Below are 230,686 nucleotides of genomic sequence, written 5' to 3' on the forward strand. Positions count from 1 at the left end.
CGGAGCTGGACTTGGCAAGGGTTGTTCGGATCCCTTACGTTTAATAATTGGACGATCATATTGCAACACCACATAGCTGGACGGACGCTGCGCCAAACGGAAGGTGCTTTTGGTACCAATCACCTCGAACTGATCTGCATCAGGTCCTTCAAGTTCTGGCGTTGACAGTGAAATCACTTTAATCGGTACCTGATCATTAAAGCGCAGACCACTATCATTGATGCAATCGTCTGGACGTTGTTTCGGGGCTTTACCTCGTTGATAGGTAATAGTGACCTGTTCCCCCTCGGGTTCTGTCATGGGTTGCACTTCGCCCAGCAGGCTAGGTTGATGCGGATTATCAACCGGACGCTTCTCCGATTTCTCACCGAATAGCTGCTTCTCGAACCAGGCCACTCGTCGTTTCAGTGCCTCGTTTTCATCACGTAGAACGCTATTCTCAGCGTTCAGGCGCGCCAGTTCTGCGACGGTTAAGTCGCTCTTGGAGCAGGCTGTTTCTGTTTGTTCTGGTGGTAGTTTCATGGGGGTGGATTATACCAGACCCCACCTTAAATCGAATGTTGATAGCGCTTATATTGACGGATTTTTTGCACTTCAATGCCATCTAAAATCAATTGCAGATCAGTCCAGCTCAGAGGGCGCTGTCCACTGGCTGAAGCGCTCACGCGGAACTGTCCCTGTTCAAGCCGTTTACTCCATAAGCAGTAGCCCGACGGTTCAAAATAAAGCACCTTCATCTGGGTTTTGCGTCGATTGACGAAGACGAAGTACTGGCCGCTCAGCGGGTTGTGGTTAAGCTGATTCTTCACCAATGCACTCAATCCTTGAAATGACTTGCGCATGTCAGTCGGTTGAGTGCAAAGCCAGATCCGAGCAAGGTTGCCGGGCGCAAACATCAGGGACGACTCAGGCGAAGCTCGACACCCTCGCCTAGACTGAGCACTATTGACCAGCCGCTACCTGCATGACTGTCTGACAAGGTGCCAAGGTCAATAAATGCAGCCCCTTCTGAGCGCTGGGATTGGGGGCTAACTGAACGTTCATTGATAAGTCGCTTGCGCCAGTCACAAAAGCTGGCATAGCCTAAGCCTTGCTCTTCGCAAAAACGTGCAGCGGAGAGACCGCTGTTACGCCACTGATCGATAAAGATCTGCCATTGCTCTGGGGTATGACGGGTATAGCGTTTCATATGATGCTCTCCTAAATAAATAGGAGGCTAGATTATCGCGCGATGAGTGCGAGGGGCAGAACGTATTAAAATGAACGGTTACCTATGGCGGGCGTTCAGGCTGTAGAAAAACCTCTCCATCTATGCTTTGATAAGACTTTCAGGAAACGGAGGCTCTGGGATGGCAAAGTTCAAACATTATGATTACAACCAGATGTCGATGGTGGTGATTAACTACCTAGAACAGATCCAACCTGGCACGTTTGAATTCGCACTGCATTACCTGATCTCTGAAAAACTCGACTTATCGGCTTTTCACAAGCCTTACAAAAATGATGCTGAAGGTCGCCCAGCATACGACCCAGCGATACTGCTCAAAATTATATTATTTGCTTACTCAAAGGGTATTACCTCCAGCCGTGAGATCCAGTGGTGCTGTGAAACCAATATCATTTTCAAAGCATTATCTTGCGATACAGTGCCGCACTTTACTACAATTGCTCACTTTGTCAGTAGCCGAGCTCAGGCAATAGAAGCCTTATTTGAACAAGTGCTACTCATCTGTGATCAACAAGGATTGTTGGGCCATGAACTCTTTGCCATAGATGGTTGTAAGATGCGCTCCAATGCATCCAAGGAATGGTCTGGCACCTTTAAAGAACTGGAACAGAAGCGTCAAAAGCTCAAGCGCTTGATCCAGTTTCATCTCAGTGAGCATCAAGAAAAAGATTCCTGTGAAAGTGAAGAATCATTGGAACGTAATAATCGTAAGACTAAAACCATTCAAACACTGGATGCGGCTGCCAATAAGATCGATGCTTTTTTAAAGCAGAACCAGCCGAGGATGGGTAAAGGCAACCGCAGCAAGGAAGTGAAGAGCAATATCACTGATCCAGAGTCAGCCAAGATGACGACCAGTAAAGGCACCATTCAAGGCTTCAACGGTGTTGCAGCCGTCGACAAAAAGCATCAAGTTATCATTGATGCACAAGTCTTCGGTGAAGGGCAGGAACATCATACACTCTAAAGCGAAACCACTGATTCCCGCTAGCGAGTTCCAGTTTGATCTAGTTAGGATGATATGTATTTGTCCGGCGGGTGAGCAGATTAGTCATCGGGGAGTTAAAACGAATGAACGTGGTCAATGCACAGCCTATTTTGAAGGTCGATTACTGCAATGTCGTCATTGCGCTATAAAAGATAAGTGCATGAAGAATCCAGCGTCAGCGAATCATCGCAAAGGTGCCAGAAGACAAGTCAGTTTTGCACTTAACGACCAGCGTGCGCCGACCTATACTGACTGGATGAAGCACCGAGTGGATAGTCCTAAAGGGAAGCAAATTTATAGCCATCGAATGTCTGTTGTGGAGNGCTTGGTCAGCGGTTGCAACCCCACTAATGTTGGGTGCCATGTCAGAAATAACGACATCAACGGGCTCTTGACCTATCGCATCCAGTATCTGTTCGAAAACACTATTGAATCAGGTGAGATAATAATTAATTCGGATGATTTTAGGAAAAACTCCTATATACACTCCAAGGCAATTCGCTGAAAATAGCTTCAAGACAGAGCGCAAAGGATTGCGGTAAGCCCACAGGAAGTGGGCCTCTGTCTCCTTCAAGGAAGGTGTATGGCTGCAGGGATGCAGCTGCATGGATGCAAAGTTGACGATCGATGAAACTCTCCTCGTATAACCCCTCCACGCAATCCCATCTCTAAATATTACTCAAGTATTAAGAATCTTTACAACACGAAATGTATTCAACCCGGTAACACTAGGGTTTATATCGATAAATTACATGCCGTACAATCTTGGTATGGAGCTTTTATAGTTAGCTCGTTGCTTCAGTTATAGTATCTATGATGAGTTCAGGGTTATCATCAGGTAGTCCCCATCCTCCAATTCATACCAAGAGAATCTGTTTTGACCCGAATAGCCATTTTTGTCGATGTTCAAAATATATATTACACCACGCGTCAAGTATTTGGACGGCAGTTTAATTATCGTGCTTTTTGGCAAAAAGTGAGTGAGTTGGGCGACATAGTGGTCGCTACTGCCTACGCTATAGATCGTGGAGATTCACAGCAGCAAAAGTTTCAGGATGCCCTGAGACATATTGGATTTGATGTAAAGCTCAAGCCTTATATTCAACGATGTGATGGCTCTGCCAAAGGTGATTGGGATGTTGGTATTACTATAGACGCATTGCTTTGCGCAGAGGCCGTTGACCGGGTGATTTTGTTGTCTGGAGACGGTGATTTTGATTTGTTATTGCACACTCTTAGGGAGCGCTATCAGGTTTACAGTTATTTGTTTAGCGTTCCCGGATTAACTGCTCACTCTTTGATCGCGAGTGCAGATGAGTGGGTTGCTATAGATGGATCTTTGCTGCAATAGGCTATATGGGTCTAACTACTATTGCGATCGGGTTTTCGATATTAATGGCACTTTAGGAAAAACTCCTATATACAACTAAAGTCTATACATTGATAATGGCACCAAGACAGAGCACAAGGGATTGTGGTTGCTTGAAGGATTCAGGCCTCTGTCCTATTTCACAGGATTGTGATATTGCCGCAAGGAAGCGGCACACTGATTTTCTCTCTAATGACCTCTCTTTACACTCCGCTAGCCACTCTATATCATCTATTCATCCGTTGGGGTGCCGTGAAAGGCTGAGAAGTTTTATAAACTAACCCATCGAACCTGATACGGGTAATACCGGCGAAGGGAACGGTGATCTTCTTGTGCTTTGCCATTCCCTCATGCTTATTCCCATACGTTTAATCGGCTAATTTTAATATTTGCATATCGCTCATATTGACCTATCTAGGGGGAATGATGAGAGTACAAGTAGTAGGTGCAGGGGTTGCAGGTCTATGCGTTGCAAATGAGCTATCTTCTCGTGGAGTTGAAGTCAGCTTACACGACAAGCATAGCCCGCCAGGTCCGCATGCATGTTCATGGTGGGCAGGTGGAATGTTAGCTCCCTTCTGCGAAGGTGAAAGTGCGGAAGAGCCCGTCATACGCTTGGGCCGAAGAGCGGCGTCTTGGTGGCAGAAGTTTACGGGCTCTGTTGATTATAAAGGCTCGTTAGTTTTATCGGCCAAGCGTGATAAAAATGAGTTATTGCGTTTTGCCAGTATGACTAGCCATCATCGCTGGGTGGATCACCTTTCTATTGCTGAGTTAGAACCCGATTTAGCGGGTCATATACGTCAGGGGCTTTATTTCGACTCTGAAGCTCACCTAGACCCCAGAGTTGCGTTAGCGCGTCTTGTCGATACTTTAGCGTCTCAGGGTGTTGTATGTACTCAAGAGGAGCCTTTAAGTGACATACTCACAATCGATTGTCGTGGGTTAGCAGCGAAGGATGCTTTAGCCGATCTACGCGGTGTTAAAGGTGAAATGTTAATCTTAAAGAATCCTGAACTTAATATTAGTCGTCCAGTTCGCTTTATTCATCCGCGTATGCCTCTATATATCGTACCACGAGGGAGTGGGGTGTATATGCTGGGTGCGACTATGATTGAATCTTCAGATCGATCTCGTATTACCGCTCGTTCGATGTTAGAACTTTTATCGGCTGCTTACGCTCTTCATCCTGCCTTTGCCGAATCTGAGGTTCTTGAAATTGGTGTGGATGTACGTCCTGCCTTCCCAGATAACCTTCCTAGAATACGACGCAGAGGCAATAGGCTATTTATTAATGGCCTTTATCGGCATGGGTATCTATTGGCTCCTGCTTTAGCCGAGATGACCGCAGACTACATATTGACTCATAAACAACCGGAGTTGATGGATGAATGTACTATTTAATGGTGAGAACGTTGAAGTAAGCGCCTCAAATTTGGCAGAGTGCTTGGTTTTGTTAGGTGTTTCAGATCAGCATATTGCAACCGCCGTGAATGGAGAGTTTGTACCTCGTTCTCAGCGTCATCAATTACAATTGACAGAGGGAGATCGGCTGGAAGTCGTTTCCCCTATGCAAGGTGGCTAACATGGCTAGATTTTACGATGTCGACATCACAAATCCTTTGATGCTTGGCACGGCACTTTACCCTTCTCCTGCAATATTGAAAGACGCTTTTAAAGTATCTGGTGCCGAAATTGCGACAGTGTCTTTACGTCGTGAGCAGGGCGCAGGACAGGATTTTTGGTCTTTAATTAAGTCTATGAACTTGCGTTTACTTCCTAATACAGCAGGGTGCTATTCAGTGAAAGAGGCCGTGACAACTGCGTACATGGCGCGAGAAGTCTTTGATACATCTTGGATTAAATTAGAAGTTATCGGTCATACGGATACATTACAGCCAGAACCCTTTGCATTGGTTGAAGCCGCTCGGATTCTGAGTGAGGATGGGTTTCAAGTTTTTCCTTACATGACGGATGATCTGGTTTTAGCGGATCGATTGGTTGAAGTGGGTTGCCGAGTATTAATGCCCTGGGGAGCACCTATTGGCTCGGGCTTAGGTCTGAACAACGAGTATGCACTAAAAACCTTACGAAACTACTTTCCTGACATTCCTTTAGTTGTAGATGCCGGAATCGGTCTTCCTTCTCATGCCGCTAGAGCAATGGAGCTAGGTTTCGATGCCATTCTACTGAATACCGCTGTTGCCAAAGCGCAAGACCCTGTCAAAATGGCACAGGCATTTTCGCTAGCTATACAGGCTGGTGCCCTAGGTTATCAGGCTGGACCGATGGAAGTGCGCGATATGGCGTCTCCATCCACACCCGTGATAGGTAAGGCCTGGTTATGATGTCTCTTCCCATTTTCTATCCGTTGCTCGATTCTGTTGAAGGAGTTGAGCTAGCTGCGCGATTAGGTGTTCGTTTTGCACAACTTCGGATTAAGTCAGGAGGGCATGAGACGATACGAGATAACATTCGTCAAAGCCTAGCCATTGCCCGTGAGGCCAATATGATGTTAGTGATTAATGATCATTGGCAGTTGGCCATAGAAGAGGGGGCTGATTGGGTGCACCTAGGGCAAGAAGACCTTATCCAAGCAGATCTAAATGCGTTACGTAGAGCAGGGATTTCGTTAGGTATCAGCACTCACTCACAAGAAGAACTTGAGCGTGCACTCTTGTTAAATCCAGACTACATAGCACTAGGCCCTATTTACCCTACGCAAACGAAGTCGTTGACTTGGTCTGCGCAAGGGCTAGAGCGTATTTCAGAATGGAAAGCTCAACTGGGCCAGATTCCGCTTTGTGTCATAGGTGGCATTACATTGGAGCGTTCTAACGCTGTATTGGCGTCAGGGGCGGATATCATTGCCGTCGTGAGTGATGTTTCGTTGCACCCTGACCCGTCTGAGCGCATTCGTGAGTGGTTAACCTGCTACGGTTAGGCAACCCCGTAGCTGTCTCTGTAGCGTTTGATGGCGTCTAATTGCTTGGTTAAGTCGCCGCGTTCTTGCAAGTAATCAATTAAAAGGTTGAGATTAATGATACTGGCAACAGGAATGTTGAAATCCAATTCTACTTCCTGGATAGCGGAGAGTTCGCCAGTTCCTTTTTCTTGACGATTCAGTGCGATCAAGACTCCGGCAGGCTTCGCATTGGCTTGCTCTATAATCTGCATGACTTCACGGATGGCTGTACCCGCCGTGATAACATCATCGATTATTAAGGCTCTGCCGATCAAAGGTGCGCCAACCAAGCTACCGCCTTCGCCATGATCCTTCGCTTCTTTGCGATTGAACACGTAAGGTGTGTCAATACTATGGTCAGTATATAAGGCGACAGCTGTGCTCGCGGCTAATGGAATACCTTTATAGGCGGGACCTAATAGAACGTCATATTCTATTCCGGAATTGATCAAGGCTGCCGCGTAAAATTTGCCCAAACGCGCCAGTGCTTCCCCTGTACAGAATAAACCTGCATTAAAAAAATAGGGACTGACACGTCCTGACTTGAGCGTGAACTCGCCAAATCTGAGGACATTTTTTTCAATAGCAAACTCAATAAACTCACGTTGATAGTCAAGCATTTTAGTATTTCACTGGTTTCGTCTGATGGTGTATGAACAATAATACCTGTCTGATCCCATATCCGTCATTAATTGATTGGATATAAATTTCATTTTTGGTCGCTTCCCGATACAATCTATAGTCAATAAGTATAACTGGCTACTTGCTCAATGGGGCTAACTTACTATGCGCGTGATTTCATTCAATACACAGGGTATTGAACAAGCAGCTGAAAAAGGCTTTTTTGACTGGATGGTTAAGCAAGATGCAGACGTTGTCTGTTTGCAAAGTTTGCGAGCCAAAGAGTATCAGCTGGATGACGAACGCTATCATCCTGAGGGTTATCATGCCTATTTCTTTGATGCGTTCGAGGATGGATTCAGTGGAGTCGCGATCTACACTCGACATGTACCCAAAGCAATCATGACCGGCCTTGGGTTTGAGCAGTGTGATTTTAATGGGCGCTTTATTCAGGCGGATTTTGATAAATTCAGCATATCATCGTTGACGATCCCATCAGGTCTGAAAAGTGATGAAGCGCAAGCGGCTAAAATGGAATATTTAGATTTGTTTATGGGCCACTTGAAAAAGACACTCCGTAAGCGTCGTGATTTCATTTTTACAGGTACGTTCAATATTGCACATAAGCCAATAGATTTGAGTAATTGGTATGTCAATCAACGAGTGTCTGGCTTTTTGGCTGAAGAGCGTGTCTGGATTGAAGAAGTTTTTGGTGAAATGGCTTTTGTAGATGCTTTTCGTCAGGTGAATAAAGCGGAGCGACAGTACACTTGGTGGCCGGAGTATAACCGTGCCTGGAAGCTCAATGAAGGTGCGCGGTTAGATTATCAAATCACCACGCCGAACTTGCGTAAATCAGTCAAGTCTGTGTCTATTTACAAAGAGCAGCGCTTCTCTGAACATGCGCCTCTAATTATTGATTATGACCTGACATTTTAAAATCTAGGGACGTGAGAGAGGACCGCATAGTGTCCTCTCAGTATCGCGTTCTTAAGTGTTCGATAATGCCGCTTTTTGTATCTCTAACAACTCTTTGATGCCTTTTTGGGCAAGCCCCAGCATTTCATTAAGCTGCTCCTGAGAGTAGGCTGCACCTTCTGCTGTGCCTTGAACCTCAATGAAGCCTCCTTGATCTGTCATAACGACATTCATATCGGTTTCGGCATCAGAATCCTCATTATAGTCCAAGTCTAGAATGGCTTGACCTTTGTGTATCCCTACCGATATAGCGGCAATGGCTTGTTTTAGCGGGTTGCCTTTTACGGCGCCATTTTTATCGCGGCGTAAAGCATTAATAGCATCGACCAGCGCCACATAGGCTCCCGTGATAGAAGCTGTACGAGTTCCGCCATCGGCTTGAATAACATCACAATCAATTAAAATCGTGTTTTCACCAAGTTTTTTAAGATCTACCGCAGCACGCAACGAGCGCCCAATCAGTCGTTGAATTTCAAGCGTCCGTCCACTTTGCTTACCTTTGGTGGCTTCACGATCATTACGCGTATTGGTTGCACGTGGCAACATACCGTACTCTGCTGTTACCCAACCGGAGCCTGAGCCACGAAGAAAACGAGGAACACCACGGTCGACAGAGGCGGTACAGATTACCTTGGTATTTCCAAACTCAACCAACACAGAGCCTTCGGCATGCTGGGTAAAATTACGAGTGATTTTTATCGGGCGCAACTGGTCTGGTGCACGCCCACCGGCACGCAATTTATCCAGACCCAGATTTTTTAGCTGCTCAGACAGCGGAGAACTCATGGTGTTTCCTTTCAGTTGTATGCATAGAGCTGGACGCTCAGGACTGTTAGAATTGATTGCTTATTCTAAACGAGAAGCGACGATTATGACACGCAGCATGACAGCTTTTGCACGCCAAAGCCAAATCCATCAATCCTGTGAGCTGACCTGGGAGCTGCGCTCTGTTAATAGTCGCTATTTAGAGCTTCATTTTAAATTACCTGAAGCATTTCGCTCGCTGGAGCCATTACTGCGTGATTTGCTAAAAAACCGTTTTGCGAGAGGGAAAATTGAGTGTGCGCTTCGTTATCAGGCAGAAGCGGGAGCCGATCAACTCGAACTCAACCAAGCATTACTCAGCCAGTTAATTATGCTGTCAAAGCAACTTAATGAGCAACTTGAAACGCCTCATCCTATATCGCCTCTTGAGCTTATGAAGTGGCCAGGTGCTTTGCAAACACAGACGTTAAATATCGAAGCTTTGTCCCAAGCCGCATTGGCTGCATTTCACCTTGCTGTAGAGGAGCTAGAAAGTGCAAGGGCGAGAGAGGGGGCACAGTTAGCGCTGCTGATTCAGAGTCGTATAGATGATATTCGCTTGATACTGGATAATGTTAAACAGATATTACCTGAGTTACTCGCCGCCCAAGTCATGCAGTTAGGTACGAGGCTGGAGAGTTTTAAGGAACAGTTAGATCCAAGCCGTTTGGAGCAAGAGATGGTGATCTTGGCACAAAAAGCGGATGTTGCCGAAGAGTTGGATCGATTAGAGACACACTTACAGGAAGTTGAGCGAGTCTTGGGGGTGGAGGAGGCCAGTGGGAGACGCTTAGATTTTTTAATGCAGGAGCTTAACCGTGAGGCGAATACTTTAGCCTCTAAATCGATTGCCACACTCACGACCCACTACGCGGTGGACTTGAAGGTGTTGATTGAGCAGATGCGAGAGCAGATCCAGAATATTGAATAGGTTCCTGGGTGGAAAGTTATCCGCCCAAGACTGTCTTAAAAGCCCTGTATTGACTGACGCCTCTGCATTTCTGTTCGCGTCTGTTCTCATTTTAGCGTAGCGGTATGCTTCGTAAGTGTGTCTCGATTGCTTCAACCATCGATTTGGTAAGCGGTAAGTGAGCTTTTTCTTTCGCCCATACCTCATGAAAGCCTGCCACTGTTTGCTTGGCGGTATCCAACACCAACTTTTCAGGTAACATGGCTTTAGCGGCCAAGTGTGATAATTCATCCATCGTGAAATCGGTGAATTTTTTGCTACGGCTAACCTTTAGCGACGCACTATCATCGGGGATATAGGGAATGGTCGAGACAAAGTCATAAGCGGGTGCAATAGATGCTGTGCGCTTGTCTTTGTAGATCACAGACCAATTCTTCAAATGCATATCAGCATTACCTATTAACGTGTTGAACACCAATCTGCGTGTAAATTCTGCGATGTCCTCGTCTTGACCTTCGATACCAATAACCTGAGCAATATTACGCATACTGGCTTTTTTGTATTTATCTTGAGGATATACACCAAACACTTGCGCAAAGTCCTCAATGTGTACGGCTTGACCATCTGCACGGTCAAAACGCTTGATCACAAATGCCTGAGCATTTTTAAAAGAGTCACCAAACTTTCCAATCCCTTGCGGGATGTTAGCAATCTGGTTAATGGGGAGTAGTTTAGTCTCTGGTACATCCATTCCCAGCATTCGAGCCAACTCCATCATCGAATATTCATTTTCTGGCACGTCTTCAAATCGAGACGACGGCAATTTCACTATCCATGAGCCACCTTTACCCGTAGCTGGGATGGTCAAACCGCCGTTAGCCTGCTGCACCGCTGAAAACTTCAATTGCACACCCGCCAATGAAAAGCGCATAGGGGCTTCAATTTTCGTTTCATCGTCTATATCTTGATGCACATTAGGCGGCAGCGCTTCACCATCGGCCGGTTCAACCGTGATCGCGCCTGCTAAATCCTGCCCTAATACCCACAGTAAAAAAAATTCCCGCGCAGGGTTCACACCGGCACGTTCTGCCAGGTAATTACGCATGGTTTCTTCTGGCAAAAGGTTGGAGAAAAATGGAGTTAACTTGGTTTGGGTAGGTTTGAAGTTGGTCAGCAAGCCACCCAGTGCATCTTTAAAGCCAAGCCCCAACATAGGCCGTGATTCGTCATTAATGTACGAATCCATAAAAGCAAATAGCGTTCTGTCATTGCCCACGTTAGTGATCGTTGCGATGGGTTCGCCGTAGAGCAAAACGTTTAACGTAGAGACATTATTAGTCATCGTCGTTTTCCTCTAACTGATATACGGGCGACATTGGCTCATTTTCATCGCTGATGCCGTTAATACCTTGGCTACTTCGAATGATCGACTTGATGGCAGGCACAGACTTTTTAGGAGCGACAAATAACTCTAGGTCGAGTACACGGGCAAGTGCAATCAAACTGGACATTCTTAAATCAACGCCGCCAGACTCAATTTTCGATATATGGCTTTGAGGCACGCCCGAACGAGCACTTAACTCTCTCTGGCTAAACCCCTTGCGTACCCGAGCTTCTCGAAGGCTTTCTAGTATCTGTTCTGTTACATAGCTCATTTCGATATGCCTTAATGTATCATTTGATGAATAATATATATAAAAACATATCATTCCAACCCAAGTAATACAAGGGTGATTAGTTATTATATATCATAAAATATATTTTGATATGTAATTATAGATAAACCATAACACGCACAGCTCACTTGCTGTGGGCGGTTGGGACAATGGGGCAACACTTGATATAGCAAGCTTTAGAAGGTGAATAAGAGGAAACCGAACGGGGCAATAGGGACTTAGCAAAGTTTATAATTGGGTTAAATGCTCCCTTAACGCTGCAAAATTAGCCAACCACATCAGTGGAAAATGCCCGCGCTGCTGGCTGGTCGCTGCGTCTTGTTCAGTTTTTTCTACCAAACTAAAGCGCCAAAGTGGGTAAACCTTGTCAATGGCTAAATCCGTCATGAAACTATCCCACTGCCAACTTAGCAGCCTGCTGCCACATAAAGTGTGGCATTGGCTCTTTTAACTGCCACGTAATACTCATTGGTTGCGAGCCTTTATGTGACACATATTCCACTTCACCGTAATTCACAAAACCCATGGTGCGACCATATTCATCTTTAGTTTGTTCGCGCACAAATAAAAACAGTCGCTTACCCATTCTTTTATGTTGGATGTATTCCAAACCGCGCCCCTTGTCTGGCCTTGCGCTATTTTGCGACTGCCAGTGAAAGAGATGCTCATTAATCGCGTAATCGTGATACATAGTAGTGGGCGAAAACTGCTTTTCATTTTTGTCCAAGGTGACAAACATCAGTTCAATATTTTGATCTTTCAGCACAAACACACCTTCGCGTGCTGGCGGCTGGCGCTCAAACGTGGTCGCACCAAATGCCACCAATATTTGCTCACGCGCATAACGTGCATGCAACCTGAGTGAAACCTCAGGCAAAGCCTGCATTATGGGTTGCTCATGCTTGGTTTGAGAGATTTGCCAGTTAACAACGTCCAAAAGTTCTGCTTTTAACTTGCAAGCATTCAGTTTCGCTAAGCTCTGATCAATGGAATCGAATCCACATTCAGGTCCCGTTTCCTGCCAGAAATCGTAATGACACATCAAGGCATGACGTTGACTACGATTTTCAACAACAAAGTTATTTTGGCAAAGCAGTTTTAAGAAACTCAAATAGGCATGGTCATCGCAGGTTAAAATTCGGTTATGAATGGCCTTCCTAAGCATTTTCAGCAGATCTTCATCCGCTGAATTTTCGTTGATTTCATCTTTAGCTTGCTGAACCAGCTGTGACCAACTCCTTCGCTTATAAAGCTCATTCAAGTCGATGTGCGGATTCAGGGTTAAGAAATTGGACAAGGTTAACGGCAGTGTGGAATGCTGAGGATACTGACGGATCATCGCGACTAGGCGTTTCAACGTTAATAAAGCTTGACGAATATTGCTGAGCACCATTTCTTGCGTGCGCTTACTCAACTCAATGCGACAACCAAGTGGCGCGTGGGGGAACCCTTGCTTTATTTCTTCGCTGATCGCTCGATGACTTTTACCCATTAAGGCTCTAAATTTATTGGCAAAATCATATTCAGGACGTGAGTTGCCAACAAAATCCAACACGGTACAGCACTCTTTTCCCTCAGCTAAACGCAAACCTCGGCCAAGCTGTTGCAAGAAAATCGTGAGGCTTTCTGTCGGGCGCAAAAACAATAAGGTATCGACTTCGGGAATATCGACACCTTCATTGAAGATATCGACCACACAAAGCAAGTTAATGCTGCCAGAACGAATAGCTTGCTGCTTTTGTTGCCGCTCATGGCTGTTATCACTGGTCAGCACATCCGCTTTAATGCCTTTTAATAAGAGTTGCTGTGTCATGTACTGGGCGTGCTCTTTACTCACACAAAAAGCGAGCGCTTTCATTTTGCTAATATCTGTCAGGATTTCCCGCATACTCAGTAAAATTTTATTAAAACGAACTTGGTTGTGAGTATAAAGGTTGGTTAATTGCGCAATATCATAGCGCCCCCGACTCCACGCTATGGTGCGAAGATCGGTATCGTCATCAATACCAAAATACTGAAATGGGCAAAGATGTCGGCGATTAATGGCTTCCGGCAAACGGATCTCAGCGGCAATTACACCACCGAAATCTGCTAGAATATCCCCACCATCATGGCGCTCTGGTGTGGCAGTAAGACCGAGCAATATAGCTGGAGAAAAATGCTCCAGCAATGCGCGATAGCTAGTCGCAGCAATATGGTGCACCTCATCAATTACAATGTAGTCATAATAGTCAGCGGTTAGGTTAAGCTGATCCAACTGATTGTTCAGGGTTTGGATAGAAACAAACAATTGCCGATAGTGTTCTGGCGTATGTCCGCCAACCCAAAGTTCACCAAAAGTGCCATTACGCAATACACCACGATAAGCTGCTCTTGCTTGTTTTAAAATTTCTTCTCGGTGCGCAACAAATAAGAAATTTGCTTGCGGCTTTTCTTTGACAAAACGCACAAAATCAAAGGCTGAAATTAGGGTTTTTCCGGTGCCAGTTGCCGCAACCACTAAATTACGAAAGCGCTGATGCACATTACGCTCAACAGTCAGCTGTTCCAAAATGTCACTTTGATGAGGGAAAGGCGAAATATCAAAGAAATGGGTTGGGCTAGCTTCATAACCACCACGCTGCTGACTCAAGGCTTTTTTGAGTTTTTCACTGCTTATCTCATCGTCACTAAAGCGTTCAAAATCATTAGAAGCCCAATAGGTTTCAAAGGTACTCAATGATTTATTGATAATGTGGGGGATTTCTTGTGAAGTAATTTTTAAATTCCACTCTAAGCCATTGGTTAACGCCGAATGGGAAAGGTTAGAGGATCCGATATAACCCGTGTGGTAGCCCGTGTTGCGCAAAAATAGGTAGCTCTTGGCATGCAGCCTTTCACGCTCTGTGTTGTAACTCAGCTTGACTTCGGTATTGGGTAAACTCGCCAAGTACTCAACCGCTTTCGCGTCAGTCGCCCCCATATAGGATGTGGTAATGATTTTTAGCTCGCGGCCGCTAGAGGTAAATTCTTCTAACTCTTTGCGAAAAATCCGTATTCCTGCCCATTTAATAAATGACACAAGCCAGTAAATCCTATCCGCAGATAAGATCTCCCGTTTTAATTCAGATTCAAGGGACAACCCAGCATTACTGCCACAAAACAGCTCGCTTTGACTTAGTCCGGTTAACGGAAAAATGTCGTTAATATAATTTTTTAAATCGGCTGAGACAGGATTTTCGAGCTCATAGAGCGCAGTCAGAATTTTACCTTGACTGGCAAGCAAATTGTCTTCGATAAAATCGTTATCTTGAATTTGTGTTTTTAGCCAGAGTAACAATTGATTGGATAAAGCAATTTGCTGTTGCAGACGATCATCACTTGAGGGGACTGACTCAATCGCATACTCAAGAATGTGTGATAAGAAACGTGATAGCCAGACGGATGCTTCACTGCTATTGAGCTCACGTTCGCCGACATAGAATCGCTCTCGGTCAATGCGACTGGCAATCAGCTTTGTTATTAACTGCTCATAAATTCCAACTTGCTGCATGATATTCCCTTTACTTTATACTGACCGCTCGCCCCTTTAGGATGGCCAGCTCAGTCACCTACTGCGGCTGTTGTTCGGCAATCACTTTTAACAATTGCAGGTTTTCTTTCGACAGCACATTAGCCAACGATTTCAGCGAGTCGAACCAGATATCAACGGGGTAATCGGGGGCGGGCATTTGCCCTTTAATCCCAATAACGCAGCGCGATTGTTTTGCGTTTTTCATTGCTTTACTCGCATAATGTGCTCGCACTCTCTACTTCCTCTACAGTCAGCGGGTGCGTAAAACAGCGTTTGAACAATAAAAAGACTGTACGCTTATACATAAGCCGAACACCTTATCAACAACTGATAATAGTGCAAGAATATTTTCCGTTTAGGGCCATAACAACCCCATACACTCTAAGGTGACGGGCTGATACTGGGTGCATCGTTTCTTACTCATTAAACGTTAAACGCCGATTCTTTCATGGCTTGTTCGGCTCGGCTGATCCCTAGGCGCTTAGCAACGGCTTGCCATTGCTTCACCGCAATTTATACTTCATCGTAAACTTGCGTGGCTTGGGTTTGAGAAAGCCGAAAAAAGTCTTTTACGTCAAAGGCTAATTGATAGTCTAAAGCGTTGTCTGCATCTGTAATGTTCAGATGCAGGCCGTGCTTACCAACTATTGGGTTTAAGTCGTAAAGTAGCTGGCACCTTGAGATTGTTCACTATCATAGTATTGGAGCTGTGTCATGGCCGATGAAAAATGCAGCCGTTGATCGCCGTCACGGTCAAACCGTTTTGTTAAAAAGGTATGATGCTGAGAGGAAAACTGCCTAATCTCACATGGAAACATGTCAACACCTGCCGCCAAAGCCAATTCATAACAGACCATCTCCCACGCCCCCACGTCAAAGGTATCATTTAGATTGGGAAACTTGGCAATCCACAAGTGGCCTTGTTCATCTGTCGCACAAGCCTTGGGTCTTGCGCCACCTAATGATGAGCCTGGAGAAATCAGCATCTTCAACCAGCGATAATACTCGTCACTGTCGATGTTATCGTCTTTTTCAATCTGCATTGCAGCGTGCTCTAACTCTCGCAGAGACGACATTGGCGGCGCAGCAAATTCAGCATTGTCATCTAAGAAAGCATCCGAGCCTGCTCGCTTAAATCGAATACCACCCATTCGGTAAGAGTCATGTACGCCCAGCAGGTAATCCAACTCGCTTAATCGACTTGTTGCTCGAATGTCCTTGCGAGCTTCAATGGCCGCACGTCGTTGCATTAAAATACGTCCCCATCTATCAGGCGACGAATCAAGAAATGCACGGAAGTTTTTATCGGCTTCATCGTTTTAGAGTTCACCGGAGTGAAGCGTCAGGATTGGGTCGATTTGCAAGCGATAGGCTGAGGTTAAAAACGCTTTATTGTAGGCAAAACTAAACACACCACCTCGGCTTGAGTCGCTGTAAGTAAGCTGCCCTATTAGCAAAGGCGCTTCAATTGGCTGCCAGTCGGCATAGACTTCAACGATTTCACGGCTCATCTTGAACCTTCTAGCAATTTTATGTTTTGCAGCTTGATACCAACTTCATCATGAGCGGCCATTTCCGCAAAGTTGCTTTCCATGCCAAGTACGGCCATTACCTTTAAGTAAGTACCTATGGCAACGCCCGGATCACCTGCGAAGACTTTGTTCACGGTTTTATGATCAAAGCCAGTTCGTTCGCACAGTAGCTTTTTGGTAAAACCACGTCGTTTCATCGCCAACAGCAAATCCTCACCAAAATGAGTCAGGATTTTACGTTGCTTTGGAAACAGTACATTGTGTAAATCACGCTTAGCCATATCACCAACCAGAGGGACTATATTCCCATTTTAATGACCATAATTGGATTAATATCCTACTTTTAGGTTTCCCTTGCGCGTTGGCCAAGGCGATGATTTGAGTCCCTAAACACCTACAGAGGCTATGTAGCTGAAAACTTTGTGCAGCAAGAACTCACCGCAGTTGGCATTGACCCAAGTTATTCATGGAATGACGCTCGCGCCGAAATCGAATTTATGAAGGGTATAACACCTGTCGATTAAGACTCTATCCCTTCAATTTCTGGCCAATCTATTTCAACGATATGCCCAGGGCCTGCATCCATTAAGATGTAAAAATCGCCATCGGGGCGAGGGAAGCGGATGCTGGACTGCCCATCCAACGCGCTCGATAGAATAATGTCTTCATCATACGTGATGACATCTAGCTGTATACCCTCAGCACCGGAGCCATCTGAAAAACCACCTTGGCAGACAATAAAACCCCCTTCAAGTTTACACTGACAGTGCGGAGAGTGCGCCCAGACAGGTAAGGCCACTAGGCTGCTGAACATCAGTAGTACTATGCAAAAAAAGCGTTTATTAGTTCTCATAATCCGTCCTCAATTTAGGGTGCCTTGGTTAGTGATTGCGACGTTGAATAAAGGTCGCGGCGCTAGGTGATGCATCAGCCAAGGGCATGGATATTTGGTGTACGGAACCGTCCCAGCCTTCCAGTGTTAGCCAAATATCGGCGTCGGCTGTTGCTGACTCCGTAATCGGCATGGAGATGAATTGGCGATAGGGCGTTCCAAATGAGATGGCACCTGCGGTGCGCAGATTCCGAGGCTTGCCGATACGCATATAGGCCGCTTTTACCTCCGGGATACAGGATTCACAGAGGGAGAGTGAAAAGGTTTTCATATAGCTGGCCACACCATCTCGCCACGGTGGATTAGTGTCCCACTCTGCCAACTGAATCTGCCAAGGACCGACTTGGTGTTGACCAAGATCCCGTTCGCCCAGACCTTTTTCACCCCGAGACATGGCCAGATCATCAAAATAAAACGGCATCGCGACCATTGGTAAAATCAGCAACAATCCGCTGAGATGAAAGCGCCAGCGAAACCAGAGGCTTTTGCGATGACGGGGTTGAGAGGCACGTGGCTGACTCATGCGCTTTCTCCTTCGTTTAATGCATAAGTTGGTATTTGGGAGTCCATCTGTTTGTTGGGTTGTTGTTTAATTTTTCGCTCGCGAAGGACCGCAGCCGTGTCTCTGAAGGTGCGTTTGCTCCAGATCATCATGCCGCTGAATACCATCAGGGTCAGCAGTATGCCGAAGAAGAAATACACCAGCTTCAAGCTCAGACCGACGAAATCACCAGTATGCAGCGGACGCATGGAGCCGGTAATAATTTCCAGCCAGGAAAGATCGGAAATCCGGCGTGTCTGCTCAATTTTGGCGTTGTAGGGGTTCACACTCACGTTCTCGAACAGCAATGGATAACTCACACTGCGTCCGCCGATACGATAGTGTGCGTAGGCATTGCCCGGCATAGAGACAAAAGACGCTTGGAAATCAGGAAAAGCGGTTTCGACAGCGGCTGTGGCTTCATCTAGGCTGATAAAAGGCGGTGTCTGGCTGTTGCTGCTCAGTTGCGGGACATCAGCTCTGTCGACATAGATAGGAGCCCCCGCTGTTGAAAATGAAACTTGATTATCCTGCAGTATTCCCTGTAGAAGAAACCAGATACTGGTGATAGAGATGATCGCAATAAAGGGAATAGACCAGATACCCGCTAAGCGATGAAAGTCTCCCCATAAAACCCGTGCATTGACGTTAAAGCGCAGTCTTGGGCTTAAAAAACCTCGCCAGAAGCGTTTATAGACAACAAGACCTGTGATCAATGAAATGAGCATTGGAACCGCGGTGATGCTAACAAGATACCATCCCCAACTGTAGCCATTGGTCCAGGGCATGAGTAGCCAGCCATGTAGGCCCCGTACAAATTGTCGAAAATCAAAACGAGAACTTTCGCCTTGAATCACGCCGGTATAAGGGTTGATGTAGAGTGTCCGCGTGGTGGTATCTGGATAACTGATACGCGCCGTTAGTGCAAATTGCGATTTTACCGGTCGGGAAATCGACTGAATAATCGCTTCGGGATGACCCTCATTCACCACGGCGACAATTTCATCAAAACTGAGCAGGTTTCCCGCCTGTGCCGGAGGATTGGCACGTGAGGCGGGATCAGCCAGCCACACGATCTCCTGACTCACGGTAGCAATCGTACCCGTTAGGCAAATGAAAAATACAAATGCCCAAATTGGCATGGCCATCCAGCTATGCACGAGAAACCAGATTTTGGCACGATTGGCTCGCGGTTTTCCGGTGATTGCCTTAGTTGAAGTGGATGTCGGCATTAGGTTGTTTTTCCGTTTCGTTTCAGAAGAAATATTTCATGGTCAGCATGGTTCTGCGAGGCTCGCCCCAAGTATAGGTACTGTAGGCGCTGAAAATCGTGTAGTACTTCTCGTCGAATAGGTTGCTGATATTCAATGACCCTGTTAACTGATCACTAAAACGGTAGCTGGCCATTGCATCAACAACCCAATAGTCATCCACCGTATGCTTAACCATGCCACCCACGGCTGGGTTGTAAACATCTCCCCAGGTTTTATCTTGCCAACGTGCGCCGCCACCGAGTGTCAATTTACTGTTCTGTCCCCAGGGTTTGTAAGTGGCAAAGAGATTGACTTGATTGGCTGGCGCTAGGGTAGAAACCTTATTGCCTTGTCGACGGGAAACGCTGTTGCTGTAGCCTGCATGAAGGTTCCAATAGTCATTCAATTGACCGGACACCTCCAGTTCATACCCTTTAGTTTTTACACCGTTAATGGCTCGATAAGCGACACCTCCGTCAGGTGTTAGCGCTCCTGTGGCTTCAGCAAAGTTGTCCTGTTCAAGTTGGAAAACGGCAGCGCTAGCGTTCAGGCGATTACCGAAGAAGGCACCCTTCAAGCCGAGCTCTATGTTGGTGCCTTCTAAGGGGTCGAGTGTATTGCCAGACTCATCACGTCGAGATTGAGGTTTAAAAATACTGGTGTAGCTGGTGTAAACAGAGTAGGTATCGTTCAGGTCATAGACGAGGCCGAGGTAGGGGGTCAACACTCCTGACTCTTGCATGATTTCACGCTTGTAGTTAGAGAGGCGAGCACCCGTAATGAGTTTTAGATCGTCGCGTAGATTCCAACGTGCCGTGGTGTACAGGCCTTTTTCACGTGTGGTTTCATCATTTTGACCATGCCATGCATTAGGGTCATTCCAATTGGGTTCTGGTACTTGTCCGTTCCATTCATAATAGTTGCTTGGGATGGTTGCGTAGCCGACATGTGGTCCATCTCCGTTGTTGGTCCAGCGTCGTTCGCTCAAGCCACCACCGACGACCAGTTCATGTTCACGCTTCAGAAACTCAAATGGGCCGCTCGCATAGAAATCCGCTGCATTGGCGCGGGTTTTACCAACGTATCGGCCGACCCACATGCGTGTGCCGGAGCCATCAGTAGGGTTTGGATTACCCCCGCCCACCGCGCCGAGAGGAGCATCATAGCCATTGATTTGGTGGTTGAGTTGTAGTTTTACGACCCAGTCGTTATCAAAGTAGTGCTCCAGCGTCGCGAAAGCTGTTCGAGTGTATTGTTCCCAACTGCTCCAGCTGGCGCCATTGTTGAAAGAGCGTGGGCGTTCGTTGAAGTTACCTTCAGTGTCATAAATTGGGATCCCGCCCCAGGTTGAGCGAGTCGGTTTATTGTCTTGATAGTCAGCACCGACTGTAAGCAGGGTGCTAGGCGTGATATCGGCTTCGATGCTACCAAAAAAAACAGGTGTTTTGCGGCGGTAGCCATCCATGTGGGATTCTTGATCTTGGTAAGAGGCTACAGCTCGGCCTCGCACGGTGCCTTCTGAGTTAAGCGGGCCCGAAAGATCAATTTCGGTACGATAGCTGTTCCGTGAACCTGCGCTTTGGCTGATATGGCCTTGAAAGTCTCTAGTAGGTTTTTTGCGGATTAAGTTGATGGTCGCCCCTGGGTCACCGCTACCCGTTAATAGTCCAGTAGCGCCTTTCAAGACTTCTACTCGGTCATAAGTCGCCATGTCACTTAGTGTATTGCCTGCCGAATATCCCGCATTTCGTTCCATCGGGATGCCGTCGTATTGAAAGTTGTTGATAGCGAATCCGCGTGCATAATATACCGTTCGTTCACTATCGTAAGTCAGAATGCTAATGCCCGGAGTATTCTCCATGACCTTATCAATGTTTGTGAGTTGGAAGTCATCCATTTCGTCACGTGTAATGACACTAATGGACTGAGGAGTTTCACGTGGCGTAAGTACTAGGCGGGTAGCGGTTGCAATGGCGCCTGGGGTGTAAGTGCCACTGCCTTCAGTTATTTCGCCAAGCTGGTTGGCTGTTACCGTTACGGAAGGTAAAGAGACAGCGCCATTTATAGTCTGCAGGGTAATAATGTAGCTACCACCACTTTGTGGTGCAGCGACCAGTCCACTGCCCTGCAGCAAAAGCCCTAGGGCCTGATCAACTGGATAGCTGCCTTGCAGACCCCGTGTTTGTTTGCCTTGGCTGAGATCACCGTTCACCGACACTAAGACACCGCTTTGTTGACCAAATAGTACGAGGGCAGAGTCGAGACGACCGCTTGGAATTGAAAAGGCTTGTTTAACCGTCGATACGGGAGCTGCCTGTATCAGTTGTGACTGTATGAGTCCACTGAGTCCTATACCCATCGCTAAAACGAGATGACTCAGAGAGGGGCGGTATCTGTATAATGTACGCACAGAGGGTGAGACAAACGGCATGCTCTAGATTCCTTGTTGGGTGGCTTATACACCTGAGCGTGTTGCCACAGGTGCTTCTTATTTGATAAGCCCCACGAACAGACAAAATCTGCCTTATTTTTTTATATTTTTTTAGGCAGGCATGAGTCGTACCCAATATTGACTCACTCTATGTTGACGAATGGGTAGAATTTGGCAGAGGTTATTGATAATTGCGTCGGTATTCGCGATTGGGAAACTGCCTGAGAAGGTCAGGTGGGCAACCTCATCGGCATAGCCTAAATACCCCGCCCGATAACGCGTTAATTGCCTAAGAAAGTCACCTAATGCCGTACGCTCAGCCGTTAATAAGCCTTGGCGCCAACTGAGATGAAAAGGGGTTAGCGCTGTTTGCAGCATCTGAATGCCTTGTAGCTGTATCTTCTGGCCAGCATTGACTTGATGTTCTTTCTTATTGCTGAAGATGCATTGGACTTGCCCCGTAATCACCTGCAAGACACAGTGGCTATCTTCCCGGTATAGGGTGAACTCGCTTCCCGAGGTAGGAGTGAAGAGATGGGCACCCGCCCGAACCTGAGCGCCACCACTGTTAGCAATAGATAGTTCGCCATAGTGCAGGATAAGTGCCGGCTGGGAGTTGAAATTAACATCTAGGGCAGATTGTGTATTCAGAATGAGCTGGCTGTTGTCATCAAGGACAAGTCTTTTTTGTTCGCCCGCAGTGGTTCGTATGTCTACCATCGTTTTGCCGTACAGATAGCGTCCAGTTTGAGCGACCCCCGAGATATCACGTGTTAGCCAAAGGGTCGTTCCAAAACCGCTGAGAGCGGCGAGTGTTTTAAGTGTGCGGCGTTTTTGGTGTAACCGCTGTTCAGCACGACTCAGGCTGTGCAAGGCCTTCTGACTATTTAGATGCGAGATGCTAGAGAAGTGTCGATTGGCTTGCTTCAGCTGTTCCCATACCAACGCATGTTCAGGGCTTTGTGATAACCAGTGTGTAAACGCAAGCTGTCCGACGGCATCAACGTCTCCAGCCTCGAACTTAACCTGCCAATGAATCGCTTCCGTCACGAGTTTGCGAGTGGGTATGTTTGGATTAGTCATATAAGACTCGATAACACTGTTGCATGCACCTGACCATCGCTTTTTGTACCCGGTTTACATTTATATTTAGCCTGTCCGCTATTTCTTGATATTTAAGTCCATCTAAGCGAGCCATTAGAAATATTTGTTTGTCGCGATCGGGTAGGCTCTCTAGTATTTGCGCCAGTTGTAAGAGTGTTTCGACCACTAAATGCTGCTCTTCCAACGACGGTGATTCGGGTTCTGGTTGCAAGGCTAGTATCTCTAAATAGGTTTGCTCTAAGGCTTGACGCCGCCAGTGGTTAAACATCAGACCTTTGGCAATGGTACTGAGATACGCCCGAGGACTTTCAGGTTGCGGAGCTGTTTCCTTTGAGAGAATTCGAATGAAGGTGTCTTGAGCTAGGTCTGCTGCCGTTTCAGAGCAGCCCAGACGTTGACGTAACCACTGTTGCAGCCAGCCGCGATGGTCGCGATACAGCGAGCCCACCTGATTGTGCTGCATTGGGTTAGCGTCAGACATTAATAATCCTTAATCAACATAAAAGTGATAATGGTTATCATTCTATATGCCGCTATGCAGGCTTACAAGCCCTCAAACCTTCAAACCCTCAAACCCTCAAACCCTCAAACCCTTGAGGGTCTTGACTGCCTTACAATCGGAAGCGGAATACCGGCTCGGACCGCCTCAATGGCTGTGTTTGCAATGTGACTGATATTCTATGCGACATTCTTTGCAGTGGCTGTTATTTGATGCATGGCAGTGGCCACCTGAGAGATTTCCCCCTGCTGTAAGTCGACTCTGCTACGGTTCTGAAGCACGGCTAAGCTGATACCCCAGTGGCAGCAATTTCAGCCTCCGTTACCAGTTGGTTCAGAAGATTGATAATGTTACGACCGACAACCTAGGCCATAAATACTAGAGCGGTACTCATGAGCAAGTTGGAACGAATGGCAGTGCTTTTAGCACGGTCTTCTACTGCAGCGGCCTCACTCTCAATAAGCTCTGTCAGACTCTCCATTTCCTAATCAGGCTGAATTAATGAATGATGATTGTCATTTTTCGTCTAATTCAAGTTCGGCAGATCAGCAAGCCACCGTGTAAAAATACATCCGGTTTGAGCCCGCGTCTTTAGCCTTATACATGGCCTTGTCTGCTGTTTCCAACAGTAAGACAGGCGAGGTTGCGTCCTCAGGGTAGAAGGAGATCCCAACACTGACGGAAATCTGGACAGACTGTTGTGCGATTTGAAAGGGCTGCGCAAGTGCATCAATAATCGACTGAGCCACAAGCTCAACATCCTTGCGCTGTTTTGCACCTGCAAGAATCACAGTGAATTCATCACCGCCCATACGGGCAACCGTATCCACTTCTCGCACACAATCATTAAGGCGCACAGCCACGTCAGCCAGCAAACGATCGCCCGCCTCATGACCAAGCGAATCGTTGACCGCTTTGAAACCATCAAGGTCCATAAACAGTACAGCAAGAGGCAGACTACTGCGCTTGGCATGCTTGACCCCCTGTTCTAGGCGATCCAGAAAAAGACGTCGATTTGGTAGCCCCGTTAGAAGGTCATGATGGGCGTTGTACCAGATTTTCTCTTCCGCGAGTGCCTGCGCGGTAATATCCCGAGAAATGCAGACGGTTGCTTCCGTCTGCTGCTGCTCGTCCAGCACGGGAGCTAGCAGATACTCGAATCGTTCGCCTTTACCCGAAGCAAAGGTGTGAACAAACTTGCCTCGGTGAGTCGATTGGCCTGAAATTACTTTTTCTAGGTTGTGTTTAAAGTCCGCCGCGAATGGAAACCCGAGATCAAAGGTGGTTTTTCCGATGATCGCTTTGGGTGCCAGAGCGAACAGATCGGCCGTAGCCTTGTTTGCATAAATAAATCGACCTTCAAGATCCAGCACATAGATTGGATCCGGAGATGCTACCAGAATAGCGCCGAATAGCCGGGTTTCCATCTCTTTTGCGGTGGCGTACTGTTCCAGCGATTCGGCGACTGCTTGGTCTATGGCTTCATGGAACCGAGTAAGATCTTCAAGCTGTTCGACAGAGACCGTTGGGTTTGCTTTTATCCAGTGAGACACCACACTCGCTCGCAGGGCTCTAAATTCGGACACTGTCTCCATGACGCTGAATCCGCTGGTATGCCGTTCGCCGCCGTGCACTTCCGCCCAGGACTCATCATCCTCCTTCTCTGGTCCATGACCTTTTGATTTAGCGACCTGTTGTGCTTTACTTTGGAGAGAGTCGAGATCGTCTGCAATCTCCAGAAGCATTTCCCTGGCATGATCGCGCAGCCCGGTCTTGCCCATGTATATGGCAGAAAAGATGGTTTTGGCAAAGGCTTCCCAATCCTGAAGAATCGGTTCTATTTCTGCTCTGATAAAATCAGCTAATCGCATGTTCATCTGCATTGTCAACCTGTTTATTATCGGCTGCGATATTGCGTAGCCAGCGATAGCCCAGCCAAGCAGCGGCCAGCATATAGGGCAATCCCCCCGGCACCCACATGAGCAAGCCCGCCAGTTGCTGGTCAACGAGTTGATGGCTGGGATAATACAAAAGGGTGTTGGCGAAGGTCAGAATAGCACCTAAAAAACCGGTGTGCATCAGTGTAAACAGCAAGGCGAGCAGCGCCCAGCTGCGTGTTCGTTTGGTACAGTGCAGTACGGCCCACCACAAGATGGCAGCGGTGAATGCAAAACAGATATGTTCTACCAAATGCCACCAGGGGTGTTCTAGCGCCAGCACGTAAAAGCGTGGGGTATGCCAAAACCAGACAACAGCCGCATGCAGGTATGCCAAGCTAAGAGGGTAGGCTGCCAGCTTAAGCAACGGTTGCCAGGCAACTCGGCCCCAGCGACCCGTAATAGCAGCGAATTGCGGCAAGGGTAGGCTTAGCGCCCATAAAGGGGCAGTCACAACCATTAATAACATATGCTGTACCATGTGCGCACTGGCGTTGGTTTCGGCCCAGTCATCCAAAGGCCCAATGATCGCAAACGCACAAATCAAACAGCCGCCATGAAACAGCAGCGCACGTCCTAATCGCGGCGGTCGCTTGATGCTGCCGAGCAGATACACCATCCAGAACAGCCCCAGCATCAGTGCCGCTAGCAGTGCCGCCCAAAAAGTATCACCGTTACTTTGCAAGGGGTTATGCGCCTGTACTGGCAGACTTATGCTGACCAGTAGACCTGGCAGCAGATACCGCCACTGCTTTAGTTGCACGGTGGTAATACCAGTACTGGCAAGGTCCCGGCTAGGGTAGCGACTGCGGCAATTAGATACAGTACGGTACTAACGTAGCCGACAAAGCGCTCAAACCCGACAGCCTCTTCACTGGCCTTGTGTCGTGATGCACAGTAACGACCGCTACGCCAAGCCAGAAACAATAATAGCGCAATCACCAGCAGAGCGAATGTCAATAAGCCGCCATTAAGCCAGGTAAGTGGGCCTTGTTCAACGTCAGGGGGAGCCAACTGACAGACCACGGATAGGCCGCCATACATGGCAATAAACCAGATACTCCAGATAACAAAACCCATTACAATCTGAGCCGGGTGGGCTGGCGCAAACCAAGTAGGCTGGATCATTTCCTTGTTGTTCCTTACGTTGTTCATTACGTTGCTCCCCAACCCAGTGGCAACATAAAGAACAGAGCGACACTGATCCAGTAGACCGCTAGGTAATAAAACCACAGCGGCTTTACCACTTGTGGCTCATAGGGCAAGCTGGCACTAACGTAGCCGCGCGCAACTCTGAGCGCCTGCAGAGCTGTTAACACGGTTGCCAGCCCAGCGTGACCCAGTAGATACAGTAAAATAACCATCAGCACGGCATCATGGGCGCTTTCGGTATAGTCCAGAGGGGCCATCATAAACAGCACCAGCAACATCAAAAAATGCAGCAGCCCTAAACTGGCGCTCAACCACAACTGACGTTGCAACTGCTGAGCATCACCTAATATCAAACGTTGGCACAGACGCTGAAACAGCCACAAGGCGATACTGGCGGGCACTCCACAGAGCAACAACAGCCAAAGCGGTAAGGGCCCATTGTCGGGCGCTGACCATTGCGGTGCGGCTGTCCACAAATAAAACCAACCAAACAGCAGCGACATATACAAAGCGCCATTGGCCAGTAAGGTGATGATCATGCCCCAACGGCCGGGGCCATCGACGGTTCTTGACTCCAACGGCAATTTATTTTCGGTGCTTTTGTTCAATGAATCTACGGAATTCAATGGATCCAACGGAGCTGCGGAAGGGTGGCCACCATTCTCCCAGCTCCAGCGCAGCAACAAGCCAATCGTCAGTACAACGGTCAGCAGGGCCAGTTCGTACCAGCGGCTTAGCAGACTGATGCACACCACTGCCAACGCCATCGCGCTGTAAAGTGGCAGCCATGAGTTTCCGGGCAGCTGTAAAATTCTCTCTCGTTGAGCCGTGATGGCAGAGGTGCCATAGGTTTCACGTAAGCCACTGTTCGCCTCAGCTAGACCTTCCTGCCCAGCGGCAATCCGTTCAGCGAGTTGCGGGTCTTCCCAGAGTGGGTGGCGGCTGTTGACGGTGGGTAAACTGGCAAAATTATACTGAGCCGGTGGCATATCCAGCGCCCACTCCAGCGTATCGGCCTGCCAAGGATTGGCGCTGGCGCGCTGACCAAACCAAAAATGCAGCAATAGATCCAGCAACACCAGTGCAACGCCAATGGCCATAATAAATCCGCCAATCGACGACAACAGATTTAACATATCCCAGCCTAAACCCGTTTCATAGGTGTACACCCGCCGCGGCATACCCAGCAAACCGGTCAGGTGCATCAATAAGAATGTCAGGTTGAATCCGCCAAAGGTCAGCCAGAAACCCCAGCGGCCGATAACCGGTGAGGGCATTCGGCCAGAGGCTAAAGGCAACCAGTAATACAGCCCGGCAATCAGTGGGAAAAACATGCCGCCCACCAGCACATAATGCATATGCGCGACTACAAAGTGAGTATCGTGTACTTGCCAGTTAAAGGGCACCAGTGCCAACATCACTCCGGTCAGGCCACCGCAGACAAACACAACCAGAAAGCCACTGACCCATAGCATTGGCAGCCGGAACACCACCTTGCCGCGCCACAAGGTCGCCAGCCAGGCAAATACCTGAATGGCGGTTGGTATCGCCACCAGCATGCTGGCCACGGAAAAGAAAGCCTGTGCCAGTTGAGGAATGCCCACGGTAAACATATGGTGGACCCACAGCCCGAAGCTAATAAACCCCGTTAGAATGACCGCGATCACGATCCAACGGTAACCGACAATAGGCCGACCGCTGAACACCGGAATCAGGGTTGAGACAATGCCGGCCGCTGGTAAAAAAATAATATAGACCTCTGGGTGGCCAAATAACCAGAACAGATGCTGCCACAACAGAGGATCGCCCCCCGCGGCCACGATGAAAAACGGCATACCGGCGGCGCGTTCCAGCTCCAGCAGAATACTGGCCAGGATTAACGGCGGAAAACCAAACACGATCATCAGCGCCATGACCAGGATGTACCAGCAAAACAGCGGCATCCGGCTGAGCGTCATGCCCTTGGCTCGGCTGCACAGAATCGACACCGTGAGTTCAATACCCGCTGCCATTGCTGAAATTTCAACAAAGGTAATGCCCAGCAGCCAGAAATCAGAGCCAGGCCCAGGCGAAAACTCACTGCTGCTCAGTGGGGTATACATAAACCAACCAGAATCTGGTGCGATACCGAGCAGCAGGCTGGACATAATGATCATGCCGCCAAATAAGTAGCAGTAATACCCGAGCGCACTGATTCTCGGAAAGACTAGGTCACGGGCGCCAATCATTTTTGGGATCAGGTAAATCGCTAGCCCTTCCAGCACCGGTATAGCAAACAGAAACATCATCACGCTGCCGTGCATGGTAAATAGCTGGCCATAGGTTTCGGCACTGACAATATCCTGCTCCGGCAGTGCCAACTGAGTGCGTATCAGCATCGCCAGCACGCCACCAATCAGGAAAAATACCATACCAGTCACCATGAACCGCAGACCAATGGTGCCATGGTTGACGGCAGCTAAGCTGCCCCAGCCCGGTAAATTGGCCCAAATTCTGGCCAGTTGTCGAGCTGAGGCAGTTGGCGATGATGCTGCCTTGGTGTCACTCATCTATCGCTTCTCCTTGTTGGACTGATTCAGGTTGGTCTGATTCATGTGAGCTTGTTTCATGTAAACCTAATCCATGTAAATCTGGCTCTTGTGGTTTCTGCTCCAGGGACGTGTGCTCGTTTAGCCAGTCGGCAAAGTCTAGTTGTTCATGTGCGGTGACCGTGAATTGCATGTGCGCATGGCCAAAGCCGCAATACTCAGCACATTGGCCAAGGTAAACGCCTGCTGCCGAAGCCTCAAGCCGCAGCAGATTGGTACGCCCGGGTAACATGTCCAGTTTGACGCCTAGTCTAGGCACCCAAAATGAATGGATAACATCGGCACTGGTTAAGTGCAGGTGTACGGGGGTATTGACTGGTATGTGCAGCTCGTCGGTCATCTGCAGGTCATGCTCAGGATAGGCAACTTGCCAGTACCACTGATTGCCCGTCACTTGAATATGCAGCGCATGTTCATCGGGTAGCGGCATCATCCGGTGCCCGATTGGCACGCCAACAATCAGTAAGACGGTAATGCTCACTGTCGGTAACGCGAGTCCACCCCAGATAATCCAGCCACTGGTCCGCGTGACAGGCGTCTGTTCCGCTCGGCGCTTGATCGCGTAATGCCAGAGCACCACAACCACCAGTAGAACCACTGTTGCAAACCCGAACATACCCCACCATAGTAGAGCGACCTCGGCCGCCGCTGGCCCTTGAGGGTCCAGAGCAGAATAAGGCCCAGTGCAACCTGTTTGGCTAAGTAGCAGGCTACAAAGCCAGATCACTGCTACACTTTGGCGAAGTAGTTTGGTTAAAGCTACCCTTAACCATTTTAGAGGTGTGTTATGTCGATGGAAGCGATTCACAGCCAAATCAAAGTCTTTGGTCACCCCATTCACCCAGGACTTATCCACTTCCCGGTGGCTGCATTGCTCGGTCTGATTGCAACTGATCTGGCATTTTTGTTCACGGCCGATCCCTTTTGGGCCAGAGCCAGTTTGTGGTTGGCAGGGGTAGGTGCCATCGGTGGTTGGATTGCCAGCGTCGCGGGGCTGTTGGATATGCTGCTGGTCAGCCAGATAAGACGCCTGATCACGGCTTGGTGTCACGCGATGCTGGCGGTGATGTTGCTGTCGCTTGCCACGTTTAACTGGATGCTGCGCCTGCCCGATGCTGCCGCTCAGATCATACCGCAAGGGCTGTATCTGTCGTTGCTCAGTGGTTTGTTGATTATCGTTACTGGTTATCTGGGGGGGCGGCTGGTCTATGAGCATGCGGTCGGTGTTAATGTTGAAGACAGGCTGCAGCCCGACCCTCAGCCTTGAGTGGGCGCTAAAGCGGTTTATAAAAACCATAATAAAGCCTTCTGCTCAGGCTTAAGCAATACCAATACGATTATACTTAACAGCAATAGGCATATGACGCTGAGTAACCCTGCGCATTTGCCTGCGATGCCTCTTGCCTTCGGCCTTTGGCCGTACAAAATCAGTAATCCTGCCGTAGCATGGCAAATCACTAGGCTTGTTACTAAGGTTAATTTAAGCAACAACCAGCCGTTAAAATTACCATCAATCGCAAAAATGGCCGTGCCAGAAGCAATCGTCATTAGCCCGGCTGGGCTGGCCAGCCGAGTAAACCACAGACGTTCTAAGCTATCACCTTTATTGGCAGTTTGTTGGCTGGCTGAGGTGGCATGCGGGATAAGCAATAATAAAATACATAAGGCTGCTGCCCAGGTCACTAGGCTAGCAATATGCAAAAACAACAACCAGACCATTGATCTATTCCATTAGTTGCAGGCAACGTAAGCAGCGCCATAGTCTTAACTCTAGCAGACAAAATCAGAAGCGTAAGTTCGCTGGCGCAAAACACAGCAATTAATACGCTTGACAAGCAAGTCTTCTGAGACAGCTGAGTCATATCGTCTAGGAGCCAATAAAGCCATTACTTTTAATCGATACTCATCAGCGGAAAGGTCACCGCAACCGATAAACCGCCTTGTGCTGACCGGTCCAGATGCAAGTGAGCATTATGTGATTGGGCCACTTGGCTCACGATGGATAAGCCTAATCCACTGCCTTTTTCATCTCGATTCACGCGATAAAAGCGTTCAGTGACGTGTGCAATCGCATCATCCGGTATACCCACTCCTTCATCTTCGACACTTAAGCATATGCTGTTGTCGATCTGCTCTAACCTAACACGGATCATTCCATGATAGAGCGCATACGGGCCTCCAGCGTGCATGCTTGCATTATCGATTAAGTTGGTTAGCAGCCACTGCACCATAATAGGATCGCAGCGGATAAAAAAAGGCTTGTCCTTAGCAATAAACTCTAACTCCTGTCCGCGTTTAATCAGGCGATTGAGCAGGCGAGCACAGGCCTCTTTGCAAATCGGTTGTAGATCTTGGGGTGTCAATGCGGAAGGGTCGACCAAATCACTTTTGGTCTTTGCATACTTAAGGAGCTGTTGGGTCGTACGGGCCGCATACTCCGTTGTTTTACAGATGGATTGCAAATACTGTGTTAACAAAGGGTCGTTGCATTGTTTTTTGGACATCTCGGCTAGCACACTGATTTCAGCAATCGGGGTGCGCAATTGATGTGAAACATCAGCGTTAAATTGCTGAATATGCTGCATATTTTGTTTTATCTTGATCATTAAATGATTAATGCTATCGACCAAGGCTTGTACTTCATTCGGAACCTTTTCTTGTAAAGGTGAGAGATCTTGCGCCGAGCGTTGATGCAATGCGCGTTCAATCCGTTTTAAGGGGATCAGGCCTTTGTGAATGGCAAATAAGGCAATACCAAGTAGGCTAATCCCGAGAGCGAGGTTGATGCCGAGCAGGTTCGATAAAAAGGCTTCTAATAAATTTTCTCGTCCTTCCCGCGATTCGGCGACAATCACTTCCACTGGACTGCCAGTTGTTGAGCCGCGAACGGGGATAAATAAACGCAGTGCGCGTAACTCAGTGCCGGCAAACACAGTATCGTAAAATACAGCCTCCTCCGTTAATGTCTGCGGCCCTTGCAGGCCCTCAAATCCCGTGAGCAGGCGGCCGTGAGCATCTTTCACTCGGTAAAAAAGTTTGCCTTGCCCCCCGGTACCGAGAGAGTTCACTGAAAAGTAATGCATATTGATTCGAACATCGCCTTCTGAGACAAACAGACGTTCTTCAAATCGTTCAGCGCCCATTTGCAGCAGACTATCGAAGCTGTTATCGATCCGTTGCGCGAAGACAACTCGGCTGACGTATAAAGATAGCGAAAGCAGGATAATCAACGGAAGAATGAACCAGAGAATGAGTCGAGCACGTATGGATTGCCGCATCGAATTAATCCAGACTTTCCATCATGTATCCCAAGCCTCTTACTGTGCGTATCGCAACCGACGTGCCAAGTTTTTTACGGATTCGGGAAACATAGGTTTCGATAGCGCCAGCACTGATGTCTTGTTCAAGTGAGGCAATACTGTCCACCACTTGGTCTTTACTGAGCAAGCGTCCGCGATTGAGCATAAAGTATTCGAGTACCGCCAGTTCACGTCGGTGCAGCGTTACGATTTCGCCATTTAACGTCAGTGTTCGTGATGCTAAGCAGAGCTCGACCTCTCCATTTTTGAGGCGATTGTCTGAAAATGATCGGCTGCGACGGATGACCGCTCGAACACGAGCAACCACTTCTTCCAGAGAAAAAGGCTTGCAGAGATAATCATCGGCCCCTTCTTCTAGCCCGGTGATCCGTTGATCGAGTCGGTCTCTTGCTGTAATGATGATAACGGGTATCGTGTTCTTCTGGCGTCGTAAATAACGGAGAATTTCAATGCCATCCATGCCGGGTAAACCAAGATCTAACATCAACAGATCGTATTGGCCGCTTTTAAGCCAAGCGATGCCCTGCATACCATCCAATAACAGATCCACACAGTAGCCCGCTTCTTCAATAGCTGTTTTCAGGCCCTGCGCAAGAATGGCATTGTCTTCTAGAATCAGAATTTTCATGTCTAAACCACGTATTAAGACGGTGGGGTAAAAGTGACAATCGCTGCCACTTTATGAGAAGTTGTCTTCCAAACACACTATCCATGCCATTATTTAACGCTATCTACAAGGATGTTGCTACTGATTAATATAGCGCCATGGCAGATGCAAGAGGGTAATGCCTTAGGCTTATACTTTAGTCTATACAATTGAATTTAAGTGAATCGTGCCAGTTTTATGACAGTTTAGCCTTTTATAGTGCTGTCATGCCTTTACAACCCATGTGATGTAGTTGGCATCCATCAAACAATAATTAAAAGGTTTAATCATCATGGCGATATCCTTACGCAAATCCATCAAACTGGCCGCGTGTGCTTTCGCAATTCCTCTGCTTGTTTCTTCAACCCTAGTGGCTGCCGATAATTACCCAAACAGGCCTCTTGAGGCCGTTGTCGGTTTTGGAACAGGGGGGAGTGCGGATCGGATGACCCGGATTATGTCCAATCATCTTTCTCAAGAGTTAGGTGTACCTGTTCGCGTCACTAACCGCCCGGGTGCCGGTACTCAGATCGCTGCAAACTATATTTTGAATGCACCGGATGAAGGTTATCATCTTTTTTCGTCGACCTTCGCACCCTATTTGACCAATACCATTTTGGCGGGTGACGCGACCTACAGTGTGGACGACTTTTCCTATGTGAACTTCCAATGGTTTGATCAAGACTTGATTGCCGTGAACAAAGACAGTGGCTATTCGAGCCTTGCGGAAGTGATCGAAACCATTAAAAACCAACCGGGCAAAGTGCGTGCGTCTGTAGTACAGGGGTCTGCAGGGCACTTGATGGCGCGGATTCTGTTGGATGCCTATGACATTCCCCAAAACCATTTAAATCTCGTGACCTATAACAGCGGCGGTGAAGCGCGAACAGCGGTGGCCGGTGGTCAAGTGGATTTAGTCTTGATCAGTGCTGAAGGCAGCGAGAGTATTCGCGAGTTTCTAATTCCATTGGCGATTGTGAGTGAAGAACGTATCGAGCAGTGGGATGTGCCAACAATCAATGAAGCCTTGGCGCCACTTAACATTGAAGTGCCTGTCTTACAGGGGTCTATGCGCGGCTTTGCGGTGAGTGCAGAGTTTGAGCGTCGTCACCCAGAGCGCTATAAAAAGTTGGCCGATGCTATGCAAAATGTGCTGGCTAAAAAAGACCTGCAAGAGGAACTGCGTCGTCATGATATCGGCGGTATTTGGGTCGGTCCTGAAAAATCAAAACAGATGATGAAAGAGAATTTCGAAACCTTCAGTCGTTACGCCCAACTCTTAAACTAACTTCTCTGCAACTTAATGCTGCCCATCTATTGGGCAGCATAGGACTCGAGCGATGAACAAGCCCCGATACGATGTCGGCCATCTCTGTATGTTGATAGGGTTGGTTGGATTTACGCTTTGGTATTTAAGTGATGCGATTCGTGTGTCATTTACAGTGCCCAATTTACTTCTCATTTTACCTGTTGCAGTTGCGATCCTGATTTTAGCCTTAGCGGAGCTGGTGATGAGCTGGCGTGGCGGGAAATTATTTGAAGTGGTTGATGATGAACCTGTGCGCGAGATACTGCCAATTATTCTTTTATTTGCGGCCTATGTCTTGTCCTTGCCTTGGCTCGGTTTTGATTTAGGCACGATTTTATTTGTTGCGATTTTTCTTCGCATGAAAAAAGAAACGAACTGGTATCTGGTGATTGGCTACAGTGTTGGATTTGGTTTAGCCATTGCGCTGTTTTTTGCATTGATGCTGCCGTACCCCATGCCAATGACCTTTCTTCCGATAGATTAACAAGGTGAATTCTCATGATTGATGTTGCTGCGAGTGCTTCAGCACTCTCTATGCTGGTGAGCAGTCTGACGCCTTGGCTGATTGTGATTCCGGGCATTATTATTGGTCTAATCTTTGGTGCCACACCGGGGCTACAAATCTCGATGGCGATGGCCATTTTTCTGCCGATGACCCTCTACATGGACTTTTTGCAAGCCATGTTATTTTTAACTGCTATCTTCACGGGTGGTTCGTTCGGCAGTGGTATTCCCGCCATTCTGATGAATATACCCGGGACCTCTTCTGCAATTGCCACAGCCTTTGATGGCTATCCTATGGCAAAGCAGGGAAAACACAATGAGGCGCTAGGCATTGCACTGGCCTCGTCTGTGTTTGGTGTATTGGTCGGGTATTTGATCCTCTTTATGATGATTCAGCCGATTTCTTTGATGGTGCTTAAACTTGGCCCATCTGAAATGTTTATGGTGATCTTGTGGGGGATGACCTTAATTGCCAGTTTGCGTGGAGAGTATGTTTTAAAGGGCCTGATAGCGGGTCTTGTCGGCTTGCTGATTGGAACCATTGGTTTCAATGAGATAGGGATGGCGCGCGGAACGCTGGGGAGCTTCTATTTGTTCGATGGTATTCCGGTGATTCCTGCAATGATGGGGATGTTTGCGGCGTCTGAGCTTTTCCGTATTGCCAACAAACAATTCATTGTTGAAAACAAGGCGTCACGGAAAGTAGAACTGCGTAAAATTGCACAAGGCTGCAAAATGGCCTTTCAATCACCTTTAGTGATGTTGCGGGGATGTCTGGTGGGGGTGTTTGTTGGTGCTGTCCCTGGCGTTGGCTCCTCCGTTTCAAACCTGCTTTCATATGTGGAAACAAAGCGTCGTGATCCCGATCCAGACTCCTTTGGCAAGGGCAATCCGAAAGGCATCGTTGCGTCCGAGTCGGCAAACAGTACATCCGAGGCGGGTTCCATGGCAACGCTACTCGCGCTGGGTATTCCGGGTGGAGGCGCAACGGCGGTGATGCTGGCGGCCTTTGCCATGCACAATATCACGGGCGGTCCTCAGTTTATTCGTGAGCAGACTGACATCGTGTATGCCATTATCTTTGCCAATTTCGCACAGGTGTTCTTCTTGATGATTCTGGGGCTGTTATTTATTCCGCTCTTGGCGAATATTATCAAGGTGCCGATGCGCTATTTGATTCCAACGGTGCTGGTGTTAGCTGTGATGGGGTCGTTTGGGTTGACGGGTAACTTTGTTGGGCCCTTCACCGTTTTGGCATTTGCAGTGATTGGTTGGTTAATGCGCCGTTATGGTTACTCCGTTCCGGCGGCGGTCATAGGTATTCTGCTCGGAGCCATGGCTGAAAAAACCTTATTGCACACCTATCAAATCAGCGGCGGTGATATCAGTTATTTGCTGGAGCGTCCTGCAACACTCGCCATTATAGGTTTATTGTTGTTATCCTTATTTGGACGTCATTTGTTAGCGCTCATGCGTTTTTCGATGCATAAGATGTCATCGGCTAAAAATTGACACTAGGGTTGTCGCTTTGAAAACACTCTATACCTGCGTACTTGGGGCACTGGGCGGATACCTCGCCTGGTGGCTTAATCTTCCACTGCCTTGGATGCTAGGCCCCCTTTTCTTGGTGACGTTACTTGCCATCAAGGGCATCTCTGTGCGGGTTGATCGTCGAGTCAATCGCTTCTTTCTCGGTGTCTTAGGCTTTTGGCTTGGCACAGGGTTTGAAGCGAGCTTACTCAGTGAAGCCCTTCATTGGTACTCAAGTATCTTGCTTATGGTGGTGTCAGTGGCATTCACTCTTGTGGTGAATACCTGGTTGTTTAATCGAATTGCGAAGTTAGATTTGATTACCTCGGTGTTTTCATCTTTGCCAGGCACGATGAATGCGGTTGTGATTCAAGGCGAGCAATTAGGTGGAGACGCACGTTGGATTGCAATTGCGCAAACCCTGCGTATCTCCCTAGTGGTGATCAGTACAACGCTTATCTTCTACTTTATGCCGGGACAAAACCTACAGGGCTCAAGCCCAGAAGCAGGGCAAGTGTTCGATTTGATCTGGTTGCTACTCGTGCCGTTGGGTTGGTGGGGTGCTAGATGGCTGCGCATCCCAATGGCTGAGTTTCTGGGGCCTTTGATGATCAGTGCGGTTCTTGCTGTGTCTGGGATCGACATCGATTTACCCGGTTGGGTCATGATGATGACCTTTGTGGTACTGGGCTCGTCGATAGGCAGTCGTTTTTTTGGGACTCAGGTTCGTGAGCTTCTTAAAGTCAGTGTGTATGCGGTCTTGGCAACGGCCATTGGCATGGTGATTGCCGCAATCATGGCGGCGGTCACTTGGACCTTAACCGATATCCCCTTGTCTCATGCATTTCTAGCCTTAGTGCCGGGTGGAGTGGGTGAGATGGCCTTGATTGCGACGGTCGCAGGGATCGATCCTATCTATGTTGTGTTTATTCACGTGTTTAGAATGTTCGTATTAATCTTATGCACCCCATTAATTAGTCATTTATTGGGGCGCTATACTAGAGAAACCGAACCATAAGCTGTGTCGAATGAAATATGAGCATAGATACGCTTTACAAAGAGGCTGCAGAACGCGCCGCTTGATCATAAAGACCGGACATAGCGCGTAAAGACGCCGCAATTTGATGCATATCTTCAGGCGCAATCCCTAAACTCGCCAGAGATTCAACCAAACAGGCCTCGCGTATTTCAGCATACTGCATGCAGGTGGTTTGACCCAGTTCTGTTGTTTTAAAGAAGGTTTCCTTACCTTGCTTCTGGTTAGACAGTAGCTCCAGTTTCGTCAGCTTTTTAAGGGCATAACTGACCGTATGGCTGTCTTCGATATTCAGAACCAAACAGATATCCGCTAAACGCTTAGCGCGTTCACGGTGATTCACACTGTGGAGCACTAAAATATCCAACGAGTTTAGCTCCGAAAAGCCAACGGCCGTCATGCAACGCACCATCCAGCGATTAAATGCATGGCCTGCAATGATTAAACCAAATTCGAATTCAGAGAGCTCTTTCGCTTTACGCGAAAGATGCTCTGAAGACACGATGGGCCCTAGTCCGTCTTTTTTTAAGTGTGTAAGGGGCATTAGCGATTACTCATAGCCTCAGGTAAAAAAGTTACTATCTGAGGAAAGAGTGTAATCAAAATAACGCCCAATAACATTAAGAAAAAGAAAGGCAAGGCTGCGTAGGCAATTTGTAGTATATTTTTCCCAGTTAAGCCTTGTAGCACAAACAAGTTAAAACCAACGGGGGGAGTAATTTGTGACATCTCGACAACGATGACAAGATAGATACCAAACCAAATCAAGTCGATGCCTGCAGCTTCAACCATTGGTAGCATGATGGACGTGGTTAACACTACGACAGAAATGCCATCTAAAAAGCACCCCATAATAATGAAAAACAACGTCAATACTGCCAAAAGCATGAAGGGCGATAGGTCGTACGTGGCAATCCATGCAGCTAATTGACTTGGGATTTGCGTAAAGCCCATCGCTGCGGTTAGAAAGGATGCACCCGCTAAGATAAACGCAATCATGCAGGAGGTTTTAACCGCGCCAAGGGTAGCATCAGAAAAACTCTGCCAAGTTAAAGCGCCATTGGTATACGCCAATATCAATGACAGTACGACACCTACTGCTGCGGCTTCGGTTGGTGAAGCCAAGCCACCGTAAATCGAGCCAATCACCCCGATGATCAATGCCATCATAGGAATAAGACGTCGAGATCGATACAACTTCTCTTTAAAAGGAATCTCTGCATCAGCAGCAGGCACACGATCAGGGTAGCGCCATGACCAATACACCAAATAGGCTGCGAACAAGCTGATCAGCATTAATCCTGGAAAGACCCCCGCCATAAATAGGCGCGCAATCGATTGGTCGGTCGCCACGGCGAAGACAATCAAAATAATCGACGGTGGAATCAGTAAACCGAGCGTTGCCGAGCCAGCCAGCGTTCCAATAATCAAGCGCTCGTCGTAGCCACGGCGTGTCAGCTCAGGCAGTGTCATTTTACCCATGGTGGCACAGGTGGCGGCAGACGAACCTGATACTGCAGCGAAGAGACCGCAGCCAACGACATTGGTGTGCAGTAAGCGTCCGGGTATGCGTTGCATCCAAGGCGCGAGCCCTGTGAACATGTCCTCGGCTAGGCGTGAACGAAATAGAATCTCCCCCATCCAGATGAACATGGGTAGGGCGGTTAATTCCCAACTGTAACTGGCGCTCCAAATATCAGAGGCCATCATGTCCCCAACGGGAATTGATGTGAACTGGCTAATGCCTATCCAGCCCAGTGCTAAAAGGGAGAAGGCAACCCAAACGCCTGATCCTAAAAAGATAAATAGGGCTAGGGTCAAAACAATCATCATTAACAGCATAGTATAGCCCCTATCATTCGTGTCCGGAGTCGTCTATTTGAAATGCACTTGGATGTGTTAAGGCTTGAATTAGCCGATTTAACCAAGTTTCAAATAAGGCCAACGAAAAGAGTGCAACGCCCGTGAGCATGACGGTTTGAGGTATCCAAAGTGGGATGCGCAGTAATCCGTAGGACATCTCATTAAAGCTCCAACTGTCCTCCACCAAACGAAAGGTATAAACACTGAGGTACGCGCACAAGGCTAATGCTAAGGACAGACACCAAAGCTCTACAAATACACGCACTTTGGGCGATAAATGGCTGATGAGCAGGGTAACGCGAATATGTCCATTGTGGATAAACGTATAGGCCAAGCCTAAAAAGCTCGCGCCGACTAAAAGAAATCCTGATATTTCGGACAAACCGGGAATGACTAAGCCGACATTATCGAAGCCGAGCCAAGCACTGATTTTATCGAGAAGACGTCCGAGAACTTGTAAGGTAATTAAGCTACAAATGAGTACCAGACAAGCCGCGGCACCGAACGCCCCAAAGGTATATAAAGGTCGAAGTCGGTAATGCATGATGAGTTACCTGAAAAAAGACCGGTCGCCTATGCGATCCGGTCATGATGCTTATTGAGCGGCGTAGCGCTGGAGGATGGCTTGGCCTTGAGCACCGGCTCTTTCAAGCCACTCTTGTGTCATGATGTCGCCGCTTTCTTTAAGTGCGCTTGACAAGGCTTCAGACGGTTCACTTACCTGTATGCCATTGTCTTTAAGAACTTGTATGGCGGATTGAGTTTCTGCTTGGCTCATTTCCCAACCACGCTTCTCAGCGGCTTCAGCGGCATCCAATACGGCTTGTTGCACCTCTGGGCTTAAGCGCGAGAAGGCTTGTTCATTGACGATGACCATATTCTTTGGGATCCACAACTGAGTGTGGTTGAAGTGGCTAAGATAATCCCAAGCTTTGGTATCGGCACCTGTTGCAGGAGAGGTCATCATGGCGTCGACTCGGCCGGTACTAAAGGCCGTTGGGATATCGGGCACTTCTATTTGAGTAGGAACGGCGTGTACGAGTTGTGATAAGCGCTCACTGGCTAGGTTATAGGCACGGATTTTAAGATTTCTGAGATCGCTAACATCATTGAGTTCTTTTTGTGAGTATAAACCTTGTGGTGGCCATGGGACGGCAAATAGCAGGCGGATGCGCTGTTTTGCTAATTCTTCAGTAATGACCTCTTTTGAAGCTTGCCATAAAGCCCAAGCTTCATCGTAGTTTGATGCCAAGAAGGGAACAGAGTCGACATCAAAGATCGCGTTTTCATTGGCCAAGCGTGACATAATGAGCTCACCAGATGGCACGATTCCACGACGAACGGAATTTTTGATTTCAGCATGACCGATTAAAGAACCGTTAGAATGGACATTAATGGTCAAATCACCCCCTGTCCGCTCGGACACATCGTCAGCAAAGGCACGAATATTCACGGTGTGGAAGGTTCGATCACCATAGGGTGTAGGCATATCCCAGCTGGTCGCGGCTAAAGCAGACGTGACCGCGCTTGCACTCATTACAACGGCGAGTGCCGTTTTCAACAGAAGGTTTGTAGGCATATTTTTCGTCCTCAAAAGGTTTATTTATCTTTTTTTTCGCATAAGGGGCACTGAAAAATCATCAAAGAGCATTCAAGATGCTTCTTATCCTAAGGAGAGTAGTCAAGAACCCTTCGATTCGTCAACATTATTTTTACACTTTATCGATAATTTATTTGCAAATTGTGTTTGTTTTGTTAAATTCCATTTAAAAATAACCAAGAAAGAGCCGTGTCATGACTCAGTTACTCTTAAATGCAGATGTCGGAGAAAGCTTTGGTGCTTGGCGGATGGGACAGGATGAAGCCGTTATCCCACACGTTCACCTTGCGAATATTGCCTGCGGGTTCCATGCATCAGATCCTGATGTCATGCGCTCAACCATACGTTTGGCAAAACAACATCAGGTTAAAATTGGGGCGCATCCGGCGTATCCTGATTTACAAGGTTTTGGTCGACGCTCATTGCAGTGTTCGCCTGAGCAGATTGAAAACTTGGTGCTCTATCAATTGGGCGCGCTGCAGGGGCTCTGTCGAGCTGAGGGCACCGAAGTCACCTACGTGAAACCTCATGGCGCTTTGTACAACGATATGATGAAAAATGAAGAATTGCTGCGTGCGATATTGAGAGGTGTGAAGGCCTATTCAGAACATTTGCCTTTAATGATCATGTCAACGGCGGATAATTCGCGAGCTAAAGCCATGGCAGAAGAGGAGGGCATGAAGCTAATGTTTGAAGCCTTTGCAGATCGTGCCTACGATGATGCAGGCTTTTTAGTTTCTCGGCGCTTACCCAATGCGGTTCATCACAATCCAGAGACGATTATTGAGCAAGCGACACGAATTGCGCTCAAACAACCGCTGTTATCCAATACAGGAAAATCGCTGCATTTAGAAGCGGATACCCTCTGTGTCCATGGTGATAACGAAGAGTCTATCGCGGCCGTTAAGCGCATTCGCGCCGCATTGGATGAGTTAGGCTAATTTATGATAAAAAAAGCACGGCTCGTACCTCGTATTGAACATGCGGGTGTTGATGCATGGACGGTTCGTTTGTTCGATGATATTGCCGAAGAGAATATGCCTTGGATCTTAAGCTTAGTGAAGCGCTGTGAGGTTCTGTTCTCTGAGCGACTGGTTGATATCGTTCCATCTTACACAACGGTTTGGATTCAGTACGATTTAACCAAAATATCGTCTCAAGCGTCCCGGCAAGTGCTCGTTTCGTTGCTACAGGAATTAAATCCATTGGACATGAGTCGTGAAGGCTGTTTGAAAGAAATTCCGGTGTGGTACCACCCAAGTGTTGGGCCTGAGCTTGCGCGTTTGCAGGATGAAAAAGGCTTGTCTTTGGACGAGGTGATTGCTCTCCATACTGAAAAAGCCTTTCGTGTATTTGCATTGGGATTTGCACCAGGGTTTGCGTTTATGGGCAGCCTGCCTGATGCCTTGGTCTTGCCGCGTTTATCCACACCGCGCCAGCAAGTGGCGGTTGGGAGTGTTGCGATTGCTGAGCGACAAACGGCTGCATATCCACAAGCGACGCCCGGTGGTTGGAATGTGATTGGGCGGACACCTTTGCGGTTATTCGACCCGCAACGCGACGCCATGAGTTATCTACAGGTGGGGGATCTGGTTCAGTTTGTGAGTATTACTCAACAGGAATTTAAGCGACTTGGCGGAGATGACCGATGAGCCATCCAATCTTGCGAGTTATTCAAGCAGGTCCTTTAGCGCAGTTGCAGGATGCGGGTCGATTTGGTGTACGCCATTTGGGGCTGACTCAAGGTGGGCCGATGGATCTGGAGTCTTGGGCGCTTGCCAATCAGTTGGTGGATAATGCTTGGGGTTGTGCCGTTTTAGAAATTACCGTTGGTGGCTTAATTCTGGAGTGCCTAGAGGATGTTGATTGTGCAATTACTGGAGCCGATTTAGGTGCAACGGTGGATAAATCTCCGATTCCGCTTTGGCAAAGTTTCTCGCTCAAAAAAGCACAACGCCTCGCCTTTGGATCGCCTAAACAAGGACTGAGGGTGTATCTTGCCGTAAAGGGTGGTTTTGATGCACCGCGTTTTCTCAAGAGTTGTGCCTCAGTGCAGCGTGAGCAGTTGGGTGGACATAAAGGGGATGGCAGTCGTTTAAGTCGAGAGGATGTGTTGTTTGCTTCGACACTATTCAAGTCGGCCTCCGAGCATAAAAAGACTCAGCCGCGCGCCTTCGGTCAGATAACCGATTTAGATTTGATTCCCGGTGCTCAAGTGCACCTTTTTTCAGGTAGCAGTCTATTTCAAGCGTTTAATCAGGTTTGGACAGTGGATTTGCGTGCAGATCGGATGGGGATTCGTCTTACAGGGAACCCACTCCAAGTAAAATTACCCTCGTTAATCTCTGAAGGAATCGGGCTAGGGGCTGTACAAATTCCACCGGATGGCTGCCCGATTGTGTTGTTAAATGATCGTCAAACGATTGGTGGCTATCCGAAGCTAGGGAGTTTAACGCCCTTGGCCTGTGCGCGTTTGGCTCAGGTGCAGCCAGGTCAGTCCGTTCGGTTTAGAGCTTGTGGGCAAATTGCGGCATCTGAAGCCTATGCTCAATTTTTATCTAGATTTAAATGAGTCTTGTGTGCAGCATTGATACCCCCACTCTATCCATTTTATTCTGCGGGAGTGTAAGACTGATCAAAAAATAATCAGTTTTTCACAATCTAGCATTGATGCTGACTTGAATCGCTTTCCCCCCGAGTGTCCCAGTGTTATGCACAGTCTTATTCAGGTTTCATGTGCATAATACACTTATCAACACCTGAGTGAGTCAGCAAAAACCGTTAATTGTGAAAAATCTCTGAAAGGCCCAGATAATGGGCCCTAACAGGGGGTAAAGGGTGTGCAAAACTGTGTTGATATTGTGTATAAGTTGTGGGTGGATTTAAGTCAAGTGGGTTTAAAGACGGATTTAATGCTTTAAAACCCCTGCGTAAACAAGGAAATATGTGGGCGTAAATCCCTTGCTGAGATCATAAATACGCCATTTCCACCTTTTTCAAATTCTGCCCACATGAACGGAACTTCAGGATAGAGCTCTATCAAATGCGCTTCGCTATTACCAACTTCAACGACAAGTAAACCTTCTTCATCAAGATATTCACAGGCCTCTCTTAAAATGCGCCGTGTAATATCCAAGCCTTGATCCCCAGACCCGAGTGCTAACGCAGGCTCGTGATGAAATTCAGCTGGCATGTTGGATAAATCCTGAAGATCAACATAAGGAGGGTTACTGACAATCAGATCGTAGCGCTTGCCTTTAAGTGCATTAAAAAGATCGCTCTGAATAACATGCACACGACCGTTGAGTTCGTGGCGTTCGACATTGGTTTGAGCAACGTCTAATGCATCGCTCGATATATCGGCCAGATCAACCTCAGCCTCCGGAAAAGCATAAGCGCAGGCAATACCTATGCATCCACTGCCTGTGCATAGATCGAGAATTCTGTCGACTTGTCCGGGCCGTAGCCAAGGATCAAACTCCTGCTCAATTAGCTCTGCAATCGGTGAACGAGGAATCAGAACACGCTCATCAACATAAAAAGGCATGCCCAAAAACCACGCCTCTCCAACTAAGTAGGGTAAGGGGATGCGCTGCTCAGCCCGACGCTGGATAAAATCCAACACCTTGATGCGTTCGGTTTGTGTGAGTCGAGCATCTAAAATAGCTGGGTTGGCATCCCATGGCAGATGGACAGCATTCAGCACTAACTGTACAGCTTCGTCCCACGCATTGTCTGTGCCATGCCCATAAAAGACGCTGTTTTTCTGAAAATACGTCATTGCCAGGCGAATGTAGTCACGAAGTGTCTGCAGGTCTTGGAGGATTTGTTCAGTTTCAGTTGACATGGGGCGGGTCCAGAATGAGTTTAGCGGCACAAAGAGAGGTAATGGTAAAGAAATCTTGCTGAGAGTGCTATGATGTTTAAATCATTATTGAATCGCGTGCGATAATATCAGGAAGCATCCTGTCTAAGCCGAGCGTTACAGGTATTGGGAGAAAAGTAATCGATGGCCGGTATTAAATTAAATTCAAATGATCAGAATTTGCCTGTATTAATGGCGCGTCAGCCAATTTATACCAAGAGTCAGGATGTGGCCGCCTATGAGCTACTCTATCGAGATGAGCAGGGCAATTTTATTCAGGGATTGAAAGATGATGAAGCGACACTGGCCGTACTCATCAACTCCTATTCGTCAGTCAATGCCAACAACCAGAATGAAAACGTTCCGTTCTTTTTAAAAGTGACGGATGAAATCTTACTGAGCAATCAGTTGCCAGACCTCCCTCGTCATATGTTTGTTTTACAATTGCTTGCGCATACGGATGTGACGCCAGCATTGATTAGCCGATTACAGGAGCTGGCGAAGCAGGGGTATCGTTTAGCTTTGTCTGGGTTTGATCCAGCCGATACCAAGTTTTATCCGCTTCTTAAGGTTATCCATGTTCTAAAACTGGATATTCAACTGATTGGTTTACACCGCATCCCTAACTTGGTTAAAAAATTAAAGCCTTTTAACTTGGAGCTTTTAGCCGACAAGGTTGAAACTCAAGATGAGTTTAGACAATGCCTTGAAATGGGCTTTGAGCTTTACATGGGTTATTTTTTGAGTAAACCCTGTTTGGTGCGAGGAAAAACAATCTCTGGCAATAAAGTAATATTGCTTCAGGTCTTAAATGAGCTCAACAATCCTAAGTCCACGCCCCAGTCGGTTGAAGAAATAGCGTTAAAAGATCCGGAACTGACGTACAAAATACTTCGCGTCGTCAATTCTGCGGCCTTTAATGTACAAAAAGAAGTGAGATCCTTGTCCCATGCGATCACGTTGCTCGGGATGGAACAAATAAAGCGCTGGGTCATGTTGTTTTTGACGAAAAGCGAAGGCGGAAAGCCCCTAGAACTAACGCGTACTATGTTGGTTCGTGCCAGAATGTGTGAGCTGATGGCTGAGATATTAGAATACGATAACCCTATGGATTATTTTATTGTGGGCTTGCTGTCTCAGTTAGATGTGATGATGGACATGAACATGACGTCACTGCTGGAGCAGGTGCCTTTGCAGAGCAATGTGAAGAATGCCTTGTTGGAGCGTGAAGGATCGTTAGGTAAAGTGCTGAAAGAAGCTGAAGTGTATGAAACTGGTGAGTTTGATCGTTTAAGTGATCTGCTGGAAAGACCTTTTTACGAAGTTTCCTATCGTCATAGTATTAAGTGGGCGGATCAAGTCCTCAGTGCAATGCATACCTAAACTGTCAGTGGTTGTTAAAAGCGCGTCAGCCCCTGATTGAGGCTGACGCATTATTTTTTAATCCAGCAAAGAAATATCACGAACAGCGCCTTTATCCGCTGAGGTGACCAGTTTTGCATAGGCCTTAAGTGCGGCCGATACTTTGCGTGGTCGCTCATCCGCAGGCTTCCAACCTAAACGGTCGCGTTCGGCACGGCGTATCGCCAGCTCTTCATCACTTAAGAGCACATCAATGCGTCGATTTGGAATGTCGATGCGGATACGATCCCCATTTTGTACAAGACCGATGGCACCACCTGCTGCGGCTTCCGGTGACACGTGACCAATCGACAGCCCTGATGTACCGCCCGAAAAGCGTCCATCGGTTAATAAAGCACAGTCTTTACCCAAGCCTTTCGACTTAAGATAAGACGTGGGGTAGAGCATCTCCTGCATGCCCGGCCCACCTTTTGGACCTTCGTAACGAACAATCACAACATCGCCTGCTTTAACTTTATCTTCGAGAATATGGGCAACGGCCTGATCTTGTGATTCGGTAATGTGGGCTGGACCTTCAAACACCATAATGGAGTCATCAACACCTGCAGTTTTTACAACACAACCGTCCTCGGCAATGTTACCAAATAAAACAGCCAAGCCTCCTTCCTGCGAGAAGGCGTGCTCGCCAGAGCGGATACAGCCATTTTCACGGTCGCCATCTAGGGTAGGCCAACGAGTTGATTGACTGAAGGCAACCTGAGTTGGAATGCCCGCAGGACCCGCCTTGTAAAACTCAAGGACTTCGGGTGATGGGCTGCGCATGATATCCCAAGTTTCTAAGGCTTCTTTCATCGAAGTGCTATGCACCGTAGGGAGATCAGAGTGGAGTTTGCCTGCTCTGTCCAGCTCACCAAGAATCGCAAAGATACCGCCGGCGCGGTGTACATCTTCGATATGATATTTTGGCGTGTTAGGCGCGACTTTACATAGCTGTGGAACACTGCGTGAAAGTCGATCAATGTCTTTTAAATCAAACGCAATTTCACCCTCGATGGCAATAGCCAACAAGTGCAGAATCGTATTGGTTGATCCGCCCATGGCAATGTCTAGAGACATGGCGTTTTCAAAGGCTTTGAAGTTGGCAATGTTACGAGGCAATACCGAGGTGTCGTCCTGCTCGTAATAACGCTTTGCCAGTTCGACGATGCGGTGTCCTGCCTCTTCAAACAAACGGCGGCGATCGCTGTGAGTGGCTAGGGTCGTGCCATTTCCCGGCAGCGACAGACCTAAGGCTTCCGTTAAGCAGTTCATTGAGTTGGCAGTAAACATACCAGAACAAGAACCGCAAGTTGGACAGGCTGAGCGCTCGTATTCAGCGACCATTTCATCGCTTGCGCTGTCGTCAGCGGCAATGACCATCGCATCAACTAAATCAAGTTTGTGCTCTGAAAGCTTGGTTTTACCCGCTTCCATGGGGCCGCCCGAGACAAAGATCACTGGGATGTTCAAACGCATGGCCGCCATAAGCATTCCCGGTGTAATCTTATCGCAGTTTGAAATACAGATAAGGGCATCGGCACAGTGTGCGTTGACCATGTATTCAACCGAGTCGGCAATAATGTCCCGTGATGGCAATGAGTAGAGCATGCCGTCGTGACCCATGGCGATACCATCGTCAACGGCAATCGTGTTGAATTCTTTCGCCACGCCACCCGCTTTTTCTACCTCGCGTGCAACCAGTTGTCCCATGTCTTTTAAGTGAACATGGCCTGGAACGAATTGAGTAAATGAGTTGGCAATCGCGATAATTGGCTTTTGAAAATCATCATCTTTCATTCCGGTGGCACGCCAAAGTGCGCGAGCACCCGCCATATTACGGCCAGCTGTGGAGGTCTTGGAGCGATACGCAGGCATGTTGTTATCCTTTGCTTAGGGTTCACGAGCTATTTTTATCAGTATAACAGATTCAAACACAGTCCTGAGTATACCAAAGACAGCCTTGTTTCAAGAGAGGTTGACGACTATTCTGTCACTTTTTGAGCAGGTAAATTCACCTATGACCATTCGAGTTGATAAAAAAGAAATTCGTAAAGATCCTTTCCTGCGTTTCTGTATGAAAACAGGCATTCCCTTATCCATATTGGCTGTGTTGTTACTTTGGGGGGGCGGGTATTTGCCATTTCCCTATGTGAATGTCTTGTTTGTGTTGACCACCTCTCTGGCCATTCTTATAGGCTTAGCCTACAACGTCCGTTTTGTGATGCTATCGGTTCGATCTATTCGTGAACAAGAAGAGCAAGCAAAACTGAAAAAGTAGGGCAAGGCTTGAGCTGTTCAGAAGCGATTCATCTGGACTCATTTAGGATTAGTTTTAACGCTAAATCTTAAATGTTCGGGTATTGTTCTGAACGGAGGATCCATGAATGCCATCAACGTTGTTGAATGAAGGGCGACGTAAGCTCATATCGATATCACTCTTATGTTTAGCTGTCGTTCCCTTGATGTTTGTTTCTGTTGCCACGGTCGCCAATTCACCCGTTAGTCTGAAACAAGCAACCGAAATTGCTCAGAAGACCTTTGGTGGGCAAGTACTCAAAGCGGAAGAGGATGAGGCCAGTGGGGATAAGGTATATCACATACGCATCGTCAATGAAGGACGTGTTAGAGATGTGCAAATCAAGGCGAGTACGGGTGAAATCATTGCACCGTAGGGTAAGGGCATAGGCATGAAATTGTTGATTGTTGAAGATGATCCGGATTTACGTCGGCAGTTGGTCTCTATTTTAGCCGACAAAGGCTATACCGTTGAGGAGTGTGCTGAAGGTAAAGATGCCGTTTTTCAAGGACAAGAGTATGACTACGATGTGGCCATTGTCGATCTAGGGTTACCAGGCCTATCGGGAATGGAGGTCATTCGAGCTTGGCGTCAACAGCAGCGAGATTTTCCTGTGCTTATTTTAACAGCACGAGGTCACTGGCAGGATAAGGTTGAAGGATTGGAAGCGGGAGCCGATGACTATTTGGTTAAGCCCTTTCAGCCAGAGGAGCTAATTGCTCGATTAAATGCATTGGTGAGACGCGCGGCAGGTCATGCTAAGCCTCAGCTTACGTTTGGGCCAATCACCTTGGATACGGTGAGCCGTGTTGTATGCTTGAACGATGAAGAGGTTCGTTTGACTAGCTATGAGTATAGAACAGTCGAATACTTGATGCTGAATGCGGGTAAAACGATTTCTAAAACTGAATTAACAGAGCATCTTTACCATCAGGACTTTGATCGTGACAGCAATGTGCTTGAGGTCTTTGTACGTCGTTTACGGCAAAAGCTCGACCCAGATCAGTCATTACAGCCAATTATGACGGTGAGAGGCTTAGGTTACCGATTTAACCCGGATATTAAGACGCAGCCTTGAAATTAAAATTGATTCCGCGCTCGTTACAAGCCCGTTTGTTATGGGCTTCTTTCATTTTACTGCCCTTAGTCATTGCCGCCGCAGCGATTGCACTGCAGCGATCCTTCTATGATAGCTTAGTGACTTCCGAGCAATCTCAAGCACAATTGCAGGTGTATGTTATTCTTAGCTCGGTAGAGTTACTTGAGAATCAGCCAGTGTTGCCTGAATTACTCCCTGAACCTGACTTCATGAGGCCAGATTCGGGTGTGTATGGTTACATGAGTAACCCTTCAGGAGACGTTTTATGGCGCTCATTGTCGGCTCAGTTTTTGGCAAAAGATATAGAGGAAAAAAGTTTAAAAGGACGTTACCCAGATCCTGGGCAGATGCATTTCCGATATTTAAGGCAGCAAGGCTATTTTTTGATGCAATATCCTGTTGTTTGGGAGTCGCCAGAGGGTGATCTTGACTTTATGGTATCTGTATTACGGTCAGATCTGTCGGTTGATGAGCAAATGTTGGGGTTTAAAACTCGTTTATGGGGGTGGTTGTCGGGTGTTTTCTTACTGGCGCTTTTTGTTCAGTATGTGATCATGCGTTGGGGGTTAAAACCCTTACATCAATTAGCGGACGATCTTAATCGTATAGAAAAAGGTGATGCCGAAGGCTTGACGGGTATATACCCTCTTGAAGTGCAGGCCGTTACCGATAATCTTAATCAGCTTATTAAAAGTGAACGCCAGCAGCGAGAGCGCTATCGCAATACACTTGCCGACTTGGCTCACAGCCTTAAAACACCCTTGGCGGTGATTGCTGGTGCGAGTAACGAAAAGCTCGATGACCAAGCCTACAAGCAATTAATTGAGGAGCAAGCTCAACGCATGGGACAGATAGTTCAGTATCAATTATCCCGTTCGGTTAAGTCTCAAAGTCGCTTGTTGGTTAAACCCATTAAAATATCGCCTGTTGTACAGCGTATTGGCGGTGTTTTATTGAAAGTCTATGCCGAGAAACAAATTCAGTTTGAAAATAAGGTCTCAGAAGCAGCTGAATTCCAAGGTGATGAAAGTGACTTGATGGAGCTGCTTGGTAACTTAATGGAAAATGCCTGTAAATATGGTAAACGCCGTGTCCGAGTGACCTCTTATACTACGCGTAATGGGGTGTTATTGATGATAGAGGATGACGGTAATGGTATTTTGCCAGAAGAGTCGCGGGTGATTTTAGAAAGGGGCAAGCGTATGGACACCTCGACCAGTGGGCAAGGAATAGGCCTTGCTGTGACCGTTGATATCCTGAGCAGTTACGGTGGGGCGTTGGAGGCAGATAACTCGCCGGAATTAGGTGGTGCACGCTTTCGCATGATGATTCCTCTGGCGTAACTTCGAATTTCGCCAGAGGAACACAGGTTTAAAGCGCTTTAAAAAACACCTTGGAGTTACGTTGGAAGTTATACAAGGCTTTTTTCTCACCGGGTAAGTCATCTAGGGGAGCTGGTTTAAAACCTCGCTCTACAAACCAATGAGCGGTGCGCGTTGTTAACACAAACAAAGACTTGAGACCCAGCTCATGTGCTCGAGCTTCAATGGCTTCTAATAAACGATCACCTCGCTCCCCCCCGCGGTATTGGTTATCGATGGCAACACACGCCAGTTCACCGACCTTGTCTTCAAGGAAGGGATATAAAGCAGCACAGCCAATAATGACATTATCGCGCTCAACCAGTGTAAAGCGTTCTATTTCAGCTTCCAAACGTTCTCGGGAGCGTCTGACTAATACGCCCTGAGACTCCAGTGGCGCGATTAACTCAAGAATTCCGCCGACATCATCGATACTTGCTTGACGAATTTGCTCATACGACTCTTTAATCACCATGGTGCCGGAACCATCGCGTGTAAAGAGTTCGGCAAGGAGTGCTCCATCCTGTTGATAGCTGATTAAATGACAGCGTGGCACATTGTGTTCGCAGGCATCGGCGGCGGCTTGGAGTAGTCGAGCCGTTTCAGAATAGGCTAGGCTGACATCTTCAATGCGAGACAAGTACTGAGATACCATTCGCTTCGCGGTTGCGACCAATAGTTCACTGCGTAGGTCGCCTCGGCTGTCGCGTATCCCGTCTTCACTACCAAATAAAATGAGTTTATCCGCCTTGAGCGCAATTGCGGTGCGTGTCGCAACTTCCTCCACTGACAGATTAAAAATTTCCCCTGTCGGCGAAAAGCCAAGGTTTGAAATTAAGACAATGTTGTTGAGGTCTAATTGTTGATTGATGGCTTTATGGTCGACTCGACGAGGCTCACCCGTGTGGCCTAAGTCAACACCATCAACAACCCCTGCGGGTTTAGCCGTCACAAAGTTGCCACTGCACACTCGAATTCTAGAGCCATGCATGGGCGTATTCGATAAACCCATTGAAAATAGCGCTTCTAATTCTGCACGAAGCACACCTGCGGCCTCGATAACACAGCTGAGTGTATCGCTATCGGTGATGCGCTGGTGATGGTGAAGTCGAGTGGGAATGTTTCGTTGCTGTAAGCGCGTTTCAATCTGAGGGCGTGAACCATAAACAACGACTAGTCTGACATCAAGGCTATTGAGTAGCGCAATATCATGAATAATATTGGTTAGGTTAGGATCATCCAGTGCTTCTCCACTGAGCATCAAGACAAAGGTTTTTTCACGATGAGCATTGATGTAAGGAGACGAGTGCCTAAACCAGTTTACGTATTGCAGTGCGTCTTGTGTTGAAGAGGGTTTATTCACAATCAGGCCTAATCTAGGTTCAGTAAGTGCGTTGAATCTCTATTGATACCACATTTCAATAGAAATCCAACGCATTTTAGATCAGACCAGAAAACTTCTACAGAAAAATGGCACTCAATATAAAGAAAATAATAATGGATAATAAGGCACCTGCTGGCAGGGTGACAATCCAAGATATGAAAATCGTACCAATAATCCGCAGGTTCAACGCGGCCATCCCTCGAGCAAGACCCACACCTAGCACTGCACCCACGAGTGTATGAGTGGTTGAAATGGGCAAGCCTGTACCCGAAGCGACCACCACGGTACCTGCTGCTGCTAGTGTTGCCGCAAAACCACGACTTGGTGTTAGCTCTGTGATGTTTTGGCCAACAGTTGCAATGACTTTGTGGCCATACATGATGAGCCCGGCAACAATACCGCCTCCACCGAGTAACAGTATCCAAGAGGGCATGATTGACCGAGAGGCGACTTCTCCTCCCGATTGCACAACGCTAACAACGGCTGCCAGTGGGCCAACCGCATTGGCTACGTCGTTGGAGCCATGTGCAAATGCCATTGCGCAAGCGGTAAACAGCATTAAGATGGCAAAAATTTTCTCTACATTTGTGAAGTGGAAGTCTTTATCGTCATCTGGATTCGGATTGATTCGTTTAATCATAAGGATGCCGACTCCCATTGAAATAAGCCCAATCACTGCTGAGGCAAAGCTTGCTTGTGTATAGCTCAAGTCGAGTCCAATGTGCGTTAAGCCCTTGGTAAAGGTAACCATTGAAATAATGAAGCCCACTAGGAAAATGTAAAAAGGCACATAGCGTTTGGCATTTTCGTACGGGTTTTCCGTACTTAGAATAAGATATTGGACGCTTCGGAACAGCCAAAAGGCGATAAAGCCTGCTGTCAGAGGTGAAATAATCCAACTGGCGGCAATGGTGCCGATTTTATTCCAATGAACGGCTTCGACGGCAATGCCGACGGCCGCAAATCCGACAATGGCACCAACAATGGAATGGGTGGTCGAAACCGGCCAGCCGAAGTGAGTGGCCACTAACAGCCAAATCCCTGCCGCTAATAATGCTGACATCATCCCAAAGACAAGAAGGTCTGGAGAGTCAGCCAGCAACTCTGCATCGGTGATGCCACTGCGAATCGTCGCAGTGACAGCCCCTCCTGCTAAATAGGCGCCCGCAAACTCAAAAATGATGGCAATCATAATAGCTTGTTTTAAAGTAATGGCTTTTGAGCCAACGGAGGTTCCCATGGCATTCGCCACATCATTGGCACCGACACCCCAGGCCATAAAAAAACCGAAACAGCAGGCAATGACGATTAACATTGTGCCGTGTTGAGCAATAACATCCATACAACTATCTCAGAAAGTAAGAAAAATATTATTTGGCAAGCAATTGTTGCAAGCGACTGCCCACAACCTGTGCTCGGTTCGAAAGATCTCCGATCCAATCAATGGTCTTGTATAAAAACATGACATCAATCGGATTGAACTCCTTTTCAACGGTAAATAATGAAGCGCGCAGTGCACGCTCTTTTTCATCGGTTGCATGCTCTAAACGATCAAGCTCGCTGATTAAGCGCTGAACAATTTTGACTTCGTGACCACGAAATCCGGTTTCTAGCAGTTCGTCTAATTCATTCAAGGCAGTGACAGCTTGTTCGGTGGTTTGCACGGCAATTTCAACAAAGGCCATGAGTTCTTCGCTCAAGACTGCTGGGATTTCCATGCGCCGCCCAACCATCAGGCCCGCAATGTCCTTGGCACGGTTTGCAACCTTATCTTGGGTTCTTAACAACTCGAGAAGATCATTTCGAGGAACGGGTAGAAACAAATTGCCAGGTAAGTTTTGGCGAATTTCTCGCTTCATCTTATCGGCTTCGCCTTCCATAACCGCAATACGCTGTTGGCACGCATCAGCGGTCTCCCAATCTTTGATCAGAATGGCTTTAATAAATGGGATAAGCTCTGCTGCTGCCGCTTGAGACTTTGCTATATGTTCTTGCATTGGCTTAAAGGGGGAGCGGCCAAACATTTGTGTGATTGGGTTTTTGCTAACCATATGGGAGGGTTCCTAGAGTTAAGCTAAAGTGTAATGGTCAAATTATACTCGCTCACTCAGTCGATGTAATTAAAACTTAATAAAAGTGTCATGAAGATGTCATCTTTCATTCGCTGCATTGATCTATATGAAATGTAGGTTTAAAAACCACGCACGTCTGATATTCTCTTTACCTTAACTTCGGCATAGCACAGGGGAATTCATTTTGTCATTTCAGTCAGCCATCGCCGCCTTGCCTTCTGAGCTTCAAACCCTTGCGCACAAGCAGGTCGAAGCCCTTCAGCCCGTCTTTGAATCCATGCCATCACTCCCTGATCAGTTCCATCAGGACTGTCTGAAGGTTTTGATTGGCAGTGATTTTGTTGTGGAACAGTTATCTCGACGCCAATCGACCTTGCCAGATTTGATCGCAGAGGGTGGATTAGAGCGTCAGTATGAGCTGGGAGAATACGCAGCACGATTGCGCCAGCGTATCCTCGACCTAGACGACGAAGCGGCATTTCATCGTCAGTTGCGAGTCTTTCGTAATTATGAAATGGTGCGCTTAATATGGCGTGATTTGACTCGTAAAAGTGATACGCGTAACACCGTCATTGAGTTGTCTGCGCTTGCTGATGCCTGCATTGATGAGGCGTTAAACTGGCTGTATGCAAAAGCCTGTAAGCGTTGGGGTGTTCCGCAGTCTCGTCCTAACTCGGAAGGAATCACCTATCCACAGCAGTTGGTTGTGTTGGGTATGGGTAAATTAGGTGCAAAAGAGCTTAATTTATCATCGGATATAGATTTGATTTTTTGTTATCCCAAGAACGGTGAGACTGACCATGAGCGCTCATCTCTGGAGAATCAAGACTTCTTTATTCGTCTAGGTCAAAAGCTAATCCAAGCCTTAGACAACCTAACCTTAGATGGTTTTGTCTTTAGAGTGGACATGCGTTTACGACCCTTTGGTTCGGCGGGGCCCTTGGCAATTAGTTTTAACGCGATGGAGAACTACTACCAAGAGCAGGGACGCGATTGGGAGCGTTATGCCATGGTGAAGGTAAGGCCTGTCGCCGGAGATTTGGCTGAAGGTGAACGCTTACTTACAGAGCTGAGACCCTTTGTCTATCGTAAGTATATTGATTTTAGTGCATTTGAATCTCTACGCGATATGAAGCAGATGATCAATCGCGAAGTCCGTCGTAAAGGCTTGGAGCAAAATGTTAAGTTAGGGTCTGGCGGGATTCGAGAAATAGAATTTATTGCTCAGGCATTTCAGTTGATTCGCGGAGGGCGAGATCGAGATCTGCAACAGCGCGAACTCTTAAATATTTTACCCTTGTTGCCTGACAAAATTGGCATGCCGATCGAAGCCGTCAATGAGCTGGCGCAAGCCTATTTATTCTTGCGAGATACAGAGCACGCCATTCAGGCAATTGCAGATAAGCAAACGCAAGAGTTACCCGATGACCCGCTCGGTCAGGCTCGAATTGCCTTTAGTATGGGCTTTTTAGAGTGGCAAGCCTTTAGTGATCAGTTGTCGTTACATCGACAGGCCGTTTCAAGGCATTTTGCCGATGTGATTGCGCCCGTTGTTGAAGACGATGACGAAGAGGATAAGGCCGCAGAGCAGTGGATGTGGTTGTTTAAGGGTGAAATAGAGCAGGCCCAAGCGCTGGAGTTCTTAACGGAAAAGGGCTTCGAGGAGGCGCAAGCGGCACTCAAACTTTTAAGCGATTTGCGTAACTCAAGAACCATGCAGTTGACACAGCAAGTGGCGCGCGAACGTTTATACATGATACTTCCTGAGTTACTCGAACGTATCGTGACGTGTGACAACTCAACACAAACGCTTGAGCGTGTACTCCTGCTGATCGAAGCGGTGTTACGACGATCCGCCTATTTAGTGTTGTTGGCTGAGAATCCGGGCGCATTACAACAGCTGGTGCGTTTGTGTTCGGCAAGTGCATGGTTCTCGGTCCTCTTGGCAAAACAGCCTGTATTGCTTGACGAGTTGATAGATCCCAGAACCTTATTTACACCGCCGGATAAGGCACGTTTGCAGGCTGAGTTAAATCAGCAACTCTTGCGAATTTCTGAGCAGGATACTGAGCAGTTGATGGAAGCACTGCGCTATTTTAAACATGCGCATGTGTTAAAAGTGGCCGCTTCTGACATCACAGGGGCATTACCTCTGATGAAAGTGAGTGATTACTTAACCTGGCTAGCAGAGGTGTTACTGGCGGCTGTGTTAGATAACGCTTGGCGGGGATTGGTCGAAAAACATGGATACCCCATGACGGATGAGGGGCCGATGTTGCAGCCTCGCTTTATTGTATTGGGGTATGGCAAGTTAGGCGGTATTGAGTTGTCCTATGGTTCAGACTTGGACTTGGTGTTTATTCATGACTCTGATCCTAACCTGTCCACTGATGGTGAAAAAAGTCTGTCCAATGCTGTTTTTTTTAACCGACTGGGGCAGCGAGTGATCCATCTACTGAATACCTTCACTCCTTCAGGGCAACTCTACGAAATTGATATGCGCCTGAGACCATCGGGGAACTCGGGTTTATTGGTTTCGAGCCTAAAGGCTTTCAGCGATTATCAACATAAGGAAGCTTGGACCTGGGAGCACCAGGCATTAATTCGCGCGCGCGTGGTCACAGGGGATTCCAAATTGGCTGCTGCCTTTGAACAGGTTCGTGCGGATATTTTGTCTAAGCCCAGGGACAGGTCTCGGTTGATGGATGACGTGGTTCATATGCGAGAGAAGATGCGCCAACACTTATCCTCGAAAGATACTACAAATACGCTGAATGTATTTGATCTTAAACAGGATAGAGGCGGAATCGTCGACATTGAATTTATGGTTCAGTTCTTGGTTTTGGCACATGCGAAGACCTTTGCAGAGCTTTACACCTATACCGATAATATTCGTATTCTTGACGCACTTGAAGCTGTACAGATTTTGACGGCAGAGCTGGCTGAAAACCTACGTGAAGCCTATAAAGCTTTCCGATCTGTTGGGCATCGTCAGAGTTTACAAGAGCAATCGAATACCGTCATTGCCGATGAGGAGTTGGGTAAATGGCGCGAATGCGTAATGGCCATTTGGGATGAGGTTATGACGAGCTGACTTTGAATGAGGAGGGAGTCTCTTATTCACTTCGCGCAAGAACATCCCTGCGCGAAGTGAAATTCAACAGCTATGAGTTTAAGGATTAGATTCGCGTTAACCAACCATGCGTATCTGCACGCTTACCCCACTGGATATCATTCAGTGCCGTGCGCAGCTTGAGCGTGGTTTCACCGATACCGCCAGTGCCCACTGCATATTCTTTACCTTGGTAAATCAAGGTGCCAACCGGTGCAAGCACCGCTGCTGTGCCAGATAGTGCGGCTTCACAACCTGGTTTTGCGGCTCTTTCAAGAAGTTCGTCTACAGTCAGTTGACGCTCGGATACCTGCATGCCCATATCTTTCGCAAGCGTTAAGATTGAGTCACGGGTAACGCCGTGTAAGAAGCTTTCGTCCAACGCTTTGGTGATGATTTCATTGCCATCAATCAACAAAAAGTTAGCTGCCCCCGTTTCTTGTACATCACCGCCTGGGCAGAACAAGACTTGGTCTGCTTGAACCTCATTACGCGCTTTCATGATGGGTTGTAACGCGCTGGCATAGTTGCCGCCACTTTTAATCATGCCCATATGAGGCGCACAGCGCATACCTTGGTCTTCGAGTAATAAACGTAAAGACTTATCCCCGCCAGCAAAATAGTCGCCTACAGGCGAAACTAAAACAAAAAAGCAGGACATGGTTGAGGGAACCGCTGCTTTACCAATAGCGGGTTCAGTACCGAAGTGCGTAGGACGTATGTAAAGCGATCCCGGCGGTGCGGGAACTTCGTCCGCAAAGCGAGCGACCGTCTCAGTGATCATGCGTGCCACTTGCTCTGTGTCTAAATCAGGAAGGCCAAGTAATTGACTGCTTTGATTTAAGCGTGCGATGTTACGGTCCATGCGGAAAATATTGACGCTGCCATCTTCATGTTTAAAGGCTTTTAATCCTTCAAAACAAGTGCTGGAATAGTGCAACACATGCGCCCCTGGATGTAATGTCAGGCTATCACTTGGGACCATTTCCACCGGGCTCCAGCTTGATCCATCAAACCAGGAGATCGCCATTTCAGGCATAAAAACGGTACCAAATGCAGCTGCCATCTTGTGTATCCTCACTATAGGGGTATTCAAAAAATTAAGTTGTCAGAGTTTGCGACAAGGTCATGATTGTAATCATCCAGGCAAGGAAAAGGAATTACCTCTTGAATCTCAAATTGAAAATAGATAATTATCGACCCAATTAAGAAGAATAAACTTCCCTTCAAAGAAAGGTTCGCATCTGAGTGACGCGTCAGTGGGTGGGTTAACGTGCTAGTATGCGGTAATGAATGGTTTAATATGAAGGATTGAGTGTGGCAGTAATCAGTATTGTCAATGATGGTAAACCCGGCCACTTGAACCAGTCCATGGGGTTGGCGGCGGCAATGCAGCGAACTAGACCCGATCTTCAGTTAGCGGTGATATCGCCCTTGTCATTCAGGGAGAATCTGCAAGCTTGGTTGTTCAAACACTATTCGCGCTCCGAGGCGCTTCAAGATACGCCCAGCGTATTGATCGGCGCGGGCCATCGAACGCATCTCACGTTGTTGGCACTCAAATCCTACTTCCATATCCCTGCTATTGTATTAATGACGCCGTCGCTGCCCTTGTCTTGGTTTGATCTCTGTTTAATTCCTGAACACGATACCCCGCAATCCAAGCCCAACATCCTTGTTACTCAGGGCGCATTAAACCGCATGCAACCTAGCACGAAATTAACAGCAACAGGGATGCTGTTAATCGGTGGACCTTCAAAGCATCATGGTTGGGATGAGGCGCTCATTCTGGCTCAAATCCAAACACTAGTGTCCGATTCAACGATTGAATGGGTGCTGACGAGCTCTCGACGAACACCCGCTACAACAGAGTTGGCATTAAAAGCCTTATATGGCGATCGCTTCAAATCCTGTCATGACGTCTCTGCTGATTGGTTGCCATCCCTTCTGAGTGCAACGCAAGTGTGTTGGGTAACTGAGGACAGTGTATCGATGGTATATGAGGCCTTGACGGCGGGTTGTGCCGTTGGAACGCTAAGTGTCCCTAAAAAAACAGAAAACCGCTTAACGCTGGGGCTGCAAAAACTGGAGGAGAAGGGGATAATAACGCCTTTTGAACAATGGTCGGGGGGCGACTTGCCTTTACCGAGTGTACAGTTTAATGAAGCCGAGCGTTGTGCGAACATGATTTTATCAAGAGGATGGATATGAGCCTAATGACACTTGATCAGGTAAAGCTTGGAATAATCGGCCTCGGCTATGTGGGCTTGCCCTTGGCCGTTGAGTTTGGAAAATACCGTCAGGTGGTGGGCTTTGATATCAATCAGCACCGTATCAATGAACTGAACCAAGGCGAAGACAGCACGCTAGAAGTCAGTGCTGATGAGTTGAAAATGGCCACTCAGCTGACGTTTAGCGCTAATATTGCCGATTTGGAGGCGTGCAATACCTATATTGTCACCGTTCCAACTCCAATCAACGGTCAAAAACAGCCGGATTTGACCCCCTTAATTAGTGCCTCAAAAACACTGGGGCAGGTTGTAAAGCCGGGTGACATTGTGATTTATGAATCCACGGTGTATCCAGGCGCGACGGAAGAGGACTGCATACCAGTCATTGAGCAAGTATCAGGGCTGGTGTATAACCGCGACTTTTTTGCAGGTTACAGCCCAGAACGCATTAATCCCGGCGATAAAGTACACCGCGTGACCACCATCAAGAAAGTTACGTCAGGATCCACGCCAGAAGTGGCTGACTTAGTTGATGCTCTATACCGTGAGATTATTGTTGCTGGAACACACAAAGCCAGCAGTATTCGCATCGCTGAAGCGGCAAAAGTCATCGAGAATACCCAACGTGACTTGAATATCGCGCTCGTGAATGAGCTTGCCATCATTTTCAACAAACTTGGCATCGACACACTCGAAGTGTTGGAAGCGGCGGGTACCAAGTGGAATTTCATGCCATTTCGCCCCGGACTTGTTGGTGGACATTGTATCGGCATAGACCCTTATTATCTGACCTATAAAGCGCAAGCGGCAGGTTATATTCCTGATGTAATTCTGGCTGGACGTCGCATTAACAGCAATATGGGAGCCTATGTTGCGGATGAACTCGTCAAAGGGATGCTAAGGAAGCGCATTCATGTGTCAGGCAGTCGTATATTGATTATGGGGCTGACGTTTAAAGAAGACTGCCCGGATTTGCGTAACACGCGGATCACCGATATTGAAATAACCTTGCGTGGCTACGGTGCAAATATTGATATTTATGACCCTTGGGCGTCGATTGAAGAGTCCGAGGCAGAATACGGCATTACACCGATCCAAGAGCCCGAGATTGGTCAGTACGATGCGATTTTAATTGCTGTGGGTCATAAGGTGTTTCGAGAGCTGAGCGCGAGTAAAATTCGCTCTTGGGGTAAACCTCAGCATTTGCTGTACGACTTGAAATATATTTTGGCGGCCGATGAAGTCGATATGCGGTTATAGCAATGAAAGTAGTCCAGATATTGCCCGATCTCCATGGCGGAGGGGTTGAACGGGGGACGTTGGAAATTGCAGCGGGATTGGTTCATGCAGGGCATGAGTCAATTGTTATTTCGGCGGGTGGGCGTATGGTCCCACAATTAGAAGCCGAAGGCAGTCGTCACGTGATGTGGAAGCTTGGGCGTAAGTCCCTTCTGACTCTACGTCATGTGTTTAAATTGCGACAATGGCTGCTGGCTGAACGCCCCGATATTCTGCATTTACGTTCCAGACTGCCTGCTTGGGTGGCATGGTTGGCTTGGAAATCCTTGCCGATCTCATCAAGGCCTAAACTCGTGACCACTGTGCATGGCCTCTACTCGGTATCGGCTTACAGTGAAGTCATGTGTAAAGGCGAGCGTGTGATCGCGGTGTCGAACACGGTCCGAGACTATATTCGCCAGAATTACCCAAAAACGGACGTGTCCAAGGTGCGTCTGGTGTATCGAGGCATTGATCCTGCCGAGTTTCCAGCGGGCTACCAGCCATCTGCGCAGTGGCGAGAAGAATGGCAAAATGCCTATCCACAACTCATTGGGCAGAAAGTACTGACCCTTCCAGGACGCTTAACGCGTTTAAAAGGACATCATGACTTTATCCAACTTATTAAACATCTCTCAGATGCAGGCGTTCCGGTCTGTGGCTTAATTGTCGGAGGGGAAGACCCTAAGCGCCAGTCCTATGCCACCGAGCTTTACCAGCGGGTAAAAGAGGAAGGACTATCTGACAACGTTTTGTTTACGGGGAATCGTTCCGATATCCGAGATATTTATGCGGTTTCGGATGCGGTGCTTTCGTTGTCAACCAAGCCCGAGTCCTTTGGGCGAACCGTCATCGAAGCCCTGAGTGTCGGAACCCCTGTTGTGGGTTATGACCATGGCGGTGTGGGTGAAATGCTGTCTATTTATTTCCCCGAGGGCTTGTGTCCTATGTCCGATCCTAATGCGCTGAGAGAGAGGGTCGTTCAGGTTTTATCTTGCCAGCTGAGCTTAGATACCCCCTTGCCATTAAAAGCAGACATGGTGGCTCAGACGTTGGCGGTGTATGAAGAGCTATTGATGCTAAGCGATGCGAAGGTCAATTCGCATTAGATCAGGCATTTATGGAGTGGGTGACAGTGGATTGTAAAGACTTAACGATAGTTCATGCCCTTTGCTCAGATCGGAGAGGTGGGCTGGAGCAGGCATTTGTTAACTTGAGCCACTGCCTGTTGGCGCTGAACGCCAATGTCAGCTTATGGCTGCCCGATAAAGCCTCTTATGCGGATGATCTATCCACATTGACGCCACGCATCTCGTTTGAACCGCGTGGTTATTATGATGTTCTGTCTATTCTCAAGACCCGCTCATGGCTTAAAGAGCATCGCCCCGATCTTATTATTACCCATAACTCAAGAGCAACAGCGATAATGCGCTCTGCGCGACTTGGCTTAGGGATTCCACAGCTTGCCTTTTCGCACAGTTATAAACACAAACGCATGAAAGGTGCGACACAGACAGTTGTTCTGACCGAACATATGAAGGCTCATTTTGTTGCTAAAGGCTATGACCCTAAGCAACTCCTCGTGTTACCGAATATGCTGATGTCTGTCCCTGATCGACAGCTCCACCCCGCTCCAGTCCGCAAAGCCGATGTTTGCTTGGGGTTTGTTGGGCGTTTTGATCCTGAAAAAGGTATTTCGGATTTGCTTCAAGCCCTGTATCAGCTACGACAGCAAGGTCATGTGTCTTTATCCTTGAAATTAGCAGGGGCGGGCGCATTGGAGCCTGAGCTAAAAGCACAGGTTCGGCGCCTGCAACTGGACGAGCAGGTTGTGTTCAGTGGCTGGGTAAATGATTTGGACGAATGGATGCGCGATGTTGATTTACTCGTTGTTCCATCCTTAAATGAGACCTTTGGCATTGCCATCTTAGACGGTTTTTGCCATGGAAAGCCCGTGATCTCTACACAAGTACCGGGCCCTCAGTCGCTGATTGAGGCAGGTGTCAGCGGCTGGCTGGCTGAACCAGATAATCCCGAGGACCTCGCGCGAGTACTTGATCTGGCGATTCGTCAACAAGATCAGTGGCCACAAATAGCATCATGTGCGTATGACAAAGCGAAGGCCCACCATTATCAGCAGATGCTTCCTCGAATTGCGGAGATCGTTCGGGGAGTGATTGATCATTAATCTGTGTTATCGAATGCTAATATGCATCAGCGTGCTATTATTGAGTAACTGATTTCCAATTTTCATGGCTGCATTTAGTGATGGGGTTAAGAGATAGGGGAGTTCCAGCGGATTTTAAATTCTTGTGAAAATATGAATACATACAAAGCATAACTATGAATAAAAAACGCAAGAAAATACAGATCGAGACAATCGATGGTGGCAATAATCTCTTGCTAAAGCCAGCGGGTAGGGTGTTGGCAAACATCATTCGGGAAAAAGAAACCGCATTTCATGCGGCTTGGGCACATTTCCAAACGGCGGAAAATGACCCCGAGGCTTTACACGACCTGCGTGTTGATCTGCGTCGATTACGGGTGTGGATAAAGCTGACCCGCGATGAAGTCAAAACCAATAAGCCCACCTGCAAACGGCTTAAAGCCTTGGCTAAGGCAAGCAACCCTGTGCGTGATCACGAAGTGATGCTGGGTTGGCTGGCATTGGCACAAAAACAGATGGGTGATACGCCTGCCCTCTGCAACCTGCTTGAATATGGCCAACAGGCTTATCAACAGTCCAATGAATTGTATTTTTCTACAAAGCAGGGGCTTGAACTTCGGGCCAAACAAAAAGTGGGCATTGGTTTAGGTCAATGGCTTGATAAAACAGTTGAACAGCGTATTGAGTTGATTGATCAGCTTTTGCATGCAGGGATGGAAGAGGCACACCTTGCGCGCATTGAGATTAAATATCTGCGTTATTTGCTTGAGCCCTTCACGAATATCGTGAAAAACTCGGAAGCACTCGTTGAGTGGTGTAAAGAGGTGCAAGAACTGCTGGGTGATTTCCACGATATGCAGGTTTTCCGTAGCCACCTGCCGGAGTTTGCTCACTGGGTCATTGATCGTGAATTGGCAGAAATAGCTTTATTAACGGGCAAACAATCCCAAGCCATCACTAAGGTCTTCGCCAATGCTCGTGAACCCGTCATTGCCCTGTCAGGCTGGCAAGACCAAGAGCTGCATCGCCAATGGCATCATTGGTTGGCCGAGCGGGATCGCTATCTAAATAGGTTGCAAACGCTTCAAAACATCAAAGGCTAGTCGCCGAAGATTGTAGGGTTGTAACAGTCTCTAAAATAAGGATGCACTAAAGCAGAACTCCGTCTGAATTGAACAAAACTCTGCGTAAACCTTCGGTAGAGCAAAAGTAGTCAGCGCTTGAGTTTATAGGCAATGACATAATCCCCTATGCTCGTGCCGACGGAGCCATGACCCCCGGCTACCTGAACGACCATTTGCTCTCCTAGGCTATTTAGATACGTCATCGGCGTTGCTTGCCCGCCAGCTGGAAGGCGAGCCTGCCACAGCTGCTCACCTGTGGATACGTCATATGCCCGTAAATAGTCATCTACCGTTGCGGCCAAGAAGGCCACACCACCTTCAGTGATCACAGGTCCACCAATACCGGGAACGCCCATTTTAAGTGGTAGCGGCAGCGGAGACAGATCTTGGATCGTCCCATTCGTATGTTTGTAGACTATTTCTCCTGTTTTTAAGTCAACCCCGGCTACATAGCCCCAAGGCGGTTGCTGACAGGGTATGTCCAAGGGGGACAGAAAGGGTCGCATATCGACCGCATAAGGCGCCCCTTCATTTGAATTCAGACCTTGCTCACCTTGGTTGGTGGCGCCCATATCTGAACCATCCTTCTTGACCAACTGCTGAATAAAGGCCAGATACACTGGCATCCCGAACATCAACTGACGTTTTGGGTCCACGGCAATGCCGCCCCAGTTGAAGACGCCAAAGTTACCGGGATAAACCAGCGTGCCCTGTTCAGATGGCGGCGTATACTGCCCCTCATACCGCAATGATTTAAATTGAATTCGGCACCACATTTGATCCAGTGGCGTTGCGCCCCACATTTCTTTTTCTGTCATGGCTGGGGGGCGGAACGTCAGTGCCGAAATCGGTTGTGTTGGCGCCGCATGATCCAACTCAACAGTGCCCTGAGGAGCAGGCAGCTCTGTTATAGGGAAGATCGGCTCTCCAGTCTCACGATTCAGCACATACACATCACCCTGCTTCGTCGGTATGACCAGTGCAGGTTGTGGGCCGTTTTCGGTATCCAGATCAATCAGCGATGGCTGAGCAGGTGTATCCATATCCCACAGATCATGATGGACAAACTGTTGCACCCAGACCACTTGGCCAGTGTCCAAACTCAGTGCCACTACGGAGCTGGCGTAGGTTTCATCATGTTCACTGCGATACCAGCCAAGCTGGTCGGGCGTTCTGTTCCCCATTGGGAAGTAAATCAGCCCTAGTTCTTCGTCGGCACTGGCCACAGCCCAGCTGTTGGGAGAGCTGGCCATATAAACCTCATCAGGCGCGATTGGGGTTGTATCATAGGGGTTACCAGAGTCCCAATTCCATACTAGGGCAGCGGTTTTAGCATCATAGGCTCGAATCACTCCTGAAGGTGAGTTTTTGTCGTAATTGTCGTTCACGGAACCTGCGACAATAATCAAGCCATTCGCTACAACGGGTGGTGAAGTGGAGTAATAAAAACCGGCTTGCTTGTACGGCATGTTGTGGGTTAGATCAAGTTCACCGTTATTGCCGAATCGCGCACAGAGAGCACCTGTGGCTGGATCAAAGGCAAGCAAACGCGCATCGGATGTCGGCATAAAGAGCGCGGCATCGCACTCTACCGGGGGTTGAGTTTCAGCCGCTATATTCAGTTGTTCAGCGGAGGGTGTTTCACCAGAATCCGGTGGCAGATACGACACCCCTCGGCAGGTTTGGTGCTGACGCTGGCTTTGTGCTGGCACCTTGGCATCATATACCCAGCGTTTGGTGCCTTGATCAGCATCCAATGCCACCAGCCAGTTGTGAGGTGTACATAGGTATAGCGTATCGCCAATTTTAAGTGGCGTTGCCTGATAGGTGGTTTCAGTCACATCTTCAGGGCGCTTCATATCGCCAGTACGATACCGCCAAGCTTCTTCTAGTTTCCCCACATTTTGGGGTGTGATCTGGTCCAATGGAGAATAACGCTGCCCCATGTTGGTTCGCCCATAGGCATACCAGCTGGATTCTGGTGAATACCCTAAGTTCGGCGACTCACGGACCACCTGCATATCGAGTTTACCGGACAGGTCATGTGGATTGGCCAATAGGCTGCCCAGCGTCATGACCCCCAGCACAGCCCAGACAGGGAACAGCACTTTGCGTCCACCTTTGTCCGCCACTTTGGAAACTAACAGGGGGATGGCCAGTAGCATAAACAACCCTAATCGCGGTGCTAGCGCCCACCAGTCATAACCTGACTCCCACAATGACCAGATCATAGTGACCACTAGAAATAGCGCAAATAACGGGCGAGTCAGCGCATGGCGCTTAAAGCCCAGCCAAGCATTCAGCAATAAAACAAGGCCTGCCGCTAGATAATAGAGACTTCCGCCAAGACTGAGTAATTGAATGCCACCAGCCGTTAGAGCAAGACCGATAAGCGCGATCAAAACGGAAAATAAAAGCATAGGTCTCACTCATATATTGAACTGCGTTTAATCGATGCTAGATGTAAGTTACCAAGCGATAGATGGCCTACAAACTAACGGGCTTTTCACTATAGACGATGAGTGGATTTAGGTTTGTACGGCACCACACTTAGGGCACCCAATTTAGATGGCAATCTACACTCTAACGTTTAGATCTACGATTTGGCTTGCAAGACTTACTCTGCAACATTGGCAGGCTTAGCCGTTATGCCAATGTTGTCTCTAGCGGCTGAATTAGGCTAGGGCTTCGGTTTATATCAGCGCACCTATTGGCAATTCAAGCTGTTGATGCCATAAAACTAACGTATTTAATCAATGAGATTGTCGGTATTAATACGTTTGTTTAACTGGCGTTTGCATGTTAGGATTCCGCAAGAATTATTTACAGGGAGTGTTGAAAATGTCTAAAGTTAAATTAGATGGCTATTTGAACAAGCATATCAGTGAAATTTGTGGTGTTGGTTATAACAAGAATTCCGATAATCATTGTGCTCACTTTGTAAGTCATGTTTTAGGTTTAAACTTCGGCTATACGTGTGGAATGATGGTTCATTCCAGTCAGTCTGCTGGATCAATTCGAGTCCAAGAAATCTTTCCAAAGTGTAAGCAAGTTGGTTCTTGGGATACATTAAATGATTCCCTAGAGTGTGGCTTGGTCTTTATTACACGTGCAAGTAATGTCAATATTCAAGACAAAACCATGCTGAATGTGCCAAGAAAGCATGTTGGTATCTTTTATGGTAAAGATATAAAAAAAGTTTGGCACTATTCTAATTCCAGAAATAGGGTAGTGTCACAGTCTATTGAAGAGTTTTCTTATCATTACAGAGCACCCGATAATGCTTTATTTTGGGGCTCCTTTCCCGAAGGGATTAGGTTGTGAATATCAATCCTTGTATTTGGGGCGTCTTTTTTAGCATTTTACTTGTTCTAACAGGCTGCAATACGTTGCATCAGCCACAGTTGTCTAGCTTACCCGTCCGGTTTCCGCAAACGGAGAACCACGTAACGCTTAAAGACAAAGATGTTCTATATGCCCTTATGTTAAGTGCACGACTTTCAATGGATATAGATCCTCATTGCAAAGGAGCGGGAAGAGAGATATCCGATAGAACACTAGGTGAGTACCTCAGTGGTTTTTTGGCTGATTTGTCTGATTTTGAAGCAAAAAATAAAATTGAAGTGCATTCTTTCAACGATTTTGACGCTAACTATGGAGCGGTCTGGCGAGTTCGTCTGTTAATCACTCAAAATTACGAAGAGGTGTTTTGGAGTGCTGGCCTAGATTTTCTTATTAATAAGGAAAGCCGCGCTGTTATTCCAGAAAGCGTTAGATGCATTGGAGCAGGCTAGATGGTTACACCTTCCACTTCTCATACCGTTGAAAGATGTTGATCGCTTTCAAAAACTGACCCCTTAGAACATTAGAGAGGATCCAGCGCTTAATCCAAGTGAGGTTTTTTAACGAAATATGGGCTTGCTGTGTCCAGCAATCACGAAAGTGGGCAAGGTCGTCTAGATTTTGTCGGCGCAGCAATACGGATAATGCGGGGTAAAACTGATAGCGAGCCGTATAATTTTTCAGCCGTAGGGTTGCTGATTTACGGGCTTGGGTCTTTTCAAGTGTTGTGAACAATAAATTGGAGGCCTCAAAAATGGAGGCCACCTTAGCTTGCGTCAAACTCCCTGTTAATGAGGCGTCATGTTGGCGATAGAAATAGAGTTTGTCTCGAATATAAATAATTTTTTCAGCCTTTAGAGCCAGAAGGCTGGTGCAGTAATAATCTTCAGCAAAGCTTAATTCAGGAAACTGAAAATCATCGAAAACGCTACGCCGATAGAGTTTTCCACAGCTGACAATACTAATCTTTTTTGAAAGAATGCCTTTTGTCCCTTCAATTACCTTTGCCGGAGATGCTTTTACATCCGCATAAATCGATTGAATTGGGTGGTCCTTTGCAACGTAACTTAAACGATGACAAATCCAGTCAGCTTGATGGGCAACGGCTAATCCATAGAGTCTATTGAGCGTATCCGAGTGCAGAAAGTCGTCACTGTCCATAAAATACACATATTCGCCCTGAGCAATACCTAAGCCTGCTTGCCGAGCGATGGCAGGTCCCGCATTGGCTTGCGTCAGAATACGCAGCCTTGGCTCTTTTGTCTTTACTGCTTCTAACTGCGCAAGCGAGGCATCGGTTGATCCATCATCAACACAAATAATTTCAAAATCCTGCCAAGTTTGCTCCATTAAACTGAAAAGTGTCTCTTCAATATACTGAGCCGCATTGAACACAGGAATGATGACAGAGATAGCAGTCAAGGGATCTCCAAAGGTTTATAAGCCTTAGCGGATAGGTTGAAAACGCTTATTTAGGCAATGACGATTTTTTGGATGCGATTGAGTGGTGGTGTTGTTCATACAGTTTAATCTGGCGTAAGAAACGACTGTAGGCGAAGTTGACAGCATAGATATAGCCCATCAAACCGCCACGCCAATAACCTCGGAAGCAATAGCCCACAATAAACGATGCCCAAAAGTCGACAATAATACGAAACTTGGATGGCTTGCGGCTCTTTGTCATCATATCGGCAGCTTGAGCTTCACTGTATTCGTTCATCTTTTCAATACGGTGATGAAATGAGCGCAGTGAGTCATGGGCAATCCGACCCTTCAGTGTTGCTGTCGTTGTTTGTGCGTTCATAACCACACGATCATGAACAGGACTAGAACTGTAGCGGCCTTTTGATTGGCGATAGAGTCTGACGGGTTTGTAGGGCGTATACTGACTGAGTGTCTCCGTGCAATACAGACGGTCATGGATGGCAATGAAATAGCCATCGGCTAAATCCTGAGGAGATTCGAAGCACTTCAAAATTTCGTCTCGTAATTCAGGAAGGACGCGCTCATCGGCGTCTAAATTGAAAACCCAATCATTCTTAGATTGTTCTTCTGCAAAGCGTTTTTGTTGTCCATATCCAGGCCAATCATTGTGTATACAACGTGCACCATGCTGCGTTGCAACCTCTGGTGTTCCATCTTGGCTGCCCGAGTCGACCACAATTACCTCGTCAACCCAGTCGATCACGCTGTCTATGGTGGCGCCAATACGGTCAGCCTCATTGAGGGCGATGATGGTAACACTGATGGGTAAACGCGTATTGTTCATGTGATATCCGGATTTTACTGGGATCTTAAGGGTGCTTTGCTATAATCGCGTTTATTTTCAGGTTATTGCCTTTAGATAGCAAGTCTGACGAACATAGGATCGGTTATGTCACCTATATCAAGCCTACAAATTATTGGCAGTAAGCAATTCGGAGGGGCGGAAAACTTCTTTATCCGTATGCACAACGCCATCCAGGATCGTTCGGATTTGACGTCGATTGCAGTGACGTCTCCTGACAGTCAACTTATGTCTGCTTTGCGACCGAGCGTTAGCACGATTCCTATGCGCAGTGTCTTCGATCCTTTTTCATATTTTGGTTTAAAGCGTTTGATTCGCAATACTCAGCCTGACATCGTACAAACCTGGATGGGGCGAGCAACGCGATTGGTTAAGCTGCCTCCGTCTAAAGGGCCTGTCCATGTTGCAAGGCTAGGTGGTTTTTATAACCCTAAACAGTATCAACATGCTCATGCGTTGGTCGGCAATACGCTGAGTATATGTGACTATCTCGTGCGCGAAGGTGTGCCTTCAGAACGCGTGTCGTTCATCAGTAATTTTGTGTCGATCCCTGCGCCTACGCCAGAGGCTGAGTTGCAAGTGTTGCGGCAAAAGCTGGGATTAAATCAAGATGATTTAGTTGTGTTTGCCCTCGGTCGACTGCATGAGAATAAAGGGTTTGATACCCTGATTAAGGCTTTTTCAGCTTTGCCTGCAGAGGTTAACGGGCGCTCGCTACACTTGCTGATCGCAGGGGATGGGCCTTTAGTGGATGAGATTACACAGCAGGTGGCTGAGTCGTCGGCGGCTTCAAGAATACAGCTTCTTGGTTGGCAGCGTGATACCACTCCTTATTTTCATTTGGCCGATCTTTTTGTTTGTCCTTCACGTCACGAACCGTTAGGGAATGTGATATTAGAAGCCTGGGCGCATGGATTGCCTGTTGTTTCAACGCGAACACATGGAGCATTAGAGTTAGTTGAGCCGGATGTATCTGGGTTTTTGGTCGAAATCGATGATGCGAAAGCCATGGGGGGGGCTATGGAACAGGCACTGACAGCTTCCGAAGCAGACCTCCACGGGGTGTCTGCAGCTGGTGTTCGGGTGTTATCAGAGCGCTTCAGTGAGACTGTCATTCTGTCTGCATATCACAATTTATACGATCAGCTTTTACAGAAGGGGCGATAAGCATGTGCGGGATTGTCGGTATCTATACGCCTAATCATTCGGTCGACTCGACCCGAGTGGCGCAAATGCTAACGCGTTTGCAGCACCGAGGACCGGATGGGCAAGGTATCTTTGACGACCGCGATGTTTGCTTAGGCCATGCCCGTCTCTCCATCATCGACTTAGAGCAAGGGCAGCAGCCGCTAAAAAGCCCTGATCAACGCTATGTACTTGTTGCCAATGGCGAGATCTACAATCACGTAGAGTTGCGAGCGGCGTTGAAGCAGCAAGGAGCTGAGTTCCTGACGGGGTCTGATTGCGAAGTGATTTTGCCCTTGGCTGCACGAGCTCCTGAGGCGTTTATTGACCAGCTGAACGGAATGTTTGCGTTTGCAGTATTTGATCGAGTTGAGCGAAGTCTACTGTTGGTCAGGGATCGCTTTGGTATTAAGCCCTTGTACTATCTTCAATTGAAGGATGGGATTGCCTTTGCGTCTGAAATCAAGGCGTTACTTCCCTTATTAAACACTGTCAAAATGCAGGCTGCGGGGGTGGAGCGCTTTCTGCAAATTAACTTTAATGCAGGTGTTGATACGGCTTTCGCCTCGATTAAGCGGCTATTGCCAGGTCAAGCACTGCATGTGGATGCCGAAGGCCGTCAGACCCTGCGAAACTGGTGGTCTTTATCTGAAGCCTTGGCCACGCAAGTAGCCTTTCAAGGCTCTATGGGCGAAGCAGTTGAACAATTTGATCAGTGTTTGCAGCAATCATTAACCGAGCATTTACGCTCAGATGTGCCAGTGGGGTTGTTCTTATCGGGTGGTGTTGATTCGGGTATTTTGGCAACGCAACTTGGGCGCACACCCTTGTCATCGGGTCGGCCTAAAGCTTGGAGCTTGGGCTTTCCCTCTACCTCTGTCCATGATGAAGTGCATGCCGCTCAAGCGACAGCAGATGCCTCTGGGATTGAGCTGGCGTTAATTCGTATGGATCCTTCCGACCTATTTAAACACTGGGTGTATAGCATTTGGGCCATGGATGAGCTGATGGGTGATTTTGCCTCTCTCCCCACCTTAATGCTCGCGGATGCAGCGGCGCATTCGCACAAGGTCGTGTTGATGGGCGAAGGCGGTGACGAGGTGTTTGCAGGCTACGGCCGATATCGCATGCCCTGGCTTCAGAGCGCTTGGCATGCGTTAAAAACGCCAGGTACGGGTGGTTTTAGAACGCGGGGACGTTTTGATAAAGCGTCTTTGAGTGCGTTGTTGTCTCCTTCGGTCCGTGCGGGGATGAAACAAAACTGGCGTGAGCCCTTTATCGATGCTTGGCAAGCGGGTAAGGGCTTAGATCCCTTAACTCGACGCCAATATGTTGATATGCAAACTTGGTTGGCCGACGATTTGCTGCTGAAAGCGGATCGTATGCTAATGGTTAAAGGCGTTGAGGGTCGAGTGCCCTTCTTAGATCATCGACTCGTCCTAATGGGTCTATCTTTACCTGCACATTTAAAAATTCAGCAACGATTAGGCAAACAGGTGCCACGAGCCTGGTTACAGCAGCACCAAAAAGCCTTCAATGCATCGGGTAAAAAGAAGGGGTTTAGCGTACCCGTGACCGACTGGATTCAAGGCCTTTCTCGCCAGAAGCTGGCATCAGCCTTGTTAAGCAGCGCGATTATCCAAGACGTCTGCCAAGTTCAGGAACTGACATTACGGCTTCAGAGCAGTGCGCCTATTGATAAGTCTTTAGCCGAGGCGCTTGCAGTGCTTTTGCAGTTGGCCGTCTGGTCGAAGTTGTTCTTGGAAGGGGATGGACTGGCCCCCCCGTATTCCATCGATCCTCTCGATTGGTTGCTAGCAACTTAAGACTTTTTATACAGGTAGTTTTTGCCCTTTGGATGGCTCTTAAAGCGTCGATGTACCCACATATATTGAGTGGGGTCTTTGCGTATAGCCTTTTCAATTTCAGCATTGATCAGGGTTGCATCCTGGACATCATCGCCGGTTGGGAAAGGGCGAAGGATCGGAAAAATCTCTAACTCATAGCGGTTATCCGGCGTGCGGTGCTGCGCAAGCATCAAAATGGGTGAGCCGTTGAGCTTAACCATGCGCGAGGTGGCCGTTATGGTGGCAGCAGGAACACCAAAGAAGGGTGCAAAAACGGATTGATGCATCCCAAAGTCTTGATCTGGGGCATACCAGATAATGTGATTTTTACGGAGGTTACGAATAACTGTCCGTATGTCTGAACGCTCAATAGCCGATTTAAAGAAGCGTAAGCGTCCCCGAGTGATGACGTCTTCTAAAAGTGGGTTATTGTTTTTTCGATACATGGCATCGACGGGATAGTAGTAAGAAAAGAGCAGTCCGCCAATGTCGAGCGTCGAAAAATGAGCACCTAAAAGAATCACCCCTTTCTCTTCAGCCAGCGCCTCCTCGAGATGTTCTGTGCCTATTAGGGTCACTCGGTCTTTAAACCAGGCATCGGGTGCCCACCACGACATGGCAGCTTCGAAAATCCCGATGCCGTTATTCATAAAAATGTCTCGAACGTATTTCTTTTGCTGCTCAGAATTGAGTTCAGGAAAGCAAAGTCGAACATTGACCTCAGTGACATTACGTCGATCACGTGCTAAAAAGTACAATCCTAGGCCAACCCATTTTCCCAAGATCAGTTGAGCAGAGTAGGGTAAACGGACAAGAAGACGGAGTAGCCCGACCCATAAACGGGTGGGTAAAAGGGCTAAAGAAGAACGCAAAGAAGGTTTTTTTTCAGTCACGACGGCCACTTTTCCACTGATTTATCGCAATTTAATCTTATTCTACCCTGATATCCGCCGAAGGTGCAGTTATACTAGGCCGTTTGTGTGATTAACTAACAGAGAAGTCTATGCAAAAAGAGTTAATAAAAGATTCTTCCGATGGTTGGGTAGTCTATCGTCGCTTAATGCAGTACGTGAAGGGGGACTGGCCAATGTTCTCTCTCGCGTTGTTTGGTTTCGTTCTCTATGCCGCTACTCAAACCGCGGCAGCCAAATGGTTAGAGATTTTTATTAATGCAGTCGAAGCCAACAACTTTTCTGAAAGGGGTTGGTTGGCGCTGAGTATTATTTTAATTTTCATGGTCCGTGGTGCAGGGACTCTTCTCGGTAACTATGGTTTCTCCTATGTTGCACGCTCGTTGGTTAATCGTTTGCGGTGCCAGATGTTTGATCATTTATTGGTGCTGCCTTGTTCGTTTTATCAGCAACACTCGTCAGCAGAACTCTTGTCTCGGTTAACCTATAACGTTGAGCAAGTGACGGGTGCCGCAACCGATGCACTAAAAACAATCGTCAGAGAGGGCTTAACCGTAGTAGGTCTCTTTGGTTACATGCTGTATCTTAATTGGAAGTTAACCCTCCTTTTTGTATTGGTTGCTCCCTTGGTGGGTGCGGTTGTTGCGTTGGCATCTAAGCGTTTAAGGCGCTTGAGCCATGGAATACAAAGTTCCGTGGGTGATATTTCAACAGCCGCTTCCGAGGCGATTAAAGGCTACCAGGTGGTACGAATTTTTGGTGGCGCGGAAGCAGAGCGTGAGCGCTTCATCAAAGTATCTGAGCGCAATCGTCGTCAGTTTATGAAAATGGTGGTGACGCAATCTATTTCCACCCCCATTGTACAAATGCTGGTGGCTTCGGTTGTTGCTCTCTTAACCTATATCGCCATGTCACCCTCTCTGCTTGAGTCCATGCAAACAGGAGCCTTTATAGCCTTTATTTCTGCAGCCTCCTTTATGGCGAAGCCTATCCGTCAGCTCACTGAAGTGAACAGCACCATCCAAAAAGGCATCGCGGCGGCTGAAAGCTTTTTCTCGTTGTTTGATGAAAAGCCGGAAGTGGATCGCGGCACGGTTAAGCTTACACATGCAAAGGGGAAGGTTGAGTTTCGTGATGTCTCATTCATCTATCCGCGCAGTGAAGAGCCCGCATTGAAGCACATCAGTTTTGTCATCGAACCGGGTGAGACTGTTGCCCTAGTAGGGCGCTCGGGCAGTGGAAAGTCGACCATGGCCAGCTTACTGCCTAGATTTTTTGATGTCGAGCAGGGGCAAATTCTGCTCGATGATCGACCCTTATCGGATTATTGGTTGAGCAGTCTGCGCAGCCAAATAGGCTTAGTGAATCAGCACGTGGTACTGTTTGAAGGAACAATTGCTGAAAATATCGCCTATGGGGCGCTTGCCAATGCATCGGAGGCCGAAATTCGTGCGGCGGCCGATGCGGCCATGGTGTCTGAGTTTGCGGATCGTTTACCCGCGGGGCTCAATACGATTATCGGTGAAAATGGATTTCTGTTATCCGGTGGCCAGCGCCAGCGCATCGCGATTGCTCGAGCGATTCTTAAAGATGCGCCATTATTGATTTTAGATGAAGCAACGTCGGCACTGGACACAGAGTCGGAGCGCTTTATTCAAACTGCGTTAGAGCGTGTGATTCAAGATCGCACCACGTTGATTATTGCACATCGTTTATCCACGATTGAGCGTGCAGACCGCATTTTAGTGATGGAGCATGGACAGGTGGTCGAACAAGGCTCTCATGCGGAACTGCTTGCGAAAGGAGGCAGTTATGCCACGCTTTACAATATGCAGTTTTCAGATATGTGATGCGGAAAAATGAATCAACAGGATAAGTTGCAAGCGTCCACATCTCTGGGCTTTGCCGTTACCGGCCTTTGGTTTTTGCATGCGTGTTTATGGACGCTCTTGCCTTGGATGGCATCCTACAGTTTGCCCTTAGACGTGGTCGAGGGCTTATTTTGGGGCAAAGAGTGGCAGTGGGGATACTATAAACATCCTCCTTTACCCGCTTGGTTGGTTCATCTTTCTTGGCAGCTATTCGCGGATTTAGGGCCTTTTCTACTCAGTCAGCTGAATATACTGCTAACCGCTTTCTTTGCCTGGCGATTGGGGCAGCGCCTCTTAAGTACTCAGCAAGCTTTGCTGGGTACACTCCTGTTAATGGGAGTGTACTATTTCACTTGGCCTACGCTTGAATACAATCACAATGTTGCCCAAATGCCGATTTGGGCGGCGGCTATCTTCTTTTTTCATCGCGGCATTACGCATTGGCGCTACTTAGACTGGTTTGCCTTAGGTGTGTGCGTGGGTTTAGGCCTGCTCACTAAATATGTCATTGTGGTGTTAGTGGCGACCTTCTTTATCTACATGCTTGTGCAGACGCCGTTAAGAAAACGGATTTTCTCAGGGCAGGTGATGTTGGCGATCCTCGTGCTGTCGCTGGTTTTCTCGCCTCATCTGTATTGGTTGGTACAACACGATTTTCTGCCTTTGACTTATATGCAAGATAGGGCGAATACCACCAGTGCTCTACAAGCACATGTTGTCGGACCTTTGAAGTTTATTGCTGTTCAGCTCCTTGATCATGTATTTATCCTGCTATTACTGGCCGCCATGGGATTACTTGGGCGGCGCTATTGGTCGGTTAAGCCTGAACATGAAGCTCTGCGTTTTCTGCTTTGGGCTGGACTTGGCCCTGCGCTTTTAACCACTCTCGTTGCGATGATGACCGGCACGGGGCTGCGCGACATGTGGGGCACGCCTATGTGGAGTGTATCGGGCCTATTGGTGGCATTTTTCTTACCAAAAAGCTTCACGTCTGCACAGGCTTCAAGGATTCTAAAAACCTTTACGGTGTTTATTTTAGTATTGCCGTTGCTGAGGCTTTTGGATTTGGCGATTATTCCGTATTTGAAAGACAAGCCGTCTCGAATCCACTGGCCAGACAAGGCCATTGCCGTCGAGCTTGAACGTGCATGGGAGCAGGAAACATCTTGTCCTTTAACTCTGGTGGTCGGTGATTATTGGTTAGCAGGTTTGGTATCACTTAGGGTGCCAAGTCGTCCCTCTGTATTAATTGAGGGCCAGTTCCGGTATTCACCTTGGGTGACACTCGATGACGTGCAGCAGCAAGGTGCAGTGTTCGTTTGGCGTGGAGGTGCGGCACAGGCGCCTAACCATGAGTGGATGTCTGCTCTAGCGGGTTTAAAGCATCATACAGGGCAGGTAGCCTTGGAATGGCCGGGTATTCAGGCGGAGCCTTTGCAGCTAAGTTGGATCATGATGCTTCCTGAGAGTGGCTGCTATGCGTTTGATGACAAATAAACGTAAGCAAGGTTTTTGAGTTTGTCTAACGCGCCTTGCTGTTGCTCGACGTAAGCACGTGCTTGCTGCCCTGCATGCAGCTGCTGGCTTTTGTGATCTAGCCAATTTTCGAGCGCCTTGATCAGTGTGGAGTGATCGGACACTTGCACCAATCCACCCATGTTGGCTAACTCTTTCGTGATAAGTGCAAAGTTGTATGTGTGTGGGCCGATAATGACGGGTTTGCCGAGCATGGCGGGCTCAAGTGGGTTGTGCCCACCTCTTTCCACTAAAGAGCCCCCGATAAAAACGATGTCGGCCGCGCTACAAAAAGGCATCAGCTCACCTAAGCGATCAATCAGAAACACTTGGGTGTCAGCGTCAATCAGTGAGTGTTCACTACGCCTTCGCCATTTAAAAGCGCTACGTTCGCAAAGTTCTGCACAGGCATCAAAGCGCTCAGGATGACGCGGTGCGATTAATAACAGAAGATCGGGGTAGCGGTGGTGAAGAGGCTCAAATGCGCTGAGCAGCAGGGCTTCTTCATCATCATGAGTGCTGGCTGCCAATATAACTGGGCGCTCGGCCCCCCAGGCTTGTTTAAACTGCGTGGCTTTGTGTGACCATTCCGGGTCAATTTCGACATCAAACTTGATGCTTCCGATAACGCTCATGCGGTCTTGGCGTGCTCCAAGTTGGGCAAAACGCTCGGCATCCTCGTGGTTTTGCACGGCGATATGAGTGATGCGATCCAGCATAAACCGGGTTAATCCTTTGAATTTTGCGTAGCCTTTTGCCGAGCGCTCGGACAAACGGGCATTTGCCAAGATCACAGGGATCATTGATACTTGGCAAGCGTGAAGCAAGTTAGGCCAAAGCTCGGTCTCAACAATAAGACAAAGTTGTGGTTTAAGTGCTTGAACAAAATGCTGCATGGCCCATGGGAAGTCGTAAGGGCAGTAGCGATGGGTGACTTGGTCTCCGAATAACGCCTTGACGCGCTCGGCACCTGTTGGCGTCATGGTTGTAATGACAATCGGAGTGGATGGATGCTCGATCAGGCAGTGCCTTACAAAGGTTGAGATAGCTTGAACCTCACCCACGGACACCGCATGAATCCAAATCGGTGGCTGATCGTAAGCCGGAAAGTGAACCTTCCCTAAGCGTTCAGTCCAACGATGAGCATAGGCCGGCGCTTTTCGAGCTCTTAACCAGAGCTTGAATAGAATTGCAGGTAGCAGCAGATGTAAAACCAAATTATAAAAAAAGCGTGCCATATGACTTACTGAGTTGCCTGTGATGCGTTATAAAAGAATAGTTTACCATTAACCGCTTACGCTGAATGCAAATTGGGCCTTTTACATGTCAGAGATTACGTCAAACCACTCAATGCTTACGCCAAGAAGCGGCCAACCAACACCGTTGATTACCTGTATCCTGCCAGCTTATAACGAAGCCGACAACCTTAAAGAAATGGTTCCGCTTTTATGTGAAATCCTGCCAAAACTGTCGGATCGTTTTGAGGTACTGGTCGTTGATGATGGCAGCCGAGATGCAACCGAAGCTACTGTTTTAGCGCTCAGCGAGCGATATCCTGTTTCACTGCTGAGTTTATCCAGAAACTTTGGTAAAGAAGCCGCGATGAGTGCAGGGTTAGACTATGCCGAGGGGGATGTGGTCATCATCATGGACTCAGACATGCAACACCCCGTCGAAATGCTGGAAGTTTTTTATCAACGCTGGCTAGAAGGCTATGACATGATTTACGGCGTACGTGCCGATCGCTCGGATGAGGGAATGGTCAAGCGTAAGTTAACACGTGCGTTTTACCACATGCTGAGTAAAAGTGCCGATGTGGAAATCCAGCCCGATGCAGGGGATTTTCGCATGATGGATGCAAAAGTAGTGAGGGCTCTGCGTTCCTTATCTGAACGTAAACGCATGATGAAAGGATTGTTTGCGTGGGTTGGCTTTCGCAGCATCGGAGTCCCTTTTAAGGTGAATCCTCGCTTTAGCGGTGAAACCAGCTTTGGCATTCGCCGTTTATCCTCCTTGGCGCTCACGGGGATTACGGCATTTAGTAGCGCGCCTCTTCGTATTTGGATGTTTATTGGAGCCAGCGTTTCTCTATTGGCGATGAGTTATGCGGTGATCGTGGTACTCAGTACATTGATCTTGGGTACGGATGTGCCGGGCTGGCCGACATTGGTCGCTGGGATAGGTTTTTTGGGTGGAGTACAGCTTTTATCTGTCGGCGTGTTAGGGGAATACGTCGCACGTATTTTTTCGGAGGTAAAAGGACGACCTGTCTATCTTATTTCAGACTACCGACGTCCTGTGCAGGTAGAGCCCAAGGACGATGAGACTCAGGCGGACTCTACATCATTATGATAGTACAGATTTTTCGCTTTGCAGGTGTCGGTGTAAGTGCCTTGATCGTGCACTGGTGTGTTGTCCTTATCCTGGTTCCAATGGGATTGATGCCCTTGTGGGCGAATGTTGTGGGCTTTCTGGTTGCGTTTAACGTCAGTTATTTTGGGCACCGTTATTTCACGTTTAAAGCGGTTTCTGTGTCACATCGTCAAACCTTTGTGCGTTTTGCGGGTGTTGCCTTGGCGAGCTTTTTAGTCAATGAAGCCATGTATGCAGCGTTATTAACGTTCACATCTTTATCCTATGATATTGCTTTACTCATTGTGTTGGGGGTTGTAGCGGTCATGACGTTTATATTGAGTCGTTTGTGGGCGTTTGCATCATGAAATCAATTGTCCTGTGTGCAGATGACTTTGGTATGTCGGCTGAGGTTAGTGATGGCATTCTTGACCTAGTAGAAAATACACGTTTGTCTGCGGTCAGTTGCATGACATCTTTACCTCGTTGGCAATCTGATGCCAAGCGGTTAACGCCTTTTGCGTCTTCAACGGCGGTAGGATTGCATTTTAATTTAACGGAGTTTGAACATCGCATACCCTTGGTGAGGCTGATGAAACAGTCGATGTTAAGTCAACTGGATCTAACCTGGGTCAGAGAGCAGTTCGTTTATCAATGCGATCAGTTTGAGAAGGCTTGGGGCGCTCCTCCGGATTTTATCGATGGCCATCAACATGTGCATGTCTTTAGAGGTATTCGCGATGTGGTGTTAGATGAAATTCAGAAACGCTACCCTCAATCCACCCCTTGGGTTCGCCAAGTGAATCCATCCATTTACGGTCATGATGCACGCTTGAAAGCCATTATTTTAGGTGTGATGTCAAAAGGGTTTTCGGCGGCTGCATCTGAGAGAGCTATTCCGCTATCAAAGAATTTTGCGGGCCTTTATTCGCTATTGCCTGATGCGGATTTTCCGTCTTTAATCGAGCAGTGGTTTCAGAGTGTTGCGGATGGGTGTGTGGTGATGTGTCATCCAGGACGTGCGAAGGCGAATGCGCTAGGGTTGGCACTGACTCGGCAAAAGGAGCTTTCGTATCTTTCTGGATCTGAGTTTGACACGCTAATGTCAAATTTATCAATCCTGCTCGCGACAAAGCCCAGTCTCACACCTACGACAGGTCAAGAGTAAGGGTAATCAAAAGTTCTGGTCACGTTTTCGAATAGCTTTAGGTGGGTGCGAAGATGATGGGCTTCGAGAAATTGCCTCAAAACAGATCGCCCAAAACAATTGCCATACCCATTATCTTCGTTTGTAGCGCCGAGAGGATGTCAAGGGCAGAGCATCAGGTTATAATCACCCGTTTATAGAACCCAACCCTGAGGATTGCCAAACATGAAACGATTATGGCCGGTATTGTTTACAGGGTTCCTGCTGTTGAGTGCTTGCGGACAAAAGGGGCCTTTATATATGCCTGAAAGTACCCCTGAGACTCAACAGCCACAGTGAGATTTGTAATGGACAGTTTTGAATATTTAGATGGCCGCTTGCATTGCGAAGAGGTCGCGTTATCTGATGTGGCGCGTGACTACGGTACACCCTTGTATGTATATTCGCGTGATGCCATCGAACGTGCATATTTAAGTTATGCACAAGCACTTGAGCAAACAAATGCCTTGGTATGTTATGCCGTAAAAGCGAACTCCAATCTTGCTGTTTTGAATATCCTAGCTCGTTTGGGGGCTGGGTTTGATATTGTGTCATTGGGTGAACTGGAGCGCGTATTGCAGGCAGGCGGCAAGCCTGAGAAAATCGTTTTTTCAGGTGTGGGTAAGCAAGCGCATGAAATCCAACGGGCTTTAGACGTTGGAATTTTCTGCTTTAACATTGAGTCCGACGCTGAGTTGGATCGTGTGAACCAAGTTGCCAAAGATATGGGTAAAATTGCTCGCATTTCGTTCCGAGTGAATCCCGATGTTGATGCGGGCACACATCCTTATATCTCCACTGGTTTGAAAGAAAATAAGTTTGGTATTGATATCGATCACGCACGTCAGGTCTATCGCCGCGCGGCGGCATTAGATGCCGTTGAGGTCGTGGGGATGGATTGCCATATTGGCAGTCAATTAACAGAAATGGATCCCTTTTTAGATGCGATGGATCGTTTATTGTCGTTGATCGATGAACTGAATGAAGATGGCATTCGCATTCATCATTTGGATTTAGGCGGTGGTCTGGGGGTTTGCTATACCGACGAGACTCCACCAACACCTTCAGAGTACATCAGTAAGGTGTTAGAGCGTCTGGGAGATCGTCCGATACAATTAATTTTTGAACCCGGTCGCTCCATTGTTGCCAATGCCGGAGTGCTATTGACTCGTGTCGAGTTCCTCAAGCAAAACGGCGAAAAAAACTTCGCCATCATTGATGCCGCAATGAATGATCTGATTCGACCTGCTCTGTACAGCGCGTATCAAGAAATTATTCCGGTGACAATGGCAGAAGAGTCGCCAGATACTGCGAAGTTATGGGATCTGGTTGGGCCTGTGTGTGAAACCAGCGACTTTTTGGGCAAAGGCCGCTCGTTGAATCTTCAAGCTGGTGATTTATTGGCGGTGTGTTCGGCGGGCGCCTATGGCTTTGTAATGGCGTCTAACTACAACACGCGCGGGCGTCCTGCCGAAGTTATGGTGGATGACGACCAAGTGTTTTTGGTGCGTGAGCGTGAGCAAGTAGCTGATCTTTTTAAAGGGGAGTCTATTCTCCCTATTGATCGTTAAGTGGAGGCCGCTAATGCTCGTTCGTTTTAGCAAAATGCATGGCCTCGGTAATGATTTTATGGTGATTGATGCCGTCTCACAGCGTGTTCGTTTAAGTGAGCAGACGGTTCGACGCTTGGCCGATCGTCACACGGGCATTGGCTTTGATCAATTATTGCTGGTTGAACCGCCCACACGCCCTGATTTGGATTTTCGGTATCGGATATACAACGCAGATGGCTCTGAAGTGGAGCACTGTGGTAACGGTGCTCGTTGTTTTGCTCGCTTCGTCAGAGATAAGCGCTTGACGGTTAAAGATGAAATAGCCGTGGAGACAGCAAGAGGTAAGGCAATTCTAAAAATGTTGCCTGACCGTCTGGTTGAAGTTGACATGGGAGCCCCTTGCTTAAATCCGGTAGAAATTCCCTTTGCGGCTGAGCTTCAGGCCCCAGTCTATAGCCTAGATGTGAAGGGGACCTCCTACGAGTTGTCAGCTGTTTCGATGGGGAATCCGCATGCGGTACTCGTGGTGGATGATATAGAGACGGCCCCAGTTAAAACACTAGGTCCGCTGATTGAGCGTCATCCTCGTTTTCCTCAACGTGTCAATGTGGGGTTTATGCAGGTACTTTCACGTTCTCACATTGCTTTGCGGGTGTTTGAACGTGGAGCTGGTGAAACGCTGGCGTGCGGAACAGGTGCTTGTGCGGCGGTTGTTGCTGGCCGTTTGCGAGGTCTTCTTGATGCCCAGGTCAAAGTATCTTTACCGGGTGGTGAGCTGTATATTGGCTGGCGTGGCGATGGGGCATCTGTGATGATGACAGGGCCTGCAACAACTGTTTTTGAAGGGCAGGTGTATCTATGAGCAAAGAAGTGTTAGCGGGGTCTAAAAGTAAACCTGTCGCACAGAGTCAATCACTGAGTGCAACGCAGGTCGCTGAGTATCTATCCAACCATCCTGATTTCTTTTCAGAACATGCATGGTTGCTAGAGAAGCTTTATGTCCCTCATCAACGCGGTACTGCGGTTTCCTTAGTGGAGCGGCAGACATCCTTGTTAAGAGAACGCAATCAAAAGCTGCATGGGCATTTGTCTGAGTTGATTGATATCGCACGGCATAATGATATTCAGTTTGATAAGACTAAGCGTATGGTGCTGGCGCTGTTGGAAGCGCAGACGTTAGACGATGTTGCGATAGCGATTGAAGAAAGCCTATGCCAAGACTTTTATGGTGATGACGCACGTTTATTGTTATTTAGTGAAAAACCACTGAATGTAAACAGTTTGCGTATGTTGTCCAAGGCCGATTGCAGCATTGTTCAGCCATTAATTGAAACGAGTTTGCCTAGCTGCGGACGTCTCAGTGAGGCGATGAACCGTTTCTTGTTCCAAGAAAATGCTCCACGTGTCTTGTCCGCAGCGGTTGTTCCGTTAGTTAAGGGCGATACGTTGGGCTTGCTAGCGATAGGCAGTTTTGATGCGGAGTACTTCCAAAGCAGTCAAGGTACACTTTTCTTGAGTTATGTGGGTGAGGTGTTAAGTCGAGTGGTTGCCCATATTTTACAGCAACCTCAGGCATAATCACGTGTCAGACTCATCGACGGATGCGTTATGGCAATTAGCGTTCAAACGCTATCTCGAGACTGAGAAGCATTACTCTGTCCATACAGTGAAACATTACCTTAGAGATCTTTCCAAGGTATATGAGCAACTAGAGTTAGAACAGTTGTCGGGCTGGGCTTCTTTAACCGAGAAGCAACTGCGCAATATCATCAGCGTCTTGCATGGGCAAGGCGTATCAGGACGGAGTTTGCATCGGCTTCTATCCGCTTTGCGTAGTTTTTATCGTTTTTTAGTCAGAGAGAATTGGGTTTCTCACAATCCTGCTTTGGCTATCCAAGCACCGAAATCCTCTAAACGTCTACCCAAAACCTTCGACCCTGATCAGCTAAACGAATTGCTCAAACGCCCAGATGATGAGCCCCTTACGCTAAGAGACTTTGCGATGATGGAGCTTCTTTATTCTTCAGGCTTGCGTGTATCTGAGTTGGTTCAGCTGAATCAGCAGGATGTTGATTTGGCGGATGCCAGTGTCCGTGTGCTGGGTAAGGGACAAAAAACACGTGTATTGCCAATTGGACGTTTGGCGGTGCAAGCCTTAACGGATTGGTTGAAAATTAAGCCTCTGTGGGCTAAATCTCAAGAAGATGCAATCTTTGTGAGTCAGAGTGGCCGTCGTTTATCGACACGCTCAGTCGAGCTGCGTCTTGCCCATTGGGGGCGTATAAAAGGGACTCAAGGGCAGGTGTATCCGCATCGTTTACGGCATAGCTTTGCAAGCCATATCCTTGAATCCAGCCATGACCTTAGAGCGGTGCAGGAGCTGCTGGGCCATTCAGATATATCCACAACCCAAATATATACCCATCTTGATTTTCAGCATCTGATGAGTGTGTATGAACAAGCTCACCCACGAGCAAGGAGGAAGGCAGATGATTAAGGCAGTGACCTTTGATTTAGATGATACGCTCTGGGCGGTAGACCCTGTGATTGAGCATGCCAATCGGACACTTTGGCAGTGGTTAGATGCTAATGCCCCTGCTTTCACTTCGACCTACTCACTTCATGATTTAAGTGAACGCTCACCCTTGCGAGCCGATTTATTGTCCAGGTACCCCGGTATAGCCCACAGTGTCACTCAAATACGATTAAAGTTACTTGAGGAATGTTTAAAAAGTAGCGGTTATTCTGAGCAACAATCGATAGATTACGCTAGGAATGCATTTGAAGCCTTTATTCATGCTCGGCACGAAGTTGAATTGTTTGCACATGCTCGGACAATGTTAGAGGCGTTACGCGACCAAGGAATGATGATTGGTGCGTTGAGCAATGGCAACGCCGAAGTTAAGCGAACAGGCTTAGCGGATGTGTTTGACTTTCAATACAATGCGGATCACGTTGGACAAGCGAAGCCACATCCTCTTATGTTCGAAAAAGCCCTGCATCACATGCAGCTTAGCGCAGATCAGGTTATACATGTGGGAGATCACCCCATTAATGACGTTCAAGCCGCACAAAATATTGGCATGCGGACAATCTGGGTAAACATAAACCAAGTGCCTTGGCCAGGTGGAACACGAGCTGATTTCGAGGTTGTGAGCTTAGATCAGATCGTCACGGCGGTGGTGTCTCTAGCGCAGAAAGCGGGTAAGCGGCATATTTTATAACCAACGGATTTTGTGGAGCGACCTACTAGAGATTATAAAAACATCTCTAATAGGTCGTTTAAAAAGAGTCGGCCCTGTTGAGTTGGCTTTAGCCTAGTTTCATAAGGGTGAAGTAAGCCTTTTGCCTGTGCCATCTTTAACCGTGGTTCAAGCGTGTCAAGACTGAGCCCTGTTCGCTCTAGCAAGAGTTGAGTCGGAACGCCTTCATGCAGCCTTAGCGTATTGAGCATGAACTCAAAGGCGAGATCACTGGTTTCGACCTGCGTGCGCTCTGCAATGCGCGTCATTGGGTTGAGATAGGCTTTAGGTTGTCGTGCCTTGTTATGACGTGAAATGCTCAAACCTTGTGTTGAAGCTTGTGTTACTTTTCCATGAGCGCCCGCCCCAATCCCTAAATAGTCCCCAAACTGCCAGTAATTAACATTATGTTGGCTCAGCTTATTTGCACGTGCATAGGCTGAGATTTCATACTGTTGATAACCTGATTTGGCCAATAAGGCCTGTCCGCATTCTTGAATTTCCCAGAGGGCTTCATCCAAGGGCAATGTGGGTGGGCGCGCATGAAACTCGGTGTTTGGTTCTAAGGTTAGCTGGTACCAGGAAAGATGATCCGGTTCCAAGGCGATGGCTTGTTCTAAGTCGGCCAGAGCTTGATCTGTTGTCTGCTCCGGTAAGCCATGCATTAAGTCAAGATTGATGTTATCAAAAATAGTACGAGCGTGCGTGGCTGCATTAATAGCATTGTCGGAGGAATGTATTCGGCCTAGACGTTGTAGGTGCAGATCATTAAAGCTTTGAATTCCAATCGATAGACGGTTAACGCCCGCTTTTTTAAATCCTTTAAAACGTTCCTGCTCAAATGTTCCTGGATTGGCCTCTAACGTGACTTCTGTCGTTGAAGCAATGCCCATTTGACGATCAACATCTTCTAAAATCGCGGCAATAGACTCTGCACTGAAGAGGCTCGGAGTACCGCCGCCAATAAAAATAGAATGCAAACTCGATGGCTCGTCGAGTAAGCGCAGTTCATTCGCGAGGTCTTCTCGCAAGGCGTTTACATACTCCTGTTCAGGGAGTGGTTGTTTTGCGGCATGTGAGTTGAAGTCGCAATAAGGACACTTGCGCACGCACCAAGGAATATGAATATATAAAGATAGAGGGGGACGTTTCACGCAGGAACACCTAGCCAGCGATTCAGTTGACTGACAAGCGCATTCATCGCTAACCCTCGGTGGCTTACGCTGTGTTTAGCTTCAGCGCTCATTTCAGCAGCGGTTAAACGCATTTCTGGGCAGTAAAAAATAGGATCGTAACCAAATCCACCTTGTCCTTTTGGTTCGAAGAGGAGTTTACCCTCCCAGCTGCCTTGGCAGATTAAAGGGGTAGGGTCTAAGGCGTGGCGCATAAACACCAGCACGCATTGATAACGGCCCGTTCGAAGAGGTTCAGGTATCGCTTGCAGGTCCAGTAGGAGTTTGTCGACATTGCGCAGATCTGAGCTATTCGGGCCGCTGTAGCGTGCTGAGTAGATTCCTGGTGCTCCGTTTAGGGCATCTACTTCTAAGCCCGAGTCATCTGCGAGAGAGGGCAGTCCCGTTTGCTGGCAGGCATGGCGAGCTTTGATAATGGCATTTTCGACGAAGCTAAGCCCCGTTTCTTCGGCATCTGAGACATTAAATTGTGACTGTGGCACAACTTCGATTTGGAAGTTGGCGAGCATGTCGGAGAACTCTTTCAGCTTGCCAGCATTGCTGCTAGCAAGCACGATTTTTGATGGTTTCACGATTAGTCCTGATAAAAGGTTTGTTGAAACTGAATCTGGTAGGCGGGTTGATTAGGGTCTGGCTGTACACTGAGTGTGAAGTTCAAAAGCTCTTCGTTTGTGAAGCGAAACTCACCCAAGTAATAAATGGCATCGCTTTCTGTTACTTGGCGGTAAGTGATATCCTGAACTTGCTGAAGTAGATTGCTGGATTGAGCTGTTACAACGGCTGTGGTTGGCTGTGTTGTGCCATCTTCTAGTTTTTCGAGTATGGCAACATTCATCAGGGCACGATTGCCACTTCGTGTTAGACCGTGACGCGCGGCAACATCGGCTGTTACAAATGTTGAATTAAAAGCGTTGTAATGAATTTCATAACGGTCATCGCTAAACATTTGCTCAGCATGAAGGCTCATGGAGAGGGCCGTGCCAAGCAATAACGTAACCAGTTTTTTAGAGAAAGCGTTGTTGTCGAACATGAATTTTGTCCCCGGGATTTTAACGAGTAATACGATAAATAGCAATTTCACCGAGCATATTGGGCCATAAATGAATCCACCAACGGTGGCGATGTTCATGGTCCACTACGGTTCGATCCAATATATGGATGTTGCGTTCGACGCAGAGTTCCTCAAAGTCCTTGAATGTGAAAAAGTGGATGTTGGGCGTGTTATACCAAGTATAGGACAAAAACTTTGATACGGGCATTTTACCGCGAACGGAGAGGTAGCTTCTGACTCGCCAATGCGCAAAGTTCGGGAAGGTAACGATGCATTCTTTACCGATGCGTAGCATTTCTTCAACGATTAAATCGGGGCGGTGCATCGTTTGCAGGGCATGACTCATGACGACCGTGTCGAAACTGCCATTGCGGATGCTGACTAGGCCTTTATCGATGTCTTTTTCAATCACGTTCACCCCTTTTTCAATGCAAGAGGTGATATTGTCTGGGTTGATCTCGATGCCATAGCCTTTTACTTGCTTTTCTTTGATCAAGTATTCAAGTAACTCGCCTTCGCCGCAGCCAAGGTCTAGCAAGCGTGAATTAGGCTGAATCCACTCTCTAATGATTTCTAAGTCGGCTCTCATGATGTATGTCCTCCACCTGTGCGCACTCGTTTCATATAGGCGCTGAAGACTTCCATGTAACGAGGAATTGGGATTAGAAACGCATCGTGTCCGTGAGCCGCTTCAATTTCTGTGTAGCAGACATCCTTTCCTGCATCGATTAAGGCATCGACGATTTCTCTGGAGCGCTCTGGAGAAAAGCGCCAGTCAGTGGTAAACGACGCAATAAAGAACTGACACTGAGCTTGAGACAAGGCAAGCGTAAGGTTGTTATCGAAGTCGGCCGCTGGATCAAAGTAATCCAGTGCTTTGGTCATCAACAAGTAGGTATTGGCATCGAAGGCCGTTGAAAACTGCTCACCTTGGTATTGCAGATAGGATTCAATCTGAAATTGCGGGTGAAAATCAAAGTTGATTTTACCTGAGCGTAACTCTCGCCCAAATTTTTCTCTCATACCATCTTCCGAGAGGTAGGTGATATGGCCGACCATTCGTGCAAGCATGAGCCCTGTTTTGGGTACTTGGTTGTGCTCATAATAATGGCCGTTATGGAACTGAGGATCCTTGCTGATCGCTTGTCGTGCCACTTCATTAAACGCAATATTTTGTGTGCTGAGTTTGGGCGCTGCCGCAATCACGATGCAATGGCGTATACGATCTGGATAGGTCATTGACCATTGCAAGGCTTGCATGCCACCGAGACTGCCTCCGACCACAGCAGCCCATTGATAAATACCCAGTTTATCGGCCAATCGAGCTTGGCTGTGTACCCAGTCAATGACGGTAACGATCGGGAAGTCAGGACCATAGGGCTTGCCAGTTGCGGGGTTCTGGCTGTTTGGACCAGTAGAACCATGGCAGCCACCAAGATTGTTAAGTGCAACGACAAAAAAATGATTGGTATCTATCGCTTTTCCCGGGCCAACGGCTGAATCCCACCACCCAGGTTTACGATCATCCATTGAGTGGTACCCAGCGACATGGTGGTGACCTGACAATGCATGGCAAATTAAAACAGCATTGGATGCATCGGCATTGAGTGTGCCGTAGGTTTCAATGACCAGTTCATAATGGTCAAGGGTGCGCCCGCACGCCAGTGTCAGTGGGGTGTCAAAGCGAAGAGTCTGGGGGCTAACCAGACCCACGGAGTCATGTGGAATTTCAGTGGGCATAATCAATCTCTGTATTGTGATGATGAAGTAAACACAAAAAAGTTTGTGAGCTTCACATCACACGAGGCAGTTGCGACTGAATAATTTGAATGACTAAGAAAATAACGATAGGTGATAAATCCAGTCCTCCGATTGAGGGGAGTACGCGCCTGACTAACGCAAACAAAGGCTCAGTAATCTGAAGTAAAATCTGTGGAGCCGGGTGTGGAGAACCAGGTGCTACCCAGCTAATAATCACCGAGCCAATGGTGGCCCAGAAAATCATGCTTAAGAGAGAGTCGATGACGCCTACCAGCGCAAATAATGCGAGTGTAAGTATATCAAGGCCAACGTTGCTGGACAGCGCGACAAGAACCACTAAGGTGATTAGTTTAATTAAAAATGCCAAGACCAAAGGTGAAAAATCAAAACGTCCGGCCTTGGGTAAAATCTTTTGAATTGGGGCAACGGGCACTTGAGTGAATTTCACTACAGCCTGCGAAATAGGGTTGTAAAAATCGGCCTGAGCGGCTTGAAGCAAAAAGCGCAAAATCGCAATAAATGCAAAAATTTCACCGATGGTGCGTATGATCAGAAATATCGGATCCATGCTTTACCCTTGTCTTAGACGGCGATCGCTAACAAATAGCGGTTAAAATTAACCCACTTAGTATCAGTGGGTTTCCCAATAATAGATCGAAGTATAGAGTCTTTCTAAGACTGAATGAACCGTTCTTAGTTATTTCCAAGCTCAACGGCGAGTTCTTTTGCTCGACGATGACAGGCGTGCATCGCTTGCCCAACGATCTGCTCAAATTGATGGTCTTGAAAGCTTAAAACTGCTTGCTCTGTTGTCCCCTTTGGCGACGTCACACGGCGACGTAGCTCAGCAGGAGAAACGTCGCTGGATGTGGCCATTTCAGCTGCACCTAACGCGGTATGCAAGGTTAATGCCTTCGCATTTTCTTCAGATAAGCCGAGAGCTTTACCGGCTTTGATCATGGCTTCCATCATCAAAAAATAGTAGGCAGGCCCCGATCCAGACACGGCGGTCACGGCATCAAGTTCATCTTCGCTATTGACCCATAGTGCTAGCCCAGTCGCGGCCATCACTTGCTCGACCATCTGTTTTTGTGCTGGCTGCACTTGCGAGTTAGCAAATAAGCCACTGGCACCTTTTCCGATTAGAGAGGGTGTATTTGGCATGCAACGAACCATCGCTAAGTCTGGGCCTAACCAGCGTTCAAATGCCTCAAGCCGTAAGCCAGCAGCGACGGACATGATGATGGGGTGGCGAGCTTGAACAGCCGCATGAAGGGGGGTACACACGGATTTCATGACCTGAGGCTTAACCGCCAAGATCAGAAGATCAGCTTTAGCTGCACTTTCGACATTATTGGTTGAAACGTCTAAGCCAAGTTCAGCAAGGTCTTGTAGTTTTTCTAAAGATGGCTCGCATGCCGTGATACTGTTAGCAGGAATACCTTGCTTTAACAATCCCGAGATGATGGCGCGGGCCATGTTGCCTGCACCAATAAAAACGATGCGAGAGGGTGGTGATAAGGTCATATGCACTCCAGTTGTGTTCGAAAATTAGAGGGAGGATACCTTGGCAAATTAGGTTCGTTGCCCAAATAGAGCAGTGCCCACGCGTACGATTGTGCTTCCTTCGTAGATGGCGGCAGCTAAGTCTCCTGACATTCCCATAGAAAGTGTATCTAAATCAAGTCCTTCAGCTTGTAATTGAGTCATTAGCGCTCGAACTTTGGCAAAGGTGGTGCGCTGCTGCTCTGGATCAGGCTCTACTTCAGGAATGGCCATTAAACCACGTAAGCAAATACCGGGTAGCTTAGCGATAGCCTGTGCCAATGCGGGCACCTCGTCAGGATTGCAACCCGATTTTGTGTCTTCACCACTAATATTCACTTGAATACATACATTGAGTGGCGGTAAATGGCTAGGGCGTTGTGAAGAAAAACGCTCTGCAATTTTAAGGCGATCAACGCTATGAACCCAGTCAAAATGCTCAGAAATCGCCCGTGTTTTGTTGGATTGTATGGGGCCAATAAAGTGCCATTCTATCTTAAGGTCGGATAGAAGTTTTTGTTTTTCAAGAGCTTCTTGGAGGTAATTCTCACCAAAGGCATGCAGTCCAGACTCGTAGGCTGTGCGTATCTCGGCTTCGGTCCGAGTTTTGCTTACGGCAAGCAGTAATACAGATTTGGGATCCCGATGACATGCTAGACAAACATTATCAATATCACTACGTACCTTCTGGATTTTCTCTGCTATTATAGTCATGATTAAAATCTGCTTGTTGTACCCGGATTAATCGGGTTATTCTGGATTCATCCAAATATATTAATGGAAGTCGCTGCGAGCTCGATACTTATGGATATTACAGAACTTTTATCATTTGCTGTACAGCAAGGTGCATCGGATTTGCACTTAAGCGCTGGTATGCCTCCCGTCATACGTGTTGATGGCGATGTGCGCCGTATTAAGTTACCCGCACTGGACCACAAACAACTTCACACACTTGTCTATGACATCATGAATGATAGGCAAAGGAAAGAGTATGAGGAAAACCTAGAGGTCGATTTCTCCTTCGAGGTTCCTAAACTCTCTCGTTTTCGTGTGAATGCTTACAATCAGCATCGAGGGGCTGCAGCGGTTTTCCGAACGATACCCAGTCGCGTATTGACCATGGACGACTTAGGCTTGGGCAAAGTGTTCCAAGACCTGTCGAGTAAACCCCGTGGTCTTGTATTAGTAACGGGCCCGACGGGGTCGGGTAAGAGTACAACGCTGGCGGCGATGATTGATTTCATCAACAACACCCGCTCAGATCATATTCTGACTATCGAAGACCCCATCGAGTTTGTTCACGAAAGTAAAAAGTGTTTGATCAACCAACGAGAAGTGCATAGAGACACACATAGTTTCTCTAATGCGCTAAGATCCGCTTTGCGTGAGGATCCAGACGTTATTCTAGTTGGTGAAATGCGTGACTTGGAAACCATACGTTTGGCGCTCACGGCTGCCGAAACAGGGCATCTTGTGTTCGGAACGCTGCACACCACATCCGCCGCGAAAACGATGGATCGTATTGTTGACGTTTTCCCTGCCGCTGAAAAATCCATGGTTCGTTCAATGTTATCCGAGTCGCTACAGGGTGTAATATCACAAACCTTGTTGAAAAGACTCTCAGGTGGTCGAGTGGCAGCCCATGAAATCATGGTAGGGACGCCTGCGGTTCGTAACCTGATTCGTGAAGAAAAAGTGGCGCAGATGTATTCTGCAATTCAGACGGGGGCGGCCTTTGGAATGAAAACATTGGATCAGTCTTTATCTGAGTTGGTGAGTAAAGGAATTATTTCGCGTGATGCCGCGCGTGAAAAAGCAAATAGCCCGGCATCCTTCTGAGTTCAGAGAGTAAAGGTATCTGATAATGGATTTTACACAGTTACTCAAAGTCATGTCGGATCGTGGAGCTTCGGATCTGTTTGTGACGGCTGGCGCAGCGCCAGCGATCAAAGTCGATGGCACCATTAAGCCATTGACCAAAGAGGCGCTAAAGCCTGACCAAGCCCGCAAGCTGGTCTACAGTACCATGAATGACCGACAGTTGGCTGAGTTTGAAGGGACGCATGAGTGTAATTTTGCCATTAGCGCTCCGGGCATAGGTCGTTTTCGTGTGAGTGCTTTTGTACAGCGCAATACCCCTGGAATGGTGATGCGACGTATTAATACCTATATTCCGACACTCGAAGAGCTGGGTTTGCCACCTGTTCTTAAAGATTTGTCGATGATTAAGCGTGGACTCATTTTGTTTGTAGGGGGGACGTCAACGGGTAAATCAACTTCATTGGCCTCAATGATTGATTACCGGAACACGCATCATGCTGGACACATCATTACCATCGAAGACCCTATCGAGTATATCCATAACCACAAAAAGAGCATTGTGACTCAGCGTGAGGTAGGGCTAGATACTGAATCCTATGAAGTCGCGTTGAAAAACACCTTGCGTCAAGCGCCAGATGTTATTTTGATGGGGGAGATACGTGATTCGGACACGATGAAGTATGGTCTAAATTTTTCCGAAACAGGGCATCTTTGCATGGCAACCCTGCATGCGAATAATGCAAACCAGGCGTTAGATCGCATCATTTCGTTCTTCCCGTCAGCACAGCATGATCAGGTTTGGATGGATTTATCGCTCAACCTGAAAGCGGTGGTTGCGCAGCAATTGCTCCCCACGGTTGATGGTAAGGGGAGAAGAGCTGCCATAGAAGTGATGATTAACACGCCTTTGATTCAGGACTTGGTTCGTAAAGGGTCTGTACACGAAATTAAAGATGTGATTAAAAAGTCAACGAACCTTGGTATGCAAACCTTTGATCAGTCCTTGTACCATCTCTACAAGGAAGGGGTGATCTCTTACGATGTCGCCTTGACGCATGCAGACTCTGCGAATGATCTCAGACTGAGCATTAAGCTTGGGTCAGACACTATTACTCAGGCAAAAGGAGGAGTGGAAGACGAACTCATTCCAACACTCTTTACACTGCAAGAAGAAGATGATGACATGAATTTAACAGGGCAGGCTACCGTTCGTAAGATGTAAGGCGGCTTGTTTGATGAAAAGGCGGCTCCATTTAGGGCCGCCTTTTTAATGTGTCGTTATTCCATTTGGATCTGCTTCAGTCGTGAGCGCTTTAACGCTTAAAGACGATGCGTCCACCTAAGAGTGTGCAATCAACACGACCCTTTAAGGTGTGTCCGTAGTAAGGCGTGTTTTTACCCATGGACAATAAACTCTGATCATTTACAGTCCAGCTTACCTCTGGATCAAAAATACACACGTCGGCTTGGACGCCTGACTGCAAGGTTCCACTATCCAGTCCTAAGATTTTAGCAGGCCCAAACGTCAGCTTCTCAATCAGTTGCGGTAGCTCAATGAGCTTTTGCTCCACAAGCTTTAAACTCAAAGGTAAAAGCGTTTCGAGACCACTGATGCCAGGCTCAGTCTCCGAGAAAGGGGCTTGTTTCGCAATGACATCAAGAGGTTGGTGATCTGAACAAATCGCCGACAAGGTGTCAGTTACCAAGCCCTGTCTCAATCCGGCACGGTCCAGCGGGCTGCGTAATGGCGGTTGAACATGCAAGGATGAATCAAAGCCGTTGACATCTTCGTCGCATAAAAGAAGATGATGAATGGCGACATCCGCCGTGACCTGTAACCCACGCTTGCGCGCTGCATCAATTAGTTGAATCGAGCGTTCACAAGACAGTTGTCCAAAGTGAGCTCTTACTCCAGTCTGCTCAATTAACAGTAAGCACCGCGAGACCTCAATGGTTTCTGCGGCTTCTGGTATGCCTTCAAGTCCCATGCGCGCAGAAGAAGCACCATCATGCATGCAACCTTTACGGCTTAAACCTGCATCTTGCGCTTGGAAGATCACGAGCAAATCAAAGGTTGCGGCGTATTCTAGGCAGCGTAATAACGCTAAGCTGTCCACCATCGGTAAACGTGCATTGGTAAAGGCGACGCACCCAGAGCGCGTTAGAGCGTGAAGCGGCGCCAGTTGTTCTCCCTGGAGACCACGTGTTAGCGCTCCTATGGGCAGGACGCGTACAAAGCCTGCATCTGCCGCTCGGTCTTGTATCAGTTCCGCTACAGCTGGTGTATCGACAATCGGTGAGGTGGCGGGCGATGTTAAGAGTGTTGTAATGCCGCCTGCGGCAGCGGCAGCCGTTTCGCTGGCAATGCTACCTTTTTGTGTAGCACCAGGTTCGCGTAAGTGCGTGAACAGGTCAATCAGGCCAGGGCAGACGATTTTATTGTGTGCATCGAGTGTCTCATCTGCGAAATAGCCTTCGGGTGGTTCATGCCCAATGGCCAAAATTGCACCTTGATGAATGTAGAGATTTGCTATCGTATCGATCTTTTGAGCAGGATCTATGATACGTCCACCTTCAATAACAATATTCATAGGGATTCAGTCCTTGCTGAAGACTCAGTGAACGAAGAGGATTGGGTGTTGAGTTGGCCACTCATCGCCATCGACATCACGGCCATACGCACAGCAATGCCATTAGTGACTTGATTGAGAATCACAGAGCGGGGGCCATCGGCCACGCGCGATTCAATTTCAACCCCGCGGTTGATCGGCCCTGGATGCATGACGATGGCGTCAGGCTTGGCATAGGCCAGTTTGTTTTCTGTGAGACCATACAGGCTGTAAAACTCGGATTCACTGGGTAAAAGAGCTGTTTGCATACGCTCTCGTTGTAATCTGAGCATGATGACAACATCCACATCTCTTAAGCCGCGTGACATTTCGGTAAAGACTTTGACGCCTAGGCTTTCAATGTGTTTAGGCAAGAGTGTTGCAGGGGCGATAACGCGAATTTCGTTTGCTCCAAGGATCCGTAGGGCGTGAATTTCGGAGCGCGCTACTCGTGAGTGCAAAATGTCGCCCACAATCGCGACTTTTAAGTTTTTAAAGTCACCTTTATGTTGGCGTATCGTCAGCATGTCAAGCATGGCTTGTGTCGGGTGGGCATGACGGCCATCCCCTGCATTAATGACGGCAACGTCTGGCGTAACATGCTGAGCAATGAAGTGAGCTGCACCACTGGCGGAATGACGAACAACAAACATATCACAATGCATGGCTTGTAGCGTCATGAGCGTGTCTTTTAAGGTTTCACCCTTCGAGGTCGAAGAGGTGCTGATGTTCAGGTTCAAAACATCGGCAGATAGGCGCTTAGCGGCAAGCTCAAAGGTCGATAGTGTGCGTGTACTTGCCTCAAAAAACAGGTTTGCTACGGTTTTGCCACGTAACAACGGAACTTTTTTGACCTGTTGGGCGTTCATATCAACAAATGAATCCGCCGTGTCTAAAATTTCAGTCAAGAGTTGCGGGGGCAAACCCTCAATGGTCAAAAAGTGTTTAAGTTGACCCTCAGGCGTTAACTGAATAGCGTCGTAATATTCTCTAGGTAACATAGTCGGGACTCAATAAAATTAAGTTAGCTGCGGTTACGTATTTCAAGCGCTAAGGGAAAAGGCCCAGAAAGCTTTATTTGTTGATCTTCACCTAGGGTCAAGCGTTCACCAACGACATCGGGTTGGATCGGGAGGTGCCTGTGCTGGAGATCAATTAGCGTCACTAGGAGGATTGAGGCGGGTCGACCGTAATCAAACAGTTCGTTCATTGCGGCTCGAATCGTTCTTCCTGACATGATGACGTCATCAACTAAAATCAAATCTCGCCCTTCAGTTGGGCAGGGTAGTTGTGTGGGTTGAACCTTGGGGTTCAATCCTGATTGAGAAAAATCGTCTCGGTAAAACGAAATATCCAGTACCCCCAAAGGGCTGCTGAGATTAAGCGCTGCATGGAGTCGTTCCGCCAACCAGACGCCTCCTGTCCTAATGCCGATCATGATGGGATCATTCAGATCTCGATGCGTCATTTGCACTCGAAGTTCTTGCGTAACAGACTCAAGTAAGTTTTCAGCGTTCAGGTGTCCCGATACCATAAACAGTCTCCAATGGGGTGTGGCTTGGGATGAGGTGGTTCGAAGCAAACCAATCTTCTAATAATAAACGAGCAGCGATGCTATCGACTGGATCTTTTTTGTAGTGCGTACTGCCGCCTTGTGCGCGATGAATTTGCTTGGCTTCATGGGTAGTCAGGCGCTCATCGATAAGATAGCACGGGAGTTTATAGCGTTCATGGAGGCGATTGGCAAACTTTCGTGCTCTGCGAGCCATTTCGCTAATGCTACCATCCATGTTGAGAGGAAGACCCACAACAAGGCATTGGGGTTGCCAAGTGGTCATAAGCTCTAAGAGAGCACTCCAATCTGGAATCCCGTCTCTGGCCGAGATGGGGGGTAAGGGGTGCGCTGTTCCTGTTAGGCGTTGTCCGATGGCAACACCAATACGGCCTGTGCCAAAATCAAAGCCCAACGCGGTTTGATTGTTTTGATTCATCTACTTTCGATCAGGCGTGCCCAGCATGCGATGTCATCAAATGTAGATTAACACCCAGTGTATTGGCTGCTGCCTGAAGTCGCTCCTCAGCTGGTAACCGAAACAGTATATCTGAATTTGCTTGGCAGCTTAACCATACGTTGTCACGTATTTCTTGTTCCAGTTGTCCTGGTCCCCAGCCTGCATAGCCAAGCGCCACTAAGAACTCTTCAGGACCTTCTCCTAGGGCAAGCGCTTCAAGAATGTCCATAGACGTTGTTAGGCTGATATCCGATGTGATCGAGTGGCAGGATATCCAGTTTCGTAAGGTGGAGCGATGCAATACAAAACCCCTGTCTTCGTGGACGGGGCCGCCGTTATAGACAGGGGTTGGAGCAATGGCGACTTGGCTGTAGTCGATATCAATATGTGTAAACAGATCGTGAACCAATATGCCCGCCGGGCGGTTAATGATAATGCCCATTGCGCCATATTCGCTGTGATCACAGATATAAGTAAGTGTCTGAGAGAAATGGGGATCACTCAGATGAGGCATGGAAATTAAAAAATGGTCTCTCAGTGACAGTAGTTCTGACATTTTTATCACCCTGGCAAATGAACGCAATTAAAGCGCAGGTATGTATAAGGCTTAGTACACCTGCGCCCGATTCTCAAATTTCCAGGTACGAATTATTTCCAATAAGTCGGTATTTTTCCTCATTTCAGTGGTAAAAGGCTGAAATGGGGCTGCAAGTTGAACGATACGAGTGGCGGCATCATCTAGGATTTGATGGCCTGAGGATTGTAAAATCTCTATGTAGGCGACACTGCCGTCAGGTTTCACGGCAACCAGTAAGCGTAGGCTTCCATAGGTGTTGCTACGGCGTGCTTCGTCCGGGTAATTGAGGTTGCCAATCGCTTCTATTCGCCGTCTCCAGTTGTCTAAATAAACGGCATCGGTGTGTGCCATGGTTGAAGGGGCGGATGTTAAGCGGCGAATTCGGGGGCGCTTGGCCAGTTTTTGCTGTTCGTATTCCAGTTGTGCCTGCAAGCTGGCGATTTCCATGCTTCTAGATAGAAGCGATGCAGAGTGGCCGGATAAGGGCTGAGGTTGGCTGGAAGCAGTTCGTTCTTGTTGAACGGTGGCTCTTTCTGTTTGTGTTTGAGTCGTCGCGATGACTGGGGTGCTGCCTGTTTCCTGAGTTGGGTTTGGCTCAGGAGAGGGCGGTTCAGGTGTTGGTGGTGTGGGTTCAACGGCCTCCATGTCGGCAGAAGGTGTTGGCTGAGGCTGCATGGACTGAGTATTGATCTCTTCGCTCTCAAGCGGTGCTTCTTCTGTCACCGAAGGAAGAAGTCGTTCCTCACTGTCTCCGCTACCTTGCTGATTGCTTTGTGCAAAAAAATCGACATCGTCTGGCGCTTGTTCGCTGACGTAGCGTGCTAGAGTGATGTCGAGGGTGCGTTCAGGTTTGCGCGTTTCAGGCAGCTTAAAGCTAATCGCTAGAATAAGAATTCCATGCAAGGTCAGCGCTATAAAAAGATATACCCTGAAGCGATCGGCTTCAGGGGCGTTCCATAAGGTTAGATGTCCTGCTTTGTATCTCATTATGCACTAAGTTTTTTTTCGATTAGATTCATTAAGTCCATTCCGATATCTAATTGAAACTGCTTGTCCAATTCGCGAATACAGGTTGGACTGGTCACATTGATCTCGGTGAGATAATCGCCAATCACGTCAAGGCCGACAAAGTGCAAACCTTTTGCTTTAAGTGTTGGGGCTACTTGTTCACAAATCCAGCGGTCACGGTCTGTTAAAGGGCGACCTTCGCCACGTCCGCCAGCGGCCAAGTTACCGCGCGTTTCACCTGCTGATGGAATGCGTGCAAGCGCATAAGGGACAGGCTCGCCGTCAATCATCAGAATACGCTTGTCACCGTCTTTAATAGCAGGCAGGTAGGCTTGCGCCATGCACATTTGCTGACCGTGCTGCGTGAGTGTTTCAATGACGACACCTAGGTTCATGCCGTCTTCTTGGATTCGAAAAATTGATGAGCCTCCCATGCCGTCTAAGGGCTTGAAAATGACATCTTTGTGTGTGGCATGAAAGGCCTTTAATAGATCGCTACGACGGCTAACTAATAAAGGTGGTGTGCATTGAGGAAAGTGTGTTGCAAACAGTTTCTCATTGCAGTCCCGCAGGCTCTGAGGGTCATTTACAATCAGTGTGCCTGCCGCTTGCGCCATGCTCAGTAAGTGTGTTGAGTAAATAAACTCATTGTCAAACGGCGGGTCTTTCCGCATGAGGATTACATCCAGTTCATGCAAAGGCATGTTCTCAAATGACCCTCTTTCAAACCAGCAATCGGCATCCATAGCAACTTTAAGAGGCGCCATGCGTGCTTTTGCACATCCAGCCTCTAGGAAAAGATCACTTTGCTCCATGTACCAAATATCCCAGCCTTTTCTCTGAGCGGCCCAGAGCATTGCCAGCGAGCTGTCTTTTTTGAAGCTGATGGACTCAATAGGGTCCATGATTATGCCTATTTTAATTGTCATTTTGCTGAGTCCTGTTGGGTCGTTGGTCCGAGGTCGCCCCATAAATAGTGAAGTACAGAGGCGGCGACGACGGGGGCGGTTTCGGTGCGCATGACACGAGGGCCAAGCGCAACGGGATAAAAGCCCTGTGCGATGGCGAGCTCAACTTCAGTTTCTGTTAGTCCGCCTTCTGGGCCAATCAATAGAGCGACAGACGATGGGGGTGGAAAGTCAGCCAACGGCTGTGCACTGTGATGGTGCAACACCAGTTTAAGGTCAGCGCGCACATCTTGTAACCATTCAGTTAAGGGACGAGGCGAATGAACGTCGGGTACAATGCAACGCAGAGATTGCTCACAAGCACTTATTGCCACTTGTTGCCAATGACGTTGACGCTTATCTTGCCGTTCATGGCTGAGTTTAACTTCACAACGTTCGGTAAATAGAGGTGAAATACTGTTACAGCCCATCTCTGTTGATTTCTGAATGGCATAGTCCATGCGCTCGCCTCGGGATAAGGCCTGACCTATCTCAATTTTTAATGGGCTCTCACGCTCACAAAACTTTGCATTGATGATTTTTACCTGCATCTGGTTTTTGCCAGTGGCGACAACCTCTGCTCGATATTCATGACCATCGTTGTTGAATAGAGATAATGCATCACCTTCACGCAGGCGCAGTGCTTTTAAGGCGTGCTGTGTTGCGGTTTCACCTAAGTTGATAAGCATTCCCTCAGCCAAGGGCTGAGGGTCATAAAAGCGAGGGATTCTCATAAAAGGCCCTGATTACAGTCCTGCTGCGACTTTAAGCGCGTCGGCCCGGTCTGTTTTTTCCCAAGGGAAGGCCGTGAAGGTTTCGCTTTGTTCTTTGCCATCAACATCAATCCATGAATAAGAGGTTTCAAAAGGCTCACGACCAAAATGGCCGTAGGCGGCTGTTAATTGATACATCGGGTGTAACAGATCAAGCATGCGTGTGATCGCATAGGGACGTAAATCGAAGGTCTGTTTGACCAGTTCAATAATACGCGCATCACTCACTTTACCTGTTCCGAAGGTGTTGATCGACACAGAAGTAGGTTCGGCGACACCAATCGCATAAGACACTTGAATTTCACAACGCTCTGCCAAGCCAGATGCAACGATGTTTTTGGCAACGTAGCGGCCAGCGTAAGCGGCTGAACGATCCACTTTAGAAGGGTCTTTGCCCGAAAATGCACCACCGCCATGACGCGCCATACCACCATAAGTATCGACGATTATTTTACGTCCAGTCAAGCCGCAATCACCAACAGGGCCACCGATTACAAATTTGCCAGTCGGGTTGATGTGGTAGCGCGTGGACTCAGAAAGCCATTCGGCAGGAATAACGGATTCGATTATTTCTCGGCGCACCATGCGACGTAGATCTTCTTGATTGATATCGGGCGCATGTTGTGTTGAGAGGACCACAGCATCAACGGCACAGGGCTTGCCTTGATCGTCATAACGGAAGGTGATTTGGCTTTTAGCATCGGGGCGTAACCAAGGCAGCATCCCATTTTTACGCAGTTCGGCTTGGCGCTCGACCAAACGGTGTGCGTAATGAATAGGGGCAGGCATATAGGATTCGGTTTCGTTGGTTGCATAACCAAACATTAAGCCTTGATCCCCGGCGCCTTGATCCTCGGGCTTGCTCCGGTCAACGCCTTGAGCGATATCGAGTGACTGTTTGCCAATCAGGTTAATGACGCCGCAGGTAGCACCGTCGTATCCTACATCAGACGAGGTGTAGCCTATGTCGCTGATCACTTTGCGCACGAGCTCTTCTAGGTCAACCCAAGCGCTGGTGCTGATTTCTCCTGCAACAATCGCAACACCTGTCTTGACCAGTGTTTCGCACGCAACACGTGCGTGCTTATCGCGTGCGATAATGGCATCCAAAACAGCGTCGGAAATCTGATCGGCTATTTTGTCTGGGTGTCCTTCAGACACCGATTCTGATGTAAACAGTGTGTATTCGCTCATATCCGGACTATATCCTCAAAAGGGTAAGGGTTTTTATTTAGGCCTTTGCCGACATTTTAACGGCTCTGGGTAGGTTTTTCATAATTGAATTGCCCGTTTAGGGTGAAATATTCTATGTTTTCGTATGAAATTCTCTCTTTTAGGTGAATTGCATTTGAAGCCAAGGCTCATCTGGGCGAAAATTAGCAACTAAATTATCCGAACCAAAATTTAATTGGGTTTAGACCCAGGAGTTGAGTCAATGTCCTCTCGCCGTGAACTTGCCAATGCTATTCGTGCATTGAGCATGGACGCTGTCCAGAAAGCAAAATCCGGTCACCCCGGAGCCCCCATGGGAATGGCTGATATAGCTGAAGTCCTGTGGAATGACTTCCTGAAACATAATCCGGCTAATCCTTTGTGGTTTGATCGTGACCGTTTTGTACTCTCAAACGGGCATGGCTCAATGCTGATCTACTCTTTGCTGCATTTGTCGGGTTACGATGTGTCCATCGATGACCTGAAAAACTTCCGTCAGCTACACAGCAAAACAGCGGGACATCCCGAGTATGGCTACTGTCCTGGTGTCGAAACCACTACGGGACCTTTAGGCCAAGGGATCACCAATGCTGTTGGTTTTGCGCTCGCTGAAAAAGTGCTCGCCGCCCAGTTCAATAGAGAAGATCACGACATTATTAACCATTATACCTACACTTTCTTAGGTGATGGCTGCTTGATGGAAGGTATTTCTCATGAAGCATGTTCTTTAGCGGGAACGCTTGGCTTAGGTAAGCTCATTGCCTTTTGGGATAATAACGGTATTTCAATTGATGGCGAGGTTGAAGGTTGGTTCACCGATAATACCCCTGCACGCTTTGAAGCCTACTGTTGGCATGTGATTGCCGATGTTGATGGCCACGATGCGGATCAGATCCGTGCGGCAATTGAAGAAGCTCAAGCCAATACTGAACAGCCAACATTGATTTGTTGCAAGACTATTATTGGTTTTGGCTCACCCAATAAACAGGGTAAAGAAGATTGTCACGGTGCCCCTTTAGGTGAAGATGAAATTTTATTGGCACGTGAACAATTGCAATGGCCATATCTGGCATTTGATGTTCCAGGTGAAATTTATGATGACTGGGACGCGCGTGAAGCAGGCCAACATGCTGAAAATGAATGGAATGAGCGCTTAGCCGCCTATAATGCAGCCTACCCAGAGTTGGCAACGGAGCTTCTACGTCGTTTAAGTGGTGATTTGCCCGCTGATTTCGAAACACAGGTTGATGCTTGGATCGCAGATATTGCTGCAAAAGGCGAGACCATCGCGACGCGTAAAGCATCGCAAAATGCGCTCAATACCTTAGGGCCTATTTTACCTGAGTTTTTGGGTGGGTCGGCTGACTTGGCTGGCTCTAACCTTACGCTGTGGTCTGGTGCTAAAGGCGTAAGCAAAGACGATGCGGCTGGTAATTACGTTTATTATGGTGTTCGTGAGTTTGGCATGAGCGCAATCATGAATGGTATTGCACTTCATGGCGGTTTCATTCCCTATGGCGCCACCTTCCTTGTCTTCATGGAGTATGCGCGCAATGCGGTGCGCATGGCGGCATTAATGAAGCAGCGTGTTATTTTTGTCTACACGCATGATTCAATCGGTTTAGGGGAAGATGGACCAACACATCAGCCTATTGAGCAAATCTCTAACCTGCGCCATACACCGAACATGGAAACCTGGCGTCCTTGTGATGCGGTGGAATCCGCTGTTGCTTGGAAATCAGCCGTCATGCGCGTAGACGGACCCAGTGCTTTGATTTTCTCTCGTCAGAACTTAGCGCATCAACCGCGCTCAACTGAGCAGGTTGCTGACATCGCACGCGGTGGTTATATCTTGCTAGACAGTGCTGGTGTACCAGATCTCATCTTGATTGCGACAGGCTCTGAGGTTGAACTTGCGGTTAAAGCCGCGCAAGCGCTCATCGCTGAAGGCAAAGCTGTGCGTGTTGTCTCTATGCCCTGTACTGAGCGTTTTGACAAACAAGATGCCGCGTACCGTGAACAAGTCCTACCAGCTGCAGTCACTGCACGAGTGGCGGTTGAAGCGGCTCAGGCTGATTTTTGGTACAAATACGTCGGTTTACAAGGTGCGATCGTGGGGATGACCACCTTTGGTGAGTCAGCACCTGCAAATGAGCTGTTTGCTCACTTTGGATTTACCCTTGATAACTTAGTGAAGACTGCAAATTCCGTTATCAGAGTTTAATAATACCACCACCTAAGTAGGCGTGTTGATGAGAGCAGTAGAATGACGTTTCGGGTTGCGATCAATGGTTACGGTCGTATTGGCCAAAGTCTGCTTAGGGCGGTGTATCAAAGGGGGCTGCAATCAGATCTTAAGATTGTGGCCCTCAATGAATTAGCTGACATTGAAACCTTGGCGTATTTGACACGCTATGATACGACGCATGGACGCTTTCCTTTATCGGTCTCTCATCAGAAAGATCAGTTGTTGATCGGTCAAGATTCGATACAGGTGTTGGGGATTTCGTGTGCGAAAGAATTGCCTTGGCAGTCACTGGATATCGATTTGGTGATGGAGTGCTCTGGCAGTTTTTCAAGTCGTGAGGCAGCAGAACAGCATCTGCGCAGTGGCGCTAAGCGTTTGTTGTTTTCGCATCCGGCTGAGCCTGATATTGATGCAACGGTGGTGTATGGCTTTAACCATCACTTGATCAAACCTGAGCATCGTTTGCTATCGGCCGCGTCTTGTACCACTAACTGCTTAATACCGGTGTTGGATGTGCTGGATAAAGCCTATGGTATTTTAAATGGTGTAACGACGACGATACATTCTGCCATGAATGATCAACCCGTGATTGATAGTTATCACCATACCGATTTACGTCTTACTCGAAGTGCGTTGCACTCGATCATTCCGGTGGATACAGGGTTAAGCAAAGGCATTGACCGATTGTTGCCCCATCTTGCAGGACGTTTCGAATGTTTGCATGTTCGGGTGCCGACCATTAACGTGTCTTTAATGGATCTTTCAGTCAATGTCGAGCGGTCGACAACGCCTGCAGAGGTGAACCGCTTGCTGAAAGACTATGCGGAGTCAACCGCACACTTCGGTCTTGTTGGCTACACAGAAGAGCCGCATGCCTCCGTTGATTTTAACGGCGATCACCGTTCGACCATTGTGGACGGAACTCAGACGCGAGTGTCAGGTGGACGCTTACTTAAGCTTATGTGTTGGTTTGATAATGAATGGGCCTATGCAAATCGTATGTTGGATGTGGCGCAGTATTGGTTAAATCAACGTTAACTTTTTAATTGAAACTACTCAGACAAAACAGGACTACTCAGTATGAGCGTGCTTAAGATGACAGATTTGGATCTATCCGGGAAACGGGTGTTGATCCGCGAAGATCTTAATGTTCCAGTTAAGGATGGCAAGGTTACCTCTGATGCCCGAATCCGTGCCTCCTTGCCCACCATTGAGTTGGCATTGAAAGCCGGTGCTAAAGTAATGGTTATGTCTCACCTCGGACGTCCAACTGAAGGTGAGTTTGAAGAAAAATATTCTTTAGCGCCCGTTGCTGAATACTTGTCTGGGGTGTTAAAGCGTCCTGTTCCCCTTATTCGCAATTGGATTAACACGCCGTTTGAAGTAGCGGAAGGGGACTTGGTATTACTGGAAAACGTTCGCTTTAATGCGGGTGAAAAAAAGGATAATGACGCGCTCGCTAAAGCCATGGCGGACTTGTGTGACGTCTTTGTCATGGATGCCTTTGGCACCGCTCACCGTGCGCAGGCCTCAACGCATGGTGTTGCAAAGTTTGCGCCGGTTGCCTGTGCAGGTCCACTGTTAGCAAATGAGCTGGATGCGCTTGAAAAGGCGTTGGCAAATCCTGCGCGTCCGATGATGGCGATTGTCGGTGGATCTAAAGTGTCCACAAAACTTGAAGTTTTGAACTCCTTGTCTGACCAATGCGACCAGTTAATCGTAGGCGGTGGGATTGCGAACACCTTTTTAGCGGCGGCGGGTAAACCCGTTGGAAAATCTCTGTGTGAACATGATTTGATTCCAGCGGCTCAGGCCTTGATGGCAAAAGTGAACATTCCTTTGCCTGTTGATGTAGTTGTGGCAAAAGAGTTCTCAGAGACGGCAGAAGCCGTAATTAAGTTAGTGGACGAAGTGGCCGAAGACGAGATGATTTTGGACATTGGTCCTCAATCGGCTCAGAATCTTGCCGAGCTACTGAAAGCGGCTGGGACGATTATCTGGAATGGACCGGTCGGAGTGTTTGAGTTTGATCAGTTTGGTGAGGGCACAAAAACGGTCTCTTTAGCCATAGCTGAAAGTGATGCCTTCTCTATCGCGGGAGGCGGTGATACCTTGGCCGCCGTAGATAAATATGAAATTGCAGCACAAGTGTCTTATATTTCAACAGGCGGTGGAGCATTTTTAGAATTTGTAGAGGGTAAGGTATTGCCCGCTGTCGCCATGCTTGAGCAGCGTGCAGCAGAATAAAATTATATTAAATTTAGTCAGTTGAGGATTTCTGATGGCTCTTATTTCTATGCGACAGCTGCTGGATCATGCAGCAGAATATGGTTATGGCATACCTGCGTTTAACGTGAACAACCTAGAACAAATGCGTGCAATTATGGAAGCGGCCGCAAAAACCAACTCGCCTGTTATCGTGCAAGCGTCGGCTGGGGCGCGTAAGTATGCAGGTTCAAACTTCTTGCGTCATATGATTCTGGCTGCCATTGAAGAGTTCCCGCAAATTCCAGTGTGTATGCACCAAGATCATGGCACTAGCCCTGCGGTGTGTCAGCGCTCAATCGCGATGGGCTTCTCATCCGTGATGATGGATGGCTCTTTAGGTTCTGACGGTAAAACACCGACAACCTATGAGTACAACGTTGACGTGACCCGTCGCACCGTTGAAATGGCGCATGCATGCGGTGTTTCGGTTGAAGGCGAATTGGGTTGCCTAGGATCGCTTGAAACAGGACAAGCAGGTGAGGAAGATGGCATTGGTGCCGAGGGAATTCTGTCTCATGATCAGATGCTGACGGACCCAGAAGAGGCCGCAGACTTCGTCAAGAAAACCGGTGTTGATGCACTGGCCATTGCGATTGGAACAAGTCACGGTGCATATAAGTTCAGTCGTCCACCAACAGGTGATACGCTGGCCATAGAGCGAATCAAGGCGATTCATGCGCGTATTCCAGATACCCACCTAGTGATGCACGGTTCTTCATCCGTTCCACAAGATTGGTTGGCGATCATTAATGAATTTGGTGGTGAAATTCCTGAAACCTATGGCGTGCCTGTGGAGGAGATCGTACAAGGAATTAAGCACGGTGTTCGCAAGGTGAATATTGATACTGACCTGCGCTTGGCTTCAACGGGTGCTGTACGTCGCTTCTTGGCACAGCATCCATCGGAATTTGATCCACGCAAGTATCTTAAAGAAACAATGACAGCGATGAGGGATGTTTGTATCGCACGTTATGAAGCCTTTGGTACAGCGGGTCATGCCAGTAAAATCACGCCAATTTCTCTTGAAGATATGGCTGATCGTTATGAAGCGGGCTTGTTAGACGTTACTGTTCGCTAATCCGCTTAATCAGACGAGGGCTGCAGAGGCCCTCTCTTTTCTTGTTTTAAATTTAAAGACAATTAACTTGTTCTCAATTATAAATCCCTTATTTAACAATCACTAATAGGGGCTTTTCTTGTGGCTATCACTCGTTTCATATTTACAGATTGTTTTGAATTCAATCCTTAGATGATGAATCAGATTTCTAGACCGCTATAAAAAAATAATGCACCAAAAGTGAGCTTTTTACTAAAATTCTTCTGTTCATCTTCCAAATTTTGCGCTATTTTCTATCAAGGCTTAAGCCTTTAAATAAATAGAAGCGGCATGAACGCTCGAAGATTCCTCCTTCTGAAGTAGCATTACCTCTTTGGCATGTGGATTGCATTATCTCTCGGGCGTTTATGCGTGACATCTTTATGTTGCGTAAAACAATAAATAATGTTCATGGGAGATTTTACATGAAGAAGATTGCAACACTTGTAGGCGCTACAGTCGCGATTATGGCAACTGCTGGAGCTCATGCGAACACATTGGAAACAGTTAAAAACAGAGGCGCGGTGCAGTGTGGTGTCAGTGATGGTCTTCCAGGCTTCTCGGCAACGGATAGCACGGGTCGTTGGCAAGGTATTGATGCCGATGTATGTCGTGCGGTTGCGGCGGCTGTTTTTGGCGATGCAGAAAAGGTTAACTTCGTTTCACTCACCGCTACCGAGCGCTTTACCGCCCTGCAATCAGGTGAGATTGACATTTTATCCCGTAACACAACTTGGACGCTGACACGTGATGCGTCACTGGGTTTGAACTTTACTGGCGTCAATTACTATGATGGTCAAGGCTTCCTCGTTAGCAAAGATTTAGGTGTAGACAGCGCTAAGGAATTGGATGGTGCATCCGTTTGTATTCAATCAGGTACGACAACAGAGCTTAACCTAGCGGATTACTTCCGTCTAAATGGCATGAGCTATGAGCCTGTTCTTTACGATACATCTGACCAAACCGTCGGTGGTTTTGAAGCAGGTCGTTGTGACGTATTAACCTCTGACCAATCTCAGCTTTACGCGTTAAGAATCCAGCTTTCTGATCCAGATTCAGCTGTTGTACTGCCTGAAGTTATTTCAAAAGAACCCTTAGGCCCTGTTGTTCGTCAAGGCGATGATGCTTGGTTCAACGTGGTCAAATGGTCTCTTTATGCCATGATCAATGCTGAAGAAATGGGCATCACTACAGCTAACGCTGAAGAAATGAAGTCGTCTAATGATCCTAGTATCCAGCGTTTCTTAGGTGTTAGTGGCAACATGGGTGAATTGTTGGGCGTGAGCAACGATTGGGCGTTCAATATTTCTAAACAAGTGGGTAACTATGGTGAAGTGTTTGAGCGTACCGTTGGTACTGGCTCACCACTGAACATTGCTCGTGGTTTGAATGCGCTGTGGACCGATGGTGGTCTGCAATACGCACCTCCTGTCCGTTAATCGGTTATTAGCCTAATGATCAGCAGAGCAAGGAGATCCCTTGCTTCTGCTGGTCGCTTCGATTTTGCTGGGTCTATCCGGCTGTTTATGGGGCTGATTGAATCATGAATCCAAATAACCGTAACGGTCTTTCGCGCCTGTTTTATAACCCGACGGCGAGAAGTCTTTTTTTTCAAGCCTTAATTCTGGGCTTATTGCTCTATTTTGTGATGACGATTGTGGGTAATGTCATGACAAATTTACATCAGCGTGGCATCTCCACAGGGTTTGGCTTTTTAAGTCAGCCAGCTGGGTTTGGTATTTCGCAAACGCTGATCGAATATAATGAAACCTTTAGTTTTGGTCGTACCTTCTTTGTCGGCTTATTAAATACATTGCTTGTGTCTTTCTTGGGTGTTATTGCAGCCACTTTCTTAGGTGTGATTATCGGTATTAGCCGTATCTCGCCGAACTGGATGCTCCGTAAAATTTCCATGGTGTATGTGGAAATTCTGCGAAACATACCCTTGTTGCTACAGATCTTCTTTTGGTATTACGTGGTATTGCAAACCCTACCAAGGCCACGAGATAGCTTATCTTTTGGTGAAAGCATCTTTATCAACATTCGCGGTGTGTTTTTACCTAAGCCAGTGCCTGACGCAGGCTTTTCCTTTTACGTAGCATTGTTGGTAGCCTCTGTAGTTGCGGTGGTTGCTTTAACTATTTGGGCAAAACGTAGAATGCGTGATACGGGACAGCAGTTTCCGGTGTTCTGGACATCCATTGCCATCTTGTTGGGCACCGCTGTGATTGGTTTCTTTATCACGGGGCGGCCAATGGTATTGGATTATCCTGAGCTAAGAGGTCTTAACTTCCGGGGGGGGATCACCATACTTCCTGAGTTGATTGCTCTGTGGTTTGCATTAACGATTTATACCAGTACGTACATCGGCGAGATTGTTCGTTCAGGTATTGAGTCGGTATCACATGGTCAAACGGAAGCCTGTCGTGCTTTAGGAATTAACGAAGGGCAACGGATGAAGTTGGTTATTCTGCCGCAAGCAATGCGCGTGATGATCCCACCGATGACCAGTCAGTACCTAAACCTCACGAAGAACTCATCTCTGGCAACAGCGATAGGGTATCCCGACTTGGTGTCTGTGTTTGCAGGTACGACACTCAATCAGACAGGGCAAGCCATCGAAATCATCAGCATGACGATGATGGTGTATTTAACTATCAGCATACTCGTTTCTATGTTTATGAACTGGTTTAACCGTCGAGTGGCGTTGGTGGAGCGATAGATATGTCAGAATTTATACCCAAGCCCGCTCGTCCAGCACCCGCAACTGAAATTGGTGTGATTGGCTGGGCAAGAAAAAATCTATTTTCAAGTATTCCAAATGCAGCGATTACATTGCTGACCGTTTACGTGCTCTGGTCTGTTTTGGTGCCGTTTTTGAGTTGGGCTTTTGTGAATGCCGACTGGGTCGGCTCGACTAGAGCTGATTGTACAAGTGGTGGTGCCTGCTGGGTATTCATCAGTGTGCGCTTTAATTTGTTCATGTATGGCTTCTATCCTGAAGACAGTTACTGGCGACCGAATTTGACCTTTATTCTCTTGATTGGATTCCTGATCTGGTTATCGATTCCACGGATTCCATTCAAAAAGATAGGGGCAATTTTGGCACTGACCGTTTATCCGGTGCTTGCTTATGTACTCCTCTATGGCGGTTTCGGACTTGAGGTCATCCCGACGCATCGCTGGGGTGGCTTGATGTTAACACTGGTGCTGGCCTTGATTGGTATTGTGGTTGCAATCCCAATTGGCGTGATACTGGCGTTAGGACGTCGAAGTGAAATGCCCGTGGTACGCATGGTCTGTGTCATTTTTATTGAGTTCTGGCGCGGTGTTCCGCTGATTACGATCCTCTTCATGGCCTCCGTCATGCTGCCTTTGTTTTTTGTCGGCGGAACTGATGCCGATAAACTGATGAGAGCATTGATTGGTATTGTCATGTTCCAATCGGCGTACATGGCCGAAGTGGTAAGAGGCGGGTTACAAGCGCTTAGCAAAGGACAGTTTGAAGGTGCCGATGCATTGGGCCTAAGTTACTGGCAAAAGATGTTTTTGGTCGTGCTGCCTCAGGCAATGAAGATCATGATTCCAGGCATAGTGAACACTTTGATTTCCTTGTTCAAGGATACCAGCTTGATCGTCATCATTGGTCTTCTGGATATCCTGGGGATGGTTGGTCAAGCCTTGGCAGATCCGGCTTGGCTAGGTTATCCCGCTGAGGGGTATTTATTTGTAGCCTTTACGTTCTGGATCTTCTGTTTCAGCATGTCTCGCTACAGTATTTATTTAGAAAACAAACTTAACACCGGCCATAAGCGCTAACAGGGGTTTTGGTTTATGACACAAGAAACTGGCAACATCATTACTCTGAAAAACGTCAACAAGTGGTACGGTGAGTTCCATGTGCTTAAAGACATCAATTTAGACGTAAAAATGGGTGAAAAAATCGTTATCTGTGGTCCTTCTGGATCAGGAAAGTCGACGATGATTCGCTGCATCAATCATCTTGAAGAGCACCAAGAGGGAGACATTATTGTTGATGGCGTCATTTTGAATAATGACCTGAAAAACATAGGAAAAATACGCAAAGAAGTGGGAATGGTGTTTCAGCACTTTAATTTATTCCCCCATCTGACCGTGTTGCAAAACTGCACGTTGGCTCCAATCTGGGTGAAAAAAATGCCACAGAAAGAAGCCGAAAAAATTGCAATGAAATTTCTTGAGCGTGTGAAGATCCCTGATCAAGCCAATAAGTTTCCTGGGCAATTGTCTGGCGGGCAACAGCAACGTGTAGCTATTGCGCGTAGTTTGTGTATGAACCCACGTGTGATGCTCTTTGATGAGCCAACCTCGGCGTTGGATCCCGAAATGATCAAAGAAGTATTGGACGTTATGGTGGAATTGGCGGGTGAAGGGATGACGATGCTTTGCGTAACTCACGAAATGGGATTTGCGAAGAAAGTAGCCGATCGCGTCATCTTTATGGATGCCGGTCAAATTATTGAAGAAAATGAACCAGAATCCTTCTTCAATAACCCACAATCTGAGCGTACCAAGCTCTTCTTAAGTCAGGTATTAGGGCACTAATTTACCGAGACTGACAACAAGGCCGCACTCATGTTAGCAGGGTGCGGCCTTTTTTGTTTTTTGTGAATGGATTTTGAATAAAGCGTAATGCAGACGCACTTCTATGGTATTTTGATGTCAGTAGTTAGAGTTGAAGAGATGACCCAGTGATTCGAAGGCGAGAGCCTTGACCTAGTCATAGACTCGAACTCTATGATCCCTTTCGTGTCTATTTCCGTAGATATTTTGTGTTTTTATATTATGAATAGGTATTGCATGCATTCTCAGTGGCGCTATCGATGGACCATTTTAGCACTGCTTGTTATGTTGACTCTGATGGGGTGTGAGGCGCAAACCGCAGCAACCCCCGCCTCTGTGCCAACACAGAGACCTCATCTAGTAGAGTTATTTGAAGTAAATTCAGTGATGATGGGCGCGGATCGTGTGCGCACGGGAAACCTAAGAGCGCAGCAGACATTCGATTTATTTGCGCGTGAAGAAGGGCAGTTGTTGCATTTACCCTATCACCCGGGCGATCGCGTGGAGAAAGGTGCAGTACTGGCTGAACTCGACGATACGCAACTCAGTGCACAACGTCGCAGAGTGATGGCTGAACTGGGTCGAGCAGACAGCGATTTGCAACGCGCTCGCTCCTTGGCGGGACGAAATTTAATCTCGGCAGAAGAGTTGCAAAGACGAGAAACAGATTTAGCGGTTTTGCGTGCCGAGCGTGATTTACTGGATGTTCGCATCGCTTTTGCAAAAATGACGGCACCTTTCACTGGAGTAGTGACGCAGCGTTTGGTTGAACCTGGCGCATTTTTGGCTAAAAACACACACCTTCTAAGCCTTTCCGACCCTTCTGTTTTACGTGTAGATCTTCGAGTATCGGAGCAGGAGCTGGTGTTGTTATCTGTAGGAGACGAGGTTGAGTTACAAATTGATACGGCGGGTTCAGAGCGCTTTCAAGCCTATATTAGCCGAATTTATCCCGATATAGATCCGATCACACGTCGTGGACAATTAGAAATTACCGCATCCAGTCTTCCATCATCGGCGAGATCGGGCCAGTTGGTTCGAGTACGCCTAACCAGCGCCATTGCCGAGCGTTTGATGGTTCCATTTTCAGCCATTCGAGTTGAGGGGGAGAGCTATGTCTATGTGGTGAGTCAGAACCATGAGGTCGAAAAACGTTCCATTCAATTAGGGCAGCGTATCGCGGATCAAGTTGAAGTGGTTTCAGGCCTTTCCAATGGCGAATCTATAGTCATTCGTGGCTTCATGGGCCTCACTGAAGGTCGTCGTGTCACGCCAGTGACACCTTTAGCCTTGCGTAACGGAGCTGGATGATGTCAAAACCTAACTTGCGTCATGGCGCGGGGCTTGCTGGGTGGTCAATTGAGCATCCGGTCGGTGTTACCATGCTGGCATTGGCGGTGGTGATACTCGGTCTTTTTTCCTTAGGCCGACTGTCCATCGACCTACTCCCTCGTCTGATTTACCCAGAAATTCGGGTGTCAGTGACAGATCCCGGCGTGCCAGCTTTGGTGATGGAAGACCAAGTGACGCGCTTCTTGGAGGAGCAACTTGCCGTTACAGAGGATATGGTAAGTATTCAATCTTCAACGGAGCTGGGTCGCTCAAGTGTTGATTTGATTTTTCCTTATGGCAAGGATATTGATATTGCTCTACGCGATGCCAGTAGCCGTTTAGATCGAGCCCGCCGCTTTTTGCCTGACAGTATTGAGCAGCCGACCATTTTTAAGCGAGACCCTTCTCAGATCCCCGTGATGCAGTTTGCCATCAGCTCTGCGCTAAAAGACTCGATTGAGTTGCGAAGTTGGACGGACGATGTTTTTTCAAAGTGGTTTATTAACTTGCCAGGAGTGGCATCGGCAGAGGTCGGTGGTGGGCTAGAGCGAGAAATTCGAATATTACCAGACCCCAAACGTCTTGCCAGTTTGGGCTTAGATGTCGAGGATGTTATTGATGCTCTGAATCGTAATCATCGCCAAGATGCGTCGGGACGATTACGAGGAGCCAGTCAAGACATTGCGGGTCGCATTAGTGGACGCTTTGAGTCAGTGACTGAGTTGGCGCAACTGACAATCCGCCTAGCTGACGGCAGTGTGGTGTATCTAGATGAGATTGCCCAAATCTTGGATACTCATAAAGATGAAAGTATACGTGTTCGAGCCGACGGTATTCCCAGTGTCCAGTTATCAATCCAAAGTCAACCAGATGCAAATACCATAACTGTCGCTGATAATGTCAATGCACGACTGAAGTGGTTACAAGAGCAGGATTTAATACCAGCCGATATCCTTATTCAACCGCTGACTGATCAATCGTATTTTGTGAAGCAAGCGCTGAATAACTCCGTGATTGCCGTCGTTAGTGGTGCTCTTCTGGCCATGTCCGTGGTGTATTTCTTTTTAGGAAATATTCGCCGAACCCTGATTATTGGCAGTGCCATTCCTATTGCGGTGATGGTGACCTTTGTACTGATGGGCGCTAGTGGCTTGACCCTGAATATCATGACACTGGGTGGTCTGGCGTTAGGTGTAGGAATGTTGGTGGATAACACCATTGTGATGCTGGAGAATATTTATCGACATCAGCGTGAAGGTGAGGGCAGCCATGAAGATGCCGCCAATGCAGCTGCAGAGGTTAATTCGGCAATTTTGGCCTCTACTTCGACAAACTTAGCTGCTATTTTACCTTTCTTGTTTGTTGGTGGTTTGGTAGGGCTTTTGTTTCGCGAGCTGATTATCACAATTTCAGCGGCTGTTGTTGCTTCGATGGTAATTGCTTTGACGCTGGTTCCAGCTTTATCTGCGCGTGTGATTACCCATAAAACTTCGAGATTTAGAAAGGTGGTTGATACTGCCATTTACCGTCTGCAGTTGGCGTATTCAGTCTTTATTGCCAAGGTGCTCAAGGTGCGTTGGATTGTGCCCATCATTTTTGTGGCAGGTTTCGCATATGCGGTTCCTGTCTTTTTGAAGGGAGCTGAAATTTTTCTTCCTGCAATGGATGATGGTCAAATTCAAGCTCGATTGATTGCCGACCCAGACATTACCTTGGAGGAAATGGATCAGCGCGTTTTGCTGATTGAGCGTCTTATCCAGCAGGACCCGCTGGTAGAGCGCTTATTTGTTGTGTCGGGTGGCGGTGTATGGGGGCGTTCAACGCGTGAGGCCGCTAATCAAGCCTCAATGACGATTCAGTTAGTGCCCTTGTCCGATCGGGATCTCAGTTCGCAAGAGTGGATTAATCAAACCAACCGCGCAATTGCTGAGTTACAGTTGGCCGGTATTCAAGCCAGACTCAGACCCCAAGGTGTGCGAGGGATTCGTACCAGTAGTGGAGATGATGACATCAGCATCCGCATTCAGGGCGATGACTTACAGCAACTCAATCGTTTAGCACGCGAAACGCTGCAACGCCTAACTGGGCTCCCTGGCCTACAAAATTTAGCGTTTTCTGCTGAAGAGGAAACCCAAGAGCTTGATTTTAGAGTGGATAGAGAACGAGCCGCCGCACTTGGAATCGATGTGGTGGATATTAATAGTGCTTTGTTGATGGCGCTAGAAGGGCGAGTGGTGAATGACTATGTTGAGCAAGGGCGTAGTTACGATATTCGTATTCGTTTCTCAGCGGATCTGACTCGAGACATTCAAGACCTTGAGTCGGTTATGCTGTTCGTAAACGGTCGCAATGCCGATCCTGTGTATCTCTCGGATTTAGTGAGTGTCTCGGTTGTCCAAGCGCCCGGTAATATCCGTCGCGACAGTCAGATGCGAGTGGTAGATGTCAGTGCATCCTTGATGAATGGATACTCCTTAGCCAAGGTGATGCAGGAGATAGATCAGCGTTTAGCGGATATGCAGATGCCTGAAGGGTACTCTCGATTTGATGGTGGAGCGGGTCAGGCCTTACAAGAGGGACAGGCCTTAACTGGAATTCTATTAGGCTTGGCGTTGTTCTTAGTGTTTGTGGTGATGGCTGTGCAGTACGAGTCGTTGCGCAACCCCGTGATTATTATTCTTAGTGTGCCTTTTTCTGCCATTGGCGTTGCTGGGGGCTTAGTATTGCTTGACATGCCACTGTCGATGCCTGTCTGGTTAGGCATGATTATGCTTGCCGGAATTGTGGTCAATAACGCAATTGTCCTTGTTGAATATATTGAACTGCAGCGTGACCGAGGAATGTTGCGAGATGAGGCGATTATTGCGGCAGCGAAACTTCGGCTAAGGCCTATTTTGATGACTACCCTAACCACGGTTGCGGGTATGTTACCTTTAGCCATTGGTATAGGTGAAGGCTCAGAAATGTTAAGGCCACTGGCCGTGGCCATCGTATTTGGTCTGAGCTTTTCAACCTTAGTGGGGCTATTGCTAGTGCCCGTGATCTACTCTTTGCTGCATCCGATGCAACGCAAAGAGCAGAGCGTCTTAAACGTAGAAGATGTACGCCACGCTCGCTAGCGCTAAAATTATGGCAATCACAAATCGGATCCAAGGAAAGGATGTTGGTTCCGGTTCTAGTTTTTCTATATCCCGAGCGCCCTCTGATGGCTTGGTGCCAGTAAACATGGCTTTCACCAAGCCTTCTCCCATTAGTTTATGTATCAAGATGGCCAGTAAATGAACACCTACTAGGATCAGTATGTAATCAAAAAACCGATGATGCCAACTGGCCATCCAGCTTGTGGTGTCTCGGCTAGCACTGCTATAGAGAGGGCCTGAGTAAAGAATATCATCACTGGTGTACAATCCTGTGAGTAGCTGAAAGCCAACAGCACCCAGTAATACGATGACCATCAATCCACCAAGAGGGTTATGCCCAACATAGTGTAAGGGTTTACGGGTCAGGACAGACTGAGTGTATTCAATTAGGGTCTTTGGGCCGACCAAAAAACGGCTGAAACGGGCCGCGGGAGTCCCGATAAACCCCCAAATAACACGATAAATTAGCAAGCCCATTAGAATTTGAGCAATAAGCATATGATGTTCGAGCGCATCAAAGTTTTGGCTTTGAGTGGCCGAAAACCAAAGTAAAAATAGCAGAAGGGGTAAGCACCAGTGAAAAATGCGTATGCTCCAGTCCCAGACTTTAACGGGCTTATTCATAATCGACTCCTTGTGGGTAAGCAATAACAGCCTAAATCTTGTAAAATCATAACATACTCATATATTAAGTTGTGTTAAGGAACGTGAATTGCGCGCTCAAGTGTCCCAGCCAGTCTCTCACTCCAATAAAATGCTGAAAAACTTTTTTTCAGTCTTTAAGTACAGCCGTCGAGCGCTAGAGTTAGTCTGGAGCACATCAAAGCCGTTGACGGTGGGGCTGACACTCTTAACCCTAATTGCGGGTATTTTACCAGCGGTCGCCGCCTACCTAGGTCAATTGATTGTTGATGAAGTGGTAAGTTCCGTTGCGCTCAATGCGCAAGGGTTAGCCGTTGACTATCGGCCTGTGATTCAGTGGGTGTTGTTAGAAGCCTTGGTGTTGATGGTATTGGCAGCGGCTCAGCGCGGACTCTCCGCTCAACAATCTATTTTGCGTGCTCTTATGGGGCAGCGCGTTAACGTCATGATTCTAGAGAAGGCGCAAACGCTATCGTTAGCTCAGTTTGAAGACTCCGAATTCTATGACAAATTGACACGAGCACGTCGCGAAGCGTCAACACGACCTTTAGCGTTGGTAAACAAAACCTTCAGCCTGATTCAAAACTCACTCGCGCTTTTGAGTTTTTCGATTCTACTCATTCAGTTTTCACCTTGGGTCTTGTTAATCTTATTTATAGCGGCGTTACCTGTGTTTATTTCAGAAGCTAAATTTTCTGGCGATGCGTTTCAGCTATCACGGTGGCGCTCTCCTGAGCTGCGCAAACAGCTTTATCTAGAAACGTTACTGGCAAGAGAAGACAGTATTAAAGAGGTGAAACTCTTTGGTTTAGGCCCTCGTCTTTTGGATAAATACCGTGACATTTTCCACACACTGTTTGGTGCAGAGAAGCGTCTAATTATTCGGCGCGATCTATGGGGGTTTGTGTTAGGGCTGCTAGGGACCTTAGCGTTTTATGGGGCGTATGTTTGGATAGTGGTCGATACCATACAGGGTATGATCACGCTTGGGCAGATGACCATGTTTTTGTTGGTGTTTAAACAAGGACAAAGCGCGATCAGTACCAACCTTACCGCGATTAGTGGCATGTATGAGGACAACTTATACCTTTCTAATCTATACGAATACTTAGAGCAGCCGGTGGTGAAAGAGGAAGGGACTTTAACCCAGGGGCAAGACCCGACCCAGGGTATTATCTTTGATCAAGTCTGTTTTACTTACCCCGGGGCGATAAAGCCTGCGTTAGATAATGTGAGTTTTCATCTACCACCTGGGCAATCCTTGGCCCTAGTTGGCGAAAATGGCTCGGGAAAAACGACCCTAATTAAATTGCTGACCCGCTTATATTCGCCGTCCAGTGGTCGTATTTTGCTTGATGGTAACGACTTAAATGACTGGGCACCGCAAGCGTTACGTGAGCGTGTGGGTGTCATCTTTCAAGACTTCGTGCGTTATCAGCTCTTAGTGGGTGAGAATCTAGGGGCGGGCGATGTATCCGCTTTTGATGACGAAGATCGTTGGAAAGAAGCGGCACGTTTAGGATTGGCCAGTGAATTTATTGACGATTTAAGTCAACAGTACCACACTCAACTAGGTCGATGGTTTCAAGGAGGGCAGGAGCTTTCTGGTGGACAGTGGCAAAAAATTGCATTGGGGCGTGCTTTTATGCGCTCAAAAGCCGATATTCTTGTCTTAGATGAGCCAACTGCTGCGATGGATGCCGAAGCCGAAGCGCAGATTTTTGAGCATTTTCGGCGCCATACAGAGAGGCGAATGGTGATATTAATTTCACATCGTTTTTCCAGTGTCCGCAGTGCTGATCACATTATACTTATGCGGCAAGGCTGTATTATTGAACGAGGTAATCATGACTCCTTGTTAGCACTAAATGGACGCTATGCCGAATTGTTTCGGATACAAGCGAAAGGCTATCAATTAGATGAATGATTTTAAGGCGAGAGGTTTGAAATGAAGCGCTTGATCACTTGGTTATCAGGCTGGATGCCTGATATGACATTGACACGCGTATTCTTGATCGTCTTTTGGGGCTTTGTCTTAGTGGTGTTAAGTTATTTTTATCTGGAAACCACGCGTGGCTATCTGAATCGAGCCCTTATGCAAAGTGAGTCAAGTGTCCGTGCCTTGGCATTAACTCAGAAGGAACTGGTCGAAGCCAAACTGTCTGAGGTTGACCGCTCGCTTTTATTTCTAAGAGAGCTATGGTCTGAGTCACCCGAAGATTTGACGACCCTTCAGAGAATTATGCTTGCCAAAAAAGAGGTTAATACCGAACTGCTTGATTATTTATTAATCAATGCCAATGGGGACGTTGATACTTGGTCTCGTGATGAGGTCAGGCCACAGTTATCTGATCGCGCCTATTTTCAATTTTTTCGAGACACGTTAGATGATATTGCGTATATTTCTTCGCCAAAGCACTCGCGAGTCAAAGATCCTAGAGCATTCATTGCCGTTGCACGTTCGTTACGTCATCAAGATGCCTTTGCTGGGGTGTTGATGGCCGCCCTGGATATCGAACAGTTAGCCAAGGACTTAGGAGGAATTACTTCAGGTTCGGGGTTGACCACTGCTTTATTGAAGTTCGATGGAGAGGTTATCTATCGAGTTCCCTATGGTGCCATTGAACCTGGTTCAGTGATTGATACCCTGAATAAATGGCAGGGAGCACCACCTGATGATTATAGTTACCGTGGCGTGGCACCAGTTGACGGACGTTTACGCCAAATACATTATCAGCATTTAAATAACTGGCCTTTATTGGTTGTTGTCTCTAGTGATCTAGAGCCTTTGATGCAAGATTATCAGGCATTTGTGAAGAACGAACGATTTAAGTTTATTTTCATTCTAGGTATTGCGGCACTCATTCTAATACTTTGTGGTTGGTTAATTGAGCGTCGGCGACGTTTGGAGTTAAACTTAAAGCAACAAGAGTTGCATTACTTAACGCACTATTCTGATGCTTTGAAGCGCTCTAATGATGAGCTAGAGCAGTTTGCCTACATTGCCTCCCATGATTTGCGTCAACCCTTACGTATGATCGTGAGTTTTAGTCGAATTTTGAGTACAAATCCCTTTATTGCCGAGAATCAAGAGGCAAGAGAGCAACTGAGTTATGTGCTTGAAGCGGGTCAGCGAATGGATGAAATGCTGATTGCACTTCTCGAATACTCTCGGATTGGGCACGATGGTGAGCCAATTTCAGAGCAGGATAGCCAAGCGCTAGTCCAGGAAGCCTTAGTGTATTTGCATCCAGATATTATCAAAGCACAAGCGACTGTTTCCCTGCAAGGTGAGTGGCCAAGAGTCTATCTTCCTCATAATGAAGGGGTGCGTCTGTTTCAAAATCTAATTAGTAATGCGATTAAATTCAGGCAGGCATCTCAGCTGCCGACGATCGTGCTCTATGCGCAGGATGAGGAAAACAGCTATAAATTCGTAGTAGAAGATCAAGGAATCGGACTGGAACAGAGTCAACTTGATCGGATCTTCTTAGTGTTTCAACGCTTAAATCCGCGTAGTGAGTATGAAGGCAGTGGTATAGGCTTGTCTATTTGCAAAAAAATTGTTGAACGTTGCGGTGGTTCAATCCATGCAGAATCAGAGGGTATCAATCAGGGTTGCCGTTTGATTTTCACACTGCCAAAGAGCGATACGAGAGCTTTATGAACAATACATCCACCTTACTGTCAGATGAACCTTGTCGAGTTTTACTCGTAGAGGATGAGCCTGGTGATATTGAACTGATTCGTTTTGCATTCCGGATAACCGATGGGCAAACCTTTCATCTTCAAATAGTGACGTCGTTAAAAGATGCAATTCGGCAGTTATCAGAACACGAAGATGAGTTCGATGTTGTATTGCTGGATTTGATGCTTCCAGACAGTCACGGTATTGAAACCTTAAAAACACTGCGCCGCCACTGCGCGGATATTCCCGTGGTTATTTTGACGAGCGTCTTACACAACAAGTTGATCCAAGATGCCTTACAGGCGGGTGCTCAAGATTATCTCGTGAAAGGGGAGGAGCCCCGCGCACTTCGAAAAGCGATTCATTATGCTGTTTTACGCCATGCGTTTAATCAAACGGCTCGTTTATCGGAGGCAGTGTTTAATATTACCCATACAGCCATTGCTGTGTTTGACTCACACCTTCGCCCTAAACAACGCAATCAAGCATTTACGATGTTAATGCAGTCCAGCTACGTGTCATTAGTCACACAAAAATTGGATGATGTATTGGACGTTTTGCTAAGCCAGGGTTGCTGGCTTGACATACAGGCCCGATTGGAGAAAGACGGTTGTTTTGAACAAGAAGTGACAGTTCATGCCTCAGATGAAGAGCTGACTCTACTCATGAGAATGCACCGATTAGATCGCCCAGATGGCCATATTTTAAACTACATAATGATGCTTGATGACATCACTGAAAAGAAAAAAGCCGAACAGAAACTTGAATACCAAGCTTCTCACGATGCCTTGACGGGGCTTCCGAATCGCAGTTTATTCTATGATCGGCTCCAACAAAGCATTGTTGAAAGTCGTCGATACGGACAAAGTTTTGCGCTATTGTTTATCGATTTAGACGGTTTTAAAGCCGTCAATGATACTTGGGGGCATGCAGTTGGCGATCAGGTTTTGCAAGTGTGTGCCGAGCGGATGCTGAGTGATGTGCGTGAATCTGATACCGTTGCACGCTTATCAGGAGATGAGTTTGCTGTCTTGATTAAGAACAGCGCTGTACCAGCCCATATCAACCTGGTTGCTAAAAAGCTGTTAGATAGCCTCGCTGCCCCGATTTTAATTGATAAGATTAGCATCACTATATCCGCCAGTATTGGTGTTTCATCCTTTCCGCTCGATGCGACCTCACCGGATGATATGCTCAGCCAAGCCGACTCCGCTATGTATGAAGCCAAGCGTGAAGGTCGCAATTGTGTACGTTGGAATCAACACTCCTCTACACCAGCTTAAATACCCTTCACAACGCACACTCATTTTCAAAGAGCTTCAAAGTAGCTGCGGCTTAGCTGCTCTTATTTGAAGCATTATTAGACGGAAAAAATCCCTGTTTTGGTGCGTCTTGGTGATTTATTTCAGTCCAAGATGAATGATCTTATGGCGAAATATCAAACGGCCAATGATTCTCTAGATTCCTAATTCGTTATTTTGAACGGATTACATTTGGAAAGGTGTCTGGTTGTTAACGTGTCTCTCACGTCTGTTACTCCCTTGGCACAGCCTTTGCTTAGATTAAATCTGACTAACTGGTCAGATTCTAGAGCAGCCTTTGTCTAGGCCTTTCTCTATCTTTTGCCTGACCCTTTTAAACGTCTGATTAATTCTTCCCTCAACAGGGGGCCGCCATTGTTTAGGGCCTAACGTGACATAAGGATGAACCATGAATATTACAAAACGCCGATCACTCAAAAAGCTCGCTGCACTTTGTGGTGCCGCAGCTGTACTGACCTTTCCAACCTTAGGTCTGGCTCAAAGCAGTCCTGCTACCAAAATTAATTTCACCTTGGATTGGCGTTTTGAAGGGCCTTCAGCGCCTTTCTTAATGGCATTGGAAAAAGGCTATTTTTTAGAAGAGGGTCTTAATGTCACCATCGACTCAGGTAATGGTTCCGCAGGAGCGGTGACGCGTGTGGCAACCGGTGCATATGACATGGGCTTTGCTGACTTTAGTGCTTTGGTTGAGTACGCCTCTGCCAATGCAGACTCGGGTATTCAAGCTGTGTATATGCTCTACAACCAAACCCCTGCAGCGGTTTTCACGCTCAAAGAGTTTGGTATTGATACACCTGCCGATCTTGCGGGCAAAACACTGGCTGCCCCGGTGTTTGATGCCGGCCGTAAAGCTTGGCCATCCTTTGCTGCGCACAATGGCTTAGCCGTCGACTCTGTCACTTGGCAAAGTGTGGACCCTGCGATTCGTGAAACCTTGCTTGCCCGTCGTCAAGTGGATGCCATCACTGGATTTTACTTTACCAGCTTGTTAAATCTTGAAGCGCGCGGTGTCTCCTTAGATGAGATTACCGTGATGCCCTATGCCGATTATGGTGTGGCTTTGTACGGCAATGCCATCATTGCCAGCGAGAAAATGTTGGCAGAGCAACCTGAAGCCGTGGCCGGTTTTAACCGCGCCTTTAATAAGGCGTTACTGGAAACCATCGCCGATCCTGAAAGTGCAGTTAAGTATGTGTCGAAGCGTGATCCTTTGGTGAATGAAGGCTTAGAGCTGCGTCGTTTAACCTTAGCGCTTGACGCTCAGGTCGTGACGGATGAAACCCGAGAGGAAGGCCTAGGAGCCGTTACGCTTGATCGTCTCAAACAATCCATTGACGAAGCCGTTGAATCGTTTGGACTCAGCAGTACGCCGGATGCCGAAGCCCTATTCAATTTTGCGATGTTACCTGAGAAAAGCACTCGCATCCTTCCACATTAATATGAGATGTCCGGTGATGCCGGACATCTTTCTGTATTTGAGAAGTCTTTATGGCGTTTGTAAAGTTTGAAGAAGTCAGCTTAGCCTACGAGGAAGGTGGGGCGCTGGCGATCAAAGATATTTCCTTGTCTGTTCAGCAAAATGAGTTTATCGCGGTGGTCGGGCCTTCAGGCTGCGGTAAATCAACGCTGATGAAATTGGTCTCAGGATTATCAGAGCCAACCTCGGGCTATGTGTATATCGATGGTCGACAGATCGGTGGCCCTCAAAAATGCATCGGCATGGCCTTCCAAGCGTCGAACCTCTTGCCTTGGCGAACCACGCTTGAAAATGTCATGTTGCCCTTAGAAATCGTGCAACCCTATCGCTCACAACTCAGGCGCAAACGCAAAGAGTTCGAGGCCATGGCGATGGAGCTTATTGAGCGTGTAGGCCTCAAAGGCTGGGAGCATAAATATCCTTGGGAACTGTCGGGCGGAATGCAGCAACGGGCATCGATCTGCCGTGCGTTAATTCACAAGCCACAGTTGCTGATGCTCGATGAACCCTTCGGTGCTTTGGATGCGTTTACGCGTGAAGAGCTCTGGTGCATGTTGCAAGACCTTTGGCAGGAGCAGCCTTTTACCGTTATTTTGGTGACGCATGATCTCCGTGAAGCTGTATTTTTGGCCGACACAGTGTATGTGATGAGTAAAGGCCCCGGTCAGATATTGGTCAAACGAGACATTGCCATCGAGCGTCCTCGAACACTGGCGGTGACCTATTCCGAGCCTTTTGCAGCCCAAGTCCATGTCTTACGAGAGCATATTGGCTCCATTCGTAAGTCCTGAGAAGGAAAGAATAAAATGGCATTTAATCGAAGAAAGTTCATGATTAAAAACGCCAGTTGGATGCTCATCCTGCTGTTGTTACTGATATGGGAAATTATTTGCGTAGGGTTTAAAGTACCCGAGTACCTCTTTCCGGCACCTTCCGCGGTTTGGTCAGCGGGAATTGCGCGTTGGGAACCGATCATGATGCACGCGTGGCAAACCTTTTTTACCACTCTGGTAGGGTTTGCCATTGCTGTGGTGGTGGGCCTGGTGTTGGGGGTGGCAGTAGGCACCTATCCGATTGTCTACAAAGCACTGTATCCATTACTGGTCGGGTTTAACAGCATCCCTAAAGTGGCGTTTGTGCCAGTGTTGGTGGTGTGGTTTGGTATAGGAACAGTGCCTGCCATACTAACGGCCTTTCTAATTTCCTTCTTTCCTGTATTGGTGAATGTCGCCACAGGGTTGGCAACGCTGGAGCCAGAGCTTGAGGATGTGTTGCGCTCGCTTGGTGCATCCAAGTTGGATATTTTGCGTAAAGTGGGCTTGCCACGTGCGTTACCTTACTTTTTTGCGTCGCTGAAAGTGGCCATTACACTGGCCTTTGTCGGATCGGTGATATCCGAAACGGTGGCATCGAATATGGGCATAGGCTATTTAATGATGGCCGCCAGTTCATCTATGGACATGGCATTGGTCTTTGCAGGCCTCATCGTGATTGGGGTGATGGGTGTGGTGATGTACGAGCTGTTTGCTTGGATGGAGAAGCGCTTCACACGTTGGGCCAATCGTGGCGTGAATGCCACGGCTGTGTGAGGATGAATAATGCTAGATGTTAGATTCTAGAGTGAGCTCGCTCAGGTACAAGAGTGCTTGAGCGAGCCAATTCAGGATAACGACAAGGCCCCCAAGAACTGCTCCAAAACAAGATTTGATCGTCGCCCTTTGCGCGTGATGACCGCTAGAGGGGTGCTAAAGGCCAAGGTGTCTTCGTTCAGTCGTTTCATTTCGCCTTTGTTAACCCAGTTGGCAGCATAGTGATCGGGTAAAAAGCCTATGTAGGCACCCGTCAAAATCAAAAAAGCAATGCCCTCCCTATCCGATGCCGAGGCAGTACAAGACAGTGACTGATGCATTTCAATGGCCTCTAGCGTCATCGGAAAGCTTGGAATCACCGTGGTGGCTTGGCTCAACTCACTGGGGGTGAGTGGTCTACTGGAATCAAAGTAGGGGTGCTGTTTACTGCAGTATAAGTAAGAGGTTTCTTCGTAGAGTTGTTGATACTCCAGTCCAGACAGGGTGTTTGTCCAAGGAATGACGCCGACATGGAGGCGACCATCGAAAAGGCCTTTGGCAATCTCAGACGGTGTACTCATGCTGATATTGATTTTGACGTCTCCCTTAAACTGACTTAAGTGTTCTAACGCCTGAGTCACTTTCATTTGCGGCTGAGTGACGAGGTTATTCACGATACCAATATTCAACTCACCTTTCAGTTGGTGACTGATCTTATTGAGCTGGCTGCGAAAGTCTTCGATGGATGAAAACAGAGACTCGGCCGCTTTAAGCACCTCGGTCCCCTCATCGGTCAAAGAAAAACCACTGCGTCCTCGTTGGCACAGCCGCAGGCCTAGACGATTTTCGAGATCGCTCATGTGCAGACTAATGGCCGACTTCGTCATGCCGAGCGCCCCTTCCGCCGCTGAAAAACTGCCGCACTCAACGATGGTCTTGAACAGTCGCAAGAGTTTCAAATCAAAATCAGAGACTTGTCTTAGTGTGTTTTTTTTCTTCATGAATGATTCTGTCCGGATAGGATGAGGGCCTGCTTCGCGGAATTTACGCTCTGTCGTTCTTAACTCAGTTGTGCATGCCGTGGCTCAATTAGAATAGTTTCTTTTTTTCTAAACTAAAAGTTTAAAAGTTAAGATTTATATAACTAATTAGGTTGCTTAGTATGTCCCTAATAAACCTTCTTGCACTGAACAGTGAGCGTTGTGGGCACAGCCCAAATGAGGACGACTATGAACCAAGCACACGCCGCCGGATTGACCGATAAACAACTCGATTCGTATTGGATGCCTTACACCTCAAACAGAGAATTTAAGGCCAACCCACGCATTATAACCCATGCCAAAGGCAATTATTTATATGATGCTGAGGGGCGGAAAATTCTCGATGGACTTTCGGGCCTTTGGACCTGTGGTGCGGGTCATAGCCGTCCTGAAATTGCAGAGGCCGTGGCCAAGCAATTAACCACGATTGAATATGCGCCAGCCTTCCAATACGGTCATCCATTGGCGTTCCAACTGGCAGAGCGCATTGCGGATATGTCGCCTGCCGGTATGAATAAGGTGTTTTTTACCAATTCGGGGTCGGAATCGGCCGATACCTCAACCAAAATTGCCCGCGCCTATTGGCGTCAACGCGGTGAAGCCACCAAAACACGGATCATTGGCCGTGCAAAGGGGTATCACGGTGCCAGTTGGGGCGGTATTAGTTTTGGTGGAATCGGTGGCAATCGCAAAATGTGGGGACAGGCCATGGAGTCTGACCACCTGAACCATACTTGGCGCCCAAGCATGGCCTTCACGAAAGGCATGCCAACGGAAGGGGCTGAGCTTGCCAATGAGCTGGAAGATTTAGTCACATTACACGATGCATCGAACATTGCAGCGGTGATTGTTGAACCCTTTGCTGGCTCTGCAGGTGTGATTGTTCCGCCTGTTGGTTATTTAAAGCGTTTGCGCGAGATTTGCGATAAACATCGTATCCTTTTGATATTCGATGAGGTGATCACGGGCTTAGGCCGTGCGGGAGCCACCTTTGGTGCCGATGCATTTGATGTCGTGCCGGATATGATCAACGTGGCCAAGCAAATCACCAATGGGGCAATCCCCATGGGCGCGGTCATTATCAAGGATGAAATTTACGAGACCTTTATGAGTGCAGGTGGTGCTCATTACAATGTCGAGTTGCCGCACGGCTATACCTATTCAGGCCACCCAGTTGCTTGTGCTGCTGCGATGGCAACATTGGATATTCTTGAAAAGGAACAACTGATTCAACGCGTTGCGCAGCTTGCACCCGTCTTCGAAGAAAAAGTGCACAGTTTAAAAGGCATTAAGCATATTACCGATATTCGCAACTATGGCTTTGCCGCGGGTATCACGCTAGAAGCCTATCCCGGTGAACCAACACGCCGTCCTTGGGAGGTGGCCATGGAATGCTGGAAGAAGGGGCTTTATGTTCGTTACGGTGGCGATACCTTACAGCTAGGCGTGCCATTCACTATGGAAGTTAGCGAAATGGATCAAATTATCAATACCCTCGGTGATGCCTTTACAACACTTTACGGCGCCTAAACGAGTTCTGGGTTCAAATTTTGGAGAAAACGTACAATGAGTAAGCGAGTTGGGCATTTAATTGGCGGAGAAATTCTGATCGAAGACGGTCGTAGCCAAGCCATCTACAACCCATCAACAGGCGAGGTGAGCGGCGAGGTGTGCTTGGCGAGCGTTGAAATGGTCGAGCAGGCAATTGCGAATGCCGAGGCGGCATATCCGACGTGGCGTGATACACCGCCAAGTAAGCGTGCTCAAGTGATGTACCGTTTTAAATCACTTTTGGAAGAAAAAGCCGATGAGCTTTGTCAGCTGATCAGCGAAGAGCATGGCAAAGTGCTTCATGACGCCAAAGGCGAGCTGCAGCGTGGTATAGAGAACGTTGAGTTTGCCTGTGGCATCCCTCAACTCTTAAAAGGTGAGCACAGTAAGAACGCAGGCCCTGCTATCGACAGTTGGAGTGAGTTTCAACCCATGGGCGTGGTGGCAGGGATTACCCCCTTTAACTTTCCAGCCATGGTCCCACTCTGGATGTGGCCAGCTGCGATCATGTGTGGCAATACCTTCGTGCTGAAGCCGTCCGAGCGTGATCCGTCCAGCACACTGCGCATTGCCCAACTTGCCTTAGAGGCAGGCTTACCCAAAGGCGTGCTGAATGTTGTGAATGGCGATAAAACAGCGGTGGATACGCTGCTGCACTCGCCGAAAATACAAGCCGTGAGCTTCGTGGGCTCCACGCCAATCGCGGAGTACATTTACAATGAAGCGGCTCGTACCGGTAAGCGTTGCCAAGCGCTCGGCGGTGCAAAAAACCATGCGATAGTGATGCCGGATGCCGATCTAGATAATGCCGTGAATGCATTAATGGGAGCCGCCTATGGTTCGTGTGGCGAGCGCTGCATGGCCATTTCTGTGGCGGTGGCCGTGGGCGATGAGGTGGCCGATCAGTTAGTCGCCAGTCTTAAGACTCAAATCTCAGCACTGAAAGTGGGCTCTGGCTTGGACAATAGCAATGAGATGGGGCCGTTGATTACCGCCGAGGCACGAGATCGTGTGAAAGGCTATATTGATGCGGGTGTTGCGCAAGGTGCGACCTTAGTGGTCGATGGCCGCGATATCCAAGTGTTAGGCTATGAAAACGGCTTCTATGTCGGTGCGACCCTGTTTGACCATGTGACGGAGTCCATGTCGATTTACAGTGACGAGATATTTGGGCCTGTGCTGGTGGTGGTGCGCGTCAAGAACTTGCAAGAAGGTATCGATTTGATTAATCGCCATGAGTATGGCAACGGTACCTGCATCTTTACGCGTGATGGTGAAGCTGCACGTTACTTCACTGATAAAATTCTCGTTGGCATGGTCGGTGTTAACGTCCCTCTGCCAGTGCCAGTGTCGTACCATAGCTTTGGCGGTTGGAAACGCTCGCTCTTTGGCGATTTAAGCGCATACGGTCCTGACGCAATACGTTTCTACACTCGCCGTAAAACCATCACTCAGCGTTGGCCATCCAGCGGCGTGCGTGAAGGCGTGTCCTTTTCATTTCCAAGTTAAGATCTGAAGAGACCAAACCGCCTTTTGATCGTTTAAAAGGCGGTTTTCTGATCCTATAAAAAGAACTTCCCTGCAGTAATTCGATGCCAGTTTTTTACGAAGACAGTGTTTTTTTCAAACAATCTAATACTTTTAATACTCGACGTGATAAGGGCCAGTCCGCCCGATAAATTGCCCAAAGGGTATTCACAACAGGGTTCTCGCAATGTTTGAATGCAATTTCATCTTGTTTGGCGAAGGCTTGTCGTGCATAACGGGGCATTACGGTAAAACCAAGTCCTAAAGAAACAGGTTCTAGCAATAAGCTGACTTGGTTACTGAAACCCGAACTTGGCAGCGTTTTTACACCTGGATTTCCCGGAAAATGACGGCTGAGTAAACGATCGGCCATTGCACGGCCATCAGGATAGTCGATAATTCCAATGCGTATTAAGTCGTCCCATGTTTCAACCTGTTCATCGCGTGGATACACCAACTCTAAAGGCTCTTTTGCGATGGGTTCGGCTAGGATTTTGGCATCTTGCGGATCGAAAGTGATAAGGCCAACATCATATTTGTTCGTGAGAATGGCTTGCAGCACTTCCGTGTCAGGTGCAAATCGATGACGAATCACTAATCCCTTATGTTGATGCTGCAGAGCCAATAACTTCGGATATAACAATAATCCACTGCTACCGGGTGTGATTAAACCAACCTCTCCAACTAGACTATCGGTACTGCTTAAGCGTAATCGTAATCGCTCATCTGCATCATTAATTTCTTGAGCATAGGTAAGGACTTCTCGACCAATGGGGGTAAGCTCAAGCGGTCGTGTCTTTCGCAGAATCAGTAAACCAAACTCATCTTCTAAATAGCGCAAATGCTGACTAACCGCCGCTTGGGTAAGGTTTAAGTGTTCGGCGGCTCTAGTAAAGTTACCCAGCTCAACGATGGCTTGAAAGCTGGTGAGCCATTGTGGATTGATCATAATGAATGCTTATGGTTTTAATAAGGATAATAGTGTTCTTATTATAGTTTGGCTCTTCTAGAATGCACATATCAATAACGAGCTACAGTCTATTTAATTTTAAGTCAGTTTTTTAAAACCCTTTTATTTACACAATTTTAGGTACTAATTTATATGAGTCAACTATTTACCCCCTTTACACTAAAGAGCATTACTTTACGCAATCGCATCGCTATTCCCCCAATGTGTCAATACAGCGCAGAAGAGGGCCTCACCAATGAGTGGCATTTATCTCACTACACGTCTTTAGCTCGGGGTGGGGCGGGTCTTGTTATTGTTGAAGCAACGGCGGTATCACCCGAAGGCCGAATTTCGCCTGCTTGCACTGGGTTGTGGAGCGACGAACATAAAACGGGTATGGCGGCTATTGCGCAGGGAATTAAAGCTGCAGGCGCTGTTCCGGGCATTCAAATTGCGCATGCAGGGCGCAAAGCAAGTGCAAATTGTCCTTGGGAGGGCGATGATCATATTGCCGAGGACGACCCCCGAGGTTGGCAAACAATTGCGCCATCGGCCATTGCCTTTGGCGCTAATCTGCCGAAACAGCCTCAGGAAATGTCCATTGAAGACATTCAGCGAGTCAAAGCCGACTTTGTTGCAGCGGCACGTCGTGCATTAGAGGCAGGCTTCGAGTGGTTAGAGCTGCACTTTGCTCATGGGTATTTAGCTCAGAGCTTTTTATCGGCTCACAGTAATCACAGAACCGATGCCTATGGTGGTGATTTAATAGGCAGAAGCCGTTTCTTATTAGAAACCCTGCAAGCCGTTCGTGAGGTTTGGCCAGAGCATTTGCCGCTAACGGCTAGGCTTGGTGTGATCGAATTTGATGGCCGTGATGAAGAGACTCTGAAGGATGCCATTACCTTAGCCAAACAAATGAAAGAAATAGGCTTAGACCTACTGAGCGTAAGTATCGGTTTTACGATTCCTGATACGAATATTCCTTGGGGGCCTGCCTTTTTAGCGCCGATTGCTGAGCGTATTCAGCGTGAGTCGGAGCTTCCTGTTGCCTCTTCTTGGGGAATAGATACGCCTGAGTTGGCTGAAAGTGCGATCACCAATCAGCAAATGGAGTTAGTTATGATTGGTCGAGCACACCTGGCAAATCCCCACTGGAGCTTTAAAGCGGCGAAAGCCTTAAACCTTAAAGATCCAGCCTGGGTATTGCCAACACCTTACGCGCATTGGTTAGCACGTTATCAATCAAACGATTGATGCTAGCAAGAGCGGTACTCTTGTACCGCTCACTCCATGCGTCGCTTATGTTTTTGTAACCCCTGAAACCCTTCAACAACCAGCACCAGAACTGCTAACCATATCGCGATGTAGGTTGGCCACTCGGCGGCTGTAATTGTCTCGCCGAGCAGCACGGCAACCAGCATTAACATCACAGGCTCAACATAAATCAACAGCCCAAATAAACTTAGGTTTAAATGGGGTGCTGACAATGCCTGGAAAGCTAATGCAAGGGCGCTAATTAAGCCTAAGCCAAGCACCAGCCAAAGCAACGTAGAGTCGGAGCTAAGGTTGGCGAGTACCTCTCCACCTTTAAGAATAAAGAACAGGCTTAGAGGTAAGCTGAGTGTCATATCAAACCAAAGTCCGCCGATATTATTTGTGTCCGTTTTTCGTCTTAACCAAAAATAACCAGGGTAACCTAAACAGACCGCCAGCGTAGGCCAAGCCAAGGTTTGTGACAACGCCAGTTGATTTAAAATGCCAATCAGCGCAAAAAAACAGGCAATTTGTTGAAAGCGTGACATACGATCTTTAAACGCAATACGGCCGACAATTACCATGGTGATAGGAAGCATAAAATAACCCAATGAAACCGCTAGCCCATAACCATTCACGGGTGCCCACATAAACAGCCAGAGTTGTATACCCACCAAAAAAGACGACACGAGCCGAGTTGCCCAAAAATAGCGCTCACGATACAAACGCTGAAAAATACTGGTGACTTGAGGCCAATAGCCACTGAAAATAATAAACAGCGTGAGGCAGGGAAGGGTCAGTAAAATACGCCAACCATAAATTTCCTCACCCTCTAGTGCTGTGAGCAATGAGGTGTAAGCAAACATGAGTGCGAAGAAAACCGAGCCTATGACGTTCAAGGTGACGCCAAGCGTGGTATTGGGGCTAGTGTGCATAATCCATTCTTAGTGTAATTTAGACAATGCGGTATTCTATTACGCAAGGATTAATAAAAGGTCTCTATTTGCGGCATCTATATGGGAAAATTTCTCGCATGAAAAACACGCTATCTCTGGATAAGTTTGACTACGCTTTGCTTGAGCGTTTACAAAAAGATTGCCACACCCCGTTGCGGGAGCTGGCCGAAGTTGTTCACTTATCCACAGCGTCGGTTCAACGCCGTATTCAGAAGCTAAAAGAAGCCGGTTACATTCAAGCGAGTGTGGCCGTGCTGGACCCCGAAAAACTCGGCCAAGTGATCACCATCATGGTAGAGGTGCATGCCGAGAAAACACAAGCGGCTGATTTGGAGTTGCTGAAAAAGATGTTTTCAGGGCCTGAAATACAGCAGTGCTATTACGTTACTGGTGATGCGGATTTCTTATTGGTCTTAATGGTACCGAGCATGTCGGCATTTCAAGCCATCTGCGATCGGTTGTTCCATAGCAATCCCAATGTAAAATGGTTTAGAACCATTGTGGTGCTGGATCGGGTAAAAGTAGGGATGGAGGTATTATTAAGTTAGTGGAAAAAGAGTGTCCTTCACAAAATGAGCCAAGGCTTCTTTATCCATGGGTCGTGCAAAATAGTACCCTTGAAACCTATCGCAACCAAAACGGGTTAGCATTTCTAGCTGTTCTTTAGTTTCAATCCCTTCAGCCACCACATCCATTTCAAGATTTTTACCTATAGTGACGATGCTTTGAGCCATTTGTTGGGCATCTTTATTTGTTAACGCCGCATCAATAAAGCTCTTATCAATTTTAAGCTCATCAATGGGAAGCATGCGCAACATACTCAGAGAAGAATAGCCGGTTCCAAAATCATCCATAGACAGCTGTACACCGTTGTTTTTGAGAGCGTTCAAAAGTGGCAAAATGCTTGGTGTATCTTCAATTAGCAAACTCTCGGTAATTTCCAGTGTCAGCCAGATTCCTTTGATGTCTTTTTGGTGCATTTTTTCAATAAAACATGTCGCAAAGTCAGGCTCTAGCAGTTGTCGCGCAGAAATATTAATAGACGTGGAAAATGTGATGCCAAGTGAGTGCTGTACCTGTTTAATGTCTGCGAAGGTGGTTTCGATAATGTATCGACCTAAGGAGGGCATTTGCCCTGACGCTTCCGCGATAGGAATAAAGGCATCGGGAGGAACGTTGCCAAGACTTGGACTGTTCCAGCGAATCAATGCTTCCACGCCATAGAAGGTGCCATCGGCGGTAATTTGAGGCTGGTATACCATGTAAAGCTCATGGTTTTCTATCGCACTACGAAGCGCTTGTTCAATGTTGACGTTGCGAAGGTATCTCTCTTGCATGGTATCTTTAAACAGGTGAACACTGTTTTTAAGACGCTTCGATTCGTACATGGCGATGTCTGCCGCACGTAACAAATCATCAATAGATTCGCCATGCTCGGGGTATTTGGCAATGCCAACACTCGCACCAACATTTAAACGCATCGAGTTAATTAAGTAAGGTTTTGAAGCTGTTTCGATGAGTTTTTTTGCTAAGTCTACGAGCTCACTGTCTTCGTGAATGGAGCAGAGCAGGATGAACTCATCGCCTCCATGTCGCAATAGTGCAGCTTCTTTAGGGGATGCTGTACGTAATCTCTGAGCCAGTTTTTGTAACAAAGTGTCTCCGAGGTGATGGCCAAAGCTGTCGTTAATGTTTTTGAAATTATCTAGATCCAGATAGAGCAATCCAAAGGGCGACGCTTGCGGGTGAATCCAATGATCAACATTATTTTTGAGATAGCTTCGGTTCAAAAGCCCCGTGAGCTGATCGTGAGTTGCTTGGTGAAGCAGGTCCGAGTTGCGCTTGGCTTCGGCTGTCGCGATGATACGAAAGAGAGCGTAAAGCACGCCAATAATCGATAAAAAAATCAAAAAGTAGGTGGCTAATATTTTTGTAAAATCTTTTTTAAGCACCTCCATCGAAGTCATGAGCATGAATCTGAGTTTATAGACCGTGTTGTTTTGGAATGAGATTAAGTGGGATGTGTTTTCTGCGGTATAAACGAAAGTGGTGGGTTGATCTAGGCCCGAAAAATCATTCACAGTTTTGTCATGTGCCTTCTCTACAGCTTTGTTCATCGCCTCTTGTTTGCTACTTGGCAGTAGTTTTTGATAGGGGGCGTAGTCTCGCTCTTTGCCATTGCTGGCATATTGCACGTGCATGTCTTCTCTAACTATTAACGAAAGATATCGATTCTCTTGGTCAATATTCTTAACGATATGTCCAAATGAGTCCTCCAAGCGCAAGGCTGCTGTAATGACACGGTAGACGCTACCATCTGGGTTGCGTATGGCTTTGCGGATGGGAACAATCCAGTCTTGAAAGGGTTCGAAAAAGTAGGTGCGACCAAAAACCATCGTTTCTGAATTCATTACTTCAATAAATGACTCACGGGATTGAGGTTGCTCCAATAAATTTGGAAAATTAGACACATCTAAGTTGTTGGTGGCAAACAACATATTGCCTTGTGGGTCGACAAGAGCGATAGAGATGATAGCGGGGCTGCCTTCAAGGGCTGCATCAAGAATCGCCATAGCGCTCTGATTGTCTTGGTAGGATGCATCTTCTAGAAACCGATGTCCGAGTATATCCAACATGATTTCATTGGTTCGATATAAGGCTTGAGTGGAGTTGGCAATGAGTCTAAGGGTGTTTTCTTGAGAGTTTTGAGCATTACTGAACAGTCGTTGCCACTGAGCATAAGATACATAGGCAAAGTAAAGGGTCAAGCACGCGGTTAAGATATAAAAAATCGACCATAAGTTCTTTTTCAGGAGTGCCATGCAACTGACCTTTTATGAAGCTTTTATGAGCCCAACTTGCCAAAGCCGTTGTTGGCTATTCGTCACTGCTTATCCTACTCTAATAAGCTTATACATTGTTGTTATAAACTGGGTATTTGTCTAGGTCAAACCTCATTGTTTCGCGGATAATAAGTGGTCCTGCACTAAGTGCTTTGTCAACGTTAGTGGCTTGAAAAGCGCCGAGTGGTTGGATCATCGTTTTTTTGCCACATGAGTACTTAGTAACTTTGTGTTTATAGCATCATCAGTTCTCATTCATTTCTAGGACCTCGCCGACTGAACAGGAGTAATCGGATGCTGGCAGGCTGCACAAATGTCTAATGATTTATCTATGTTTAAATGGAAGCTGTGTCGCTCCGGCTAGGTAAGTTTTGCACGGAATTTAATAGTCGAAATTTTGACGAGCATACAGTAGGCTTGGGTGAGTCACATGGAGCTTAAGGAAATAAGTGTGAATACTTCAGAACAACTAAGATATTGGCTGATTGAATTGCTTGCATGGTGGGAAGGACATGTTAATGCTTCTGATCTAGCTCGTGAATTTAAAATCACACGCCAGTCGGCTAGTAAAAGTATTAATCAATATCTCTCACACCGCACTAAAAAGTAGGAGCGAAGAGTTCCAACTAACCAAGGGTGACTAGATAGAATACTCGAAAGAAAACAATCAAGCAGATAGATTATACGATCCTATCAAACCAAATAATGCCTAAACCAAGCAATTGTTCGATCCCAAGCCAGCTTAGCAGCGGCTTCATCGTATCGAGGTGTTGAATCATTGTGGAAGCCATGATTAGTACCCGGATAGCTATGTGTCTCGTAGGTTTTTCCTGCTGCCTTCAAGGCTTCTTCATAGGCTGGCCAAGTGGCGTTGATGTTTGGATCTGTCTCGGCAAAGTGAAAGAGTAAAGGGGCTTGAATCCGAGTAACATCATCTGGATTAGCTTGTCGGCCATAGTAGGGCACAGCGGCGGCAAGGTCAGGATATGCAACCGCGGCTGCGTTCGCAACTCCACCACCGTAACAGAATCCAGTGATGCCAACTTTCTCCGTGGTGTGCTCACTGGCTTGTAAAAATTCGATCGCCGCAAAAAAGTCATTCATGAGTTTTTGAGGATCAACTTGTTGCTGCAGAACTCGACCTTGGTCATCATTTCCAGGATATCCACCGACTGAGCTTAAGCCATCGGGGGCCAGTGCCACGAAACCTGCCTTTGCAACACGCCGGGCAACATCTTCAATATAGGGATTGAGTCCACGATTTTCATGTACAACGACTACTCCGGCTGCCTTCTCCTGTAGATTGGCTGGGCGTACTAAATACCCACGCACCTCACCATGCCCATTGGGAGAAGGATAGTGAATGTATTGTGCATGTATGTCGGGGTCGGTAAAGGCAATTTGTTGAGCCATAGCATAATTAGGACTGAGTGAGCTTAGAATGGCCGAAGCGGTAAGGCCGCCGACAGCGAACAGTGCGGCTCGATCCAAAAAGTCGCGCCGACTGAGACGTCCATGAACATATCCATCGTAGAGTTCCAGTAGGTCAGGATGAAAATCTTTGGCAGTGAGGCGAGACATATATTTCTCCTTGAGATATTCATTTTAAACCGAGTGGTGTATGTATGCGTTTTGTGACTCAGTTTAGTCGATAATTAAGGAGGTAAAGTTCCTGCCCGAGCAAAATCGACAGCGGTTTATCACGAGCTGCCATGGCCGTTATAATGTAATTCATTTCCTTATATGAAGAGCAAACTATGCAACCCGAAATAAAAATCGAAGAGCTGATCGAAGGCAATGGTAAAACCGCTGAGCGTGGTGCGCTGATTACGGCGCATTATCGCGGTTGGTTGGAAGATGGTACCGAGTTTGATTCGTCCTACAAACGCGGCGAACCCTTCCAAGTGGTGTTGAGCAATAAGCGTGTGATCCAAGGCTGGATACTGGGCCTTAAGGACATGAAAGTCGGTGGAAAACGAAAGCTCTGGGTTCCCGCCACATTAGCATATGGTGAACGTCAAATCGGCACAATGATTCCTGCAAACAGCAATCTGATTTTTGAAATCGAGTTGCTCGACGTATTAACGCGAGACGATTAAGCAGCACGACTCCTTTGCTCGTATTTGTACGTTGCCAAGATAGGTAATACTATCGAGTAAGCGTTAAGGGTACGGTGGCCTTTAGCATTGGTCTCCATTCTTTTGCTTTTAACCCCCTAATTTGAGGTGATGTGAATGTATTTTGGTAGTGATAATCAAGCGGGGGTTTCTGCAGCGATCATGCAAGCATTGGTTGAGGCGAATCAGGGCATCGCTGCTGCGTACAGTGATGATGAGTGGACGCATCGAGCTCGGGCAGCAATTGCCGATTGGTTTGAATGTGACGCTGATGTTCATTTTGTCAGCACTGGTACCGCTGCTAACTGTCTAGCTTTAGCCTGTAGTCTAGAGCCTTGGCAAATTGCGTTGTGCCATGGGCAAGCTCATATTATAAATGATGAGTTAACGGCTCCCGAGTTTTTTACAGGGGGCGCACGTTTACTTGGGCTTGATGCGCAAGCACCTAAGCTGAGTGCTATAACCCTAGGGCATACACTAAGCCAAGGCTCTGCGCATCCTCCACACAATGCCGAACCCGCCGTACTCAGCCTGACTCAGCTCACAGAGTCAGGCCAAGTCTATAGCCTAGAAGAACTGCGTGAACTCACGGACATTGCTCATCAGTATGGCTTAATTGTCCACATGGATGGTGCTCGTTTTACAAATGCGTTGGTGAGTTTGGATTGCAGTCCGGCTGAAATGACATGGCGTGTTGGCATTGATGTGTTGAGCCTAGGGGCAACTAAAAATGGTGCCATGACTGCCGAAGCCGTGATCTTTTTTAAACCCTCCTTAGCCAAAAAATTTGTTCATCTGCGTAAACGTTCAGGGCATCTGTTATCCAAAAGTCGTTGGATCAGTGCCCAGTTTCTGGCTTGGCTAAAAGACGACCACTGGCGGGAGCTGGCACTTCATGCCAACCAGCAGGCACGGCAACTCTCTGCAGGCATTGCTGAACACCCTAAGTGCCGCATCGTATGGCCAACACAAGGCAATGAGGTATTTGCAGTGATGCCCAAAGCATTGATTCAATCGCTTCGGGATCAAGGTGGCATATTTTATGAGTGGACGCCCAGTTTTGTTCCTGCAGAGCAGCGGGTACGAGAGCATGAGGCGATGGTACGCTTAGTCTGTTCCTTCCAAACTAAGCCCTGCGAGGTCGTGCAGTTTATTGATGCATTGCACCGGGTCAAATAGTGGGGTGTAAAATAGCTCTTCAGATAACTTGCATAAGGCTTTCTTCGAGTGAGTATCCGCTTCAAATATAGAGGCTATAAATATTCGTTAAACGTCGAATGTTTGTGCATGGGTTTGGTTCATGCATTCGGCGAATGACTGAATCAGATCGGCATTGTGTAGGTCTTGATCATGGCAAAAATAATACGAAATAGGTGTTTGAGGTAAAAAGGGTTTGATGCAGAGATCTGTTTTTCGCCAATAGGCTGTTGCAGGATGAACCAGTCCCACTCCAAATCCAGATTCAACTAGGTTCATGACCAACGAGGCGGTGGTTGCGTCTATCGTGAGTTTAGGGCTGCAATTAAACTGATCAAAAATCTTGCTTTGTACTGCACTGCATAGATCATTTGGATTGTAGTCGACGAACTCAAACTGATGAAGATCTTGTGCGTGAATGACGTCTTTACTTGTCAGTGGATGGTCTTGCGGCATCACACAGACTAAGGAGGAACCCAACACCGTCTCAGAGACGAATGCAGGGTGATTAATGGGGGTTGAAATAATGCCTACATCCAGTTTTCGGCTAATGAGTAAATCTTTGATCATGGCGGTATTCCCCGTCATCAGGGAAAGATGGATCGTCGGGTGTCGTTCACGAAACGCTTTACACACCTCTGCCGAATAGCGACTCGCCAGTACAGGCAGGAGTCCAATTGAAAAGACTCGAGGACCTTCTTTTTTTAAAAGCTTTATTTCTCGGCCCAGTTGAGACAGTTCGGTAAACACGCGATCGCTGTGTTCGTAGAGTTTTAGAGCGGCCGGCGTGGGTTGTAGGCGTCCAGAGCGCCGTTCAAATAAGGTTAATTCAACATCCTCTTCCAATGCTGAGATGAGTTTGCTAACGGCTGATTGGGTGATAAACAAACTGTTGGCTGCACGGCTGACGGAACCATGCTTAATAACGGCTCTGAAGGCTTCCATTTGACGAATATTGAAACTATCACACATACGTTGCCAGCCTATTGAACGCAAGTTGAGAAGGGGGTATTCCGTTTAGGAATGTTGGCTTAATATTAAATCAATTGATAATCATTAGTAATTACAAGGATAATAGCCTTCTGATTAAATCACACAGTGTTTGAACTGAAGGAGATCTACATGGCAGTTATATTTTCACATCCTATTTCACGTGCCTTGCTAATGGGCAGTCTGATGACTGGGCTTTCGAGCGTTGCCATCAGTCAAACGCAGGAATTGCCTGAAGCACTTGATAACTGTGGTTATCTACTCAATGTGAGTGCTCCTCCTGAGCGAGTCATTACAGTTGGACAAGCCTCTACCGAGTTGCTTTATCGCTTGGGGTTACATGAAAAGGTTGTGGGAACGTCTAACTGGTTTACTGATGTTGCTCAAGAGTTTGAAGAGGTAAATGCCAATATTGAACGTTTAGCGGATAACTTTCCGAGTTTTGAAAGTGTCGTTTCAAAACGGCCTGATCTTGTCACCGCTGATTTTTTGTTCAGTGTAGGACCTCAAGGCGTGGTCGGTACACGTGAGCAGTTTCATACATTAGGAACTCAAACCTATGTAATGGCTTCACAGTGCTTGGATCAGGATTCCAGCCGAGGCGTGGATGGTGTTCGCACCGCAATGTTCACATTGGATAACCTGTATAAAAGCATTCGTGATTTAGCAACACTCTTTGATGTGCAGCCAAAAGGTGAAGAGCTCATTCGTGAGATTCAGCAACGGGAAGTGAAGGCTATCGCTAAAGCGGCTGAACAGAATCTTGGTGATGTGTCCGCCGTATTTTGGTTTTCCAGTGCTGCTTTAGAAATGGATCCTTGGGTTGCAGGTAGTCAAGCGGTTCCTGGCTGGATGATGTCTACTTTAGGTATACGCAATATAGTCGAGTCGAATGAGGTTTGGCCATCTGTTGGTTGGGAGTCAATCGCCAAAGCTAATCCAGATTTTATTGTTATTGCGCAGATGCAGCGCCGTCGTTTTGAGGCCGATGATTATCAGAAAAAACTAGAATTTTTGCGTACAGACCCCGTGACTCGCCACATGGATGCTGTCGTTAATGACCGCATTATCATCATGGACGCTCATGCCATGGAAGTCACCCTCCGTTCAATTGAAGGATTGGAAAAGCTGGGTGAAGCACTAGAGGCATTTAAGAGTGAGAGTTAAGTAATATGGAGTAGAGCCAAGAAATTTTTCTAAAAAAATAAAGGCCAATTAAGCTCAGAGCCTGTGACCAAGAATTTGGTTGAGGCTTTGAGCCCGATGGATTTGGCAGGGAAATAGTCGCGCATGTCCACAATTGTTTTGCAAAAAACCGCAAGCCTTATTATTCAGTCATTCAGAGGCCTATTGGTGGCTGCCAGTATACTTTTGGCCGCCATTTTACTGGCCGTTACAATAGGTGAGAGTTCGATTAGCCCACAAACGGTGTATCAAACACTGGCCAACAAACTGCTTGGTGCTCAGTATGCTGTTGATCTGATTGATGCCGGTATTCTATGGGAATACCGTTTGAGCCGCGCAGTGATTGCGTCTTGCTGCGGTGCGGCTCTGGCGGTGAGTGGCGTTATTTTGCAGTCGTTGTTAAGAAACGTCTTGGTTGATCCCTATATTTTAGGGATCTCTGCGGGGGCATCTGCGGGGGCCGTCGCTGTCACGATTGTGGGCATAGGCGCAGGTATCCTATCTATGTCCGCAGGGGCGTTCTTAGGTGCACTGCTGTCGTTTGGTCTTGTGCTGGCTCTTTCCCGAGTCACTGGGCAGATCATCTTGGCAGGTATAGCAGGGGCTCAATTGTTTCATGCACTTTCGGCGTTAATGATTACCAAATCAGCCAATGCCGAGGCCGCTCGAGGCATCATGTTTTGGCTGTTGGGTAATCTCAGTGGTGTGCGTTGGGGTGATGCTTGGCTTGCGGTTCCAATCGCTCTCATCGGTCTAGCCATCGCTCTGTACTATGCCCGCGCACTGGATGCCTTTACCTTTGGGTCAGAGTCAGCGGCGTCTTTGGGGATTCCAGTGAAGCGAGTGCGTTTTATTTTGATATTGGTAACGGCTTCAATGACGGCCGTTATGGTGTCGATGGTTGGATCAATTGGTTTTGTGGGTTTGGTGATCCCTCATGCCGCACGCTATCTCGTTGGGGTTCGCCATGCTGTTCTCCTGCCAGTTTCGGCCTTGATGGGCGCTGTGTTTCTAGTCATGTCCGATATCCTTTCTCGTATCGTCGTGCCTGGGCAAGTCTTACCCATCGGCGTCGTTACGGCCCTGATTGGCGCACCTGCCTTTGCCTTGATTCTGATTCGGGGGGCTAAGCACAAATGATTTCGGTCCAGAATGTCAGTTATCAACTGCGTGGTAAAACCTTGATCAGCCCGCTGTCTTTTGAGGTGCAACCCGGCGAAGTTCTAGGGTTGATTGGCCCTAATGGATCGGGAAAATCAACACTTCTTCGATTACTGGCCGGCATTACTCAGCCGAGCCATGGGCAGGTATTCTTAAAGGGGAAAGCAATACATCAGCTCCAACGAGGTGAAGTCGCACGTCAGCTCGCTTTCGTGACACAGCAAGCCGAAACACACGAGCATATCCAGGTTCGTGATGCTGTTGAACTAGGACGGACTCCTTGGCTTTCTCTGTTGAACCCTTGGTCAGAGCGGGATCGTTATATTGTTGATGACGCCATGCACGCGCTCAGTATTCAGCACCTTGGGAATCGTATTTGGCAAACCCTTTCGGGTGGCGAACGCCAGCGCGTTCATCTGGCTAGAGCCTTAGCGCAGCAACCCGAAATACTGCTGCTGGATGAGCCAACGAACCATTTAGACATTCAAAATCAGCTGGCTATTTTGCAGCTGGTCGAAACGTTAAAGACGACCATTGTCGTTGCTTTGCATGACTTGAATCAGGCCGCTCGCTGTGATCGTTTGATCATTATGCACGCCAGTCGTCTGGTTGCGATCGGTAAGCCTGAAGAGGTGCTCACACCTGATCGTATCTGGGAGGTGTTTGGGGTAAAGACTCGAACAATTCATGACCCTGAACTGCAACGACCCTTACTTCATTTTTTCTAATTACACAGGATACTCTGATGAGAACATTGCTATTGCTGGCGTGTGTGCTGTTTATGCCGTATCTCGCGGCTGACACCCTTCACGAAGTGAAAATGCTCAATATGAATGCAACAGGTCCGATGCCATTTGAGCCCGATTTTTTGGCGATTAATCCAGGAGACAGCATTCGATTCGTACCGGAGCATCGGGGGCATAACGTCGGAACGATAAAACACTTTATTCCTGAAGGTGCCGCAACCTTTATGAGTAAGATCGACGAAGACTTTACAACGCAGTTTACCCTTGAAGGATGGTATGGGCTGAGATGTCCGCCCCATTACACCATGGGGATGGTTATGCTGGTCAAGGTTGGCAATCCATCGATTGATCAGCTGGTTCTCCCAGATGACCTGCCCGCTGCAGCATTAGAGCGTTTTAATATGATTATTGATCAACATGTGGCGGTGACAAGGTAATTCTCAGACATGAACGCTTGGAAGGGTATTTCGCTACGGCTCATTGCGACGGGTTTATTTGCCGGGATGGCGCTCTGTGTGAAGATCGCGTCAGCCGACGCGCCAGTGGGGCAGATTGTCTTTTGGCGTAGCAGTATCGCGTTGATTCCGATTGTGCTCTATTTAATGTGGATGAATGCGTTTCCAACTGCCTTGCGGACGCGGCATTGGAAAGGACACCTCTCGCGCAGTGCATATGGTTGTCTAGCGATGTTCCTATCCTTTATTTCCTTGGCGTATTTGCCTTTGTCCTTAGCTGCAGCTCTGGGCTTTTTGGCCCCGATTTTTGCGATTCCCTTGGCGGTTATGCTGTTGGGGGAAAGGCCCTCTTTTTATCTGGTCATCATGGTATTGACAGGGTTTTTAGGTGTTTTGATTATCTTATATCCTTCTTTGGAATCGCCTGATATGACCAAAAGCACGTTGCTGGGGTGTATGGCAGGGTTGGCGATGGCGATTACCACCGCAATTGCAAAAGTTAAAATCAAACAGCTAACGCACACAGAGCATGCGGGTAGTATTGCCTTTTATTTTGCACTGATTTGCAGCCTGTTCGGCTTGTTGACCGCTTTCTTAGGGTGGGCACCATTGGATACGCACACCCTCTTTTGGCTGATCAGTGCAGGTTTATTTGGCGGCGTAGCCCATGTTGTTATGACAGAAGCCATGGCGAGAACATCGGTTTCTACGCTCGCAGTATTTGAATACACGGCGATCTTTTGGGCGCTCGGGCTCGACTATAGCGTCTTTGGCGGCTTGCCTGACCCCATCGCGCTGGTCGGTGCCGTGATCATTGTCTTGGCTGGAGTCGGTGTGCTGAAAATAGAGTCACGTCCTGTAAGGGGGTAGTTGTTAAGCGAGACTTAGTTTGCCGTTGTCATCCCCTTTTCTTCAGCCATTTTGGTTGTTGTAGGTTTGACCGAGCCTCCTTTAATAAACATGACCCCGTTACCCACCAGAATCATGACAAGACCGAGCACGGCTGGAAGTGTCCAGACATAGCCTTCGTAGAGCGTGGAGATACCCAAAGCGACCAGTGGAAAGAGCAGGGTGGCATAGGCGGCTTGGCCTGCCCCAATGCGTCCAATCAGCGCGAAGTAGGCGCCAAATCCTATCACCGAGCCAAATATTGCGAGATAGAACAAAGCGCTTAAATAACTAAAAGACGTATCCAATGTGAAAGGCGTACCCGTGAGCAGGACAATCGCGAGCAGAGTGAGGGCGCCATACGACATGGCATAGGCATTGGTTGAGAGCAAATCCAGCCCCTTGCGTTGATGGCGCAGACTAATCATATTGCCCAGAGAGAACCCGTAGGTGCCAAGTAGCGCACAGCCCAGTCCGAAGAGAACGTCCAGATTGAAAGATTCGCCCGTGAGATCTGGCCAGAATAGTAGCAGCATGCCGATCAGACCTAATCCATTTGCCAGATAAATGCGCGAAGTAATAGGGAGCCGAAAGAAAATCACGCCATTGATGGCATTGAACATCACGGCCATGGAAAAAACGACCGAATTAAGCCCCGATGTGATGTATTGAGTCGCCGTATAAAAGAGTAGAAAGTTGAAGCAAAAAACACACATGCCCTGCATCAGACAGAAAAGATGATCACGGGGATTAATACGGCGCAGTTTTCCAAGTACGGCAAGACACGTCAGCAAAAACAATGCGGCCAGCGCAAAGCGATAGAATACCGAGACAGTGACCGCGACTTCACCAAGTTGAAATGCAATAGCGATCCAAGTGGTGCCCCAAATCAACACTGTCGTGATATATAGAAAAGCGTTCATGTTGATCCTCGAAACCCTGTACTGATCAGATGTTCAGCGATGGTCATTTGTTGATGATGTGTCACTATAGCGATGACAGATGTGTTTCATCTTGCAGATTGCTTCACTTAACTTTCACATTCTTGCGTTTTTTTAACCACTAGGGGCGATGTCTGCTTGGCAGCACTTGGCGAGATGTTTAGTATCCTGAGATCGGATTGGCTGACAAGCAGCAGGGGGCGTCATGCATTCACACTACCAAGTCTTTAAGCAGATGAGTCGACACAAGCCCGTGCTGAAAGCAGGCTCTAGCCTTGAGAACGGTATGGGGTTGGCGCGTTGGTTTAATGACGACGATCATATTGCACTGGACAAGTCAGAGCATCACACATTGAGCCTGTACGTTGCTGATGGCTTTGAATGCTACCGCAAAACGCCACATGGATGGCGCAACGGCGGTGCGCCCGGTCGCTTCTGCCTGATGCCAAAGGATCATGAGTCCGCTTGGGATATTCGCGGCCCACTGGAGTTTGTGCATCTCTATTTCACGGACCAGCACCTCAAAACCTTGAGCGAGCAGGTGTGGAACAAATCGCCATCCAGCCTGTTGCTTGATGAAAAGCATTTTGCTGAGGATGCCAGTATTACCCTTCTCTATCATCAGTTTTTATTAAACCTAAATTGGCAAGAACGCAGCGATCAACTGGCCCTTAGCAGTGCGACAACCTTATTGCTGATTCATTTACTCAAAACCTACGCTCAGTGCAATTGGCAGCTCCCTCAGACACGTGGTGGATTGGCACCCTATCAACTCAAGCGTGTGCTTGAGTACATCGAAAGCCATTTGAATCAACCCTTGCTGTTGAGAGACTTGGCGGCTCAGGCATGCCTCAGCGAGTACCATTTCTCGCGCATGTTTCGTCAGAGTCAGGGTCTGGCACCTCATCAGTACGTGTTGCACAGACGTCTACAGCGAGCCGAAATGTTGTTGAAAGAGACGTCCCTGCCCTTAGTAGATATTGCCTTGGAATGCGGGTTCAGTTCATCGAGTCATTTGTCCAACCGGTTTCGGCAGGTGAAAGGTGTGCAGCCTTCATATCTAAGAAAATCACTGACGGTCTAAACAAAGACTGTCGTTATAAAGACATCTCAAATGTATAGACTCAACCAGTCTTGTTCGAGTAGAGATGACGGTTGGAACAATATTCAAATGTGTACTAGTGTTTCAAGTGGCTAGACTTAATCCTGCTAGTGGTTAATAGCAATTCTTTACCCATTTTTTGACGAAACGGGTTGTTGTGTAAGTACGTTCTTGACTGGAAGAGTGACGATATTTAATAAGTTTGATCTACGCAGGAGGCATCGCAGTGGTGCAATTTAATGTTCGTAACCTGGTTTCCTTTAAACTCCTTGTGCTCTTTGTGTGCACGCTTGCTTTGGCCGCGTGTGATGCAGCTCCACCGCCATCGTCCAGCGTTTCTGAAGAGGTTGTTCGTCCAGCCCGTATTGAAAGGGTGCAAGCTGTATTAGCAACAGATCTTGTTTTCAACGGAACGTTAAGGTCGGCACAGCGTGCTGAAATGGCATTTAAAGTGGCGGGCCGTATCGAAGAGATTCGGGTCAATGAGGGGCAATTGGTTCAACAGGGCGATGAGCTGGCTCGCTTGGATGATCGAGAAATCAGAGCGGCATTTAACTCAGCACAAGCTGAGTTTACGTCGGCCGATAATGATTATCGTCGAGGCAAAGCTATTTTTGACAGTACCCAAGCGATTTCTCGTAGAGACCTTGAAAGGCTTGAAACACAAAGAAGTCTCGCGGCCAATCGTTTGAGTACGGCTAGAATCTCTCTTGAAGAAACGATCCTTAAAGCACCATTTGACGGCATAGTCAGTCGCAAATTAGTCGAAAATTTTTCACGTGTATCGGCGAATCAACCAGTTTTACTGATTCAAGATCCGAAGGATCTCGAAGTCGTCATTCAAGTGCCGGATCAAGTGGTGCTTCAGTCTGCTCGTCGAACTGGGGCTTATGCTGAAGTTCCGGGCTTAGATCAAACCTTTCCGGTGACCTTGAAATCCTTTTCGACCGAGGCAGATCCCGTGACTCAAACCTATCAAGTCATTTTGGCGTTGAATGACAAAGGCGATGCCAATATTTTGCCAGGTATGTCAGCGCGTGTATTTGCATCTCAGCAGGGGGATGGAGAGCATATCAGCATTCCGTTGAGTGCAGTGTTACCGAATAATCAAGGACAGCAGTTCGTGTGGACGGTTGACCAGCAAAGTCGCGCGACATTACAGCCAGTAGATATTGGTGAATTGGTTGGTGATCGAGTCTTTATACGATCCGGTTTGAACGCAGGTGAACAGATTATTACGGCAGGTGTAAACAGTGTCAGAGAGGGAATGAAAGTTCGACCCATGGAGCCTATTGGAGTCATTGAGTAATGGATATTGCAGCTTATTCCGTTGCTAAGCGCACGAGTTTATGGGTCATTATTCTTCTTATCTTGCTAGGAGGCTATCTTAGCTATACTCAGTTACCGCGTTTTGAAGATCCAGAGTTTATTATTCGCAAGGCCGTCATTGTCACGCCCTATCCCGGTGCGAGCGCTCAAGAAGTCGCTAACGAGGTAACGGATCGCGTTGAAGCCGCTGTGCAGATGTTACAGGAAGTGAAGCGAGTTGAGTCCGTTTCTAAGCAGGGTTACTCCGAAGTGACAGTGGAAATTAAAATTGAGTTTGCACGAACGCACGGAGAGCTTCAGCAGGTCTGGGATATTCTCAGACGCAAAATGTCTGATGCCGAGCGCAGTTTGCCGCCTGGTGCGGGACCTATCTTAGTCAATGATGACTTTGCGGATGTGTATGCTCAATTCTATGCGGTAACCGCTGAAGGCTTTACTGATCGTGAACTGTATCGTTATGTTGACCGCCTCTCTAAAGAGTTGGCACTCGTGCCTGGTGTTGCTAGAACCGCTTTGTTGGCCGCTCCTCAAGAGCAGATTTTTATTGAGCTCTCTAAAGAGCGGTTGGCTCATTTCGGATTAGGTGTGCAGCAAGTCTATCAAGTGTTGCAACAGCAAAATATTATCAGTGTGGCAGGAGATATATTGGCGGATGGCATTCGTGTTCCCGTTATTCCCCAGCGCAGTGTGACGGCATTTGCGGATTTGAAAAGTCTACAAATCGGTTTAGGTGCGGATAACTCCGTGCTGCGTCTTTCCGATATAGCACAGATTGTCCGAGGCTATTCAGACCCCCCGAATATGATGATGACGTTTAAGGGGCAGCGTGCCATTGGCTTAGGTATTTCCAATGTTCGTGACGGTAATGTGGTTAAAATGGGGCAGGCTGTTAACCAACGATTGCTGGAGCTAGAAAACCTTCGTCCTGTGGGAATGGAATTACACCCTATCTCGTTGCAGTCTGAATCTGTCGATCAAGCCGTATCTGCATTTGCGGCGAATTTATTAGCGGCAGTCGCAATTGTTTTTGTGGTGTTGCTCCTGTTTATGGGGCTTCGCGTTGGCATGATTATTGGTTTTGTTCTGCTGCTCACGGTTGCTGGAACGTTGATCGTAATGTTGATCGATAACATTGCAATGCAGCGTATCTCTCTTGGTGCATTGATTATTGCTCTAGGGATGTTAGTGGATAACGCTATTGTAGTCAGTGATGGCGTAGTGGTTCGGCTACAAAAGGGAGAGGATCGGAAGGATGCTGTATCTGCAGTGGTGCGCAGCACGATTTGGCCCTTATTAGGTGGCACGTTGGTGGGTATCCTGGCCTTCAGTGCGATAGGCTTTTCGCCTGGGGATATGGGTGAGTACGCAGGCTCTTTATTCTGGGTAATCCTCTATTCTATGTTACTGAGCTGGCTGTTCGCGGTCACAGTGACACCTATGCTGTGTTACCTTTTTCTTAAAGCGCCCACTCAAATAGAGCCAATAAAACAGCATCTGATTACGCAGTGGTACTCGGGTTTATTACACTGGGTGCTTACACATCGGCTTATTTCTGTCGCAATCGTATTGTTAATCCTGTTCGGTGCCGCCTGGGGAACACGGTTTGTACTGCCGGGCTTTATGCCTGAGTCTGAACGCCCTCAGTTTGTTGTTGATCTCTATCTGCCTCAAGGAACAGATATTCAGCGTACGGCTGATATTTTGGCCCGTGCGGATGCGAACGTCTCGTCGCAAGAGGGTGTATTGAATACGTCTGGCTTTATTGGAGGGGGTGGTTTGCGTTTCATGTTGACCTACTCACCAGAACCCAGAAACCCAGCATTCGCTCAACTTCTCGTTACGGTCGATGATCAGGCCCGCATTAGCGGTTTAGTGGAGCATCTACAAAATGAACTCTCAAGCATGTTACCGGATACGTCCGTGAAAGTGTGGAAGTTTATGTTGGGTCGCGGTGGTGGCAAAAAGATTGAAGCGGCGTTTACAGGTCCTGATCCAGCTGAGTTAAGGCGTTTGGCGGAAGAGGCGAAGAGTCTAATGGGGTCAAATCCAAGTCTCATTGCCATTCAAGATGATTGGCGACAGCAAGTACCTGTTGCTGAACCGACTTGGAGGCAAGAACAACTTCAGCGATTGGCATTAACCGCTTTGGATGTGAATGCGGCGTTGGCTCAGACTTTAACCGGTCGAAAAATTGGTATTTACCGTGAAGGCGAGGATTTAATTCCCTTGATTGTTCGAGCCCCCCTCGCCGAAAGACAGCAAGTGAATGCGATCCAAAATACTGAAGTGTTTAGCTCAGTTGCCGGCAGAACCCTACCACTGAGTCAGTTACTAGAGTCTGTAGATATTGTGTGGCAAGACGCTATTATTCGACGCATTAATAGGGAAGCGACGATTAAGGTGCAAGCGGATCCTGCTCCCGGTTTAGCAACAAGTGAAGTGTTTAATCACATTCGACCTCAGATAGAGGCCATCGAATTACCGCCCGGTTATAAATTGAAGTGGTATGGCGAATACGATGCGTCACGAGAAGCAAATGAAGGGCTTGCGGTATCGGCGCCATTTGGTTTTGCAGCAATGGTTCTGGCCGTGGTGTTAATGTTTAATGCCTTTAGAGAGCCGCTGGTGATCTGGATGACGGCACCTCTGGCAATGATTGGTGTTGTTGTGGGTCTGATAGTCTTTCGTACCCCATTTGAGTTTATGGCTATTTTGGGGTTTTTAAGTTTGATCGGTATGATGGTCAAAAATGCCATCGTTTTAGTGGATGAAGCAGGTAATCGTATCAAAGAAGGACAGTTGCAATATCAAGCTGTGGTGGATGCCTGTTTGAGTCGAGCACGACCTGTGGTTCTCGGTGCATTAACCACCATTTTAGGTGTTGCCCCGCTCTTAGTGGATCCTTTCTTTAAGAGTATGGCAGTGACTGTGATGTTTGGTCTTACTTTTGCGACAGCCCTGACGTTAGTTGTTCTACCGCTCTTTTATGTTATGGTGTTTCGGATACGTGCAGATTAAATCAGCGTAGCCGTATTGCCTTGAGTGATGACTGTGTTTCTAAAAGTTGGCGACCCCTTATAAATGAGGTCGCCAACTCTAGACTCCACTTACAATTAATTCCCCGCTTCTAACCAATTGGCCATTAATTCGTCATAAGGCAGTGTGCGGCCTTGCTCTTTTTCATTCTCTAAGCGCGGCTTGGGTGCGCCTGGTTGAGCAAACCAATACTCAGGGTCTCTTGGTTCATTCAATACTGGGGCATATTGTGAAAAGACATTGGCACGTGCTAGACGCATCATGGTGTTGTCCATCGCTGCCGCTAGGTTATCCAGTGCTTCCTGAGCCGAAATTTCGCCACTGACAGCTGGCGCAAGGTTTTGCCACCAGAGTGGTGCCAAGCGTGGGTAGTCAGGGACGTTCGTGCCAGTCGGTGTCCACATGTTTTCATTTGGGCTGCGGTAAAACTCAATTAAACCACCAAATTTAGGGGCCAATTCTGTCATGGCATCGGATTCGATGTCAGAACGGCGAATCGGCGTTAAACCACGAATGGTTTTTTCCAGTGACGTTGTTTTAGCAACGGTGAATTGTGCCCATAACCAAGCCGCTGTGCGACGGTCCTCGGGAGTTGAGTTAAAGAAGGTCCAAGCCCCCACGTCTTGATAACCGACTTTCATCCCCTCTTGCCAGTACGGGCCAACAGGAGAAGGCGCCATACGCCATTTTGGGTTCCCCTCATCATCGGTAACCGGTAATGCTGGATCTGTCATATCCGCCGTAAACGCGGTGTACCAAAAGATTTGTTGTGCAATGTTGCCTTGTGCAGGAACGGGGCCAGCCTCGCCAAAGGTCATGCCTTGTGCTTCAGGTGGTGCGTAATCGCGTAGCCATTCCACCATTTTACGCACGGCGTATTCAGCCGCGGGTGAGTTGGTGGCACCACCACGAGATACGCTAGAGCCCACAGGATTTCCGGTTTCATTGACACGAATACCCCAGTCATCCACTGGATTACCAAAGGGAACGCCAGGGTCACCCATGCCCGCCATGGATAGCCAGGAGTCATGGAAGCGCCACCCCAACGACGGATCACGACGGCCATAATCCATGTGGCCGTAGACGCGCACACCATCGATTTCTTTTACATGGTTAGTGAAGAAATCCGCAATGTCTTCATAGGCCGACCAGTTTAAAGGCACGCCTAAATCGTAACCGTATTTTTCTTTAAATTGCTGTTGCAGGTCTTCACGTTCAAACCAGTCAGCACGGAACCAGTAGAGGTTGGCAAACTGTTGAGTCGGCAGTTGGTAGATTTTGCCATCGGGCCCTGTTGTGTATTGAATACCGATGAAATCTTCGAGATCCAGGGTGGGCAGGGTGTAGTTTTTCCATTCGTTCTCCATCGCATCCGAAATCGCGATGGTCTTACCGTAACGAAGATGGGTACCGATGGCATCGGAGTCGTTCACAAACGCATCGTAAATGTTTCGATCCGATTGCATCTGGGTTTGCATGGTATCAACAACATCCCCTTCACTGATGATATTGTGCGTCACCTTGATGCCCGTGATTTCACTAAAGGCTCTGGCCAGCACATTCGCTTCATACTCGTGAGTGGTTAAACCCTCGGCGACGGTTCTGATTTCCATACCACGGAAGGGCTCAGCGGCTTTAATAAACCATTCGAGTTCAGCCAACTGCTCTTCTCGGCTTAATGTAGAGCGTTGGAAGTTGCTATCGATCCATCGCTCTGCGGCAGCTCGATACTGATCCGCTTGGGCATGCAATTGCGCACTGGCAAATAATAAGCTGGCCGCAAGAACAGAAAGGCGCATGGTTTTATTGTTTTTCATATCCACCTCATTTTTATTAAAACGACGTCCTTTTCAATTTTGGTCCGTCCTGGTTTTCATTAACCCCAGCGCATCAGGATCGCCATCCATATGGCGGAAATGGCTGTGGCTACTAAAATTGATAAGTCGGTAAATCCAACAATGCCTAAATGAATAAAGGCACTGGTTAAGAGTCCAATAAATAGGCGGTCTCCACGTGTGGTTTTAATCGGAAGAAACCCTTTGCGCTCAATTGAGGGCGAAACGTATTGCCAAATCGACATGCTTGCCAATATCAGCCCGATACCGATAAAAAAGCCTGCTGTGGGCGTGGTCCAAACCATCCAGCTCATGATATGTCTCCTTAGGTTCGACCGAGGGCAAAGCCCTTAGCGATATGGTTACGAACAAAGTAAATCACAAAAATACCGGGGATAATGGTCAGTACGCCGGCGGCGGCTAAGACTCCCCAGTCAATACCAGATGCGCCAACGGTACGGGTCATAATGACCTGAATAGGCTGGGCCTCTGTCGCCGTTAAGGTTCTGGCGAGGAGCAATTCAATCCACGAAAACATGAATAAAAAGAAGGCCGTCACACCGATACCTGAGCCGATCAGAGGGATAAAAATCTTGGCAAAGAATCGTGGAAAGCTGTACCCATCAATGTAAGCCGTTTCGTCAATTTCTTTCGGCACACTGCTCATGAAGCCTTCCAAAATCCATACGGCAAGCGGGATGTTGAATAAACAGTGGGCAAGCGCCACCGCGATGTGGGTGTCGAACAACCCGACGGATGAATAGAGCTGGAAGAAAGGCAGAACAAATACGGCTGGTGGTGCCATTTTGTTGCTTAACAGCCAGAAGAAAAGGTGTTTGTCGCCCACAAATTTGTAGCGAGAGAACGCATAGGCTGCGGGCAAGGCAACGGTTAAGCTAATGACCATATTGAGGGACACATAGATCATTGAGTTTATGTAGCCTTTGTACCAGCTCGGGTCTGTTAGAATTTTTTGATAATTCTCAAAGGTGAAGTTTTGCGGCCAAAAGGTGATGGCACCTAGGATCTCTTGGTTGGTTTTGAACGACATGTTCAATAACCAATAGATGGGCAGCAAAATAAAGAGAATGTACACAATTAGCGCGATACGGGATTTCATAAGGCGATCCTTTATTATTTTTCTTTTTGCATGTTCATAATGGTGGTGTAGAACACCCAGCTCACGGCTAAGATGATCAAGAAGTAAATAATCGAGAAGGCCGCTGCAGGTCCAACATCAAACTGGCCGATAGCCATGGTCGTCAGTGCCTGACTTAAGAAGGTGGTTGAGCTGCCCGGGCCGCCACCGGTTAAGACAAAGGGCTCGGCGTAGATCATGAACGAGTCCATAAAGCGCAGTAAAATACCGATGATTAAAACATTGGTTAGCTTGGGCAATTGGATGTAGCGGAAAATAGCCCAGCGAGAGGCACGGTCAATGCGCGCAGCTTGGTAGTAAGCTTCGGGGATAGAGCGCAATCCACTGTAACAAAGCAAGGCAATCAGAGGTGTCCAGTGCCAAACATCCATCAGAATAATGGTGGCCCAGGCATCTACTGGGTTGCGTGAGATGTTATAGGCGACGCCCATTTCGCGCAGGCTCCAGCCCATCAGACCAATGTCACTGCGTGTGAAAATCTGCCAAATGGTACCCACCACATTCAAGGGTATGAGTAGGGGAAGTGCAATTAACACGAGACACAGAGACGCTGCCATCCCTCGCTTTGGCATGAGCAACGCGATACCGATTCCCAAGGGGATTTCGATGCTGAGCGTGGTAAACGAAAACATAAACTGCTTCATTAAAGCACTTTGTAGTGCTGCATCATTCAAAATTGCTTTGAACCACTCGGTACCGACAAAATAACGAGTATTGGTGTCGAATACATCTTGCACCGAGTAGTTCACAACGGTCATCAAGGGGATGATCGCGGAAAAAGCGACCAGTATGAAGACCGGCAGCACTAGGAACCAGGCTTTATTATTTTCGATTTTATTCATCATCAGCCTCCACGAGGTATTCGTTCACGTATACCTTCAGCCACTGGTCAGGAAAACTAATCCAAGCCTTGTGCTTAGGAATGCGTTGATCTTCATGTAAACGTGCTTTGAGCAGTTGGTTTCTGAGTTTGAAGGTCATGATGTGGTAAGTGCCAAGGTCTTCACTGTCAATCACATCGACTTCATAGGCTTCATCATTCTTTTTGTCCCACACATGAACAAACTCTGGGCGTATGCCGAGCTTGATCGATTCGTAGGGCAAGTGTTGAATCTTGTCTAGAATCTTTTCGGGCACCTTCAATTTCATGTCTTCAAAAATGAAGTGCTGCTCTTCAAGTTGAACGTTAATAAAGTTCATCCCCGGGCTGCCAATAAAATAGCCAACGAAGGTGTGCTTTGGATTTTCGAAGAGTTCGTGGGGTGAGCCAAATTGCACGATTTGACCTTCATACATCACTGCAATCTTATCGGCAAAGGTGGCGGCCTCAAGTTGATCGTGGGTGACGTAAATCATGGTGATATTGAATTGATCGTGAATTTGCTTGAGCTTGCGCCGCAGTTTCCATTTTAACTGTGGATCAATCACCGTCAGGGGTTCATCAAATAAAATGGCGGACACATTGTCCCGAACCAGACCGCGCCCCATGGAGACCTTCTGCTTTTCATCAGCGGTTAGGTTTTTTGCTTTTTTATGGAGTAGAGGGCTGAGCTCCAGTATGTCGGCAATTTCATGGACTTTAGATTGGATTAAGTGTGTCGGTGTTTTCATATTCCGCAGCGGGAAGGCGAGGTTATCAAACACGGTCATGGTGTCGTAAATCACCGGAAACTGAAACACCTGAGCAATATTGCGCTCCTCAGGAGGTAAGCTATTGACCTTGACACCATCAAATAGAATTTCGCCGTCAGAGGGTTCAAGCAAGCCTGAGATAATGTTCAGTAGGGTCGATTTACCACAGCCTGATGGTCCGAGTAGGGCGTAAGCGCCCCCTTGCTCCCAGACTTGATTCATTTGCCGTATGGCATAGTCTTGAGGAGCATTTGGCTTTTTGGAATAGGTATGCGCGAGGGCATTTAAGACGATTTCAGCCATGGTTAGACTCCTGAAATACGGGCGGGTGCATGGATCAACTGACCCTGCAAGTCAAAGGCGTAGAGTTTGTGCGTCGGAAAATAGATGGTGATTTTTTCATCGACAGCATACTCATGAACCCCCGGCAAATGTAAAACTAAGGAAAGATGGTCATTGCGCACATGCAAAAAGGTCTCTGATCCGCTAATTTCAGCTAGGTCAACGCTGACGGGTAACTCAAGGTCGTCGTCCGCATGCGGGACTAAGCCGATATGCGATGCGCGGACACCGAGGTTGTACATACCTGGTGTGAGATGGTTTAAATCTTTGTTCAGTTGGAAATGCACCGTCTCATCAAAGGTCACTTCACTCTCGGTGACTTTACTTTTGACGATATTCATCGGTGGCTCTGAAAACATCACCGCTGTTTCGATAGACGTTGGACGATGATAGACCTCGGCTGTTTTGCCATGCTGCAAGAGCCGTCCTTCATGAAGCACTGCGGTATTTCCACTTAATGCGAGGGCTTCATTCGGCTCTGTGGTCGCGTAGACGGCAATGCAGTTGCGTTGTCTAAATAGGCTGCGTAACTCTTCACGAAGTTCTTCACGCAATTTATAGTCGAGGTTGACTAGGGGCTCATCAAATAAGATCAACTCGGCATCTTTCACCAAGGCCCTTGCCATTGCCGTGCGCTGCTGCTGCCCTCCTGAAAGCTCAAGGGGAAGCCGTTTTAAAAAGGGCTCGATGCGCAGCATTTTTGCCGTTTCAAAGACGCGCTCTTTAATCTCTTTCTCAGACATTCTGGCGAGACGCAAAGGGGAGGCGATGTTTTCAAATACGCTTAAGTTGGGGTAGTTGATAAACTGCTGGTAAACCATCGATAGGTTACGCTCCCTAACAGGCTTGCCCGTCACATCCGCACCATTCATGATGATACGGCCTTCAGAGGGCTTGTCGAGACCTGCCATTAAACGCATTAAAGTGGTTTTGCCTGCAAGCGTTCGGCCAAGCAGAACGTTAAAGGAGCCAGGTTCTAATGTCATGTTGATATTAGAAACCCAAGTCTGTCCCTCAACGATTTTCGTTACATTTTCTAACACTAAGGACATGTTTACACCCATAGTTATTGTTATGTTTATGACGACTGGGTAAGAATCTCAATAGAAAAAGCAAAGACCGTGCCACAAAAATAAAATTGTGTTTTTTATTTTTAATCGTTTGATTTGTATTGTTTTTGTCGGAGTGTATTTAGATAGGGTAAGAATTAAGGGACGTTCGAAACTGTTAACTATCCGTTCACAAATGATCAATTGTGTTCATTTATGTTGACTGTGAACACAATTGATCAAAGTGGCTTTACATTTTGTTCGTTTGCTTTCAAACTAGGGAAATCCTCTAGGGGTCACGTGATCCTAATTCATAATAAAAAGAACAGCGCTTATGCACCCAGTATCTGAAACAGATGAGTCCTCCTTGTCTCATAAAGAGGTGATAGAAGCTTCTTGGTATCGTTGTGAGTCCTATGGCTTGTCACATGGGAGTAATCCAGATTTTGGTGACACCCAAGTCGGAGATGTATCAGCGCTGCTTGATCAGCATCACAATTTGGTTAAAACAACCGAAAGTGAGGTCTTGCCCTATTACGAAAATATTCTGACGAACTCCTCCTGCATCATCGTTTTGGCCGATAGCCGAGGGCAGGTACTCAATACCTGGGGAGCTTCTCGTTTTTTACCTCGGATGCAGCATGGCCTCTTACCCGGTCACTTGTGGAAAGAAGAAGGGGTGGGAACCAATGCCATCGGAACGGCGCTCGCTACGGGGCAAGCGGTGCAAGTCAATCGCGATGAGCATTTTCTGCGTGCCAACCGATTTATGGCGGGGTCGGCATCGCCTATATTCGATACGCAAAAATCGTTGGTGGGGGTGCTCGATATCTCCACAGATGCCTATTTACCTCAAGACCATACGCTGGGGTTGGTCAAACTCATGTCGTTGTGTGTTGAAAATCAACTGATACTGAGTGCTTTTCAAGACAGCTATCATATCTTAACCATTAGTACTCACACGCGCAGCTTGGACAGCCATTGGGCAGCCTTGGTCGTGATCGATTCGGAAGGGGTGATTATTTCGTCCAATCGACGTGCGTCTATTATGTTAACGGATCACTTGGCGTTGATGAACGTTGAAGCGCTGTTCGGCTGCCGGGTTCGAGATCTTATCAATCAGCCTGCCACGGTGCCTTTATCCTTGATGGTTCAAGGGCGTTTTCGAGTGTGGGTTCGCGTCCAGCCTCCAGCCAAGCCTTCATTAGCCTTGGTGTTACCGGATTATCGAACGCATGCCAACTATGAACAACCGAAAGCGCAACTTCAACCGAAAGCACAGCCCACACCCGCCCTAACCAACTCGCTGCCAGACGATGTCATCCCCTTTGACGAGCTAGAGCAGGGCGATGACACCTTACGCAAAGTCCTGCATCAGGCCAAGAAGATCATTGAAAAAGACATTCCGATTTTAATCTCCGGCGAAACTGGGGCAGGTAAAGAGGTGTTGGTTCGCTCTCTGCATTACCATAGTTCCCGAGCCAATGCCTATTTTGTGGCGGTGAATTGCGCCTCAATTCCAACGGAGTTGGTCGAATCTGAACTCTTTGGATATGAAAAAGGGGCCTTCACAGGTGCCAGCAGTCGTGGCTACCAAGGGTTGATCCGCCGTGCGCACAAAGGAACCTTATTTTTAGACGAAATTGGTGAAATGCCCATCCATGTTCAAGCACGATTATTGCGAGTGCTACAGGATCGAATTGTCACCCCACTCGGTTCGACTGAGTCGTATCCGGTCGATATTCGTTTGGTGTCTGCGACGAACCGAGATTTAAAGCACGAAATCGCGGCGGGCCGTTTCCGTCAGGATCTCTATTACCGTATCGCCGGACTCAATCTCGAAATCCTACCCTTGCGCCAACGGCAAGATAAAGCAGCCCTGATTCAATATATCTTTAAGCGTATTTGCCGAGAATACGAGTCGGCGGGCATGAGCCTAGAGGTTCAGAGGCTGTTAGAGTCTCATCCTTGGCCGGGTAATGTCCGGCAGTTGGTCAATGTCTTGAAGGTCGCCTTGGCCATGGCTGATGGCGAGTTGCTCGAACTCGAACATTTACCGCTCGATATTCTAGAGGATATTAGCCTTTCACCCAACTCAGAAACTGACGAGGACAGCACTGATGGTGATTCGGAGGAGATGGATGCATCTCGTAATTTAGCCGAGCTGATTCCTGAGTTGTATCAACGATTTGGTGGAAATGTCTCCAAAACCGCACGTGCAGCGGGTGTGAGTCGCAATACGGTGTATAAGTATTTGAATCTGTGATGATAAGACGTGCCACGTTATTGAAGGGTGGACTCTTTGGCATCTGGAGGGGTAGTCTTATTGCGTGACTCATTCTAATAATAAAGGAGATAGGAATGTCTGACGCTTTTTACCAGCAACTTGACGCTGAGTTGGAACAGATTCGCAAGGATGGCCTGTACAAGGCTGAACGCATCATCACCTCCGCTCAACAGGGCGAAGTCTCGATTGCCGATGGCAGTCATGTCATCAACCTCTGCGCCAATAACTATCTGGGGCTGGCCAATCATCCGGAACTGATCAGTGCTGCGAAAGAGGGGCTCGACAGTCATGGCTTCGGAATGGCATCTGTTCGATTTATTTGCGGCACTCAGGATAGGCATAAAGCGCTTGAAAATCGGCTGGCAGAGTTTCTTGGCATGGAGGCGTGCATCCTTTACCCCTCTTGCTTTGATGCCAATGGTGGATTGTTTGAAGTGTTGCTCGGGCCGGAAGATGCGATCATCTCGGATGCGTTGAATCATGCCTCCATCATCGACGGTGTTCGCCTGTGTAAGGCAAAACGTTACCGTTATGGGAACAATGATATGGCTGAGTTGGCGCAACAACTTAAGCAAGCACGTGAGGACGGAGCTCGTCATATCTTGATCGCAACCGATGGTGTGTTTTCGATGGACGGCGTGATTGCCAATCTGAAGGGCATCTGCGATCTGGCAGAGCAATATGGTGCGATGGTGATGGTGGACGACTGCCATGCCACTGGTTTTCTGGGCGAAAGCGGACGTGGCAGTCATGAATACTGCGAAGTGATGGGACGAGTCGACATCATCACTGGCACACTGGGTAAAGCCCTCGGTGGGGCGTCCGGCGGCTATACTACGGGAAGAAAGTCTGTCATTGAACTCTTGCGCCAGCGTTCACGGCCCTATCTGTTTTCCAATTCTGTGGCCCCAGCCATCGTGTCGGCCTCGCTCAAAGTGATGGACATGATTGAGCAGGGCGACAATCTGAGATCGCAACTCTGGGATAATGCTCGCCACTTCCGGCAACAGATGTCTGAAGCGGGTTTTACGCTGGCGGGTGCTGATCATGCGATTATTCCAGTCATGATCGGTGATGCGCGCCTAGCGGGAGAGTTGGCCGAGCAGTTGTTGGCAGAAGGGATTTATGTGGTGGCTTTCTCCTATCCGGTTGTGCCTAAGGGGCAGGCGCGTATCCGAGTCCAGATGTCAGCTGCACATAGCCGTGAACAACTGGACAAAGCAATTGCCGCCTTTATTCAAGCGGGTCGTGCACTGGACATTATCTGATACGGACAATCTGAGGAGTCATCATGAAAGCATTGGCTAAACTGAAGCCTGAACAAGGCATCTGGATGACAGATGTCCCAACACCTGTTGTGGGGCACAACGATCTGTTGATCCGTATCCGCAAAACCGCCATCTGTGGCACAGATGTCCATATTTATAACTGGGATGAATGGTCACAAAAAACTATCCCCGTGCCAATGGTGGCTGGGCATGAATATGTTGGAGAAGTGGTTGAGATAGGGCAGGAGGTGCGCGGCTTCAGTATTGGAGATCGTGTCTCCGGTGAGGGGCATATTACCTGTGGCCATTGCCGTAACTGTCGTGCGGGTCGGACACACTTGTGCCGCAATACCATCGGTGTTGGGGTGAATCGTGATGGTGCGTTTGCAGAGTATTTGGTCATTCCTGCGTTCAATGCCTTCAAGATCCCAGACAATATATCCGATGATCTGGCGGCTATATTTGATCCCTTTGGCAATGCCGTGCATACCGCGCTGTCGTTTGATCTGGTTGGCGAAGATGTGTTGATTACGGGAGCGGGTCCCATCGGAATTATGGCGGCAGCCGTGTGTAGACATGTTGGTGCTAGACAGATCGTCGTGACGGACGTCAACGATTACCGCTTAGGCTTGGCCAAGCAAATGGGTGCTACGCGCACCCTGAATGTCATGCGGGAGGATTTGCATGAGGTGATGCATGAATTGGGCATGACTGAAGGGTTTGATGTCGGTCTAGAAATGTCGGGTGTACCCTCAGCGTTCAAGAGCATGCTGGATGGCATGAATCATGGTGGTAAGATCGCAATGCTTGGAATTCCACCCTCCGATATGGAGATCGATTGGACACAGGTGATTTTTAAGGGATTGCAGATCAAGGGGGTCTATGGTCGCGAAATGTTCGAGACCTGGTACAAAATGGCGGCCTTGATTCAGTCAGGACTGGATCTCACGCCAATGATCACCCACCATTTTCCGGTAGACGAGTTCCAAAAGGGCTTCGATGTGATGCGCTCAGGGCAGTCGGGTAAGGTGATTCTGGAGTGGTGATTTATTGATTTGTTAGGCTATGTTGATTCACCTAAGCGGTGAGTCAACATAGAATAAATGTAGGTGCTGCTTAAGCACTAACCGTTAATTGAGCGCCAGATTCTTCACTCTGCCCAACCCCCAAATAGGTTTGAATCATTTCAGATATCTCTTTCTGAACATCTGCAGTCATGCCGATTCCCGTTTTAGTCCGTCTCCAGATGACATCCTCAAGGCTCATGGCCCATTCGTGTTCAATCAAGTAGCGAACTTCTTTTTCAAATAGAGGGCCAAAACGGCGTCCTAAATCCGATAACTGGTGTGCATTCGCTAACCAGCGTTTTGCGAGGCTGCCATAGGTAGATGCCAATCGCCGTGCAGTCGCTGTGTCCAAAAAGGGGTAGGCGCGTTTCAGTTCGATAGCATAGGCTTCAGGTGAGGCCACACCTTCAGCACCCGGCAGACGGGCCTGATTCGTCCAGCTCGGTTTTGCCTCTGGAAAATACGTCTGTAAGGCATTCACGGCGGCTTCGGCCAGTTTGCGATAGGTGGTGAGTTTGCCACCAAATACCGAAAGCAGGGGAGCCTGTCCTTGGCGATCTTCAACTTCAAAGTGATAGTCACGGGTGACCTTGGCGGCAGCTTTTCCTTCCTCGCGCTCGCCCTGCATTAAAGGGCGCACGCCGGAGTAGGTCCAGACGATGTCATTTCGGGTCAGTGGATAGGTGAAGTAGTCACGTGTGATTCGAATAAGGTAGTCGATTTCATCGTCATCTATCTCGGAATGACGAGGATCGCCAACATAATCAACGTCCGTTGTGCCAATGAGCGAGTAATCGTCTAAATAGGGGATAACGAAGACAATGCGGCCGTCTTGGTTTTGTAGAATATAGGCCTCTTCTTCAGCATGAATTTTGGGCACGATAATATGGCTGCCTTTGACCAGACGTATCCCTTTTCCAGGTTGTGTATTTTCAACCTTGCTAAGTACTTGGCTGACCCAAGGGCCCGCGGCATTGACCAGTGCTTTTGCACGGAGGGTGTTACGTACTCCTTGCTGGTTTTCAAACTCGACTAGCCATACATCCCCTTCTCTAACAGCACTGGTTACTCTTTGACGAGTGACAATTTGAGCGCCTTTTTGTTCAGCAAGCTTCGCGTTCATAATGACTAAGCGAGCATCATCCACTCGGCAGTCGCTATACTCAAATCCACGCGTGTATGTGGGGTGCAAAGGCCCCTTATCGGGGTTAAAACGAATACCTTTAGAGGCTTGCAAAGACACGCGCTTACTTAAGTGGTCATAGAGGAACAAGCCTGTTCGAATCATCCAGCCTGGACGCAGTCCTGAGTGATGGGGGAGCTTGAAGCGTAAAGGCGTGACCAAGTGAGGTGCCATTTTCAACAGCACTTCACGTTCGGCAAGGGCTTCTTTAACTAAACGAAACTCATAATGTTCGAGATAGCGTAAGCCGCCATGTATGAGTTTTGAACTCCAAGAAGATGTGGCACTGGCAAGGTCTGATGCTTCGATTAACGTGACCGATAAACCGCGGCCTGCTGCATCTGCTGCAATACCGACACCGTTTATTCCACCGCCAATGACGACAAGGTCTTGAATCGTGTTGCCCATGTTTGCCTCTACACTTAAGGTTCAAAAAACGAAAACACCTATCGATGCTTTCGATATTGAGTAAATATAGAATCAGACGCCGGTTTTTACAAGTTTTATTGTTCTTAAATGTTCGTTATTTTTCTTTCTTGGCGATGTAAAGTTGAACCTGAGCTTTGTCCATAAGGTTTTGGACTTTCTCTGGCGGCTTTTGATCTGTAAATAAAGCCGTGCATTGGGTGAGATTGCCTAAACGAACCATCGCATTTCGTCCAAACTTTGAGTGGTCAGCAGCGAGATAAACAAAACGAGAGTTATCAATGATCGCTTGTGCTATGCGCACCTCCTGATAATCAAAGTCGAGTAAGCTGCCTTCATCGTCGATACCACTGATACCAATAATACCGTAGTCCAATTTAAACTGATGAATAAAGTCGCGAGTGGCTTCTCCAACAATGCCGCCATCACGACTGCGGACTTCACCCCCAGTTATGATCACCGTGAAGTCAGGTTTAACGCTGAGAATAGACGCAACATTGAGATTGTTGGTGACGACTTTTAACCCTGTCTTGCTCAATAAGGCTTGGGCGATGGCCTCGTTGGTGGTACCAATGTTGATAAACAATGACGCATGGTCGGGGATATGATCGGCGAGAAGCTGCGAAATTCTTTGCTTCTCTTCAGAGAGTTGTGATTTGCGCGTATGGTATTCTGTATTTTCTGTACTCGAAATAGGCCCCGCTCCGCCATGATGACGCTCAATATCGCCACGCTTGGCCATCTGATTCAAATCACGTCGGATGGTTTGAGGGGTGACGTCTAATGCAGCAACGAGTTCATCAATGGTTTGATAGCCTTTTTGTTTGATGCGTTCAAGAATGCTCGCTTGTCGTAAGGTTTGGTTCATAACATCATCACAGGTCAATTAGGCGATTAAATATCCGAATAATACCATATTCGTCTTAAAAGGATGAGGCTGGATGCGGTGTTGCTAGGGGGCGTATCCGACGTGTTTTTGATTAAATCTGTTCACTTGAAAAAAGTAATTAAACAGGCTATAAGTTCAAATTAGATTAAAATTCTCATATTCGAACAATCAAGAAAAAATAAGAAAATAAATATGACTGATTACATCCTCGCCATCGATCAAGGTACGACGTCTAGCCGTGCAATCCTCTACACAAAAGCCATGGAGGTTGTCGCGACGGCGCAAGAAGAGTTTCAGCAACATTTTCCACGCAATGGCTGGGTCGAGCACGATCCTGAAGATTTATGGCAAACGGTGTTAAGTACCTGCCGTGCCGTTTTGGCAAAATCCAACGTGCCTGCGAGCGCTATTTTGACCATTGGGATTACCAATCAACGTGAAACCAGTGTGATTTGGGATAAAAAGACCGGAGAGCCTGTATATAACGCGATTGTTTGGCAAGATCGTCGCTCCTCCCAACTCTGTCAAACCTTAAAAGCAGAAGGTTTAGAGCCAAGATTTCAAGCGAAAACGGGGCTGTTGCTCGATCCTTACTTCTCCGGCACCAAAATAAATTGGGTGCTCAATAATGTCAAAAATGCCAGAAAGCGGGCTGAAGCGGGTGACTTGTGTTTTGGTACGGTCGACAGCTTTTTACTCTGGCGTTTCTCCAAAGGGCGCACGCATGCCACCGATGCAACCAATGCATCGCGCACCTTAGTGTTCAATATCCATACGCAAACTTGGGATAAAGAACTTCTCGACCTGCTTCAAATCCCCGTTGCCATGATGCCGCGCGTCCTCAACAGCGCCGACAACTTTGGTGTAGCCGATGCACAATGGTTAGGTGCCGAGATTCCAATCTCCAGCATGATTGGCGATCAGCAAAGTGCCTTGGTAGGGCAGGCGTGTTTGGAACCCGGTATGTTGAAAAGCACCTATGGCACAGGATGCTTTGCGATTGTGAATACGGGCAATAAGGCCATTACCAGTCAGCACCGTTTATTGACCACGGTAGCCTATCGTGTTGAGAACCAAACAACCTACGCGATTGAAGGCAGTATTTTTATGGCGGGAGCCATTATTCAGTGGTTACGGGATGGCGTGGGCATTCTCAAGTCATCCGCTGACTCTGAGGTGATGTCACGCAGTATTCGTCACGACCAATCTGAAATTATGGTGCCTGCATTTACGGGCCTAGGCGCGCCCTACTGGGATCCCGATGCCCGAGCCGCGATTTTTGGCATGACACGGGATACAGGCGCGGCGCAATTGGTGGCCGCCGCAATTCGCAGTGTGGCGTTCCAAACAGAAGATCTGCTTCAGGCAATGGTGCAGGATGGAATTAGTATTACGTCACTGCGCGTGGACGGTGGCATGGTCGAGAATCGCTGGTTCTTGCAGGTGCTGGCCGATCTAACGGGGATTCCTGTGGTCAAAAGTCATACCGCGGAGACAACTGCAAAAGGTGCGGCGTTACTGGCCGCTTATCAAATGGGGTTGTTTAGCAGCCTTGAAGAAATGTCGCAGACTTGGCAGGTGGCTGAAAACTATCAACCTTCACTCGTTGAAGATGTTCGTGCTGGCTACTATGATCGTTGGTTAGATGCGGTCTCTAGGGTTAAGGCAACGCCAGAGGTTTTATAGTTAAGGTTCGAGCAAACAGGTGTGATATGAAGATAGCCGTGCTGGATGATTACCAAAATGTTGTGAAATCATTGGACTGTTTTAAATTGCTTGAAGGGCATGAGGTGCAGGTCTTCAATGAGACCTATACCAATGTCGATACCTTGGCTGAACAGCTAATGGATTTCGAAGCCTTGGTGTTGATTAGAGAGCGAACAGTCATTCGCCGAGAATTGCTGGCGAAGCTGCCCAATTTAAAGCTGATCAGCCAGACAGGGAAGGTCAGTAATCACTTAGATCCCAAGCTCTGCCATGAGTATGGCGTATCGGTTGCAGAGGGAGTCGGTTCGCCCATCGCTCCGGCTGAATTGACCTGGGCGCTGATGATGGCTGCTTCTCGGCATTTGCCTGCCTATGCTTCAAACCTTTCTCAGGGTTTTTGGCAACAGTCAGGCTCTCTGGGGCTGGGGCGTGTGTTGCATGGCCTAACTCTCGGGATTTGGGGATATGGGAAAATTGGCCAGCGCATTGCGAGGTATGCTGAAGCGTTTGGCATGCGCGTATTGGTCTGGGGACGTGAGCCATCGCTAAAGTTGGCACAAGAACAGGGTTTCGAGGCGGCTGCATCTAAAGATGATTTCTTTAAAACCGCCGATATTGTAAGCCTGCATTTACGTTTGAATCCGGCGACAACGGCTTGCGTGACAGAGCAGGATTTAGCACTGATGAAAGCCGATTCGTTATTGGTGAATACCAGCCGTGCCGAATTGATCGAAGACGGTGCGCTTTATCGTCAGCTTAAAGCTCATCCAACAAAGCGTGCCGCGGTGGATGTGTTCAGTCATGAACCTGCCACTCTGGATAATGAACCTTTATTGGCGTTACCCAATGCTCTTTGCTCACCCCATTTGGGCTACGTTGAGCACAATAGCTACGAACTTTACTTTCGCATTGCATTTGAGAATGTTCTGGCGTTTGCGCAAGGGCAACCGCAGAATTTGGTGCATGTGGATTCATAAGATCTGAACTTATACGCTCTTAACCCATACGCTCTGAACCCTGCCCAGTGAGTGCCTTTAATTCACTCACAGGGCATGTCTAGCTCAAATATCCTTCACTAAACGCAACGCATCGTAAATCGCGGCATGGGTGTTGCGTGTCGCGACGGCATCACCAATTCTAAAGAGTTGAAATTGTCCCTCAGAATTGCGCACCACGGCTTGAGGCTGTCCGGCCAACAGCTGCTCATGAGCGGTTTCTCCATGATTGGAAGACAAGGGTTTTAACTCAAAATACAGCTCATCCAACGGAATAATGCCATGATTGATCACCACTTGATCGAACTCACGGATTTGCTCGACGCCACCATAGTCACTGCCGATGTAGGCTTTTAAGCCCGATGATATTTTCTCAAGTGCCTGTAAACGGAACGTCACCGTAAAGCGTGTGTTTAAGGCTTGTAAGCTGCGCATATAGGGAACGAGGTTCATGGCCATGACTTCAGGCGCAAAGGCGCGATCGGGCGTCATGATTTCCACGGCAGCACCACTTTTGGCCAAAATCTCAGCGGCTTGGAGGCCTGCGTGATCGCCTGCATCATCAAATACCAACACATTTTTACCAGGCTTAACGTCGCCCGAAATAATGTCCCAAGACGAGACAACCCACTCGTTGCCCTTCGCTAACACATCGGTATGCGGTAAGCCCCCTGTGGCAATAATGACCACGTCTGGGTGTTCAGCTTGCACCTGTTCAGACTCGGCCCAGGTGTTGAACTCAAAACGCACTCCTAAGCGCTCACATTGGGCCATCCGCCAATCGATGATTGAAATCATTTCTTTTCGGCGCTCGCTTTGTGCCGTTAGGCGAATTTGCCCACCCGGTTGGCTGGCCGCTTCAAATACAACCACTTCATGCCCGCGCTCACCCGCTACCCGAGCCGCCTCTAAACCGCCGGGTCCCGCGCCGACGATCACCACTTTTTTACGAGTGGTGGCTTTCTCAATTTCGTGGGGCATGCTTTCTTCACGGCCTGTGGCTGCGTTGTGAATGCAATAGGCTGATCCGCCTTGGTAAATCCGGTCTAAACAATAGTTTGCGCCGACACATGGACGAATTTCATCCTCACGTTTTTCGATGATTTTTTTGATGATGTGTGGGTCGGTCATGTGGGCTCGGGTCATGCCGATTAAGTCAACTTTTCCTGAGGCGATGGCGTGGCGAGCGGTAGCAACGTCAGGAATTTTGGCTGCATGGAAAACAGGAAAATTCGTTGCTGCACGTATGTCACCGGCAAAATCCAAGTGTGGATTGTTAGTCATGCCTTGTATCGGAATCACATCGGTTAGCCCAGCATCCGTGTCGATATGCCCTCTCACCACATTTAAAAAATCAACCATACCGCTGTCTTTAAGACGATGAGAGATGGCCATGCCATCGGCTGCGTTCAAGCCATGATCGAGCATTTCATCCCCGGTGTAGCGAACACCAACGATAAACTCAGTCCCGACGCGTTTACGGATTTCGGTTAAGACATCAAACGTAAACTTCAATCGATTATCTAACGAGCCGCCGTAAGGACCTTCAAGCTCATTGGTTAAGGGCGACCAAAACTGATCCATCAAGTGACCATAGGCTTGTAACTCAATTCCATCCATTCCACCGGCTTTCATACGCTCGGCAGCATCGGCGTAATCTCTAATGATGCGCTCAATGTCCCAGTCTTCCATTTTTTTCGGAAACGCTCTATGCGCGGCTTCGCGATGGTGAGAGGGGGAAACAACCGGAAGCCAATGGCCTTTATCCCAGCGCGTGCGACGTCCTAAATGGGTGAGCTGAATCATAATGGCCGCGCCTTGCTCGTGTACGGCATCAGTCAGATCCCTCATCCAAGGCACCACTTCATCCTTATACACCAGCAGGTTATTAAAAACAGGTGGGCTGTCTTTCGACACCGCCGCCGACCCTGCAGTCATGGTCATCGCCACGCCGCCTTTGGCTCGCTCAACGTGGTAGGCACGATAGCGTCCTTTGGGCATGCCGTCTTCAGGATAGGCGGGTTCGTGGGAGGTCATGATAATGCGGTTGCGTAAAGTGAGGTGTTTTAGTTGATACGGCTGTAATAAAGGATCATTTGACATGGTTGTGCTCCCGCATTGTGTGTTTGGGTGGCGTCTTTTTGATCAAATTTAGGTTTTATGTACATATGTGTCAATTATAAGTTCATGTGCGTATTACCGATACGTCGTTTTTGAAATTGTGCGTCGTTATTCTGTACGTGGTTGTTTAAAAAATTTGGTTAGCCCAAAAGATCCGGCTTCGGAGGGATGGATTTAATCAATTGTTATACGGTGAAGAAGCCTTTGGATCAGATGAGGTAGGTGGGTGAGTCTTAACCTTGAGATTGGTGCTCGAAAACTATGAGATTTCCCTCAACAGAATGCATGGCAACCCCCCGTTTTGCTGTATACTTGACAAATAATGGCTCTAAGTAGAATGAGTTCTTTGAACAAAGCGTTCAAGGATGTGGTCGTAAGTCTTAAATTTTGATTTACGGCCAGTTGAATATATAATACAGGCCTTTTATTTCTTCTGGTGCGTTATGTATTTGAATAATTCTGTCGCACTACATTAAAACCCTAGCTTATTGAGATGACTATGTCAGCAGATTTATCCTTATACAGAAACATTGGTATCTTCGCCCACGTTGATGCTGGCAAGACTACGACGACTGAACGTATCCTAAAACTGACCGGTAAAATTCATAAGTTAGGTGAAGTTCACGAAGGTGAATCGACTACCGACTTTATGGAACAGGAAGCCGAGCGCGGAATTACTATCCAGTCAGCAGCCGTAAGCTGTTTCTGGAAAGGCCATCGTTTCAACGTAATCGATACCCCGGGGCACGTTGACTTCACCGTAGAAGTGTACCGTTCATTGAAAGTATTGGATGGTGGTATTGGTGTATTCTGTGGCTCAGGTGGTGTTGAGCCTCAGTCAGAAACCAACTGGCGTTATGCGAACGACGCGGGTGTATCACGTCTGATCTTCGTAAACAAACTTGACCGTATCGGTGCTGATTTCATCCGCGTAACCGAGCAGGTGAAGAAAGTTCTGGGTGCAAACCCACTTATCATGGTGTTGCCAATCGGCCGTGAAGATACTTTCTCAGGCGTGGTAGATCTGTTAACTCAGAAAGCTTATGTTTGGGATAACACAGGTATACCAGAGAACTTCACTGTTACTGACGTACCAGCGGATATGCTGGATGATGTCGAGATGTACCGTACACAGTTGATCGAAACCGCTCTAGAGCAAGATGACGATCTGTTAATGGCCTACATGGAAGGTGAAGAGCCTTCTATTGAAGACCTGAAGCGCTGTATTCGTAAGGGTTGCCGTGATTTGGCATTCTTCCCAACCTTCTGTGGTTCTGCATTCAAGAACAAAGGTATGCAGTTGGTATTAGATGGTGTTGTTGAGTACTTGCCATCACCAACAGAAGTTAATCCACAGCCATTGACGGACGAAGAAGGTAACGAAACAGGCGAGTTCGCTATCGTTTCGGCTGATGAGCCTTTCCGTGCGTTAGCTTTCAAAATCATGGATGACCGTTTTGGTGCTCTGACGTTTATCCGTATTTACTCAGGCGTATTGAACAAGGGTGACACCATCCTTAACTCTTACACGGGTAAATCTGAACGTATCGGCCGTATGGTTGAGATGTATGCAAATGACCGTATCGATCTGACCTCAGCACAAGCGGGCGATATCATCGCTCTAGTCGGGTTGAAGAACAATACTCAAACAGGCCACACTTTGTGTGATCCTAAGAAGCCATGCACACTTGAGCCAATGGTGTTCCCAGAGCCTGTAATCTCTATCTCTGTTGCACCTAAAGATAAAGGTTCTATGGAGAAGATGGGCGTTGCGATCGGTAAAATGGTTGCAGAAGATCCAACCTTCCGTGTTGAGACTGATCCAGATTCTGGTGAAACCATTCTGAAAGGTATGGGTGAGTTGCACTTAGATATCAAAGTTGACATCCTGAAGCGTACTTACGGTGTAGAACTAGTTGTTGGTCAACCACAGGTTGCCTACCGTGAAACCATTACTCGTGCGGTTGAAGACAGCTACACCCACAAGAAGCAATCAGGTGGTTCTGGTCAGTACGGTAAAATTGATTACCGCATTCGCCCGGGCGAGCAAAACTCTGGCTTCAAGTTCTCATCAACCGTTGTTGGCGGTAACGTACCTAAAGAATACATCCCAGCCCTTGAAAAGAGTTTCGCTGGTATGATGTCTACAGGTCCTTTGGCAGGCTTCCCTGTATTGGACGTTGAGATTGAAGTATTCGACGGTGCGTACCACGCAGTTGACTCCTCTGCGATTGCGTTTGAGATTGCAGCGAAAGGTGCTTTCCGTCAGACCATGCCAAAAGCTGGTCCACAGCTTCTTGAGCCAATCATGAAAGTTGACGTGTTCACTCCTGAAGACCACGTGGGTGATGTTATCGGCGACTTAAACCGTCGTCGTGGCATGATCCAGGGTCAGGAAGCCGGTGTGACAGGTGTTCGTATTAAAGCGGACGTACCTCTTTCTGAAATGTTTGGTTACATCAGTACTTTGCGTACAATGACGTCAGGTCGTGGTCAGTTCTCTATGGAGTTCGCACACTACGCGCCTTGTCCAGCTAACGTTGCTGAGGCGGTTGTTGCGAAAGAGAAAGAAAAGAAAGCCGCTGCTGCTAAAAACTAAGTAGTTAACGCGCTTTAAAAAAGCCCCGTCAGTTTGCTCTGGCGGGGCTTTTTTGTTTGAATTTTTTATTAAGTCGTCCATTCAAAACTCAACCATTTTCTCGCTGAAACAATTCTGTCATATCACTTGAGTATAAAGAGGCCTGTTCATTAAGAGAGATTGAGTATGTTGTCCAGCCTCAGTATAGCTAAAAAACTATCCATCCTAGTTGTCTTCCCCATCATGATTCTGTTGGGTGTTTTGAGTATTAACTATTGGGTGTCCGTCCAAAAAGATCAATTATTTCATCGACTTTACAACGATCACTTAGCCGTATTATCCGATGTGCTTCGAGTGCAAAGTATTTTAATGAATGAAGGGTTGAGTCATTTAAATCAGTATCGAACAGGATGGATGGGAGCTGAACAGGCGAAAACGACAGTGACTGAGTTAATGGAAAATGCGCAGTCGCATTGGAGTCGATTCCAGCAGATTCGACCTGGTGAGGGTGATAGCGAACCCGATTCGCTGGTCGCTGAATTGGATTATTTGTTTGAAAAATCCGTTCGTCAGTATCAAGAGTGGATTGAATACGCAGGCACTGATGCACTGACGATACGAATTCTGAATGAATCGACCGTCAATGCTGAAAAAGCGCGCAATATAGGGTTGTTTAACGAACGCATTGATCTATATGTTCAAGAGCAAATACAAGCGGCTGGCGATGTTCGAGTTCAAGCCGAAACGCTAACAGACCAATTGGTGTGGGGATATCTTTTAGGGGCTCTTTTGGTCAGTTTGATCTTGGGTGGAATTGGAGTGATGATCCAGCACTCGATTGCAGCCCCAATTCGACGGTTACGAGATGTGTTGGTCAATGTCGAAACACAGTCGGATTTGTCTTTACAAGCGGATGAAAAGGGTCGGGATGAGGTCGCTGCGGCGGCGAGTGCCTTGAATAAGATGCTCAGACATTTTCGTGAACTGATACAAGAAATTGTTCAGGATACGCAGGCCCTAGAAAAACAAGCCAATGCGGCTCAGCAGGTGAGCAATCAAGTGGCAGAGGGGGTTGACAGTCAAAGTCAGCAAGCCAGTGCCTTAGCATCGGCCATTGAACAAATGGCCAGTGCGATAGAACAGGTGAATACCAATACCCGTCGTGCAGTGGATGTAGCCGTCAATGCGCAAGAGATCAGCGGACAAGGCAATCGTATTTCTAAGTCCAGCATGAGTAAAGTGATTGAGTTAGAACAACATCTACAACAGACACAATTGGTCATCAAACTGCTTAATGAAGGTTCCAAAGAAATCGCAGACGTTTTGACGGTTATAAAGAACATTTCGGAGCAAACCAACTTATTGGCGTTAAATGCTGCAATAGAAGCCGCCCGTGCGGGTGAAGCTGGAAGAGGGTTTTCGGTCGTTGCCGATGAGGTACGAACCCTATCATTAAACACGCAGCGAGCGACGGAGTCGATCAATCAAATCATTGAAAAGTTACAAACGCAGTCACTAAAAGCGACCGAAGTCATGAATATCGCTTGCCAGCAAGCCATTCACAGTGTGGATGACGCTCGCAAAGCGGATGAGTTGTTTAGTGATATCAGTTCAGCGGTGACAGAAATTGTCTCTTTAAACCACAATATTGCACTGGCCACACAAGAGCAAACCGGCGTCACGGATCACTTAGGTCAGTCCATGCATTTACTCAATCAGGATATTGAGCAAATTAGTCGCACCGCGAATCTTTCGGAAAGCGCCAGTGAAAGCTTGAACCGTCTAGCGGCAAAGTTATCCCAAGGCTGTGCAAGGTTTCAGTAGTGATGCGTTCGAACCCTATTCAAGGTTCGTCCGGACGGTTCTGTGAGAAGGGTGAGGCGGAAACGCCGCACCCTTCTATAAACTTAAACGGATTTTTGTTTAGCGGATTGTTTCACTGAGTCTATCCATGCTGAATCAAAGCGTGTCTGTTGTGGTTCCAGCTCCAGTGCCTCAATTTTTAGCAATAGTTTTTGGATAGGTTTTTGCAACTCGCTGACACCGCCGTCATTGCCTTCTAATTGATGCATTTGCATTAGGCCCAAATGATAGAAGCGCAGCAGCTTGATGGCGGTGATGTCGTTTTGTTCAACACCGGTTTCGACGTGGTGCATACTATTGGTGATGCTCATCAGGCAACGTTTGAGCTTCCAACCATAGAGAGATGAACTCATCCAAGGTTGACGCAATAGAATCTGTTTAAAAATAATGGTTGTCAGAATGAAGCCAGCCAATACGCCCGCTGCATTCCACTTAAAGTTATTGCCATCGGGATGACCGAAGAACGACACACTCAAGGTGGCTAGACTCATTGCCAGAACAATAAAAATCGCCATTAGGATCAGGGTGTTTTTTCGGGTTTCTTTGCGATAGATCTCTGGATCACGCGCTTCCAGCTCAAAAATGTCTGACACACTTGTCTCCTGATATTGTTTTCTATGGATTGGCATGACTTCTCATGCGCTGTATTAAGATGAGGACAAGGTTAACATTTTTAACTGCGTACATCTTTATTTCAGGTCGCAGGCTTCTGATTTTTGGGTCGATTATCGCTACATAAGTCTTTATACTTCTGCGTCATCAAACCAAGTTGATGTATGAAGGAGCGTTTTACTTTGCTATTCAAAATCGTATCATACCAGCAAGAAAAGCCTGCTGGACGAATCCGTAAGCAAAATGAAACACTCATTCTTCGTGCGGCTGAAATCGAGTTTGCCGAAAAAGGCTTTGCGGGTGCGAGCATGAATGCGATTGCACAGCGCGCAGGCCTTCCTAAAGCGAATCTGCACTATTACTTCAAAAATAAAATAGGCCTGTACATCGCTGTCTTGAGTGACATTATCGAGCTGTGGGATGAAACGCTGAGTGCAATTACGGCTGAAGATGATCCCGCCGAGGTCTTAACCCATTATATCCGACGGAAAATTGATTTCTCACGCGAATACAGCCTCGCTTCGCGTATCTTCGCATCTGAAATTATTAGTGGTGCTCCGAACATGAGTACCTATTTCAGTGACAACTACCACGAGTGGTTTGCAGGGCGCGTTGCTGTTTTTCAAGCTTGGATTGATCAAGGAAAACTGGACCCAATCACGCCTGAACACTTGCTGTTTATGATTTGGTCCACCACGCAACATTATGCTGATTTTGCCATACAAATTGCGGCTGCCTTGAATAAGCTCGAGCCGGATGCCGAAGACTTTGCAAAAGCCACGCAAACGATCACGCATATTATTTTGAAAGGCTGTGGGGTGAAAGGGGTTGATCCTGCTCCCTAGTAAAACTGCGCGAAAACCATTCCCCAACTCGGCGGCAGCACTCAATAAATAGCCATCCTTGGCCTGTTATCTGACCCACTTGTTTAGCATTAAGACCGCTTACGCTGAATCCATTCGCCTAATAAGGCACGCTCTTCCAGTGTCATCTGCGTTTTGTTTAAAAACGGCATATCGTGCGTCTGAATGCTTCGCGCTTCTATCCGATCCAGCATGCGCAAAATATCGGGCCCTGTTTCGAGCATGATACCACCGGGCGAAATGGCAAATATGTCGTCGGTGGGCGCACGGCTGTGACAGGTTGCACAGCGTTCAATCACGATGGCAAAGGCTTGTGAGTCGTTTAACTGCGCATCACCTATGTCCGCCTGTTGAATGGCTTGAGGCCGTGCCACAATAGCGAGCAGTACAAACGCAGCAAACGCCGAGATCAATATCCAAGGCTTCACAATGCCACGATGACGTAGATTGAAAAAATGCCGAGCCCAAGCGCCAATGAGTGTCAAGGCACCTAAAATGGCCCAACCGTATTCATGGCCATAGGTCATGGGCGAGTGGTTACTGAGCATAATGAACAATACAGGTAGCGTGGCGTAATTGTTATGGGTTGAACGGCGCTTTGCGTTCATTCCATAAATAGGATCGGGTGCTTCACCTTTTTCAACGGCACTGACCAAGGCGCGTTGCGAGGGCATAATGGTTGTAAACACGTTGGCGGCCATACAGGTTCCGATTAACGCGCCAATATGAATATACGCCGCTCTATCGCCAATCACCTGGCTCAGCGCCCAGGCTAAAAAGGTGATAATGGCCAATAATACGAGACCCAGTATTAGCTCTTTATCCACTAAAGGCGTGCGACACAAAAGCTCATACATCAGGTATCCCACCCCAATGGTGCCTAACCCTATTGCAATCGCCTGCCAAGGTGCGAGATCCGCTTTGGCGGGGTCAATCATGTAGCTGCTTGCACCCACATAGTACATGAGCGTCAGCAGAAGCATCCCCGTGATCCAGGTGGAGTAGGCTTCCCACTTAAACCAATGTAAATGTTTGGGCATTTTTTCTGGGCCGAGCTGGTACTTAGCCACCTCATAAAAGCCGCCACCATGGATCGACCATAGATCTCCCTTGATTCCCTTGTCTTTTTTCCATTGAGGAGGCTCTTCCAAGGAGTTGTCTAACCAGACAAAATAGAAGGAAGCTCCGATCCAAGCAATGGCGGTCACGACATGCAATAATCTGAGCAATAAATGCAGCCAATCAGATAAGTAAGGATCCATCGCTTAGTTCTCCCGCTGATAGGCTTTGCTGCCCAAGATATAGGTGGCTTCAATCAGTCGATCATCGCCGAGCATGCTTAATACAAATAAGACCTCGTTGAGTGTTTGACAGGTTCCGGTTCTAAACGCCATGAGGGGGGTTGATTTCAGATTGATGACGACAAAGTCAGCCTCTTTCCCCGGTAAAAAGTTGCCTAGATGTGTCTCCAGTGATAAGGCTCTCGCACCGCCTAGCGTCGCTAGGTAAAAGCTCTGATCGGGGGCCAGTGAAACACTTTGCAGCTGTTGGATTTTGTAGGCATCACCCAGCGTTTGGAACATAGAAAAACTGGTACCGGCACCCACATCGGTTCCTATGGCAAAGCGAACACCTTGGGCGTGCATGCGCTCCATATCAAACAGGCCTGAGCCTAAAAATAAATTGGATGTCGGACAGTGGGCGAGCACTGTAGCGGAGTCTGCTAAGCGTTGGCAGGCATGTTCAGATAAGTGAATACCGTGTGCGTAAATACTTTTGGGGCCAAGCATTCCGAATTGCTCATAGGCATCCAGATAATCGCGTGCATTTGGAAACAGCGCTGCGACCCAAGCCAGCTCGTCACGATTTTCAGCAAGGTGGCTTTGCAAGTAGACACCTGGGTAGTCTTGCAATAATTGCCCTGCTTTTTGCAGTTGTTCTGGAGTGCTGGTGGGGGCAAAGCGTGGGGTAACGGCGTAATGAAGACGGCCCTTTTCGTGCCAACGCTCAATCAGTTCGGCGGAGTCCTCGTAGGCTGATTGGGCGGTATCCGTTAAAAAATCGGGTGCATTGCGATCCATCATCACCTTACCTGCTAAAAGGCGCATGTCCTGTGCTTGCGCGACTTCAAACAGGGCATCAACCGACTGTTTATGCACCGTACCAAAGACCATTGCGGTGGTGGTGCCGTTGCGTAACAGCTCATCAACAAAAAATGTGGCGATGGCCTTGGCATAGTCTTTATCAGCGAATTTACGTTCGGTTGGGAAGGTGTAGGTGTTTAACCACTCCAAGAGTTGGCGCCCATACGCCGCAATCATTTCCGTTTGAGGGTAATGGGTGTGTAAATCGATAAAGCCCGGCATGATTAAATGACCGCTGTAGTCTTCAACCGTAATTTGGCTATCCAGGGTTTTGATGAGGTCGGAATAGGGACCTAAGGCAGCAATGCGTCCATTTTCGATCAGCAATAAGCCATCTTCAAAATACTCGCGAGCCGACTCACCCTGAAGGCGAGGATCATCGTGGTAATGTAAAATTGAGGCGCGAAAGGCGTGTGATGTCATAGGTTAGGAGCCTCGGTAGGTTGAATAGCCAAAGGGACTCAACAGCAGGGGAATGTGGTAATGCTCACCTTCACCCGATAGGTTACATTCAATATCAACCTGTGGATAAAAAACCGATTGCTGATGCTCTATAAAATACCCATCTAAACTAAATCGCAAACGATAGCGGCCCTCGCTAAGACGCTGAGAGGCGGGTAAAAGATCCGATACACGTCCATCTGCATTGGTGATGCCAGAGGCGATTTCAACCCACTCGGCCGCTTGCCAATGGCTAAGGACAATGGGAATGCCTGACGCAGGAAGTCCGCGACTGGTATCTAAAACATGGGTAGTGATTTGACTCATGGTAAAATCCTGCAGCTTAAGTCGATAACATTTTTTGTAAACGGATTAGGGTGATTTTATTCTGCTCTGCCGCCGCGATTGCCAACTCATCATCGGGTGAATTGCTCAAACGCGCGTTGAGTAGGCTCAGCATCTCTTCAGCGCTTTTACCCGTTGCACAAACGATAAAAATGTAGCCAAAGCGAGCCTCATAGGCGGTATTGCCCTCGGCCAGTGCCCGCAGTGTTTGTTCATCAGCATCAGAAACAGCGGCCTGTTCGCCCGCCGCCAAGACTTTGGTGTTGGCATATTTAGCCCGCAAAGAGCCCACATCACCAATTTTCGGATGACCTTCAAACGCTTGCAGGTAATCGGCTCGGTCAAGTCCTTGCCAGCAGGCCTCGGCCGTTGCGTAGAGTTCGTGTTCATATTCAAATGGGCGTGCGCCTAACATGCGCACCACCCACGCCTCACTCACACAGCATTGGCGCAGTGCGTTGGCGGCGGCCAGTGTATCGAGTTGGTTAAATTCATTGAGTGTCATGAAGGGTCTCATTTATTGTATCAGTCAATTGATGAAGGTCGCCTGTATCAATGAAAGAGGTTGCTTGTGTGCTGTAGACCTCGATCAGGCGGCCAGCAATCGATACCGCAACCTCCATTGGGCGTTTTCCTCCCGTCCCTTTTATGCCAATCGGACATTCGATGCCTTGTATCTGCTCAGATGAAAAACCCGCGCGCTGCAATCGATGACGAAAGCGAGCGGCTTTGGTTTTAGAGCCAATCAAGCCGATAAATCCTTCATGCTGCTGTGCGAGTGCTGCTGCGCAGATATCGTAATCTTGGGCATGGCAGTGCGTCATGATGAGGATCAAGGCCTGTTTGGGAATGCGTTGGAAGACATCCGTTGTATCTTGTACGGCATAGGGTGTGCAATTGGGCGCGTCTTGTTTTGGTAAAAATTCTTCTCGAGTATCAACCCAGTGAAGATGGACGGGCAGCTCAGATAAAATCAAACTCAGTGCTTTGCCGACGTGACCTGCTCCAAACAGCCAAACCTGAGTGCTGGTGTTCACAAAGCATTCAAAGAGTAGAGTGGCATGGCCGCCGCAGCATTGTCCCATGGCGGCAGCCAGTGGGATTTTCTCGATGCGTTGACAGGCCTTTCCTTGTGCTAAGAGTTGACGAGAGAATTCAATGGCGTGGAGTTCAAGATTTCCGCCGCCGATGGTGTCAATCGCTTGGTCACAGGCAACGAGCATTTTGCTGCCAGCATTGCGGGGAACCGAGCCTTCTGTAGCAATGACACTGACCAGCACATGAGCCCGTCCATCACGTTGATAGTCGGCTAAGGCATCGCTCCAACGAATCATTCAGCCTCCTTAGCCGCAAAGCGAAGTGCATTAATTGCCGTAAGAACACGCTCAGGTGTCGCCGGGGTATCGAGATCGGGACTTATGCGGTAATCACTCAGGCTACTGATGGCATCGCGCAGGGCTGACCAGACCGAAATGGCGAGCATAAAGGGAGGTTCACCCACGGCTTTAGAATGGTAAATGGTCGCCTCTGGATTAGGTTGTTCGTAGAGTGCGACATTGAAAATGGGCGGTGCATCACTGATGGCTGGAATTTTATAGGTTGCGGGCGAGTTACTCAGCAGAATGCCGTCTGGATTCCAAACCAACTCTTCGGTGGTTAACCAGCCCATGCCCTGAATAAAGCCACCCTCAATTTGTCCAATATCGATTGCGGGGTTCAAGCTTTGTCCTACATCATGAAGGATGTCGGTTTGCAGCAAACGGTACTCACCCGTTAAGGTGTCGACCAACACCTCAGACACCGCCGCTCCCATAGCAAAGTAAAAGAAAGGGCGGCCTTTTGCTTGAGTGCGGTCATACCAAATCTTCGGTGTTTTGTAGTATCCGGTGGCCGATAAAGGCACTCGCGCCAAATAGGCATCCTGTACCACTTCCGCAAAGCATTTTGAGTCTGTCTCCGTCCACCAGATGCGCCCATCCGCAAAGCGCAGTTGCTCCACGTTTATTGCCAGTGTTTGTGCTAGATAGTCGGACAAGCGTTGTTTCAAAATGAGTGCCGCTTGTTCGGCGGCTTTGCCGTTTAGGTCGGTGCCACTGGATGCCGCCGTGGGAGAGGTGTTGGGAACTTTGTCGGTGCGGGTGGCGGTTATCAAGATGTTTTCGCAGCTGATCCCTAAACACTGTGCAACAATTTGTGCCACCTTGGTGTGGAGTCCTTGTCCCATCTCGGTGCCACCGTGATTCACCTGAACACTGCCATCCGTGTACAGATGAATCAGTGCGCCAGCCTGATTCAAGTGCTGCACTGTAAATGAAATACCAAATTTAACAGGCGTGAGTGCTAAGCCTTTTTTCAGAATAGGGCTGTTGGCATTCCAGTCACGGATGGCGGCTCGGCGAAGCCAATACTGGCTACTCTCTTCTAAGGTCTCGATAATCTGATGTAGGGGCGCATAGTCCACGTCTTGATGATAAGGCGTGACATCGCGCTCGGCTTGGTAAAGGTTGCGTTTACGTATTTCCAAGGTGTCACAGCCTAAGCGACGGGCGATATCATCCATGGCGCGTTCAATAATCATCATGCCTTGCGGCCCACCAAAGCCACGAAAGGCCGTATGTGAAACCGTATTGGTTCGCGCGCGGTGGCCTTGAATGCGGGCATTGCTTAAAAAGTAGGCGTTGTCCGCATGAAACATGGCTCGATCGACGATGGCATCGGTTAAGTCAGGCGAGTGCCCGCCATTGCCAATGACCGTGATGTCGGCCGCTAAAAAGCGGCCTTGTTCATCCGTGCCTATACGGTAGTGATTGACAAAAGGATGGCGTTTGCCGGTCATCACCATATCGTCGACACGGGGTAATCTGAGTTTAACGGGCTTCTGAATCTTTTTCGCCACCAAGGCGGCTAAGCAGGCCCAGGGTGCGGCTTGTGTTTCTTTGCCGCCGAAGCCACCGCCCATGCGTCTCATATCAACGGTCACACGGTTAAACGGGATGTGCAGGACCTCTGCGACCAGTTTTTGCACTTCGCTCGGGTGCTGGCTGGATGTATAAATGAGCATACCGCCCTCTTCGCAAGGCACGGCCATAGACACTTGGCCCTCGAGGTATAAATGCTCTTGTCCACCAACATTCATCTTGCCCTCAAGACGAATCGGAGCGTTGCTTAGGGCAAGATCTATGTCTTCCCCTATTTGCATCTGATGGCTGGGCCTGACCAGTTCGCCAGCGGCAACTGCGGCTTCAGCGTCAAGTTGTGGAGGCTCCTTTGCGTACTCGATCACGGCTAAACGGGCGGCTTGGCGCGCTTGGCGTTCGGTCCTGGCCGCGACCACTGCAATCGGTTGGCCTGCGTAGGCAATCATGTCGCTGGTTAAAATTGGGTCACCTGGAAATACCGGACCGATATCCGTAATGCCAGGAATATCGTCCAATGTAAGCAGGGTGACGACGCCGGGCGCGTGTAAAACGGGGGTTAAATCCAGACGAGTAATCTTGCCTTTGGCGATAGCGCTGCGTATCACGGCAGCATACATGAGTCCCTGCGGCTCGCGAATATCATCCACATATAAGGCACTGCCAGCGACATGGCGCTCGGCACTTTCATGTGGAATTTTTTGCCCTATGCCTGAGGGGATAGAGGCAGTTGCCGTATCTAACGCAGTTAAATTACGCATAATGGCTGACCTCCAGTGATGTGCCAGTTAAATATTCGTGCACTGCGCGTGTGAGTAAATTGGCGGCCACCTCAAGTCGGTACTGGGCACTGGCACGGACATCGGTTAAGGGCGAAAAGTCTTGTGTTAGCGCATGCTGTGCCGCTTGGATGCCTTCTAGGGTAAAGGCTTGACCTAACAGGGCCTGCTCAGCATGCAAGGCGCGGGCTGGGGTCGCGGCCATCCCCCCTAAGCCTAAACGCGCATCCGAGATACAACCCTTGGCATCTAATCGAATTCGCAAGGCAAAGCACACGGCCGAAATATCATCATCAAGGCGTTTTGAAATTTTATAGACTCTAAAAAAATCAGCGGGGTCTAGCAAGGGGATGCGAATGCTTTCAAGGATGCCAGCTTTGGGCAGGCAGGTTTGTCGGTAGCCCGTAAAAAAATCCTTAATCGGCAGCGTTTGCTGTCCCTCGGGAGACACGAGCCTTAGCTCAGCATCAAGGGCTAAGAGTACAGGGGGTGTATCGCCTATAGGAGACGCATTGGCAATGTTACCGCCAAGGGTGCCTTGATTGCGAATTTGTTGTGAACCTAAACGCACAAATAGGGCGGCTAGAGGGGGGAAGTGGGTTTTCATCTGAGCATGGCATTCTTGATAGGTCACTGCTGCGCCTAAGATCAGGGAGTCATCCGTCACCTCAATGCGCTTAAGCTCAGCCACCTTGCCCGTATAGATAAGCTTAGGAATATCCTTAAGTTGTTGCGTGGTGTCGAGCGCAAGGTCAGTGCCACCAGCCACTAAGCGTGCATCGGGATGCGCCTCAAGCCACTCGATTAACTCGCTCAACTGCGTGGGTGAGTGAAAAAACGCAGAAGACGGTGTTAAGGAGGGCTGGGGCACATTCGTTTGAGCGGACGCTTGCAGGGTGAGCAAGGCCTCTCGAATCGATTGAGTCTGTTCTGTGAAGGCGTCAGGTTGGGTGCTGAGGGATAAAGCCGCATCAATAATGGGTCGATAGCCCGTGCATCGACAGAGGTTGCCGCCTAAATGCTCGTTGATCTCTTCTCGTGTCAGACGTTCTTGCTGTGTTAGCTGTTCACGTTGCTTGTAAAGACTGAATAACGACATGACAAAGCCAGGCGTACAAAAACCACACTGAGACGCATGATGATCGACCATCGCTTGTTGCACAGGATGGAGCTCGCCCGTTGAGGAACTCAAGCCTTCAACCGTAATGACTTGTCGACCCTCTAGGCTACCAAGGTACGTGATACAACTATTGACCGTTCGATAGGTTAGGCCATTGGGACTCGGGTCAGCGACGACTAGGGTACACGCACCGCAATCACCTGATGCACAGCCTTCTTTACTACCACGGTGCATCAACTGAGTGCGTAAATACTCTAAAAGCGTCGTATCTGGTGCAAAATTTTCAACCGTCAACTCTTCTTGATTTAGTATGAATTGCATCCCGAGTCATCCTTACATTGAATGGTGTTTTTAACCTATTGATAGTTAAGTTTATTTTATTGTCTGCATGGCGCTTTTTGTCTAATGACTAGACTGGGCCGATACTTCATTACAACTATAGATCAAAATAAACTTGTCTGACTGGTCAAGTATTGCATTTATCTTGCCAATTTTCGAATGCTTGGGGAAGACGTTCGAAATTAATTGAGATGAGCGGGACACACTTTTTGTCCCGCGTGTCTAATAAAGATAGAACTCTGTGCACTTAAGCACCAATCCCTCTTGCGGTTTGTAGCGATAAAAGAAAGAATCGTTGGCTTTTGAGATGTTTTTTACAACGAAATGATGTGGAATTGGCTTAAATCCAGACAAAAAGGAAGGGTAAATGCTGCAGGTGACCCACTTAGCTAAATCTCATCAGACGCCACAGGGCCCGCTGCCGTTGTTCAGTGACTTGCATTTTAACCTTCACGCAGGGGAGAGTATCGCCTTAATGGGCGAATCCGGGTGTGGTAAATCCACACTGCTGCATATGGTTGCAGGCCTTGAGCAGGCCGATAAGGGGCGCATTCTGATCGCAGATCAAGATCTTTGCCAGATGAATGATCGCCAGAGGTCTCAGCTTCGGCGCTATCAGCTAGGTATTATTTTTCAGCAGTTGAATTTGATACCGAGCCTGACAATCTATGACAACCTCGTCTTTCAGGCACGACTTGCGAATAGGGTTGATGATCGCTGGCTAATGCATCTTGTCGCGACCTTAGGGTTAGAGGCACTCCTTAAACGCTACCCGGCTCAGTTATCTGGCGGACAGCAGCAACGTGTGGCGATTGGGCGTGCGTTAGCGGCGCGTGCGCCTATACTGTTGGCGGACGAACCCACTGGCAGTCTCGATGAAACCAATGCAGAGCAGGTGATGACGCTCATGCTGGCGCTGGTCAAAGAAACAGGGACAAGCTTATTAATGGTGACACACAGCGCTTTGCTGGCTGCACGTTTAGATCGTTCATTGACCTTAAGCCAAGGACAACTCAAGTAATGCGAGTTCGGATGCCTTCCTTATGGATATTACACGCGTTACTCAGTCACTGGTGGCGACACCCGGTTCAATTAAGCACGCTCGTTTTAGGGTTACTGGCCGCGACCGCGTTGTGGAGTGGCGTACAAGCGCTGAATCAGCAGGCGCGACTGAGTTACGATCAGGCGGCGGCTCGATTCGATAGCATCAATCAAGCGCAGATCGTCAGTGTAGGTGATCAACCTATTCAAGAGTCAGAGTACATTCGTTTACGACGCCTGGGTTGGATAGTGACTCCCTTGGTCGAGGGGGCATTGTCGTTAGAGGCTTTATTTAAGCTAGAGGATTTGCCAGAGAAGGATGTCAAGATTCAGATTGTCGGCATTGACTCAATGACCCTACAATCCTCGAATCGATCTGATCAAGGTTCAACGGGCTTACCGGACAACCTGTCTTTAAACGACTTTTTAACGCCTCCTTGGCAGGTGTGGATGTCGCCCTCTACGGCGGAGCGTTTAAGGCCGCTGCTAGCACATGCCACGGCGGATGCCTTTCCCTTTAATCCGCAGGGTGAAAAGGTCAAGATTCACACCAGTACGGCCTTGGCGCATAACGAGGTTATGACCGATATCTATTTGGCTCAGCATTGGCTGGGAATGGAAGGACACGTCTCACGCCTGTTGCTGTTAGACGCACAGACCCCCTCCGCTTTGCCTGACGATTTAGCGGCGGCTCTGCGCCTGATACTGCCACAAAGTGATCATGACATTTCGCGCTTAACGGCTAGCTTTCATCTTAATTTAACCGCATTAAGCCTGCTGGCCTTTTTGGTGGGATTGCTCATGGTTTACTCAGCCATTCATCTAGCGCTCACTCAGCGTTTAACCTTGCGTCGTATTTTATTCAGTTGCGGTGTCAGTCAGCGTGAGTTGATGGCGTGGTTACTGCTAGAGCTCTTACTCCTGAGTGGCTTGATTGCACTTCCGGGGTTAGTGGCTGGCTATTGGATCGCCACTCTTTTATTGCCCGATCTGTCGGCCAGTCTTGCTGGCTTGTACGGTGCTCAAGTATCAAGTGAGCTACAACTGTCTTGGCAATGGTGGCAGCAGGGGGTGTTTATGGCGTGGGGTGGCACTTTAATTGCCGCAATCGTGCCTTTGATCAAACTCATTAAACAGGATGGTGTTCATTTAGGTCAGTCAATGCCATCGCTAAATGATCAACGACGGCTTAAAGGACTAAGTATATTGGGGCTTGTATCTCTCCTGATGGCAGTCCTCACTGCAGGGCTAGGTCAGTCCTTATTCAGTGGCTTTTTACTCTTAGCCTTGGTGTTTTTGAGTGCAGCCCTGTTGATGCCCGTGATCTTGGATAGGCTCCTCAGCCTCTGTCAACGTTCGGCTAAATCAATGATCACTCAGTGGCTCTGGGCGGATGCACGCTTGCAAGTTCCGAACCTAAGCGTTGCATTGGTGGCACTATTACTCGCGTTGTCGACGAGCATTGGCGTGGGAGGCATGGTCGAAGGGTTTCGTAACACCTTCACCGGATGGCTCGATCAGCGTCTTGCTGCCGAAGTCTACGTGCGCACAGACAGTGAAGAGCAGGCTCAGCAAGTGACACAATGGTTGGCAGGCACTCCAAGTGTGACGGCTGTTCTTCCATCGGCGAGGGCAGCGACCCAACTTGAAGGAGTCCCCATTGAGTTACGAGGCTTTCAGGTGCATAGCACCTATGTCGACCACTGGCCCCTTCTGAGCGAAGCACCACAGGTATGGCAAGCAATAGAAAGCGAGTCTGCGGTCATGATCAATGAACAGTTGGCACGACAGCTCGCGCTTAATTTAGGCGATTCGATTGCATTGCAGGGGATGCAGCAGCGTGAATTTACCATCCTTGCCATTTTCAGTGATTATGGCAACCCTAAGGGGCAGGTGATGATGTCGCTGGATACGCTGTATCTCAACTGGCCTGATGCTGAACGTGGAAGTTTTGCGCTGCGTATTGAGCCGTCTCAGATAGACGCATTAATATCGGCCCTTAAAGATGAGTTCGGTTTTACGGGGACACAAGTCTTAGATCAGCAAGCGGTCAAAGGGTATTCGTTGCAACTGTTTGAACGCACCTTTGCCGCGACTCAGGCCCTTAATCTTCTGGTGCTGGCGATTGCGGCCATCGCTCTTTTCGGTAGCCTGCTGACCTTATCGAATATGCGCTTAACGCAGGTTGCGCCGATTTGGGCCTGTGGTGTCTCGCGTCGACAATTGCTGCTGATTGAACTGCTAAGACTACTAGCGCTTGCCTTGATCACCGCCTTGTTAGCAATTCCCTTGGGTTTAATCATTAGCTATTGCTTGGTGAATGTGATCAATGTTCGTGCCTTCGGTTGGGCACTTCCTTGGCAGATGTTTCCACACCAATGGTTTTACTTAACACTCTCCGCGCTGGTGAGTGCATTTTTAGCGGCGCTCATCCCAGTTTTAAAATTACAATTTTGCTCACCCGGTGAGCTGTTAAAAGGCTTTCGTGATGATCAATAAAGTCGGCGTCCTGCTGATGGTCTTGTGGGCACTGGTGGGCTGTGACCCCGTGCCTTCGACACAAGGCTTTGCAGGGCTAGGATCGGATGCAACGGGCTTTGCTCAGGTAGAGCCTGATGCTGAAATTGACTATCCTGAAGCACTCAATCAGCACTCAGATTATCGTATTGAGTGGTGGTATGTGACGGCCAATCTAGAAAGTGAATCGGGTGAAACACTCGGCATTCAATGGACGTTGTTTCGTCAGGCCAGTTCACCGTCACCACAGCGCGAAGGTTGGGCGAATCAGCAACTCTGGCTTGGGCATGTCGGGCTCACACGTGCTAATCAACATTTCTCGGCGGATCGATATGCACGTGGCGGTGTGGGGCAAGCGGGTGTTGAAATGGACCCCTTCACGGCGTGGATCGACCATTGGTCAATGAGAGCAAATGATGAAGCGGCCACGCAGTTTACGCTTACGGCACAAACTCCTGAGTTTAGTTATGATTTGGCGCTAGCCAACGTTGGACCTTCTGTGCTGCAGGGGAATCAGGGGTATAGTGTGAAATCGCCACAGGGCCAAGCGTCGTATTATCTGAGCTTACCTTTTTTACAGGCCTCAGGTTCAATCCAAATAGGCGATGAGCAGTTTAGTGTCACAGGCGATGCTTGGCTTGACCGAGAATGGAGCAGCCAGCCCTTAGCCGAGGATCAAGAAGGTTGGGACTGGTTTTCACTCCATCTGGATCAGGGGGATAAGTTGATGTTGTTTCGTCTTCGCCACCGTCAAAGCCAAGACTATTTTTCTGGCACCTATATTTCAGCCGATGGCACGGCGTATCCTTTGCAACCCAATCAAATTCGAATGCAGCCGTTACGTCAACACTCTGTTGCTGGCAGACGGCTTCCGGTTGAATGGCAGCTGACGGTCGAAGATGTCGGCATTGATCTGCGCACTCAAGCACTGAATCCGAATGCTTGGATGGCAACAGGTATCGCCTATTGGGAAGGCCCTATTCGTTTTGAAGGGAGTCATTCTGGCAAGGGCTATTTGGAAATGACAGGGTATTGAAGGGGTCTTTAAATAAAAAACGGCCAATCTATGTTGGCCGTTTTTATGAGTAGATAAGAGTGTTTAGGGGAAGAAAATAAACTTAACAATGAAAAACGCCGCTAAGGCATAGACACTGACACTGACACTTTTTCCCTGACCTGAAAACAGCTTGATGACGGCATAGCTGACAAATGCCAAAGCAATGCCGTGAGCAATCGAAAAGGTTAACGGCATGGTCAATGCGGCAATCAGTACGGGTGCCGCTTCTGATACATCGTCCCAATCGACCTTGGATAGGCTGCCAGTCATTAAGACCGCAACATAGAGCAAAGCCCCTGCAGTGGCATAGGCCGGGATTGAACCTGCTAAGGGTGCGAAGAACAAACTAATTAAAAATAACGCAGCCACCACAACCGCCGTTAAACCGGTGCGCCCGCCCGCCGCAACACCCGATGCACTTTCAATATAACTGGTGGTCGACGACGTACCTAAGCCCGCACCGATCACCGTCGCGGTTGAGTCAGCGAGCAGGGCTTTTTTGATACGCGGTAGTTTACCGTCTTTATCCAAGAGTTTGCCGCGCTCACCCACACCGATTAGGGTGCCTGATGTATCAAAAAGATCCACAAACAAAAAGGCAAAGATGACGCTAATCATCCCGACTTCGAAGGCACCTGCAATATCCATTGCCATAAAGGTGGGTGCAATGGAGGGGGGCATGGACATTAACCCACCAAACTCATTGTGTCCCAGAATAATAGCCAAGATGGTGACGCTCAAAATGCCGATCATCACGGCCCCAGTGATTTTTAAATACGCCAAGGCAGCAATCACGAAGAAGCCTAAGAGGCCATAAATGGCAGGAGGGCTGGATAAATCACCCAATGTAACGAGGGTAGCGGGGTGTTGAACAACGATACCTGCGTTTTTCAGCGCAATAATCGCCAAGAATAGACCGATACCGGCTGCAATGCCGAGCTTAAGTGAGGACGGAATGGAGTTGATCACCCACTCACGTATCGGGAAGACGCTGATGAGGATAAATAAAACACCCGATAAGAAAATGGCGCCGAGAGCCACTTCCCATGTATAGCCCATGCCGAGCACAACACCGTAGGTGAAAAAGGCATTTAAGCCCATTCCTGGTGCAAGCGCGATCGGATAATTTGCATAAAGCCCCATAATTAAACAGCCAATCGCAGCTGCAAGACAGGTGGCAACAAACACAGCACCCTGATCCATGCCGGTTTGGGCCAACATCGAAGGGTTAACAAAAATGATGTACGCCATCGTCAAAAAGGTGGTGATGCCGCCTAATACCTCGTTTTTCACCGATGTATTGTGGGCTTGGAGCTGAAAGAGTCGTTCAAGCATAGGGATTCCCTTTTAGAGTTTTCTGCCACAGCTGGGCATGATCAGCATAATTATCTCGTCGTAAAGACCGAGTGTCTGAGAACTTAATGGCAAATCTCATGCCAAAAAATTGATCGACTGGTCAACTTAATAAGTTAGACGATGATGCGTATAATACAACGTATCCTGCGTATAATTTTATGATTTTACGCATTTGAGAGACTCATCACCCGACTTAACCGACTGATTAGGAAACTATATATGACAGAGCATCACTATCGAATGGATTTTCCCGTGGGTTGGGAAGAGCTGCATCGCAATGCGAGAGCCTTGGCTTGGCGTTTGTTGGATAAAGGCGAGTGGAAGGGCATTATCGCGATTACTCGGGGTGGCTTAGTGCCAGCGGCGATTCTCGCGCGTGAAATGGACATACGTTTAATCGACACCATTTGTGTTGTGAGTTATCAAAAGAGTGATGCCTCGGGCACGGCGGCGAAACAAGGCGCACTGGATGTCCTAAAAGGGGTTGAAGGGGATGGTGAGGGCATGATTTTGATTGACGATCTGGTTGATACGGGGAAAACCGCGCGCCATGTTCGTGAAATGCTCCCTAAAGCGCACTTCGCAACGATTTATGCCAAGCCAGCAGGCAAGCCTTTGGTAGACACCTTTATTACCGAAGTCAGCCAAGATACTTGGATACGTTTTCCATGGGATATGGAGCATACCTTTTCGACGCCGCTGGCGGATCGGACGAAAGGACAGTCGGGTAGTTGAGGTCATGGGCTGAGCGCATGAAGAACACAGGTGGTCAGCCCCGCCTATCTAAGCTATCCTGATCGCCAATATAGATCGACTCATGGGCTGTCGCGGCCTGTTATGGAGCACATGTGACCCAATCGTCCCAGCCACACCCGTTTGAGCGTTTGACGCCGGATTTTATTCTTGATGCTATCGAAGCACAGGGTTTTCTATCTGACGGTCGCGTATTGGCATTGAACTCATACGAAAATCGGGTTTATCAGATAGGTATCGACGAAAAAGTGCCGATCATTGCCAAGTTTTATCGGCCAGGGCGTTGGACGGATGCTCAAATTCAAGAAGAGCACGATTTTTGTGATGAGTTAGTGGCACAAGACCTGTCAGTCGTTCCCCCTATGCGTGTACAAGGTCAAAGTCTTTTGCATTATCAAGGCTTTCCGATTGCGTTGTACGAGCGTAGAGGCGGACGGGCACCGGACTTAGACAACCCTGATCATTTGTATCAGCTAGGTCGAACCCTTGGACGCATGCATTTGGTGGGTGCGGTGAAGCCCTTCACACATCGTCCAACCCTCGATATGCAAAGTTTTGGCTATCAAAGCATCGAACGCTTGCTGTCAGGGTTTATTCCGGCGTCATTAGAACCGGCCTATCGAAGTTTGACTCAAGATCTCATGCAGCGGATCGAAGCGGCGTTTGCACTTTATCCTGATATTCGCTACCTGCGTGTGCACGGGGATTGCCATGGTGGCAATTTACTCTGGCGTGACGATTTGGCGCATTTTGTCGACTTTGATGACGCGCGCATGGCACCTGCGATTCAGGATTTATGGATGCTATTGAGTGAAAATGAACGCTCTCAGCGCGAATTGCAGCTTGCCGAGGTGCTGGCAGGGTACGAGGAGTTTGCAGAATTTGATCCACGCGAGCTTCATTTGATTGAACCTTTGCGGACCCTTAGAATGCTGCATTACAGTGCGTGGTTGGCAAGGCGTTGGGAAGACCCTGCTTTTCCATTGAATTTTCCTTGGTTTAATACCGAGCGCTATTGGGGAGAGCATATTTTGCAACTGCGTGAGCAACTATCGGCTTTAAACGAACCGGTCTTACGGATTTTGTAATCGAATGAGCGCAACGAAAACTCTCGCTAGCGCAGTGGAAACCGAGTTCGAAATCAAGAAGTCGCGTTTTATCGGTCGTATCGAGCCGATTGCAAGTCATGAAGAAGGACTAAAACGGGTGGCTGAGTTATGGGCGCAGCACCCTGAAGCGCGTCATATTTGCTATACCATGCTGGTAAAAGGACAGGTGCGTCAATCCGATGATGGTGAGCCTTCCGGCACCGCCGCTAAGCCCATGCTCAATGTCTTGCAGCATAAAGGTTTGGACAATGTATTGGCGACGGTGGTGCGCTATTTTGGTGGCATTAAGCTCGGAGCCGGTGGCTTGGTACGCGCCTATTCGCAAGCGATTAGCGATCCTTTAAACCATGCAGAGTTGGACGAGGTACGTCCTCAAGCCTCCATCAAACTGAGCGTTGCCTATGAGTATGAATCGCAAGTCCGTCATCAGGTGCAGCAGTTGAATTTAACCCTAGAGGTGAGCTATCAACACCAAGCCTGCTTTCAGATATCCGGCGAGGTCGAAGCTCTGAACGCTTGTGTGGATACCCTCACCAATCAACTGCGTGGGCAGTTGATTATCAGTGATCGTGACTAATACAAGTCTAAATGGATTTGAGCATCAAATACGGACTCATCGAACCAGTCATGCAATAAGGCTAATACCCCCTCTCCAAACCCCTTTTGGCTACCACATACATAAATCTGAGCCTGTTGCTCACTCACCCAGCTTTGAATCTCGCCTTGATACTGCGTTAAGCGCTCTTGAATATACACACCATCATCACGTGACCAAGCGCAGGTCAGGTGAGTCAGAATGCCTTCCTGTTCAAAGCGACTGAGTTCGTCGGATAGATAGGCATCTGTGGCTTGGTATTGCTCGCCAAAAAACAACCAGTTCGGAGCCATGCAGCCGTTGGCTTGACGCTGTTGCAAAAAGCCAATAAAGGGAGCCAGCCCGGTGCCAGCGCCGATCATGATCAGGGGAGCCTCATGCGCTAAATGGAAACTTGGGTGAGGGCGAATGCTTGCTTCAATACGAGTGCCGATGGATGCTTCTGTTAGGTAGCCGGACGCATTGCCGATGCTGCCATCTTGACGTTGATGCTGGCGAACCAATAAACGCAAGGTATCGGCTTCATATGAGGCAATGGAGTAGAGACGTTCAGTTAGAGGTTTGAGTTGATCCACCAACTGCTGAGGGGACGGTGCAGACTCATCAGTCCAATCCAGCGTTAAGAGTAAATCGAATAAGGCATAGGGCTGACCTTGGTAGGAGACCGCGTGATCCGCAGACCAGCCGAGTGTTGCGATGCGCTGCGCCAAATGCATCGGCACAATGTTGGGTTTTACCGCCAGTAAATCACCCGCTTGGTAACGTAAACCGGGTTTCGATAAGCTCAGCCAATGGACAGGGCGATGAGGTTGTGTGGGATTTAAGCATCGATTGTCTGTGAGTGTTAAATGATCGTAATCGATAGAGATAGCCTCACTTGCCAGCTCATTGCTATTGGAAATGGCTGTCCACCATGTGTTGATTGCATTCATGTCCATTTTGTCGACTTCGGTAATCGGCATCAGCTTTTTTAACCCCTTGACTTGCAAGCGCTCAGCTAAGTGGTGGCCAAAGGCACAAAATTTTGGGTAATGGCGATCACCTAATGCCAAAAGACTAAACGGGGAGCCTGACACCTCAGGGGTCTTCTCCAGTGCTTTAATAAAGGGGATTGCGGTATCTGGTGCTTGACCGTCCCCCTGAGTGCTCACAATAAAATGCACTTGTTGATACTGGTTGAGGCATTGCGGAGTCAGTTGCGATAGACAGCGAAGATCCCACCCAGACGGGGTGGAGGCTTGTAACTTTTTAGCTAACTGCAGCGCACTGCCCGTTTGACTGGCATAGGCCAGTAAGCCCAGCCCTTTTGTATGTAAGCTCACTTTGAGTTGGCCTTTTAACGCCAAAGCTGCGGCTAAAAGACCCAGCATCAACAACATATCCAGCACAGGGTTTTCCATGCCGTTGGATAAAAAGAAGGGCAGGTCGCAACATAAAAGTAACGTAACGCTGGCGGCAATGAATGCGAGGTGTTTCTTAAAACGTTGAGGTTGATTCAGCAATAACACGCCAGCGCTCAGCAACAGCAAGCCTATTCCCAGCCAGACACTTGTGATTAGGGTATGTAAGGTGAGAACTTCGGGCTGGCTGAAAAGGTGGGTGATCTGCTGCCCTTGCCAAACAGTGGCTAAAGGATCGTCCAGATGAAACGCATACTGGCCAAAGGGCGATGCGGTTGCAAAGCTATGCGTGTTTGAAAGCGCTAAATGAATGCGCTCTTCATGAAAAAGGACGCCAACAAAAAGGTGAAGGAATAGACAAACACCGCTTAGCGCGGCAACAAGTATAGCGACTCGATTGGCCAATAGGGTTGCAAACTTTTCCACAAAACACCCAATGTATAAACTGATAATGATTCGTATTATATTGTTAATTTAGTTTGAGTGCGATTATCATACGGCAACTTTACCTTTCTTTTCGATGTGAAATTAATGAATACGAAGATGCTAGTGGTGAATCGTTGGGTGCGTTGGCTGCACATATACAGTGCCGTGCCTGTGCTTTTATCGATGATTTTTTTTGCGGTGACAGGGTTTTTCTTAAACCATACCGATTGGAACCTAGGGCAAACGAAGCAGTATGAGCAATCGTTTGAACTGCCAGAGAATTTAACTCAGATGGACTGGCAAGACAGCCCCTCGCTTTATGCATTGACTGTGCTGAATTGGTTGGATCGAGAGCATAATGTGCGTGGCATCAAAATGGAGTTTGAATGGGATGAGGATGAACCCCTACTTGCCATAGTGCTCGACAGCCCTCATGGCAATCAGTCGATTGAAGTCTTTCCTGATGAAGGCGTTGTCGAAGTCTTTACACTCTCGTTGCCCTTACTTGTCATGCTCAATAACGTGCATCGGGGGAAAAGCGTCAGTGATTTTTGGCGTTTATTGTCGGACCTATCCGCGATATTTATGCTGGTGTTTTGTGTAACAGGTCTATGGTTAGTGCTCATCAATAAAGTGCAACGTCTTACCAGCAGTGCTTGGGTTACCTTAGGCTCTGTGGTGTTTTTTCTGTCCCTCTATTTGATGCATTAAGTATCGAACAGGCCTTCACTTGACTCTAGTGGAGGCCTGTTTATTCCATCTGCACAGTTTTGGTCATCCGTGCACCGTCTCGGTTCTCTAGTGCGTCTCATGAACGTCATGCCATGGTCTTGATGAATGGGGGAGTCTTGAAGGCGATTGCCTGCTTGTTAGCTAATTAATTGTTTTTATACGCTTTAATAAAAAGTGGCTTAGACTTTAGTCATGTTGGCACTTTTGTTGCAAATATATCCTTGAGTGAATCAAAAGTTACAACTTAAAGGGTGAGTGAAATGCAACAAGTATTAAAGCAAGTAAAACGAGGACTGCTCGCAACCGTGGCCGCTGTTGGCGTGACACTATCTGTTGGGGCTCAAGCCAATCTCTTGGCCGAAATTGAAGAGCGGGGCGTGTTAAGAGTTGCCGTGCCGCAAGATTTTCCACCGTTTGGATCAGTAGGGACAGATCTGAAGCCGCGTGGTTACGACATCGATATGGCAAATTATATTGCGGAACAAATGGGTGTTTCGGTTGAATTGATTACGGTCACCAGCGCCAACCGCATCCCGTATTTACAAACAGGCCGTGCGGATCTTGTCATATCCAGCCTAGGTAAAAATGAAGAACGTGAGCGCGCGATTGACTTCAGCGAGGCCTATGCTCCCTTCTTCCTAGGGGTGTTTGGGAATGCTGATATTGAAGTTGGCTCCCCTGAAGACCTAGCGGGTAAAACCGTTGGTGTGACACGCGGTGCTGTTGAAGACATGGAGTTAGAAAAAGTAATTCCAGCCAGTGCAACGCTGCAACGCTTTGAAGACAACAACACAACCCTGTCTGCTTACTTGTCAGGCCAAGTGCAGTTGATTGCGACTGGCAACCTTGTTGCGACTGAAATTGCAGAACGTCGTCCAGACCAAGCGCCCGTTCCTAAGTTTATGTTACGTAATTCACCTTGTTACATCGGTTTGAAAAAGGGTGAAGCTGAGCTGCAAGCCAAGGTCAATGAAATCATTGCTCAGGCATTTGAAGATGGCACGTTAAATCAAATCTCAGAAACCTGGCTGAAAGCACCTTTACCTGAAGGTTTTGGTAGCTGAGGAGTGTTTCATGCTCAATTTTAGTGACCTGTTACCTTACACGGATCTACTCCTGAAAGGCTTATGGGTCACCGTTGAGCTGACGGTCTATGCCACACTGGGCGGTGTGGCAATAGGCACCGCCTGTGCGGCGGGTCGGCACTACGGTGGCAGGTTATTACGAGGGGCGATAGGTGCCTATGTTGAACTCATTCGCAACACGCCTTTTATCGTGCAATTGTTCTTTATTTTCTTTGGATTACCCGCTTTAGGGATCAAGTTGTCCGCTTGGGAAGCCGGTTTAATCGCCATGCTGATTAACCTTGGGGCTTACTCGACGGAAATTATACGCGCGGGCTTAGCCGCAACGCCTAAGGGGCAGGTTGAGGCCGCAAAAGTGTTAGGGCTCAGTGCGAATCAAGCCTTTTTTAGAGTGATACTGATTCCCGCGTTTGAGAAAATTTATCCGGCGCTGACCAGTCAGTGCATTATCGTCATGCTGGGCTCGGCTGTGGTGTCACAAATTTCGGTGATGGATTTAACCTATGCTGCCAATTTAATTCAGTCACGTAACTTTCGCAGTTTCGAAGCCTATTCAGTGGTGGCCGCCATGTACTTGCTGTTTGCCATCCTAATGCGCCAGGCTTTCGATGCATTGGGGCGTTATTTGTTTCGTCACAGGAGATCCTCATGATTGAGTTTACGAATTGGGATTTGCTGCGCAATCTTTTATTGGCCGCACGCTGGACGGTGGTGCTGTCATTAACGGCCTTTATTGGCGGTGCTTTGGTGGGATTGTTACTCACAACCCTGCGCTTAACCCGTCGTCGTCCTTTGCAGTGGTTGGTGCGGATTTACGTTGAAGTGTTTCAAGGCACACCCTTGTTAATGCAACTCTTCTTGGTGTTCTTTGGTTTGTCGTTACTGGGGTTTGATATTTCGGCTTGGGCGGCGGCTGCGATTGCTTTAACCCTATTTACCAGTGCCTTTTTGACGGAGATCTGGCGAGGGTGCATTGACACACTGCCTAAAGGCCAATGGGAAGCCTCGCGTTGCTTAGGGTTAAGCTTCATGCAGACCATCAAAAATGTCATTCTTCCACAAGCCGTGCGTGTGGCATTAGCCCCAACCGTCGGATTTTCTGTGCAAGTGATCAAAGGCACGGCGCTGGCCTCGATTATCGGTTTTGTGGAATTAACGAAGGCAGGCACGATGCTCAATAATGCCACTTTCGAACCCTTTAAAATATTTGCCATGGTCGCACTGATTTATTTCTTAATGTGCTACCCCTTGTCTTTGGCCAGTCAACGTTTGGAGAAAAAATTCAATGGCGCTCGTTAATGTCGATAAAGTCCATAAATACTACGGCGACCTGCATGTCCTCAAGGGCGTTGACTTAAAAATTCAAGCAGGCGAGGTGGTGTCAATCATTGGTCGCAGTGGCTCGGGTAAAAGCACGCTGTTGCGTTGTATGAATGGACTCGAAGCCTATCAAGAAGGCGCGATCATTCTTGATGAAAAAGAAGTGAATAATGATGAACGGCAAGTCCGAGCCTTAGCTCGCAGTGTCGGCATGGTGTTTCAGAGCTTTAATCTATTTCCCCATTTAACCGTGGGCGAGAATGTGATGCTGGCACCTAAACTCGTATTGAAAATGTCATCGGCTGACGCGCGTGAATTGGCATTGGATAAGTTAACGAAAGTGGGATTGGCAGAAAAGATAGATCAATACCCTGAAAAACTTTCCGGGGGGCAGCAGCAGCGCGTTGCGATTGCCAGAGCCTTAGCCATGTCACCCAAGGTTCTGCTGTGCGATGAGATTACCTCCGCACTGGATCCTGAGTTAGTGGGGGAGGTGTTGAAGGTTTTGGAGCAGTTAGCGGCCGAAGGGATGACCTTGGTGCTGGTTACACATGAAATGAACTTCGCGCGGGATGTGGGTGATCGAGTGGTGTTTATGCATCAAGGTAAGGTTTGGGAGTCTGGGCCATCAGCCGAGGTCTTTGCCAACCCGAGCACACCGGAGCTTAGAAGCTTTATCAATGCGGTGTTGTAAGGGAGTCTCAACGCAGTTTTGTGAAGCGTTTCGACGTGGTTTTGTAAAGAGTCTTGACGCTGTTTTATAAAGAGTTTCAACGCGGTTTTTGTCGTTAGTCTCAACGTGCTGTTCTAACGCGCATCGACTAAAGTTATTGCACAGCAACGGGCTTTTCATTGACAAGTATCCGTTTAATCTTGTAACTTTTGTTTCATTGTTTTTATTGCTTGTAACAAAAATTTTAAAGTAAATTAAGCCAAATTGAAGGTGTAGCCAGTGCGTCAAATTACCGAAGTGATTCGACATCAATTTGAAGACTTATCGCCAAGTGAGCGTCGAGTGGCCAGTTTTATACTGGATCATTTAGATGACCTAGCGACCTACAACTCAGTCGAACTCAGTGAGGCCTGCGAAACGTCCAAAGCCACGGTGAGTCGCTTGTTTCGGCGCTTAGGCTACGACAGCTTTAAAGCGATGCGAGATGAAGTTCGGGTGTTACGGCAATCGGGCGTGCCCTTGCCCAACACCTCCTCTAACACAGGCGCCAATTTGATTGATCGTCATTTTAGGTCTGAAGCTAAAAATCTCTCACGTTTAACACAGGCGGCGCAGCACTGGCCGCTGGATGATATTTTACAGTCTTTAGCACAAGCAAAACGTGTGGTGTTGATTGGTTTTCGCAACAGTTATCCGGTAGCGATGCACTGGCGACAGCAGCTGATTCAAGTGCGTCCCGACATACAACTCCTCCCGCAAGCAGGCCAAACGCTAGCGGAGGATTTAGTGGGGTTAGGGGAGCAAGACCTTGTGATTCTTTTAGGCTTTCATCGTCGACCCGCCCAATTCCCGTCGGTGTTGAAAGCCCTAAAAACGCTTGGGGTGCCCGTCTTGCTCATCACGGAAACCAACAGTGGTCTCGATACTGCGCAAGTGACCTGGTGTTTAGAACTGCCGTTAGACAGTGTTTCAGCCTTTGATAGCTATGCATTGCCGATGAGTTTGGTCAGTTTGTTGACCAATGCCTTACTGCATCAACAATTGCGCCAGGGGCGACAGCGTATCGAGGGCATTAATACCCTTTATGACCAACTTCACGAACTTGATTTATCCATGAACTAATTTCTGAGACTTGATTATGCAAACCAGCCATCCGTATAAACGCACCATCAATCTGGCAGACGCACGCTTGGGAACCCAAGCTATTTTTGTCACTGATGATTGGTTCGCCGATGTGAATCGCATGTTACAACCCGAGCCACCTGTATGGAAAGAAGGGGTGTTTGACGACAATGGTAAATGGATGGACGGTTGGGAAAGTCGTCGTAAACGCTTTGAAGGCTATGACCATGCGATTATTCGCTTAGGGGTACCGGGCTTTATTCGCGGGGTGGATATCGATACTTCGTATTTTACCGGTAACTATCCGCCTTCGGCCTCACTTGAAGCCTGCTTTTGTGCCGAAGGTGACCCCACTGCGCAAACGCATTGGACACCGATTCTGCCTGCCGTAGATCTGCAAGGGAACAGTCATCATTTTCATGACACCTCCCATCAGGATCAACCTTGGACGCACCTGCGTTTTAACATTTACCCAGATGGTGGTGTTGCGCGCTTGCGTGTGTATGGCATGCCTTACCGAGACTGGTCCGACGTTGCCGATGATGAGCAAATAGACCTAGCGGCCGCCTTAAATGGTGGACGTGCGCTGGCCTGTTCCGATGAGCATTACGGTACGATCAGTAACCTGATTAATCCAGGACGGGGCATTAACATGGGCGATGGTTGGGAAACCGCTCGCCGTCGCACGCCCGGTTACGATTGGGCGATTCTCTCGTTGGGTCATCCGGGCGTGGTTGAAAAAATCATCGTGGATACGCTGCATTTTAAAGGCAACTACCCAGACAGTTGCTCGATCCAAGCGGCGTATGTAAAAGGCGGAACCGAAAGCCAAATTGAAACGCAAAGTCTTTACTGGAAAGAGCTTTTGCCCTCACAAAAACTGCAAATGCATCAAGAGCATGAATTTAGTGTTGAGCTGAAAGACTTAGGCCCCATTACTCATTTGCGTCTCAATATTTTTCCCGATGGCGGCGTGAGTCGTTTGCGCGTCCTTGGGCATGTGTATCGAGGTTGAGCATGAAACACCTAGAGCTGACACCGCTGACCGCTGAAAACTTCGCTCCTTTTGGTGATGTCATCGGCACCGAGAAAAAGGACTTCTTTTTGATTAACAGCGGTTCTACCGAGCGTTACCATTCGTTAGCGAAAGTGGACACAGGCGCTGACGATGGACGCGCCATTATCAGTATTTTTCGCAAACCCGTGGCGGATCGCTTTCCTTTGCAAGTAAAGCTACTTGAGCGACATCCGCAGGGATCTCAGGCCTTTATTCCACTGAATCGTAAACCCTTTTTGATTTTGGTGGCACCACCTGCGGATGCCCCAGATCCTAGCGCCATGCGCTTGTTTCTGAGTGATGGCAATCTGGGCGTTAATTATCATGCTGGGGTTTGGCATCATCCCTTAATCACATTAGAGGACGATGATCAGTTGCTGATTGTCGATCGACAAGGGCAGTTGCCCAATTGCGATGAAGTGTTTTTTGGTGACGCCGATGCTTGGTGGATTGTGCATCCTTTTCAGGTAAAAGAGGAAGGAACGCTATGACGAATACAGGTTACCCACGTGATTTGATTGGTTATGGTGCCACACCGCCAGATCCCAAGTGGCCCAATGGCGCACGCTTAGCCCTGAACTTTGTACTCAACTACGAAGAGGGCGGGGAAATGTCGGTGTTGCATGGCGATGCCCATGCGGAGACCTTTCTGTCGGAAATCGCAGGTGCAAGCCCTTATCCAGAGCGCCACATGAGCATGGAGTCCATCTATGAATATGGATCGCGTGCTGGGGTTTGGCGCATTTTGCGGGAGTTCGAACAACGCCAACTGCCGATGACCATTTTCGGGGTGGCTATGGCTTTGCAGCGTCATCCCGATCTGTGTGCTGAATTTCAGCGTTTAGGTCATGATATTTGTTGCCATGGTTTACGTTGGATTCATTATCAACATATGCCCGAAGATCAAGAACGCGAACACCTGCAAGAAGCCATCGCTATTCTAAAATCCCTAACGGGCGAAGCGCCTTTGGGCTGGTACACTGGGCGTGACTCACCGAACACGCGTCGTCTTCTTGTCGAAGAGGGTGGGTTTCTTTACGACTCGGATTACTATGGCGATGACTTGCCGTTTTGGACGGAGGTGCAAACGAGTTCAGGTGAGTCGAAAAAGCATCTAATCATTCCTTACACACTTGATTGCAACGACATGCGCTTTTCGTCGCCACAAGGTTTTGCCGATGGTGAGGAGTTCTTCAATTACCTGCGCGATAGCTTCGATGTGCTGTATGCCGAAGGGGCGTATGCTCCGAAGATGATGTCTGTCGGTTTGCATTGTCGTTTGGTCGGACGTCCAGGACGCTTTAAAGCCCTGCAACGGTTTTTAGACCACGTTCAAGCGCATGAAGGCGTGTGGGTGACACGTCGGGTCGATATTGCTAAGCATTGGGTTGGGGAGCATGGGTAGGGTGCCTGGGTGCCTTCCGGGGTGGTGGTACCGCTGCCGTTCGACACGCTTTGCGTCATCCCTGACCGCTCGACTGCCGCCGTCCTGGCGGCAGACGGTCTCCCGGCAGCTGTACCACCACCCCTCTATAACAACGGTGCCCCCAAACTGTAAAATTAAGATTTAGTGTTGCGGCTCCATCACCTGCTTTTCAAGGTAGCGGCGGCGCATTTCAAAACGCTCTCGTGGGACTCTAACACGGCTTGAAGACGTAACTGTACCGGATGGATTAGTGTGTTTGACTCTATTTTGCCAGTAGTCCCAATCACTCATAACCTCATAAAGCCCTTCTAGGTCGTTGTTTGCAACTGCTGTTTGAATGGCTATTCTGGTGCTAGGTGTGTAGTCTCCTCTAAACTTTAGATCTACCAGAATGACCCGTATCGCAGGATGGAGTTCGTCCCATTTGCATGCTGCTCTATACTCAGCCGTAACATCATCTTTTATACACAAACGCCTCGCCTCATTCTTTTCGTATGTGTATGTGATTTTGAATAAATCTAATTGTTGCTGCGGAGTTAATTCAAAATCAGTCAGATGGTGTTGTGCAATAAAGTGCCGTGCAGCATTCCCATAGAGCCTTATGCCTCGTGATAAAACTTGAGCTTGCTCTCGTTCTATACCAATGCTGGTAAGATCTCTAAGAGCTTGTAATTGATCCTTACCTTTTAGGTCATAGCCTCGTCCAATTGTTATGCCTGAGCTCTCAGAGGGCACATGAAGTCTTCTGCTATGGTAGGCACCGCCTTCGTTTCCTTCGGCCTCAAAGGTCAAAAGTCCGTCTTTGATTGATCCTGGTTTAGGTATTGGCATAGATTATTCATCCCTTAATAATGATTTTAAATATTCAGCGCGTATTTTCAGATGCTCAGTGAAACATATTGATACATGCTCACCGAAATAGTTTGAGGTGAAAACTTCGTTAGATGAAAACTCACATTCAGATAAGGCGGCCGCACGCCACGTTGAGTCCATTCCGAAAATGACAAATGCGGCTTTTCGTTTTTGGCTGTAGGTGGATGCCAGTTGGTTCGTGAGATTTTTCACGTCTTCCTCCAACAACTGTCTAACCTCGCTATAGCAGATTTCACGCATCCATCTGCCGTTTATTTCACTGCATGAGTAGAGTTCCAGCTGGCCAGACGTCAAGTTTGCAAGAAACTCTTTGGGCAGTAGTGTGCGTCGAAAATCGAAGGGTGGAATCAAGTCTTTATCAGCCGTCGGGGCGGAAAGTTTTTTAGCTAGCTCAGCTCTACAACATAGCTCTAAAGACATGAGAAGGTGCGTTAAAAAATTATATGTGTAGTGTTCAAGGCACTGTAGCTGTTTAACTGGGTAGTCTTCTGAAAAATGATAATCCAGGCTTTCAAACTGGCATTGAAAATGAACCGCCGTTTTCCAAGTTTGAGTTAACGTATCAAGGGCATAGATATGATCATAATCCTCAGTATGATTTTCTCCTTCAGGTGAAGGATTGTCGCGATACATGGTGAGCTTGATGGTACTTGATAGTATTAAAATTTCATCGAGACGTGTGTTAAGTCGGCTTAAATTTTCTTGCAGGCATAATGTGGATGTCTCTGCAGTCAAGCCTGTAATACAGTCGGGGGGATTCGCCACTAGAGGATCATAGTCGCCAATATAGGATTTCCATTGATCAAAAACATCATTCAGCATGATAGCCGGAGCACTGATCATCACTGGAGACAGGTCGCTGGAGGATTGAGATAAAGCGGGTGCACTAAACGCGATACTAGACATACAGGTTAGGAGTTTAAGGTAACACCTAAGTTTTTTCATGAGCATAATTCCATTTATAAGATGAAAGCAAAAGAGCAATCTATTGTTTAGCAGGGACTGGTGCTCATGGAGGAAGATGACTGATGGCGGTTAGGCTAAGTGCAGTGTGTCATTCATCCATGAAGCAGCGACTACTTCCTTGTTGTAAAGCAGGCATTTAAACAATTTTCGGGTGGATAGGTCAACCTTGACTGCGTATCGAGTGTTGCTCTTATGGCTGAGTCTGATTTTTTCAGGCGAGCGATATAGGTGGAGCGCACACAGAGAATTAGTTAAGACACAGGGGGGGATGCGGTAGTTCCGCACGTCCGGACCTGGTGTGAGGGCGGCTCAGTATAGGTCGTTCTACCACGATGCTTACCAATCGAAAATATCGCCCATAATTTCATATTATTTCAGGTGATTTTGCGGTATTTGAGATTGCCCCAAGACAGCAACGATTAGGATGAAGTCATCTTCCTTTGTAAAGTAAGCAGTGTGTTTTCCAATCGGAAAGTAAAACCCATTACTGTATATTTCATGGCAGCTTCGTCCTAAATCAGGGTAATCCGCGAGCATTTGAAAACCAGAAAGTAGCGTTTCTTTATAGTGTTGCCACTGTAATTCGGAAAAATTATTGATGGTATAGTTTTTTACCTTACGTAAATGAGCTTGAGCTAAACTACTCAATTTATATTGTTTTTGATGCATATTGTTTGTTACAGCTCACTTAAAAAGTCTTTACCATCAACGATATTACCTTTTGCTAAGTCATCTTTAGCTGCGCTGAAGCAGTGTTTGAGGTATTCGGCTTTTATCATTTCAAGTTCTTCGTAGTCATGTATAGACATAACGACAACAGCATCTTTACTGTTCTTGCTGATCTTAATTGGTTGACGTTGAGCATTGAGAAGCAACTCACCAAAATTTCGTTTAGCGTCATTTGCTGTTAATGTATGCATGGCTAGTCTCCACGATTTTAAATCTAATTGGAGTATAGTTTATCACACGAAATGGCCAATATGATTAAATCGTGCGAAATGTGTGAAAAGGTAAGCATCCAAGGAATGGTCTGGCACCTTTAAAGAACTGGAATAGAAGCGTCAAAAGCTCAAACGCTTGATCCAGTACCATCTCAGTGAGCATCAAGAAAAAGATACCTGTGAAAGTGAAGAATCACTGGAACGTAATAATCGTAAGACTAAAACCATCCAGACACTAGATGCGGCTGCCAATAAGATTGATGTCTTTTTAAAGCAGAATCAGCCGAGGATGGGTAAAGGTAAGCGTCATCAGTCACCAAGCAAGCCTAAAGCTAAACCACTGATTCCCGCTAGCGAGTTCCAGTTTGATCCAGTTACTATGATATGTATTTGTCCGGTGGGAGAGCGGATTAGTCATCGGGGAGTTAAAACGAATGAACGTGGTCAATGCACAGTCTATTTTGAAGGTCGATTGCTGCAATGCCGTCATTGCGCTATAAAAGACCAGTGTATGAAGAACCCAGCATCAGCGAATCATCGCAAAGGTGCCGGAAGACAAGTCAGTTTTGCACTTAACGACCAGCGTGCGCCGACCTATACTGACTGGATGAAGCACCGAGTGGATAGTCCTAAAGGGAAGCAAATTTATAGCCATCGAATGTCTGTTGTGGAGCCTGTGTTCGGCAATATTGGCACCAACAAAGGGCTCAGCCGTTTTAGCCTGCGAGGTAAAAACAAGGTACAGGGTCAGTGGCAGTTGTACTGTTTGGTGCATAATGTAGAGAAGTTGGCGAAGTAGGTGGATTGAGCGGATAAGGTGGAAATCAGGATGAGATTGCTTCTGAATAATGAAGCTCTGAAGGAGTAATTGTTTAAGGCCTATAAAAGTAAAAGCTAAAAAGACAGATTAAATACGTGATTGCTGACTGAAGTCAGCAATTGAAAATGAATAATATAGACTGGGCTCTGGCGGAAAAACTTGTCGAGATTAGGTTTTTCTACAAGCTTGTTATGTGCATATACTGGAGCCTTGAGCTGTGTTGGATATTTCAAAACGTTTGAGTGTTATTAATGCACTGCTAGAAGAAGATACCGTGCAGAGTCTGACGTATGCAGCTTTAGAGTGTAGGCTTACTCTCGAGTATCTATGCTACGAGAGATTTAAGTTATCCTATGCTTACTTGTCTATTGATGATCTTAAAAACTGGCAACCACGGCATGTGGTAAAGCAGGTCTCAGACGATATTGACGAAAATATAACCAAGGGCTTTAAACTATCAGTCTCGAATCAAAGAGTGGACGGAAAGTCGCCTGAGACTAAAGAAGAGTTCGAATCGCTAGAATATCATCTGGTGGGGCAGCAACCAGGTCTAAATATAAACAAGCTGCACAGCCTATGGCATGGGCTAGCTAATGTTGCTCTTCATATTCCAGTTCCGACGATATCTTCAGGGGAGATATCAATTTACGGAGGACAGGACAAAATAAAAAACAAAGTCCGCCAAGTAGTGCTTTTTTTACAGGGAATAGACGGAAATCTACTGATGGGTGGGTCACTGGGGCCTGTATTCAATTTCAATTGCTTGACTTGCGATTCATTGATAAAAAAAACTGTTAAGGCTCTTAATTCGCCGGCGGTGGTTAATTGTATTAACCCAGAATGTAGTGAAAGCTACTATATTGAGCCGGAAGACTACAAGGAAGGCTTTAGAGTAACTAGGCGAATATTCCAGTTTGCCTGTAAACGCTGCAACGGAAACCTTGATGTGCCGTCTAAATTGTTTAGGGAACTCAAGCTTGATCAGCAGCTAAATATTGTCTGTGGCTCATGTCACACTTCCTTAACCGTCATTATGCGTCCTCTTATGAAGGATAATGTCGATTGAAAATTCACATAACCAAGCCAGTCACAGCGACGTCTACTGCATTGCGGCTTCGCCTCCATTTCGTAGCCGCGCGTGCTGAGCGGCGTTGAACTAAGCCGCTTCGCGGAGCTTGGCTGCATCTTTTAGTTTTTGTCCACACTTAAATCTCCTTTAATCATTAGAAGGTTTAAGCCATGTCACCACTTCGTCAACACGTCATCGACAAGATGGCTCTCCAAGGTTTCACCAAAAGTACTTGGCGAGCTTATTTATACCAGCTCACGGAGTTGGCTAGATACCCAAGGTAAAGGCAATAAAGTTCAATACGTTCTATTTCCTGAGGGTGTTAAGCGGCAGTTACGATGTTATTGGCAACGCTATCGGCCAGTAGATGTGTTGTTTTATGATCTAGATAAGCATCGCTCCTTCGACCCCCAGTATTTAAGGCTTGAGGTTAAGGATGCAGCCAAACGAGCAGGTATAAGCAAAATAGTTCGTTTCCATATGCATGTCACTCGCAATGGCTGTGGTATCACAGTTGTTGGGATCGGCATTGTCCTCAGTGCCAGACAAATGCCAGCCGAGCTTGGTGTGAAAAACAAAAGGAACAGTTACTGCCAGTACCTTACTTTCATCTGGTATTCACGTTACCGCATGAACTTAATGATTGGGTAAACGATCACGCAGATGTCATTTACCGATTGCTATTCCAGTCATGTTGGAAGACGCTTCATGTGATGGGGCAGCGCAAACTGCATGGGCAACTTGGAATGACGGCCGTTCTTCATACATGGGGACAGAAATTAACGCGCCATGTGCTTTAATACATGCAGGTGTCATTACGTCCTCACAGTCATGGATAGGTCGAAACAAAGGATACTTGTTGCCAGTAAAAGCGCTCTCTAAACGGTTTAGAGGGTTGCTGGTGAGCGCACTTCGAGAGACGAAAGTGAATGGCGGTTTCTCATCGATTTGCACTGACGATTTTGATCGAGTGTTGAGGCAACTGATGAACAAGTCTTGGTGTGTTTATAGCAAGGCTGCGATTCAGTATCGAGAAACATTGGTGAATTATCTTGCACGTTATAGCCATCGCATAGGCTTGAGTAATCATCGATTACTGGAGAGCACACCGAATCAGGTGACGCTTGCGTATCATTATTATCGTGCTGATAGAAACGGCAAGTTACACCTAGCGCCAGAGGAGTTGGTTCGGCGCTTTTTACTGCATGTTTTACCGAAAGGGTTCAGTTTAGTGCATAATGTAGAGTAGTTGGCGAAGTAGGTGGATTGAGCGGATAAGGTGGAAATCAGGATGAGATTGCTTCTGAATAATGAAGCTCTGAAGTGGTAATTGTTTAAGGCCTATAAAAGTAAAAGCTAAAAAGACAGAGTAAAGAACTGATTGCTGATTGAGGTCAGCAATTGAAAATTAATAATATAGATCGGGCGCTGGCGGAACAACTTGTCGAAATTAGGTTTTTCTACAGGCTCGTTAGCCTAAATATAACCAGAGCAGCCAATGACAATATTCGGCATAATTTTTACAGCAACTTATATATTAGCAATAATATTCTTAAGGTGGGCCAACCTTTCTGACCTACAGACTATGCCACTGAATGAGCTCGGTGATTTTCTTGCTGGTGTATTTGGTCCGCTCATGCTTCTTTGGCTAATCCTCGGATATATACAACAGCAGAAGGAACTGAGGCAAAATACAAAGGCTTTAGAGCTTCAAGCAGATGAGCTAAGGAAATCTGTTGAGCAACACAAAGAGCTTGTAGCAGCTACAAGGGAGCAAGTTCAGGCTGATCTAAAATCATTAGAAATTGAAGAAATTAGATCGTTACGTGAAGCGCACCCTGTTTTTTCAGTAACTAGTGCCGGATGGGGCTCACGAACTGGCGTTAATTTCAAATTTAACATCATGATTTTAAATTCTGGACAACCGGCCTCAAGCGTTAAGTTTTCATCATCACCATCTATCAGACAAATAGAGTCATCCGGAATTGTGCATTACTTTGCGTCAGGGCAAACCCAAACAATTAGCTGGGACTCAGAAGTCAGCGGGGACGCACCTGCCGAGCTTAGACTGGTCATAAATTGCAGAGATGCAAACACACGCCCTTATACAAAAATATTCGAAATGGTATTAGACAGTGACAACAAATACCATCTCACCGGCACTTCAGAGGCTGGCTAACAACTGGTTCAAACCGTTCGCTTCGCTCACTGGGACGAGCTAAAGCCCGCCCCTTAACCAAACGTGTGCACCAGGCATGGCACTTAACTAGCGAGGTGAAAGTCCTCGTACCAGGTATTCGCAGCCAAAGGGCAAGGTTATGATCGTGAGGTCATGGCTGAAGGAAGCCCAAGGCGAAATCGCAAGGCGATGAACAAGAACCGGATATGAGGTGTGATCTAGACGGGGCCAGCGGGCATGTGACTGTTAAGCCCTCCATCTGCAACGGGTCTAGGTTTTATAAATCCGGTGTTTACGCGAGGAAAGTTAAGTGTCTTATCCTGGGAGGTCTGTACGGTGTTGATGGAACAACTGATAACTAAACAATTTGTTGTGATCGCGGTGCAGAAGTCAGCAGAGGGCATAGTAAATGAGACCCTTGCTCATTGATGGAGCAAGTACTTGATAGGAACAATCGTCCGGTGGTGCGGGAGGAGAGTCATTGTCAAATACCTCCCTATCCCGATTGTTATGAGCTCTATTAATCCTCCCATTTATTCGTAGCTATAAGCTAACCCGTATTCTCTATAAATATTTTTCTTATTACCTGTATAGCAAGTTCCATTTCGCGCTCTGTATAGGCTGCAAATCCAAGTAAGAATCCTGCTTGTTTTGGTGTGCCGATGTACAGGCTAGACAAACTGATTAGGGTAATACCTTGTTGTTTAGCTTGCTCGATAATCACGTCTTCACTGACTCTATCTATCAATACGCAAGGCATTTGCATACCACCCAAGGGCGGCATAGGCTCGATAAAATTTTTCAGGTGTGTCCGCACGAGTTGCTCAAGTGTGATTAAACGTTTGGCATAAATTTGCCGCATTTGCCGAATGTAAGCCCCAAAATGACCATTCTCAATAAAGCGTGCAAGGGTAAGTTGGGAAATTGTTGCGGTATGTCCGTCTTGCAACGTTCGTGCTGTGGTCATTGGGGCGACGAGCTGCATGGGTAAAATCATATAGCCAATGCGCACGCTAGGAAATAAAGACTTGGTGAAAGTACCAATGTAAATAGTGCGCTGATAAGCGTCTAAACCTTGTACACAGGCAGTTGGTTTTCCTGCGTAATGAAACTCACTGTCGTAATCATCTTCAATAATCCATGCTTGATTTTGTTCAGCCCATTCGATGAGCTCTAAGCGGCGCTCAAGCGATAATGTTGCGCCTGTGGGGTACTGATGTGATGGCGTTAAAGAAATAACTTTTGCGGATGAGGGATGCTGCTTTAATAAATCAACGCGCATACCTTGTTGATCAACAGGAATAGGAATTGAAGTTAGACCCGCTGTATTAAAGGCTTTACGCGCGCCTTGATACAGTGGATTCTCAGTGAAAATATTATCGCCTTCATCTAATAAAACCTGTGCACATAAGGCAATGGCTTGTTGTGAGCTGGTTAAAATTAAAATACGTTCAGGTGTCGCATGCGCGCCTCTCTCTATATTTACATAGTGTGCAATGGCACGCCGCAGTTCTTTAGTGCCTTGTGGATCACTGTGTTGTAAGGCCTTGAATTGATAATCTCGAATAACTTGCCGCTCTAAGCGCGCCCACAGCGACAGTGGGAATAGACGTGTTTCGGGTATTCCAGGCGCAAAAGGCCGCGGTGTTAAAGTTTCTCTTACACCCTCATTGTTAAAGATTTTTTGCCCGCGTTTGCTTAACTGAATGCTTGCTTGATCGACAGGCCGACCGGTTGTTTTACGCTTGGGTTTATGGAGTAACGGCACCTCTGCTACAAAACTACCGCTGCCAACTTGGCGCTCAATATAGCCTTCGGCATGCAATAAACTGTAGGCATTTTCAACGGTATCGCGTGAAACGTTCAGTGATACTGCTAACGCACGCGAAGCAGGTAAGGGATGGTTCGCTGGTAATTCGCCATCGAGTATTAACTGACGCAATGCTCGCTGAATGCGTAAATACAGAGGGTATTTCGCGTAATCTGGATGCATCAGTGCTGCTTTGACGGATTCAAACTGTGAGTGCTTAAACAAATGGTATGCCTGTTGTATATAAAATGGATGGTCATATCATGCCAAAGTGGGTGTATAAAACAACCTTTCTTCGCGAAATTGACGCGATTTAATTGGAGTGGTCATGTGTCGTTTAGCAGAGTCCTGCTGAATATTTAAAAGACCGACTGCCGTTTAACAAGGTGAGTTATGAGTACATCAGTCGTGCAAAAAAATAAACTAACGGAGTATTGGAATCCTGTGATTGCTGGATTGGTTTCCGTATTAGTCAATTATGGTGGAACCTTTATTTTGGTTTTTCAAGCAGCCAGTGTTGCGAGCTTAAGCCCAGAGCTAATTGCGTCTTGGGTGTGGGCGGTTTCAATTGGTGTGGGCATCACTGGGATTATATTAAGTTGGCGCTACCGCGAACCGATTATCACGGCTTGGTCAACACCAGCCGCTGCGTTTTTGGTTGTTGCTTTAGCTTCAACACCTTATGAGCAAGCGATTGGTGCTTATCTTATTTCTGCTTTGGCTTTTCTTGTACTAGGGCTTTCGGGCTATTTTGAAAAAATTATTCGCTTAATTCCCACGAGCATTGCATCGGGTTTATTAGCAGGAATTTTATTACAGTTTGGTATCACCGCTTTCTCTAACATGACGCTTGATCCCATATTGGCGACGAGCTTAATTGTAGCTTATTTACTTTTGAAACGTGTGACTGCACGTTATGCCGTGGTGGGTATTTTAGTTCTGGGTTTAATACTTTTGCTTCTTCAAGGGAGGGTTGATTTTTCAGGGGTTGAGATGCGGTTTGCAGCTCCTGTATTCACTATGCCTGAATTTTCATGGCACGCCTTATTGAGTGTCGCGTTGCCGTTGTTTTTGATTACGTTAACTGGCCAGTACATGCCTGGAATGTTAGTGCTGCGTAATGATGGTTTTACCACCAGCGCGAATCCCATTGTCTCGTTGACAGGGCTGGGTTCATTTTTTATGGCACCTTTTGGTTCACACGCTTTTAATATTGCGGCTATTACGGCGGCTATCTGTACGGGTAAAGAAGCCCATGAGGATCCATCCAAACGATGGGTTGCCGGAGTTGCAGCAGGCGTGTTCTACATTTTAGTCGGTTTGTTTGGGGTTGCTTTAGCGTCGGTATTCATGGCGTTGCCAAGCGCTTTTATTACGACTCTGGCGGGCTTGGCACTGCTTGGAACGATTGGCGGAAGTCTGACAAATGCCTTATCTGACGACAAAACGCGTGAAGCAGCATTAATTACTTTTCTGGCATCGGCTTCTAATATCCAATTATTGGGTATCGGTGGTGCTTTTTGGGGGTTGTTAATTGGATTGATCGCTTATGCAGTAATTAATGGGCGCGTATTGAATAAATTATATAAAAGTACTATTTAAAATATATAGGAGCATGTAATGAAAAAACCTTTAATTGTTTCAGTCGAAGAGGTCAGTGTTGATGATTACCAGCAATGGTTACCGTTTTGGTTGGAGTACCAAGCGTTCTATAAGGTTTCTTTAACCGAAGAAACAACCTTAGCAACATGGAACCGATTTTTTGATGATAATGAAAAAATGTATTGTTCCGTCGCAAGATCTGCTAACAGTATTGTAGGCTTTGTGCATTATTTGTATCACTCATCGACTTGGGCTGTAAATGATTTTTGCTATCTAGAAGATCTTTATGTCACGCCTAGTGCAAGAGGATTACAGGTAGGGAAGCAATTGATTGAGTTTGTACAAAAACAAGCACAAAAAAAGGAATGTGCGCGGCTTTACTGGCATACGCAGGAAAAAAATCTAACAGGGCAGAAACTGTATAATTGGATAGCAGAAAAACCGGGCGTTATTGAGTACAGAATGCCGTTGTAGTTATTTTTAACATCAATGAGTAGAAAGGGTGGTAACGTCTCCCTCGCTCAGGGTATTGATGCATGCCAGCAGGATGGATAATCAAAGCGACAGGCTTCGTGATGGGTGTAGAAATCGGGTTTTAGGTCTTGTTAATCAGTCAGCAGACACCCTACTAGCCTGTTCAGTTAGAAATGCATACTGAACAGGCTTTCGTCGGTAGGGCAAATGTTTATTCATCCGGCTCTTTTGCCTCATCTTCTCGAAGCATTTCAATAATCGCGCGTCTCATCCAGTTGTGCCCTGCATCGCTCTCCCGTCGTGAGTGCCAGACCATGCTGAATTCAAAAGGATCAATGGGGTAGGGAGGCGTAAAAAGCTGCAGTGGTGACTCCTCTAAAAATAGATCAAAGCTGCGCCGAGCAGCCGTCAAGATTAAGTCCGTGTTTTCTACCACACGGCTGGCCACTCCCCAGTGGGGTAGGGTCATGGCGACTCGACGGCTCACTCCTTCTCGATGCAAGGTGTTCTCTATCTCATTGCTTTCGCTACTTTGCATGGCAACCAGAACATGTGGCCGCCTGAGCCATTCTGTTTTCTCAAGACCGCCCTCTTTAGCGAGCGTATTTCTATCCGCAGCGCAAACGAAGTGCTCGATGAATAGCGTATGGCTACGTAGCTCATCGGACAAAGGCGAATGAAAAACGCCAAAAGCCATGTCGATATCCCCATCTTGGACACCTGTCAGCATCGAGGTGCGGCTAGCCTGAACGACTTGTAGGTCAATCCCTGGAGCGTTTGATCTGAGTATCCGAACTAGGCCAGGTAGTATCACAAGAGATCCATAGTCCGACATGGCAAGCCGAAAGACCCGTTTCGCTTGGGCGGGGTCAAAGGCTGGCTGTTTAATCAGCATGCCGAGCTGATGCAGCGCTTCTGTTAAGGGTGGTAGCAATTCATTGGCGCGTCGGGGCGACCAGCTTTATTGTGTGTGTCATTGCAGGGCAATTGATTACTTCACTGTTACTGGACTATCACGGCTGGATGAATCTGCCCGAGAGGGAGATTAGCATTCGGCGTATGGTAGGCGTCATCTTGGTGCTGGTGGGTATGGTGACGGTACAGTGGTTTTCACTGACAGTTCTGCCACCTCACCCGAGTGCTACACAGGTCGCAACTGAAACCTATGAATCCGCTGAATCCAAGGGATGATATGTCCGAAGACTCGTGGACATGAGTGTTCAAAAGCTTGGAAGAAAATAAGTTTATTTGAAACAAGATGGCAATGAGCAGTTCTAGTCAATCAGCCTAAGCTATTGGGAGGGCTTAATGAGCATCAAAGCCATCCAACAGTCGTACCAAATGCTCGCTTTGTATGTTTATACAGATTGTCTCTTTTAAGATACATTGCTATAGTCTCTTTACAAGGATGAACTAGAGTCAGCTATGCCAGAAATTGATGCTCTTTTAGGCCTTTCATTTTGCTTGTATTTCTTTGATAACAAGCAGCATAAATTGCCTCATCTTCACGTTAAGTACGGCAGTTATGAGTTAATTATTGCTATTGAAACGGGCGAGTGTTTAGAGGGGTATTTACCCAATAAGCAACGAAAACGTGCTGAAAGCCACATACAAATGCATAGCGAACAACTAATGGCTATGTGAAACAAAGCGGTGAAAGGTGAAAACCCAGGTAAGTTAGGTGATGTATGTTAAAAGTCATAGATGTTGATTTTGTATCAGGTCATACATTAGAGCTGACGTACAATGACGGTTTCCAAGGTCACGCCGACTTGTCGGAGTACTTTACAAAAGCGCCATTTTCAGAGGTTAAGGACTTTAAACATTTTTCTTTGACGGGCAATGGATCTCTAAACTGGAGTGGTCATGAGCTCTCTGCGGCGACACTTCGTGACATTACAACAGGCTCACAAACGTCTGTTGAGTCAAGTTTTAATGTTCAAGAAATGGAAGCTGTTATCAAACAAGCATCATGGGAGTCTATGATGGAAGGCCGCCCAGACATTCTACAAGCGGTCATTCGTTCTTATGTTGAACAGTTTGGTCATGGTCAAGTCATTGCAAAAGCCGGCATAAAAAGCCGCACTAGTGCATACCGTTCATTGAAGCCCGAAACGACGCCAAACTTTGGGACATTAGTTCAATTGGGACATGCCGTTATTGAGTTAGCCAAAGATCGATCAGTGGCAAACAAGGAGCCAAGCATATAACACCTCAGTGTCATTATTATTCTACGGGTATGGCATCAACTGGAGGGTGAACGGTCATCATCTTCAACCTTATAGACTAAGCAGCCCCACCCCAGCCTGCTTATTTCATTTCATATACTCATCAAACAGACTGTAGCGCCACTGCCTCAATGCAATCACCATGGTGGTGCCGTGTTTGTCAGTCATGGGCAAGTGCCTGTCTTTTTTTAGCCGCTCGTTAAATTCCATGCTAAGGCGATCAATTTTTTCCTGCATTTCTGCGTTGCTGGTGTGGCTAAGTAAACCATTGAGTACCATGAGCTTTTCAGATTTTTCGTCAAAGCGGGAGTCAAAAAAGTCCTTTTGCACATACTGTAAAAAGAAACGTTGTATCGGGCCATCGGGTTTCCAACGGAAGTTGGGGGCAATGCGCAGTTTGATGCGGTTGCCAGGATGAAGGTCGATCAGCTTGAGTCGATCAAGCTGGGCGAGCTTTTGGATGCATTCTGCTGAGGTTAGGCGGAAGTGGCTGAGCAGGTCGTCGTAGCTGAAGCCATTAATGACACTGACGGTCACCATCAACAGCAAGACATCTGAGGCGATTTCGGCTTCTTGTTCTTCACTCAGTTGTTCAACTTGGCGCTGCTGGAGTAGCATGCTTTGCACCAGTTCAGCAAGGTCGGTATTGGCGAGGGTGCATACTTGTTCAAGACGTGCGAGGGTGAAGCCCTGCTGAGCAAATAGGCGCTTGATAGAGGCTTCACTCAGACCCAATGCGTGGGCGACATCAGCATAGGTTACGCCGTTGGCACGCAGGCGTTGCTTGAGGGCTGAGAGGAGGGCAGTGGTTTGCGGCATAGGTAATCCTAATGGAATCGGTAAAAAGTATTATCATACGATACCTTAAGACGAAAATAATAACACAATGAATATGAAGGTTTCTATTTTGATCCCTGTGGATACAATTGCCGTCACATCTGATAACTCGTAAAGGACCAGAGTCATGATCAAACTCAGACATTTCGCAGGAGCCATTCCCTTTCTCGTGGCCGTTTTTCTCAACGCCTTTGTGGATTTGGGCCACAAGATTATTATTCAGAATACGGTGTTTAAACTTTACGATGGCCCGCTGCAGGTCATCTTGATTGCAATTGTTAACGGCTTGATCCTTTTACCGTTTATTTTATTGCTCAGTCCAGCCGGATTTTTGTCCGACAAGTATCGCAAGACGTCCATTATGCAGGCATCCGCTTGGGCTGCGGTGGCAATCACCTTGGGTATTACCGCTTGCTATTATATGGGGTGGTTCTGGGCGGCCTTCGCGATGACTTTTCTGCTTGCGGCCCAGTCGGCTGTCTATTCACCGGCTAAGTATGGCTATATTCGTGAGCTGTTTGGTAAGGAGCATTTAGGCGAAGCCAATGGTCTTGTGTCTGCATTGTCCATCTGCGCCATTCTGGTAGGTATTTTTGCGTTCTCCATTCTGTTCGAACTTTGGTACCCCGCTGGCAGCCTATCCGAAGCCGATATCCTGCGCGCAATCGCGCCCATTGGTTGGCTGCTGGTGCTGAACAGTGTGATTGAGTTGGTCATGATGTATCGGCTGCCAACGCAGCCAGCAACGGGTGTGACCACGACCTTCGAGACAACAAAATACCTGAGCGGTCGATTGTTTGGCAAAGACTTGCAGCCGTTGGTTAGAAGCAAGGTGATTCGCTTGTCGGTGATTGGCTTGGCGACGTTTTGGGGGGTGGGACAGGTGATGCTGGCGGCTTTTCCTGCCTTCGCTAAAGAGGAAATGTTTTTGACCAATACCATCTTCGTGCAGGGCATTCTAGCCTGCTCTGGCGTGGGGATTGCATTGGGGTCTGTGTTTGCGGGTCGCTTTTCGCGTGATTATATCGAGACAGGGTTATTACCGCTGGGTGCGCTTGGCATTGCAATGGGCTTGTTGTACCTGCCGTTTACCGAAACACTGATGGCAGCCGCATTCACCTTTCTGTTTATCGGATTGATGGGTGGTATTTTTATCGTGCCTTTAAATGCCTTGATCCAGTTTCATGCCGATGAGTCTGAAATGGGCCGGACACTCGCGGCGAACAATTGGGTTCAGACGGTGGTGATGCTGGGCTTTTTGCTGCTGACGGTGGCCTTCTCTTTGTTGGGTTTGAGTAGCTAGGCGCTGTTACAACTGATTGCGCTAGTGGCACTGGTGGGCTGTTTCTATACCATTTACCAGTTGCCGCAAAGCTTGACCCGCTTTGTGCTCAGTTGGGTGATGTCGCGCCGTTACAAAGTGTCGGTGCAAGGGTTGGAGCATATGCCCGCTCAGGGTGGCGTTTTGTTGTTGGGCAATCATATCAGTTGGGTGGATTGGGCGATCATACAACTGGCCAGTCCTCGCCCCGTGCGTTTTGTGATGTTGCGCAGTATTTACGAACGTTGGTATCTCACTTGGTTGTTCGATTTGTTTGGTTGTATTCCGATTGAGCAGGGTGTGAGCAGCCGTAATGCGTTGAAAACCGTCAGCGATGCGTTAAATAAAGGCGAAGTGGTCTGTCTCTTCCCCGAAGGCACGATTAGTCGCACAGGGCATTTGGGGGACTTTCGTCGTGGTTACGAACGTGCGTGCATGGATGTGACGTCAGATGTAGTGATTTTGCCTTTTTACCTGCGCGGTTTGTGGGGTAGCCAATTCTCGCGTTCCTCCAGCCATCTCAAAAACAACTCCCTGCGCTTGACTCGTCGCGATTTAATTGTGGCCTTTGGCGCACCCCTGCCAGCGACGACGACGGCCGATGTGCTTAAGCGGCGAGTGTTCGATTTATCGATTTCATCTTGGGAAGCCTATGTCGAAACCTTGCCGACCTTGTCCAAAGCCTGGATATATTCAGCCAAGCGGACGGGGCGTCGTTTAGCCATTGCCGACGTTGTGAGTGGGCGGGATCTGTCGGGTTACCAAGCTTTGACAGGTTCTATTGTTTTGGCACGCCGAATCAAGCGACATAGCCCTGAGCAAAACCTAGGCCTGTTGCTGCCGAGCAGTGCTGGTGGAATGTTGGCCAATATGGCGGCCTTGTTGCGAGGCAAAACGCTGGTTAATCTGAACTATACCGCGAGCTTTGCCGCGCTGGAGGCAGCGGTTGCTCAAGCAGACATCAGCACCCTGTATACGTCACGTCGTTTTATTAAGAAGCTGGAAGGTCGTGGTATACAGTTGGAGGCTTTGCTAAATCGCCTCAAGGTTGTGTATCTCGAAGATGCATTTGAGAAGGTCAGCCTTGTTGAAAAACTATTGACCTTGGTGAGTGTTACTTTACTACCCGCGTGGCTGCTGTGTTGGCTGCATTCCCGTGCGCGTAACAGCGATGCCACGGCCGCAATATTGTTCTCTAGCGGCAGTGAAGGTGCGCCCAAAGGGGTGTGCCTGAGTCACAAAAACATCATGGCCAATGTGAAGCAAACGGCGGAGGTGCTGAATACCGAGGAGCAGGACATTATCATGGCTAACCTGCCTTTGTTTCATGCATTTGGCTTAACCATTACGCAGTTTATGCCCTTGATCGAAAGTGTGCCCGTGGTGTGCCATCCTGATCCGACGGATGTGATGGCGAGTGCCCAGGCAATTGCGCGTTATCAAGCAACGATTCTGTTTGGTACCTCTACCTTCTTACGGCTTTATAACCGCAATAGCAAAATTCATCCCTTAATGTTAAACAGTTTGCGTCTGGTGGTGGCCGGGGCAGAGAAACTGAATGAAGACGTGCGCAACAGCTTCGCGCTTAAGTTCAGTAAGCCACTTTACGAAGGCTATGGCGCGACGGAAACCACGCCGGTCGCCAGTGTTAATCTGCCAGACAAAATTGAAAGTGAGCGCTGGCAAGTGCAGCGTGGCCAGAAGCCCGGCTCGGTGGGAATGCCCTTGCCTGGCACCAGTTGTAGAGTGGTGGATCCTGAAACCTTTGAAGAGTTGCCAACGGGAGAGGCGGGGATGATTCTGATTGGGGGTGTCCAAGTGATGCAGGGGTACCTGAATAATCCGGAAAAGACCGACTCGGTGATCAAAAACATCAAGGGGACGCGTTGGTACGTGACGGGTGATAAAGGTTACATCGACAGTGATGGTTTTCTGTTTATTGTCGACCGTTATTCCCGTTTTGCCAAAGTGGCGGGTGAGATGATTAGTCTATGCCAAACCGAACAGGCCATTAGCCACTCACTTGAAGATCCTGATGTGGAGGTGGTCGTTGTCGCCGTTTCCGATGCTAAGAAGGGTGAAAGGCTTGTAGCGCTGCACGACGTGGAGTTGGACACAGATTCGCTCAAGCAGGCATTAATAAAAAGTGGCCTGAACAATCTGGCGATACCTGATCAGTGGTATCGGGTGGCTGCACTGCCGAAACTGGGTTCAGGCAAAACGGATTTCGGCGCCGCAAAGGCGTTAGCCTTGGAATGTGGCGTGTAATGACAGAGTAGCCGCGCTACTCTGGCGTTTGAGTGGCGTCTGTCAGTGCGACGATGGCCGCTTCCAGATCCACCCGCTGTTGTTTGAGTTCGGCAATGCGGGTGGGGTCCCAGATGATCTGCGATGCTTCAAAGTCAATTCGATAATCAACCCGCCGCAGAAAATCCATGCCCAATAGACCGTCATGTGCTCCAGACCCTTGGAAGTCTATGATGCTGGCGCGAGGTCCATCAATTCGATAGGGGCCTATTTCAATCCGATCAAAGCGTGCTGAAAAGGTTTCGATCAGATCACCACTGGCCACCTGCGCGTACCCAGAGGGACGAGCATCAATGGGTAATCGGGATAATTTATCGCGATGAAATGCGGTTGAAGATGCGCCCGTATCCAGAATCATTAAGGTATTGGCCGTGCGGCCCTGTAAGGTGACTTTAACCGGGAGCATTACCGAGTTTCCACGCATGGTCAGTGGCGTGTGCAATGCGGAAATGGCCTGATCGAGCTGTCGTAGGTGCTGTTGCAGTTGCTGAACATTTTGCTGTTCTTGGCGCTTTAAATCCAGCTCATTTCGGCGCTCTGGTGTCAGTTGAGTGCCGCGAACTTCGAGTTGGTTGCGATACTGCTGGGGAACCTTGCTGATGTTATCCACATAGATACGACGCCCTTTATCATCCGTGTAATGCAGGATCTGAGCGTGCAAGGTTGTGGCAGATAAGCATACCTGTAAAACGAAACCCAACGAATAAACGTGATGCGTCATGCGCTTCCTTTGCATAGAATGAACCCGTAAAAAACCTGATCTGAGCTTTATAACCCAGATGCAGGTTAGTTTCCAGTAACACTCATCGCAGTATCATTACGACGTCAGGTGTCGTTAACCTACTGATACATCAATTGAGCAGGTATTATGGCGCTAGCCATATCGCTTCGTCCAAGCGATTTATATGGCACTCAAGACTTTACGAAATACGGCAATTTCTTCGTCTGAGAATTGACCAAATACCGCTTGTTGTCGATCATTCGCGATACGCCAGAGCGTTTCGGCTTGTTCGGCTCCATTCGGATTAATGCTGAGCTGATTTCCTTCGCGTACTAACCAGCCTTTACGGCACAGCGTATCAACGGCAACGTTTAAATCGCTGTCGGGCATGCCAATACGATCTTCTAGCTCTTGTGTAGAGAGGGTTCCGAAATCATTCAGCGTTAAAAGCATACGCGCTTCTATAGTGCGAAGCCCTGTTGCCAATTGTAAAGGTTGATAGTCCGCTTGATAGCGTTTTACGGCTTGGAGCATTTGGTAGTAGAGGTTATCCGCCAAGCGTTGCTCATTTTTGCTTTGCGCCGCATCCGATGCCGATGTTTTTTCTGGCTTAGATCCAGCATGGGGTATGACGGCAGAATAGGCCCCACCATGATAAACCAAAGGGGCACGACCCGTATCGACGAAGGATACAACTTTTCCTACGAGAATCCAGTGATCTCCTCCATCCAGGGTTTGATACTGCTCACACTGAAAGCAAGCAGAGGTGTCTGGCAGAATGGCAGCATCACCTAAACCCAATGAAAACTGAATGTCTTTAAACTTATCGTCACTTGGGCGAGCAAAGTGATTGGAAAGGTTAATTTGATCGGCCGCAAGGATGTTAACAGCAAAGTGACTGGCCTTTTCGAAGACTGAATAGCTGCCAGAATTTTTACTGATGCTCCACAGAATAAGGGGTGGATCGAGTGAAACAGAATTAAAGCTGTTTGCTGTGACGCCTGCACGGCTTCCATCAGAAGCGGTGGCCGTGATCACTGTAACGCCCGTCGCAAAATTGCCTAATGCACGGCGAAAAGCTTTGGGGTCGAATTCGGTTGAGAGTGTGCTCATAAGATAACCTTTGACGTAACACGAAGAGTGCTGAGTTCACTGGGCGTATTGAATCAAGGCCCAGTGAATTGAAAACTATTATAGTAAGGATGGATCTGGCTCAAGTCCCAGTAACTCACGACCGAGTATTTGTGCGCAGACATCATAATCGGTGTAGGCGTGTGCAGCGGTCATATTAGACTCATGCCAGAGGCGCTGAGACTCACGATCCTCATACCAGTTGGATGCGCCCATCACCGCCCAGAGGCGATTGACCGCTTCAACGCACATCTTGATTGCATAGGCTTGGTTGGTGCGCCAATGTGCTAACACATAACGTGTAGGATACTCGTGGCGCTCGCCATACTCTTTATGTTCTTGCCAAGTTTTTTCCAGATAAGCACGTGCAGCCGCAACTTGTTGATAAGATTCGGCAATACGCAGAATGGGGGGAATGGACTCACGTACAGCGGCACCTGTGTAAGCTCTGACACGATTCTGTGTTAGTTCTTTGTAAACGTCGATCATCCGTTCAGCAACACCAAGACTCATAGCGGCAAAGCCACACGCAAAGTATGGGCGGTAGGGAGTGTGATAAATTTTACTATCAGGATAGAGATCGCGCCCAACATGACGACCTTCCATCATATCGATTGCCGCTTGGATGCGATGTTCGGGCACAAATACGCGATCAATATGCGCTGTTTTTGTACCACTGCCTTGCATACCGACAGAATACCAGTCGTCGATAATGGAAAAGTCGCTGCGAGGGATGACGGCGAAACTATACACTTTTCCACCATCGGATTTAGTGCGAAGGAAGCCGACGATAATCCAGTCTGCATGGTCTACGCCTGAACTCCATTTCATATCGCCCGTAAAAATAATACCGCCTTCTGTTTCTTCATGCTTGCCGAAAGGCGCGATGCTGCTGGATGCGACAGCATCAGGATTTGTTCCCCAGAACTCATCTTGTGCCTGTTTGCTAAACATCGACATTTGGTGGTTATGGGTGCATAAGAGACTGTAGGCCCAAGCGGTAGAGCAGCATGCACCCGCAAGGGCAGCTATACAGTCGGTGAACTCAGGAAGCGACATTTCGAGACCACCATAGGCCTTAGGAAGAAATGCGCGGTTGAGCCCAATCCCATGAAGCATGTCGACATTTTCTTTAGGTACTTGGCGAAGTTTAACCGCGAGAGGGGCATTCTCTCGGATGGCGGGTAAAATTTCTTTTAACTTTTTAAGCATAGGATTTTGTTGCGTCATGAGTCAGAAGCCTCTGTACTTTATCACTTATTTTAATGAGGTCGCTATTAAGCTAAATGCTTTAACTTGGTTAGATTATGGGCAAAAGAGTTGCCTAGCAGAAAGGTAATAAATTATTTATTTATTGTACTTTTCTGTTTTGTAGAGGGTGTTGGTCGGATTTTATTGGTTTGAAGTGATTTAAAATCAAATGATTAGGTTCATTTTTTGGCTTTTTAATTAGAATTTAATTATTTTTGATATGACTCAACAGTGAGTTGTTATTCGATTGACAGCATCTTTGATATGTACTAGGATTTTTAATACTTAATATGTTAAATAATTTCCTTTATACTAAATAAAAACTAAAAAGGTGCTTGCCATGGGCGAAATCGTATTAGCAGCCAAGGTAACTCATGTTCCAACCATGCTCCTCTCTGAACAACCCGGAAAACTCCAGGGGTGTCGACAGCAAGCCATTGATGGACACAAAGAAATCATGCGTAGAGCACGTGAAAAAGGTGCGGATACGGTGATTGTGTTAGATACACATTGGTTAGTGAATGCAGGCTACCATATTAACAGTAATCCCGCTTTCAAGGGATGTTATACCAGTCACGAGTTCCCGCATTTTATCCAAAACTTGGATTATGAGTATCGCGGTGATCCAGAGCTAGGAAACGCCATTGCTGCACGTGCAACCGAAAAGGGGGTGCACACACTTTCCCATCAGGTTGAAACATTGGACTTAGAGTACGGGACACTGGTTCCAATGCACTTTATGCAGCCTGGTGACATGCCCATTATTTCAATTGCGGCTTGGTGTACTGTGCATAGTCTGAAAGATTCTAAGACGCTGGGTGAAGCCATTCGCGAGGCAGTTGAAGCCAGTGATCGGAAAGTGCTGTTGCTTGCTTCGGGGTCGCTATCCCACAAAATCTGGGAAAACGAACTCTATGCCGAAAATAACGGTACCTTCACGATTTCTCGTGAGTTCAATCGGCAAGTTGATTTGCGTGTCCTAGAGCTTTGGCAGAAAGGGGACATCTCGACGTTCCTAAAAATGCTACCCGAATATGCGCAGTTCTGCTCTGGAGAAGGGGGAATGCATGATACAGCGATGCTCTTCGGTGCTCTAGGTTGGGATAGCTATTGTGGAAAAGGTGAGCTGATTGGCGAGTATTTCCCTAGCTCCGGTACGGGTCAGGCAAATGTAGTCTTTCCTGTAATCTGAAAATAATTCTTTTTAGCAGTTAGATGATGCTTAGCTGCAAAGCCAAATAATGGAGATCACATCGCCATGTTGCGAGAACATTACCCGTTTTATCTTGCGAATGAACCCCAAATGCCCAACCAGGATTTGGTTGTTTACGATAAGTTCACAGGTGAGGTGGCTACGCGTGTGGCGATAGCCGATGCAGTGGTTATCGATCAAGCGATTGCAGCGGCTGAACAAGCAACAGAGCCGATGCGCAAGTTACCTTCATGGAAGCGTCAATCAATTTTGAATCATTGTGTTAAACGTTTTCAAGAGCGGGCGGAGGAGTTGGCTCAGGCTTTGTGTGTTGAGGCTGGAAAGCCGATCAAAGATGCACGAGGAGAAGTCACTCGCTTAATCGATACGTTTAAGATCGCAGCAGAAGAGGCGGTTCGGATCGGTGGTGAGGTGATTCCTATGGACATTACCCCCCGAGCTGAGGGCTATACGGGAATGTGGAAGCGTGTGCCTATCGGTCCTTGTTCATTTATATCTCCATTTAACTTCCCGCTTAATCTTGCGGCACACAAAGTCGCGCCTGCAATCGCGGCAGGCTGCCCGTTTGTGCTTAAGCCTGCGAGCTTAACACCGATTGGTGCGATTATTATTGGGGAGGTTTTAGCGGAAACGGACTTGCCGAAAGGTGCCTTTTCGATTCTGCCTTGCCATCGTGATGGTGCTGATCTTTTCACGACAGATGATCGCCTTAAGTTACTCAGCTTTACAGGATCACCCGAGGTGGGTTGGCAGCTTAAGGCTAAAGCAGGAAAAAAACCTGTAGTCTTGGAGTTAGGTGGCAATGCTGCGTGTATTGTAGATCAAGGAGCGAATCTAGACGATGCGGTTACCCGAATCGTGTTTGGTGCCTATTATCAATCCGGTCAAAGTTGTATCAGTGTGCAACGTATTTTAGTGCATGACGATCACTATGAAGAGGTGCGTGATAAGTTAACGGCGGCGGTTAAGGCGCTTCCTTCCGGCGATCCAAAAGACGAGCAAACATTTATAGGGCCCATGATTTCTGAGAAAGAGGCCATACGTTTGCATAATTGGGTGCTGGATGCCACATCAAAAGGAGCGACTCTCTTGGCGGGTGGTGAGCGTCAGGGTGCAATGCTGCAAGCGACGTTACTTGAGAATGTCGACCCCTCTCTAGATGTGAACACCCAAGAAGCCTTTGGGCCTGTTGCTATTTTGTCTCGCTTTAAGGATTTTGATGCGGCATTACAGGAGGTCAACAACTCCGCTTTTGGATTGCAAGCTGGGATTTTTACCCGTGATATTTACAAAATTCAAAAAGCTTGGGATGAGTTAGAGGTGGGTGGCGTTGTCATTGGTGATGTTCCTTCTTGGCGAGTCGATCACATGCCGTATGGTGGTGTAAAAGACAGTGGTTTGGGCCGTGAAGGGGTGCGTTATGCCATAGAAGACATGACTGAATTACGCCTTCTTGTCATCCGAAATCCGTCATAGCCTTAGTATGCTGACACCGCCAGCATCTGCATTGTTGATTCTAATGGCAACGGCGAGTCCTCTTGCCTTGAATGCCTTTGTACCCGCCATGCCGGATGCTGCACGGATGTTGGGTGTTGATGCGGGTGTCATGCAGTTGACGTTTACGCTCTACCTGCTGACGCTTGCATTTGGGCAGTTGATGAGCGGTCAGTTAGGCGATTACTTCGGTCGACGTCCAGTGATTCTGGTTGGTTTTGGATTGCATGTACTGGGCAGTGGCATAGCGGCATTTGCTGGGACGGTAGAGGTTCTAATTTCAGGTCGTATACTGCAAGCGCTTGGAGGGAGTGCGGCCATGGCGTTGGCTCGCACTATCTTATTGGATGTGTATGGACGTCAAGGTGCTTCAGGTCGAATGGGGTATCTTGTGATGGCCATTGCTTTAGCCCAAACCTTGGCGCCTGCTTTGGGTGGCGTGCTCAATCTATGGAGTGGTTGGCATTCTGTCTTTTATCTATCCATTGCCGTGGGGGGCGCTGTTTGGTTGATTGCCTTATGGTATTTACCTGAAACCTGCGCAGAGCGAAGTTCTAGTCTTAGTTTCTTTTCAGTACTGCGCTCTTACAAAGGACTTCTCAAATCAGTTGCTTATCGAGGATATGTGCTCACTACAACAGCTTTAGCGTGCGGATTTTATCTATTTATTGGTAGCGCACCTTATCTTGTTGTCGAAAGCCTTGGCGGCACGTCTGCTGATTATGGATTTTGGTTTTTAACTGTTTCGCTCGCGTTTCTGCTGGGCAGTTTTATGTCTACGCGGCTGGCGCATCAAATTGATCTTGATGGACTAATTGTTATTGGAAATGGACTGGCACTTTTGGGTGCCTTGCTATTGTTGTTTTTTTACTGCGAGCAGGGATTGAGTCTTCCGACCCTGTTTTTGCCTATGGCAATCATGATTTTGGGCAGAGGGCTGAGTCAACCCGTTGCACAAACGGCGGCTATCAGCAGTGGTGCAGGCTCGACTGGAGCCGCATCAGGCATGATGGGGTTTATTCAGTTATTGATTGGCTCAATGGTGGCGCAAAGCGCTTCTTGGTTAATTCGTTTTGATCCTTTTTGGATTTTGGCTGCAATCCTATTGACCGCTTTACTGGCAATGGCAGCACACTTTTACAGTTGGTCACAGAGTGGATCAGCGAAATAATATAATGATGAGTAATGAGGTGTAAGTTATGGGTAAGCTGGCATTGGCGGCTAAAATCACACATGTACCGTCCATGTATCTTTCAGAGTTAGATGGGCCTCAAAAGGGGTTTCGGCAAGCCGCAATCGATGGCCATAAAGAAATTGGTCGTCGTTGCCGAGAGCTGGGTGTTGATACGCTGGTGGTATTTGATACTCACTGGCTAGTTAACGCCGCTTATCATATTAATTGTGGCGCACATTTCAAAGGCACCTACACCAGCAATGAGTTGCCCCATTTCATTTCCAATATGGAGTTTGAGTTCAGCGGCAATCCACATCTAGGTCAATTGATTGCGGATGAGTGCAATGCTCAAGGGGTTGAAACGCTTGCGCACGCCAACACGTCGCTCGATCCAGAGTACGGCACGTTGGTCCCCATGCGGTATATGAATGAAGATCAGCATTTTAAGGTTGTCTCCATTTCGGCGATGTGTATGGCGCATTACTTGAATGACAGTGCTCGTTTGGGCTGGGCACTTAGACAAGCGATAGAGAAGCACTACGACGGTACCGTGGCGATTTTGGCAAGTGGTTCTTTATCTCACCGTTTTGCTCAGAATGGCCAAGCACCGAGTTTTTCAACGAAGGTGTGGAGCCCATTTTTAGAGCGATTGGATCATGATGTTGTTCGCATGTGGGAAGCTGGGGAATGGGCTGATTTTTGTGCCATGCTCCCTGAGTATGCCGTTAAAGGCCATGGTGAAGGGTTTATGCACGATACCGCCATGTTGTTAGGGGCGTTGGGGTGGTCTCGATATGATCAAAAAGTAGAGGTGATTTCACCCTATTTCGGTAGTTCTGGAACAGGACAGATCAATGCAATCTTTCCCGTGTCACCGGTCGCGGGAGATGAAGTGCCGGGGCCTCAGGCCTCTGTTTCGGATGCTGCAGGTGCGACAGCGGGTCGTCTTTAATAGGAAGGTAGATTCTAGATGGTCACTGTATCACGTCCTCATCGATTGATTGTGCTGCTGGCGGCGCTTGTTGCGTTTGGGCCTCTGTCAATTGATATGTATCTGCCAAGTTTACCGCTGATCGCTGAAGACCTTGGTGCGGTACAAAGCGATATTCAGTTGACCATCAGCAGCTTTTTAATTGGGCTGTTTATCGGCATGCTTTTCTATGGTCCTTTATCGGATAAGTTGGGGCGCCGACCACTGTTACTGGCTGGCATTAGCCTTTATCTCGTTGCCAGTGTGGCGTGTGTCCTGGCGAGTTCGGCGCAGTGGTTGATTGCGCTTCGCTTTCTGCAGGCCCTAGGAGCTGCAGCGGCTTCTGTGTTGGCAAGGGCCATTGTTCGCGATCTGTTTCCAATTAGTGAAGCGGCTCGAGTCTTATCTCTGATGCATTTGGTCACAATGATTGCAACGCTCATCGCGCCATTGGTGGGTGGGTATCTGATCTTACTGGCAGGCTGGCGCGCTCTTTTTGTGGTGTTGTTTATCTTTGCGCTAGTTGTCTTAGCCTTTTGTGTCTGGAAAATACCCGAAACGCATCATGGTAGCTCCCGAGGTACCAGTTTTGCCGCAGTTTATAAAGCCTATGGAAACATTTTGCTACAGCCCGTCGCGGTTGGTTATATCTTGTGTATGTCGTTAACTTTTGCTGGCATGTTTGCTTTCATAACGGCCTCTCCATTTGTGTACATCGAATACTTTGGTGTGTCACCTCAGACCTACGCTTGGCTGTTTAGCATGAACATTGGTGGAATCATCGTACTTGTGAGTTTGAATGCACGTTATGTCGGGCAATGGGGAACACAGCGTTTACTGTGGCTAGGTGCAAGCTTGGCCGCCGCTTCAGGTTTAGTGCTGTTTTGTGCCACGTTATTTGACATAGGTGGGCTGACGTTAATCGTGTTGGCGTTATTCAGCTTTGTCAGTGTCACGGGTGTACTGGGCGCAAACTGCATGGCGAGTCTGTTGTCACGTTTCCCTGAGCAAGCCGGTGCAGCGGCAGGGATAGCGGTAGCGACACAATTTGGGTTAGGTGCCTTGGCCAGCGGGTTAGTGAGCTGGTTACACGATGGAACTCCGTGGGTGATGAGCTGGATAATAGGTCTTCTGGGCTGTGGCTCATTAATGGCATTGTTATTGACTCGTGCAAAAAAAGTTCAATGAATATTAAAACTAGATTTTAGTAGCGTTGACATAACTTAATATATTAATTAAATTTGATATAGTTTACGATTGGATAATTGTTGAACCAATTTTTAAGCATGATGACAGAGTGCGAGGTATTTCAGTGCCACATTTTATCGTTGAATATTCAGGTAACTTGCATCATCGGTTGGACTTTCAACCCTTGTTTAAAGAGCTGCATGAGTATGTTGTCTCTACGGGAGCATTTCCCTTGGGTGGTGTACGCAGCCGTGCCATACGCTGTGATGACTTTCGTGTGGCGGACGGCCGGCAAGACTTCTCCTTTATAAACCTTACACTCAAGATAGGCCATGGGCGTGACATGACGTTGAAGCAGCAAGTAGCAGATGAGGTCTTTAAACGATTTTGCCGCTGGATGGAACCGATCACCAAGGAAAGTTATTGTCAGATATCCTTCGAAATGACGGAACTAGATCCTGTTTTAAAATATAACAAAAACAATATTCATGCACTTTTCAAAAGTGACTGATTATTGAATTTTTTGTTATAGGTAGTTGGAGCCAACGTTTTTCCTGCCGTGCCTCTGCTTTATACGGCTGGCTAAATACGGAGCTCATGGAAATAAACTGTACAGCTAATTTAACGTTAACAATGTCTGAAGTGTTATTTCTAACCAAAAGACATGCAATACAATAAAAACAATTGGAGAAAGACTATGAAAGTAATCCCTAATAAAATGAAAAGTCTAACAGCCGCCTCTCTATTAATAGCCGGCATGCTTGGTGCATCAATCGCAACCGCTTCTACAACCCTAGTGGTAGGGACTTGGATGCCCCCCAGCAATCCAATGAATGCTGTTGTATTGCCAACCTGGGGCGCTTGGGTTGAAGAAGCCACTGAAGGTCGCGTGACGGTTCGTATCGAACATGATCTAGGGAATCCAGCCGCCTATTATGACTTGGTGGAAGATGGTGTTATCAATGCCGGATGGAGCTTCCATGGCTATTTGCCTGGACGTTTTTCCTTGCCAATGGCTGTTGAGCAACCTGGAATGGGTGTAAATGCCGAGGCGGCTTCAGCAGCGTTATGGCAGGTTCATGAGACGCATTTTGCACAAGCAAATGAGTATGAAGGCCTTGAGTTACTTGCGTTGATTACGCATGGGCCAGGCCAGTTGCATACCCGTGAACCGATTAACAGCTTAAGCGATTTACGGAATAAACGTATACGTATTGGTGGTGGAGTTCAATCTGCGCTGGGTGAGCGCATGGAAGTGACGGCCGTAGCAGCGCCTGGGCCTCGTGTCTATGAGATGTTACAACAGGGTGTCATTGACGGTGTCTTTATGCCTGCTCAAGAACAACGTTCGCTGCGTTTGGATGAGGTGGCGCCTAATTTAACGATCTTCCCAGGTGGATTGTATCTCGGCAGCTTTGCTATGTTTATCGACCCTGAGTTTATGGAACAGCTAGAACCGCGTGATGCTGATGCCATTCGCAGTGTTTCGGGTCTTAAGTTGTCAGCAATGGCAGGCAAAGAATGGGATCAAGCAGATATTGATGGCATTGCCTACGCTCGTGAGAAAGGGGTCAATGTGGTCGAGCTTGATGAAAATCATCCGATGGTGCAGGAATTTAACCAGTTGATTCAAGGCATGGATGACGAATGGGTTGCCGGTATTCAACGTGCCGGTGTCGATGCTGCCGCTGCTTTGGCCGATTTGAGACGCCTAGCGCTGGAATATGCTGAACAAAACTAGGAGAGACACATGTCATTTGTAGCCTGGTTAAAGGCACATTATGACGAGAAGGGGCCAATCCGTTGGTTGGCCTTTCTACTCGAATTAATCGCCGCTGTGATGTTAATGGTTCTGATGTTGATTACCTGTGTCGATGTGGTGGGCCGTTATGTGTTTAATAAACCCTTGCCGGGTTCAATTGAGTTGACTGAAATAGGCATGGCCATCTTAATCTTTGCAGCGATGCCTGTGGTGACCTGGAGAGGTGGTCATATTGTTGTCGATTTGTTGGACCGTTATCTGAGTACTTTTGTGGTTAAGTGTTTGTCGCTCTTGTCTGCAATCGTGATTTCAGGTTCATTTTATTATCTTGGGAACCGCATTTATCAATTGGGCGAACGCTCGATTCGTCGAGGCGAAGTGACAGAGTTCTTGGGCATATCGAGCGGTTATATCGTGCAGTATATCGCCATCATGAGTTGGGCTACGGCGTTGGGTATGATCACCTACGGTGTTTATCGAATCTTCTTTCAAGATAAATCCAACTAGTCTCTATCACAGGTAGTTTTTTATGTCCGTTATACTTATCGGCTTTGTTGTTCTGCTGTTATTAATTATTGTGGTGAGAATGCCGATTGCCTTTGCGATGGGGTTGGTCGGTTTCTTCGGCTTTGCTGTGATGATGGGATTGTCGTGGGATAATTGGGATACGTTTCGTTGGACGGGTCCTATGTCTATGGCCGCGAATCGAGTTGTCTCAACTGTGCAAAATTATAGCCTGTCGGTGATTCCTCTGTTTATCCTGATGGGTAATCTGGTGATGCGTTCGGGTCTTTCGCAGGAGCTTTATCAGGCTTCAAATGCCTTTTTAGGGCATAAAAAAGGTGGGCTGGCCATGGCAACTGTTGTGGCCTGTGGTGGCTTCTCGGCGATCAGTGGTTCAAGTCTGGCGACATCGGCAACGATGAGTAAGGTGGCCATGCCGTCGATGCGAAAGTATGGTTATAGTGACTCGTTGGCCACCGCGACCATCGCAGCAGGTGGGTCATTGGGCATTCTGATTCCACCCAGCGTAATACTGGTTGTCTATGGTTTGCTGACTGAAACCAGTATTCGAGAGCTTTTTGCGGCGGGTTTTATACCTGGTTTTATTGCCATATTATTTTACCTAGGCGCTGTTCAATATGTGGTTTGGCGTAATCCAAGTGCGGGCCCCGCAGGTGAGCGAACGTCTTGGCCTGAACGCTTGATCGCCTTGCGCGGTGTGTTGGGTGTGTTAGCGCTATTTGTCATCGTAATGGGAGGGATTTATCTAGGTATCTTTACACCCACTGAAGCGGCGGGTATCGGTGCTGGAGGTGCCTTTGTTATTGCGTTAATGCGCAAGTCGCTGACCTGGAGCAGCCTTTTTGATACCTTAACAGATACGGCTCGGACATCTGTCATGCTGTTGGTTGTGGTTATCGGTGCACTCATCTTTTCAGACTTTATAAACCGTGCGGGTCTTCCTGATCTACTCCTTAGCTTTGTGAATTCACTAGATGTCCAGCCGATCATCGTTATTCTAGTGATTGTGGGCATTTACTTGATCTTAGGCATGGTGTTTGAAAGCTTGTCGATGATGCTGTTAACAATACCGATTTTCTATCCACTCGTTGCGGCATTGGGCTACGATCTGGTTTGGTTTGGTATTGTGGTGGTGATCGCGATTGAGATTAGTCTCATTACGCCTCCCGTCGGTATGAATGTGTTTGTGTTAAGTGCCGTGTTAAGAGACGTTAAAACCAGCACGATATTTAAAGGCGTGGGACCCTTCTGGGTTGCTGATATTTTGCGATTATTGCTCATCATTTTTGTAGTGCAAATCTCATTGTTCCTACCAACATTGTTATATCGATAACAGGGGGTTTCATGCTGTCTAATTTTCGCAAAATACTATATGTGTCAGATCTAGAAGCGGGCTCAAGACCTGCATTTCGTGCAGCAGTTAGCCTTTGTAATCACTATGATGCACAGCTGACTTACTTGCATGTGATTGAGGCGGTATCCGCCACGGCAAAAAGTGTGCTCAGTAACATGATGGAAAAGGAGGATATCGAC

General features: G+C 47.7%; 212 protein-coding genes, 3 pseudogenes and 1 riboswitch (1 of these 216 cut by a window edge). Of the genes and pseudogenes, 120 read left to right on the plus strand and 95 right to left on the minus strand.

The window, feature by feature from the left end; translation table 11 throughout:
- The 3 genes and pseudogenes from DN062_RS04300 to tnpA form a co-directional block, all read right to left on the minus strand.
- Nucleotides 1-399, minus strand: a pseudogene (locus tag DN062_RS04300) (transposase domain-containing protein); the annotation flags it as partial.
- A gap of 149 nt (nt 400-548) precedes the next feature.
- Nucleotides 549-896, minus strand: coding sequence for an IS66 family insertion sequence element accessory protein TnpB (gene tnpB / locus DN062_RS04305; RefSeq protein ID WP_112157915.1), 348 nt, complete (start codon nt 894-896; stop codon nt 549-551).
- Entirely contained in the window at nt 896-1,189 is a 294-nt protein-coding gene (tnpA, locus tag DN062_RS04310) for an IS66 family insertion sequence element accessory protein TnpA (protein ID WP_112157917.1), read from the minus strand. Before tnpA ends, tnpB begins: the two co-directional genes overlap by 1 nt.
- Before the next feature lie 160 nt (nt 1,190-1,349).
- Between tnpA and DN062_RS04315 the strand changes: the two genes are divergently transcribed.
- The 7 genes from DN062_RS04315 to DN062_RS04345 all read left to right on the plus strand — a co-directional run bounded on the left by DN062_RS04315 (nt 1,350) and on the right by DN062_RS04345 (nt 6,529).
- Nucleotides 1,350-2,195, plus strand: coding sequence for a transposase (locus tag DN062_RS04315; RefSeq protein WP_193483873.1), 846 nt, complete (start codon nt 1,350-1,352; stop codon nt 2,193-2,195).
- Between the two features lie 49 nt (nt 2,196-2,244).
- The gene (locus DN062_RS19135) at nt 2,245-2,721 is read left to right on the plus strand and encodes a transposase (RefSeq protein ID WP_338039957.1); all 477 of its coding nucleotides are present in this window, start codon (nt 2,245-2,247) and stop codon (nt 2,719-2,721) included.
- A 372-nt stretch (nt 2,722-3,093) separates the two neighbouring features.
- Nucleotides 3,094-3,567, plus strand: a complete 474-nt coding sequence (locus DN062_RS04325) for an NYN domain-containing protein (protein ID WP_112157919.1) — start codon at nt 3,094-3,096, stop codon at nt 3,565-3,567.
- Nucleotides 3,568-3,818: 251 nt separating this feature from the next.
- A riboswitch (TPP riboswitch) is annotated at nt 3,819-3,920 on the plus strand.
- 91 nt (nt 3,921-4,011) lie between these two features.
- On the plus strand, nt 4,012-4,989 hold the full coding sequence (locus DN062_RS04330; protein WP_205126650.1) for an FAD-dependent oxidoreductase: 978 nt from the start codon (nt 4,012-4,014) through the stop codon (nt 4,987-4,989).
- Nucleotides 4,973-5,170 (plus strand): sulfur carrier protein ThiS, encoded by a 198-nt coding sequence (thiS, locus tag DN062_RS04335; RefSeq protein ID WP_036507453.1) that lies wholly within the window; start codon nt 4,973-4,975, stop codon nt 5,168-5,170. The genes DN062_RS04330 and thiS overlap by 17 nt, the downstream gene beginning before the upstream one ends.
- A 1-nt stretch (nt 5,171) precedes the next feature.
- Nucleotides 5,172-5,933, plus strand: a complete 762-nt coding sequence (locus DN062_RS04340; RefSeq protein ID WP_112157923.1) for a thiazole synthase — start codon at nt 5,172-5,174, stop codon at nt 5,931-5,933.
- The gene (locus DN062_RS04345) at nt 5,930-6,529 is read left to right on the plus strand and encodes a thiamine phosphate synthase (protein WP_205126651.1); all 600 of its coding nucleotides are present in this window, start codon (nt 5,930-5,932) and stop codon (nt 6,527-6,529) included. Before DN062_RS04340 ends, DN062_RS04345 begins: the two co-directional genes overlap by 4 nt.
- On the opposite strand, the gene pyrE is transcribed toward DN062_RS04345, so the two are convergent.
- Nucleotides 6,526-7,170, minus strand: a complete 645-nt coding sequence (gene pyrE, locus DN062_RS04350; RefSeq protein WP_112157925.1) for an orotate phosphoribosyltransferase — start codon at nt 7,168-7,170, stop codon at nt 6,526-6,528. The two genes, DN062_RS04345 and pyrE, sit on opposite strands and share 4 nt — an antisense overlap.
- A 166-nt stretch (nt 7,171-7,336) precedes the next feature.
- Between pyrE and DN062_RS04355 the strand changes: the two genes are divergently transcribed.
- A complete protein-coding gene (locus DN062_RS04355) occupies nt 7,337-8,110 on the plus strand; it encodes an exodeoxyribonuclease III (protein ID WP_112157927.1) in 774 nt (257 codons plus the stop codon).
- 51 nt (nt 8,111-8,161) lie between these two features.
- On the opposite strand, the gene rph is transcribed toward DN062_RS04355, so the two are convergent.
- Nucleotides 8,162-8,935 carry a ribonuclease PH gene (rph, locus tag DN062_RS04360; RefSeq protein ID WP_112157929.1) on the minus strand — a complete coding sequence of 258 codons (774 nt, stop codon included), beginning with the start codon at nt 8,933-8,935 and terminating at the stop codon, nt 8,162-8,164.
- Here rph and DN062_RS04365 point away from each other — a divergent pair.
- Entirely contained in the window at nt 8,934-9,884 is a 951-nt protein-coding gene (locus DN062_RS04365) for a YicC/YloC family endoribonuclease (protein WP_338039958.1), read from the plus strand. The genes rph and DN062_RS04365 overlap by 2 nt on opposite strands.
- Nucleotides 9,885-9,975: 91 nt before the next feature.
- On the opposite strand, the gene DN062_RS04370 is transcribed toward DN062_RS04365, so the two are convergent.
- The 18 genes and pseudogenes from DN062_RS04370 to coxB form a co-directional block, all read right to left on the minus strand.
- On the minus strand, nt 9,976-11,205 hold the full coding sequence (locus tag DN062_RS04370) for a type II toxin-antitoxin system HipA family toxin (RefSeq protein WP_112157931.1): 1,230 nt from the start codon (nt 11,203-11,205) through the stop codon (nt 9,976-9,978).
- Entirely contained in the window at nt 11,198-11,518 is a 321-nt protein-coding gene (locus DN062_RS04375; RefSeq protein ID WP_112157933.1) for a helix-turn-helix domain-containing protein, read from the minus strand. The genes DN062_RS04370 and DN062_RS04375 overlap by 8 nt, the downstream gene beginning before the upstream one ends.
- A gap of 249 nt (nt 11,519-11,767) precedes the next feature.
- On the minus strand, nt 11,768-11,926 hold the full coding sequence (locus tag DN062_RS04380) for a DUF2357 domain-containing protein (RefSeq protein ID WP_205126652.1): 159 nt from the start codon (nt 11,924-11,926) through the stop codon (nt 11,768-11,770).
- Between the two features lie 4 nt (nt 11,927-11,930).
- On the minus strand, nt 11,931-15,071 hold the full coding sequence (locus DN062_RS04385; RefSeq protein ID WP_112157935.1) for a DEAD/DEAH box helicase: 3,141 nt from the start codon (nt 15,069-15,071) through the stop codon (nt 11,931-11,933).
- Between the two features lie 58 nt (nt 15,072-15,129).
- Entirely contained in the window at nt 15,130-15,297 is a 168-nt protein-coding gene (locus tag DN062_RS04390; RefSeq protein ID WP_205126653.1) for an HVO_A0114 family putative DNA-binding protein, read from the minus strand.
- Between the two features lie 218 nt (nt 15,298-15,515).
- Nucleotides 15,516-16,603, minus strand: a pseudogene (locus DN062_RS19185) (type II toxin-antitoxin system HipA family toxin).
- Entirely contained in the window at nt 16,600-16,905 is a 306-nt protein-coding gene (locus DN062_RS04400; RefSeq protein ID WP_004249763.1) for a helix-turn-helix domain-containing protein, read from the minus strand. Before DN062_RS04400 ends, DN062_RS19185 begins: the two are co-directional and overlap by 4 nt.
- Nucleotides 16,906-17,144: 239 nt before the next feature.
- Nucleotides 17,145-17,477, minus strand: coding sequence for a hypothetical protein (locus DN062_RS04405; RefSeq protein ID WP_112157937.1), 333 nt, complete (start codon nt 17,475-17,477; stop codon nt 17,145-17,147).
- 28 nt (nt 17,478-17,505) lie between these two features.
- The gene (locus DN062_RS04410; RefSeq protein WP_112157939.1) at nt 17,506-18,039 is read right to left on the minus strand and encodes a thiamine pyrophosphate-binding protein; all 534 of its coding nucleotides are present in this window, start codon (nt 18,037-18,039) and stop codon (nt 17,506-17,508) included.
- Nucleotides 18,036-19,289 carry a PepSY-associated TM helix domain-containing protein gene (locus DN062_RS04415; protein WP_112157941.1) on the minus strand — a complete coding sequence of 418 codons (1,254 nt, stop codon included), beginning with the start codon at nt 19,287-19,289 and terminating at the stop codon, nt 18,036-18,038. Before DN062_RS04415 ends, DN062_RS04410 begins: the two co-directional genes overlap by 4 nt.
- Nucleotides 19,290-19,311: 22 nt before the next feature.
- Nucleotides 19,312-21,741 carry a TonB-dependent siderophore receptor gene (locus tag DN062_RS04420; protein WP_205126654.1) on the minus strand — a complete coding sequence of 810 codons (2,430 nt, stop codon included), beginning with the start codon at nt 21,739-21,741 and terminating at the stop codon, nt 19,312-19,314.
- A 111-nt stretch (nt 21,742-21,852) separates the two neighbouring features.
- The gene (locus tag DN062_RS04425; RefSeq protein ID WP_112157943.1) at nt 21,853-22,824 is read right to left on the minus strand and encodes a DUF4880 domain-containing protein; all 972 of its coding nucleotides are present in this window, start codon (nt 22,822-22,824) and stop codon (nt 21,853-21,855) included.
- Complete coding sequence (locus DN062_RS04430) at nt 22,817-23,326, minus strand: sigma-70 family RNA polymerase sigma factor (protein WP_112157945.1); 510 nt, start codon at nt 23,324-23,326, stop codon at nt 22,817-22,819. The genes DN062_RS04425 and DN062_RS04430 overlap by 8 nt, the downstream gene beginning before the upstream one ends.
- Nucleotides 23,327-23,889: 563 nt before the next feature.
- Nucleotides 23,890-25,227 (minus strand): diguanylate cyclase domain-containing protein, encoded by a 1,338-nt coding sequence (locus DN062_RS04435; protein WP_239995700.1) that lies wholly within the window; start codon nt 25,225-25,227, stop codon nt 23,890-23,892.
- Nucleotides 25,202-26,044, minus strand: a complete 843-nt coding sequence (locus tag DN062_RS04440; RefSeq protein ID WP_112157947.1) for a cytochrome c oxidase assembly protein — start codon at nt 26,042-26,044, stop codon at nt 25,202-25,204. The genes DN062_RS04435 and DN062_RS04440 overlap by 26 nt, the downstream gene beginning before the upstream one ends.
- Nucleotides 26,035-26,436: a hypothetical protein gene (locus DN062_RS04445; RefSeq protein ID WP_205126655.1), complete on the minus strand. Its 402-nt coding sequence runs from the start codon at nt 26,434-26,436 to the stop codon at nt 26,035-26,037. Before DN062_RS04445 ends, DN062_RS04440 begins: the two co-directional genes overlap by 10 nt.
- Nucleotides 26,436-28,982, minus strand: coding sequence for a cytochrome c oxidase subunit I (ctaD, locus tag DN062_RS04450; protein WP_112157949.1), 2,547 nt, complete (start codon nt 28,980-28,982; stop codon nt 26,436-26,438). The genes DN062_RS04445 and ctaD overlap by 1 nt, the downstream gene beginning before the upstream one ends.
- Nucleotides 28,975-29,748, minus strand: coding sequence for a cytochrome c oxidase subunit II (coxB, locus tag DN062_RS04455; RefSeq protein WP_205126656.1), 774 nt, complete (start codon nt 29,746-29,748; stop codon nt 28,975-28,977). The genes ctaD and coxB overlap by 8 nt, the downstream gene beginning before the upstream one ends.
- 60 nt (nt 29,749-29,808) lie before the next feature.
- Between coxB and DN062_RS04460 the strand changes: the two genes are divergently transcribed.
- Nucleotides 29,809-30,288 (plus strand): DUF2231 domain-containing protein, encoded by a 480-nt coding sequence (locus DN062_RS04460; protein WP_112157952.1) that lies wholly within the window; start codon nt 29,809-29,811, stop codon nt 30,286-30,288.
- A gap of 17 nt (nt 30,289-30,305) precedes the next feature.
- Here DN062_RS04460 and DN062_RS04465 read toward each other — a convergent pair whose 3' ends face one another.
- From DN062_RS04465 to DN062_RS04475, 3 genes are all read right to left on the minus strand, one after another.
- The gene (locus DN062_RS04465; RefSeq protein WP_112157954.1) at nt 30,306-30,740 is read right to left on the minus strand and encodes a CopD family protein; all 435 of its coding nucleotides are present in this window, start codon (nt 30,738-30,740) and stop codon (nt 30,306-30,308) included.
- Nucleotides 30,741-30,913: 173 nt separating this feature from the next.
- Nucleotides 30,914-32,299: a sensor histidine kinase gene (locus DN062_RS04470; protein ID WP_112157956.1), complete on the minus strand. Its 1,386-nt coding sequence runs from the start codon at nt 32,297-32,299 to the stop codon at nt 30,914-30,916.
- Nucleotides 32,300-32,303: 4 nt separating this feature from the next.
- Nucleotides 32,304-32,969, minus strand: coding sequence for a response regulator (locus DN062_RS04475; protein ID WP_112157958.1), 666 nt, complete (start codon nt 32,967-32,969; stop codon nt 32,304-32,306).
- 310 nt (nt 32,970-33,279) lie between these two features.
- On the opposite strand from DN062_RS04475, the gene DN062_RS04480 reads away from it, so the two are divergent.
- From DN062_RS04480 to DN062_RS04495, 4 genes are read left to right on the plus strand one after another with little or no spacing between them, the layout of a single operon-like run.
- Nucleotides 33,280-34,275 carry a Bug family tripartite tricarboxylate transporter substrate binding protein gene (locus tag DN062_RS04480; RefSeq protein ID WP_112157960.1) on the plus strand — a complete coding sequence of 332 codons (996 nt, stop codon included), beginning with the start codon at nt 33,280-33,282 and terminating at the stop codon, nt 34,273-34,275.
- A 52-nt stretch (nt 34,276-34,327) separates the two neighbouring features.
- Nucleotides 34,328-34,780 (plus strand): tripartite tricarboxylate transporter TctB family protein, encoded by a 453-nt coding sequence (locus DN062_RS04485; RefSeq protein WP_112157962.1) that lies wholly within the window; start codon nt 34,328-34,330, stop codon nt 34,778-34,780.
- Between the two features lie 14 nt (nt 34,781-34,794).
- On the plus strand, nt 34,795-36,312 hold the full coding sequence (locus tag DN062_RS04490) for a tripartite tricarboxylate transporter permease (protein WP_112157964.1): 1,518 nt from the start codon (nt 34,795-34,797) through the stop codon (nt 36,310-36,312).
- Nucleotides 36,313-36,328: 16 nt separating this feature from the next.
- Nucleotides 36,329-37,348, plus strand: coding sequence for an AbrB family transcriptional regulator (locus tag DN062_RS04495; RefSeq protein WP_162301247.1), 1,020 nt, complete (start codon nt 36,329-36,331; stop codon nt 37,346-37,348).
- 34 nt (nt 37,349-37,382) lie between these two features.
- Here DN062_RS04495 and DN062_RS04500 read toward each other — a convergent pair whose 3' ends face one another.
- The 4 genes from DN062_RS04500 to DN062_RS04515 are packed head-to-tail and all read right to left on the minus strand — an operon-like array spanning nt 37,383 to nt 40,808.
- Nucleotides 37,383-37,910 carry a winged helix DNA-binding protein gene (locus tag DN062_RS04500; protein WP_112157969.1) on the minus strand — a complete coding sequence of 176 codons (528 nt, stop codon included), beginning with the start codon at nt 37,908-37,910 and terminating at the stop codon, nt 37,383-37,385.
- Nucleotides 37,910-39,208, minus strand: a complete 1,299-nt coding sequence (locus tag DN062_RS04505; protein ID WP_112157971.1) for a TRAP transporter large permease — start codon at nt 39,206-39,208, stop codon at nt 37,910-37,912. Before DN062_RS04505 ends, DN062_RS04500 begins: the two co-directional genes overlap by 1 nt.
- A gap of 13 nt (nt 39,209-39,221) precedes the next feature.
- Complete coding sequence (locus DN062_RS04510; RefSeq protein ID WP_112157973.1) at nt 39,222-39,773, minus strand: TRAP transporter small permease; 552 nt, start codon at nt 39,771-39,773, stop codon at nt 39,222-39,224.
- A gap of 51 nt (nt 39,774-39,824) precedes the next feature.
- The gene (locus tag DN062_RS04515; RefSeq protein ID WP_112157975.1) at nt 39,825-40,808 is read right to left on the minus strand and encodes a TRAP transporter substrate-binding protein; all 984 of its coding nucleotides are present in this window, start codon (nt 40,806-40,808) and stop codon (nt 39,825-39,827) included.
- A gap of 215 nt (nt 40,809-41,023) precedes the next feature.
- Here DN062_RS04515 and DN062_RS04520 point away from each other — a divergent pair, with 215 nt between their 5' ends.
- Genes DN062_RS04520 through DN062_RS04530 form a run of 3 tightly spaced genes read left to right on the plus strand, consistent with a single transcriptional unit; the run spans nt 41,024 to nt 43,401 of the window.
- Nucleotides 41,024-41,770, plus strand: a complete 747-nt coding sequence (locus tag DN062_RS04520; RefSeq protein WP_112157977.1) for a 5-oxoprolinase subunit PxpA — start codon at nt 41,024-41,026, stop codon at nt 41,768-41,770.
- A 3-nt stretch (nt 41,771-41,773) separates the two neighbouring features.
- On the plus strand, nt 41,774-42,481 hold the full coding sequence (gene pxpB / locus DN062_RS04525; RefSeq protein WP_112157978.1) for a 5-oxoprolinase subunit PxpB: 708 nt from the start codon (nt 41,774-41,776) through the stop codon (nt 42,479-42,481).
- Nucleotides 42,478-43,401 carry a 5-oxoprolinase subunit C family protein gene (locus DN062_RS04530; protein WP_112157980.1) on the plus strand — a complete coding sequence of 308 codons (924 nt, stop codon included), beginning with the start codon at nt 42,478-42,480 and terminating at the stop codon, nt 43,399-43,401. Before pxpB ends, DN062_RS04530 begins: the two co-directional genes overlap by 4 nt.
- A 345-nt stretch (nt 43,402-43,746) precedes the next feature.
- On the opposite strand, the gene prmB is transcribed toward DN062_RS04530, so the two are convergent.
- Nucleotides 43,747-44,676 (minus strand): 50S ribosomal protein L3 N(5)-glutamine methyltransferase, encoded by a 930-nt coding sequence (gene prmB, locus DN062_RS04535; RefSeq protein ID WP_112157982.1) that lies wholly within the window; start codon nt 44,674-44,676, stop codon nt 43,747-43,749.
- Between the two features lie 162 nt (nt 44,677-44,838).
- On the opposite strand from prmB, the gene DN062_RS04540 reads away from it, so the two are divergent.
- Nucleotides 44,839-46,077, plus strand: coding sequence for an EAL and HDOD domain-containing protein (locus tag DN062_RS04540; RefSeq protein WP_112157984.1), 1,239 nt, complete (start codon nt 44,839-44,841; stop codon nt 46,075-46,077).
- A 57-nt stretch (nt 46,078-46,134) separates the two neighbouring features.
- Here DN062_RS04540 and ilvD read toward each other — a convergent pair whose 3' ends face one another.
- Nucleotides 46,135-47,970: a dihydroxy-acid dehydratase gene (gene ilvD, locus DN062_RS04545; RefSeq protein ID WP_112157986.1), complete on the minus strand. Its 1,836-nt coding sequence runs from the start codon at nt 47,968-47,970 to the stop codon at nt 46,135-46,137.
- 142 nt (nt 47,971-48,112) lie between these two features.
- Here ilvD and DN062_RS04550 point away from each other — a divergent pair, with 142 nt between their 5' ends.
- The 4 genes from DN062_RS04550 to DN062_RS04565 all read left to right on the plus strand — a co-directional run bounded on the left by DN062_RS04550 (nt 48,113) and on the right by DN062_RS04565 (nt 50,833).
- Complete coding sequence (locus DN062_RS04550) at nt 48,113-48,373, plus strand: hypothetical protein (protein ID WP_112157988.1); 261 nt, start codon at nt 48,113-48,115, stop codon at nt 48,371-48,373.
- A gap of 106 nt (nt 48,374-48,479) precedes the next feature.
- Complete coding sequence (locus DN062_RS04555) at nt 48,480-48,767, plus strand: PepSY domain-containing protein (protein WP_112157990.1); 288 nt, start codon at nt 48,480-48,482, stop codon at nt 48,765-48,767.
- A 15-nt stretch (nt 48,768-48,782) separates the two neighbouring features.
- Complete coding sequence (locus DN062_RS04560) at nt 48,783-49,469, plus strand: response regulator transcription factor (protein ID WP_112157992.1); 687 nt, start codon at nt 48,783-48,785, stop codon at nt 49,467-49,469.
- On the plus strand, nt 49,466-50,833 hold the full coding sequence (locus tag DN062_RS04565) for an ATP-binding protein (protein WP_112157995.1): 1,368 nt from the start codon (nt 49,466-49,468) through the stop codon (nt 50,831-50,833). Before DN062_RS04560 ends, DN062_RS04565 begins: the two co-directional genes overlap by 4 nt.
- 28 nt (nt 50,834-50,861) lie before the next feature.
- On the opposite strand, the gene argA is transcribed toward DN062_RS04565, so the two are convergent.
- The 3 genes from argA to DN062_RS04580 form a co-directional block, all read right to left on the minus strand.
- Entirely contained in the window at nt 50,862-52,214 is a 1,353-nt protein-coding gene (argA, locus tag DN062_RS04570; protein WP_112157997.1) for an amino-acid N-acetyltransferase, read from the minus strand.
- 97 nt (nt 52,215-52,311) lie between these two features.
- The gene (locus tag DN062_RS04575; RefSeq protein WP_112157999.1) at nt 52,312-53,577 is read right to left on the minus strand and encodes an inorganic phosphate transporter; all 1,266 of its coding nucleotides are present in this window, start codon (nt 53,575-53,577) and stop codon (nt 52,312-52,314) included.
- A 28-nt stretch (nt 53,578-53,605) separates the two neighbouring features.
- On the minus strand, nt 53,606-54,286 hold the full coding sequence (locus DN062_RS04580; RefSeq protein ID WP_036507543.1) for a TIGR00153 family protein: 681 nt from the start codon (nt 54,284-54,286) through the stop codon (nt 53,606-53,608).
- Between the two features lie 205 nt (nt 54,287-54,491).
- On the opposite strand from DN062_RS04580, the gene glnE reads away from it, so the two are divergent.
- A complete protein-coding gene (glnE, locus tag DN062_RS04585; protein WP_239995702.1) occupies nt 54,492-57,401 on the plus strand; it encodes a bifunctional [glutamate--ammonia ligase]-adenylyl-L-tyrosine phosphorylase/[glutamate--ammonia-ligase] adenylyltransferase in 2,910 nt (969 codons plus the stop codon).
- Nucleotides 57,402-57,486: 85 nt separating this feature from the next.
- Here glnE and DN062_RS04590 read toward each other — a convergent pair whose 3' ends face one another.
- A complete protein-coding gene (locus DN062_RS04590; protein ID WP_112158001.1) occupies nt 57,487-58,485 on the minus strand; it encodes a branched-chain amino acid aminotransferase in 999 nt (332 codons plus the stop codon).
- Nucleotides 58,486-58,736: 251 nt separating this feature from the next.
- Here DN062_RS04590 and DN062_RS04595 point away from each other — a divergent pair, with 251 nt between their 5' ends.
- The 5 genes from DN062_RS04595 (at nt 58,737) to DN062_RS04615 (ending at nt 64,198) form a co-directional block, all read left to right on the plus strand.
- Entirely contained in the window at nt 58,737-59,630 is an 894-nt protein-coding gene (locus tag DN062_RS04595) for a mitochondrial fission ELM1 family protein (protein WP_239995704.1), read from the plus strand.
- A gap of 5 nt (nt 59,631-59,635) precedes the next feature.
- Nucleotides 59,636-60,910 (plus strand): Vi polysaccharide biosynthesis UDP-N-acetylglucosamine C-6 dehydrogenase TviB, encoded by a 1,275-nt coding sequence (gene tviB / locus DN062_RS04600; protein WP_112158494.1) that lies wholly within the window; start codon nt 59,636-59,638, stop codon nt 60,908-60,910.
- 2 nt (nt 60,911-60,912) lie between these two features.
- On the plus strand, nt 60,913-62,037 hold the full coding sequence (locus DN062_RS04605) for a glycosyltransferase family 4 protein (protein WP_112158003.1): 1,125 nt from the start codon (nt 60,913-60,915) through the stop codon (nt 62,035-62,037).
- 11 nt (nt 62,038-62,048) lie between these two features.
- Complete coding sequence (locus DN062_RS04610; protein ID WP_112158005.1) at nt 62,049-63,116, plus strand: glycosyltransferase; 1,068 nt, start codon at nt 62,049-62,051, stop codon at nt 63,114-63,116.
- Nucleotides 63,117-63,271: 155 nt separating this feature from the next.
- Nucleotides 63,272-64,198: a CHAD domain-containing protein gene (locus tag DN062_RS04615; protein WP_112158010.1), complete on the plus strand. Its 927-nt coding sequence runs from the start codon at nt 63,272-63,274 to the stop codon at nt 64,196-64,198.
- Nucleotides 64,199-64,308: 110 nt separating this feature from the next.
- On the opposite strand, the gene DN062_RS04620 is transcribed toward DN062_RS04615, so the two are convergent.
- Complete coding sequence (locus DN062_RS04620) at nt 64,309-66,639, minus strand: glucose/quinate/shikimate family membrane-bound PQQ-dependent dehydrogenase (protein WP_112158012.1); 2,331 nt, start codon at nt 66,637-66,639, stop codon at nt 64,309-64,311.
- 421 nt (nt 66,640-67,060) lie between these two features.
- Between DN062_RS04620 and DN062_RS04625 the strand changes: the two genes are divergently transcribed.
- Together DN062_RS04625 and DN062_RS04630 are read left to right on the plus strand one after the other, a co-directional pair.
- Complete coding sequence (locus tag DN062_RS04625) at nt 67,061-67,543, plus strand: hypothetical protein (RefSeq protein ID WP_112158014.1); 483 nt, start codon at nt 67,061-67,063, stop codon at nt 67,541-67,543.
- Nucleotides 67,540-68,013 carry a hypothetical protein gene (locus DN062_RS04630; protein WP_112158016.1) on the plus strand — a complete coding sequence of 158 codons (474 nt, stop codon included), beginning with the start codon at nt 67,540-67,542 and terminating at the stop codon, nt 68,011-68,013. Before DN062_RS04625 ends, DN062_RS04630 begins: the two co-directional genes overlap by 4 nt.
- 4 nt (nt 68,014-68,017) lie before the next feature.
- Here the strand turns inward: DN062_RS04630 and DN062_RS04635 are convergent, their stop codons facing one another.
- On the minus strand, nt 68,018-68,983 hold the full coding sequence (locus DN062_RS04635) for a glycosyltransferase family 2 protein (protein WP_112158018.1): 966 nt from the start codon (nt 68,981-68,983) through the stop codon (nt 68,018-68,020).
- A gap of 46 nt (nt 68,984-69,029) precedes the next feature.
- Nucleotides 69,030-69,830: a glycosyltransferase family 2 protein gene (locus DN062_RS04640; RefSeq protein ID WP_112158020.1), complete on the minus strand. Its 801-nt coding sequence runs from the start codon at nt 69,828-69,830 to the stop codon at nt 69,030-69,032.
- A 105-nt stretch (nt 69,831-69,935) separates the two neighbouring features.
- Here DN062_RS04640 and DN062_RS04645 point away from each other — a divergent pair, with 105 nt between their 5' ends.
- On the plus strand, nt 69,936-71,015 hold the full coding sequence (locus tag DN062_RS04645; protein ID WP_112158022.1) for a glycosyltransferase: 1,080 nt from the start codon (nt 69,936-69,938) through the stop codon (nt 71,013-71,015).
- Between the two features lie 2 nt (nt 71,016-71,017).
- Nucleotides 71,018-72,859 (plus strand): asparagine synthase (glutamine-hydrolyzing), encoded by a 1,842-nt coding sequence (gene asnB / locus DN062_RS04650; protein ID WP_112158025.1) that lies wholly within the window; start codon nt 71,018-71,020, stop codon nt 72,857-72,859.
- Here the strand turns inward: asnB and lpxL are convergent.
- On the minus strand, nt 72,856-73,773 hold the full coding sequence (gene lpxL, locus DN062_RS04655; protein WP_239995709.1) for an LpxL/LpxP family Kdo(2)-lipid IV(A) lauroyl/palmitoleoyl acyltransferase: 918 nt from the start codon (nt 73,771-73,773) through the stop codon (nt 72,856-72,858). The genes asnB and lpxL overlap by 4 nt on opposite strands.
- Before the next feature lie 110 nt (nt 73,774-73,883).
- Here lpxL and msbA point away from each other — a divergent pair, with 110 nt between their 5' ends.
- Together msbA and DN062_RS04665 are read left to right on the plus strand one after the other, a co-directional pair.
- On the plus strand, nt 73,884-75,641 hold the full coding sequence (msbA, locus tag DN062_RS04660) for a lipid A export permease/ATP-binding protein MsbA (RefSeq protein WP_112158027.1): 1,758 nt from the start codon (nt 73,884-73,886) through the stop codon (nt 75,639-75,641).
- Between the two features lie 9 nt (nt 75,642-75,650).
- Nucleotides 75,651-77,159, plus strand: a complete 1,509-nt coding sequence (locus tag DN062_RS04665) for a glycosyltransferase family 39 protein (protein WP_112158029.1) — start codon at nt 75,651-75,653, stop codon at nt 77,157-77,159.
- On the opposite strand, the gene waaA is transcribed toward DN062_RS04665, so the two are convergent.
- The gene (waaA, locus tag DN062_RS04670; protein WP_112158031.1) at nt 77,138-78,415 is read right to left on the minus strand and encodes a lipid IV(A) 3-deoxy-D-manno-octulosonic acid transferase; all 1,278 of its coding nucleotides are present in this window, start codon (nt 78,413-78,415) and stop codon (nt 77,138-77,140) included. The two genes, DN062_RS04665 and waaA, sit on opposite strands and share 22 nt — an antisense overlap.
- 85 nt (nt 78,416-78,500) lie before the next feature.
- On the opposite strand from waaA, the gene DN062_RS04675 reads away from it, so the two are divergent.
- The 9 genes from DN062_RS04675 (at nt 78,501) to DN062_RS04715 (ending at nt 85,492) form a co-directional block, all read left to right on the plus strand.
- A complete protein-coding gene (locus DN062_RS04675; protein WP_205126657.1) occupies nt 78,501-79,529 on the plus strand; it encodes a glycosyltransferase family 2 protein in 1,029 nt (342 codons plus the stop codon).
- A complete protein-coding gene (locus DN062_RS04680) occupies nt 79,526-79,897 on the plus strand; it encodes a GtrA family protein (protein WP_112158033.1) in 372 nt (123 codons plus the stop codon). The genes DN062_RS04675 and DN062_RS04680 overlap by 4 nt, the downstream gene beginning before the upstream one ends.
- A complete protein-coding gene (locus tag DN062_RS04685; protein WP_112158035.1) occupies nt 79,894-80,697 on the plus strand; it encodes a ChbG/HpnK family deacetylase in 804 nt (267 codons plus the stop codon). The genes DN062_RS04680 and DN062_RS04685 overlap by 4 nt, the downstream gene beginning before the upstream one ends.
- A gap of 204 nt (nt 80,698-80,901) precedes the next feature.
- Complete coding sequence (lptM, locus tag DN062_RS04690; protein WP_081763694.1) at nt 80,902-81,015, plus strand: LPS translocon maturation chaperone LptM; 114 nt, start codon at nt 80,902-80,904, stop codon at nt 81,013-81,015.
- Nucleotides 81,016-81,023: 8 nt separating this feature from the next.
- On the plus strand, nt 81,024-82,286 hold the full coding sequence (gene lysA / locus DN062_RS04695; RefSeq protein WP_112158037.1) for a diaminopimelate decarboxylase: 1,263 nt from the start codon (nt 81,024-81,026) through the stop codon (nt 82,284-82,286).
- Between the two features lie 13 nt (nt 82,287-82,299).
- Entirely contained in the window at nt 82,300-83,130 is an 831-nt protein-coding gene (gene dapF / locus DN062_RS04700; RefSeq protein WP_112158039.1) for a diaminopimelate epimerase, read from the plus strand.
- A complete protein-coding gene (locus DN062_RS04705; RefSeq protein WP_112158041.1) occupies nt 83,127-83,846 on the plus strand; it encodes a DUF484 family protein in 720 nt (239 codons plus the stop codon). The genes dapF and DN062_RS04705 overlap by 4 nt, the downstream gene beginning before the upstream one ends.
- A 4-nt stretch (nt 83,847-83,850) precedes the next feature.
- Nucleotides 83,851-84,765 carry a tyrosine recombinase XerC gene (gene xerC / locus DN062_RS04710; RefSeq protein WP_112158043.1) on the plus strand — a complete coding sequence of 305 codons (915 nt, stop codon included), beginning with the start codon at nt 83,851-83,853 and terminating at the stop codon, nt 84,763-84,765.
- The gene (locus DN062_RS04715) at nt 84,758-85,492 is read left to right on the plus strand and encodes an HAD family hydrolase (RefSeq protein WP_112158045.1); all 735 of its coding nucleotides are present in this window, start codon (nt 84,758-84,760) and stop codon (nt 85,490-85,492) included. Before xerC ends, DN062_RS04715 begins: the two co-directional genes overlap by 8 nt.
- A 32-nt stretch (nt 85,493-85,524) precedes the next feature.
- Here the strand turns inward: DN062_RS04715 and hemW are convergent, their stop codons facing one another.
- From hemW to DN062_RS04755, 8 genes are all read right to left on the minus strand, one after another.
- A complete protein-coding gene (gene hemW, locus DN062_RS04720) occupies nt 85,525-86,664 on the minus strand; it encodes a radical SAM family heme chaperone HemW (RefSeq protein ID WP_239995710.1) in 1,140 nt (379 codons plus the stop codon).
- Nucleotides 86,661-87,278 carry an RdgB/HAM1 family non-canonical purine NTP pyrophosphatase gene (gene rdgB / locus DN062_RS04725; protein ID WP_112158050.1) on the minus strand — a complete coding sequence of 206 codons (618 nt, stop codon included), beginning with the start codon at nt 87,276-87,278 and terminating at the stop codon, nt 86,661-86,663. Before rdgB ends, hemW begins: the two co-directional genes overlap by 4 nt.
- Entirely contained in the window at nt 87,278-87,733 is a 456-nt protein-coding gene (locus DN062_RS04730; protein ID WP_112158052.1) for a DUF4426 domain-containing protein, read from the minus strand. The genes rdgB and DN062_RS04730 overlap by 1 nt, the downstream gene beginning before the upstream one ends.
- A gap of 19 nt (nt 87,734-87,752) precedes the next feature.
- Nucleotides 87,753-88,343, minus strand: coding sequence for a methionine biosynthesis protein MetW (gene metW / locus DN062_RS04735; RefSeq protein WP_112158054.1), 591 nt, complete (start codon nt 88,341-88,343; stop codon nt 87,753-87,755).
- A complete protein-coding gene (gene metX / locus DN062_RS04740) occupies nt 88,340-89,494 on the minus strand; it encodes a homoserine O-succinyltransferase MetX (protein WP_112158056.1) in 1,155 nt (384 codons plus the stop codon). The genes metW and metX overlap by 4 nt, the downstream gene beginning before the upstream one ends.
- Before the next feature lie 52 nt (nt 89,495-89,546).
- Nucleotides 89,547-90,083: a YggT family protein gene (locus tag DN062_RS04745; protein ID WP_112158058.1), complete on the minus strand. Its 537-nt coding sequence runs from the start codon at nt 90,081-90,083 to the stop codon at nt 89,547-89,549.
- 125 nt (nt 90,084-90,208) lie between these two features.
- The gene (gene proC / locus DN062_RS04750) at nt 90,209-91,042 is read right to left on the minus strand and encodes a pyrroline-5-carboxylate reductase (RefSeq protein WP_112158061.1); all 834 of its coding nucleotides are present in this window, start codon (nt 91,040-91,042) and stop codon (nt 90,209-90,211) included.
- A 48-nt stretch (nt 91,043-91,090) separates the two neighbouring features.
- Nucleotides 91,091-91,774, minus strand: coding sequence for a YggS family pyridoxal phosphate-dependent enzyme (locus DN062_RS04755; RefSeq protein WP_112158063.1), 684 nt, complete (start codon nt 91,772-91,774; stop codon nt 91,091-91,093).
- Between the two features lie 90 nt (nt 91,775-91,864).
- Between DN062_RS04755 and DN062_RS04760 the strand changes: the two genes are divergently transcribed.
- Nucleotides 91,865-92,899 carry a type IV pilus twitching motility protein PilT gene (locus DN062_RS04760; protein WP_036508078.1) on the plus strand — a complete coding sequence of 345 codons (1,035 nt, stop codon included), beginning with the start codon at nt 91,865-91,867 and terminating at the stop codon, nt 92,897-92,899.
- 25 nt (nt 92,900-92,924) lie between these two features.
- Nucleotides 92,925-94,103 carry a PilT/PilU family type 4a pilus ATPase gene (locus DN062_RS04765; RefSeq protein WP_112158065.1) on the plus strand — a complete coding sequence of 393 codons (1,179 nt, stop codon included), beginning with the start codon at nt 92,925-92,927 and terminating at the stop codon, nt 94,101-94,103.
- Nucleotides 94,104-94,194: 91 nt separating this feature from the next.
- On the opposite strand, the gene DN062_RS04770 is transcribed toward DN062_RS04765, so the two are convergent.
- The 9 genes from DN062_RS04770 to metK are packed head-to-tail and all read right to left on the minus strand — an operon-like array spanning nt 94,195 to nt 102,001.
- Entirely contained in the window at nt 94,195-95,472 is a 1,278-nt protein-coding gene (locus DN062_RS04770; RefSeq protein WP_112158067.1) for a dihydroorotase, read from the minus strand.
- Nucleotides 95,469-96,491, minus strand: a complete 1,023-nt coding sequence (locus DN062_RS04775; protein ID WP_112158069.1) for an aspartate carbamoyltransferase catalytic subunit — start codon at nt 96,489-96,491, stop codon at nt 95,469-95,471. The genes DN062_RS04770 and DN062_RS04775 overlap by 4 nt, the downstream gene beginning before the upstream one ends.
- 23 nt (nt 96,492-96,514) lie before the next feature.
- A complete protein-coding gene (gene pyrR, locus DN062_RS04780) occupies nt 96,515-97,024 on the minus strand; it encodes a bifunctional pyr operon transcriptional regulator/uracil phosphoribosyltransferase PyrR (RefSeq protein WP_112158071.1) in 510 nt (169 codons plus the stop codon).
- Entirely contained in the window at nt 96,999-97,481 is a 483-nt protein-coding gene (gene ruvX / locus DN062_RS04785) for a Holliday junction resolvase RuvX (RefSeq protein WP_112158073.1), read from the minus strand. Before ruvX ends, pyrR begins: the two co-directional genes overlap by 26 nt.
- 10 nt (nt 97,482-97,491) lie before the next feature.
- Nucleotides 97,492-98,058 (minus strand): YqgE/AlgH family protein, encoded by a 567-nt coding sequence (locus DN062_RS04790; protein ID WP_112158075.1) that lies wholly within the window; start codon nt 98,056-98,058, stop codon nt 97,492-97,494.
- Between the two features lie 51 nt (nt 98,059-98,109).
- Nucleotides 98,110-99,066, minus strand: coding sequence for an energy transducer TonB (locus DN062_RS04795; RefSeq protein ID WP_112158077.1), 957 nt, complete (start codon nt 99,064-99,066; stop codon nt 98,110-98,112).
- The gene (gene gshB / locus DN062_RS04800) at nt 99,066-100,016 is read right to left on the minus strand and encodes a glutathione synthase (RefSeq protein WP_112158078.1); all 951 of its coding nucleotides are present in this window, start codon (nt 100,014-100,016) and stop codon (nt 99,066-99,068) included. The genes DN062_RS04795 and gshB overlap by 1 nt, the downstream gene beginning before the upstream one ends.
- Nucleotides 100,013-100,768, minus strand: coding sequence for a 16S rRNA (uracil(1498)-N(3))-methyltransferase (locus DN062_RS04805; RefSeq protein ID WP_112158080.1), 756 nt, complete (start codon nt 100,766-100,768; stop codon nt 100,013-100,015). The genes gshB and DN062_RS04805 overlap by 4 nt, the downstream gene beginning before the upstream one ends.
- 12 nt (nt 100,769-100,780) lie before the next feature.
- Nucleotides 100,781-102,001, minus strand: a complete 1,221-nt coding sequence (gene metK / locus DN062_RS04810) for a methionine adenosyltransferase (RefSeq protein WP_112158082.1) — start codon at nt 101,999-102,001, stop codon at nt 100,781-100,783.
- 241 nt (nt 102,002-102,242) lie between these two features.
- On the opposite strand from metK, the gene tkt reads away from it, so the two are divergent.
- The 10 genes from tkt (at nt 102,243) to DN062_RS04860 (ending at nt 116,684) form a co-directional block, all read left to right on the plus strand.
- Complete coding sequence (tkt, locus tag DN062_RS04815) at nt 102,243-104,243, plus strand: transketolase (protein WP_112158084.1); 2,001 nt, start codon at nt 102,243-102,245, stop codon at nt 104,241-104,243.
- 42 nt (nt 104,244-104,285) lie between these two features.
- Nucleotides 104,286-105,305: a type I glyceraldehyde-3-phosphate dehydrogenase gene (locus DN062_RS04820; RefSeq protein ID WP_112158086.1), complete on the plus strand. Its 1,020-nt coding sequence runs from the start codon at nt 104,286-104,288 to the stop codon at nt 105,303-105,305.
- Between the two features lie 42 nt (nt 105,306-105,347).
- Nucleotides 105,348-106,514 carry a phosphoglycerate kinase gene (locus DN062_RS04825; protein ID WP_112158087.1) on the plus strand — a complete coding sequence of 389 codons (1,167 nt, stop codon included), beginning with the start codon at nt 105,348-105,350 and terminating at the stop codon, nt 106,512-106,514.
- 34 nt (nt 106,515-106,548) lie between these two features.
- Nucleotides 106,549-107,613 carry a class II fructose-bisphosphate aldolase gene (gene fba / locus DN062_RS04830; RefSeq protein WP_112158089.1) on the plus strand — a complete coding sequence of 355 codons (1,065 nt, stop codon included), beginning with the start codon at nt 106,549-106,551 and terminating at the stop codon, nt 107,611-107,613.
- A gap of 443 nt (nt 107,614-108,056) precedes the next feature.
- Nucleotides 108,057-109,070, plus strand: coding sequence for an amino acid ABC transporter substrate-binding protein (locus DN062_RS04835; RefSeq protein WP_112158091.1), 1,014 nt, complete (start codon nt 108,057-108,059; stop codon nt 109,068-109,070).
- Between the two features lie 104 nt (nt 109,071-109,174).
- Complete coding sequence (locus DN062_RS04840) at nt 109,175-110,353, plus strand: amino acid ABC transporter permease (protein WP_112158093.1); 1,179 nt, start codon at nt 109,175-109,177, stop codon at nt 110,351-110,353.
- Nucleotides 110,354-110,355: 2 nt separating this feature from the next.
- Nucleotides 110,356-111,450, plus strand: coding sequence for an amino acid ABC transporter permease (locus DN062_RS04845; protein WP_112158095.1), 1,095 nt, complete (start codon nt 110,356-110,358; stop codon nt 111,448-111,450).
- 15 nt (nt 111,451-111,465) lie between these two features.
- Nucleotides 111,466-112,215 carry an amino acid ABC transporter ATP-binding protein gene (locus tag DN062_RS04850; protein ID WP_112158097.1) on the plus strand — a complete coding sequence of 250 codons (750 nt, stop codon included), beginning with the start codon at nt 111,466-111,468 and terminating at the stop codon, nt 112,213-112,215.
- Between the two features lie 255 nt (nt 112,216-112,470).
- The gene (locus DN062_RS04855; protein ID WP_162301248.1) at nt 112,471-113,544 is read left to right on the plus strand and encodes an efflux RND transporter periplasmic adaptor subunit; all 1,074 of its coding nucleotides are present in this window, start codon (nt 112,471-112,473) and stop codon (nt 113,542-113,544) included.
- The gene (locus DN062_RS04860; RefSeq protein WP_205126658.1) at nt 113,544-116,684 is read left to right on the plus strand and encodes an efflux RND transporter permease subunit; all 3,141 of its coding nucleotides are present in this window, start codon (nt 113,544-113,546) and stop codon (nt 116,682-116,684) included. Before DN062_RS04855 ends, DN062_RS04860 begins: the two co-directional genes overlap by 1 nt.
- Here DN062_RS04860 and DN062_RS04865 read toward each other — a convergent pair.
- On the minus strand, nt 116,652-117,329 hold the full coding sequence (locus DN062_RS04865) for a cytochrome b/b6 domain-containing protein (protein WP_112158103.1): 678 nt from the start codon (nt 117,327-117,329) through the stop codon (nt 116,652-116,654). The genes DN062_RS04860 and DN062_RS04865 overlap by 33 nt on opposite strands.
- A 130-nt stretch (nt 117,330-117,459) precedes the next feature.
- Here DN062_RS04865 and DN062_RS04870 point away from each other — a divergent pair, with 130 nt between their 5' ends.
- The 6 genes from DN062_RS04870 to DN062_RS04895 all read left to right on the plus strand — a co-directional run bounded on the left by DN062_RS04870 (nt 117,460) and on the right by DN062_RS04895 (nt 125,423).
- The gene (locus tag DN062_RS04870) at nt 117,460-119,274 is read left to right on the plus strand and encodes an ABC transporter ATP-binding protein (RefSeq protein WP_112158497.1); all 1,815 of its coding nucleotides are present in this window, start codon (nt 117,460-117,462) and stop codon (nt 119,272-119,274) included.
- 21 nt (nt 119,275-119,295) lie between these two features.
- Entirely contained in the window at nt 119,296-121,014 is a 1,719-nt protein-coding gene (locus DN062_RS04875) for a sensor histidine kinase (RefSeq protein WP_112158105.1), read from the plus strand.
- A complete protein-coding gene (locus DN062_RS04880) occupies nt 121,011-122,318 on the plus strand; it encodes a diguanylate cyclase (RefSeq protein ID WP_112158107.1) in 1,308 nt (435 codons plus the stop codon). Before DN062_RS04875 ends, DN062_RS04880 begins: the two co-directional genes overlap by 4 nt.
- Before the next feature lie 427 nt (nt 122,319-122,745).
- The gene (locus tag DN062_RS04885) at nt 122,746-123,795 is read left to right on the plus strand and encodes an ABC transporter substrate-binding protein (protein WP_112158109.1); all 1,050 of its coding nucleotides are present in this window, start codon (nt 122,746-122,748) and stop codon (nt 123,793-123,795) included.
- Nucleotides 123,796-123,845: 50 nt separating this feature from the next.
- Nucleotides 123,846-124,625 carry an ABC transporter ATP-binding protein gene (locus DN062_RS04890; protein WP_112158111.1) on the plus strand — a complete coding sequence of 260 codons (780 nt, stop codon included), beginning with the start codon at nt 123,846-123,848 and terminating at the stop codon, nt 124,623-124,625.
- 15 nt (nt 124,626-124,640) lie between these two features.
- On the plus strand, nt 124,641-125,423 hold the full coding sequence (locus DN062_RS04895) for an ABC transporter permease (RefSeq protein ID WP_112158113.1): 783 nt from the start codon (nt 124,641-124,643) through the stop codon (nt 125,421-125,423).
- A 71-nt stretch (nt 125,424-125,494) separates the two neighbouring features.
- Here DN062_RS04895 and DN062_RS04900 read toward each other — a convergent pair whose 3' ends face one another.
- Nucleotides 125,495-126,403 carry a LysR family transcriptional regulator gene (locus DN062_RS04900; protein WP_112158115.1) on the minus strand — a complete coding sequence of 303 codons (909 nt, stop codon included), beginning with the start codon at nt 126,401-126,403 and terminating at the stop codon, nt 125,495-125,497.
- 228 nt (nt 126,404-126,631) lie between these two features.
- Here DN062_RS04900 and aptA point away from each other — a divergent pair, with 228 nt between their 5' ends.
- Both aptA and DN062_RS04910 read left to right on the plus strand, forming a co-directional pair.
- Nucleotides 126,632-127,972, plus strand: coding sequence for an omega-aminotransferase AptA (gene aptA / locus DN062_RS04905; RefSeq protein ID WP_239995711.1), 1,341 nt, complete (start codon nt 126,632-126,634; stop codon nt 127,970-127,972).
- Between the two features lie 36 nt (nt 127,973-128,008).
- Nucleotides 128,009-129,502: a CoA-acylating methylmalonate-semialdehyde dehydrogenase gene (locus tag DN062_RS04910; RefSeq protein ID WP_112158117.1), complete on the plus strand. Its 1,494-nt coding sequence runs from the start codon at nt 128,009-128,011 to the stop codon at nt 129,500-129,502.
- Nucleotides 129,503-129,596: 94 nt separating this feature from the next.
- On the opposite strand, the gene DN062_RS04915 is transcribed toward DN062_RS04910, so the two are convergent.
- Nucleotides 129,597-130,469: a LysR family transcriptional regulator gene (locus tag DN062_RS04915; protein WP_112158119.1), complete on the minus strand. Its 873-nt coding sequence runs from the start codon at nt 130,467-130,469 to the stop codon at nt 129,597-129,599.
- Between the two features lie 153 nt (nt 130,470-130,622).
- Between DN062_RS04915 and DN062_RS04920 the strand changes: the two genes are divergently transcribed.
- Nucleotides 130,623-131,723: an NADH:flavin oxidoreductase/NADH oxidase gene (locus DN062_RS04920; RefSeq protein ID WP_112158121.1), complete on the plus strand. Its 1,101-nt coding sequence runs from the start codon at nt 130,623-130,625 to the stop codon at nt 131,721-131,723.
- A 29-nt stretch (nt 131,724-131,752) separates the two neighbouring features.
- On the opposite strand, the gene rarD is transcribed toward DN062_RS04920, so the two are convergent.
- Entirely contained in the window at nt 131,753-132,658 is a 906-nt protein-coding gene (gene rarD, locus DN062_RS04925) for an EamA family transporter RarD (protein ID WP_112158123.1), read from the minus strand.
- Nucleotides 132,659-132,756: 98 nt separating this feature from the next.
- Here rarD and DN062_RS04930 point away from each other — a divergent pair, with 98 nt between their 5' ends.
- Nucleotides 132,757-133,227: an Lrp/AsnC family transcriptional regulator gene (locus tag DN062_RS04930; RefSeq protein ID WP_205126659.1), complete on the plus strand. Its 471-nt coding sequence runs from the start codon at nt 132,757-132,759 to the stop codon at nt 133,225-133,227.
- On the opposite strand, the gene DN062_RS04935 is transcribed toward DN062_RS04930, so the two are convergent.
- Nucleotides 133,219-135,501 carry a bifunctional diguanylate cyclase/phosphodiesterase gene (locus DN062_RS04935; RefSeq protein WP_112158129.1) on the minus strand — a complete coding sequence of 761 codons (2,283 nt, stop codon included), beginning with the start codon at nt 135,499-135,501 and terminating at the stop codon, nt 133,219-133,221. The genes DN062_RS04930 and DN062_RS04935 overlap by 9 nt on opposite strands.
- A gap of 472 nt (nt 135,502-135,973) precedes the next feature.
- On the opposite strand from DN062_RS04935, the gene DN062_RS18515 reads away from it, so the two are divergent.
- Nucleotides 135,974-136,132 (plus strand): BrxR family helix-turn-helix transcriptional regulator, encoded by a 159-nt coding sequence (locus tag DN062_RS18515; protein ID WP_156460552.1) that lies wholly within the window; start codon nt 135,974-135,976, stop codon nt 136,130-136,132.
- An 83-nt stretch (nt 136,133-136,215) separates the two neighbouring features.
- Here the strand turns inward: DN062_RS18515 and yghX are convergent, their stop codons facing one another.
- Nucleotides 136,216-137,103 carry a YghX family hydrolase gene (gene yghX / locus DN062_RS04945; protein WP_112158134.1) on the minus strand — a complete coding sequence of 296 codons (888 nt, stop codon included), beginning with the start codon at nt 137,101-137,103 and terminating at the stop codon, nt 136,216-136,218.
- A 176-nt stretch (nt 137,104-137,279) separates the two neighbouring features.
- Between yghX and DN062_RS04950 the strand changes: the two genes are divergently transcribed.
- Nucleotides 137,280-137,621 (plus strand): FKBP-type peptidyl-prolyl cis-trans isomerase, encoded by a 342-nt coding sequence (locus DN062_RS04950; RefSeq protein WP_112158136.1) that lies wholly within the window; start codon nt 137,280-137,282, stop codon nt 137,619-137,621.
- Between the two features lie 135 nt (nt 137,622-137,756).
- On the plus strand, nt 137,757-138,818 hold the full coding sequence (locus DN062_RS04955; protein ID WP_112158137.1) for a threonine aldolase family protein: 1,062 nt from the start codon (nt 137,757-137,759) through the stop codon (nt 138,816-138,818).
- 87 nt (nt 138,819-138,905) lie between these two features.
- On the opposite strand, the gene DN062_RS04960 is transcribed toward DN062_RS04955, so the two are convergent.
- Complete coding sequence (locus DN062_RS04960) at nt 138,906-139,808, minus strand: LysR family transcriptional regulator (RefSeq protein WP_205126660.1); 903 nt, start codon at nt 139,806-139,808, stop codon at nt 138,906-138,908.
- A gap of 150 nt (nt 139,809-139,958) precedes the next feature.
- Here DN062_RS04960 and DN062_RS04965 point away from each other — a divergent pair, with 150 nt between their 5' ends.
- The 5 genes from DN062_RS04965 (at nt 139,959) to DN062_RS04985 (ending at nt 144,243) form a co-directional block, all read left to right on the plus strand.
- A complete protein-coding gene (locus DN062_RS04965; RefSeq protein WP_205126661.1) occupies nt 139,959-140,993 on the plus strand; it encodes an ABC transporter substrate-binding protein in 1,035 nt (344 codons plus the stop codon).
- 123 nt (nt 140,994-141,116) lie between these two features.
- Nucleotides 141,117-142,151, plus strand: coding sequence for a FecCD family ABC transporter permease (locus tag DN062_RS04970; RefSeq protein WP_162301249.1), 1,035 nt, complete (start codon nt 141,117-141,119; stop codon nt 142,149-142,151).
- A complete protein-coding gene (locus tag DN062_RS04975) occupies nt 142,148-142,900 on the plus strand; it encodes an ABC transporter ATP-binding protein (RefSeq protein WP_112158140.1) in 753 nt (250 codons plus the stop codon). Before DN062_RS04970 ends, DN062_RS04975 begins: the two co-directional genes overlap by 4 nt.
- 17 nt (nt 142,901-142,917) lie before the next feature.
- The gene (locus DN062_RS04980) at nt 142,918-143,355 is read left to right on the plus strand and encodes a pseudoazurin (protein ID WP_112158142.1); all 438 of its coding nucleotides are present in this window, start codon (nt 142,918-142,920) and stop codon (nt 143,353-143,355) included.
- Between the two features lie 9 nt (nt 143,356-143,364).
- Nucleotides 143,365-144,243, plus strand: a complete 879-nt coding sequence (locus DN062_RS04985; RefSeq protein WP_112158144.1) for a DMT family transporter — start codon at nt 143,365-143,367, stop codon at nt 144,241-144,243.
- A 14-nt stretch (nt 144,244-144,257) separates the two neighbouring features.
- Here DN062_RS04985 and DN062_RS04990 read toward each other — a convergent pair whose 3' ends face one another.
- Nucleotides 144,258-145,184 (minus strand): DMT family transporter, encoded by a 927-nt coding sequence (locus DN062_RS04990; RefSeq protein ID WP_112158146.1) that lies wholly within the window; start codon nt 145,182-145,184, stop codon nt 144,258-144,260.
- Nucleotides 145,185-145,407: 223 nt separating this feature from the next.
- On the opposite strand from DN062_RS04990, the gene DN062_RS04995 reads away from it, so the two are divergent.
- The 3 genes from DN062_RS04995 (at nt 145,408) to DN062_RS05005 (ending at nt 150,651) form a co-directional block, all read left to right on the plus strand.
- Nucleotides 145,408-146,286 carry an AraC family transcriptional regulator gene (locus tag DN062_RS04995; protein WP_112158148.1) on the plus strand — a complete coding sequence of 293 codons (879 nt, stop codon included), beginning with the start codon at nt 145,408-145,410 and terminating at the stop codon, nt 146,284-146,286.
- 244 nt (nt 146,287-146,530) lie between these two features.
- Nucleotides 146,531-147,613 (plus strand): efflux RND transporter periplasmic adaptor subunit, encoded by a 1,083-nt coding sequence (locus tag DN062_RS05000; protein WP_162301250.1) that lies wholly within the window; start codon nt 146,531-146,533, stop codon nt 147,611-147,613.
- Nucleotides 147,613-150,651 (plus strand): efflux RND transporter permease subunit, encoded by a 3,039-nt coding sequence (locus DN062_RS05005; RefSeq protein ID WP_112158152.1) that lies wholly within the window; start codon nt 147,613-147,615, stop codon nt 150,649-150,651. Before DN062_RS05000 ends, DN062_RS05005 begins: the two co-directional genes overlap by 1 nt.
- A gap of 95 nt (nt 150,652-150,746) precedes the next feature.
- Here DN062_RS05005 and DN062_RS05010 read toward each other — a convergent pair whose 3' ends face one another.
- From DN062_RS05010 to DN062_RS05035, 6 genes are read right to left on the minus strand one after another with little or no spacing between them, the layout of a single operon-like run.
- Nucleotides 150,747-152,486, minus strand: coding sequence for an ABC transporter substrate-binding protein (locus DN062_RS05010; RefSeq protein ID WP_112158154.1), 1,740 nt, complete (start codon nt 152,484-152,486; stop codon nt 150,747-150,749).
- Nucleotides 152,487-152,545: 59 nt separating this feature from the next.
- Nucleotides 152,546-152,818 (minus strand): DUF2160 domain-containing protein, encoded by a 273-nt coding sequence (locus DN062_RS05015; protein WP_036507715.1) that lies wholly within the window; start codon nt 152,816-152,818, stop codon nt 152,546-152,548.
- An 11-nt stretch (nt 152,819-152,829) separates the two neighbouring features.
- Complete coding sequence (locus tag DN062_RS05020; RefSeq protein WP_036507717.1) at nt 152,830-153,624, minus strand: carbohydrate ABC transporter permease; 795 nt, start codon at nt 153,622-153,624, stop codon at nt 152,830-152,832.
- Nucleotides 153,625-153,638: 14 nt separating this feature from the next.
- Nucleotides 153,639-154,508 (minus strand): carbohydrate ABC transporter permease, encoded by an 870-nt coding sequence (locus DN062_RS05025; RefSeq protein WP_112158156.1) that lies wholly within the window; start codon nt 154,506-154,508, stop codon nt 153,639-153,641.
- Entirely contained in the window at nt 154,498-155,598 is a 1,101-nt protein-coding gene (locus DN062_RS05030) for an ABC transporter ATP-binding protein (protein ID WP_112158158.1), read from the minus strand. The genes DN062_RS05025 and DN062_RS05030 overlap by 11 nt, the downstream gene beginning before the upstream one ends.
- A gap of 2 nt (nt 155,599-155,600) precedes the next feature.
- Entirely contained in the window at nt 155,601-156,689 is a 1,089-nt protein-coding gene (locus DN062_RS05035; protein WP_112158160.1) for an ABC transporter ATP-binding protein, read from the minus strand.
- A gap of 331 nt (nt 156,690-157,020) precedes the next feature.
- Between DN062_RS05035 and DN062_RS05040 the strand changes: the two genes are divergently transcribed.
- From DN062_RS05040 to tdh, 3 genes are all read left to right on the plus strand, one after another.
- Nucleotides 157,021-158,952: a sigma-54-dependent Fis family transcriptional regulator gene (locus DN062_RS05040; protein ID WP_112158162.1), complete on the plus strand. Its 1,932-nt coding sequence runs from the start codon at nt 157,021-157,023 to the stop codon at nt 158,950-158,952.
- Nucleotides 158,953-159,047: 95 nt separating this feature from the next.
- Nucleotides 159,048-160,241 (plus strand): glycine C-acetyltransferase, encoded by a 1,194-nt coding sequence (locus tag DN062_RS05045; RefSeq protein ID WP_112158164.1) that lies wholly within the window; start codon nt 159,048-159,050, stop codon nt 160,239-160,241.
- 23 nt (nt 160,242-160,264) lie between these two features.
- On the plus strand, nt 160,265-161,287 hold the full coding sequence (gene tdh / locus DN062_RS05050) for an L-threonine 3-dehydrogenase (RefSeq protein WP_112158166.1): 1,023 nt from the start codon (nt 160,265-160,267) through the stop codon (nt 161,285-161,287).
- Nucleotides 161,288-161,357: 70 nt separating this feature from the next.
- Here tdh and glpD read toward each other — a convergent pair whose 3' ends face one another.
- Together glpD and DN062_RS05060 are read right to left on the minus strand one after the other, a co-directional pair.
- Entirely contained in the window at nt 161,358-162,899 is a 1,542-nt protein-coding gene (gene glpD / locus DN062_RS05055) for a glycerol-3-phosphate dehydrogenase (RefSeq protein ID WP_112158168.1), read from the minus strand.
- A gap of 115 nt (nt 162,900-163,014) precedes the next feature.
- Complete coding sequence (locus DN062_RS05060) at nt 163,015-163,785, minus strand: DeoR/GlpR family transcriptional regulator (protein ID WP_112158170.1); 771 nt, start codon at nt 163,783-163,785, stop codon at nt 163,015-163,017.
- 213 nt (nt 163,786-163,998) lie between these two features.
- Here DN062_RS05060 and glpK point away from each other — a divergent pair, with 213 nt between their 5' ends.
- Together glpK and DN062_RS05070 are read left to right on the plus strand one after the other, a co-directional pair.
- Nucleotides 163,999-165,492, plus strand: coding sequence for a glycerol kinase GlpK (glpK, locus tag DN062_RS05065; RefSeq protein ID WP_112158172.1), 1,494 nt, complete (start codon nt 163,999-164,001; stop codon nt 165,490-165,492).
- 26 nt (nt 165,493-165,518) lie between these two features.
- Nucleotides 165,519-166,490, plus strand: a complete 972-nt coding sequence (locus DN062_RS05070; protein WP_112158174.1) for a D-2-hydroxyacid dehydrogenase family protein — start codon at nt 165,519-165,521, stop codon at nt 166,488-166,490.
- Nucleotides 166,491-166,574: 84 nt separating this feature from the next.
- On the opposite strand, the gene DN062_RS05075 is transcribed toward DN062_RS05070, so the two are convergent.
- Complete coding sequence (locus DN062_RS05075; RefSeq protein WP_112158175.1) at nt 166,575-168,611, minus strand: NADH:flavin oxidoreductase; 2,037 nt, start codon at nt 168,609-168,611, stop codon at nt 166,575-166,577.
- 517 nt (nt 168,612-169,128) lie between these two features.
- Here DN062_RS05075 and fusA point away from each other — a divergent pair.
- Together fusA and DN062_RS05085 are read left to right on the plus strand one after the other, a co-directional pair.
- Nucleotides 169,129-171,228: an elongation factor G gene (gene fusA / locus DN062_RS05080; RefSeq protein ID WP_112158177.1), complete on the plus strand. Its 2,100-nt coding sequence runs from the start codon at nt 169,129-169,131 to the stop codon at nt 171,226-171,228.
- Nucleotides 171,229-171,393: 165 nt separating this feature from the next.
- A complete protein-coding gene (locus tag DN062_RS05085) occupies nt 171,394-173,031 on the plus strand; it encodes a methyl-accepting chemotaxis protein (RefSeq protein ID WP_112158179.1) in 1,638 nt (545 codons plus the stop codon).
- 83 nt (nt 173,032-173,114) lie between these two features.
- Here the strand turns inward: DN062_RS05085 and DN062_RS05090 are convergent, their stop codons facing one another.
- Nucleotides 173,115-173,663 (minus strand): DUF3087 family protein, encoded by a 549-nt coding sequence (locus tag DN062_RS05090; protein ID WP_112158181.1) that lies wholly within the window; start codon nt 173,661-173,663, stop codon nt 173,115-173,117.
- 183 nt (nt 173,664-173,846) lie between these two features.
- Here DN062_RS05090 and DN062_RS05095 point away from each other — a divergent pair, with 183 nt between their 5' ends.
- A complete protein-coding gene (locus DN062_RS05095; protein ID WP_112158182.1) occupies nt 173,847-174,527 on the plus strand; it encodes a TetR/AcrR family transcriptional regulator in 681 nt (226 codons plus the stop codon).
- A gap of 89 nt (nt 174,528-174,616) precedes the next feature.
- Here DN062_RS05095 and DN062_RS05100 read toward each other — a convergent pair whose 3' ends face one another.
- The 7 genes from DN062_RS05100 to xdhA are packed head-to-tail and all read right to left on the minus strand — an operon-like array spanning nt 174,617 to nt 182,610.
- The gene (locus DN062_RS05100) at nt 174,617-175,807 is read right to left on the minus strand and encodes a urate hydroxylase PuuD (protein ID WP_112158184.1); all 1,191 of its coding nucleotides are present in this window, start codon (nt 175,805-175,807) and stop codon (nt 174,617-174,619) included.
- A gap of 3 nt (nt 175,808-175,810) precedes the next feature.
- Nucleotides 175,811-177,112, minus strand: a complete 1,302-nt coding sequence (gene guaD, locus DN062_RS05105; RefSeq protein ID WP_112158186.1) for a guanine deaminase — start codon at nt 177,110-177,112, stop codon at nt 175,811-175,813.
- 3 nt (nt 177,113-177,115) lie between these two features.
- Complete coding sequence (gene uraH, locus DN062_RS05110) at nt 177,116-177,457, minus strand: hydroxyisourate hydrolase (RefSeq protein ID WP_112158188.1); 342 nt, start codon at nt 177,455-177,457, stop codon at nt 177,116-177,118.
- 16 nt (nt 177,458-177,473) lie between these two features.
- Nucleotides 177,474-177,980, minus strand: coding sequence for a 2-oxo-4-hydroxy-4-carboxy-5-ureidoimidazoline decarboxylase (gene uraD, locus DN062_RS05115; RefSeq protein WP_112158190.1), 507 nt, complete (start codon nt 177,978-177,980; stop codon nt 177,474-177,476).
- Nucleotides 177,967-178,809: a xanthine dehydrogenase accessory protein XdhC gene (xdhC, locus tag DN062_RS05120; RefSeq protein ID WP_112158192.1), complete on the minus strand. Its 843-nt coding sequence runs from the start codon at nt 178,807-178,809 to the stop codon at nt 177,967-177,969. The genes uraD and xdhC overlap by 14 nt, the downstream gene beginning before the upstream one ends.
- Nucleotides 178,806-181,151 carry a xanthine dehydrogenase molybdopterin binding subunit gene (gene xdhB / locus DN062_RS05125; RefSeq protein ID WP_112158194.1) on the minus strand — a complete coding sequence of 782 codons (2,346 nt, stop codon included), beginning with the start codon at nt 181,149-181,151 and terminating at the stop codon, nt 178,806-178,808. Before xdhB ends, xdhC begins: the two co-directional genes overlap by 4 nt.
- Complete coding sequence (gene xdhA / locus DN062_RS05130; protein WP_112158196.1) at nt 181,144-182,610, minus strand: xanthine dehydrogenase small subunit; 1,467 nt, start codon at nt 182,608-182,610, stop codon at nt 181,144-181,146. The genes xdhB and xdhA overlap by 8 nt, the downstream gene beginning before the upstream one ends.
- Before the next feature lie 385 nt (nt 182,611-182,995).
- Here xdhA and DN062_RS05135 point away from each other — a divergent pair, with 385 nt between their 5' ends.
- From DN062_RS05135 to DN062_RS05145, 3 genes are read left to right on the plus strand one after another with little or no spacing between them, the layout of a single operon-like run.
- A complete protein-coding gene (locus DN062_RS05135; protein WP_112158199.1) occupies nt 182,996-183,649 on the plus strand; it encodes an ABC transporter ATP-binding protein in 654 nt (217 codons plus the stop codon).
- Nucleotides 183,649-186,168, plus strand: a complete 2,520-nt coding sequence (locus DN062_RS05140; protein ID WP_112158200.1) for an ABC transporter permease — start codon at nt 183,649-183,651, stop codon at nt 186,166-186,168. Before DN062_RS05135 ends, DN062_RS05140 begins: the two co-directional genes overlap by 1 nt.
- A complete protein-coding gene (locus DN062_RS05145; protein WP_112158202.1) occupies nt 186,158-187,222 on the plus strand; it encodes a lipocalin-like domain-containing protein in 1,065 nt (354 codons plus the stop codon). The genes DN062_RS05140 and DN062_RS05145 overlap by 11 nt, the downstream gene beginning before the upstream one ends.
- A gap of 63 nt (nt 187,223-187,285) precedes the next feature.
- On the opposite strand, the gene DN062_RS05150 is transcribed toward DN062_RS05145, so the two are convergent.
- Nucleotides 187,286-188,578, minus strand: coding sequence for an NCS2 family permease (locus tag DN062_RS05150; protein WP_112158205.1), 1,293 nt, complete (start codon nt 188,576-188,578; stop codon nt 187,286-187,288).
- Nucleotides 188,579-188,818: 240 nt separating this feature from the next.
- Here DN062_RS05150 and gpt point away from each other — a divergent pair, with 240 nt between their 5' ends.
- From gpt to DN062_RS05165, 3 genes are all read left to right on the plus strand, one after another.
- Complete coding sequence (gpt, locus tag DN062_RS05155) at nt 188,819-189,334, plus strand: xanthine phosphoribosyltransferase (RefSeq protein WP_036507821.1); 516 nt, start codon at nt 188,819-188,821, stop codon at nt 189,332-189,334.
- Nucleotides 189,335-189,447: 113 nt separating this feature from the next.
- Nucleotides 189,448-190,440: a serine/threonine protein kinase gene (locus tag DN062_RS05160; protein WP_112158207.1), complete on the plus strand. Its 993-nt coding sequence runs from the start codon at nt 189,448-189,450 to the stop codon at nt 190,438-190,440.
- Nucleotides 190,441-190,444: 4 nt separating this feature from the next.
- Nucleotides 190,445-191,038: an IMPACT family protein gene (locus DN062_RS05165; RefSeq protein ID WP_112158209.1), complete on the plus strand. Its 594-nt coding sequence runs from the start codon at nt 190,445-190,447 to the stop codon at nt 191,036-191,038.
- On the opposite strand, the gene DN062_RS05170 is transcribed toward DN062_RS05165, so the two are convergent.
- Nucleotides 191,035-192,882 carry a flavodoxin domain-containing protein gene (locus DN062_RS05170; protein WP_112158212.1) on the minus strand — a complete coding sequence of 616 codons (1,848 nt, stop codon included), beginning with the start codon at nt 192,880-192,882 and terminating at the stop codon, nt 191,035-191,037. The genes DN062_RS05165 and DN062_RS05170 overlap by 4 nt on opposite strands.
- Nucleotides 192,883-192,987: 105 nt before the next feature.
- Here DN062_RS05170 and DN062_RS05175 point away from each other — a divergent pair, with 105 nt between their 5' ends.
- The 9 genes from DN062_RS05175 to puuE all read left to right on the plus strand — a co-directional run bounded on the left by DN062_RS05175 (nt 192,988) and on the right by puuE (nt 200,276).
- Nucleotides 192,988-193,593, plus strand: a complete 606-nt coding sequence (locus DN062_RS05175) for a PepSY-associated TM helix domain-containing protein (RefSeq protein ID WP_112158214.1) — start codon at nt 192,988-192,990, stop codon at nt 193,591-193,593.
- A gap of 281 nt (nt 193,594-193,874) precedes the next feature.
- Nucleotides 193,875-194,678: a transporter substrate-binding domain-containing protein gene (locus tag DN062_RS05180; RefSeq protein WP_112158216.1), complete on the plus strand. Its 804-nt coding sequence runs from the start codon at nt 193,875-193,877 to the stop codon at nt 194,676-194,678.
- A 10-nt stretch (nt 194,679-194,688) separates the two neighbouring features.
- On the plus strand, nt 194,689-195,351 hold the full coding sequence (locus tag DN062_RS05185; protein ID WP_112158218.1) for an amino acid ABC transporter permease: 663 nt from the start codon (nt 194,689-194,691) through the stop codon (nt 195,349-195,351).
- A complete protein-coding gene (locus DN062_RS05190; protein WP_112158220.1) occupies nt 195,348-195,998 on the plus strand; it encodes an amino acid ABC transporter permease in 651 nt (216 codons plus the stop codon). Before DN062_RS05185 ends, DN062_RS05190 begins: the two co-directional genes overlap by 4 nt.
- Nucleotides 195,985-196,713, plus strand: a complete 729-nt coding sequence (locus DN062_RS05195) for an amino acid ABC transporter ATP-binding protein (protein WP_112158222.1) — start codon at nt 195,985-195,987, stop codon at nt 196,711-196,713. The genes DN062_RS05190 and DN062_RS05195 overlap by 14 nt, the downstream gene beginning before the upstream one ends.
- Nucleotides 196,714-196,971: 258 nt before the next feature.
- Complete coding sequence (locus DN062_RS05200) at nt 196,972-197,814, plus strand: MurR/RpiR family transcriptional regulator (RefSeq protein WP_112158224.1); 843 nt, start codon at nt 196,972-196,974, stop codon at nt 197,812-197,814.
- Nucleotides 197,815-197,830: 16 nt separating this feature from the next.
- Nucleotides 197,831-198,829 (plus strand): allantoicase, encoded by a 999-nt coding sequence (gene alc, locus DN062_RS05205; RefSeq protein WP_205126662.1) that lies wholly within the window; start codon nt 197,831-197,833, stop codon nt 198,827-198,829.
- A gap of 2 nt (nt 198,830-198,831) precedes the next feature.
- Complete coding sequence (locus DN062_RS05210) at nt 198,832-199,362, plus strand: ureidoglycolate lyase (RefSeq protein ID WP_112158226.1); 531 nt, start codon at nt 198,832-198,834, stop codon at nt 199,360-199,362.
- Nucleotides 199,359-200,276 carry an allantoinase PuuE gene (gene puuE / locus DN062_RS05215; RefSeq protein WP_112158228.1) on the plus strand — a complete coding sequence of 306 codons (918 nt, stop codon included), beginning with the start codon at nt 199,359-199,361 and terminating at the stop codon, nt 200,274-200,276. Before DN062_RS05210 ends, puuE begins: the two co-directional genes overlap by 4 nt.
- A gap of 162 nt (nt 200,277-200,438) precedes the next feature.
- Here the strand turns inward: puuE and DN062_RS05220 are convergent, their stop codons facing one another.
- The 4 genes from DN062_RS05220 to DN062_RS05235 form a co-directional block, all read right to left on the minus strand.
- Nucleotides 200,439-201,128: a lysozyme family protein gene (locus tag DN062_RS05220; protein ID WP_112158231.1), complete on the minus strand. Its 690-nt coding sequence runs from the start codon at nt 201,126-201,128 to the stop codon at nt 200,439-200,441.
- A 3-nt stretch (nt 201,129-201,131) separates the two neighbouring features.
- A complete protein-coding gene (locus DN062_RS05225; protein WP_133256745.1) occupies nt 201,132-202,115 on the minus strand; it encodes a hypothetical protein in 984 nt (327 codons plus the stop codon).
- Between the two features lie 390 nt (nt 202,116-202,505).
- A complete protein-coding gene (locus tag DN062_RS05230; protein ID WP_112158235.1) occupies nt 202,506-202,805 on the minus strand; it encodes a type II toxin-antitoxin system RelE/ParE family toxin in 300 nt (99 codons plus the stop codon).
- Nucleotides 202,806-202,813: 8 nt separating this feature from the next.
- On the minus strand, nt 202,814-203,056 hold the full coding sequence (locus DN062_RS05235; RefSeq protein WP_112158237.1) for a type II toxin-antitoxin system Phd/YefM family antitoxin: 243 nt from the start codon (nt 203,054-203,056) through the stop codon (nt 202,814-202,816).
- Nucleotides 203,057-203,213: 157 nt separating this feature from the next.
- Between DN062_RS05235 and DN062_RS18815 the strand changes: the two genes are divergently transcribed.
- The 4 genes and pseudogenes from DN062_RS18815 to DN062_RS05260 all read left to right on the plus strand — a co-directional run bounded on the left by DN062_RS18815 (nt 203,214) and on the right by DN062_RS05260 (nt 207,145).
- Nucleotides 203,214-203,876, plus strand: a complete 663-nt coding sequence (locus DN062_RS18815) for a transposase (RefSeq protein WP_112158239.1) — start codon at nt 203,214-203,216, stop codon at nt 203,874-203,876.
- Nucleotides 203,877-204,114: 238 nt separating this feature from the next.
- The gene (locus DN062_RS05245; protein WP_112158241.1) at nt 204,115-204,963 is read left to right on the plus strand and encodes a hypothetical protein; all 849 of its coding nucleotides are present in this window, start codon (nt 204,115-204,117) and stop codon (nt 204,961-204,963) included.
- A gap of 488 nt (nt 204,964-205,451) precedes the next feature.
- Nucleotides 205,452-206,206: pseudogene (locus DN062_RS05255) on the plus strand (IS91 family transposase); the annotation flags it as partial.
- Nucleotides 206,207-206,464: 258 nt separating this feature from the next.
- Nucleotides 206,465-207,145 (plus strand): hypothetical protein, encoded by a 681-nt coding sequence (locus DN062_RS05260; RefSeq protein WP_112158245.1) that lies wholly within the window; start codon nt 206,465-206,467, stop codon nt 207,143-207,145.
- Between the two features lie 550 nt (nt 207,146-207,695).
- On the opposite strand, the gene pdxR is transcribed toward DN062_RS05260, so the two are convergent.
- Nucleotides 207,696-209,180, minus strand: coding sequence for a MocR-like pyridoxine biosynthesis transcription factor PdxR (pdxR, locus tag DN062_RS05270; RefSeq protein WP_112158247.1), 1,485 nt, complete (start codon nt 209,178-209,180; stop codon nt 207,696-207,698).
- Nucleotides 209,181-209,348: 168 nt separating this feature from the next.
- Here pdxR and DN062_RS05275 point away from each other — a divergent pair, with 168 nt between their 5' ends.
- Together DN062_RS05275 and DN062_RS05280 are read left to right on the plus strand one after the other, a co-directional pair.
- A complete protein-coding gene (locus DN062_RS05275; protein ID WP_112158249.1) occupies nt 209,349-210,557 on the plus strand; it encodes a benzoate/H(+) symporter BenE family transporter in 1,209 nt (402 codons plus the stop codon).
- Nucleotides 210,558-210,575: 18 nt separating this feature from the next.
- On the plus strand, nt 210,576-211,031 hold the full coding sequence (locus tag DN062_RS05280; RefSeq protein WP_112158251.1) for a GNAT family N-acetyltransferase: 456 nt from the start codon (nt 210,576-210,578) through the stop codon (nt 211,029-211,031).
- A 211-nt stretch (nt 211,032-211,242) separates the two neighbouring features.
- On the opposite strand, the gene DN062_RS05285 is transcribed toward DN062_RS05280, so the two are convergent.
- Nucleotides 211,243-211,965 (minus strand): LysR substrate-binding domain-containing protein, encoded by a 723-nt coding sequence (locus DN062_RS05285; RefSeq protein ID WP_239995713.1) that lies wholly within the window; start codon nt 211,963-211,965, stop codon nt 211,243-211,245.
- On the opposite strand from DN062_RS05285, the gene DN062_RS05290 reads away from it, so the two are divergent.
- The 3 genes from DN062_RS05290 to dhiA all read left to right on the plus strand — a co-directional run bounded on the left by DN062_RS05290 (nt 211,956) and on the right by dhiA (nt 213,241).
- Nucleotides 211,956-212,222 (plus strand): DMT family transporter, encoded by a 267-nt coding sequence (locus DN062_RS05290; RefSeq protein WP_239995714.1) that lies wholly within the window; start codon nt 211,956-211,958, stop codon nt 212,220-212,222. The genes DN062_RS05285 and DN062_RS05290 overlap by 10 nt on opposite strands.
- A 234-nt stretch (nt 212,223-212,456) precedes the next feature.
- Nucleotides 212,457-212,675, plus strand: a complete 219-nt coding sequence (dhiT, locus tag DN062_RS05295; RefSeq protein ID WP_112158253.1) for a type II toxin-antitoxin system toxin DhiT — start codon at nt 212,457-212,459, stop codon at nt 212,673-212,675.
- A 44-nt stretch (nt 212,676-212,719) separates the two neighbouring features.
- The gene (gene dhiA / locus DN062_RS05300) at nt 212,720-213,241 is read left to right on the plus strand and encodes a type II toxin-antitoxin system antitoxin DhiA (RefSeq protein WP_112158255.1); all 522 of its coding nucleotides are present in this window, start codon (nt 212,720-212,722) and stop codon (nt 213,239-213,241) included.
- Nucleotides 213,242-213,346: 105 nt separating this feature from the next.
- Here dhiA and DN062_RS05305 read toward each other — a convergent pair whose 3' ends face one another.
- Entirely contained in the window at nt 213,347-214,078 is a 732-nt protein-coding gene (locus DN062_RS05305; RefSeq protein WP_112158257.1) for a helix-turn-helix domain-containing protein, read from the minus strand.
- Between the two features lie 145 nt (nt 214,079-214,223).
- On the opposite strand from DN062_RS05305, the gene DN062_RS19140 reads away from it, so the two are divergent.
- Entirely contained in the window at nt 214,224-215,399 is a 1,176-nt protein-coding gene (locus tag DN062_RS19140; RefSeq protein ID WP_338039965.1) for an MFS transporter, read from the plus strand.
- Between the two features lie 24 nt (nt 215,400-215,423).
- Nucleotides 215,424-217,685, plus strand: coding sequence for an AMP-binding protein (locus DN062_RS05310; RefSeq protein ID WP_338039966.1), 2,262 nt, complete (start codon nt 215,424-215,426; stop codon nt 217,683-217,685).
- 16 nt (nt 217,686-217,701) lie between these two features.
- Here DN062_RS05310 and DN062_RS05315 read toward each other — a convergent pair whose 3' ends face one another.
- The 3 genes from DN062_RS05315 to DN062_RS05325 form a co-directional block, all read right to left on the minus strand.
- Nucleotides 217,702-218,445, minus strand: coding sequence for a retropepsin-like aspartic protease family protein (locus DN062_RS05315; protein WP_162301251.1), 744 nt, complete (start codon nt 218,443-218,445; stop codon nt 217,702-217,704).
- 180 nt (nt 218,446-218,625) lie between these two features.
- Nucleotides 218,626-219,558: a p-hydroxyphenylacetate 3-hydroxylase reductase component gene (locus DN062_RS05320; RefSeq protein ID WP_112158261.1), complete on the minus strand. Its 933-nt coding sequence runs from the start codon at nt 219,556-219,558 to the stop codon at nt 218,626-218,628.
- 78 nt (nt 219,559-219,636) lie between these two features.
- Nucleotides 219,637-220,806 (minus strand): p-hydroxyphenylacetate 3-hydroxylase oxygenase component, encoded by a 1,170-nt coding sequence (locus DN062_RS05325; RefSeq protein WP_112158263.1) that lies wholly within the window; start codon nt 220,804-220,806, stop codon nt 219,637-219,639.
- Between the two features lie 361 nt (nt 220,807-221,167).
- Between DN062_RS05325 and hpaD (DN062_RS05330) the strand changes: the two genes are divergently transcribed.
- The 10 genes from hpaD (DN062_RS05330) to DN062_RS05375 all read left to right on the plus strand — a co-directional run.
- Nucleotides 221,168-222,019, plus strand: a complete 852-nt coding sequence (hpaD, locus tag DN062_RS05330; protein ID WP_112158265.1) for a 3,4-dihydroxyphenylacetate 2,3-dioxygenase — start codon at nt 221,168-221,170, stop codon at nt 222,017-222,019.
- 66 nt (nt 222,020-222,085) lie between these two features.
- Complete coding sequence (locus DN062_RS05335) at nt 222,086-223,516, plus strand: aldehyde dehydrogenase family protein (protein WP_112158267.1); 1,431 nt, start codon at nt 222,086-222,088, stop codon at nt 223,514-223,516.
- On the plus strand, nt 223,494-224,705 hold the full coding sequence (locus DN062_RS05340; protein WP_239995716.1) for a Bcr/CflA family efflux MFS transporter: 1,212 nt from the start codon (nt 223,494-223,496) through the stop codon (nt 224,703-224,705). Before DN062_RS05335 ends, DN062_RS05340 begins: the two co-directional genes overlap by 23 nt.
- Nucleotides 224,706-224,733: 28 nt before the next feature.
- Nucleotides 224,734-225,660 (plus strand): 3,4-dihydroxyphenylacetate 2,3-dioxygenase, encoded by a 927-nt coding sequence (gene hpaD / locus DN062_RS05345; RefSeq protein WP_112158272.1) that lies wholly within the window; start codon nt 224,734-224,736, stop codon nt 225,658-225,660.
- Between the two features lie 18 nt (nt 225,661-225,678).
- Nucleotides 225,679-226,866 carry a Bcr/CflA family multidrug efflux MFS transporter gene (locus tag DN062_RS05350; protein WP_112158274.1) on the plus strand — a complete coding sequence of 396 codons (1,188 nt, stop codon included), beginning with the start codon at nt 225,679-225,681 and terminating at the stop codon, nt 226,864-226,866.
- A gap of 124 nt (nt 226,867-226,990) precedes the next feature.
- Entirely contained in the window at nt 226,991-227,377 is a 387-nt protein-coding gene (locus DN062_RS05355; RefSeq protein WP_112158503.1) for a 5-carboxymethyl-2-hydroxymuconate Delta-isomerase, read from the plus strand.
- A 186-nt stretch (nt 227,378-227,563) separates the two neighbouring features.
- Nucleotides 227,564-228,607, plus strand: coding sequence for a TRAP transporter substrate-binding protein (locus DN062_RS05360; protein ID WP_112158276.1), 1,044 nt, complete (start codon nt 227,564-227,566; stop codon nt 228,605-228,607).
- A 9-nt stretch (nt 228,608-228,616) separates the two neighbouring features.
- Nucleotides 228,617-229,135, plus strand: coding sequence for a TRAP transporter small permease (locus DN062_RS05365; RefSeq protein ID WP_112158278.1), 519 nt, complete (start codon nt 228,617-228,619; stop codon nt 229,133-229,135).
- A gap of 22 nt (nt 229,136-229,157) precedes the next feature.
- Nucleotides 229,158-230,486, plus strand: a complete 1,329-nt coding sequence (locus DN062_RS05370; protein ID WP_112158279.1) for a TRAP transporter large permease — start codon at nt 229,158-229,160, stop codon at nt 230,484-230,486.
- Nucleotides 230,487-230,497: 11 nt separating this feature from the next.
- Nucleotides 230,498-230,686: the beginning of a universal stress protein gene (locus tag DN062_RS05375; RefSeq protein ID WP_112158281.1), read on the plus strand. The gene runs 303 nt beyond the window's last position; the window shows 189 of its 492 coding nt (coding positions 1-189); it begins with the start codon at nt 230,498-230,500; its stop codon lies beyond the right edge, outside the window.

This window comes from Nitrincola tibetensis, assembly GCF_003284585.1.
Lineage (GTDB): Bacteria > Pseudomonadota > Gammaproteobacteria > Pseudomonadales > Balneatricaceae > Nitrincola > Nitrincola tibetensis.

Bases quoted from the DNA above. Each gene is read 5' to 3' on its own strand.
- tnpB (WP_112157915.1), bottom strand. From the start codon at position 896: ATGTTTGCGCCCGGCAACCTTGCTCGGATCTGGCTTTGCACTCAACCG.
- tnpA (WP_112157917.1), bottom strand. From the start codon at position 1,189: ATGAAACGCTATACCCGTCATACCCCAGAGCAATGGCAGATCTTTATC.
- DN062_RS04315 (WP_193483873.1), top strand. From the start codon at position 1,350: ATGGCAAAGTTCAAACATTATGATTACAACCAGATGTCGATGGTGGTG.
- DN062_RS04330 (WP_205126650.1), top strand. From the start codon at position 4,012: ATGAGAGTACAAGTAGTAGGTGCAGGGGTTGCAGGTCTATGCGTTGCA.
- thiS (WP_036507453.1), top strand. From the start codon at position 4,973: ATGAATGTACTATTTAATGGTGAGAACGTTGAAGTAAGCGCCTCAAAT.
- DN062_RS04340 (WP_112157923.1), top strand. From the start codon at position 5,172: ATGGCTAGATTTTACGATGTCGACATCACAAATCCTTTGATGCTTGGC.
- DN062_RS04345 (WP_205126651.1), top strand. From the start codon at position 5,930: ATGATGTCTCTTCCCATTTTCTATCCGTTGCTCGATTCTGTTGAAGGA.
- pyrE (WP_112157925.1), bottom strand. From the start codon at position 7,170: ATGCTTGACTATCAACGTGAGTTTATTGAGTTTGCTATTGAAAAAAAT.
- DN062_RS04355 (WP_112157927.1), top strand. From the start codon at position 7,337: ATGCGCGTGATTTCATTCAATACACAGGGTATTGAACAAGCAGCTGAA.
- DN062_RS04365 (WP_338039958.1), top strand. From the start codon at position 8,934: ATGGTGTTTCCTTTCAGTTGTATGCATAGAGCTGGACGCTCAGGACTG.
- rph (WP_112157929.1), bottom strand. From the start codon at position 8,935: ATGAGTTCTCCGCTGTCTGAGCAGCTAAAAAATCTGGGTCTGGATAAA.
- DN062_RS04370 (WP_112157931.1), bottom strand. From the start codon at position 11,205: ATGACTAATAATGTCTCTACGTTAAACGTTTTGCTCTACGGCGAACCC.
- DN062_RS04375 (WP_112157933.1), bottom strand. From the start codon at position 11,518: ATGAGCTATGTAACAGAACAGATACTAGAAAGCCTTCGAGAAGCTCGG.
- DN062_RS04380 (WP_205126652.1), bottom strand. From the start codon at position 11,926: ATGACGGATTTAGCCATTGACAAGGTTTACCCACTTTGGCGCTTTAGT.
- DN062_RS04385 (WP_112157935.1), bottom strand. From the start codon at position 15,071: ATGCAGCAAGTTGGAATTTATGAGCAGTTAATAACAAAGCTGATTGCC.
- DN062_RS04390 (WP_205126653.1), bottom strand. From the start codon at position 15,297: ATGAAAAACGCAAAACAATCGCGCTGCGTTATTGGGATTAAAGGGCAA.
- DN062_RS04400 (WP_004249763.1), bottom strand. From the start codon at position 16,905: ATGGCTAAGCGTGATTTACACAATGTACTGTTTCCAAAGCAACGTAAA.
- DN062_RS04405 (WP_112157937.1), bottom strand. From the start codon at position 17,477: ATGAGAACTAATAAACGCTTTTTTTGCATAGTACTACTGATGTTCAGC.
- DN062_RS04410 (WP_112157939.1), bottom strand. From the start codon at position 18,039: ATGAGTCAGCCACGTGCCTCTCAACCCCGTCATCGCAAAAGCCTCTGG.
- DN062_RS04415 (WP_112157941.1), bottom strand. From the start codon at position 19,289: ATGCCGACATCCACTTCAACTAAGGCAATCACCGGAAAACCGCGAGCC.
- DN062_RS04420 (WP_205126654.1), bottom strand. From the start codon at position 21,741: ATGCCGTTTGTCTCACCCTCTGTGCGTACATTATACAGATACCGCCCC.
- DN062_RS04425 (WP_112157943.1), bottom strand. From the start codon at position 22,824: ATGACTAATCCAAACATACCCACTCGCAAACTCGTGACGGAAGCGATT.
- DN062_RS04430 (WP_112157945.1), bottom strand. From the start codon at position 23,326: ATGTCTGACGCTAACCCAATGCAGCACAATCAGGTGGGCTCGCTGTAT.
- DN062_RS04435 (WP_239995700.1), bottom strand. From the start codon at position 25,227: ATGCAGATGAACATGCGATTAGCTGATTTTATCAGAGCAGAAATAGAA.
- DN062_RS04445 (WP_205126655.1), bottom strand. From the start codon at position 26,436: ATGAACAACGTAAGGAACAACAAGGAAATGATCCAGCCTACTTGGTTT.
- ctaD (WP_112157949.1), bottom strand. From the start codon at position 28,982: ATGAGTGACACCAAGGCAGCATCATCGCCAACTGCCTCAGCTCGACAA.
- DN062_RS04460 (WP_112157952.1), top strand. From the start codon at position 29,809: ATGTCGATGGAAGCGATTCACAGCCAAATCAAAGTCTTTGGTCACCCC.
- DN062_RS04465 (WP_112157954.1), bottom strand. From the start codon at position 30,740: ATGGTCTGGTTGTTGTTTTTGCATATTGCTAGCCTAGTGACCTGGGCA.
- DN062_RS04470 (WP_112157956.1), bottom strand. From the start codon at position 32,299: ATGCGGCAATCCATACGTGCTCGACTCATTCTCTGGTTCATTCTTCCG.
- DN062_RS04475 (WP_112157958.1), bottom strand. From the start codon at position 32,969: ATGAAAATTCTGATTCTAGAAGACAATGCCATTCTTGCGCAGGGCCTG.
- DN062_RS04480 (WP_112157960.1), top strand. From the start codon at position 33,280: ATGGCGATATCCTTACGCAAATCCATCAAACTGGCCGCGTGTGCTTTC.
- DN062_RS04485 (WP_112157962.1), top strand. From the start codon at position 34,328: ATGAACAAGCCCCGATACGATGTCGGCCATCTCTGTATGTTGATAGGG.
- DN062_RS04490 (WP_112157964.1), top strand. From the start codon at position 34,795: ATGATTGATGTTGCTGCGAGTGCTTCAGCACTCTCTATGCTGGTGAGC.
- DN062_RS04500 (WP_112157969.1), bottom strand. From the start codon at position 37,910: ATGCCCCTTACACACTTAAAAAAAGACGGACTAGGGCCCATCGTGTCT.
- DN062_RS04505 (WP_112157971.1), bottom strand. From the start codon at position 39,208: ATGCTGTTAATGATGATTGTTTTGACCCTAGCCCTATTTATCTTTTTA.
- DN062_RS04510 (WP_112157973.1), bottom strand. From the start codon at position 39,773: ATGCATTACCGACTTCGACCTTTATATACCTTTGGGGCGTTCGGTGCC.
- DN062_RS04515 (WP_112157975.1), bottom strand. From the start codon at position 40,808: ATGCCTACAAACCTTCTGTTGAAAACGGCACTCGCCGTTGTAATGAGT.
- DN062_RS04520 (WP_112157977.1), top strand. From the start codon at position 41,024: ATGACTCAGTTACTCTTAAATGCAGATGTCGGAGAAAGCTTTGGTGCT.
- pxpB (WP_112157978.1), top strand. From the start codon at position 41,774: ATGATAAAAAAAGCACGGCTCGTACCTCGTATTGAACATGCGGGTGTT.
- DN062_RS04530 (WP_112157980.1), top strand. From the start codon at position 42,478: ATGAGCCATCCAATCTTGCGAGTTATTCAAGCAGGTCCTTTAGCGCAG.
- prmB (WP_112157982.1), bottom strand. From the start codon at position 44,676: ATGTCAACTGAAACTGAACAAATCCTCCAAGACCTGCAGACACTTCGT.
- DN062_RS04540 (WP_112157984.1), top strand. From the start codon at position 44,839: ATGGCCGGTATTAAATTAAATTCAAATGATCAGAATTTGCCTGTATTA.
- ilvD (WP_112157986.1), bottom strand. From the start codon at position 47,970: ATGCCTGCGTATCGCTCCAAGACCTCCACAGCTGGCCGTAATATGGCG.
- DN062_RS04550 (WP_112157988.1), top strand. From the start codon at position 48,113: ATGACCATTCGAGTTGATAAAAAAGAAATTCGTAAAGATCCTTTCCTG.
- DN062_RS04555 (WP_112157990.1), top strand. From the start codon at position 48,480: ATGCCATCAACGTTGTTGAATGAAGGGCGACGTAAGCTCATATCGATA.
- DN062_RS04560 (WP_112157992.1), top strand. From the start codon at position 48,783: ATGAAATTGTTGATTGTTGAAGATGATCCGGATTTACGTCGGCAGTTG.
- DN062_RS04575 (WP_112157999.1), bottom strand. From the start codon at position 53,577: ATGGATGTTATTGCTCAACACGGCACAATGTTAATCGTCATTGCCTGC.
- DN062_RS04580 (WP_036507543.1), bottom strand. From the start codon at position 54,286: ATGGTTAGCAAAAACCCAATCACACAAATGTTTGGCCGCTCCCCCTTT.
- DN062_RS04590 (WP_112158001.1), bottom strand. From the start codon at position 58,485: ATGGCAGCTGCATTTGGTACCGTTTTTATGCCTGAAATGGCGATCTCC.
- tviB (WP_112158494.1), top strand. From the start codon at position 59,636: ATGACACTTGATCAGGTAAAGCTTGGAATAATCGGCCTCGGCTATGTG.
- DN062_RS04605 (WP_112158003.1), top strand. From the start codon at position 60,913: ATGAAAGTAGTCCAGATATTGCCCGATCTCCATGGCGGAGGGGTTGAA.
- DN062_RS04610 (WP_112158005.1), top strand. From the start codon at position 62,049: ATGGAGTGGGTGACAGTGGATTGTAAAGACTTAACGATAGTTCATGCC.
- DN062_RS04615 (WP_112158010.1), top strand. From the start codon at position 63,272: ATGAATAAAAAACGCAAGAAAATACAGATCGAGACAATCGATGGTGGC.
- DN062_RS04620 (WP_112158012.1), bottom strand. From the start codon at position 66,639: ATGCTTTTATTTTCCGTTTTGATCGCGCTTATCGGTCTTGCTCTAACG.
- DN062_RS04625 (WP_112158014.1), top strand. From the start codon at position 67,061: ATGTCTAAAGTTAAATTAGATGGCTATTTGAACAAGCATATCAGTGAA.
- DN062_RS04640 (WP_112158020.1), bottom strand. From the start codon at position 69,830: ATGAACAATACGCGTTTACCCATCAGTGTTACCATCATCGCCCTCAAT.
- DN062_RS04645 (WP_112158022.1), top strand. From the start codon at position 69,936: ATGTCACCTATATCAAGCCTACAAATTATTGGCAGTAAGCAATTCGGA.
- asnB (WP_112158025.1), top strand. From the start codon at position 71,018: ATGTGCGGGATTGTCGGTATCTATACGCCTAATCATTCGGTCGACTCG.
- msbA (WP_112158027.1), top strand. From the start codon at position 73,884: ATGCAAAAAGAGTTAATAAAAGATTCTTCCGATGGTTGGGTAGTCTAT.
- DN062_RS04665 (WP_112158029.1), top strand. From the start codon at position 75,651: ATGAATCAACAGGATAAGTTGCAAGCGTCCACATCTCTGGGCTTTGCC.
- waaA (WP_112158031.1), bottom strand. From the start codon at position 78,415: ATGGCACGCTTTTTTTATAATTTGGTTTTACATCTGCTGCTACCTGCA.
- DN062_RS04675 (WP_205126657.1), top strand. From the start codon at position 78,501: ATGTCAGAGATTACGTCAAACCACTCAATGCTTACGCCAAGAAGCGGC.
- DN062_RS04680 (WP_112158033.1), top strand. From the start codon at position 79,526: ATGATAGTACAGATTTTTCGCTTTGCAGGTGTCGGTGTAAGTGCCTTG.
- DN062_RS04685 (WP_112158035.1), top strand. From the start codon at position 79,894: ATGAAATCAATTGTCCTGTGTGCAGATGACTTTGGTATGTCGGCTGAG.
- lptM (WP_081763694.1), top strand. From the start codon at position 80,902: ATGAAACGATTATGGCCGGTATTGTTTACAGGGTTCCTGCTGTTGAGT.
- lysA (WP_112158037.1), top strand. From the start codon at position 81,024: ATGGACAGTTTTGAATATTTAGATGGCCGCTTGCATTGCGAAGAGGTC.
- dapF (WP_112158039.1), top strand. From the start codon at position 82,300: ATGCTCGTTCGTTTTAGCAAAATGCATGGCCTCGGTAATGATTTTATG.
- DN062_RS04705 (WP_112158041.1), top strand. From the start codon at position 83,127: ATGAGCAAAGAAGTGTTAGCGGGGTCTAAAAGTAAACCTGTCGCACAG.
- DN062_RS04715 (WP_112158045.1), top strand. From the start codon at position 84,758: ATGATTAAGGCAGTGACCTTTGATTTAGATGATACGCTCTGGGCGGTA.
- DN062_RS04730 (WP_112158052.1), bottom strand. From the start codon at position 87,733: ATGTTCGACAACAACGCTTTCTCTAAAAAACTGGTTACGTTATTGCTT.
- metW (WP_112158054.1), bottom strand. From the start codon at position 88,343: ATGAGAGCCGACTTAGAAATCATTAGAGAGTGGATTCAGCCTAATTCA.
- metX (WP_112158056.1), bottom strand. From the start codon at position 89,494: ATGCCCACTGAAATTCCACATGACTCCGTGGGTCTGGTTAGCCCCCAG.
- DN062_RS04745 (WP_112158058.1), bottom strand. From the start codon at position 90,083: ATGGATCCGATATTTCTGATCATACGCACCATCGGTGAAATTTTTGCA.
- proC (WP_112158061.1), bottom strand. From the start codon at position 91,042: ATGACCTTATCACCACCCTCTCGCATCGTTTTTATTGGTGCAGGCAAC.
- DN062_RS04755 (WP_112158063.1), bottom strand. From the start codon at position 91,774: ATGACTATAATAGCAGAGAAAATCCAGAAGGTACGTAGTGATATTGAT.
- DN062_RS04760 (WP_036508078.1), top strand. From the start codon at position 91,865: ATGGATATTACAGAACTTTTATCATTTGCTGTACAGCAAGGTGCATCG.
- DN062_RS04765 (WP_112158065.1), top strand. From the start codon at position 92,925: ATGGATTTTACACAGTTACTCAAAGTCATGTCGGATCGTGGAGCTTCG.
- DN062_RS04770 (WP_112158067.1), bottom strand. From the start codon at position 95,472: ATGAATATTGTTATTGAAGGTGGACGTATCATAGATCCTGCTCAAAAG.
- DN062_RS04775 (WP_112158069.1), bottom strand. From the start codon at position 96,491: ATGTTACCTAGAGAATATTACGACGCTATTCAGTTAACGCCTGAGGGT.
- pyrR (WP_112158071.1), bottom strand. From the start codon at position 97,024: ATGGTATCGGGACACCTGAACGCTGAAAACTTACTTGAGTCTGTTACG.
- ruvX (WP_112158073.1), bottom strand. From the start codon at position 97,481: ATGAATCAAAACAATCAAACCGCGTTGGGCTTTGATTTTGGCACAGGC.
- DN062_RS04790 (WP_112158075.1), bottom strand. From the start codon at position 98,058: ATGTCAGAACTACTGTCACTGAGAGACCATTTTTTAATTTCCATGCCT.
- DN062_RS04795 (WP_112158077.1), bottom strand. From the start codon at position 99,066: ATGAGATACAAAGCAGGACATCTAACCTTATGGAACGCCCCTGAAGCC.
- gshB (WP_112158078.1), bottom strand. From the start codon at position 100,016: ATGACAATTAAAATAGGCATAATCATGGACCCTATTGAGTCCATCAGC.
- DN062_RS04805 (WP_112158080.1), bottom strand. From the start codon at position 100,768: ATGAGAATCCCTCGCTTTTATGACCCTCAGCCCTTGGCTGAGGGAATG.
- metK (WP_112158082.1), bottom strand. From the start codon at position 102,001: ATGAGCGAATACACACTGTTTACATCAGAATCGGTGTCTGAAGGACAC.
- tkt (WP_112158084.1), top strand. From the start codon at position 102,243: ATGTCCTCTCGCCGTGAACTTGCCAATGCTATTCGTGCATTGAGCATG.
- DN062_RS04820 (WP_112158086.1), top strand. From the start codon at position 104,286: ATGACGTTTCGGGTTGCGATCAATGGTTACGGTCGTATTGGCCAAAGT.
- DN062_RS04825 (WP_112158087.1), top strand. From the start codon at position 105,348: ATGAGCGTGCTTAAGATGACAGATTTGGATCTATCCGGGAAACGGGTG.
- fba (WP_112158089.1), top strand. From the start codon at position 106,549: ATGGCTCTTATTTCTATGCGACAGCTGCTGGATCATGCAGCAGAATAT.
- DN062_RS04835 (WP_112158091.1), top strand. From the start codon at position 108,057: ATGAAGAAGATTGCAACACTTGTAGGCGCTACAGTCGCGATTATGGCA.
- DN062_RS04840 (WP_112158093.1), top strand. From the start codon at position 109,175: ATGAATCCAAATAACCGTAACGGTCTTTCGCGCCTGTTTTATAACCCG.
- DN062_RS04845 (WP_112158095.1), top strand. From the start codon at position 110,356: ATGTCAGAATTTATACCCAAGCCCGCTCGTCCAGCACCCGCAACTGAA.
- DN062_RS04850 (WP_112158097.1), top strand. From the start codon at position 111,466: ATGACACAAGAAACTGGCAACATCATTACTCTGAAAAACGTCAACAAG.
- DN062_RS04855 (WP_162301248.1), top strand. From the start codon at position 112,471: ATGCATTCTCAGTGGCGCTATCGATGGACCATTTTAGCACTGCTTGTT.
- DN062_RS04860 (WP_205126658.1), top strand. From the start codon at position 113,544: ATGTCAAAACCTAACTTGCGTCATGGCGCGGGGCTTGCTGGGTGGTCA.
- DN062_RS04865 (WP_112158103.1), bottom strand. From the start codon at position 117,329: ATGAATAAGCCCGTTAAAGTCTGGGACTGGAGCATACGCATTTTTCAC.
- DN062_RS04870 (WP_112158497.1), top strand. From the start codon at position 117,460: ATGCTGAAAAACTTTTTTTCAGTCTTTAAGTACAGCCGTCGAGCGCTA.
- DN062_RS04875 (WP_112158105.1), top strand. From the start codon at position 119,296: ATGAAGCGCTTGATCACTTGGTTATCAGGCTGGATGCCTGATATGACA.
- DN062_RS04880 (WP_112158107.1), top strand. From the start codon at position 121,011: ATGAACAATACATCCACCTTACTGTCAGATGAACCTTGTCGAGTTTTA.
- DN062_RS04885 (WP_112158109.1), top strand. From the start codon at position 122,746: ATGAATATTACAAAACGCCGATCACTCAAAAAGCTCGCTGCACTTTGT.
- DN062_RS04890 (WP_112158111.1), top strand. From the start codon at position 123,846: ATGGCGTTTGTAAAGTTTGAAGAAGTCAGCTTAGCCTACGAGGAAGGT.
- DN062_RS04895 (WP_112158113.1), top strand. From the start codon at position 124,641: ATGGCATTTAATCGAAGAAAGTTCATGATTAAAAACGCCAGTTGGATG.
- DN062_RS04900 (WP_112158115.1), bottom strand. From the start codon at position 126,403: ATGAAGAAAAAAAACACACTAAGACAAGTCTCTGATTTTGATTTGAAA.
- aptA (WP_239995711.1), top strand. From the start codon at position 126,632: ATGAACCAAGCACACGCCGCCGGATTGACCGATAAACAACTCGATTCG.
- DN062_RS04910 (WP_112158117.1), top strand. From the start codon at position 128,009: ATGAGTAAGCGAGTTGGGCATTTAATTGGCGGAGAAATTCTGATCGAA.
- DN062_RS04915 (WP_112158119.1), bottom strand. From the start codon at position 130,469: ATGATCAATCCACAATGGCTCACCAGCTTTCAAGCCATCGTTGAGCTG.
- DN062_RS04920 (WP_112158121.1), top strand. From the start codon at position 130,623: ATGAGTCAACTATTTACCCCCTTTACACTAAAGAGCATTACTTTACGC.
- rarD (WP_112158123.1), bottom strand. From the start codon at position 132,658: ATGCACACTAGCCCCAATACCACGCTTGGCGTCACCTTGAACGTCATA.
- DN062_RS04930 (WP_205126659.1), top strand. From the start codon at position 132,757: ATGAAAAACACGCTATCTCTGGATAAGTTTGACTACGCTTTGCTTGAG.
- DN062_RS04935 (WP_112158129.1), bottom strand. From the start codon at position 135,501: ATGGCACTCCTGAAAAAGAACTTATGGTCGATTTTTTATATCTTAACC.
- yghX (WP_112158134.1), bottom strand. From the start codon at position 137,103: ATGTCTCGCCTCACTGCCAAAGATTTTCATCCTGACCTACTGGAACTC.
- DN062_RS04950 (WP_112158136.1), top strand. From the start codon at position 137,280: ATGCAACCCGAAATAAAAATCGAAGAGCTGATCGAAGGCAATGGTAAA.
- DN062_RS04955 (WP_112158137.1), top strand. From the start codon at position 137,757: ATGTATTTTGGTAGTGATAATCAAGCGGGGGTTTCTGCAGCGATCATG.
- DN062_RS04960 (WP_205126660.1), bottom strand. From the start codon at position 139,808: ATGTGTGATAGTTTCAATATTCGTCAAATGGAAGCCTTCAGAGCCGTT.
- DN062_RS04965 (WP_205126661.1), top strand. From the start codon at position 139,959: ATGGCAGTTATATTTTCACATCCTATTTCACGTGCCTTGCTAATGGGC.
- DN062_RS04970 (WP_162301249.1), top strand. From the start codon at position 141,117: ATGTCCACAATTGTTTTGCAAAAAACCGCAAGCCTTATTATTCAGTCA.
- DN062_RS04975 (WP_112158140.1), top strand. From the start codon at position 142,148: ATGATTTCGGTCCAGAATGTCAGTTATCAACTGCGTGGTAAAACCTTG.
- DN062_RS04980 (WP_112158142.1), top strand. From the start codon at position 142,918: ATGAGAACATTGCTATTGCTGGCGTGTGTGCTGTTTATGCCGTATCTC.
- DN062_RS04985 (WP_112158144.1), top strand. From the start codon at position 143,365: ATGAACGCTTGGAAGGGTATTTCGCTACGGCTCATTGCGACGGGTTTA.
- DN062_RS04990 (WP_112158146.1), bottom strand. From the start codon at position 145,184: ATGAACGCTTTTCTATATATCACGACAGTGTTGATTTGGGGCACCACT.
- DN062_RS04995 (WP_112158148.1), top strand. From the start codon at position 145,408: ATGCATTCACACTACCAAGTCTTTAAGCAGATGAGTCGACACAAGCCC.
- DN062_RS05005 (WP_112158152.1), top strand. From the start codon at position 147,613: ATGGATATTGCAGCTTATTCCGTTGCTAAGCGCACGAGTTTATGGGTC.
- DN062_RS05010 (WP_112158154.1), bottom strand. From the start codon at position 152,486: ATGAAAAACAATAAAACCATGCGCCTTTCTGTTCTTGCGGCCAGCTTA.
- DN062_RS05015 (WP_036507715.1), bottom strand. From the start codon at position 152,818: ATGAGCTGGATGGTTTGGACCACGCCCACAGCAGGCTTTTTTATCGGT.
- DN062_RS05020 (WP_036507717.1), bottom strand. From the start codon at position 153,624: ATGAAATCCCGTATCGCGCTAATTGTGTACATTCTCTTTATTTTGCTG.
- DN062_RS05025 (WP_112158156.1), bottom strand. From the start codon at position 154,508: ATGATGAATAAAATCGAAAATAATAAAGCCTGGTTCCTAGTGCTGCCG.
- DN062_RS05030 (WP_112158158.1), bottom strand. From the start codon at position 155,598: ATGGCTGAAATCGTCTTAAATGCCCTCGCGCATACCTATTCCAAAAAG.
- DN062_RS05035 (WP_112158160.1), bottom strand. From the start codon at position 156,689: ATGTCCTTAGTGTTAGAAAATGTAACGAAAATCGTTGAGGGACAGACT.
- DN062_RS05040 (WP_112158162.1), top strand. From the start codon at position 157,021: ATGCACCCAGTATCTGAAACAGATGAGTCCTCCTTGTCTCATAAAGAG.
- DN062_RS05045 (WP_112158164.1), top strand. From the start codon at position 159,048: ATGTCTGACGCTTTTTACCAGCAACTTGACGCTGAGTTGGAACAGATT.
- tdh (WP_112158166.1), top strand. From the start codon at position 160,265: ATGAAAGCATTGGCTAAACTGAAGCCTGAACAAGGCATCTGGATGACA.
- glpD (WP_112158168.1), bottom strand. From the start codon at position 162,899: ATGGGCAACACGATTCAAGACCTTGTCGTCATTGGCGGTGGAATAAAC.
- DN062_RS05060 (WP_112158170.1), bottom strand. From the start codon at position 163,785: ATGAACCAAACCTTACGACAAGCGAGCATTCTTGAACGCATCAAACAA.
- glpK (WP_112158172.1), top strand. From the start codon at position 163,999: ATGACTGATTACATCCTCGCCATCGATCAAGGTACGACGTCTAGCCGT.
- DN062_RS05070 (WP_112158174.1), top strand. From the start codon at position 165,519: ATGAAGATAGCCGTGCTGGATGATTACCAAAATGTTGTGAAATCATTG.
- DN062_RS05075 (WP_112158175.1), bottom strand. From the start codon at position 168,611: ATGTCAAATGATCCTTTATTACAGCCGTATCAACTAAAACACCTCACT.
- fusA (WP_112158177.1), top strand. From the start codon at position 169,129: ATGTCAGCAGATTTATCCTTATACAGAAACATTGGTATCTTCGCCCAC.
- DN062_RS05085 (WP_112158179.1), top strand. From the start codon at position 171,394: ATGTTGTCCAGCCTCAGTATAGCTAAAAAACTATCCATCCTAGTTGTC.
- DN062_RS05095 (WP_112158182.1), top strand. From the start codon at position 173,847: ATGAAGGAGCGTTTTACTTTGCTATTCAAAATCGTATCATACCAGCAA.
- DN062_RS05100 (WP_112158184.1), bottom strand. From the start codon at position 175,807: ATGGATCCTTACTTATCTGATTGGCTGCATTTATTGCTCAGATTATTG.
- guaD (WP_112158186.1), bottom strand. From the start codon at position 177,112: ATGACATCACACGCCTTTCGCGCCTCAATTTTACATTACCACGATGAT.
- uraH (WP_112158188.1), bottom strand. From the start codon at position 177,457: ATGAGTCAAATCACTACCCATGTTTTAGATACCAGTCGCGGACTTCCT.
- uraD (WP_112158190.1), bottom strand. From the start codon at position 177,980: ATGACACTCAATGAATTTAACCAACTCGATACACTGGCCGCCGCCAAC.
- xdhC (WP_112158192.1), bottom strand. From the start codon at position 178,809: ATGATTCGTTGGAGCGATGCCTTAGCCGACTATCAACGTGATGGACGG.
- xdhB (WP_112158194.1), bottom strand. From the start codon at position 181,151: ATGCGTAATTTAACTGCGTTAGATACGGCAACTGCCTCTATCCCCTCA.
- xdhA (WP_112158196.1), bottom strand. From the start codon at position 182,610: ATGCAATTCATACTAAATCAAGAAGAGTTGACGGTTGAAAATTTTGCA.
- DN062_RS05135 (WP_112158199.1), top strand. From the start codon at position 182,996: ATGCTGCAGGTGACCCACTTAGCTAAATCTCATCAGACGCCACAGGGC.
- DN062_RS05140 (WP_112158200.1), top strand. From the start codon at position 183,649: ATGCGAGTTCGGATGCCTTCCTTATGGATATTACACGCGTTACTCAGT.
- DN062_RS05145 (WP_112158202.1), top strand. From the start codon at position 186,158: ATGATCAATAAAGTCGGCGTCCTGCTGATGGTCTTGTGGGCACTGGTG.
- DN062_RS05150 (WP_112158205.1), bottom strand. From the start codon at position 188,578: ATGCTTGAACGACTCTTTCAGCTCCAAGCCCACAATACATCGGTGAAA.
- gpt (WP_036507821.1), top strand. From the start codon at position 188,819: ATGACAGAGCATCACTATCGAATGGATTTTCCCGTGGGTTGGGAAGAG.
- DN062_RS05165 (WP_112158209.1), top strand. From the start codon at position 190,445: ATGAGCGCAACGAAAACTCTCGCTAGCGCAGTGGAAACCGAGTTCGAA.
- DN062_RS05175 (WP_112158214.1), top strand. From the start codon at position 192,988: ATGAATACGAAGATGCTAGTGGTGAATCGTTGGGTGCGTTGGCTGCAC.
- DN062_RS05180 (WP_112158216.1), top strand. From the start codon at position 193,875: ATGCAACAAGTATTAAAGCAAGTAAAACGAGGACTGCTCGCAACCGTG.
- DN062_RS05185 (WP_112158218.1), top strand. From the start codon at position 194,689: ATGCTCAATTTTAGTGACCTGTTACCTTACACGGATCTACTCCTGAAA.
- DN062_RS05190 (WP_112158220.1), top strand. From the start codon at position 195,348: ATGATTGAGTTTACGAATTGGGATTTGCTGCGCAATCTTTTATTGGCC.
- DN062_RS05195 (WP_112158222.1), top strand. From the start codon at position 195,985: ATGGCGCTCGTTAATGTCGATAAAGTCCATAAATACTACGGCGACCTG.
- alc (WP_205126662.1), top strand. From the start codon at position 197,831: ATGCAAACCAGCCATCCGTATAAACGCACCATCAATCTGGCAGACGCA.
- DN062_RS05210 (WP_112158226.1), top strand. From the start codon at position 198,832: ATGAAACACCTAGAGCTGACACCGCTGACCGCTGAAAACTTCGCTCCT.
- puuE (WP_112158228.1), top strand. From the start codon at position 199,359: ATGACGAATACAGGTTACCCACGTGATTTGATTGGTTATGGTGCCACA.
- DN062_RS05220 (WP_112158231.1), bottom strand. From the start codon at position 201,128: ATGCCAATACCTAAACCAGGATCAATCAAAGACGGACTTTTGACCTTT.
- DN062_RS05225 (WP_133256745.1), bottom strand. From the start codon at position 202,115: ATGAAAAAACTTAGGTGTTACCTTAAACTCCTAACCTGTATGTCTAGT.
- DN062_RS05230 (WP_112158235.1), bottom strand. From the start codon at position 202,805: ATGCATCAAAAACAATATAAATTGAGTAGTTTAGCTCAAGCTCATTTA.
- DN062_RS05235 (WP_112158237.1), bottom strand. From the start codon at position 203,056: ATGCATACATTAACAGCAAATGACGCTAAACGAAATTTTGGTGAGTTG.
- DN062_RS05260 (WP_112158245.1), top strand. From the start codon at position 206,465: ATGACAATATTCGGCATAATTTTTACAGCAACTTATATATTAGCAATA.
- DN062_RS05275 (WP_112158249.1), top strand. From the start codon at position 209,349: ATGAGTACATCAGTCGTGCAAAAAAATAAACTAACGGAGTATTGGAAT.
- DN062_RS05280 (WP_112158251.1), top strand. From the start codon at position 210,576: ATGAAAAAACCTTTAATTGTTTCAGTCGAAGAGGTCAGTGTTGATGAT.
- dhiT (WP_112158253.1), top strand. From the start codon at position 212,457: ATGCCAGAAATTGATGCTCTTTTAGGCCTTTCATTTTGCTTGTATTTC.
- dhiA (WP_112158255.1), top strand. From the start codon at position 212,720: ATGTTAAAAGTCATAGATGTTGATTTTGTATCAGGTCATACATTAGAG.
- DN062_RS05305 (WP_112158257.1), bottom strand. From the start codon at position 214,078: ATGCCGCAAACCACTGCCCTCCTCTCAGCCCTCAAGCAACGCCTGCGT.
- DN062_RS19140 (WP_338039965.1), top strand. From the start codon at position 214,224: ATGATCAAACTCAGACATTTCGCAGGAGCCATTCCCTTTCTCGTGGCC.
- DN062_RS05315 (WP_162301251.1), bottom strand. From the start codon at position 218,445: ATGACGCATCACGTTTATTCGTTGGGTTTCGTTTTACAGGTATGCTTA.
- DN062_RS05320 (WP_112158261.1), bottom strand. From the start codon at position 219,558: ATGAGCACACTCTCAACCGAATTCGACCCCAAAGCTTTTCGCCGTGCA.
- DN062_RS05325 (WP_112158263.1), bottom strand. From the start codon at position 220,806: ATGACGCAACAAAATCCTATGCTTAAAAAGTTAAAAGAAATTTTACCC.
- hpaD (WP_112158265.1), top strand. From the start codon at position 221,168: ATGGGCGAAATCGTATTAGCAGCCAAGGTAACTCATGTTCCAACCATG.
- DN062_RS05335 (WP_112158267.1), top strand. From the start codon at position 222,086: ATGTTGCGAGAACATTACCCGTTTTATCTTGCGAATGAACCCCAAATG.
- hpaD (WP_112158272.1), top strand. From the start codon at position 224,734: ATGGGTAAGCTGGCATTGGCGGCTAAAATCACACATGTACCGTCCATG.
- DN062_RS05350 (WP_112158274.1), top strand. From the start codon at position 225,679: ATGGTCACTGTATCACGTCCTCATCGATTGATTGTGCTGCTGGCGGCG.
- DN062_RS05360 (WP_112158276.1), top strand. From the start codon at position 227,564: ATGAAAGTAATCCCTAATAAAATGAAAAGTCTAACAGCCGCCTCTCTA.
- DN062_RS05365 (WP_112158278.1), top strand. From the start codon at position 228,617: ATGTCATTTGTAGCCTGGTTAAAGGCACATTATGACGAGAAGGGGCCA.
- DN062_RS05370 (WP_112158279.1), top strand. From the start codon at position 229,158: ATGTCCGTTATACTTATCGGCTTTGTTGTTCTGCTGTTATTAATTATT.